Origin of the sequence: Paenibacillus sp. FSL H8-0457 (assembly GCF_038051935.1) — a bacterium.
GTDB classification, from domain to species: Bacteria; Bacillota; Bacilli; order Paenibacillales; family Paenibacillaceae; genus Paenibacillus_AQ; species Paenibacillus_AQ lautus_A.
The window spans coordinates 4,753,749-4,984,434 of the sequence record NZ_CP150293.1; the positions used below are offsets into that span (position 1 = coordinate 4,753,749).

General features: G+C 51.6%; 224 protein-coding genes, 2 pseudogenes and 1 riboswitch (1 of these 227 running past the window's edge). Of the genes and pseudogenes, 49 read left to right on the forward strand and 177 right to left on the reverse strand.

Annotated elements, in window-relative coordinates; genetic code table 11:
• The 56 genes from nusA to sucC all read right to left on the reverse strand — a co-directional run.
• A protein-coding gene (nusA, locus tag MHI43_RS21060) for a transcription termination factor NusA (RefSeq protein WP_009594773.1) crosses the window boundary here: on the reverse strand, nt 1–37 show its beginning. It extends 1,061 nt beyond the left edge of the window; the window shows 37 of its 1,098 coding nt (coding positions 1–37); the start codon lies at nt 35–37; its stop codon lies beyond the left edge, outside the window.
• A gap of 32 nt (nt 38–69) precedes the next feature.
• Nucleotides 70–531 carry a ribosome maturation factor RimP gene (gene rimP / locus MHI43_RS21065; RefSeq protein ID WP_036659231.1) on the reverse strand — a complete coding sequence of 154 codons (462 nt, stop codon included), beginning with the start codon at nt 529–531 and terminating at the stop codon, nt 70–72.
• Nucleotides 532–710: 179 nt separating this feature from the next.
• Nucleotides 711–5,027 carry a PolC-type DNA polymerase III gene (locus MHI43_RS21070; protein ID WP_015736305.1) on the reverse strand — a complete coding sequence of 1,439 codons (4,317 nt, stop codon included), beginning with the start codon at nt 5,025–5,027 and terminating at the stop codon, nt 711–713.
• Nucleotides 5,028–5,277: 250 nt separating this feature from the next.
• Nucleotides 5,278–6,735, reverse strand: coding sequence for a proline--tRNA ligase (proS, locus tag MHI43_RS21075; RefSeq protein WP_009594764.1), 1,458 nt, complete (start codon nt 6,733–6,735; stop codon nt 5,278–5,280).
• A 221-nt stretch (nt 6,736–6,956) separates the two neighbouring features.
• Nucleotides 6,957–8,231 (reverse strand): RIP metalloprotease RseP, encoded by a 1,275-nt coding sequence (gene rseP, locus MHI43_RS21080; RefSeq protein WP_009594768.1) that lies wholly within the window; start codon nt 8,229–8,231, stop codon nt 6,957–6,959.
• Between the two features lie 131 nt (nt 8,232–8,362).
• Nucleotides 8,363–9,502, reverse strand: coding sequence for a 1-deoxy-D-xylulose-5-phosphate reductoisomerase (locus MHI43_RS21085; protein WP_036659229.1), 1,140 nt, complete (start codon nt 9,500–9,502; stop codon nt 8,363–8,365).
• A 17-nt stretch (nt 9,503–9,519) separates the two neighbouring features.
• A complete protein-coding gene (locus MHI43_RS21090; protein WP_036659228.1) occupies nt 9,520–10,320 on the reverse strand; it encodes a phosphatidate cytidylyltransferase in 801 nt (266 codons plus the stop codon).
• A 20-nt stretch (nt 10,321–10,340) separates the two neighbouring features.
• A complete protein-coding gene (locus MHI43_RS21095; protein ID WP_009594721.1) occupies nt 10,341–11,108 on the reverse strand; it encodes an isoprenyl transferase in 768 nt (255 codons plus the stop codon).
• A gap of 73 nt (nt 11,109–11,181) precedes the next feature.
• Nucleotides 11,182–11,736: a ribosome recycling factor gene (gene frr, locus MHI43_RS21100; RefSeq protein ID WP_009594750.1), complete on the reverse strand. Its 555-nt coding sequence runs from the start codon at nt 11,734–11,736 to the stop codon at nt 11,182–11,184.
• Entirely contained in the window at nt 11,736–12,464 is a 729-nt protein-coding gene (gene pyrH, locus MHI43_RS21105) for a UMP kinase (RefSeq protein ID WP_006211297.1), read from the reverse strand. The genes frr and pyrH overlap by 1 nt, the downstream gene beginning before the upstream one ends.
• A gap of 297 nt (nt 12,465–12,761) precedes the next feature.
• Nucleotides 12,762–13,412 carry a translation elongation factor Ts gene (gene tsf, locus MHI43_RS21110; protein WP_009594741.1) on the reverse strand — a complete coding sequence of 217 codons (651 nt, stop codon included), beginning with the start codon at nt 13,410–13,412 and terminating at the stop codon, nt 12,762–12,764.
• Nucleotides 13,413–13,647: 235 nt separating this feature from the next.
• A complete protein-coding gene (gene rpsB / locus MHI43_RS21115; protein WP_009594753.1) occupies nt 13,648–14,346 on the reverse strand; it encodes a 30S ribosomal protein S2 in 699 nt (232 codons plus the stop codon).
• A gap of 238 nt (nt 14,347–14,584) precedes the next feature.
• A complete protein-coding gene (locus tag MHI43_RS21120; RefSeq protein WP_036659226.1) occupies nt 14,585–15,199 on the reverse strand; it encodes an endolytic transglycosylase MltG in 615 nt (204 codons plus the stop codon).
• Entirely contained in the window at nt 15,196–15,741 is a 546-nt protein-coding gene (locus MHI43_RS21125) for a hypothetical protein (protein WP_036659224.1), read from the reverse strand. Before MHI43_RS21125 ends, MHI43_RS21120 begins: the two co-directional genes overlap by 4 nt.
• 25 nt (nt 15,742–15,766) lie before the next feature.
• Nucleotides 15,767–16,078 carry a hypothetical protein gene (locus tag MHI43_RS21130; protein ID WP_036659223.1) on the reverse strand — a complete coding sequence of 104 codons (312 nt, stop codon included), beginning with the start codon at nt 16,076–16,078 and terminating at the stop codon, nt 15,767–15,769.
• A 58-nt stretch (nt 16,079–16,136) separates the two neighbouring features.
• Complete coding sequence (locus MHI43_RS21135) at nt 16,137–17,546, reverse strand: FapA family protein (RefSeq protein ID WP_015736312.1); 1,410 nt, start codon at nt 17,544–17,546, stop codon at nt 16,137–16,139.
• Nucleotides 17,547–17,576: 30 nt separating this feature from the next.
• Nucleotides 17,577–18,365 (reverse strand): FliA/WhiG family RNA polymerase sigma factor, encoded by a 789-nt coding sequence (locus tag MHI43_RS21140; protein ID WP_009594718.1) that lies wholly within the window; start codon nt 18,363–18,365, stop codon nt 17,577–17,579.
• A gap of 15 nt (nt 18,366–18,380) precedes the next feature.
• Nucleotides 18,381–18,785: a hypothetical protein gene (locus MHI43_RS21145; protein ID WP_009594747.1), complete on the reverse strand. Its 405-nt coding sequence runs from the start codon at nt 18,783–18,785 to the stop codon at nt 18,381–18,383.
• A 2-nt stretch (nt 18,786–18,787) separates the two neighbouring features.
• Complete coding sequence (locus MHI43_RS21150) at nt 18,788–19,285, reverse strand: chemotaxis protein CheD (protein WP_015736313.1); 498 nt, start codon at nt 19,283–19,285, stop codon at nt 18,788–18,790.
• Nucleotides 19,278–19,904, reverse strand: a complete 627-nt coding sequence (locus MHI43_RS21155; protein WP_009594774.1) for a chemotaxis protein CheC — start codon at nt 19,902–19,904, stop codon at nt 19,278–19,280. Before MHI43_RS21155 ends, MHI43_RS21150 begins: the two co-directional genes overlap by 8 nt.
• Before the next feature lie 3 nt (nt 19,905–19,907).
• Nucleotides 19,908–20,369 carry a chemotaxis protein CheW gene (locus tag MHI43_RS21160; protein WP_009594767.1) on the reverse strand — a complete coding sequence of 154 codons (462 nt, stop codon included), beginning with the start codon at nt 20,367–20,369 and terminating at the stop codon, nt 19,908–19,910.
• Between the two features lie 51 nt (nt 20,370–20,420).
• The gene (locus MHI43_RS21165) at nt 20,421–22,490 is read right to left on the reverse strand and encodes a chemotaxis protein CheA (RefSeq protein ID WP_015736314.1); all 2,070 of its coding nucleotides are present in this window, start codon (nt 22,488–22,490) and stop codon (nt 20,421–20,423) included.
• Nucleotides 22,491–22,513: 23 nt separating this feature from the next.
• Complete coding sequence (gene cheB, locus MHI43_RS21170; RefSeq protein WP_036659221.1) at nt 22,514–23,848, reverse strand: chemotaxis response regulator protein-glutamate methylesterase; 1,335 nt, start codon at nt 23,846–23,848, stop codon at nt 22,514–22,516.
• 38 nt (nt 23,849–23,886) lie between these two features.
• Nucleotides 23,887–24,777: a MinD/ParA family protein gene (locus tag MHI43_RS21175; protein ID WP_036659219.1), complete on the reverse strand. Its 891-nt coding sequence runs from the start codon at nt 24,775–24,777 to the stop codon at nt 23,887–23,889.
• Nucleotides 24,774–26,213, reverse strand: coding sequence for a flagellar biosynthesis protein FlhF (flhF, locus tag MHI43_RS21180; protein ID WP_036659217.1), 1,440 nt, complete (start codon nt 26,211–26,213; stop codon nt 24,774–24,776). The genes MHI43_RS21175 and flhF overlap by 4 nt, the downstream gene beginning before the upstream one ends.
• On the reverse strand, nt 26,210–28,243 hold the full coding sequence (gene flhA / locus MHI43_RS21185) for a flagellar biosynthesis protein FlhA (protein ID WP_015736318.1): 2,034 nt from the start codon (nt 28,241–28,243) through the stop codon (nt 26,210–26,212). The genes flhF and flhA overlap by 4 nt, the downstream gene beginning before the upstream one ends.
• 24 nt (nt 28,244–28,267) lie before the next feature.
• Nucleotides 28,268–29,356 carry a flagellar biosynthesis protein FlhB gene (gene flhB / locus MHI43_RS21190; RefSeq protein WP_015736319.1) on the reverse strand — a complete coding sequence of 363 codons (1,089 nt, stop codon included), beginning with the start codon at nt 29,354–29,356 and terminating at the stop codon, nt 28,268–28,270.
• Between the two features lie 20 nt (nt 29,357–29,376).
• On the reverse strand, nt 29,377–30,165 hold the full coding sequence (gene fliR, locus MHI43_RS21195; protein ID WP_015736320.1) for a flagellar biosynthetic protein FliR: 789 nt from the start codon (nt 30,163–30,165) through the stop codon (nt 29,377–29,379).
• 11 nt (nt 30,166–30,176) lie between these two features.
• Nucleotides 30,177–30,446: a flagellar biosynthesis protein FliQ gene (gene fliQ, locus MHI43_RS21200; RefSeq protein WP_009594725.1), complete on the reverse strand. Its 270-nt coding sequence runs from the start codon at nt 30,444–30,446 to the stop codon at nt 30,177–30,179.
• Between the two features lie 40 nt (nt 30,447–30,486).
• The gene (fliP, locus tag MHI43_RS21205; RefSeq protein ID WP_009594726.1) at nt 30,487–31,239 is read right to left on the reverse strand and encodes a flagellar type III secretion system pore protein FliP; all 753 of its coding nucleotides are present in this window, start codon (nt 31,237–31,239) and stop codon (nt 30,487–30,489) included.
• Nucleotides 31,236–31,760, reverse strand: a complete 525-nt coding sequence (locus MHI43_RS21210) for a flagellar biosynthetic protein FliO (protein ID WP_015736321.1) — start codon at nt 31,758–31,760, stop codon at nt 31,236–31,238. Before MHI43_RS21210 ends, fliP begins: the two co-directional genes overlap by 4 nt.
• A gap of 11 nt (nt 31,761–31,771) precedes the next feature.
• Complete coding sequence (locus MHI43_RS21215; RefSeq protein WP_006211317.1) at nt 31,772–32,137, reverse strand: response regulator; 366 nt, start codon at nt 32,135–32,137, stop codon at nt 31,772–31,774.
• A 29-nt stretch (nt 32,138–32,166) separates the two neighbouring features.
• A complete protein-coding gene (fliY, locus tag MHI43_RS21220; protein ID WP_015736322.1) occupies nt 32,167–33,429 on the reverse strand; it encodes a flagellar motor switch phosphatase FliY in 1,263 nt (420 codons plus the stop codon).
• Complete coding sequence (fliM, locus tag MHI43_RS21225; protein WP_009594751.1) at nt 33,419–34,417, reverse strand: flagellar motor switch protein FliM; 999 nt, start codon at nt 34,415–34,417, stop codon at nt 33,419–33,421. The genes fliY and fliM overlap by 11 nt, the downstream gene beginning before the upstream one ends.
• A gap of 35 nt (nt 34,418–34,452) precedes the next feature.
• Nucleotides 34,453–34,917 (reverse strand): flagellar basal body-associated FliL family protein, encoded by a 465-nt coding sequence (locus MHI43_RS21230; RefSeq protein ID WP_009594755.1) that lies wholly within the window; start codon nt 34,915–34,917, stop codon nt 34,453–34,455.
• Nucleotides 34,914–35,138, reverse strand: a complete 225-nt coding sequence (locus MHI43_RS21235; RefSeq protein ID WP_009594749.1) for a flagellar FlbD family protein — start codon at nt 35,136–35,138, stop codon at nt 34,914–34,916. The genes MHI43_RS21230 and MHI43_RS21235 overlap by 4 nt, the downstream gene beginning before the upstream one ends.
• Nucleotides 35,139–35,189: 51 nt before the next feature.
• Nucleotides 35,190–36,014, reverse strand: a complete 825-nt coding sequence (gene flgG, locus MHI43_RS21240; protein WP_015736323.1) for a flagellar basal body rod protein FlgG — start codon at nt 36,012–36,014, stop codon at nt 35,190–35,192.
• A 74-nt stretch (nt 36,015–36,088) separates the two neighbouring features.
• On the reverse strand, nt 36,089–36,478 hold the full coding sequence (locus tag MHI43_RS21245; RefSeq protein ID WP_015736324.1) for a TIGR02530 family flagellar biosynthesis protein: 390 nt from the start codon (nt 36,476–36,478) through the stop codon (nt 36,089–36,091).
• Nucleotides 36,475–37,035 carry a flagellar hook capping FlgD N-terminal domain-containing protein gene (locus MHI43_RS21250; RefSeq protein ID WP_015736325.1) on the reverse strand — a complete coding sequence of 187 codons (561 nt, stop codon included), beginning with the start codon at nt 37,033–37,035 and terminating at the stop codon, nt 36,475–36,477. The genes MHI43_RS21245 and MHI43_RS21250 overlap by 4 nt, the downstream gene beginning before the upstream one ends.
• Before the next feature lie 20 nt (nt 37,036–37,055).
• The gene (locus MHI43_RS21255) at nt 37,056–38,402 is read right to left on the reverse strand and encodes a flagellar hook-length control protein FliK (protein ID WP_015736326.1); all 1,347 of its coding nucleotides are present in this window, start codon (nt 38,400–38,402) and stop codon (nt 37,056–37,058) included.
• Between the two features lie 46 nt (nt 38,403–38,448).
• A complete protein-coding gene (locus MHI43_RS21260) occupies nt 38,449–39,375 on the reverse strand; it encodes a kinesin (RefSeq protein WP_036659215.1) in 927 nt (308 codons plus the stop codon).
• 44 nt (nt 39,376–39,419) lie between these two features.
• A complete protein-coding gene (gene fliJ / locus MHI43_RS21265) occupies nt 39,420–39,863 on the reverse strand; it encodes a flagellar export protein FliJ (RefSeq protein WP_015736328.1) in 444 nt (147 codons plus the stop codon).
• 9 nt (nt 39,864–39,872) lie between these two features.
• Nucleotides 39,873–41,192 (reverse strand): flagellar protein export ATPase FliI, encoded by a 1,320-nt coding sequence (fliI, locus tag MHI43_RS21270; RefSeq protein WP_009594717.1) that lies wholly within the window; start codon nt 41,190–41,192, stop codon nt 39,873–39,875.
• Complete coding sequence (locus tag MHI43_RS21275; protein ID WP_036659213.1) at nt 41,176–42,030, reverse strand: FliH/SctL family protein; 855 nt, start codon at nt 42,028–42,030, stop codon at nt 41,176–41,178. The genes fliI and MHI43_RS21275 overlap by 17 nt, the downstream gene beginning before the upstream one ends.
• Nucleotides 42,023–43,039: a flagellar motor switch protein FliG gene (gene fliG, locus MHI43_RS21280; protein WP_015736330.1), complete on the reverse strand. Its 1,017-nt coding sequence runs from the start codon at nt 43,037–43,039 to the stop codon at nt 42,023–42,025. Before fliG ends, MHI43_RS21275 begins: the two co-directional genes overlap by 8 nt.
• Before the next feature lie 11 nt (nt 43,040–43,050).
• Nucleotides 43,051–44,631 carry a flagellar basal-body MS-ring/collar protein FliF gene (fliF, locus tag MHI43_RS21285; protein WP_009594716.1) on the reverse strand — a complete coding sequence of 527 codons (1,581 nt, stop codon included), beginning with the start codon at nt 44,629–44,631 and terminating at the stop codon, nt 43,051–43,053.
• Nucleotides 44,632–44,665: 34 nt separating this feature from the next.
• On the reverse strand, nt 44,666–44,974 hold the full coding sequence (gene fliE, locus MHI43_RS21290) for a flagellar hook-basal body complex protein FliE (RefSeq protein ID WP_009594713.1): 309 nt from the start codon (nt 44,972–44,974) through the stop codon (nt 44,666–44,668).
• 44 nt (nt 44,975–45,018) lie between these two features.
• The gene (gene flgC / locus MHI43_RS21295) at nt 45,019–45,468 is read right to left on the reverse strand and encodes a flagellar basal body rod protein FlgC (RefSeq protein ID WP_009594707.1); all 450 of its coding nucleotides are present in this window, start codon (nt 45,466–45,468) and stop codon (nt 45,019–45,021) included.
• A gap of 6 nt (nt 45,469–45,474) precedes the next feature.
• Complete coding sequence (gene flgB / locus MHI43_RS21300; RefSeq protein WP_015736331.1) at nt 45,475–45,882, reverse strand: flagellar basal body rod protein FlgB; 408 nt, start codon at nt 45,880–45,882, stop codon at nt 45,475–45,477.
• A gap of 457 nt (nt 45,883–46,339) precedes the next feature.
• Entirely contained in the window at nt 46,340–47,746 is a 1,407-nt protein-coding gene (gene hslU / locus MHI43_RS21305) for an ATP-dependent protease ATPase subunit HslU (RefSeq protein WP_036659211.1), read from the reverse strand.
• A 48-nt stretch (nt 47,747–47,794) separates the two neighbouring features.
• Nucleotides 47,795–48,337: an ATP-dependent protease subunit HslV gene (gene hslV / locus MHI43_RS21310; RefSeq protein ID WP_006211334.1), complete on the reverse strand. Its 543-nt coding sequence runs from the start codon at nt 48,335–48,337 to the stop codon at nt 47,795–47,797.
• 29 nt (nt 48,338–48,366) lie between these two features.
• The gene (gene trmFO / locus MHI43_RS21315; protein WP_036659209.1) at nt 48,367–49,695 is read right to left on the reverse strand and encodes an FADH(2)-oxidizing methylenetetrahydrofolate--tRNA-(uracil(54)-C(5))-methyltransferase TrmFO; all 1,329 of its coding nucleotides are present in this window, start codon (nt 49,693–49,695) and stop codon (nt 48,367–48,369) included.
• A 21-nt stretch (nt 49,696–49,716) separates the two neighbouring features.
• Nucleotides 49,717–51,816 carry a type I DNA topoisomerase gene (gene topA / locus MHI43_RS21320; RefSeq protein WP_036659208.1) on the reverse strand — a complete coding sequence of 700 codons (2,100 nt, stop codon included), beginning with the start codon at nt 51,814–51,816 and terminating at the stop codon, nt 49,717–49,719.
• 36 nt (nt 51,817–51,852) lie between these two features.
• Nucleotides 51,853–53,028, reverse strand: a complete 1,176-nt coding sequence (gene dprA, locus MHI43_RS21325) for a DNA-processing protein DprA (RefSeq protein WP_036659206.1) — start codon at nt 53,026–53,028, stop codon at nt 51,853–51,855.
• 128 nt (nt 53,029–53,156) lie between these two features.
• A complete protein-coding gene (gene sucD, locus MHI43_RS21330) occupies nt 53,157–54,086 on the reverse strand; it encodes a succinate--CoA ligase subunit alpha (protein ID WP_009594770.1) in 930 nt (309 codons plus the stop codon).
• 96 nt (nt 54,087–54,182) lie between these two features.
• Nucleotides 54,183–55,343 (reverse strand): ADP-forming succinate--CoA ligase subunit beta, encoded by a 1,161-nt coding sequence (gene sucC, locus MHI43_RS21335; RefSeq protein ID WP_009594712.1) that lies wholly within the window; start codon nt 55,341–55,343, stop codon nt 54,183–54,185.
• Between the two features lie 499 nt (nt 55,344–55,842).
• On the opposite strand from sucC, the gene MHI43_RS21340 reads away from it, so the two are divergent.
• Nucleotides 55,843–58,083: a helix-turn-helix domain-containing protein gene (locus MHI43_RS21340; RefSeq protein ID WP_036659202.1), complete on the forward strand. Its 2,241-nt coding sequence runs from the start codon at nt 55,843–55,845 to the stop codon at nt 58,081–58,083.
• Between the two features lie 21 nt (nt 58,084–58,104).
• On the opposite strand, the gene MHI43_RS21345 is transcribed toward MHI43_RS21340, so the two are convergent.
• From MHI43_RS21345 to MHI43_RS21355, 3 genes are all read right to left on the reverse strand, one after another.
• Nucleotides 58,105–58,968: a carbohydrate ABC transporter permease gene (locus MHI43_RS21345; protein ID WP_015736337.1), complete on the reverse strand. Its 864-nt coding sequence runs from the start codon at nt 58,966–58,968 to the stop codon at nt 58,105–58,107.
• A gap of 12 nt (nt 58,969–58,980) precedes the next feature.
• Nucleotides 58,981–59,874, reverse strand: coding sequence for an ABC transporter permease subunit (locus MHI43_RS21350; protein WP_235201591.1), 894 nt, complete (start codon nt 59,872–59,874; stop codon nt 58,981–58,983).
• A gap of 174 nt (nt 59,875–60,048) precedes the next feature.
• Entirely contained in the window at nt 60,049–61,584 is a 1,536-nt protein-coding gene (locus tag MHI43_RS21355; RefSeq protein WP_235201589.1) for an extracellular solute-binding protein, read from the reverse strand.
• Between the two features lie 374 nt (nt 61,585–61,958).
• On the opposite strand from MHI43_RS21355, the gene MHI43_RS21360 reads away from it, so the two are divergent.
• Genes MHI43_RS21360 through MHI43_RS21370 form a run of 3 tightly spaced genes read left to right on the forward strand, consistent with a single transcriptional unit; the run spans nt 61,959 to nt 64,401 of the window.
• On the forward strand, nt 61,959–63,569 hold the full coding sequence (locus MHI43_RS21360) for a YifB family Mg chelatase-like AAA ATPase (protein ID WP_015736340.1): 1,611 nt from the start codon (nt 61,959–61,961) through the stop codon (nt 63,567–63,569).
• A 20-nt stretch (nt 63,570–63,589) separates the two neighbouring features.
• Entirely contained in the window at nt 63,590–64,048 is a 459-nt protein-coding gene (locus MHI43_RS21365; protein ID WP_051425261.1) for an N-acetyltransferase, read from the forward strand.
• Nucleotides 64,045–64,401, forward strand: a complete 357-nt coding sequence (locus MHI43_RS21370; RefSeq protein ID WP_036659196.1) for a VOC family protein — start codon at nt 64,045–64,047, stop codon at nt 64,399–64,401. The genes MHI43_RS21365 and MHI43_RS21370 overlap by 4 nt, the downstream gene beginning before the upstream one ends.
• A gap of 91 nt (nt 64,402–64,492) precedes the next feature.
• Here MHI43_RS21370 and MHI43_RS21375 read toward each other — a convergent pair whose 3' ends face one another.
• The 10 genes and pseudogenes from MHI43_RS21375 to MHI43_RS21420 form a co-directional block, all read right to left on the reverse strand.
• Nucleotides 64,493–64,876 carry a YraN family protein gene (locus MHI43_RS21375; protein ID WP_036659194.1) on the reverse strand — a complete coding sequence of 128 codons (384 nt, stop codon included), beginning with the start codon at nt 64,874–64,876 and terminating at the stop codon, nt 64,493–64,495.
• A complete protein-coding gene (locus MHI43_RS21380; RefSeq protein WP_036659192.1) occupies nt 64,873–65,187 on the reverse strand; it encodes an EscU/YscU/HrcU family type III secretion system export apparatus switch protein in 315 nt (104 codons plus the stop codon). The genes MHI43_RS21375 and MHI43_RS21380 overlap by 4 nt, the downstream gene beginning before the upstream one ends.
• Nucleotides 65,184–67,214 carry a hypothetical protein gene (locus MHI43_RS21385; protein ID WP_341283160.1) on the reverse strand — a complete coding sequence of 677 codons (2,031 nt, stop codon included), beginning with the start codon at nt 67,212–67,214 and terminating at the stop codon, nt 65,184–65,186. Before MHI43_RS21385 ends, MHI43_RS21380 begins: the two co-directional genes overlap by 4 nt.
• Before the next feature lie 80 nt (nt 67,215–67,294).
• Complete coding sequence (locus MHI43_RS21390; RefSeq protein ID WP_009590921.1) at nt 67,295–67,912, reverse strand: ribonuclease HII; 618 nt, start codon at nt 67,910–67,912, stop codon at nt 67,295–67,297.
• 249 nt (nt 67,913–68,161) lie between these two features.
• Nucleotides 68,162–71,972, reverse strand: a pseudogene (locus MHI43_RS21395) (GH32 C-terminal domain-containing protein).
• Nucleotides 71,973–72,059: 87 nt separating this feature from the next.
• Entirely contained in the window at nt 72,060–72,944 is an 885-nt protein-coding gene (locus MHI43_RS21400) for an ROK family protein (RefSeq protein ID WP_036663945.1), read from the reverse strand.
• 34 nt (nt 72,945–72,978) lie between these two features.
• The gene (locus MHI43_RS21405) at nt 72,979–74,454 is read right to left on the reverse strand and encodes a glycoside hydrolase family 32 protein (protein WP_036663948.1); all 1,476 of its coding nucleotides are present in this window, start codon (nt 74,452–74,454) and stop codon (nt 72,979–72,981) included.
• An 84-nt stretch (nt 74,455–74,538) separates the two neighbouring features.
• Nucleotides 74,539–76,140: an ABC transporter substrate-binding protein gene (locus MHI43_RS21410; protein WP_036663951.1), complete on the reverse strand. Its 1,602-nt coding sequence runs from the start codon at nt 76,138–76,140 to the stop codon at nt 74,539–74,541.
• Between the two features lie 51 nt (nt 76,141–76,191).
• Nucleotides 76,192–77,073 carry a carbohydrate ABC transporter permease gene (locus tag MHI43_RS21415; protein ID WP_036663954.1) on the reverse strand — a complete coding sequence of 294 codons (882 nt, stop codon included), beginning with the start codon at nt 77,071–77,073 and terminating at the stop codon, nt 76,192–76,194.
• A 16-nt stretch (nt 77,074–77,089) separates the two neighbouring features.
• Nucleotides 77,090–78,013 (reverse strand): ABC transporter permease subunit, encoded by a 924-nt coding sequence (locus MHI43_RS21420; protein ID WP_085982522.1) that lies wholly within the window; start codon nt 78,011–78,013, stop codon nt 77,090–77,092.
• A gap of 508 nt (nt 78,014–78,521) precedes the next feature.
• Between MHI43_RS21420 and MHI43_RS21425 the strand changes: the two genes are divergently transcribed.
• Nucleotides 78,522–79,562, forward strand: a complete 1,041-nt coding sequence (locus MHI43_RS21425) for a LacI family DNA-binding transcriptional regulator (RefSeq protein WP_015736352.1) — start codon at nt 78,522–78,524, stop codon at nt 79,560–79,562.
• 102 nt (nt 79,563–79,664) lie between these two features.
• On the opposite strand, the gene ylqF is transcribed toward MHI43_RS21425, so the two are convergent.
• From ylqF to MHI43_RS21485, 12 genes are all read right to left on the reverse strand, one after another.
• Nucleotides 79,665–80,531, reverse strand: a complete 867-nt coding sequence (gene ylqF / locus MHI43_RS21430) for a ribosome biogenesis GTPase YlqF (protein ID WP_015736353.1) — start codon at nt 80,529–80,531, stop codon at nt 79,665–79,667.
• A 61-nt stretch (nt 80,532–80,592) separates the two neighbouring features.
• A complete protein-coding gene (lepB, locus tag MHI43_RS21435) occupies nt 80,593–81,207 on the reverse strand; it encodes a signal peptidase I (RefSeq protein ID WP_036663956.1) in 615 nt (204 codons plus the stop codon).
• A 102-nt stretch (nt 81,208–81,309) separates the two neighbouring features.
• Nucleotides 81,310–81,654, reverse strand: a complete 345-nt coding sequence (gene rplS, locus MHI43_RS21440; protein WP_015736355.1) for a 50S ribosomal protein L19 — start codon at nt 81,652–81,654, stop codon at nt 81,310–81,312.
• A gap of 234 nt (nt 81,655–81,888) precedes the next feature.
• Entirely contained in the window at nt 81,889–82,032 is a 144-nt protein-coding gene (locus MHI43_RS21445; protein WP_162939111.1) for a hypothetical protein, read from the reverse strand.
• Between the two features lie 113 nt (nt 82,033–82,145).
• The gene (locus tag MHI43_RS21450; protein WP_341283161.1) at nt 82,146–85,835 is read right to left on the reverse strand and encodes a collagen-like repeat preface domain-containing protein; all 3,690 of its coding nucleotides are present in this window, start codon (nt 85,833–85,835) and stop codon (nt 82,146–82,148) included.
• A gap of 164 nt (nt 85,836–85,999) precedes the next feature.
• Entirely contained in the window at nt 86,000–86,818 is an 819-nt protein-coding gene (trmD, locus tag MHI43_RS21455; protein ID WP_036663959.1) for a tRNA (guanosine(37)-N1)-methyltransferase TrmD, read from the reverse strand.
• Nucleotides 86,819–86,821: 3 nt separating this feature from the next.
• Complete coding sequence (gene rimM, locus MHI43_RS21460) at nt 86,822–87,343, reverse strand: ribosome maturation factor RimM (protein WP_036663962.1); 522 nt, start codon at nt 87,341–87,343, stop codon at nt 86,822–86,824.
• 112 nt (nt 87,344–87,455) lie between these two features.
• The gene (locus tag MHI43_RS21465) at nt 87,456–87,686 is read right to left on the reverse strand and encodes a KH domain-containing protein (protein WP_006211360.1); all 231 of its coding nucleotides are present in this window, start codon (nt 87,684–87,686) and stop codon (nt 87,456–87,458) included.
• A 21-nt stretch (nt 87,687–87,707) separates the two neighbouring features.
• A complete protein-coding gene (rpsP, locus tag MHI43_RS21470) occupies nt 87,708–87,980 on the reverse strand; it encodes a 30S ribosomal protein S16 (protein ID WP_006211361.1) in 273 nt (90 codons plus the stop codon).
• A gap of 48 nt (nt 87,981–88,028) precedes the next feature.
• The gene (ffh, locus tag MHI43_RS21475; RefSeq protein ID WP_015736360.1) at nt 88,029–89,411 is read right to left on the reverse strand and encodes a signal recognition particle protein; all 1,383 of its coding nucleotides are present in this window, start codon (nt 89,409–89,411) and stop codon (nt 88,029–88,031) included.
• A 21-nt stretch (nt 89,412–89,432) separates the two neighbouring features.
• Nucleotides 89,433–89,789 (reverse strand): putative DNA-binding protein, encoded by a 357-nt coding sequence (locus tag MHI43_RS21480; protein WP_009594991.1) that lies wholly within the window; start codon nt 89,787–89,789, stop codon nt 89,433–89,435.
• Nucleotides 89,790–89,926: 137 nt separating this feature from the next.
• A complete protein-coding gene (locus MHI43_RS21485) occupies nt 89,927–90,574 on the reverse strand; it encodes a hemolysin III family protein (RefSeq protein WP_015736361.1) in 648 nt (215 codons plus the stop codon).
• Nucleotides 90,575–91,031: 457 nt separating this feature from the next.
• Between MHI43_RS21485 and MHI43_RS21490 the strand changes: the two genes are divergently transcribed.
• From MHI43_RS21490 to MHI43_RS21510, 5 genes are all read left to right on the forward strand, one after another.
• Complete coding sequence (locus MHI43_RS21490; RefSeq protein ID WP_015736362.1) at nt 91,032–92,060, forward strand: glycosyltransferase; 1,029 nt, start codon at nt 91,032–91,034, stop codon at nt 92,058–92,060.
• Nucleotides 92,057–93,229, forward strand: a complete 1,173-nt coding sequence (locus tag MHI43_RS21495) for a glycosyltransferase family 2 protein (protein WP_036663968.1) — start codon at nt 92,057–92,059, stop codon at nt 93,227–93,229. Before MHI43_RS21490 ends, MHI43_RS21495 begins: the two co-directional genes overlap by 4 nt.
• 24 nt (nt 93,230–93,253) lie before the next feature.
• The gene (locus MHI43_RS21500) at nt 93,254–94,264 is read left to right on the forward strand and encodes a polysaccharide pyruvyl transferase family protein (RefSeq protein ID WP_015736364.1); all 1,011 of its coding nucleotides are present in this window, start codon (nt 93,254–93,256) and stop codon (nt 94,262–94,264) included.
• 13 nt (nt 94,265–94,277) lie between these two features.
• Nucleotides 94,278–94,604, forward strand: coding sequence for a hypothetical protein (locus MHI43_RS21505; protein WP_260871388.1), 327 nt, complete (start codon nt 94,278–94,280; stop codon nt 94,602–94,604).
• Nucleotides 94,605–94,667: 63 nt separating this feature from the next.
• Entirely contained in the window at nt 94,668–94,871 is a 204-nt protein-coding gene (locus tag MHI43_RS21510) for a hypothetical protein (RefSeq protein WP_015736366.1), read from the forward strand.
• Between the two features lie 97 nt (nt 94,872–94,968).
• On the opposite strand, the gene ftsY is transcribed toward MHI43_RS21510, so the two are convergent.
• The 12 genes from ftsY to MHI43_RS21570 all read right to left on the reverse strand — a co-directional run bounded on the left by ftsY (nt 94,969) and on the right by MHI43_RS21570 (nt 107,509).
• Complete coding sequence (gene ftsY / locus MHI43_RS21515) at nt 94,969–95,970, reverse strand: signal recognition particle-docking protein FtsY (RefSeq protein WP_015736367.1); 1,002 nt, start codon at nt 95,968–95,970, stop codon at nt 94,969–94,971.
• Nucleotides 95,971–95,997: 27 nt separating this feature from the next.
• A complete protein-coding gene (gene smc / locus MHI43_RS21520) occupies nt 95,998–99,567 on the reverse strand; it encodes a chromosome segregation protein SMC (protein WP_015736368.1) in 3,570 nt (1,189 codons plus the stop codon).
• Nucleotides 99,568–99,774: 207 nt separating this feature from the next.
• Nucleotides 99,775–100,473: a ribonuclease III gene (gene rnc / locus MHI43_RS21525; RefSeq protein WP_036663972.1), complete on the reverse strand. Its 699-nt coding sequence runs from the start codon at nt 100,471–100,473 to the stop codon at nt 99,775–99,777.
• A 12-nt stretch (nt 100,474–100,485) separates the two neighbouring features.
• Nucleotides 100,486–101,724 carry a beta-ketoacyl-ACP synthase II gene (gene fabF, locus MHI43_RS21530; RefSeq protein ID WP_015736369.1) on the reverse strand — a complete coding sequence of 413 codons (1,239 nt, stop codon included), beginning with the start codon at nt 101,722–101,724 and terminating at the stop codon, nt 100,486–100,488.
• A gap of 158 nt (nt 101,725–101,882) precedes the next feature.
• A complete protein-coding gene (gene acpP / locus MHI43_RS21535) occupies nt 101,883–102,116 on the reverse strand; it encodes an acyl carrier protein (protein WP_006211375.1) in 234 nt (77 codons plus the stop codon).
• Nucleotides 102,117–102,226: 110 nt separating this feature from the next.
• A complete protein-coding gene (gene fabG, locus MHI43_RS21540; RefSeq protein WP_009594984.1) occupies nt 102,227–102,976 on the reverse strand; it encodes a 3-oxoacyl-[acyl-carrier-protein] reductase in 750 nt (249 codons plus the stop codon).
• A 46-nt stretch (nt 102,977–103,022) separates the two neighbouring features.
• Entirely contained in the window at nt 103,023–103,955 is a 933-nt protein-coding gene (fabD, locus tag MHI43_RS21545) for an ACP S-malonyltransferase (RefSeq protein ID WP_015736370.1), read from the reverse strand.
• Between the two features lie 51 nt (nt 103,956–104,006).
• Complete coding sequence (locus MHI43_RS21550) at nt 104,007–104,996, reverse strand: beta-ketoacyl-ACP synthase III (protein WP_015736371.1); 990 nt, start codon at nt 104,994–104,996, stop codon at nt 104,007–104,009.
• 8 nt (nt 104,997–105,004) lie between these two features.
• Complete coding sequence (plsX, locus tag MHI43_RS21555) at nt 105,005–105,991, reverse strand: phosphate acyltransferase PlsX (protein ID WP_015736372.1); 987 nt, start codon at nt 105,989–105,991, stop codon at nt 105,005–105,007.
• A 24-nt stretch (nt 105,992–106,015) separates the two neighbouring features.
• Nucleotides 106,016–106,627 (reverse strand): transcription factor FapR, encoded by a 612-nt coding sequence (gene fapR, locus MHI43_RS21560; RefSeq protein WP_015736373.1) that lies wholly within the window; start codon nt 106,625–106,627, stop codon nt 106,016–106,018.
• Between the two features lie 142 nt (nt 106,628–106,769).
• Complete coding sequence (gene rpmF / locus MHI43_RS21565) at nt 106,770–106,943, reverse strand: 50S ribosomal protein L32 (RefSeq protein WP_006211382.1); 174 nt, start codon at nt 106,941–106,943, stop codon at nt 106,770–106,772.
• A 53-nt stretch (nt 106,944–106,996) separates the two neighbouring features.
• Nucleotides 106,997–107,509 (reverse strand): DUF177 domain-containing protein, encoded by a 513-nt coding sequence (locus MHI43_RS21570; protein ID WP_015736374.1) that lies wholly within the window; start codon nt 107,507–107,509, stop codon nt 106,997–106,999.
• Between the two features lie 198 nt (nt 107,510–107,707).
• On the opposite strand from MHI43_RS21570, the gene MHI43_RS21575 reads away from it, so the two are divergent.
• Nucleotides 107,708–108,949, forward strand: coding sequence for a nucleotidyltransferase (locus MHI43_RS21575; RefSeq protein WP_015736375.1), 1,242 nt, complete (start codon nt 107,708–107,710; stop codon nt 108,947–108,949).
• Here the strand turns inward: MHI43_RS21575 and MHI43_RS21580 are convergent.
• Nucleotides 108,939–109,979 (reverse strand): SepM family pheromone-processing serine protease, encoded by a 1,041-nt coding sequence (locus MHI43_RS21580; protein ID WP_036664035.1) that lies wholly within the window; start codon nt 109,977–109,979, stop codon nt 108,939–108,941. The two genes, MHI43_RS21575 and MHI43_RS21580, sit on opposite strands and share 11 nt — an antisense overlap.
• 112 nt (nt 109,980–110,091) lie before the next feature.
• On the opposite strand from MHI43_RS21580, the gene MHI43_RS21585 reads away from it, so the two are divergent.
• On the forward strand, nt 110,092–111,321 hold the full coding sequence (locus MHI43_RS21585; protein WP_036663974.1) for a nucleoside recognition domain-containing protein: 1,230 nt from the start codon (nt 110,092–110,094) through the stop codon (nt 111,319–111,321).
• On the opposite strand, the gene coaD is transcribed toward MHI43_RS21585, so the two are convergent.
• Complete coding sequence (coaD, locus tag MHI43_RS21590; protein ID WP_009595333.1) at nt 111,299–111,814, reverse strand: pantetheine-phosphate adenylyltransferase; 516 nt, start codon at nt 111,812–111,814, stop codon at nt 111,299–111,301. The genes MHI43_RS21585 and coaD overlap by 23 nt on opposite strands.
• On the reverse strand, nt 111,804–112,409 hold the full coding sequence (rsmD, locus tag MHI43_RS21595) for a 16S rRNA (guanine(966)-N(2))-methyltransferase RsmD (RefSeq protein ID WP_015736378.1): 606 nt from the start codon (nt 112,407–112,409) through the stop codon (nt 111,804–111,806). The genes coaD and rsmD overlap by 11 nt, the downstream gene beginning before the upstream one ends.
• 476 nt (nt 112,410–112,885) lie before the next feature.
• Here rsmD and MHI43_RS21600 point away from each other — a divergent pair, with 476 nt between their 5' ends.
• Together MHI43_RS21600 and MHI43_RS21605 are read left to right on the forward strand one after the other, a co-directional pair.
• Nucleotides 112,886–113,095 carry a DUF5316 family protein gene (locus tag MHI43_RS21600; protein WP_015736379.1) on the forward strand — a complete coding sequence of 70 codons (210 nt, stop codon included), beginning with the start codon at nt 112,886–112,888 and terminating at the stop codon, nt 113,093–113,095.
• A gap of 399 nt (nt 113,096–113,494) precedes the next feature.
• The gene (locus MHI43_RS21605) at nt 113,495–115,468 is read left to right on the forward strand and encodes a stalk domain-containing protein (RefSeq protein WP_015736380.1); all 1,974 of its coding nucleotides are present in this window, start codon (nt 113,495–113,497) and stop codon (nt 115,466–115,468) included.
• 155 nt (nt 115,469–115,623) lie between these two features.
• Here the strand turns inward: MHI43_RS21605 and MHI43_RS21610 are convergent, their stop codons facing one another.
• Nucleotides 115,624–115,734: a hypothetical protein gene (locus MHI43_RS21610; protein ID WP_015736381.1), complete on the reverse strand. Its 111-nt coding sequence runs from the start codon at nt 115,732–115,734 to the stop codon at nt 115,624–115,626.
• Between the two features lie 195 nt (nt 115,735–115,929).
• Entirely contained in the window at nt 115,930–116,196 is a 267-nt protein-coding gene (locus MHI43_RS21615) for a helix-turn-helix domain-containing protein (protein ID WP_015736382.1), read from the reverse strand.
• A 177-nt stretch (nt 116,197–116,373) separates the two neighbouring features.
• Between MHI43_RS21615 and MHI43_RS21620 the strand changes: the two genes are divergently transcribed.
• Nucleotides 116,374–117,045 (forward strand): tetratricopeptide repeat protein, encoded by a 672-nt coding sequence (locus MHI43_RS21620; protein WP_036663981.1) that lies wholly within the window; start codon nt 116,374–116,376, stop codon nt 117,043–117,045.
• 87 nt (nt 117,046–117,132) lie between these two features.
• On the opposite strand, the gene MHI43_RS21625 is transcribed toward MHI43_RS21620, so the two are convergent.
• The 4 genes and pseudogenes from MHI43_RS21625 to rpiA all read right to left on the reverse strand — a co-directional run bounded on the left by MHI43_RS21625 (nt 117,133) and on the right by rpiA (nt 119,569).
• The gene (locus MHI43_RS21625; RefSeq protein ID WP_015736384.1) at nt 117,133–117,768 is read right to left on the reverse strand and encodes a GDSL-type esterase/lipase family protein; all 636 of its coding nucleotides are present in this window, start codon (nt 117,766–117,768) and stop codon (nt 117,133–117,135) included.
• Between the two features lie 124 nt (nt 117,769–117,892).
• The gene (locus MHI43_RS21630; protein WP_036663984.1) at nt 117,893–118,324 is read right to left on the reverse strand and encodes a GNAT family N-acetyltransferase; all 432 of its coding nucleotides are present in this window, start codon (nt 118,322–118,324) and stop codon (nt 117,893–117,895) included.
• Nucleotides 118,325–118,353: 29 nt separating this feature from the next.
• Nucleotides 118,354–118,803 (reverse strand): MarR family transcriptional regulator, encoded by a 450-nt coding sequence (locus tag MHI43_RS21635; protein ID WP_015736386.1) that lies wholly within the window; start codon nt 118,801–118,803, stop codon nt 118,354–118,356.
• Between the two features lie 49 nt (nt 118,804–118,852).
• Nucleotides 118,853–119,569 (reverse strand): annotated as a pseudogene (rpiA, locus tag MHI43_RS21640) (ribose-5-phosphate isomerase RpiA).
• An 87-nt stretch (nt 119,570–119,656) separates the two neighbouring features.
• On the opposite strand from rpiA, the gene MHI43_RS21645 reads away from it, so the two are divergent.
• Nucleotides 119,657–119,854, forward strand: a complete 198-nt coding sequence (locus MHI43_RS21645; protein WP_015736388.1) for a hypothetical protein — start codon at nt 119,657–119,659, stop codon at nt 119,852–119,854.
• A 337-nt stretch (nt 119,855–120,191) separates the two neighbouring features.
• Here MHI43_RS21645 and MHI43_RS21650 read toward each other — a convergent pair whose 3' ends face one another.
• The 3 genes from MHI43_RS21650 to MHI43_RS21660 form a co-directional block, all read right to left on the reverse strand.
• Entirely contained in the window at nt 120,192–120,767 is a 576-nt protein-coding gene (locus MHI43_RS21650; RefSeq protein ID WP_015736389.1) for a macro domain-containing protein, read from the reverse strand.
• A 70-nt stretch (nt 120,768–120,837) separates the two neighbouring features.
• Complete coding sequence (locus MHI43_RS21655) at nt 120,838–121,269, reverse strand: hypothetical protein (RefSeq protein ID WP_036663988.1); 432 nt, start codon at nt 121,267–121,269, stop codon at nt 120,838–120,840.
• A 56-nt stretch (nt 121,270–121,325) separates the two neighbouring features.
• Nucleotides 121,326–121,949, reverse strand: a complete 624-nt coding sequence (locus MHI43_RS21660; protein ID WP_009592213.1) for a TraX family protein — start codon at nt 121,947–121,949, stop codon at nt 121,326–121,328.
• A gap of 230 nt (nt 121,950–122,179) precedes the next feature.
• On the opposite strand from MHI43_RS21660, the gene MHI43_RS21665 reads away from it, so the two are divergent.
• Complete coding sequence (locus MHI43_RS21665) at nt 122,180–122,353, forward strand: hypothetical protein (RefSeq protein ID WP_200868621.1); 174 nt, start codon at nt 122,180–122,182, stop codon at nt 122,351–122,353.
• Between the two features lie 71 nt (nt 122,354–122,424).
• Here the strand turns inward: MHI43_RS21665 and MHI43_RS21670 are convergent, their stop codons facing one another.
• From MHI43_RS21670 to MHI43_RS21685, 4 genes are all read right to left on the reverse strand, one after another.
• Nucleotides 122,425–125,646: a hypothetical protein gene (locus MHI43_RS21670; protein ID WP_036663991.1), complete on the reverse strand. Its 3,222-nt coding sequence runs from the start codon at nt 125,644–125,646 to the stop codon at nt 122,425–122,427.
• A gap of 105 nt (nt 125,647–125,751) precedes the next feature.
• Entirely contained in the window at nt 125,752–126,762 is a 1,011-nt protein-coding gene (locus MHI43_RS21675; protein WP_015736394.1) for a LacI family DNA-binding transcriptional regulator, read from the reverse strand.
• Between the two features lie 146 nt (nt 126,763–126,908).
• A complete protein-coding gene (locus MHI43_RS21680; protein WP_036663994.1) occupies nt 126,909–128,117 on the reverse strand; it encodes an SLC45 family MFS transporter in 1,209 nt (402 codons plus the stop codon).
• A gap of 4 nt (nt 128,118–128,121) precedes the next feature.
• Nucleotides 128,122–128,859, reverse strand: coding sequence for a glycerophosphodiester phosphodiesterase (locus MHI43_RS21685; protein WP_015736396.1), 738 nt, complete (start codon nt 128,857–128,859; stop codon nt 128,122–128,124).
• A gap of 223 nt (nt 128,860–129,082) precedes the next feature.
• Here MHI43_RS21685 and MHI43_RS21690 point away from each other — a divergent pair, with 223 nt between their 5' ends.
• Nucleotides 129,083–129,547, forward strand: a complete 465-nt coding sequence (locus tag MHI43_RS21690; protein WP_036663997.1) for a MarR family transcriptional regulator — start codon at nt 129,083–129,085, stop codon at nt 129,545–129,547.
• The gene (locus MHI43_RS21695) at nt 129,540–130,778 is read left to right on the forward strand and encodes an MFS transporter (RefSeq protein ID WP_036664009.1); all 1,239 of its coding nucleotides are present in this window, start codon (nt 129,540–129,542) and stop codon (nt 130,776–130,778) included. Before MHI43_RS21690 ends, MHI43_RS21695 begins: the two co-directional genes overlap by 8 nt.
• A gap of 124 nt (nt 130,779–130,902) precedes the next feature.
• Here MHI43_RS21695 and MHI43_RS21700 read toward each other — a convergent pair whose 3' ends face one another.
• From MHI43_RS21700 to MHI43_RS21720, 5 genes are all read right to left on the reverse strand, one after another.
• Complete coding sequence (locus tag MHI43_RS21700) at nt 130,903–132,183, reverse strand: MFS transporter (RefSeq protein ID WP_015736399.1); 1,281 nt, start codon at nt 132,181–132,183, stop codon at nt 130,903–130,905.
• Between the two features lie 109 nt (nt 132,184–132,292).
• Complete coding sequence (locus tag MHI43_RS21705) at nt 132,293–133,996, reverse strand: methyl-accepting chemotaxis protein (protein WP_036664013.1); 1,704 nt, start codon at nt 133,994–133,996, stop codon at nt 132,293–132,295.
• A gap of 312 nt (nt 133,997–134,308) precedes the next feature.
• Complete coding sequence (helD, locus tag MHI43_RS21710; RefSeq protein WP_036664016.1) at nt 134,309–136,639, reverse strand: RNA polymerase recycling motor HelD; 2,331 nt, start codon at nt 136,637–136,639, stop codon at nt 134,309–134,311.
• 292 nt (nt 136,640–136,931) lie between these two features.
• The gene (locus tag MHI43_RS21715) at nt 136,932–137,990 is read right to left on the reverse strand and encodes an aromatic acid exporter family protein (RefSeq protein ID WP_015736402.1); all 1,059 of its coding nucleotides are present in this window, start codon (nt 137,988–137,990) and stop codon (nt 136,932–136,934) included.
• Nucleotides 137,991–138,097: 107 nt separating this feature from the next.
• Nucleotides 138,098–138,784 carry a phosphatase PAP2 family protein gene (locus MHI43_RS21720; protein WP_036664018.1) on the reverse strand — a complete coding sequence of 229 codons (687 nt, stop codon included), beginning with the start codon at nt 138,782–138,784 and terminating at the stop codon, nt 138,098–138,100.
• Nucleotides 138,785–138,969: 185 nt separating this feature from the next.
• Between MHI43_RS21720 and MHI43_RS21725 the strand changes: the two genes are divergently transcribed.
• Nucleotides 138,970–139,614: an SDR family oxidoreductase gene (locus tag MHI43_RS21725; RefSeq protein WP_036664020.1), complete on the forward strand. Its 645-nt coding sequence runs from the start codon at nt 138,970–138,972 to the stop codon at nt 139,612–139,614.
• A 168-nt stretch (nt 139,615–139,782) separates the two neighbouring features.
• On the opposite strand, the gene mnmH is transcribed toward MHI43_RS21725, so the two are convergent.
• Together mnmH and selD are read right to left on the reverse strand one after the other, a co-directional pair.
• The gene (gene mnmH, locus MHI43_RS21730) at nt 139,783–140,835 is read right to left on the reverse strand and encodes a tRNA 2-selenouridine(34) synthase MnmH (protein ID WP_015736405.1); all 1,053 of its coding nucleotides are present in this window, start codon (nt 140,833–140,835) and stop codon (nt 139,783–139,785) included.
• 45 nt (nt 140,836–140,880) lie between these two features.
• Nucleotides 140,881–141,933, reverse strand: coding sequence for a selenide, water dikinase SelD (gene selD, locus MHI43_RS21735; RefSeq protein ID WP_036664021.1), 1,053 nt, complete (start codon nt 141,931–141,933; stop codon nt 140,881–140,883).
• Between the two features lie 296 nt (nt 141,934–142,229).
• Here selD and MHI43_RS21740 point away from each other — a divergent pair, with 296 nt between their 5' ends.
• The 4 genes from MHI43_RS21740 to MHI43_RS21755 all read left to right on the forward strand — a co-directional run bounded on the left by MHI43_RS21740 (nt 142,230) and on the right by MHI43_RS21755 (nt 146,122).
• Entirely contained in the window at nt 142,230–143,300 is a 1,071-nt protein-coding gene (locus tag MHI43_RS21740) for a permease (RefSeq protein WP_036664022.1), read from the forward strand.
• A 131-nt stretch (nt 143,301–143,431) separates the two neighbouring features.
• Nucleotides 143,432–144,604, forward strand: coding sequence for a peptidyl-prolyl cis-trans isomerase (locus tag MHI43_RS21745; RefSeq protein ID WP_036664023.1), 1,173 nt, complete (start codon nt 143,432–143,434; stop codon nt 144,602–144,604).
• 151 nt (nt 144,605–144,755) lie between these two features.
• The gene (locus MHI43_RS21750) at nt 144,756–145,100 is read left to right on the forward strand and encodes a LytTR family transcriptional regulator DNA-binding domain-containing protein (protein ID WP_009590070.1); all 345 of its coding nucleotides are present in this window, start codon (nt 144,756–144,758) and stop codon (nt 145,098–145,100) included.
• A 200-nt stretch (nt 145,101–145,300) separates the two neighbouring features.
• A complete protein-coding gene (locus MHI43_RS21755) occupies nt 145,301–146,122 on the forward strand; it encodes a TIGR02206 family membrane protein (RefSeq protein WP_051425381.1) in 822 nt (273 codons plus the stop codon).
• 98 nt (nt 146,123–146,220) lie between these two features.
• On the opposite strand, the gene MHI43_RS21760 is transcribed toward MHI43_RS21755, so the two are convergent.
• The 4 genes from MHI43_RS21760 to MHI43_RS21775 all read right to left on the reverse strand — a co-directional run bounded on the left by MHI43_RS21760 (nt 146,221) and on the right by MHI43_RS21775 (nt 152,007).
• Nucleotides 146,221–147,213, reverse strand: coding sequence for an aldose 1-epimerase (locus tag MHI43_RS21760; RefSeq protein ID WP_036664024.1), 993 nt, complete (start codon nt 147,211–147,213; stop codon nt 146,221–146,223).
• A 113-nt stretch (nt 147,214–147,326) separates the two neighbouring features.
• The gene (locus tag MHI43_RS21765) at nt 147,327–149,057 is read right to left on the reverse strand and encodes a glycerol-3-phosphate dehydrogenase/oxidase (protein WP_036664025.1); all 1,731 of its coding nucleotides are present in this window, start codon (nt 149,055–149,057) and stop codon (nt 147,327–147,329) included.
• Between the two features lie 186 nt (nt 149,058–149,243).
• Nucleotides 149,244–150,734 (reverse strand): glycerol kinase GlpK, encoded by a 1,491-nt coding sequence (gene glpK / locus MHI43_RS21770; protein WP_036664026.1) that lies wholly within the window; start codon nt 150,732–150,734, stop codon nt 149,244–149,246.
• Nucleotides 150,735–150,804: 70 nt separating this feature from the next.
• Nucleotides 150,805–152,007, reverse strand: coding sequence for an ROK family transcriptional regulator (locus tag MHI43_RS21775; RefSeq protein WP_036664037.1), 1,203 nt, complete (start codon nt 152,005–152,007; stop codon nt 150,805–150,807).
• Nucleotides 152,008–152,438: 431 nt separating this feature from the next.
• Between MHI43_RS21775 and MHI43_RS21780 the strand changes: the two genes are divergently transcribed.
• The 6 genes from MHI43_RS21780 to MHI43_RS21805 all read left to right on the forward strand — a co-directional run bounded on the left by MHI43_RS21780 (nt 152,439) and on the right by MHI43_RS21805 (nt 158,867).
• Entirely contained in the window at nt 152,439–153,701 is a 1,263-nt protein-coding gene (locus MHI43_RS21780; protein ID WP_015736414.1) for a sugar ABC transporter substrate-binding protein, read from the forward strand.
• 47 nt (nt 153,702–153,748) lie between these two features.
• Nucleotides 153,749–154,690: a sugar ABC transporter permease gene (locus tag MHI43_RS21785; protein WP_036664027.1), complete on the forward strand. Its 942-nt coding sequence runs from the start codon at nt 153,749–153,751 to the stop codon at nt 154,688–154,690.
• A gap of 16 nt (nt 154,691–154,706) precedes the next feature.
• Nucleotides 154,707–155,543 (forward strand): carbohydrate ABC transporter permease, encoded by an 837-nt coding sequence (locus MHI43_RS21790; RefSeq protein WP_009589889.1) that lies wholly within the window; start codon nt 154,707–154,709, stop codon nt 155,541–155,543.
• A gap of 42 nt (nt 155,544–155,585) precedes the next feature.
• Nucleotides 155,586–156,608 (forward strand): Gfo/Idh/MocA family oxidoreductase, encoded by a 1,023-nt coding sequence (locus MHI43_RS21795; RefSeq protein ID WP_036664028.1) that lies wholly within the window; start codon nt 155,586–155,588, stop codon nt 156,606–156,608.
• A gap of 118 nt (nt 156,609–156,726) precedes the next feature.
• Nucleotides 156,727–157,710, forward strand: a complete 984-nt coding sequence (locus MHI43_RS21800; RefSeq protein WP_036664029.1) for a Gfo/Idh/MocA family oxidoreductase — start codon at nt 156,727–156,729, stop codon at nt 157,708–157,710.
• Nucleotides 157,711–157,904: 194 nt separating this feature from the next.
• Nucleotides 157,905–158,867 (forward strand): Gfo/Idh/MocA family oxidoreductase, encoded by a 963-nt coding sequence (locus MHI43_RS21805; protein ID WP_251497380.1) that lies wholly within the window; start codon nt 157,905–157,907, stop codon nt 158,865–158,867.
• 169 nt (nt 158,868–159,036) lie between these two features.
• Here MHI43_RS21805 and MHI43_RS21810 read toward each other — a convergent pair whose 3' ends face one another.
• From MHI43_RS21810 to MHI43_RS21830, 5 genes are all read right to left on the reverse strand, one after another.
• Nucleotides 159,037–160,461 carry an NAD-dependent succinate-semialdehyde dehydrogenase gene (locus MHI43_RS21810; protein ID WP_036664039.1) on the reverse strand — a complete coding sequence of 475 codons (1,425 nt, stop codon included), beginning with the start codon at nt 160,459–160,461 and terminating at the stop codon, nt 159,037–159,039.
• A 186-nt stretch (nt 160,462–160,647) separates the two neighbouring features.
• Nucleotides 160,648–161,619, reverse strand: a complete 972-nt coding sequence (locus MHI43_RS21815; protein WP_036664040.1) for a siderophore ABC transporter substrate-binding protein — start codon at nt 161,617–161,619, stop codon at nt 160,648–160,650.
• A 205-nt stretch (nt 161,620–161,824) separates the two neighbouring features.
• A complete protein-coding gene (locus MHI43_RS21820; RefSeq protein ID WP_036664042.1) occupies nt 161,825–162,583 on the reverse strand; it encodes an ABC transporter ATP-binding protein in 759 nt (252 codons plus the stop codon).
• On the reverse strand, nt 162,580–163,527 hold the full coding sequence (locus MHI43_RS21825; protein ID WP_036664044.1) for an iron chelate uptake ABC transporter family permease subunit: 948 nt from the start codon (nt 163,525–163,527) through the stop codon (nt 162,580–162,582). The genes MHI43_RS21820 and MHI43_RS21825 overlap by 4 nt, the downstream gene beginning before the upstream one ends.
• Entirely contained in the window at nt 163,517–164,470 is a 954-nt protein-coding gene (locus tag MHI43_RS21830) for an ABC transporter permease (protein ID WP_015736422.1), read from the reverse strand. The genes MHI43_RS21825 and MHI43_RS21830 overlap by 11 nt, the downstream gene beginning before the upstream one ends.
• Before the next feature lie 522 nt (nt 164,471–164,992).
• Here MHI43_RS21830 and MHI43_RS21835 point away from each other — a divergent pair.
• Nucleotides 164,993–165,595 carry a nitroreductase family protein gene (locus MHI43_RS21835; RefSeq protein ID WP_036664046.1) on the forward strand — a complete coding sequence of 201 codons (603 nt, stop codon included), beginning with the start codon at nt 164,993–164,995 and terminating at the stop codon, nt 165,593–165,595.
• A gap of 182 nt (nt 165,596–165,777) precedes the next feature.
• A riboswitch (TPP riboswitch) is annotated at nt 165,778–165,880 on the forward strand.
• Between the two features lie 85 nt (nt 165,881–165,965).
• Nucleotides 165,966–166,568 carry a YkoF family thiamine/hydroxymethylpyrimidine-binding protein gene (locus MHI43_RS21840; RefSeq protein ID WP_036664048.1) on the forward strand — a complete coding sequence of 201 codons (603 nt, stop codon included), beginning with the start codon at nt 165,966–165,968 and terminating at the stop codon, nt 166,566–166,568.
• Between the two features lie 40 nt (nt 166,569–166,608).
• Here MHI43_RS21840 and MHI43_RS21845 read toward each other — a convergent pair whose 3' ends face one another.
• Nucleotides 166,609–166,704 (reverse strand): hypothetical protein, encoded by a 96-nt coding sequence (locus tag MHI43_RS21845; RefSeq protein WP_015736424.1) that lies wholly within the window; start codon nt 166,702–166,704, stop codon nt 166,609–166,611.
• A gap of 116 nt (nt 166,705–166,820) precedes the next feature.
• Complete coding sequence (locus tag MHI43_RS21850) at nt 166,821–167,519, reverse strand: nucleotidyltransferase domain-containing protein (protein WP_036664051.1); 699 nt, start codon at nt 167,517–167,519, stop codon at nt 166,821–166,823.
• Between the two features lie 142 nt (nt 167,520–167,661).
• Between MHI43_RS21850 and MHI43_RS21855 the strand changes: the two genes are divergently transcribed.
• Together MHI43_RS21855 and MHI43_RS21860 are read left to right on the forward strand one after the other, a co-directional pair.
• Nucleotides 167,662–168,384 carry a class I SAM-dependent methyltransferase gene (locus tag MHI43_RS21855; protein ID WP_015736426.1) on the forward strand — a complete coding sequence of 241 codons (723 nt, stop codon included), beginning with the start codon at nt 167,662–167,664 and terminating at the stop codon, nt 168,382–168,384.
• Between the two features lie 183 nt (nt 168,385–168,567).
• Nucleotides 168,568–169,818, forward strand: coding sequence for a methyl-accepting chemotaxis protein (locus tag MHI43_RS21860; protein ID WP_015736427.1), 1,251 nt, complete (start codon nt 168,568–168,570; stop codon nt 169,816–169,818).
• An 83-nt stretch (nt 169,819–169,901) separates the two neighbouring features.
• On the opposite strand, the gene MHI43_RS21865 is transcribed toward MHI43_RS21860, so the two are convergent.
• The 19 genes from MHI43_RS21865 to MHI43_RS21955 all read right to left on the reverse strand — a co-directional run bounded on the left by MHI43_RS21865 (nt 169,902) and on the right by MHI43_RS21955 (nt 187,204).
• Entirely contained in the window at nt 169,902–170,456 is a 555-nt protein-coding gene (locus MHI43_RS21865; RefSeq protein ID WP_341283162.1) for a histidine phosphatase family protein, read from the reverse strand.
• 14 nt (nt 170,457–170,470) lie between these two features.
• Entirely contained in the window at nt 170,471–170,929 is a 459-nt protein-coding gene (locus MHI43_RS21870; RefSeq protein ID WP_036664056.1) for an NUDIX domain-containing protein, read from the reverse strand.
• Nucleotides 170,880–171,638, reverse strand: a complete 759-nt coding sequence (locus MHI43_RS21875) for a class I SAM-dependent methyltransferase (RefSeq protein ID WP_051425384.1) — start codon at nt 171,636–171,638, stop codon at nt 170,880–170,882. Before MHI43_RS21875 ends, MHI43_RS21870 begins: the two co-directional genes overlap by 50 nt.
• 105 nt (nt 171,639–171,743) lie before the next feature.
• Nucleotides 171,744–172,292: a nucleotidyltransferase family protein gene (locus MHI43_RS21880; RefSeq protein WP_036664293.1), complete on the reverse strand. Its 549-nt coding sequence runs from the start codon at nt 172,290–172,292 to the stop codon at nt 171,744–171,746.
• A gap of 238 nt (nt 172,293–172,530) precedes the next feature.
• Nucleotides 172,531–172,716 (reverse strand): hypothetical protein, encoded by a 186-nt coding sequence (locus MHI43_RS21885; RefSeq protein WP_081746334.1) that lies wholly within the window; start codon nt 172,714–172,716, stop codon nt 172,531–172,533.
• A 150-nt stretch (nt 172,717–172,866) separates the two neighbouring features.
• Nucleotides 172,867–173,778: a ribokinase gene (gene rbsK, locus MHI43_RS21890; protein ID WP_015736432.1), complete on the reverse strand. Its 912-nt coding sequence runs from the start codon at nt 173,776–173,778 to the stop codon at nt 172,867–172,869.
• Between the two features lie 20 nt (nt 173,779–173,798).
• Nucleotides 173,799–175,919, reverse strand: a complete 2,121-nt coding sequence (locus MHI43_RS21895; protein WP_036664059.1) for an ADP-ribosylglycohydrolase family protein — start codon at nt 175,917–175,919, stop codon at nt 173,799–173,801.
• A 63-nt stretch (nt 175,920–175,982) separates the two neighbouring features.
• Entirely contained in the window at nt 175,983–177,137 is a 1,155-nt protein-coding gene (locus tag MHI43_RS21900) for an ADP-ribosylglycohydrolase family protein (RefSeq protein ID WP_036664062.1), read from the reverse strand.
• Between the two features lie 13 nt (nt 177,138–177,150).
• Nucleotides 177,151–178,644, reverse strand: a complete 1,494-nt coding sequence (locus tag MHI43_RS21905; protein ID WP_036664295.1) for an extracellular solute-binding protein — start codon at nt 178,642–178,644, stop codon at nt 177,151–177,153.
• Nucleotides 178,645–178,709: 65 nt separating this feature from the next.
• The gene (locus MHI43_RS21910) at nt 178,710–179,582 is read right to left on the reverse strand and encodes a carbohydrate ABC transporter permease (protein WP_009589953.1); all 873 of its coding nucleotides are present in this window, start codon (nt 179,580–179,582) and stop codon (nt 178,710–178,712) included.
• Between the two features lie 14 nt (nt 179,583–179,596).
• Nucleotides 179,597–180,490 (reverse strand): ABC transporter permease subunit, encoded by an 894-nt coding sequence (locus MHI43_RS21915; RefSeq protein ID WP_009589957.1) that lies wholly within the window; start codon nt 180,488–180,490, stop codon nt 179,597–179,599.
• 3 nt (nt 180,491–180,493) lie between these two features.
• A complete protein-coding gene (locus tag MHI43_RS21920) occupies nt 180,494–180,820 on the reverse strand; it encodes a DUF4387 domain-containing protein (RefSeq protein WP_015736436.1) in 327 nt (108 codons plus the stop codon).
• A 13-nt stretch (nt 180,821–180,833) separates the two neighbouring features.
• Complete coding sequence (locus MHI43_RS21925) at nt 180,834–182,183, reverse strand: acyclic terpene utilization AtuA family protein (protein WP_036664065.1); 1,350 nt, start codon at nt 182,181–182,183, stop codon at nt 180,834–180,836.
• 91 nt (nt 182,184–182,274) lie between these two features.
• Entirely contained in the window at nt 182,275–182,973 is a 699-nt protein-coding gene (locus MHI43_RS21930) for a FadR/GntR family transcriptional regulator (protein WP_015736438.1), read from the reverse strand.
• A 347-nt stretch (nt 182,974–183,320) separates the two neighbouring features.
• Complete coding sequence (locus MHI43_RS21935) at nt 183,321–183,617, reverse strand: hypothetical protein (RefSeq protein ID WP_036664067.1); 297 nt, start codon at nt 183,615–183,617, stop codon at nt 183,321–183,323.
• Between the two features lie 47 nt (nt 183,618–183,664).
• On the reverse strand, nt 183,665–184,456 hold the full coding sequence (locus MHI43_RS21940; protein ID WP_015736440.1) for a lipid II flippase Amj family protein: 792 nt from the start codon (nt 184,454–184,456) through the stop codon (nt 183,665–183,667).
• A 96-nt stretch (nt 184,457–184,552) separates the two neighbouring features.
• Complete coding sequence (locus MHI43_RS21945; RefSeq protein WP_036664069.1) at nt 184,553–185,464, reverse strand: TIM barrel protein; 912 nt, start codon at nt 185,462–185,464, stop codon at nt 184,553–184,555.
• Between the two features lie 42 nt (nt 185,465–185,506).
• Complete coding sequence (locus MHI43_RS21950; RefSeq protein WP_081746335.1) at nt 185,507–186,580, reverse strand: Gfo/Idh/MocA family oxidoreductase; 1,074 nt, start codon at nt 186,578–186,580, stop codon at nt 185,507–185,509.
• Nucleotides 186,581–186,787: 207 nt separating this feature from the next.
• A complete protein-coding gene (locus MHI43_RS21955) occupies nt 186,788–187,204 on the reverse strand; it encodes a hypothetical protein (RefSeq protein ID WP_036664300.1) in 417 nt (138 codons plus the stop codon).
• A 259-nt stretch (nt 187,205–187,463) separates the two neighbouring features.
• Between MHI43_RS21955 and MHI43_RS21960 the strand changes: the two genes are divergently transcribed.
• On the forward strand, nt 187,464–187,865 hold the full coding sequence (locus MHI43_RS21960; RefSeq protein ID WP_036664071.1) for a hypothetical protein: 402 nt from the start codon (nt 187,464–187,466) through the stop codon (nt 187,863–187,865).
• A gap of 58 nt (nt 187,866–187,923) precedes the next feature.
• Here the strand turns inward: MHI43_RS21960 and MHI43_RS21965 are convergent, their stop codons facing one another.
• The 3 genes from MHI43_RS21965 to MHI43_RS21975 form a co-directional block, all read right to left on the reverse strand.
• Nucleotides 187,924–188,331 (reverse strand): GNAT family N-acetyltransferase, encoded by a 408-nt coding sequence (locus MHI43_RS21965; protein ID WP_015736445.1) that lies wholly within the window; start codon nt 188,329–188,331, stop codon nt 187,924–187,926.
• Nucleotides 188,332–188,339: 8 nt separating this feature from the next.
• Nucleotides 188,340–188,720 carry a sensory rhodopsin transducer gene (locus tag MHI43_RS21970; RefSeq protein ID WP_015736446.1) on the reverse strand — a complete coding sequence of 127 codons (381 nt, stop codon included), beginning with the start codon at nt 188,718–188,720 and terminating at the stop codon, nt 188,340–188,342.
• Nucleotides 188,721–188,814: 94 nt separating this feature from the next.
• Nucleotides 188,815–189,915 carry a GDSL-type esterase/lipase family protein gene (locus tag MHI43_RS21975; RefSeq protein ID WP_036664301.1) on the reverse strand — a complete coding sequence of 367 codons (1,101 nt, stop codon included), beginning with the start codon at nt 189,913–189,915 and terminating at the stop codon, nt 188,815–188,817.
• A gap of 236 nt (nt 189,916–190,151) precedes the next feature.
• Here MHI43_RS21975 and MHI43_RS21980 point away from each other — a divergent pair, with 236 nt between their 5' ends.
• From MHI43_RS21980 to MHI43_RS22005, 6 genes are all read left to right on the forward strand, one after another.
• Nucleotides 190,152–191,885 (forward strand): sensor histidine kinase, encoded by a 1,734-nt coding sequence (locus MHI43_RS21980; RefSeq protein ID WP_015736448.1) that lies wholly within the window; start codon nt 190,152–190,154, stop codon nt 191,883–191,885.
• Nucleotides 191,886–191,898: 13 nt separating this feature from the next.
• Nucleotides 191,899–193,446: a response regulator gene (locus MHI43_RS21985; RefSeq protein WP_015736449.1), complete on the forward strand. Its 1,548-nt coding sequence runs from the start codon at nt 191,899–191,901 to the stop codon at nt 193,444–193,446.
• 143 nt (nt 193,447–193,589) lie between these two features.
• Nucleotides 193,590–194,930 (forward strand): ABC transporter substrate-binding protein, encoded by a 1,341-nt coding sequence (locus tag MHI43_RS21990; protein ID WP_036664073.1) that lies wholly within the window; start codon nt 193,590–193,592, stop codon nt 194,928–194,930.
• A 118-nt stretch (nt 194,931–195,048) separates the two neighbouring features.
• Complete coding sequence (locus MHI43_RS21995; RefSeq protein WP_009589786.1) at nt 195,049–195,948, forward strand: sugar ABC transporter permease; 900 nt, start codon at nt 195,049–195,051, stop codon at nt 195,946–195,948.
• A 5-nt stretch (nt 195,949–195,953) separates the two neighbouring features.
• Nucleotides 195,954–196,787, forward strand: coding sequence for a carbohydrate ABC transporter permease (locus MHI43_RS22000; RefSeq protein ID WP_009589991.1), 834 nt, complete (start codon nt 195,954–195,956; stop codon nt 196,785–196,787).
• A gap of 44 nt (nt 196,788–196,831) precedes the next feature.
• The gene (locus MHI43_RS22005; RefSeq protein ID WP_015736451.1) at nt 196,832–197,863 is read left to right on the forward strand and encodes a glycoside hydrolase family 88 protein; all 1,032 of its coding nucleotides are present in this window, start codon (nt 196,832–196,834) and stop codon (nt 197,861–197,863) included.
• Nucleotides 197,864–198,070: 207 nt separating this feature from the next.
• On the opposite strand, the gene MHI43_RS22010 is transcribed toward MHI43_RS22005, so the two are convergent.
• Entirely contained in the window at nt 198,071–200,152 is a 2,082-nt protein-coding gene (locus tag MHI43_RS22010) for a penicillin-binding transpeptidase domain-containing protein (RefSeq protein ID WP_036664075.1), read from the reverse strand.
• 27 nt (nt 200,153–200,179) lie between these two features.
• Nucleotides 200,180–200,797: an NUDIX hydrolase gene (locus MHI43_RS22015; RefSeq protein ID WP_015736453.1), complete on the reverse strand. Its 618-nt coding sequence runs from the start codon at nt 200,795–200,797 to the stop codon at nt 200,180–200,182.
• 144 nt (nt 200,798–200,941) lie between these two features.
• On the opposite strand from MHI43_RS22015, the gene MHI43_RS22020 reads away from it, so the two are divergent.
• The gene (locus tag MHI43_RS22020; RefSeq protein ID WP_036664077.1) at nt 200,942–201,424 is read left to right on the forward strand and encodes a hypothetical protein; all 483 of its coding nucleotides are present in this window, start codon (nt 200,942–200,944) and stop codon (nt 201,422–201,424) included.
• A 91-nt stretch (nt 201,425–201,515) separates the two neighbouring features.
• On the opposite strand, the gene MHI43_RS22025 is transcribed toward MHI43_RS22020, so the two are convergent.
• The 10 genes from MHI43_RS22025 to MHI43_RS22070 form a co-directional block, all read right to left on the reverse strand.
• The gene (locus tag MHI43_RS22025; RefSeq protein WP_015736455.1) at nt 201,516–201,866 is read right to left on the reverse strand and encodes a potassium channel family protein; all 351 of its coding nucleotides are present in this window, start codon (nt 201,864–201,866) and stop codon (nt 201,516–201,518) included.
• A gap of 90 nt (nt 201,867–201,956) precedes the next feature.
• Nucleotides 201,957–202,529, reverse strand: a complete 573-nt coding sequence (locus MHI43_RS22030) for a hypothetical protein (RefSeq protein WP_036664079.1) — start codon at nt 202,527–202,529, stop codon at nt 201,957–201,959.
• A gap of 51 nt (nt 202,530–202,580) precedes the next feature.
• Nucleotides 202,581–205,916, reverse strand: a complete 3,336-nt coding sequence (locus MHI43_RS22035; RefSeq protein WP_036664081.1) for a DEAD/DEAH box helicase — start codon at nt 205,914–205,916, stop codon at nt 202,581–202,583.
• Between the two features lie 78 nt (nt 205,917–205,994).
• Complete coding sequence (locus tag MHI43_RS22040) at nt 205,995–206,297, reverse strand: hypothetical protein (protein WP_015736458.1); 303 nt, start codon at nt 206,295–206,297, stop codon at nt 205,995–205,997.
• 21 nt (nt 206,298–206,318) lie between these two features.
• A complete protein-coding gene (locus MHI43_RS22045) occupies nt 206,319–206,828 on the reverse strand; it encodes a GNAT family N-acetyltransferase (RefSeq protein WP_015736459.1) in 510 nt (169 codons plus the stop codon).
• 106 nt (nt 206,829–206,934) lie between these two features.
• Entirely contained in the window at nt 206,935–207,825 is an 891-nt protein-coding gene (locus MHI43_RS22050; RefSeq protein WP_015736460.1) for a TIGR01777 family oxidoreductase, read from the reverse strand.
• A 141-nt stretch (nt 207,826–207,966) separates the two neighbouring features.
• Nucleotides 207,967–208,536 (reverse strand): methyltransferase domain-containing protein, encoded by a 570-nt coding sequence (locus MHI43_RS22055; RefSeq protein WP_009589841.1) that lies wholly within the window; start codon nt 208,534–208,536, stop codon nt 207,967–207,969.
• Nucleotides 208,537–208,737: 201 nt separating this feature from the next.
• Complete coding sequence (locus MHI43_RS22060) at nt 208,738–209,667, reverse strand: aminoglycoside phosphotransferase family protein (protein ID WP_036664084.1); 930 nt, start codon at nt 209,665–209,667, stop codon at nt 208,738–208,740.
• Nucleotides 209,664–210,206, reverse strand: a complete 543-nt coding sequence (locus tag MHI43_RS22065; protein ID WP_036664086.1) for an STM3941 family protein — start codon at nt 210,204–210,206, stop codon at nt 209,664–209,666. Before MHI43_RS22065 ends, MHI43_RS22060 begins: the two co-directional genes overlap by 4 nt.
• A 52-nt stretch (nt 210,207–210,258) precedes the next feature.
• Entirely contained in the window at nt 210,259–211,152 is an 894-nt protein-coding gene (locus MHI43_RS22070; RefSeq protein ID WP_015736462.1) for a PhzF family phenazine biosynthesis isomerase, read from the reverse strand.
• 344 nt (nt 211,153–211,496) lie between these two features.
• Between MHI43_RS22070 and MHI43_RS22075 the strand changes: the two genes are divergently transcribed.
• The 4 genes from MHI43_RS22075 to MHI43_RS22090 are packed head-to-tail and all read left to right on the forward strand — an operon-like array spanning nt 211,497 to nt 216,561.
• Nucleotides 211,497–212,606: a glycosyltransferase family 2 protein gene (locus tag MHI43_RS22075; protein WP_155989910.1), complete on the forward strand. Its 1,110-nt coding sequence runs from the start codon at nt 211,497–211,499 to the stop codon at nt 212,604–212,606.
• On the forward strand, nt 212,603–214,210 hold the full coding sequence (locus tag MHI43_RS22080) for a glycosyltransferase (protein ID WP_015736464.1): 1,608 nt from the start codon (nt 212,603–212,605) through the stop codon (nt 214,208–214,210). The genes MHI43_RS22075 and MHI43_RS22080 overlap by 4 nt, the downstream gene beginning before the upstream one ends.
• A 22-nt stretch (nt 214,211–214,232) precedes the next feature.
• Complete coding sequence (locus MHI43_RS22085; RefSeq protein ID WP_015736465.1) at nt 214,233–215,099, forward strand: hypothetical protein; 867 nt, start codon at nt 214,233–214,235, stop codon at nt 215,097–215,099.
• A gap of 1 nt (nt 215,100) precedes the next feature.
• A complete protein-coding gene (locus tag MHI43_RS22090) occupies nt 215,101–216,561 on the forward strand; it encodes a methyltransferase domain-containing protein (protein ID WP_015736466.1) in 1,461 nt (486 codons plus the stop codon).
• A gap of 90 nt (nt 216,562–216,651) precedes the next feature.
• On the opposite strand, the gene MHI43_RS22095 is transcribed toward MHI43_RS22090, so the two are convergent.
• The 5 genes from MHI43_RS22095 to MHI43_RS22115 form a co-directional block, all read right to left on the reverse strand.
• Nucleotides 216,652–218,787, reverse strand: a complete 2,136-nt coding sequence (locus tag MHI43_RS22095) for an Ig-like domain-containing protein (protein WP_015736467.1) — start codon at nt 218,785–218,787, stop codon at nt 216,652–216,654.
• Nucleotides 218,788–218,955: 168 nt separating this feature from the next.
• Nucleotides 218,956–219,381: a metallothiol transferase FosB gene (gene fosB, locus MHI43_RS22100; RefSeq protein ID WP_015736469.1), complete on the reverse strand. Its 426-nt coding sequence runs from the start codon at nt 219,379–219,381 to the stop codon at nt 218,956–218,958.
• A gap of 18 nt (nt 219,382–219,399) precedes the next feature.
• Nucleotides 219,400–220,074, reverse strand: a complete 675-nt coding sequence (locus tag MHI43_RS22105) for an HAD family hydrolase (RefSeq protein ID WP_036664090.1) — start codon at nt 220,072–220,074, stop codon at nt 219,400–219,402.
• A gap of 18 nt (nt 220,075–220,092) precedes the next feature.
• The gene (locus MHI43_RS22110) at nt 220,093–220,605 is read right to left on the reverse strand and encodes an 8-oxo-dGTP diphosphatase (RefSeq protein WP_036664091.1); all 513 of its coding nucleotides are present in this window, start codon (nt 220,603–220,605) and stop codon (nt 220,093–220,095) included.
• Nucleotides 220,606–220,795: 190 nt separating this feature from the next.
• On the reverse strand, nt 220,796–221,530 hold the full coding sequence (locus MHI43_RS22115; RefSeq protein WP_015736472.1) for an RNA polymerase sigma factor: 735 nt from the start codon (nt 221,528–221,530) through the stop codon (nt 220,796–220,798).
• 176 nt (nt 221,531–221,706) lie between these two features.
• Between MHI43_RS22115 and clpP the strand changes: the two genes are divergently transcribed.
• The gene (gene clpP, locus MHI43_RS22120) at nt 221,707–222,288 is read left to right on the forward strand and encodes an ATP-dependent Clp endopeptidase proteolytic subunit ClpP (RefSeq protein WP_036664303.1); all 582 of its coding nucleotides are present in this window, start codon (nt 221,707–221,709) and stop codon (nt 222,286–222,288) included.
• A 71-nt stretch (nt 222,289–222,359) separates the two neighbouring features.
• Nucleotides 222,360–222,572, forward strand: coding sequence for a hypothetical protein (locus MHI43_RS22125; protein WP_015736474.1), 213 nt, complete (start codon nt 222,360–222,362; stop codon nt 222,570–222,572).
• Between the two features lie 32 nt (nt 222,573–222,604).
• On the opposite strand, the gene MHI43_RS22130 is transcribed toward MHI43_RS22125, so the two are convergent.
• The 11 genes from MHI43_RS22130 to MHI43_RS22180 all read right to left on the reverse strand — a co-directional run bounded on the left by MHI43_RS22130 (nt 222,605) and on the right by MHI43_RS22180 (nt 229,656).
• Complete coding sequence (locus MHI43_RS22130) at nt 222,605–223,519, reverse strand: aminoglycoside phosphotransferase family protein (protein ID WP_235201833.1); 915 nt, start codon at nt 223,517–223,519, stop codon at nt 222,605–222,607.
• Nucleotides 223,520–223,537: 18 nt separating this feature from the next.
• Nucleotides 223,538–223,804 (reverse strand): DinB family protein, encoded by a 267-nt coding sequence (locus MHI43_RS22135; protein ID WP_235201834.1) that lies wholly within the window; start codon nt 223,802–223,804, stop codon nt 223,538–223,540.
• Nucleotides 223,801–224,088 carry an antibiotic biosynthesis monooxygenase gene (locus MHI43_RS22140; RefSeq protein ID WP_036664092.1) on the reverse strand — a complete coding sequence of 96 codons (288 nt, stop codon included), beginning with the start codon at nt 224,086–224,088 and terminating at the stop codon, nt 223,801–223,803. The genes MHI43_RS22135 and MHI43_RS22140 overlap by 4 nt, the downstream gene beginning before the upstream one ends.
• A 43-nt stretch (nt 224,089–224,131) precedes the next feature.
• The gene (locus MHI43_RS22145; protein ID WP_036664093.1) at nt 224,132–224,485 is read right to left on the reverse strand and encodes a DUF952 domain-containing protein; all 354 of its coding nucleotides are present in this window, start codon (nt 224,483–224,485) and stop codon (nt 224,132–224,134) included.
• Nucleotides 224,486–224,610: 125 nt separating this feature from the next.
• Nucleotides 224,611–225,306 carry a cyanophycinase gene (locus MHI43_RS22150; RefSeq protein ID WP_036664094.1) on the reverse strand — a complete coding sequence of 232 codons (696 nt, stop codon included), beginning with the start codon at nt 225,304–225,306 and terminating at the stop codon, nt 224,611–224,613.
• 11 nt (nt 225,307–225,317) lie between these two features.
• Nucleotides 225,318–225,530: a hypothetical protein gene (locus MHI43_RS22155; RefSeq protein WP_036664096.1), complete on the reverse strand. Its 213-nt coding sequence runs from the start codon at nt 225,528–225,530 to the stop codon at nt 225,318–225,320.
• A gap of 14 nt (nt 225,531–225,544) precedes the next feature.
• Nucleotides 225,545–226,099, reverse strand: a complete 555-nt coding sequence (locus MHI43_RS22160; protein WP_051425386.1) for an NUDIX domain-containing protein — start codon at nt 226,097–226,099, stop codon at nt 225,545–225,547.
• A 38-nt stretch (nt 226,100–226,137) separates the two neighbouring features.
• Complete coding sequence (locus MHI43_RS22165; protein ID WP_036664099.1) at nt 226,138–227,019, reverse strand: GNAT family N-acetyltransferase; 882 nt, start codon at nt 227,017–227,019, stop codon at nt 226,138–226,140.
• Between the two features lie 139 nt (nt 227,020–227,158).
• Complete coding sequence (locus tag MHI43_RS22170) at nt 227,159–228,853, reverse strand: M3 family oligoendopeptidase (RefSeq protein WP_036664314.1); 1,695 nt, start codon at nt 228,851–228,853, stop codon at nt 227,159–227,161.
• A 141-nt stretch (nt 228,854–228,994) separates the two neighbouring features.
• A complete protein-coding gene (locus MHI43_RS22175) occupies nt 228,995–229,309 on the reverse strand; it encodes a multidrug efflux SMR transporter (protein ID WP_015736487.1) in 315 nt (104 codons plus the stop codon).
• Nucleotides 229,309–229,656: an SMR family transporter gene (locus tag MHI43_RS22180; RefSeq protein WP_036664101.1), complete on the reverse strand. Its 348-nt coding sequence runs from the start codon at nt 229,654–229,656 to the stop codon at nt 229,309–229,311. The genes MHI43_RS22175 and MHI43_RS22180 overlap by 1 nt, the downstream gene beginning before the upstream one ends.
• Before the next feature lie 144 nt (nt 229,657–229,800).
• Here MHI43_RS22180 and MHI43_RS22185 point away from each other — a divergent pair, with 144 nt between their 5' ends.
• Nucleotides 229,801–230,667 carry a LysR family transcriptional regulator gene (locus tag MHI43_RS22185; RefSeq protein ID WP_015736489.1) on the forward strand — a complete coding sequence of 289 codons (867 nt, stop codon included), beginning with the start codon at nt 229,801–229,803 and terminating at the stop codon, nt 230,665–230,667.
• The last annotated feature ends 19 nt before the right edge of the window (nt 230,668–230,686 follow it).

Below are 230,686 nucleotides of genomic sequence, written 5' to 3' on the forward strand. Positions count from 1 at the left end.
CCAACTCATTCATCGCTTCAATAAAATCCATACTCATTGAAAATCGGTTCCCCCTTTCAAAACTTCCGTTTAAAAAATGATGGCCAATCTGGCACTGGCTACTTTTGCATATGGAATCACGTGCTGCTTCTTCGCGGTCTGAATGACTAGCTCCTCGTTATCAAAGGATTCCAGCTTGCCTTCAAACTCCTTCAACCCGTTAATCGGCTCGTATACCGTAACAAACACGTTCTTGCCGACTGACTTCGCAACATCCTCTTTTTTCTTCAGGGGACGTTCCGCGCCAGGAGAAGAGACTTCAAGAAAATAAGCCGTCGGAATCGGATCGTTCTCGTCCAGCTTCTGGCTCAGGTATTCACTGATTAAACCGCAATCGTCAATGTCAATGCCGCCGTCTTTATCAACAAACACGCGCAAAAACCAGTTGCTTCCTTCCTTAACGTATTCCACATCTACCAGTTCAAAGCCGTGTTCGTCCAAATACGGCTGCACCATTTCTTCCACAGTCGTTTTAATCTTTGATGTGCTCAAAGAACATAACCTCCAAGTTGATTTCCTATATACCAAAGAGTAAAGAGTGGGTTGCCCCACTCTTTACACAACGGTTTTATCTCCATGATTACCAAAAAAATTATAACATAGTCTGGTAATAGTGACAAGTATGACTCCTTGACTGTCAAGGCGTCACGGCCATGAAAGAATGACAAGAATCAGAACAATGACAACTGGTTGCTCTCCGGCAGACCGCGGAAGCATCCCATTTGGGTCAACAGCTCCACGGCGGTTTTGCTTGCCTTCGATTTTTGCTGGAAATCCTCGATGGAGAGGAATTCTCCGAATTCACGCGCGGCGGCTATGTTGCGGGCGGCGTTATCGCCGATTCCCGCAAGCGCAGAGAACGGCGGAATGAGCGAGTCGCCATCCACCTTGAATCTCAAGGCGTCGGATTGATACAAATCGATGTTCTTGAATGAGAAGCCCCTTGCCGTCATTTCCAGCGCCATCTCCAGAATCGGCAGCATGCCTTTTTCCTTCGGACTCGCTCCGAATCCGAGCTGCTCGATCTCTTCAATCCGGCGATAGATCGCCTCATAACCCTGACAGCATAATTCGATATCAAAATCCTCGGCGCGGACCGAGAAGTAGGTTGCGTAGTATTCAATCGGATAATACAGCTTGAAGTAAGCCGTTCGCACCGCTGAAATAACATATGCGGCGGCGTGGGCTTTCGGGAACATGTACTGGATTTTGAGACAGGAATCAATGTACCACTGCGGCACTTTGCATTTCTTCATCTCGTCGATCCATTCCTGGGACAACCCCCGGCCTTTACGCACGCTTTCCGTAATCTTAAACGCGAGGCTGGCGTCCATGCCGGCCTTGTAAATCAGGAACAGCATGATGTCATCGCGGCAACCGATAACGGTTTTGATGTTGCAGGTTCCATTCTTGATGAGCTCTTGTGCGTTGCCGAGCCATACGCCGGTTCCATGTGAAAGTCCCGAGATTTGCAAAAGGTCAGCAAAACTCGACGGCTGCGACTCCACCAGCATCTGACGCACGAACTTGGTCCCCATCTCCGGCACGCCGAAGGTGGCCACCGGCGAGCGTATTTGCTCCGGCTTCACGCCCAGCGCTTCCGTTGAGTTGAACATGCTCATTACTTTCGGATCGTTCATCGGGATGGTCGTTGGGTCCACCCCGGTCAAATCCTGGAGCATTCTCATCATCGTCGGATCATCGTGTCCGAGAATATCCAGCTTGAGCAAATTCGCTTCAAAGGCATGATAATCGAAATGCGTCGTTTTCCACTCCGCGTTGACATCATCGGCAGGGTACTGCACAGGCGTTATCTCTTCAACCTCGATGTAGTCCGGCACAACGACAATACCGCCGGGATGCTGGCCCGTGCTGCGCTTGACGCCGGTACAGCCTGACGCCAGCCGGTTTAATTCCGCGCCACGCCAGCGCTTGTTGTTGTGCTCCTCGTATTTCTTGGCAAAGCCGAACGCCGTCTTCTCCGCCACGGTGCCGATGGTACCGGCACGGAATACGTTCTTCTCGCCGAACATCTCCTTGGTGAAATTATGGGCATGCGGTTGATATTCGCCGGAGAAGTTCAAATCGATATCGGGAACCTTATCCCCTTTGAAGCCCAGGAAGGTTTCGAACGGGATATCCTGTCCTTCGCCCTTCATCATGTTTCCGCATTCCGGACAAGCCTTGTCCGGCAAGTCGAATCCGCTCGGCACGCTGCCGTCCAGGAACCATTCGCTGTGCTTGCAGTCGCTGTTCAAGCAAATGTAATGCGCTGGCAGCGGGTTAACCTCGGATATGCCGAGGAACGTCGCAACGACGGAGGAGCCAACGGAACCCCGGGAACCAACCAAATAGCCGTCCCGATTCGATTTTTTCACCAGCTTCTCGGAAATCAGATAGTTCGCGGAGAAGCCGTATCTAATAATCGGCTCCAGCTCTTTCTCCAACCGGGCCACAACGACCTCGGGCAGGTTCTCCCCATAGATCGACTTGGCCGTGTCGTAGCAGGTGTTGCGGATTTCTTCGTCGGCCCCCTCCAGGATCGGCGTAAACAGCTTATCCGGGAACAGCTCCAAATCTTCAAAACGGTCGGCCAATTCGCTTGTGTTCGTTACCACGACTTCATAGCATTTGTCCTGACCCAAAAACTCGAACTCTTGCAGCATCTCTTCCGTAGTCCGAAAATGCGCGTCTGGCTTGCGCATATCCTTGAGCGGGCTGAAGCCGGTAATGCCATGGATGGTGATGTCCCGGAACAGCTTGTCCCGCGGTTCCAGATAGTGCACATTCCCTGTAGCGATGACCGGCTTGTTCAGCTTTTCGCCGATGCGCACGACTTTGGAAATGGCGGTTTTGATCTCTTCGGGGCTGCCTACCAGGCCTTTGTCCACCAAATGCATATACATCGTCAACGGCTGGATTTCCAGAACGTCGTAAAAGCCTGCAATCTCTTCGGCTTCTTCCTCCGTCTTGTTCAGCACCGTTTCGAAGAACTCCCCTTTTTCGCAGCCGGACAGCACCAGCAGCCCGTCCCGCATCTCTTGGAGCTTGGATTTCGGGATGCAGGGCACCCGCTTGAAATATTCGGTATGCGACATGGAGACCAGTTTGTACAGATTCTTCTTGCCCGTCATGTTCAAAGCGTAAATCCCGCAATGGAACGGACGGGTATTGGACAGGTCCATGCCCACGTAATCATTAAGACGGTCCAGCATCTTCACGCCTTTGGTTTTGTCTACGTCGCTGAGGAGCCCGTTCAGGATTCCCGCCAGCGCAATTGTATCGTCGATCGCGCGGTGATGGCTTTCTAGCAGCACCTTGTACTTATCCGCCAATGTGTTAAGGCGGTGATTCTTAAGTCCCGGATGCACCAGTCGGGCCAGCTCCAGCGTATCCAAATACGGATTCTCCAGCGTGTCCATGCCTGCATTCTTGAGTGCTGCCTGAATGAACCCCATGTCAAACCGCGCGTTGTGAGCCACGAGCACGCCATCGCCGACGAATTCAACAAATTCCTTCAGTACCGGCTCCAGTTCAGGAGCATCCTTGACCATATCGTCATTGATGTTCGTCAATTGCTGGATATGGTACGGAATTCGCTCGTGCGGATTAACAAACGTGGCGTACCGGCCAATCTCCTTGCCTTCGTGCATCTTCACGGCTGCAAGCTCGATGATCTTGTTCGCGGTGATGGACAAACCCGTGGTTTCAATATCGAATACCACGTAAGTCGCGCTGCTCAGCTCAATCGGCTGTGCCTGTTCCACGATGTTGACGGCATCATTCACGACATTGGCCTCGATGCCGTACATCATTTTGATTCCGTGTTTCTTGGCGTTCTTGGCTGCGTCAGGATAACACTGCACGCCGCCGTGATCACTTACGGCAATCGCTTTATGTCCCCAGGCGGCCGCGGTTTTGATGTACCGGTCGATCGGCGTGACCGCATCCATCGTGCTCATAGTGGTATGGAGATGGAATTCCACCCGCTTCTCGGCAGCGTTATCCTTGCGGGAAGGGGGCGCCTTGACTTCATTGAGGTCGGACGGGATCATGACAAGCTCCGGCACCTGCATAAACCGGTCATATTCCACGCGTCCGCGTGCCTTCACCCATTTGCCGTTCTCAAGAAGGCTCAGGACCTTCAAGTCATCCTTCGTTTTGCCAAACATCTTCATCTGCAAGGAATCGCTGAAATCGGTTAAGTTGAAGGTAAACAGCGTGCTGCCGTTTCGGAGCTCCTTGCGGTCCAACCCGAAAATGGTACCCTGGATCGTAATTTTCTTCTCTTCGTCCTGGATCTCCTGGATCGAAACCGGCTGATCCTTGATATCATATCCGACCTGCAGCCGAACGTCGCCTTCTTCCTCGTCCTCGGCATCCAGCTCCGCTTCCATGCTGCTCATGATCTGTTCGATAACCTCGCGCTCTTCCTCGCGCTTCCTCTGCTCGAACTCCTCGTAAGCGGCCTGGCCGTTATCGCCGACCTGCATCTTCACGCGCAGTGTCAGATCGAAGTACTGCCCGAAGAATCGGGTTATGGCGGCATCGATCTGTTTCTTGCGGGCAAGTTCAAGCGACATGCCATCCGACATGGAGAGAAGGACCTGCCCATCTTCCACCTCGTGTTTCGCCCTTGTCATCCAGCCATTGACCGATGGAATCTCCCGGTGTGCCCACTCCAGAAACAAGCCCCAATACTCCTGCACGATATCGGCCTCCGGAACGCCGCTTCCATACCGGAACACAAATTTGATCTTTGCGATATGTCCCATCTTCTCCTGAATCCTCAGGCAAAATGTACGATAAACTTCGGCCGGGACCAAGGTCTCCTTCTGAACGGTTATCCTCCAGTCCTTGCTGTTCCTGCTGGTCTCTACTTGTTCAATCACACCGTCTAAAAAATAGGGTTCCACCAGATTGGCCGGAACTTCTCCCTGCTTGATCAGCAGTTCAAATCGCTTCCTTTTATCTTCAGTCGTGCCCATGGTTCCCTCCCCCTGCATAACATAAAGCTGTAAGAAAAACTTCTATCGACCTACATCCACAGAAGACAGACCGCGTTTAGCGGATAAAAAACAGAATAAAGCTTCCGCCGGCAGCACTCCATCGTCCTGCCCCGAGAAAGAGAGCGTCCGTCATACTGCCATCCGGAAGCTTACTCCAGATGATGAATCCCCGACGCGGACGAAAAATTGCCCTTCGTCATGCAAGTCGGAAACTCATAATATCGAATTCCTAGTACGCTCTCGCGAACAGCACCGTATGCTTCGCATCCTCGCCGCATACGAGACACTTCGTTTTGTTCTCGGCCGGTTCAAACGGAATGTTTCTGCTCGTCGCGCCGGTTTCTTGCTTCACGGTGTCTTCGCAAGCTTCCGAACCGCACCATCCTGCCAAGGTAAACCCGCGCTTGTCCTCCATGCTGTCCTTCATTTCGTCCAGCGTCTCCACGGAATAGAAATGATCCTCGCGGAACTGCTTCGCACGATCGAACATTTCCTGATGCACCTGTTCCAGCATGCTCTGCACTTCCTGGATCAGGTTGGCCTGCTCCACAACCTTCTTCTCGCCCGTAATGCGGGAAACGAGCACGCAGACGCCATTCTCCATATCACGAGGCCCGATCTCCAGACGAACCGGAACGCCGCGCATTTCGTACTCATTGAATTTCCAGCCTGGACGCACATCCGGATTGTCGTCCACCCGTACGCGGATCCCAGCGGATTTCAGTTCACGGAACAGCTCGTCCGTACGGCCCACGACGGCGTCTCTCGTCTTCGGAGGCCCGATTGGAATCATGATTACTTGAGTCGGCGCAACTTTTGGAGGAAGCACCAAGCCCCGGTCGTCCCCATGGACCATGATCAAGGAGCCGATAAGACGCGTGCTGACTCCCCAGGAAGTCGTATGTGCGTATTCCAGCGTATTTTCACGGTTCAAATATTGAATATCGAAAGCTTGCGAGAAGTTGGTACCCATGTAGTGTGATGTGCCAGCTTGTACAGCCCGACCGTCTTTCATCATCGCTTCGATGGAGAACGTGTCCACGGCACCCGCGAATTTCTCCGAAGGCGTCTTCTGCCCCTTGATCACCGGAATCGCGAGATAGTCCTCTACGAATTGCTGATAGATATCGAGCATTTGCATGGTTTCCCCTCTTGCTTCCGCTTCCGTTTCATGAGCGGTATGACCCTCTTGCCATAAAAACTCGCTGGTGCGGAGGAACGGCAGCGTGCGTTTCTCCCAGCGCACCACGTTGGCCCACTGATTGATCAGCACAGGAAGATCACGATAGGATTGAATCCATTTGGAATACATATGCCCGAACATCGTTTCGGAAGTCGGACGAATAGCCAGACGCTCTTCAAGCTTCTCGCCCGCCGCTTCGGTCACCCATGGCAGCTCTGGATTGAAACCTTCCACATGCTCCTTCTCTTTCTGGAAAAAGCTCTCCGGAATGAACAACGGGAAATAAGCGTTCCGATGTCCCGTTGCCTTAAAGCGCCGATCCAGCTCCGCTTGGATATGCTCCCAAATTTCATAACCGTCCGGTTTAAAGACGATGCAGCCCCGGACTGGGGAATAATCCATCAAGTCTGCTTTTTTGATGACATCGATGTACCAGCGCGAGAAATCTTCTCCTTGCGGCGTGATCTCCGTCACGAATTGTTTATCCTTCGATTCCTTAGACATATAAATCGTGTTCCTCCCATTAATAAAACGCGTGGTCTAAGCCGTTCATTCAGGCGGCTTGACTGGACGTTATTGGCGATATGTGTGAACGGGCCGCGGCTATAAAACCCGCCCTGTATTATAGAACTCCATGCTGGATATCGTTATGCGTGAAACTCTGATAACAATAGAAAAAGGTACGGCTTTCGTCGCGGCTGGCGCACCGAGCCGTACCTTAAGGCCTATCCGTTGATCAAACGCAAAATATCGTTATAGGTGACGGCAATCATTAACAGGAACAGCATCGCAAACCCGATAAAGTGAACCATGCCTTCCCTGTTCGGGTCAACCGGCTTGCCCCGTAATGCCTCGATCCCCAAGAATACGAGCCGGCTTCCATCCAGCGCCGGAATCGGCAGCAGGTTGAATATGCCCAGGTACAAGCTTAGAATGGCCGCCCAATAGGTCAACTGTTCGATACCCTGTTTGGCGATTTGACCCGTGACCTCAAAGGTCCGCACAGGACCGCCTAAATCATCCATGGAAAACTTCTGAATCAACTGTCTGAAGCCCTGGAAAATAATATTGGTGGTGTCAACCATCGCCGTCCCGGAGCCGGTAATCGTCTCACCAAGCCCTGCGGATCGGGTAGGGAGCTCAGGAACGATCCCGACCTTGCCGCCTTCCTGGCCCTCCATGGTCCGAGGCGTCAACGTCAAATCGAAAGATTCCTCTCCCCGGCGTACGGTCCATTCCATCGGCTTGTCCTTGGAGGCCGCAATCAATTCGATCATCTTCTGATAATCGGCCCCAATCGCCGTTCCGTTGATGCTCTCGATGATGTCGCCCTCTTTCAGATCCGCTTCGTCTGCTGGCATGCCTTTCGTAATCTCGCCAATCTGTACGTAGGTTGGATTCTCGACCGGTATACCGGCCATCTGAATGTGAAGGGCAAACAGCACGAAGGCCAAAATAAAGTTCATGACAGGGCCGGCAAATATCGCAAGCGCTCTTTGGCCGACGGTCTTGCTGCCGAACTGGCGGTCTCTCGGTGCGATCTGCGTCTCGACACCTTTAGCTACCGTTAATGCTTGCGGATGGATCTCGTACTGCTGAAATTCACCATCCACATCAAGCCTCACCGACAAACGGTCCACCATGTCGATAAACTGGACTTCGCCGCGAATGACATTTTTACGGTTGTCGAGTTGATCCAGATAAATCTTTTTCACTTGATTCTCTGCGTTCACTCGAACCGCAATCGTCTGACCGGGCTGAATCTCGACAAGTTCCGGATCTTCTCCGGCCATGCGGGCATATCCGCCGAACGGGAGAAGACGAAGCGTGAACTGCGTTTCATGGCGTTTATATGAGAACAGCTTAGGACCAAATCCAATCGCGAACTCGCGTACCAAGATTCCGGCACGCCGGGCAAAATAATAGTGACCCCATTCGTGCACGGTAACGATCACAAAAAACATGAGCACCGTTAAAAAAACGACCCGAACCATTTCCAATTCTTTACATCCCCCTTTTCCTCTGAGAACGCAGTATGTCCCTATAGATTATCATTATTCTCCTGTCGTCCACAAGAGAATCACAAGCTGTCCGCTTTTTTTCAAGGGAGATTTCAAAAACACTTCAAAACTTATAGTCGGGAAGCTATTTCACGTGCAATCCGATCATTCTCTTCAATCGTCTCCAGCGCCGGTTCCGGCACTTTTTGGTGACTATGCAGCACTTCCTCGATTATCTCTTCGATTCGCAGAAAAGAGATTTCGCCGCGGAGAAAGCGGGCGACCGCGATTTCATTGGCCGCATTGAATACCGTTGGCGCTGTACCACCCATTTTACCACATTCATAAGCGAGCCTTAAACAAGGAAAACGCTCAAGGTCCATTTCCCGGAAGTGCAGCTTTCCTGCTTCTGCCAAGGAGAGCCTTGGTGCAGGCGAAGACCACCGCTCGGGATAAGTCAGCGCATATTGAATCGGGACCCGCATGTCCGGGTTGCCGAGCTGCGCGATAATGCTGGAATCGCGGAACTCCACAAAAGAATGGATGATGCTTTCCGGGTGGAGAAGCACGGAAATATTGTCGTACGGTATGCCGTACAACCAATGCGCTTCAATGACCTCAAGCCCTTTATTGACCATGGTCGCGGAATCGATCGTGATTTTGGCGCCCATGGACCAGTTTGGATGCTTAAGCGCATCCTCCACCGTAACGTTGACCAGCTGATCGCGGGTGTAATCCCGGAACGACCCGCCGGAAGCGGTCAGCGTAATCCGTTCGATATCTTCATGCCGTTCTCCGTTCAAGCATTGGAATATGGCGGAATGCTCACTGTCGATCGGCAAGAGCTTTACCCCTTTTGCAGCGGCTTGAGCGGTAACCAGGTGACCTGCGGTAACCAATGTTTCCTTGTTGGCAAGCCCGATCGTCTTCCCCTCGTTAATGGCCGCAAGCGTAGAAGAAAGGCCCAAACTTCCAACGACCGCAGTAACGACCAGCTCGGCGTCTGTCGCTGCCGCAATCTCGATCAGGCCTTCATGGCCATGAAACACTTCGGTTCCGGCAGGAAGATCATGCCTTAAACTGTCAGCAAGCTCTTTCGTCGCAACGGACACTTTTCGCGGAGAAAACTCCTGAACCTGCTGAAGCAGCAATTCCTTATTGCTCCCCGCAGCCAAGCCTTCAATCTGAAATTGTTCCCGGTGCTTCCTCACCACATCCAAGGTTTGGGTGCCAATGGAGCCCGTGGAGCCGAGTACGCTGATCTTCTTCATGCTCATCTTTCCTTTCATCAGTAAGGCAGGAGACTCAATATATGTACAAACGGAAATACGACGATCCAACTGTCGCATCGATCCAGTATTCCTCCATGTCCCGGCAGCAGCTTGCCCGAATCCTTGATGTCATACACCCGTTTATAGGCGGATTGCACCAAGTCGCCGAGCTGGCCGATAACGGCGCAGGAAAGCCCAATCAGAACCGCATGTCCAGCCGTCAGGATTCCATCTGAGTAGAATGAAAAGAGCAGCGACGTGAACACGGCGATGATCACACCGCCGAGCGCACCCTCCACCGTTTTGTTCGGGCTTATGGAAGGCCATAATTTATGGCGCCCCATGGCGCGGCCGACAAAATACGCTCCCGCATCACTTGCCCAGATCGAGCCCAGCAGCAAAAAAGTCCAAAATACGCCATGCCCGTCCGGAGCATGCCGAGATTCGGCTATGAAGGAAAATCCGATGCCGATATAGACCGATGCCAAAAACAATAAAGAGATCCGCTTGATATCTATCGTATTTTTCGTGGTCACCGTCGCCAGCAAAAATAAGAGCAGCAGGAGCCAAAGCACATGTTCCCATGGGATCGGAAGTTTCAGATCAAGGGGACCCCATGGAAATACAAGCAGCAGCACTCCCGCATACCCGATCCATGCCGTTCCCCCGAACGGTGCCGTATGGGTCATGCGCACAAACTCATAGTAACCGACTAGCGCCATCGCCAGAATTAGAAGATGGTACCACAGACCGCCTATGAAACATAATCCTAAAAAGACCGCTCCCGCTATAATTCCGGTAATCAATCGCTGTTTCAAAACGTTCCATCCTCCATCGGCTACGACAGTCCACCGTAGCGCCTAGTTCTTTGTTGATAATCGGCTACGGCCTCCACCAAATGGTCTTTGGTGAACTCCGGCCAATAGGCATCCGTAAACCATAACTCGCTGTACGCGAGCTGCCACAACATAAAATTGCTCAGCCGCAGCTCGCCGCTTGTGCGGATCAGTAAATCCGGATCCGGCAATTCGCCTGTGAGGAGCCGCTGGCCAATCAGTTCCTCTGTAATGTCCTCAGGACGGAGAATTCCGTCTCGCACTTCCCGTCCGAGCGCCTTGACACTTTCGGTGATCTCTTTCCGGCTGCCGTAATTGAGCGCAAAGTTAAGCACAAGCCCGTCATTGCCGGCAGTTTTCGCAACAGCTTCTTCCATCGCAGACACGGTATGGGACGGAAGGTCTTCCGGATGCCCCATCATGCGGACCTGGACATTTTTCTCGATCAGCTCTTCCAGCTCAATAGCCAGAAACTCCTGCGGAAGCTTCATAAGAAAATCGACCTCATCCTTCGGACGCGTCCAGTTTTCCGTAGAGAAAGCATACATCGTCAATATTTTGATTCCCAACTCATCGGCGGCTATGGCAGCTCTTTTGACAGCCTTCATGCCATTCTGATGGCCAACGATCCGCGGCATGCCGCGCCGTTTCGCCCAACGCCCATTGCCATCCATGATGATGGCAACATGATGCGGGATGTTGTCCGGAGAGAGCTGATGCGTCTGCTGACTGTCCTCCTGATTCAACCACGATCGAACCCGTTTGATCATTCCATTTCCTCCAGGCATCTTTCTGCAAAAAAAGAGACAAACCCCACCATTGACAGGAGGGGCCACAAGTCTCTTATACTTCCATAATCTCTTTTTCTTTAGCAACGAGGACTTTGTCGACTTCTGCGATAAATTTATCCGTCGCTTTTTGGATATCTTCCTGATGTCTCCGGGACTCGTCCTCGGAAATATCCGTTTTCTCCAATTTTTTGATGTCGTCGTTGGCATCACGGCGAATGTTGCGGATGGCCACTTTCGCTTCCTCGCCGAATTTCTTCGTCATTTTCACCAGTTCGGTTCTGCGTTCTTCCGTCAATGCAGGTACGACGAGACGAATTTGATTACCATCGTTCGCCGGTGTCAATCCGATATCCGATTTCATGATCGCTTTCTCGATATCCGCCAAGGACGACTTGTCCCAAGGTTGGATCATGAGCGTTCTGGAATCCGGCGTGCTGATGTTAGCCAGCTGATTCAGCGGAGTTTGCGCTCCGTAGTATTCCACCGTGATCCGGTCGAGGAGCGCCGGCGCTGCCCGCCCTGCGCGCAGAGTTGCCAAGTCACGTTTCAAAGACAGGATCGCTTTTTCCATGCGTTCTTCTGCATTCTTTTTCACCGATTGCGGCATTAGTCTACACTCCCTTTAACGATCGTTCCGATTTTCTCGCCCAGAACGACGCGCTTGATATTACCTTGCTCCGTAATAGCGAAGACGATGAGCGGGATGTTGTTGTCCATACATAACGATGAAGCTGTAGAGTCCATTACCCCAAGGTTTTTGTTCAATACGTCTAGATACGTCAGCTGCTCGTACTTCTCGGCAGTTTCATCCTTAAATGGATCAGCGGAGTACACTCCGTCCACCTTGTTCTTCGCCATAAGAATCACTTCTGCTTCGATTTCCGCGGCGCGAAGCGCTGCAGTCGTATCGGTGGAGAAGTATGGGTTCCCTGTTCCTGCCGCAAAAATAACGACACGGCCCTTTTCCAAATGCCGAATGGCTCTGCGGCGAATATACGGCTCGGCAATTTGCTGCATGGAGATCGAGGTTTGCACCCGGGTCGGCACATCGATCTGCTCCAAAGCATCCTGAAGGGCCAAAGAGTTCATCACCGTTGCGAGCATTCCCATATAGTCCGCTGTCGCACGGTCAATTCCGTTCGCGCTGCCGGCAATGCCGCGCCAAATGTTGCCGCCGCCGCATACGATCGCGACCTCCACACCAAGCTCGACAACCTCGCGAACCTGCTCAGCGATCGATGAGATCGTCTCAGCATCAATACCATATCCATTCTGCCCTGAAAGGGATTCCCCACTGACTTTCAATATCACTCGTTTATATACAGGCTGTTCCAAATGATAACCCTCCACTTTAAGACGGCGCCTTAAGTATACGACGCCCGTTTGAAAAACGACAGACAGACACACCGGCACTGCTTGACGGTTTATAAAAATCGGGTAAAAACATCCGTCTCAAGTAGAAACTTCTGGTCGTCTAATCAAGACCTAAGTCCATTCTTTCTTGTGAGATAAGGGTAGCCTTTACTCCGAATTTATAACAATCTTATCTCTCTTATGCCTTTATATCTCTTAAAAAAGAAGGAACACAGGTGTGTTCCACTCTTTTCTATAACTTATATTAGCCTATCCGGCTTATTTATTCACCTGGGCCATAACTTCTTCTACGAAGTTGTCTTGTTTTTTCTCCAAGCCTTCGCCCAATTCGAAACGGGCAAAACGACGAATGGAGATGTTCTCGCCGATTGTGCTGATTTTTTCGTTAAGCAGCGTGCTGATCGTTTTGTCCGGATCCTTGATGAAAGGCTGCTCAAGCAAGCAATACTCTTCATAGTATTTGTTGATGCGGCCTTCAACCATTTTCTCAACGATTTTTTCAGGCTTGCCTTCGTTCAGGGCTTGGTTTTTCAAAATTTCTTTTTCTTTCTCAAGCTCGTCGCTAGGTACTTCTTCACGACGAACGTATTTAGGGTTTGCAGCAGCAATATGCATTGCGATATCGCGAGCAAACTCTTTAAATTGATCCGTTTTGCCTACGAAGTCTGTTTCACAGTTGATTTCCACGAGAACGCCGATGCGTCCGCCACCGTGAATGTAAGACTCGACAACGCCTTCCGTTGCAACGCGTCCAGCTTTGTTAGCCGCTGCGGACAAGCCTTTCTCGCGAAGCACCGCGATCGCTTTTTCGATATCACCGTTTGTTTCGTCGAGCGCTTTTTTGCAATCAAGCATGCCCGCGCCTGTTCTTTCGCGAAGTTCTTTTACCGCACTAGCTGTTACTGCCATTAGAATTCCCTCCATATTGGTATGATCAAGTTTGGCGGTCGGATCTGAAGCAGCCGTCCTTCGACGTGCCCTCCAAGAAATCCGGACCGCTTAAGTATTTGTTTCCCTTGCCCTGCCAGAAGCCTGATGTTCGTAGCGCAATCCGGCCTGACATCTTAAAAAAAGGGCAGTGAGAGGTTATACACCTACCAACCACCCTTTTCATTTAATTCATGGTTTATACGTTTAATCCCGATTAAGCTGTTGTTTCTTCGCCTTGGTGAGCTTCAACAACGGCATCGGCCATTTTACCAGTCAACAATTTGACAGCGCGGATCGCGTCATCGTTACCTGGAATTACATAGTCGATTTCATCCGGATCGCAGTTCGTATCAACGATACCAACGATTGGGATACCCAATTTGCGAGCTTCCGCAACAGCGATGCGCTCTTTGCGAGGATCGATAACGAACAATGCGCTTGGAAGGCCCTTCATGTTCTTGATACCGCCCAGGAATTTCTCAAGACGATCTTTCTCTTTGCGGAGAAGGATGACTTCTTTCTTAGGCAATACTTGGAACGTGCCGTCTTCTTCCCAAGTTTCAAGCTGCTTCAAGCGGTTGATACGCTTTTGGATCGTTTCGAAGTTAGTCAGAGTTCCGCCGAGCCAACGTTGGTTGATGTAGAACATGCCGCAACGCTCCGCTTCTTCCTTCACGGAATCTTGAGCTTGTTTTTTCGTGCCGACGAACAGGATTGTACCGTTCTCACCAGCTACGCTTTTTACGAAGTTGAATGCTTCTTCAACTTTCTTGACCGTTTTTTGCAGGTCGATAATGTAGATACCGTTTCTTTCAGTGAAGATAAATTTATCCATTTTCGGGTTCCAGCGACGAGTCTGGTGACCGAAGTGAACGCCAGCTTCCAAAAGCTGTTTCATGGAAATTACTGCCATCTTCACGCACCTCCTAAGTTTGGTTTTTGTGTGTCCCTCCGCCAAGATCATTTTCCATTAAGACTCCCATTCCAGGAAGCACCCTCAACGGAATCACTCTGGCGTGTGTTTTAACACCGTCAATTACTATAACATAACCATGGGCAGGTTGCAATGTCTTTTGTGTGCATGACCAGCTCAGGCCAATCAGGGGCTTGAAGAGTTACAATAAAGAAAAAAACCACTCTCAACCGGAGTGCTAGTTGGAGGGTTTTGTCGTGATCTTCGTGATAATCGAATTGTAGCTCTCGCCGATCGTAAACGAGTAAGTACCGCTCAGGATTCTGGTGTTGATTTTATTCTCGGTAGCTTTTTTGATGAATGCCTGTTTGTTGTCAATGACGCCGGCATTCAAAAGGCTGTTTGCTACATCGCTGAGATTGTTTCCGGAGGGAATCTTTACTTGAATAGACGCCTTCGCTTTAGCCGGTGTTTTCGGATTGGCCGGATTCGTTACCTGGGAGGAAGCTTCCTGTTTCTTCTGCGCGTCCGTTTCTGGTTTCTCCGGGCTCTCCGGTTTCTCCGGCGCCTCAGGCTTCGTCGCTTCAGGCTTATCGACCGGTTCGGCACCTTCGGACTCGCCTTCTCCCTCGCCCAGCTTCTTCTCTTCCCACTGCTCCGCCGTCATCAGCTCGTCCGTACCTTCGACGACCTGCATATCCAAAGCCTCCGCTGCAGCCACCAGCTGCTCCTTCGTTAACTCCTTTGTCTCCGAAGCGGTTGCACCTTGGCCGATCCACATCAGCTGCAGCAGCACAGCGGCGATCACAAGGCCGCTCCCGAGGCCCATCATAAACATTCGGTTCTTGATCACACGGATTCCTCCTGTTTGGCCAACTGGATAATGAGTTGAACTTCGCCTCGCTGAAGTCCCGTGGACTTGGCTATCATATCGATAGATTTGCCTTGTTCATATAAATCAAACAGTTCCGCGTATCTGGATTTGATGGAATGGACCGGAGGGGCATGATCCGCCTCCGATGACGCTGCAGCCGCTCCTGCAGACAAAGAAGCCGCCGCAGCTGCCTGCGCCAGCTTCTCTTCAGCCGTTCGAAGGCGCGTTTGCGATTCGGTCATTTTCTGCTCCATGGCCAGCATGCGCTGCCGCAAATCGCTGACCTGCTCCTGATGCGCTTGCTGTTTGGCATCAAGTTCTTTCTTCATTTGACTAACCAGCTCGACCAGCTGTTCGTTCTCGTTCTGGATTTCCGCCATGTATCCTTCAAGCGTGTTCTCGACTTCCTTTACAACCCGCTCGCTGGACACGGTCTCTTCCCGGCGTTTCGGCAGCATGAAAGCATACAGCACGGCCGCAATGCCTAGCAGCACGATATATATCCACGGTTTCAAATCCATTAACTCCTTTGTGCCTATAAATTATCTAGAGCGAAACATCGAAATTTTTGCCTTTATAGGGGTGCTCCGCCGGCTGTTCCATAGTCTCGCCCGCTTCTGCAGACCCCCGCCCTTGCTGCTGGCCTGAGGACTGGCGGCTCCCGTCATCCCGCACGGCGGTTTCGGCCGTCTCGCTCACTTCCGTGCTTCGCTGGGCTTCGGCCCGGCTGTTCTTGGTTTGTTCACCTGCTAACAGCATCTGTTCGTTCTGCGGCCGCTGCTGGAATTCGTTATGAACCTTGCCCGCTTCATTGGTTCTCGGGACCGCAATTTGCATCTCAACCGATTTTAAACTCAATGGAATCACCTCATGGTATAGGGATCATGTCCACAAGCATTGTGAATGTCTTTCATTCCTACAACAACGGAACCATGGTGATATCTCCTTCATGATAGTAAAAAGAGACCCGCTGCGTGGGATCCTTAACAAATCGGGTGTACCGCCCGATGACGATTTTGGCGCCGCCGTAGATCGTCTTTACCACATTCACTCTGGCTTTGCCGGTATCCTCCAGCATCTTCTCGATTTCCAGCATGCGTTCCTTGATGTCGGCTTGCTCTGCCATGTTGGATTTTTTGGTCGCATTCAGCTTGATTCGCAGCGCCAGCTTGTCCGGCGACAATTGTCCGGAGGAAGCCAACTGGTTCAAGAGATAAAGCGCTTTATCGGTTTTGTCCATGCTCTCTAACGAAAGCTTCAATTGGGCTCTTAGATCCGCCAGTTCATTCCGCAGCTCGGGAAGAACGCCCACTTCAATGACGGTAGCCGTCGACATGCTGTTTCCGATCGTGCGCGCAACGACCTTTTCCCCGGCTTGCAGAATGCCGCCCACTACGAGCCCTTTCATCCCGTTGCATTCGATATTCTGTACAGCTCGTATATTGGAATGCATGATGCTCTGCGACACGAATACGCTGGCGCCCGCAACGACGTTGCCATCCTGAATGAACGAGCTTTTGACGTCCTGGCCCGCCTTTACGTAACCCTTGTTATAACCGATGATCCCGCCTGATATATCAATGGATCCTTCAGCCTCCAGCTCGGCACCTTCCACAAAGCCCGTGACTCGAATGTCCCCTGCCGCCTTGATTTTGAACCCGGTCAGCACATTCCCGCGAATGACCACCGTACCGACAAAATCGATATTGCCAATGCTGTAATCCACGTCCCCGTTAATCTCATATACCGGGAACACATTGATTTTGCCTTTTTCGGTTTTGGTGAGCAGTCCGTCAAGCGCGGCGTACATGGCGCTTTTCTCGGCGTTGACCACCACGTTCTTTCCCACCTTGAAATGTGCTTCCTTTCCCGGCTTGCTCGGTATCTCTTCGCCGGTGACCGCAGTTCCAGGCACACCCTTCGTAGGCGGGATTCGGGTAGCCAACAGTTGGCCCTTCTTTACATTATTTAAACGAATCACTTCTTTGAAGTCCACTTTGCCGTCCTCGTCCTCCAGCGGCTTCAGATTCGTCTCATTCCCGAAATCGACGGTAAATTGAATTTTACCGTTCTGTCCGTGCGTCGGTTCCGTTCCCATGGCAATCGGCGTTCTGCTATATTGATATTCCTCCCCATGGTCCGCGATTCGCCGCAAGGTATCATATTGAATGCCATACCGAATCTGATGGCTTCTGAGAAACTGTTCAAGAGCCTCGACGGAGCAAGAAAAATCCTTCTCCCACTTGGTGAACTGTATATAGGCGACGACCTTGTCATCCGATAGCGAAACGCTAAAGTATTGATCCAATGCATAATCTACAGACAATCCAGGAACCCCCTTCATAAATGGCAAGCGTCAATCGTTTTGCATCAGCAAATCCCGATCTTTATCGAGCGCGCCCCGAAGTCTCAAAATCGCCTTGGAATGAAGCTGAGATATTCGTGAAGGTGATAGCGACATCACTTCAGCTATTTCGCTGAGTGATAAATCCTCATAATATAATAAGGAAACTACGGTCCGCTCTTTCGGGGTTAATTTACCGATACCCTTCATCAGGGCTTCTCGCAGATAAAATTCATGGACCTTGTGATCCGGATTCTTCGCTTTCTCATCAACCAGGAGCGACATTCGGGTCTCAGACTCCTCCTCGCGGATCGGATCTTCCAAAGATGTCAATGTCATGACCGCCACTTCCTGCAGCATGTGCCGGAACTCCTTCTCGGTCACGTCTAGGTAATCGCTCATCTCGGAATCACTGACGCTGCGTAAATACTTCTGTTCCAACTGCTGATATGCAGTTTCAATCTTCTTCGCCTTCTCACGGACAGAACGCGGTACCCAATCCCCTTGGCGCAGCGAATCCAGAATAGCACCCCGCACCCGCCAAGAGGCATAGGTTTCGAATTGCAGCCCTCGTTTGTAATCGAACTTCTCGATGGCGTCAATCAGACCCATTACCCCATTGCTGGCCAAATCTCCCTTAGAAACGTTCTTTGGAAGACCGATGGCCAATCGGCTTGAAACATAGTCAACGATGTGCAAATGATATTCGATAAGTTTCTTCTTCGCTTCATGGTCTCCATCTTCCTTCCATGCGCTCCATAAATCCGCATGGTTAAGGACGGAAGTTTTACGTTCGTCCAATTGCCTTCACCCTCCTTATTTTTCCGTAAGGTGACGAACGGCCTTGGCCAGTTCTTCAGGATCTTTCGTTGAAACCAGCTTAGGAGGATTCAGCGGTACAAAGTCTCCATTCTCTTTGCTGCTGGATTCGGCATGGATCAAATCCATCAATTCCCGATCCTCATCAGGCGTGGATAAGTCAAGAACGGTTCCTCGGTCCTGCTCCCGCTGCGAGCCTGCGTCCCCTTTTTCGGCTGCTCGCGGCCCCGTAATGGCAGCAAACATCCAATTCAGCAGGAACGCCAGAAGAAACCAGATCGCGCATGCAATCAGCGCCCGATACATGCTAGTCATCCACAAATTGTTACGTATGGAGAAAATAAATGTGAACACAAACCCGGCAATTCCGGTAATCAGATAAAAACGGAGTTTTCCCATCATCGCTACAATTCCTTTATGCCCTTTTGTACGCTTCGTATTGTAAACTTACCCGTTGCGCAGTCCAACTCAACGGTTCTCCCGTAATTTCCTCCGGTGTCCTCGGCTATCAGCGTGATTCCCATCTGCTCGAGTCCCGCTTTGCATGACTCCACATTCCGGGGACCGATGCGCATCGTATCGCCCGAACCCGCAAAAGCAAACATCTGAGCCCCTCCGGCCATTTTGGCTACCATCCGCGCCGGAGACGCCCCCAAATTCCTCATCTTGTTCAGCAGGATCGGAAGAGCGGTATCGGCGTATTTGGCCAGATTCAGCTGCCCCTCCCTGGCAATCGCCGAGGATGGCAGCATGACATGCGCCATGCCGCCAATCTTCGTGACCGGATCATATAACGTCAGTCCAACGCATGAGCCGAGTCCCGTTGTACGCAATATACCGTTTGGACCTGCGACGTTCAGATCCGCCATGGCTACTTTCACTATTGCTTGTTCTTCAATCATGCTCTAAAGGCACTCCCAAAGCTTCGAATATTTGAGCAAATGATTGTGGATCAGGTATGAGGAAGAATTGGCCTTCCACCTCGTTTTGCCCTTCCAGGAACGTCGTGTTGATTAAGAGGGCATCGTCTCCCATTTCTCCGAATTGCAGCAATCCATAACTTAGGATGGCACCTGCCATATCCATTGCCAATGCCGGCACCGTGGGTGTCATGGACAGATTGGTGAAGTCAGCGAGCGACGATAAGTACGAGCCTGACAAAATATTTCCGATCTCGCATAAGGCGGACTGCTCCATCTCGGAGAATGGCTCCTCCTCCGATACTTCAATGCCCGCCAGATTCAGCAGAAGGTTCTTCCCCGCTTCCGGACTCATAATAAAGAAGAGATTCCCCGGAGCGCTTCCTTCAACCCGTAAAAATACGGCAAGTACGAGCTGTTCGCTCCCCCCGACGCTTTCGGCAATCTGTTCGAACGGCAGGAGTTGAACCTTAGGAACCGCCATATCAATAGGCTTGTTAAGCAAACGGGAGAGGGCGGTTGCCGCATTGCCCGCTCCGATGTTTCCCACTTCCTTCAAAACATCCATTTTGATTTCTTTGCCATGCTTAAACAGCTCCACTGTCTACTCCTCAAGGCCTTCCAGCTGAATGATCTCACTCTTGTTCAACACTTCGGACAAATTCAGCATGACGAGAAGGCGCTCCTCTCCTACCTTCGCGACACCGCGAAGGTATTTCGCTTTGATTCCGCCGACAACCTCAGGTGGAGAGTCAATGCTGTCCGTATTCAGATCGATGACATCACTTGCCGAATCCACGATAAAGCCAACCTGCATATCATTGACCGCTACGATAATAACCCGTGTTTGATCGGTTGCTTCAACCTCTTCCAGACCGAATCGGCCGCGCAGATTGATCACTGGGATGACAACGCCTCGTAGGTTGATAACCCCTTTTACGAAAGCAAAGGTTTTGGGAACGCGTGTAATGGGCATCATTCTTTCGATGGTTTGAACCTTGTCCACCTCGATGCCGTATTCTTCCTCGCCAAGTCTAAAGACGATAACCTTGATTTCTTCTCCCATGAATAAGTCCTCCTTCAGAATGTGTGGCCTGCCGTGCTTGATAGCAACCCATTATTTGATAAATGCATTTGCGTCGATAATAAGAGCCACTTGTCCATCTCCAAGAATGGTTGCGCCGGATACCCCTTGTATGGCAGGCAAATATTTGCCCAGGTTTTTAATGACGATTTCACTCTGTCCGATAAAATCATCGATGGTGAGCGCAGCCAAACGATCCCCTTTGCGGATTACAACAATCTCCGTTTCCTCTTCCCGCTCCTCATCAAAATCCGGAACTTCAAACAAACGGCTAAGCGAGATCACCGGTATCATCGACTCCCGGAACTGAATCATGCGGCTTCCGTGCACATGTTTGATTTGCCCGCGCTTGATGATGCCCGTTTCAACGATGGAGGACAACGGAATCGCATATTTCTCCGATCCCATCCGGATCAGCATGGCTGCAATGATGGACAGCGTTAATGGAAGCTGAACCGAAAAATTGGTGCCTTTTCCCGGAGTGGAGTAGATCGTGACGTTACCGCCCAAGGCAACAATCTTCGATTTAACGACGTCGAGCCCTACGCCGCGGCCGGATACATCCGAGATTTTCTCGGCCGTGCTGAATCCGGGAGCGAACAGCAGCTGATTCACCTCGTCATCGGTCATGGACGCTGCCTCGGTCTCCGTGACGACGCCTTTGGCCAGCGCATTCTTCAAAATTTTATCGCGGTAGATGCCGCGCCCGTCGTCTTCAATCTCGATGAACACATTGTTGCCGCTATGGAACGCGCGCAGGTGCACGGTACCGGTCTCCGGTTTACCGGCTGCTATGCGGTCGGCAACAGGTTCGACGCCATGGTCAGCCGAGTTCCGCAGCAAGTGGACCAGAGGGTCGCCGATCTCGTCGATCACCGTGCGATCCAGCTCCGTGTCGGCCCCGGTAATAATCAAGTCGATCTTCTTGTCCAATGTTTTGGCAAGGTCCCGCACCATCCTTGGAAAACGGTTGAACACCGTATCCACAGGCACCATGCGCAGCTTCAGGACGATATTCTGCAAGTCGCTGCTTACGCGGCTCATATGCTCAACCGTGTCCGTCAGCTCCTGGTTCCTGGACTCGCTGGCCAGCTGCTCCAGGCGTACCCGGTCAATCAGAAGCTCGCTAAACAGATTCATCAATACATCCAGCCGTTCAATATCAACCCGGATCGTTCTGGAAGGATTGCCTCCCCCCGCATTACGCGCAGGTGCCTTGGATTCTTTGGCAGGCGCAGGAGCGCTTTTGGCTTCCGGTGAAACCCCGGCCGCCGGAACTGCCGAAGGAGCTTCGGGCTTCACCGCTTCGGCTGTAGCCGCGCTCTCCTGAACCATTTGCTGCAAGGATTCATGATCGAGCGCCACCACTGTCGCAGCTTCAATCTCTGAAACGCCCAGAATCTGGCTTTCAATATCTTGCGTTTCTCTTTGCGTTATGTAATACAACGAAAATACGCGATCGAATTCACCTTGTTCAATCTCTTGAACGTCCGGATAGGTCTTGACGATTTCACCGGATCTCTCCAGCGTTTCGAATACCATGTAGGCCCGAACCGCCTTGAGTTGGCAATCCTCTCGCAATGTCACTTGGATATATAGAACCTTATGACCTTCTGAAATCGATTGATCCAGCACGGAAAATTGAAACTCATCCAATTCGATTCCCTGAACGGCCACAGCGGCGTTATTCCCTTCGACAGATCCCCCGTTAGCTGAGGCGCCTTCTCCGCGCACAATGGACTGCAAGGAGGCTACAATGGCAGACACGTCCGCCTTCCCGTCGCCGCCTTCGGTAATATCCTGCACCATCGATTCAAGAGCGTCCAAGCTTTTGAAGAGCGTGTCAAAGATAAAATCCTGCATCTTAAGCTTTTCGTTCCGGACAAGATCCAGCACGTTTTCCATCTGGTGGGTAAGAGAAGCCAGATCCTCAAATCCCATCGTTGCCGCCATGCCTTTCAACGTATGAGCCGATCGGAAAATAATCTGTACGATCCCGATATCGTCCGGGTTGCTTTCTAATTGAAGCATGTTTTCATTTAATGATTGCAGATGATCATTTGACTCATCAATAAACATTGTCAAATATTGATTCATGTCCATTGAGAGACACCTCCTCTTCAAGTTCACTTTCCGTTATTTACAGCTTGAACCATCCTCGGTGCAATTTCATGAAGCGGCAAAACGTGGCTTACGCATCCCAACTCGACGGCAGATCTCGGCATCCCGTATACGACGCAGGTTTGCTCGCTCTCGGCAAAGGTGGATGTTACGCCGGCATCGAAAAGCTCCTTCATCATTCTCGCTCCATCACTCCCCATGCCAGTCATCAGAATGGCGTGCCGCTTGACCGAGGTCAACGGCAGCAGAGATTCGAACAGCACATCCACCGACGGGCGATGGCCGTTGCGAGTCTCATCCTGGCTTATCCTGATTTGGTATGCACCGCCTTCCGGGCGATGAACCCTCATGTGGCTGCCGCCCGGGCCAATGTATGCCTTGCCCGGCTCCAATACCATGCCGTGTTCTGCTTCCATGACCTCCAGCTGACTGAATGAATTCAGGCGCTGGGCAAGCGATTTGGTGAAATTCGGCGGCATATGCTGAACGATGACGATCGGGGCATGGAAGTCGCCGGGAATTTGCTCGAGAAAAGCTTTTAATGCTCTTGGGCCACCCGTTGAGCAGCCGACCGCCACCAAATCTTTCAGGTCGGTTGACGGCTGGGCATTTGCCTCTCTCGGCGGGCGGCTCTCGTTCTTGGGAAGCACGGCTGGCGCCGACTCCGCTTCAGGTTTGCGTTCAACCCGTTTTCGCTTGAAACCGGAAAGCTCCGGTACATCCGGGAGAGCCGCCTTCTCCCCGGCCGAGCGGGATACCGGCATGCGAAGCGGCTCAGCCGGCTTGCCGCGCTGATCCGTTCCTTTGGCCGCCGGTCTCGTTTCTTTCACCTGCGGCTTCTTTTTCGGCGTCGTCTCAGAAGGCTTTGGCGAAAGAGGAAGCGTGATGTCCGCACTCCGCCGTTTCTGCTCTTCTTCTTCCCACAAGGCCCTCCGCTGTTTAGCCTGCATCGCCGCATTCAGTTGCTTCATCAATTCGGAACGCACCTGCTCAATATCAAGCGCATTCGATATGGAAGGCTTTCGTATAAAATCAAACGCTCCTGCCTCGAGGGCAAGAATGGTCTCCCTCATGCCTTGTTCATTAAGGCCGGATAACATGATAACCGGACGGGGGCCCGCATCCATAATGAGTTTCAAAGCATCCAGCCCGTTCATTTCCGGCATTTCTACATCCAGCGTAATGACGTCAGGATTCAGTTCCTTTACTTTCTCAACAGCGTCAAGCCCGTTCTCGGCTGTCCCGACAACCTGGAATGACTTGTCGCGCTCGATGAAATCGGAAAAGATTTTCCTCATAAATGCGGAATCGTCCACGACGAGCACACGAAAAGGCTTCATAGATGTCCACTCCTATTTCCATTAATCCAACCGAAGAATCATTTCGTACGTTTAAGCCAGCGATGCATAAATCCTTTGATTCCCTTTGGAGTTTCCGGCTCCGCGGCAGCAGGAACGGCCATGTAACGAAGCGCGATCCGTCTGATATCGCTGGAAGCGTTGCACCGTGGATAAGCTGCCGTAAACGGAACCTGCCGCTTGACGGACTGGACTACATGCGTATCATCGGCAATCGAGCCGAGCAGCTTGATGTCGATGTCCAGAAAACGCTGGGCCGTCAAAATAATTTTGCCCGCCGCCTCACGAGCCTCTTCCTCGTCCCCTGCACGGTTGACGATCAGGCTGAACGGAACCTTGCTTTCCGTGCCGTGGACCACCTTGATCAACGCATAGGCATCCGTGATGGAAGTCGGCTCCGGCGTCGTAACGACAAGGCATTGATCAGCGGACGTAATAAACTTCATGTTTTCCTTGGATAAGCCGGCCCCTGTATCGAAGATGATGTAATCCATCCCGGAAGCAATGCGCTCGATCTGGGAAATGAAATAATCCATCTCTTCCTCGGACAGGGACATCATGTCCGCCAAGCCCGAACCTCCGGCAATGTAAGGCAGCTTGTCCGGCCCATACTGAATCACTTCTTCTATGCTCTTCTCCCGGCGAATGAGATGATACAGACTGTACCGAGAGCTTACACCCATCAGAACGTCAATGTTTGCCATGCCGATATCGGCATCAAAGACCAGAACCCTTTTTCCCATCGATTGCAAAGTCAATGCAAAATTCAACGTAAAATTGGATTTCCCAACCCCGCCCTTGCCGCTGCTGACCGTTATGATCTTGGCGGTTCTTGCGGAGGTCGCCTTGGCGCTCTCCCCTGGCTGCTGGGCCGAAACCAACTGGCGAAGCGAGTGAGCTTGATCCGTCATGTACGACTCTCTCCCAGCAGCAGATGGCATAACCGTTCAGGGGTGGCCATCAACAGATCATCGGGTACATTTTGACCATTGGTCATATAAGACAAGCGAAGGTTGTGGGCATCGATCAGATTAAACAGGGCGCCGTAGCTTCCGGTTTCATCCATCTTCGTGAAAATAACCTTATCCAGCTCGTATTTGCTGAAATGATCCGCGATTTCGATCATATCGCTGCTCTTGGATGTGAGGCTGAGAACAAGATAAGTTTCGCTTTGATCGGAATGGGAGAACAGGCTTTGAAGCTCGGAAACGAGCAGCTCATTCCGATAGTTCCGGCCGGCCGTATCCATTAATACCAAATCGCAGTCCTGGAGCTTCTGAAGGGCTCGCTGCATGTCACCGGGCGACTGCACGACCTCCATCGGCACATTGAGAATGGAAGCATAAGTGCGAAGCTGTTCAACGGCGGATATCCGATACGTATCGGACGTAATGAAGCCTACCTTGCGTTGATTACGGAACAGCTGCTCTGCAGCGATCTTCGCAATCGTGGTTGTTTTGCCGACCCCCGTTGGGCCAGCGACATATACGATCCGGGTCCCGGGCTGAACGCCGTCGCCGATACGCCCCTCAAGGAACGCCTCGGCCTGCTTGTATATCACGTTCAGAAGCTCGGTCTCGCTCATCTGCATTTGGCTGGCTTTCCAGGCATCTTCCGCGGCCGCGAGCCACTCTTCCGCCAGCTTGGCCGATAGATCCTGCTTCAGCAATTGGTCCCGGATAACATGCAGCGGCTCGGGAAGATGCTGCGCCTCCAGATTCTGCCTGGATAATCGCGCGATCCATTCCTTCATTTCCTTAAGCTCTTCAAGGACTCTCTGTTCGGATTCGCTGATTCCCAGTCGTGAACTTAACGACTCCTCCTGTCCCCCGCGGGATGGTTTCTTTGCTTCAACAGAAACTGCGGCTTCCGTTGAATCGCTGCTTACCGCTGCCGGAGCAGCCACTGCAGGCTGCTGCGTCTGGCTGACCCCGTCCTTTTGCCTGTCCACAACCTCCTCGGAAGCTGCCACCTGGCTAAGTAACTCGGCAAAGCGGCTATAGTCGGCCTCTTGCCGCGCATCCGCTGCGGCATCCGCGTTATTCACTGGAAGCGGGGAGGTTTTAGGGCCTTGCTTCGAAATTTCAGCCGTTCGCTGGTAGGCTTTGGGTACCGCCCCTGATGGAACAGAAGGCGTAACTTTGGGCTTGACCGGCGAAGAGCCCTTGGGCTTTTCCGCCTGCTCTACCGCCGCGATCACCTCTATTTTCTTGCGGGTGAACATCCCGAGGAACCCGCCTACCTTGGTTTCCTTCGTGCTCAGTATGACGGCATCCGCACCCAAATCCGTACGAATATGCTGCATCGCCTCAGGCATCGTGTCGACGATATACCTTTTCACTCTCATAAGTTCACCACTCCGACACTTTGAATTTCGACGTTAGGCTCCAGCTCGCTATAGGACAACACCGGGATATCCTGCATGCTTCGTTCAATGACCTGCCGCAGATACATTCTTATGGCCGGCGAGGTCAGCAGCACGGGCTGCTGTCCCATCTGAATAATCCGATTGACCTGCTCACTGAGCTTTTGAAACACGCTCTGCGTGGATGCCGGATCCATCGCGAGATAGCTTCCTTGGTCGCTCTGCTGAACGCTCTCGGCGATCTTCTTCTCCAGCTGCGGTCCGACCGTGATGACCCGCATCGCCTCTCCTTCTTGAGCGTATTGCTGTGTAATCTGCCGTGAGAGGGCTTGCCTTACATATTCGGTAAGGACATCAGGGTCCTTCGAATAATGCCCGTAGTCGGCAAGGGTCTCGAGAATCGTAACCATGTCCCGGATGGAGATCTTCTCGCGGAGGAGCTTGGCCAATACCTTTTGCACTTCCCCGATGGTCAGCACGGAAGGAATGAGCTCGTCCACAAGGACCGGATAGCTTTCTCGAATATTGTCGACCAATGCCTTGGTTTCCTGGCGTCCGATCAACTCATGGGCATGTCTCTTAATGAGTTCCGTCAGATGGGTAGCAACGACGGACGGTGGATCCACAACGGTATAACCGGCCAGATCCGCCCGTTCCTTCATGGCTTCGTCAATCCACAACGCAGGAAGCCCGAACGCCGGTTCCATCGTTTCGATCCCTGTTACGGAATCGTCCTCGTATCCCGGGCTCATGGCGAGATAGTGATTTAATAATAATTCACCGCCGCCGACAGCATTCCCTTTTATTTTTATGACATATTCGTTCGGTTTTAGTTGAATATTGTCGCGAATCCGGATGACCGGCACGACGAGTCCCAGTTCAAGCGCGCATTGTCTCCGAATCATAATGATACGGTCCAATAAGTCCCCGCCCTGCTGAGCGTCTGCCAGCGGTATCAACCCATATCCGAATTCGAATTCGATAGGATCGACCTGCAAGAGGTTGATCACGCTTTCCGGGCTTCGCACCTCTTCGATCTGCTGTTCCTCTTCCAGCTGCTCCACTTCCACCTGCTTGCGATCCAAATTGTTCTGCATCGTCCGTGCCGCGATAAATAGTACGAGTGCAATCGGTGCGGTCGTGATCAGATGAATCGGTGTGAAGATCCCCAGCAGCAGAACGGTTCCTGCAACAATGTACAGCAGATGAGGATATGAGAAGAGCTGACCGGTCAGATCCTCCGCCAGATTTCCTTCGGATGAAGCACGCGTAACAATCAAGCCCGCTGCCGTGGAAATCAAGAGCGCCGGAATCTGGCTGACCAATCCGTCTCCGATCGTCAGGATCGAGTAGGTGCTCATCGCATCTCCGAACGACATGCCGTGAATCGAGATCCCGATAATAAATCCGCCGATCAGGTTGATCAGCATGATGACGATCGTGGCGATGGCATCACCCTTGACGAATTTACTCGCACCATCCATGGCGCCGTAAAAGTCGGCTTCCCGCTCGATCTTGCTACGGCGCTCCCTGGCTTGCTGCTCATTGATCAGACCCGCGTTCAGATCCGCATCGATGCTCATCTGCTTACCCGGCATCGCGTCGAGGGTAAATCTTGCCGCAACCTCGGCTACCCGTTCCGAGCCTTTGGTAATGACGATGAACTGTACGACGACGAGGATCAAGAAGACGATGAAGCCAACCGCAATTTCGCCGTTGGCAATCCATTTGCCGAACGTGGCAACAACTTCGCCCGCGTTAGCTTCCGAAAGGATCAGCTTCGTTGTCGATATGTTAAGCGCTACCCGAAAGAGTGTCGTGATGAGCAATAAGGAAGGAAAAATGGAGAAATCGAGCGCTTCCTTCGTATTCATGGCCACCAGCAAAATGATGAGCGCCAGCGAGATATTGATAATCAGAAGTACATCGAGCAGCCATATCGGGATCGGAAGAATCATCATGAGTACGATGCCAATGACACCCGCAAGGACAGATAGATCTTTTATTTTCACTGCACAGACGCCTCCGGTCCCTAGTTATTTCGCTTTACCTTTTAGTTTATATACATAGGCCAGCACTTCCGCTACGGCCTGGAACAGGTCTCCCGGAATCGAATCCCCGATTTCCGACCGTTGGTACAAAGCGCGTGCCAGCGGCTTGTTTTCCATCGTTATAATTCCGTGTTCCTTCGCGATTTCCTTAATCCGCAAGGCCATGAAATCTTGGCCTTTTGCAATGATTTGCGGAGCTTCCATCGTGGACCCGTCATATTTGATCGCCACTGCAAAGTGGGTCGGGTTCGTGATGATGACGTCGGCATTCGGAACTTCCTGCATCATCCGCTGAAGTGCCATCCGACGCTGGCGCTCCCTGATCTTTCCTTTGATCAGCGGATCGCCTTCCATTTTTTTGTACTCGTCTTTGATGTCCTGCTTGGACATCCGAATGTTTTTCTCGTAATCGTATTTCTGATACATGTAATCCAGAACGGCCAGAATAATCAGCCCGATGGCAATCTTAAAACCGAGCGACATGGTGATATCGGCCACGAAATGAAAGATGGTATCGGGTCCCATCGTCGATAAGGAGGATAAATCCTCCCTGGCAGCCCACAAGGTGCTGTACACGAGGTAACCGATAATGGTCAACTTGATGACCGATTTCAAAAACTCGACCAACGAACGCATCGAGAATATATTCTTGAACCCCTTGATGGGGTCGATTTTGCTGAACTTCATTTTCAGCGTCTCGCCGGTTAACATAAACCCGACCTGCAAATAATTAGCGACCAGCGCTATAACGAAAATCGAAATGAACAAAGGCGCGAGCAGAAGCAAGATTTGAACGCCATATTCCCCGAACAGCTCCATCACATTATCTTTCGTTACATTCATGGAGAGCCGATTAATGTATATATCGGTGAATAGTCGAACGGTGCGGTCCCTCATATAACCGCCAAAGATTAACAGGCAGAAGAAAGCCGCCAGCAAAACCGATGCACCCGATACCTCCATGCTCTTGGCAACTTGGCCCTTCTTACGCGTATCCTGGCGCTTCTTCGGTGTGGCTTTCTCCGTCTTTTCGCCAGCGAACAGCTGTAAGTCGACCGGATACCGGTATGACATCCGCTTCACCTCCATCCTCCTTAAGTCGGCTCGTCGCCAAGAACGCCGAGCAGCTCACGGAGCGCTTCAAACATTTTGGCAAACAGATGATCAAACAGGGACACCAGCATCGGCATGAGCAGCATCAGCAGCACGAGCCCAACGATGATTTTGATAATAATCCCGATGACAAACACGTTGAACTGCGGAGCCGTCCTTGCCAGAAAGCCAAGCCCGACATCGGTCAGGAACAGGGCTGCCACCAGCGGAGCCGCCATTTGAATCGCCAATACAAACGAGTGCGAGAATGTCCGAACGAGAAAGTCCGTTACGTTGCCCTCATGGATCTTCCCAAACACGTCACCCGTGATCGGGATCCAATCATAACTGTACATAATCGCATCAAACAAATAATGGTGACCATTCATGCTCAGGAACACCAGCAGAGCGAGATAATACTTGAAGTTCCCGATTAATGGGGTGGACGTCCCCGTAAACGGGTCGATGACATTCGCCATGCTGAAACCGATCTGAATATCAATTAATGCCCCGGCGGTTTGGACGACAGCCATGATGAGATAAGCAGTGAAACCTAGAAGCAGTCCCACCAGCACTTCCTGGACGATTAAGATGGCGTAAGACAGATCTTGCGGAACCACTTCCCCGAGCCCGAACGATAGATAGACGATCAGGGCGATAATGGCCGACAGGGCTATTTTGTAAGAAGAAGGTATACCGCGCGAAGCAAACACTGGCGATATTACAAAAAAAGATGTTATTCGACAAAAAATAAGCATGAAAACTGGTAAACTTTGCTGCAACCATTCCATGGACACTCAGCCTATCCGATATATTTGTAGAGATTGTCCAAAATACCGTGCGTAAAATCCACTAACGTCGTTAATATCCAAGGACCAAACAGCAGTAACGCTACAAGAACGATAATGATTTTGGGTACGAAAGCCAGCGTCTGTTCCTGGATTTGTGTTGTCGCTTGAAAAATACTGATGATTAGTCCCACAACCAGTGCGAGAACCAGCATCGGCGCGCTCACCTGGAGCACAATATAGACCGCTTGTCCTGCCAGACCGATAATAAATTCAGCGCTCACGGCTTAGTCCCCCTGTATTCGAATTGCTTGCCGCTTATTGCTACGGGTTAAAGCTCATCAGCATGGATTTCACTACCAGATACCAGCCGTCCACCAAAACAAAGAGCAGAATCTTGAATGGCAGCGAGATCATGACCGGCGGCAGCATCATCATCCCCATTGCCATCAGCACGCTGGCAACCACGATATCGATGACCAGAAACGGGATGAAGATCATAAAACCCATTTGGAAACCCGTCTTCAGCTCGCTAATGGCAAATGCCGGAACTAAAACCGTTAATGGAATGTCCTCGTAGGATTCGGGTTTCTCCGCGCCTGTGTAATTCATGAACAGCAGCAGGTCCTTTTCCCTTGTGTGCGCGAACATGAACTTCTTCATCGGGTCTTGAGCCTTATCCAGCGCTTCCGCTTGAGTGATCTCCCCTTTGAGGTAGGGCTGCAGCGCGACCTCGTTCATCGAGGACAACGTGGGAGCCATAACGAACAAGGTAAGGAACAGCGCCAGGCCGATCAACACTTGGTTTGGCGGTGTTTGCTGTGTTCCGAGCGAAGTACGGACAAAGCCGAGCACGATAACAATCCTTGTAAAACTTGTCATCAGCACCAGGATCGCCGGTGCAATACTAAGAATGGTAATCAGGAGTATCAAGGACAAAGAGCTTGTCCCCGGTGCATCTCCCTCATTACCGATTTGAATATCAATGTTCGGAATCGGATCCGCGAATGCCGTATGGGAAAACAATAATCCAAACATGATGAAAATCGTGATAGCGTACGAGATCTTTTTATTCATGAATCCTTATGATCCTCCCGCAGCAATTCTTCGACCTTTTCTTTCCGGTTCGGTACGCTGCGCAGCTTGGATTCGAACACTTCATGGAAAGAAGATGTATCGTCCAACTCCATTTCTTCCGGTGGTTTGTCTTTACGGAGTTTTGCCGCCAGTTTCGTTATAAAAGGCGGCAGTGCCCCATTATGTATTCCAGAATCCTGTTCAAATGCAGCTTGGATAAGCGCAACTTCAGCCGGATCAGAAATTTTGTCCACCAACCGGACGTCTTCGCCAACTCCGATCACATAGATGCTGCCCCCAATTTCGACGAGCTGAAGGGATTTGTTAGGGCCCATACCAACCGCACCCAAAGTACGAATGGAGCGGCCCTGCATCCAGCTCTGATTCTTTCTGCCTAGAAAGCGAATCAGGAACACGATCAACGCAATGATGATGGCAAGTACGATAAAGACATAAAACAACTGTAAATAATACCCGGTAGTACTACTTGAGCCCAATCTGTCAGAAGCTGCCATCATCATAAGAAGAATCCTTATACGCCAAGCGTCTTGTTGATGGCTTCAATAACTCTGTCCGATTGGAACGGTTTAACGATGAAGTCTTTCGCTCCGGCTTGGATTGCGTCAATAACCATCGCTTGCTGACCCATGGCAGAGCACATAATTACTTTGGCATTGGCATCTACTTTTTTAATCTCTTTAAGCGCTGCGATACCATCCATTTCCGGCATCGTAATATCCATCGTAATCAGATCTGGACGAAGTTCCTTAAATTTCTCGATTGCTTGTGCACCGTCCTGTGCTTCCCCCACAACCTCGAATCCGTTCTTGACCAATATGTCACGGATCATCATTCTCATAAATGCAGCATCGTCCACGATCAGAATTCGGTTAGCCATTGATAAAAATCCTCCCTAAAATGTTTGTGCTATTGTAATTTTTGAATCCGGTCCCATTGGCTTACGATATCCGTCACACGCACACCAAAGTTCTCATCGATGACAACGACCTCGCCTTTGGCAATCAGTTTATGATTGACGAGGATGTCAACAGGCTCACCGGCCAGCTTGTCCAGCTCGATAATCGAACCTTGCGACATTTCCAGGATATCCTTAATTTGCTTTTGGGTCCTCCCTAATTCTACGGTGACTTTAAGGGGAATGTCCATCAGTAAGTTCAGATTGTTTTCATCCACCTGGGTGTAAGGTGCAGATTGCAGATTAGCGAACTGCACGGGCTGTACATTCACATTGCGATTCGGCATGCCGCCATACTGTTGCGGCTGTGTTTGGTAAGGCATCTGCGGCTGACCGTATGGCATGGATTGCTGCGGGATGGGCCCGCCATGTCCTGGCATAGGCTGACCGTAGCCTTGTCCATAATCGTAGCCTTGACCCATGTCTTGGGTTTGCGCCGGATTAACCGGTGCTTGTACCGACTCCTGGGCACTGGCCGGTGCTTCCACCGCCGGAGCAGCTTCCTGCTTCGCAGGCTGCGGTTCTTCTGTCCCGTTGATGAGCATGTGAACCATATCCTTGGAGAAATGGACGGGCAGCAACTGCATAATGGTTGAATCAATAAGTTCACCGATAATTAATCGGAAAGAAATCTTAATCAGCGTTTCATCCGGCGGCAGGTTGTTGACCCCTTCGCCGTTCGCCATGTTGAGAATGTCAATGCCTGGCGGCGATATATTGACAAACCGGTTGAAAATCGTCGACATGCTCGTTGCGGAAGACCCCATCATCTGGTTCATCGCTTCCTGAACGGCACTGATATGAATCTCATTGAGTTCCTCTTCCATGGGGTTGCCTTCCCCGCCTAACATGAGATCGGCAATGACCTGCGCGTCGCGTGTTTTAATGACCAGCGAGTTAATTCCTTCAAATCCGTCCACGTACTTAACATGTACCGCAACATGCGGCTTCGGAAATTCTTCCTCGAACTCGCTTCGCTTAATGATCGAAACTCTGGGGGTCGTGATATCCACTTTTTTGCCCAGCAAGGTGGACAGGGCGGTTGCAGCGCTGCCGAAGGTTATGTTACCGATCTCACCTAGCGCGTCCTGCTCCAGGGGTGTTAATACGTCATCGACAGTCGCCGCCGAAGGAATTGATGCTGGTGATGCCATTTCCGACTGTTTTAACAAAGCGTCGATTTCTTCCTGGGATAAATAATCTTTACTCGTCAAATTCTTCAGCTCCTTCGATGACAATTTCATCGATTTGTACAGCAACCCGGTCTTTTATCGTTCCGGGACTGCCAATAAACTTTAATTTGTCGCCGACCTTGATGGATAGTCCGTCATGCATCGGCTTGTTTAACGAAATAACGTCGCCGACGCTCAGTCCTAAGAACTCGGACACGGTAAGCTGCGAAACGCCCAGCTCGGCAACGATCGGAAGTTTGGCTTTGCTTACGCGCTGTTTAAGAGCATCCACTTCCTCCGGAACGCTCGCTTTTTTCTCCGAGATGAACCATTGATGCGCGGACAGCTTGGACATGATCGGCTCTAGCACCACATGCGGTATGCACAGGTTAATCATGCCCGTGGTATCGCCGATTTTTGTGCTAAGGGATATTAGCGCAATGGTTTCGTTCGGAGACACGATCTGCATAAATTGCGGATTCGTTTCCAAGGCTTCGAGGCGCGGGGATATATCCAGCACCGTTTTCCATGCCTCTTGGAGGCTATCGAACGCCCGGCTGAATATGCGCTCCATGATAATCGTTTCGATTTCGGTCATCGAGCTGATGGAAGACGGAGCAATGCCCGTACCTCCAAGCAATCGGTCCAGCATCGCGTAGGCAATGTTGGGATGGACCTCGAGCACCATCCGACCTACGAGCGGTTCGGCTTCAAATATATTAAGAACTGTCATTTTTGGTATGGAGCGAATAAATTCATCATACGGAAGCTGTTCAACCTGCACTACGTTGATTTGCACAAAAGTACGTAACTGCGCCGAGAAGTAGGTCGTCAAATAGCGTGCAAAGTTCTCGTGGATCCGAGTCAAGCTTCGGATATGATCCTTCGAAAAACGGAGGGCCCTCTTAAAATCGTAAGAACGGATTTTCTTTTGCGTTTCCTCTTTTTTCAGTTCTTCAGCATCCATTTCCCCTGAAGAGAGAGCGGCCAATAAGGCATCGATCTCATTCTGCGATAAAACATCAACCATCTACTCACCCCCTTACAGGTCGTCCGACGAACAGTCTAGATACCTACGATCATTACTTCTGTCATTTCGATTTGAATCAAGTGACCGGACGTTAACGACTTATTGATCAGGTTTTGCAGCTTGGCAATAAACTGTTCGCGCCCTTTGGAGTCATTCAGTAATTCGGGTTTCGTGTCGGCCAGCGTTTTGATAATAATCGGTTTGATCTTGATTTCCTTGATTTTATCGAATTCTTCCTTTGCTTTTTTATCGTTAAGCTGAAAAGCAAAGGCCATCTGGGCAACAAATTCAGGATCTGCCAGATTCGTCTTGATACCGGTTATTTCCGATGTCATCTTTACGATCTCGTCGGCCGACAACTTGGATAAAGCCGCGGCATTGGCCGAAGCCTGACTTTTCCCGTTATCGCCAAGCAGCTTGTCCGACAACAGGAAGATGGCCAGGACAATCAGCGTAATCGATAACAGGATCGTAATTAACCAGGGGAGCATCTTTTTCATGAAGGTTCCTCCAATTGCTGCACTTTAATGGTGGCTTGATGAATGCCTACCTCGTGGTGATACGCCTTAACGGAAGCGATGATTTCATTTGCACTTTCAAGCACAATCATCCGTTTTCCATTAATCAAAGTAATGTAGGTGTCAGGAGTCTCCTCAACCATTTCTATCAACAGCGCGTTAAGCCACAACTGCGAACCATTTAACCTCGTTACCGATATCATGGATAGCCTCCTTGTTTAATTAGGGAGGGGAGGGCCCCTCCCTATCCATCCTTATCGTTTCAGATTGACAACTTCTTGAAGCACTTCATCCGAAGTCGTGATAATCCGGGAGTTAGCTTGGAAGCCGCGCTGAGCGACGATCATTTCAGAAAATTCGCCTGTCAAGTCAACGTTGGACATTTCAAGTTGACCGGCAATAATCGCACCGGTTCCTTCTTCCGCGTTGTTCCCTTCAAACATGACGGCAGCCAGATCACCATCCGGAACTGCATTCAGGGTCACGCGATACATATTGCCTCCGATTTTTTCCAGGCCTTCCGGATTCGGAATTTTCGCAACGCCGATAATGGCTCCTTCTTCCGTCGTTCCGTCACTCATCTTCTGAATGATGGCGCCATTCTGCGCGATTGTGAAAGACGTAACCTCTTCGTCTAGCTGGATCGGATCACCCGCCGAATCGAGAACGAGCATACCGTCCGATGTGACCAAGTTACGCGCTACGTCGATATGAAAGTCGCCGGCACGAGTCAAGAAAGGCACTTCTTGATCCTCGCTGAGCTTCACCATGAAGAATCCGTCTCCGTCAATTCTCAGGTCCCTCGGATTATTGGTCATCATGGCGCTGCCTGGCGTATGCAAAGTATCAATCGAGCCGATGGATACGCCGAGACCGATCTGCTTCGCATTTACGCCACCGGATGGATCGTCGGTTCCCGGCGTAACGCCGGACATCGTTTGGCTGAGGATATCTTTAAACATAACTCGTCCCGCTTTAAACCCAACCGTATTTACGTTGGCAATGTTATTACCAATGACGTCAAGTTTGGTTTGGAAACCTCTCATTCCGGAAATGCCGGAATACATGGATCTTAACATCGATTTTCCTCCTTCTGTTATGGACCGCTTCTGTCGATCAGCGGCCGCCTGGCTTCCTCACGGGCCAGCCAGATTTATGAGATAATAACTGCACTATCGATTTGCGTGAACACATTGTCTTTCATCGCCTTGCCATCCATCGCCGTGACTACGGTCCGATTCGGAATATTCACGATAAGGGCCATGTCTTTCATCAGAATGAGCGATTCCTTGCTCCCCTTTGCTGCGGCTCTGTCCACCGCACTCTGGATCTGTTCCAGCTGATCACCCTTCAACTCAATGCCGCGCTGCTGTAGTCTCTTCGCCGCATGATTGCTAATTTTAAGGAGATTCTCATTTAAGAGCTCCTGGAACGTTCCGGGTGGAGGATGATGTTGAGCTTGCGCTGTTTTTCGCTCATTGTGAAGCGCTGCGGGATGTATTTTCCCGGGAAATAAATTCCCGATCATCATACGGTCACTCATGGCGAGGTTCCCCCAGGCTCTTCACCTTGTCCCCGGTCTCCGGTTTCAGGCTCTCCCGGATCCGGATTGCTTGCTTCAGGTTCGGAAGAAACGGGATCCGTTGCTCCTGGATCCTTCTCGGCCATAGCGTTCTCGATTTTCACGATCTGGTCAAGCGATACTTCATTTTCACCGACTTTTGCGTAATGGACGCCGTCGCGGACGATGATGGAATCAACAAGACCGCTTTTCATGACGGAATCCGAGCCATCCTCCGGCTTGAACATCCAGCTGATCTGTTTACCGATCAAACTTGAAGCAGCACCCAAAGACTGGCTCATTGCCGTCAATTGCGTATTGATATTCATCAACTGCTCCAGGGAAGTAAACTGGGCCATTTGGGCAATAAATTCCCGGTCCTGCATCGGCTGAAGCGGATCCTGATGCCGCAATTGCGTAATCAGAATGCTTAAGAACTGGTCCTTCCCAAGCTCTTGGCCGTTTCCGTTTTTAGTGCTGATGTTCCCTTTGGCATAATTGGGCCACATATTTTTCGTAGATACCGGATCTGTTGCCATCCAAGCTCACCTCCTCACTGTTAGGCTTTCGCGGTAAATGTTCCTGCTTGCAAGTTCTCATCGTCGGCTTGATGCTCGGCAATCCAATCGTTCAATTCTTCCGTCAAATTCGCGGCAAGAACGGCATCGTCGGAAGGCCTATCCTTCTCCTTCGAACGGTGCTGCGGCTGCTGCTGTCCTGATCCAGGCTGACGTCCATCCTGATAAAGATTGGCATTGGATGGCTGGCTGCTCTGCGTAACCTCAATTTTCTCGACTTGAAGTCCTTGGGCCAGCAATGCGCTTCGAAGCTGTGCCATTTGCTGGTCAATCAGCTCTTTAGCATCCGTCGACCGCGTCATGAACTGTGCGATCAACTGGCCGTTCTGCATCGTTAGCTTGATGTCTACTTGGCCCAGATGCTCCGGATTCAAGGAGATTCTCGCTTCGGTAAAACCGGTTTGCTTCACGATTTCGAGCTTATTAATAATGAAGGAAGTCATTTCGTTAGAGAAATTCTCGACAGGCACCGGCGGAGCTGCAGGTTTTACCGCTACTTGGGTTCCGGAACGCAGGGCCAGCTGACCGGCCGTAACCGTTCCTTGCTCCAATAGGGAATCCCCTTCATTTAAAGCGAATTCAGCTGCTGTGCCGTCAACCGGGGTACTTGTGGCCAGAGTAGACCATTTAGCGTTCGCTTGCCCCGTTGTCTCAGATGAAGCCGACTGTCCTGCAGTATTCGCTGCAATGTTAGGTTGTACCGCATCCGGCTGCTTTTGGCTTAGGATGTTGGCAAAACTGCCGCTTGCTTTATTTTCTCCAGTCCCCGTTCCTTGACCAAGCAAACTTTGGAAGGATTGGACAAGCTGTTTGACGGCTGCCTCCGTCTGGAGGTCCACCTGACCCGATTTGGACAGCATCGAAGCCAGCTGGCTGATCGTGTCCTGTACCGCAAACCGGATCGTATCCGGATGGGAAGCCAATGGGGACATGTCATTGCCGTTCGCGTTTCCTTGGGCGTGAGGAGCTGTTCCGCTTAACAGAAGGTTCGCTTGCGTCAGCCAGTTTTGCAGCTCTTGCAATAACGATGGATCCTCCTCTAAGGCCTGGTCCATGGTATCTAGCTCCTGCAGCAATCCTTGAAGCAGCTCCATCAAGCCTTCAAGCGATTCGTCGGTTTCCGCCGAATACTGCGCAAGCAGGGATTCCAGCTTGGCCGCGACTTCTGTTGAGGTTGTTGCAGCGCCGCTGCCGCTGCCGTTCATCTGGTAAGCCAGCGTCGCATCAAAGGAAACACCCGCTGTCGCTTGACCGGCTGCGCTGGTCTTTCCGCTTCCCGCGGTACTGCTGACGGAAGAAGACATACTGCTTTGTACCGTTATTGTCATCGTCTATTTCACCTCCTTTCCTGAGGATGGAGATTCATTTCAGAGCTTATTTAGAGCCCATCAGGCGATTCAATATTTTAGCTGCCAGCTCCGCGTCTTTCGAGGACATCGCATTTAAAATTCGCGAGCGCGTAGCATCGTCCACCGTATTTAGAATGGTCATCGTTTTCGCGGGGCTGATCTTGTACGTTTGCATCAGCAGGTCCGCGGCGTTGGCAGGCGTCATTCCGGCAAAAGTCTGATTCAGCTGGCTTTTATCCAGGTTCTCGGAGGTTTTCTTCTGCGCAGCCTCCGCGTCGTTCTTCTTCAGCCTGGATTGCAAAGCGGCAATGGCCAGATCTTCAGAGGTCTCCGCGTCTTTCAGCATCATGGTTGCATCCGCCGCCGTTTTCGGATCCATCTTCTGAAGGATGGCAACCCGGTTGCTGCTCTTCATTTGGCTCAGCATTAGCACCATTTCTTCCAGCGTCAGGTTCTGCATGATCGGTGCGGCTTTGCTGGGACTCATGTCCGCATAAAGCTTGGACAGCTCACGAATCTGCTTGGTGTACGCGTCTTCCTCTTCCGCCTCGCCGTCCGTGGATGTGCTTTGCATCGATTCTATTTGGGTTTCCAGCTCTTTCACCTTGTTTTCCTGCGTTGCTTTTTGCTCCGTTACTTCGTTTAACGTTTCTTCTTTCTCGGCAAGCTGCTTCTTAAGTTCCACAATCGTCGCTTCTGCGCTTTCTTCCTGCTGCTTCGCCTCTTTGAGCTTCTGCTCTTCCGGGGTCAACACCGGGTCAGGGACCCAGTTCTTAACGACCGGAATTTTATTGGCTACTTCGAGCAGCCCATCCCGGACATCGGCTCTGAAAAATACGGCGAGCGCTCCGAGCAGAACGATCGTGAATATAGCAGGTACCAAAATCAACAATATCCGTTCAAATCCACCGCCTGATTCTTCCTTATCAAGCGGCATGTCTTTTCGTGCCACACTCATTCCTCCCTCGCGGTCATACCCACCGGTGTTTGCAAACCTTAACGGGCTCTGATCGCAAAACGTACCGTCGCCATTTCGTCCAGCTCGTTTTGTTCCCGAAGGAGACTTTCATGCCGGAACTTTTCTTGGGATTTGTCTCTTGCCTTCAGCCACACTTTTTCGTCAAGCATTTTGTCGGACAATACCTTTTGTTTCTTCGTTACATTGACATGGGCGATCCGTATGTCATCCCGTTTCCGTTCAATGCATTCTTCCAGGTGCTCTGCATAGACCTGAATGTTTCGGATTTCAGAGACAGGCACGCAGCGCGATGCCGCTTCCTGCTGAGCACGGTACATTTGATCCCGCATCTCATACAACTCATTCAGACTTTTCTCTTCCGCCTGCAGCTTCCCGATGGCGCTTGACAGCATCCATTCCGCTTGCGTTTTCTCGTTGCTTTTCAGGTCTACGATTTTCTGGAATGCATAATGAAATTTCATTCTTCAAAGTCATCTCCTTGAAAACTCGGAAATCAAACGTTCCTGAACCTCATCCAATGTGGTCTTCTCATTCACTTTTTGTTTCGTAAAATCCCAAATTCGGCCGATGTATTCGATCGATTCATCGATGTCGGCATTCGAGCCCTGTTGGTAAGCTCCGATATTGATCAAATCCTCCGAATCCTTGTAGATCGCCATCAAACGCTTTACGTTCTCGGAGGCATCAATTTGTTCCTCGGGCGAGATGTCTTTCATGACCCGGCTGATGCTGGCCAGCACGTCGATCGCCGGAAAATGGCCTTTGTTCGCGATATTCCGGTTCAGGACGATGTGACCATCCAGTATCCCCCTGACCGCATCCGCGATCGGTTCGTTCATGTCGTCGCCGTCTACCAGCACCGTGTAAAAAGCGGTGATCGAACCCGTTGGTCCCGTACCTGCGCGTTCCAGAAGCTTCGGCAGACTGGCAAATACCGACGGAGTGTAACCGCGCATCGCCGGCGGTTCCCCTACGGCAAGCCCGACTTCGCGCTGTGCCATCGCATAACGGGTAACCGAATCCATCATCAGCATCACGTTCAGGCCGCGATCCCTGAAATATTCGGCGATCGTGGTGGCGATCAAGGCTCCCTTAATGCGGATGAGCGCCGGTTGATCCGAGGTGGCCACGATCACAACGGACCGTTTCAACCCTTCGGGACCCAGGTCCCGCTCGATGAAATCAAGCACCTCTCGTCCACGTTCACCGATCAAGGCAATGACATTGACATCGGCTGAGGTGTTACGTGCGATCATCCCCATCAGGGTACTCTTCCCGACGCCAGAGCCGGCGAATATGCCGACACGTTGGCCTTTGCCGATGGAGAGCAATCCGTCAATCGCCCGGACGCCGATGCTGATCGGCTCCTGAACCCTGGGCCGATTAAGCGGGTTCTGCGGAACGTTATGGGTGGAATAATGCGGCATGCGTGCCGGAATAATGGATCCGTCGAGCGGTTGTCCCAATCCGTCCAGTACTTTGCCAAGCAGCTCCGAACCGACCTGAACGCTCAACGGTTTGCCTGTGCCCACTACATCGCAGCCCGGGCCAATGGAGTGCAGCTCGCCGAGAGGCATCAGCAGCACTTTATTATCTCTGAAACCCACGACCTCCGCCTTGAGCGGCTTGGATTGCTTCGTGGGATAGATGTAGCATACGTCGCCGATACTGGCATCCGGCCCTTCGGACTCCACCATCAATCCGATGACCTGCGTAACCTTGCCGTTGATGCGGACGGGATCCAGATGTTTCAGATGGTCCATGTACCGGGCGCTATTCAGCTTCTTCATCTTGATTTCTCCGTTCCTCGACATCAAGGGCGATCCGTACGAGTTCTTTTTTGATCTCGGCCAGCTGTGTATCGATGCGTGCGTCCACGCTTCCGAAGGAAGACCGGATGACGCAACCGCGATCCTTAACCGTGGAGTCCGGCAAAATTTGAAGCTCCGCCTGGGAGTCGATCGATAATCCGAGCTCTTCCCGCGCGGCGTATACGAATTCGAACTGATCGGGAGCTACGCAGAGGGAAATGATTCCTTTTTCCCGCTTGCGCGCCAGGTTCTTTCGAATCAGCTCCAGCGTGAATTCCGGTTCAATCGTAAGCTGACGATCCAGCACTTTCTCCGCAATGTTGCAGCTGAGTTCCACCAAAAACGGCTCCGCTTCCTGGATCAGATCTTCCTTGGCTTGGTGCGCGAGCTGAAGCAGCTCGCTCGCTTGCACCGTCGCCTGCTCCATCAGTTCCTTCATCTCAAGCTCCGCCTTGGCAGAGCCCTCCGCATATCCTTGATTAAAACCTTCCATTTTCAGCGTTTCGGACAAGTCCTCATCCTGAAGCCTTCTTTCGGTCCACCAAGCCTCAATCTGCTCCTGCGCTTCGGTCAACAGACGCTGCGCCTCTTCCGAGGCCTCCCGGATTTGCCTTTCGGCAAACTCCTGAGCGTCTTCCAGCATTTCATGCTTCAAACGTTCGGCTTCAGCAAGCGTTTGTACAGCGGCCGGCTCGGCCGTCGGCGGTGCAGGCTCCTCCACCGTTTCCTCGGTTGGCGAAGCGTAACGACGAGCAAGATCCAACTCTTTCAACACATCCATCGGTTTATAGTGGGACGATTTGATCAAGTTAGACAATGATGTCATCTCCTCCGCCGCGGGCAATAATAACCTCGCCCGCTTCTTCGAGTCTCCGGATCGTGCTTACGATCCGAGTCTGGGCTTCCTCCACGTCACGCAGCCGCACCGGTCCCATATATTCCATTTCTTCGCGGAAGGTTTCGGCCATCCGCTTGGACATATTGCGGAAAATAACGTCCCGCACCTCTTCGCTTGCCACCTTGAGCGCAAGCTGCAGGTCCGCATTCTCGACATCGCGGATGATGCGCTGTATCGAACGGTTGTCCACGTTGACGATGTCTTCGAATACAAACATCCGCTTCTTGATTTCTTCAGCAAGCTCGGGATCCTGGATCTCCAGGGAGTCGAGGATCGTCCGTTCCGTTCCGCGGTCCACGCCGTTCAGTATTTGAACGATCGACTCGATGCCGCCCGCACTGGTGTAATCCTGCGTCACCGTAGCCGACAGCTTCTGTTCCAGCACGCGCTCCACCTGAGCGATGACTTCCGGCGAAGTGCTGTCCATGACTGCAACCCTGCGCGCAACTTCCGCCTGCTTCTCCTGCGGGAGCGAAGAGAGGATCGCGGATGCCTGCTCGTATTGAAGATAAGACAAGACGAGGGCGATGGTTTGCGCATTCTCATTCTGGATAAAGTTCAGGATTTGGCTCGGGTCCGCTTTACGGGCGAAGTCAAACGGCCTTACTTGAAGCGTTGCCGTCAGCCTGTTGATCACTTCCATCGCTTTTTGCTGTCCAAGCGCCTTCTCCAAAATTTCCTTCGCGTAATTGATACCGCCCTGCGAGATGTATTCCTGGGCCAGGCAAATTTGATGGAACTCCTGAATAATGCTATCTTTCTCGACGCTGTCGACTTTGCGAACGTTCGCAATCTCGAGCGTTAATTGTTCAATTTCTTCATCTCGAAGATGCTTAAATATTTGAGCAGACACTTCCGGGCCAAGTGTAATGAGCAGTATAGCCGCTTTTTGACGTCCGCTTAACATTTGGTTATTTCCCTTAGCCAATGCTTCCACCTCTATTCCTCAGCTAGCCATGTGCGAAGTAAATTCACGAATTCATCTGGCTTCTTCTTCGCCAAGGTTTCGAGCTGCTTACGAACCTGGCTTTCATTGGTTATACTTTCGAGATTAATCGACGGGAATTCCGTAACAGGCGGAAGCTGGATATCCTCTTCAAGCTCCTCCTGCTGCTGTCTGCGTCTGCGGATGAAGAAATAGGTTCCTCCCGCAATCAATGCCAACGCAGCGATACCGATTCCCCATAATACAGGCTGTGAAAATACGGATTTCGGATTTTCATCCGCATTTACATTAAATACCTGCGAAATAACCGAAACTTTTTTGGACAAATCAGCGTCTGTATAAGTAGAGTCTGAATCCGAAAGCGATGCTCTTACAATATTGACCAGGATGTTCTGAATAGCCGTTCTTGTGGCATCATCCAAAGTTTGTTGCCCGGCAGGTGGTTCAACCGAGACATTAATGGTTAAATCTTTAACAGTATATGGACTTGCAATGATATCCTTCGTAATCCGGTTAACCTCATAGTTAACGGTTTTGGAGAGCTCTTCCGAATTCGTTTCTCCGCTTCCAGAATCGCTTGGATATCCCGGAACGGCCTCTTCGCCTACGCCGGCCACGCCGCCTGTAGGACTGCCGGTTCCCGAATAGTTCTTCTGGATCTCCTGAACGCTGAGCTCAATCCCCTTCATTTCTTCTTCATCCACAGGGGTTACGATGTTTTCCTTGCTTTGCACCTGATCAAAGTTCAGTTTGGAAGCTACAAGAACATTGACTTTATTCGAACCCATGTACTGCGAGAGGAATTGCTGGACATTTTGTCTTACGTCGTTTTCGAATTTTTTCTGGAGCGCGAAATTTTCTTCCACCTTGCCGATCAATCCGCCTTGACCGCCTTTAGCTGTTGCGAGCAGCTCGACTTCGTCATTGGTGATCGTAATGTTCTCGATCGGCAAATTGGGAATGGCCGTTTTCACGAGGTTGTAGTACCCGTCTATGACTTCCTGATTAGGACGATAGCCCGGTTTAAACTGTACAACCACGGAAGCGCTGGCCTGATCCTCGTTTCCGTTTTTCGCGAACACACTTTCTTTTGGCAGGTTCAACAATACCGTTGCGTCCTGAACGCCCTGCATCTTCTCCAGCAGCCGTTCGACTTCGCCATTCAGTGCATTTACATATTTCACTTCGAATTCGTTATCCGTCATCCCGATGGCTGACGCATTCTTCTCGAAGGTTTCGAATCCGATCGTGCCATTCTGCACCAGTCCCTGTGATCCTACATCGATCTGGACTTTAGCTGCGCTTGTGCTCGGAACCAGAATGCTTCTGCCGTCCTCGCTCAGCTTGTAGGAAATCCCCTGGGTCTCCAGGTGGCTGATGATGCCTGCGGCGTCGCTGGAATTCAGATCCCGGAACGCTACTTCATACTTCGTCTTAGAGAACTGCATCGTTAGTACGACTAGAGCAATTAGAACAAATGCTACGGTAGCGATTAACATTATTTTTTGTTTGTTACTGAATTGGTTCCAATACTGGGTCATTCTCTCCCGATATTGGGTAATTCTCTCGTTCACATTGTCACCCCATCCGAAACTTTGCTAGAAACATTTAGATTTGCGTGCGCATGATCTCTTGATAGGCTTCTACCACTTTGTTTCGGACCTGTGTCGTGAGCTGAATGCTCAACAGAGCCTGTTGGGCGGATATCATCGCCTGATCTACGTTTACTTGTCCAATCATTAATTTATCGCTCATCACGTGCGCGTTCTGTTCCTGCGCGGCCACGGAGTTCAGTGCTTCATTCAGGTAAGAGCCAAAATCTCGAATCGATTCGGAAGGAGTCGCACCATTTTTCACTTGCTCCTGCATTTGCAGCGGCTGTACACCCTGAACACTGAACATTGCATTCTGAATCATCTCTCTCTCCTCCTACTATGCTGGTCTATGTATATATCCTCGTATTATCTTCCGATCTCCAAAGCCTTCATGATCATCGCTTTCGAAGCGTTTATCGCCGTAACGTTAGCCTCGTATGAACGGGTAGCTGCAAGCATATCCACCATTTCCTTCGTAATATCGACGTTAGGCATAAAGACATAGCCTTCCGCATTCGCATCCGGATGTGTGGGGTTATATACCTGCTTCAACGGGGATTGATCTTCCCGCACCTGCGCAACCTTGACCCCTTGCCCTGCATTTTGACCGTTCATCTGGGCTCTGAGAAGCCCTTCGAAGGATTCCTGCTGCGGCTGAAACACAACCGTTTTTCGACGATACGGAACGGCTTGTCCATTCTCGATTCGCGCGCGCGTGGTTTCCGCATTGGCTATGTTGGAGGAGATAACATCCATTCGAAGCCGTTGTGCCGTTAGAGCTGATGCATTAATTCCGAAGCTATTGCTAATATTCATGAATCCCTATCTCCCTTCAATAGCTGTACGCATCATTCGAATCTGCTCATTTACAGCTTGTATGTACGAATTATAACGAAGCTGATTCTCTGCAAGCAGCGACATTTCTCTGTCTGCATCGACATTATTCTGGTTGTTATTCATGGAACTGCTGCCGTCCTTTATGACCGAAGCATCCGGGATTGACCCGGTTGGACCGATGACAAAATGCCTGGGATCCGTTCTTCTGCCCTGAAGCGACAACTGGGCTCCATCCATTTCTTTCTTCAGAAGACTTTCAAAGGATACTTCGGATCTCTTAAAATGAGGTGTATCCACGTTCGCGATGTTGTTTGCAATCACGTTGTTCCTGAGATTCGCTGCATCCAAACCGCTTTGAAGCCGTTGAAAAGAACTATTATTCAACAGATTCACTAGCTCATTCCTCCTGACTGGATTTGCCGAAAGGTATTCCACTCTTCCTAGCTAAACCCTCTTTTTTCGACAAATAATATAATCCGTACGAACTAACCTAGGTCTTAAGTAGAAAAAGACAACATGATGTCACATAAACTAAGTTTCTTAAAGATTGGGACTTTTTACAATAAGAAAAAAGCCCTATCTTTTACCAAAAAGAAGGGCTTTGTGTTCATTTTTATCCGATTTTTTTCTATATTATTGCAAATCGTACCACTAAATCTGTAAATTTTAAGTGAATTTACCCGCTAGGTAGGTCCTGTTCCCATCCTGAATATTCACAAAAAATTGCGAAATCCGTCCCGATCCCTTCCAACATGCGAAAGCGCTTCGACATCCTGCAAGAAAGGCCGGGATGAATATCGACAATTATCTCCTTTTTGCATACCCGGCAGATAGACCTATACGAATGCAACTACAGAATATACTGGCTCAGGTCCCGATCCTGGGCGATGCCGGCAAGTTTCTCCCGGACATACTGCGGGGTGATCACCATCCGGTCCAGCGTTAATTCAGGTGCTTCAAACGACAGATCCTCCAGCAGCTTCTCCAATATCGTATGGAGCCTCCGTGCGCCGATATTCTCCGTGTTCTGGTTCACCGAGGCCGCGATTTGGGCAATCTCTCGTATCGCTTCCGGCGAAAACTCGATTTCCAGGTCTTCGGTACGAAGCAGATTGACGTATTGTTTGGTCAATGCGTTTTTCGGCTCGGTCAAAATGGACACAAAATCGTCGAGCGACAAACTGTTCAGCTCTACCCGAATCGGAAAACGACCCTGAAGCTCGGGAATCAAATCCGACGGCTTCGCGATATGGAATGCGCCAGCAGCAATAAACAGGACAAAGTCCGTTTTTACCGGCCCGTATTTCGTCATGATCGTGGAGCCTTCCACGATAGGCAGAATGTCGCGCTGCACACCTTCCCTGGACACATCAGGACCCGATTGACGGCCCTGGCTGGCAACCTTGTCGATTTCGTCGATGAAAATAATTCCGGATTGCTCGGCCCGGCGTATGGACTCCTGGATGACATCATCCATATCAATGAGCTTGCCTGCTTCTTCCTGCGTAAGCACTTTTCTGGCTTCCTTGACGGACAGCTTGCGGCGCTTCGTACGCTTCGGCATCAGGTTGCCAAACATTTCCTGCATATTCATGCCCATCTGATCGTTGCCCTGTCCGGCAAACATGTCGAACATATTCGGTGCGGCATCCTCCACATCGATCTCAATCGTTTCGTCTTCAAGCTTGCCGGACAGCAGGTTAAAGCGCACCTGTCTCCGTTTCTCTTTAAGACTAACGTCCTTATCGTCCGCATCTTCCTCTTCAGCCTGGGTTTCGTTGTTTCCACCGCCAAATAGCATCTCAAAAGGGTTACGCTGGCTCTTCTGGCCTTTGGTTGAAGGCGCCAACAGCTGAACGATTCGCTCGTTCGCCATTTCCTCGGCTTTGTCCTTAACCTTCTCCGTACGTTCCAGCTTCACCATCCGGATCGCGGTTTCTACCAGATCCCGCACCATGGACTCCACATCACGACCGACATAACCAACCTCGGTAAACTTCGTTGCCTCGACCTTGACGAACGGTGCATGGACCAGCTTGGCAAGCCTTCTCGCAATTTCCGTTTTGCCGACGCCGGTAGGACCGATCATCAGAATGTTCTTCGGTACGATTTCGTCCCGCTCGTCATCGGTCAGCAGACTCCGGCGATAACGGTTCCGAAGTGCGACAGCGACCGATTTTTTAGCGTCCTTCTGGCCTACGATGTATTTATCCAGCTCGGATACAATCTGTCTAGGCGTCATCGATTCTTTACTCATCGCGAATACCTCCACCCCTGATATGGCTATATGTTGCTGCATGGCCTCTTACAGCTCTTCAACAATAATGTTGCTGTTGGTGTAGACACACACCTCAGAAGCGATCTGAAGGGCTTCTCTGGCGATGTCTTTTGCTTCCATATGCCCTGCATGGCGTTTAAGCGCACGTCCGGCAGACAAGGCAAAATTGCCGCCTGACCCGATGGCCAGCACATCATCATCAGGCTCGATGATTTCGCCGCCGCCGGAAATCAGCAGCATCCCCGTTTTGTCCATAACAATCATCAAGGCTTCAAGTTTGCGGAGCACCCGGTCTTGACGCCAGTCCTTCGCAAGCTCGACAGCGGCCCGCTGCAGGTTTCCATGGTGCTCCTCCAGCTTGCCTTCGAATTTCTCAAACAACGTGATCGCATCCGCCACAGAACCGGCAAAACCGGCGACAACTTGTCCCCGGTAAAGACGGCGCACTTTCTTGGCGGTCTGCTTCATGACTACACTTTCACCGAATGTGACTTGGCCATCGCCGGCTATAGCAGCCGTGCCATTGTGCCGCACTGCGCAAATCGTCGTGGCGTGAAAAGTCATTTCCATGATGGCAAGACCTCCCTAAGAAAATAAGATTAGATTGTATTTAGTTCATGCTCGCTGATAAATACGCGGACCCCGTCAAGAGCACGGTTCGCAAGCGCTTCGTTCTTTTCCTTTTTGTTGCGAATCCGCTTCTCTAGGCCCGGAAGAAGACCGAAGTTCGCGTTCATTGGCTGGAAATTATCGGGATCCGCATGGGTTATGTAATAAGCCATGCTCCCGATGGTCGATTCCTGAGGGAATACGATCCCCTCACGCCCCTGAGCCGCCCTTGCCGCATTAATGCCAGCAATCAATCCGGACGCCGCCGATTCAACATACCCTTCGACGCCGGTCATTTGTCCCGCCAGGTACAAATTCGGCCGTGTTTTCACCTGATAGGTTTGTTCCAGCAATTTCGGCGAATTGACAAACGTATTGCGGTGCATGACGCCGTAACGCACAATTTCGGCGTTCTCGAGTCCCGGAATCATGGAAATGATCCGCTTCTGTTCGCCCCATTTCAAGTGAGTCTGGAAACCGACAAGATTATAGAGGGTTCCTGCCGCATTATCCTGACGGAGCTGCACCACAGCATGCGGCAGCTTGCCTGTATGCGGGTTCACCAATCCAACAGGCTTCATCGGACCGAACAAGGCGGTTTGTTTACCGCGCTTCATCATAACCTCGATCGGCATGCAGCCCTCGAAATAAATCTCCTTCTCAAACTCTTTCAATTGAGCGACTTCAGCATTAATCAGAGCGTCATAGAAGGCGTCAAACTCTTCTTCCGTCATAGGACAATTCAGATAGGCCGCTTCGCCTTTATCGTAACGGGATGCCAGATAGACCTTGCTCATATCGATGGAATCCTTCTCCACGATCGGAGCAGCCGCATCGTAAAAATAGAAATAGTCTTCGCCCATCAACTCGCGGATTTGCGACGACAATGCCGGCGAAGTCAGCGGTCCCGTAGCAATAACAACGATGCCTTCTTCAGGTATATGCTGAATTTCTTCATTTACGACCTCGATTAACGGATGCTGATGCAAGGTTTCCGTAATCTCTCCGGAGAAGCCGTCGCGGTCGACGGCCAATGCGCCGCCAGCCGGGACGGAATTGCGGTCAGCCGATCCGATGACGAGGGAATTCAGCATCCGCATCTCTTCCTTCAATACGCCGACCGCATTGGTTAATCCGTTCGCCCGAAGCGAATTACTGCATACAAGCTCGGCGAACTTGTCCGTATGATGAGCCGGCGTCTTTACGACCGGCCGCATCTCGTATAGTGTAACGGGTACGCCTCGGCTGGCGATCTGCCAGGCAGCTTCACTGCCAGCAAGTCCTGCCCCGATAACCGTAACCCTCTGTGAATCTGTCAACGTCATTACCCCCTGTATGCCTTACAAATCTGCTGCTTCGTCCTGTTCCTCGACCATTTCGGAATAATCGCAAGAGGTACACTGAAGCTTGATGCCTTGCTTGCTTTTCTTCTCTACCATTAAACTGCTGCAATTCGGACACGGCTTCGTTGACGGTTTATCCCATGATACAAAGTCGCATTCGGGATACCGGTCACAGCCAAAGAAGACGCGCCCCTTCTTGCTCCGTCGTTCCACGACATGGCCTTCCTTGCATTTCGGGCAAGATACGCCGATGTCCTTCACGATCGGCTTGGTATTCCGGCATTCCGGGAACCCCGAGCAGGCAAGAAACTTGCCGAAACGGCCCAGCTTATAAACCATGGGCTTGCCGCATTTTTCGCAGATCTCATCGGAAACCTCATCTTCGATTTCGATTTCCTTCATTTCTTCCTCTGCTACTTCAAGCCGCTTCTCAAAGGATTCATAGAACTCTGCCAATACCTTGACCCAGTCCTCGGAGCCTTCCTCCACATGGTCGAGATCCTCTTCCATGTTCGCCGTAAACTCCACATTGAGGATTTCGGGGAAGAACTGCTCCATCTGCTCGATGACAAGCTCACCGAGCTCGGTCGGCATGAATTTTTTCTCTTCGATGGCAACGTAGCCTCTCTTCTGGATCGTCTCCAGCGTCGGCGCATACGTACTTGGACGCCCTATGCCGAGCTCCTCCAGCGTTCGGACAAGACGCGCTTCCGTATAACGCGGAGGCGGCTGCGTGAAGTGCTGCTTCGGCTCAATGTCCTGCTTCTCCAGAATGTCTCCGGAATGAAGTTCCGGCAGGTATTTGTCTTCCTCTGTCGTTCCGTCGTCATTGCCTTCAACGTAGACCTTCATGAATCCAGGGAAACGGACCTTCGAACCGGTCGCCCGGAAGACCGTATTCCCGGCAGTGATGTCCACGGAAAGCGTATCCAGTACTGCAGAAGACATCTGGCTTGCGACAAAGCGTTCCCAGACCAGTTTGTACAACCGAAGCTGGTCGCGGCTCATATACGGTTTCATGGATTCCGGATCGCGCAGCACGGACGTTGGACGAATCGCTTCGTGCGCATCCTGGGCGTTGGCTGCTTTTTTTGAATATTGTCTCGGGCTCTCCGGCACGAACGGATCACCGTACTTCTCGGTGATGTATTCTTTCGCTTCTTCTTGAGCCGTGCCTGAGATCCGCGTGGAATCCGTACGCATGTAAGTAATTAAACCGACGGTGCCTTCCTTGCCTAACTCAACACCCTCGTACAGCTGCTGGGCTACCGACATGGTCTTGGCGGCACGGAAACCGAGTTTACGCGCAGCCTCCTGCTGCAAGGAACTCGTCGTAAACGGCGGCGACGGGTGGCGCTGACGCTCACGCTCTTTCACTTCGCCGACCTTAAAGGAAGCATCCCGAATCGCCTCGAGGATTTCATTCACTTCCTGCTCATTGGTCAGTTCCTTCTTCGCGCCGTTTAGCTGCGTGAATTTGGCTTCGAATGCGGAGCCTTTAATCGCCAGCTTAGCCGTTATAGTCCAATATTCTTCCGGAACGAAAGCGCTTATCTCATTCTCGCGGTCGAGAATGATTTTGACGGCTACCGATTGAACCCGGCCGGCCGAAAGACCCTTCTTCACTTTCTTCCATAGAATAGGACTGATCTTGTAACCAACCAATCGGTCCAAAATACGTCTGGCCTGCTGCGCATTAACCAGATCCATGTTAATTTTGCGCGGCGTTTTGAAGGCATCCTTCACGGCCGTTTTCGTTATTTCATTAAATACAACCCGCAGGCTTTGAGTATCATCCAGCTCCAACGCATGCGCAAGATGCCATGCAATGGCTTCCCCTTCGCGATCGGGGTCAGCTGCGAGGTACACTTTTTTCACCTTTTTGCTAGCATCCTTAAGTTCCTTTAAGACAGAACCTTTTCCGCGGATCGTAATGTATTTCGGATTGAAGTCGTTTTCCACCTCAACCCCGATCTGGCTCTTCGGCAAATCGCGAACATGACCCATCGAAGCCTTCACGATATACTTGCTGCCGAGATATTTGCCAATCGTTTTCGCCTTGGCAGGCGACTCTACGATGACGAGTGAATCCGCCACAGGTTCATCCTCCTCTCCAACATTCAAACTTTCCCATTATATGATTTTATATATAGCACCGGGTAATTGGGTAATCTGCTTTTTTATGATTAAAGATAACAGAACTGAATGCAAATGTCCAAAATCCCACCGGGTACGCTCGATCATCTCATCCAGCGACCCGGGACCCTGTTCGAGCATATGGTATATTTGTCGTTCGTCATTTGTCAACCCGGCTAGTTCATCCGGACGCTCCTGACGAGGGGCCCGCCGCTCCTTATTGTATGTATCCGAGACCCCTTTTGGCAACCAGGAATCATATTCTTCTATTATATCCCCGGCTTCCGTGACCATCTTGGCCCCTTGCTTGATCAAATCCAAGGTCCCTCTGCTCTTGGGTGAAGTGAGCGGTCCCGGAACGGAAAACACGTCCCTTCCCGCCTCCAGGGCCAAATCCGCCGTAATCAGCGATCCGCTGCGGGCATCCGCCTCCACCACCACGGTTCCCAGCGTCAGCCCGGCGATGATCCGGTTTCGCTGCGGGAAGAATCCCGGCAGCGCCTTGGTACCCGGCGGGTATTCGGAAATAATAAGCCCTTTAGCTGCGATCTCTTCATAAAGTGAGCGGTTCTCCGGCGGATAAATGACATCGATGCCGGCTCCGAGAACGGCTACCGTCGGCCCGCCGCTTCGCAAAGCGGTTTCGTGCACGACGCTGTCAATGCCTCTGGCCATGCCGCTGACAACCATAAGCCCCGCTCGTGTCAGCGCCTCCGACAGCATCGATGCAACCTTGCGCCCGTAGCCGGTAGGCATTCTTGTGCCGACCATCGCGATCCCCGGCGTGGACAGCAAATGAGGATCCCCTATGCAATACAGAACCCAGGGCGCTTGCGGCGACGATTTCAACATGTCCGGGTAGACAGCATCAAGGGCTGTTATAATACGTATTTTTGTGCGGTTTGTCAAATTCCATACCTTGTCTTCCACTTGTCGAAGCTCGACCTCCTCGTCATTCGACAGTTCGACACGCTTTCTTTCGACGGCGATAGGGAATTCTTTAGCCAGCTTGTTTGCTTTTTCGACAGGCAGACCGCACGCTCTCCAATCCTGCGCATCATAGGACAGCAAGCCTTCATGCAGCTCGCCGTTCAATACCATTCGGTTTATGGTCTTCCATCCGATGCCTTCGCTTTCATGCAATGCAATCAGAATTAATCTGTCCAGCCTCATCACGCGACCTCCTTAAAATATAAAATCATAAACAAAAAAGCAACCCTTCATTTCCTAATCAGGAAATAAAAGGTTGCTTACCTTAAGTTATAACGTAAATCTGGCCTATTAATGGATAGGTTTAAGCCTTAGTGCGTTGTGCAGGACTCCAAAAGCCCCTTCTCTTCCAGCACGCTAACCAAGGTCGAGCCCATTTCGGCAGGCGTAGGAGCCACTTTGATACCGCATGCTTCAAGCACAGCGATTTTTTCCTTGGCTGTTCCTTTACCGCCGGAAATGATCGCGCCCGCGTGGCCCATGCGTTTTCCTGGAGGCGCTGTTGCGCCGCCAATGAAGCCTACCACCGGCTTGGTCATGTTCGCTTTGATCCACTCAGCCGCTTCTTCCTCAGCGGTTCCGCCGATCTCGCCGATCATGATCACCGCTTTGGTATTCGGATCTTCGTTGAACAGTCTCAGCACATCGATAAACTCCGTCCCTTTGACAGGGTCGCCGCCGATTCCTACGGCGGAGGATTGTCCGATGCCGCGAGCCGTTAGCTGATGAACGGCTTCATAGGTCAAGGTACCGCTCCGCGATACAACCCCGACATGTCCCGGCGTGTGGATATAACCCGGCATGATGCCGATTTTACATTCACCAGGCGTGATGACACCCGGACAGTTAGGTCCGATCAAGCGAGTCTTCTTGCCTTCCATATAACGGGATACCTTTACCATGTCGAGCACCGGAATGCCTTCCGTAATGCAGATCACCAGATCCATCTCGGCATCAACGGCTTCCAGAATGGAGTCGGCTGCAAAAGCAGGCGGTACATAAATGACGCTTGCGGTTGCGCCTGTTTTGGCTTTGGCTTCCTCAACGGTGTTGTAAACCGGCAGTTTGACGGTTTCGCCGTTCTCCAGCGTGATTTCAACTTCGGTACCGCCTTTGCCGGGCGAAGTTCCGCCGACCATCTGCGTACCGTAATCCAAGGCGCCTTTTGCATGGAACAGGGCTGTTTTACCTGTAATCCCTTGCGTGATAACTTTTGTATTTTTATCGATCAAAATACTCACGATTGATTCACATCCCCTATTGTTATTTGAAAATGAAAGCAACCGCACGGCAGGGCTAAGAAGCCCATCGTGCCATGCCCCTTCAGGAATGAAATATTACTGAACGAGGGAGACGATCTTCTGTGCTCCGTCGGCCATGGAATCAGCAGGCACGATATTCAGACCGGACTCAGCCAAAATCTGCTTGCCGAGGTCTACGTTCGTTCCTTCCAAGCGTACAACAAGCGGACGAGTCAGTCCCAGCTGTTTCGCTGCTTCGACAACACCGGTAGCAATAACGTCGCAACGCATAATGCCGCCGAAAATGTTGACAAAGATTCCTTTTACTTGAGGATCGGACAAAATAATCTTGAAGGCTTCCGTTACCTTCTCCGTTGTTGCGCCGCCCCCAACATCAAGGAAGTTGGCAGGGTCGCCGCCATAATACTTGATGATGTCCATCGTAGCCATGGCAAGACCTGCGCCGTTAACCATACAGCCGATGTTGCCGTCGAGAGCTATGTAACTCAAGTCGTATTTGGACGCTTCGATTTCCTTCTCGTCTTCCTCATCCAGATCGCGCAGTTCCAAGATGTCCTTATGACGGAACAACGCATTGGAATCGAAATTAAGTTTGGCATCGAGAGCCATGACGTTTCCGTCACCGGTTACGACAAGCGGATTGATTTCAGCGATAGAGCAATCCTTCTCTACGAATGCCTTATACAAGGCCAGCATGAACTGAACGGCTTTACCTACCAGTTCATTCGGAATATTAATGGAATACGCTAATTTCCGCGCTTGGAATGTTTGAAGTCCGATCGCCGGATCCACGACTTCTTTGAAAATTTTCTCAGGAGTTGCTGCTGCAACCTCTTCGATTTCGGTACCGCCTTCCTCGGACGCCATCATGACGACACGGCCGGTAGCGCGGTCAACGACCACCCCGATATAGTACTCTTTGCGAATATCGCAGCCCTCTTCAATAAGGAGACGCTTGACTTCCTTGCCTTCCGGACCCGTTTGGTGAGTCACCAACACCTTGCCCAGAATTTCTTCGGCATAAGCACGAACCTCGTCCAGGTTCTTCGCCACTTTAACGCCGCCGGCTTTACCGCGGCCGCCTGCGTGGATCTGCGCTTTGACAACGGTTACGGGACTGCCCAAAGATTGCGCAGCTTCAACTGCTTCTTCCACCGTAAACGCTACCTTGCCGTTCGGAACAGCTACTCCATATTGCTTCAGTACTTGTTTTCCTTGATATTCATGGATATTCATTCTCGAATCCTCCTATCAACATGACTGGAACAAGGCTGGCTGACACGGAACCAATCTATGAAAGTTGGCACTGTCAACCTTTATATATTAAACCCAAGCTATTGTAACATGTTTTTAAAACGCTTACCTTAAAAAGTTCACCGTTTATCCACTCGATTTGGCATGGGTATGATTCCTTCCAGATATAAATTGGAAATATATGTATGCCTAATTGTTTTTTCGAGCGTAATGTATCAAACCTATAATGCCTAACACCACAATGGCAATGCCAAGCAATCCTGCTGCAAGCATAATTAAGATATTTTCCCATAATATCGTCATTTCGATTCCCTCTCCATTCCTCATAGAATTAGTGCATTCGTTACTATTATACCATTAAATCCCTTTTTAGTAAGATCAAACTGTGACGCATTATAAAACTCTTTATCCTTTCTGTGCGATCCGGTAGAATGATTTGGAAAGAGAAAGACAAGTAGGCGTGTTCATAAGGAGATTCAGCATGAAATGGTTGAAATCGTTTTTTCCGATTCATTCCTTGTTCGTCAAAATGTTGGTCTATTTTCTCGTCGTGATTATCCTGCTCTCCTCCTACAACCTATGGTCGATGACCTTCTATTCCCGCAATGTGAACAATGAGATCGTCAAATATAATCTGACCCTGATTCGAAACACCGTCGACAATTTCGAGAAGCAATATTCCACCTGGAAAAGCCTCCTCCTCAACCTTCAGCATAACGAATTCGTCGGCAATATCAGCAGGCAGGCCGATGCCGGCGGAAAGAAAGGAATCGATTATCTGCAGGTTGAAATGGTGACGGATCAGATTCGGACCCTGGTCAGCCAGCCATACTATCACTTGAATAATGTCATGATCTACTACCGGAATCATGCCTTCCTGCTTGAAAGGGACGGCATCGTTAACGATGACCGCATGTTCAAGCATTATTACATCAGCAATTCCTATCCTTACGAGTTCTGGAAAAAGACAGTGCCCGCCAATGGGTTTATGCAAATGCTTCCCAGCAGCACCTTCTCCATCGGGACCGAGAAGAGCGAGGTGCAGCTGCTGCCGTTAGTCGCTGATGTGCAAGGAAGCCCCTGGCGAATCATAGCTTTCGTAAATATGAAAAGCTGGTATGAATCCTATAAAGGAATGGATAGTTCCCGTTTCGTACTGTTGGACCCGAAGGGAACAAAACTGTATGAATCCTCGCCGGACGCGGCTTCCCAGCCGCTTCCGGAATGGGACGGCCAGTCGGATTGGATCATGGAGAAGGGATCGTACTATTTTTTCGAAAAAGGGGCACGCTCCGGTCTTACCTATATCTCCATCATTCCGCACAACGAACTTAATCAAAGCATCAGCCGCATGAACTGGACTGCCGTGCTGTTATTTGCCGCCACCCTGCTAATAGGCACGTTGGCATCGTGGGTCTTCTCTCGCAATATCAACCAACCGCTGAAGAGATTGGTGACGGGGCTGGGCCAAACGGAGATGGAGCTGTATCAAGGAAGCATCGCCGAATTCAGCGCCATTTCCAACCATCTGAAGGGATTGCAGCACGAGCGCAAGATGATCAAGGAATGGATGGACCAAACCAAACCGCTCTTAACCAGCTATCATTATTTGGCACAGTTCAAAAACATTGCCATCGATACCGCCGCTTCCAAAGAACTTTGGGTCGGCGAAGGAGCATTCATGGTCATCGTCTATCAATTGAGGTACCGTCATAACCCGACTCTAAAGCTTGATGCCTTGATGTCACGGGCAACCGGCAAAATCAAGGACATCATCACGCTGCAGATCCAAGAGGCGTTTCCCTTGTCGCACACCCTTCAGATGGAGGGCAAACAAATCTTATCCATCGTGTACACGCAGGAAAAATCAGACACGCTGCAGCAGAGCCTCAGCCAGCTCAAACGGATATTTGATCACGATCAAAGCGCCTATCTCGTGAATATCGCGGTTTCATCCGTCTTCCAGCAAACCTCGGAGTTCGATCAAGCCTATGCGGAAGCCATGTCGCTCCTGCTTCAAGCCCGGCCGCTTGAGGAAACCCAGATTATCTGGGAGAAGGAACTCCGCGGCGATGTAACGGGCTTCACCGCCGAGCAGGAACACGAGTTTTACGTGAATTTGCAGGCGGGCAACGAGAGCAGCTGCCAAATGCTGATCGATCGGGCATTGGAACGGTTGCAGCGACAGGAGGCTACGGCGGATCAGCTGAGCCATTTTGCCAAATCGGTCTCGGTCCGCATGAGAAGAACCGTCGAACTGCTGAAGATCAATACCGACGCGCTTCCGGATTATGCCGATATGCTTGCATACAGCGTAACTCCCGCCCAATACCGGGAAGTCCTTCTGGGCGAGCTTTCCCATGCAACCCAAGCGATCCGCCGGAAACGGGAGGAGCATTACGATATTATCCAATATGTCATTCAGTACCTGGAGTCCCATTACAACGAAGAAATATCGCTCGAGCAGCTCGCTTATAAACTCAACATGTCACCCACCTATCTGTCCGGGTATATTAAAGAGAAGACGGGGAGCAACTTCAGCGACCAATTGAATGCCATCCGGATAACAAAAGCAAAAGAGCTTCTGGAGACGACGAACATGCCGATTCAGGAAGTAGGCAACCGGATCGGCTACCGCAACGTCACTTCCTTTATCCGCATGTTCAAAAAAATAACCGGCCAAACACCAGGCGATTACCGGAAAACCAACTGGATCCGGTAAGGCAGGTGAGCGGCCGGCCGCTTAACCTTTGACGGAGCCGATCAAAGCTCCTTTTACGAAATATTTCTGGATAAACGGGTAAACCAGCAGGATCGGCAGGGTGGACACCATGATGGTAGCGAACTTCAGACCATCCTCCACCACCACGATATCGCCTACAACAGGCCCATCCGTTCCTGTCAATTGGCCCGACAGCACGATGTTTCTTAATATCACCTGCAGCGGCTGCATATCGGCATCCCGCAAATACAGCAGCGGACCCATGAAGTTATTCCACATCCCCACCGCATAATACAATCCGATGGTGGCAAGCACCGGCTTGGAGAGCGGAAGCACAATCCGAAAGAAAATTCCGATTTCGGAAAGACCGTCGATTTTGCCGGATTCCTCAAGCTCTTGGGGCATCCCCATGAAGAAAGTCCGCATGATCAGCAGATTCCAGGTGGCTACTGCTCCTGGGAGTACCATGCCCCATATGGTGTTGACAAAGCCCAACTCCTTCACGACCAGAAACGTCGGAATCATGCCGCCGTTGAAAAACATCGTAAACACGATCAGCATCAATATCGGTTTACCCATGACCAGCTTGGCCTTGGACAGCGAATAGGCCCCCAGCGCCGTCACCAACAAGGAAATCGTCGTTCCGAGAACGACATAAATCAGCGTATTCTTGTATCCTTTCAGCACCCGCCCGTCCTCGAACACATACTGATACATGTCCAGGTTGAAGCCCTTCGGCCACAGCCAGACCTCCCCCGAGGCAATGGAGGCGGAATCGCTGAGGGACACGGCCAGCATGTAGACAAACGGGTATAAACACGCCCCTACGACCCCAGTCAATATCAAGGCATTCAGGGCGTCAAACCAATTCCATTTGGGTTTCATCACGTTCCTCCTCTACCAGATGCTGCTTCCGCTGACTCGCCGGCTGAACGCATTTGCCGCGATAATGAAAATAAAGCTGATGATGCCGGTAAACAGATCGATCGCCGTTGCATAGCTGTAGTTGCCTTGCGTTAAGCCTACTCTGTATACGTAAGTAGATATGATATCGGCCGTCTCGTAAGTAGCGGGAGTCGCAAGCAGGTATACCTTCTCAAAGCCGATCTCCAATATTTTTCCGATGTCGAGTATCAGGATGATCACAATCGCCGGGGCGATGCCGGGCAGCGTAATGTTCAGCGTCTGTCTCCACCGGTTCGCTCCGTCCATGCGCGCCGCTTCATAGAGCTGCGGATCGATGGCCGTCAAAGCGGCCAAATAGATAATGGTCCCCCATCCAATATGCTGCCATACGTCCGTCGTCACATAAATCGACCTGAACCAGGAGGCTTCCACCAGAAAGTTGATCCGCTCAAGCCCAATGGCATTCAGCAGCTGGTTGACCACCCCGCCTGTAGGCGACAGAAACATGACCGCGATCCCCGCGACAACCACGTTGGATATGAAATGCGGAAGATAACTGACCGTCTGGACAAATCGCTTCAAGAAAGATTTGCTCACTTCATTAATGAGTAACGCAAGTATGATGGGTGCGGGAAAGCCGAAAATCAGCTTATACAACCCCAGCAGAAATGTATTCCGGAGAACAGGCCAGAAGTCGGGCGTATTAAAAAACATGCTGAAATATTTGAACCCCACCCAATCGCTCTCCGCGATTCCCTTAAACAAGTTGTAGTCCATGAAGGCGATCGAAACGCCGAATATGGGAACATATTTAAAAATGATGTAATACAGAGCACAGGGAAGAAGCAGCAACAGCAGGTATTTATCCCGCTTCACTTTGGTCAAGAAACTCGAATGCCGTGCTTGCAAAAAACGTATCCTCCTTTAGCAGCGAAATCCATGCGGTATCCATAAGCGGCACCCCCTGCGGACCGGAACCAGGCATAACGAGCATCCGAAGAGCAGATCCGAAAAAGAGAGCCGCCGCGGTTCCTCTGGCTGCATGGCGTTCAGGTTAAATTACTTGGCTTCGTTCAGGAATTTCTGCGTCCGTTCATAAGCGCTTTGATGAACATCCAGCACCTGCTGCACGCCAAGTTTGTTCACTTCTTGCACGTAAGTGTCCCATTCATCCATCGGTTTCTGTCCCAAAATGAATTTCGCAATCTGCTCCTCATGGAATTTCTTCACGGTTTCTCCGACCATGCTCAGCACTTCATTCTCTTCATTCGTATACGCAAGCCTTGGCTGCGGCTTCGTTTCATGGTCTGGTGCGATTTTCATTGCTTCCCGCATTTTTGGTGAATACATGGACTCGTATGCGGTCATGTCCAATACTATGTGAGCACCGATCGTCGCGATTCCCGTTTTGGTTCTTAAGTCGCCAAACTCTTTGTAATCATCGTTGAACGTGCGAACCCCGTTCTCCGTCGTGAAGGTCTCGCCTTCCCTGCCCCAGGTTGCCAGCTCAATCCCTTCGGGGGAGAACAGGAAATCAAGGTACTGCAGCAGTCGATCCCGCTCTTTGGAATTTGCCGCTACGGCAAAGCCGTCACTCTGCAATCCGGCAAACACGTTATGGGACTTGCCATCCGGCGTGCCGATAGGCGGAACCATGTAATCAAGACTGAACTCAGACGATGCATCCCCCAGCATCAACGGCAGTTCATCCATGATGCCGATGTAGTCGCTGGCGATAAACGATTTGTTCTGAAGCAGCAGATCGTTAAATTGCTTGCGTTTATGTGCCATGAAGTCAGGCGCAACCAAGCCCTCCGCGTAAAATTTATTCATATATTCGACCATTTTCTTGTAGTTGTCTTCTGTCGGTCCGTAGCGCCATTCGTTCTTCTCGAAATCGTAATAATAGCTGCTGTTGGTATTAAACGCAGGTGCCATATTAACCAGCGGGCTCAATCCGTTGAACACGGCAATCGGGAAGCTGTCCGGGTACAGTTCCTTCAACTTTTTCGCAACGGTATACAGCTCGTCGTAAGTAGTGGGCGGCGTCAGATTGTGTTTCTTGAATATATCGTCCCGGTAAAGCCAGGAACGCCTGGATTGCTGCTCAAGTCCGTACAACGGCATAAAATAATTTTTTCCCTCGGGAGACAGAATAGCGGCCTTTACCTCCGGATGATCATCAAGAAACTTCTTGTAATTCGGCATCTGATCCAGATGCTCGAAATAGTCGACGAACGCTCCGCTGGCCCCGTGCGTGTTGGCGGCATTCAGGCTGTTGACCATCATGAGATCCGGGATCTCGCCCGAGGATATCGCCAGGTTCATCGTGGTGGTGTAATCGCTCATGACGGGTTGCACCTTGAAGGAGATGCCGGTTTCCTCTTTTAAGTACTTATAAATCGGCCAATTCTCCTTGTACGGCCAATTCGTATGGGAAAATGTCATCATCTCTAACGTGATTTCCTTCCCAGTATCAGCGCTTTCATGATTCCCCTCGTTCGCCGCGTTATCTTTCGAGCAGCCGCTCAACAATGCGCCGGTCAAGACGGCAGCCAACGCCGCCAGCCCTAGCTTTCGGTTCCAAATTTTCACGCAACCCTCTCCCTTATGTATGATAATGTAACGCTCGACGCTCAACCCGTCTTGACGTTTACGGATTTGATTGTACCTGCCGGAGCCGCTCATTGACCATTCACAATCCTTCCCGTTATTGGCCAGACCTCAGAATCTGAAAAAGTGGCAATGATCTGAAACACGGTACATTCATTGCCGAAACCCCGCATCCTGTCCGGGTTCCTGCCTGTACGACGGGGCTTTTAGTATATACTCGCGAATTGACAGACAGGAGGGAAACTTTTACAATACGGACTAGAATCACCCAGCGAAAATGAGGAAGCACCCTTTTCGAATCTTGGATGTTCGTTCTTGTTACAATCCACTGATATCTGAAAAGAGGTGCTTTACTTATGTACGGAAAACTTCATAGCGCCTGCTTGCACGGCATTGACGGCGTCATCATTCAAGTGGAGGTGGACCTCGCTAACGGGCTGCCGCAAACCGCCATCATCGGTCTGCCCGATTCCTCCATCCGCGAATCCGTCGAGCGAGTACGGGCAGCGATTAAAAACTGTGGTTTTACTTATCCACTGAAACGGGTGACCGTCAATCTTGCCCCTGCTGACCTGCGCAAGGAAGGTTCCTCCTTCGATCTGGCGATCGCCGTAGGCATTTTGCTGACTAGCGAGCAGTGGGCCTTCTCGAATGCCGATCGAATATTGATCATCGGCGAGCTTGCACTCGATGGTACGCTCAGGCCCGTGACGGGAGTTCTTCCGATGGTGGAGCAAGCCCAAAAAGAAGGGTATGCCGGCGTTCTTCTTCCGCGGGAAAATGCGGCGGAAGCTGCTTTAATCGGAGGAATCGAGGTCTATGGGCTCGGTCATTTGAATGAGCTCGTCCCGAATCCACCAGCAGAAACCACTCGCCGTAGTGATGCTGCAGGAGATGGCACTGTTACCGTTTCGCTCTCACAGCTCCGGTATGACCGATCGATGAATGCAAGCAGATCGCAAGAAGGTAGCCATCAGAGCAGGCAGCTCGAAGACTATAGGGACGTGATCGGGCAGCAGCATATCAAACGCGCCCTGACCATCGCCGCGGCCGGCATGCACAATATCCTTCTCATCGGGCCCCCCGGTACCGGTAAAACGATGCTGATGAAGCGCCTTCCCACCATACTTCCGCCGCTGGCCGACCAAGAAGCGTTGACGACAACGAAAATATTCAGCGCTGCTGGGAAGCTAAAGCCTTCCGATGGGCTGATGAAGAGACGTCCCTTCCGGTCTCCCCATCACACCATCTCAGCCGGCGGCCTCATCGGAGGAGGAACCATACCGAAGCCGGGAGAGGTCAGTCTGGCCCATAAAGGCATTCTGTTCCTGGATGAGCTTCCCGAGTTCTCAAGGCATGTGCTGGAGGTGCTGCGTCAGCCTCTGGAGGATCGAGAAGTGACCATTAGCAGAGCGCGGGCGGTTTTTACCTTCCCGGCGCATTTCATGCTGGCTTGTTCGATGAATCCCTGTCCGTGCGGTTACTACGGCAGCGACCATCCTCATCAGCGATGCACCTGCAGCGTTTCGCGGATCGCCCAATACCGGGCGAAAATCTCGGGCCCCTTGATGGACCGAATCGACCTTCAAGTGGACGTGCCTCGGCCCAAGGAATGGCCGGGAAGCACGCCGCCCTTATCCTCCGAGCACATGCGGGATCAGGTCTATGCGGCACAAGCGATTCAATTGAAACGCTATGACGGGCTGCCATTCGGCTGGAACAGCGAACTGTTCGGCAGTTTTCTGAGAAAACATGCGAGGCTGGACAAGGAGTCGGCAGATCTCCTGCAAGCAACCATCGATACGCTGGGCCTGAGCATGCGCGCATATGACCGAATCCTGAAGCTGGCTCGAACCATCGCCGATCTCGAGGCATCCGACGGCATCCAAAGCCGGCATGTCGCCGAAGCGATTCAATACCGACAACTGGATCGCCAATATATAGCAACCGAAGAAACACACCGTTAATGAAATGGAGTCGATATTTTATGATGATCAGACAGATGACCAATGAAGATCTAAATGACCTTATCGAAATATGGCTAGCCGCTTCCAAAGAGGCCCACCATTTTATACCCGCCGAGTATTGGGAATCCAAGCAGGGGGACATGCGGGAGGTATACCTCCCGATGGCCGAAACTTATCTATTGGAGGAAACAGGTCAAGTCCGGGGCTTTGTTTCCCTTGTAGGCGAGGATTTAGCGGCATTGTTCATCGATCCAAGCCGCCAAAATCAAGGATGCGGAAAAGCCCTCCTTCGCTATGCCATGGACCTTCGAGATACGTTGAAGCTTCGGGTATATGCGGATAACCAAAGGGCACTCCGCTTCTACGCGAAGAATGGTTTTGAACGCCTTGAAGAAACCGTGGATCCCGATACAGGACAACAAGAGCATATTATGATTTGGAGCAAGAATAAGGCCGAGAGGAAGGATAGCATGACATGACAGCTTCTATTTTTCAGCATATTGACACCGTCTTTGTCCCCACGAGAAATATAAAAGCCGCTAAAGAATGGTACACAGGCGTTCTTGGGGGCAGAATCGGCTGGGAGAGCGAGCAAGGGGAGTATCAATGCATTCTGTTCGGACAAACCTCCCTTACCCTTTTCTCAACAGAAGAAGAGAGATACTTTGAGCGCCGGCATGCCATGTTTAATTTTTTCGTTCCGAACGTGGAGGACGCATATCGGCATCTGAGGAAACAAAACGTACGGGTCGATTCCATCCTGGAATACGGCGCAACCTATTTTACATTCTATGACCTGGACGACAATTGTTTGGAAGTATGCTCGTATTAAAGAGAACGGCCATTATGCAGAAACAGGTGAGGGATCAAGGAGCCCTCACCTGTTTCTATGGTTATTCTTATCGATTCGGATCAGACCCAACTTAAAATGCATTCTCGATATGATCCATCGAATCTGCCGTCATGTCTTCCCGGAGCATAACCGAAATGACGTCGAAACGTATCGTCCGTTCGTAATAACGCTTCTGGTGAACATACTGCTGGGCCGTGTTACGAACCTGCATCACTTTGCGGGCGTTCACGGATTCCGAAGGCGTGCCGAAGCTTGTCGTACCGCTTCGGCTTCTAACCTCGATCACTACAAGAGTCTCCCCTGTTTCCGCCACGATGTCCAATTCTCCAAAACGGCAGCGCCAGTTCCGATCCAGAATCCGGTACCCTTTTTGAATCAGGGCGGCGGCCGCCAGTTCTTCGGCAGCCGCTCCTTTTTGCTTGCGGTTGTCCTTTTTTCCGGATGGCGAGGTCATGACGTCATCATCCCTCCGTCCTTCGCTTGACGATCCGCACGATAAACATACGTCAGCACTTCCGCGACCAGCTGGTACAGCTCTTCCGGAATCTGTTGATCCAGATCCAGCTTGGAGAGAATCTCCACCAAGGCAGCATCTTCCTGCACGGGAACGCCATGCTCTTTGGCTTTATCCAATATAGACTCCGCCAGTTTGCCTTGTCCCTTGGCAACCACAACCGGCGCTTCGCTTTCGCCGGGCGTATATTTAAGCGCAACCGCCTTTTTCATGGCGGTGATTGGCCCTTCCTCTTTCTCTAGCTTGCTCATATTCGCATGTCCACCCCTTTATAAACCTGAGGGGTGTATTCGGCTGCCGTTCCCTGCACGGAATCTTCTGCTGCGGGCGGCGAATCCAGGGGCAGCGGTTCTGTTTTGACGCTGAGCAATTGGTAGCCGATCGACGAAACGGCTTGTGCCAACTCCTGCTTGGTCCCTTCGAACAGCTCTGCGGCAAATGTCTGATCATTCCGAAAGTTAAGGCTGACGATCCGGTCAACAACCTGCACATCGATCAGGGTCTGCCCCAGAAACTTCATGTCCAGGTCGAACAACAGCCTGCAGTTGGTTGCATCCAGCTCGCCTTTACGGCCTCTGCGGGATTGAATATGTACGGACGCGGTCTGTTCCCCGTCGGCGCCATGCAAAGGTATGAACAGCGTGATCTGTGCGAACGGCGCCGTTCGATCGGTATTCAGCAAGAGCTGCTGGCCCGTTAAATGCTGAATGACCTGCTGGGCCGCTTCCTTCAGCGCCGGAGGCGCATCCTGGCTGGACAGCACCTGAAGCAGCACCCCTTTCAGGGTATCCTGCAGGGCAAGCGACGAATCCCCCGATGTCCCTGAAGCCATAGTGGCCGGATGCACGCCTTGAGTTATTTGCTGCTGTACGGTTGGCGTTACCGGGTGCGTCAAGCCCGGCTGATTCGCGGCGCCGGTCTGAGGATTCGGAACACCCGGCGCCTGCTGGTTCGCGTTTGCCGCATTCCCTGGCGTGGAGGAGGCTCCTGGCATATTCGCTGCTGCGCCCCCGCTGCCAGAGGCAGGAGTGGCGGGCAGGGAAGCTTGGGCTGCCGCAGCAGCGGTTGGCTGCGCTGCGGCCGGAGCCGGTGCAGCCGCGCCTGCTGCCGTTGGAGCAGCTGCCGATGCGGTCACGCCCGCATTCGCTCCGGGCGCGGCGGCGCCGTGAGCCGTGCCCGCGGCCGTGCCGCTTCCGGGCGGCGCCGCAGGCTGCCCGGCTGGCGCTGCCGGCGCGGTGCTGCCCGCGCGCGCCGCTTCGCCCGCGGGGCCCGTCCCGGCCCCGCGCAGGGCCTGCTGCTCGTGCTCCGCACCGAGCAGCTTCAAGAGCCGCCCCACCCACGGCTCCGCGCCGGGGGTGGGCGGCTTTGGCGAAGGGCCTGCAGCCCCTTCGCCAAGAGCTGCCGCCGGCCCTGTGGGCACGGCGGCGGGTTGTCCGGCGGCAGGCGCTGCCGTGCCGCCGCTGGCCCATGGCTGCGCGAGCTCGCCGCGCAGCTGCTGCAGCAGGCCCTGCAGCTTGGTCAGCAGCGCCTGCTGACCTGGGCCGGCCTGCGCGGTACCTCCAGCGACATTGTTCGCCGCTGCTGCTTGCTGCTGCGCAGCAGCGATACCCTCTGCGCCAGCTGCCGTCGAAGGCGCAGCGGACGCTGCATTTTTCCCGGCAGCCGCTGCGCCTCCGTTACCGTTGCTTAGAGCAGACATCAGCTGCTGCTCGAGCGACTGCAGCAGCTGATGCAGCTGGGGGCCGAATACGGCCTGATGCAGTCCCTTCACGCTTTCAGGGGTAATCGGCAGTCCGCGGTGAAATGCGATCGCGGCCGACTCTGCCCATTCGGCGGCCGGGATCTGAGGAGGCTTTACGGCCAAAGCCTCTCGGAACATGGCAATATTGTCCTTCGTCAGGGGAACTCCCGCGTTCTGCATGCCCCGGATCATTTCGCGGTTTTCCTTCGTATCCGGAAGACCCGCAAAATCCAGCACCTCAGCCATGGATGAAGGGGACAACGGCTGTCCCGGCGTTTGGCTGAGAGGCTTAAGCACCGCTGTCCCTCCCTCTCCCGGCGGCTGAACCTGCAGCAGAGCCGTTTCCCCGGCTCGGAGCGGCGTTTCCAGCTTCGCTTTCACTTGAACGCCCTGAATCTGCACCACCGCTTCCTGCCCGTCCTCCGATACGTTCATAACGACACCGCGAACGACTTGACCCGGCTTAAGTTCCAACGTCTTGGCGTCTCCCGGCTTCTGCTCGCCCAGGAGTCCGCGAATCAACGATCCGATGTTCACGACAGTTCCTCCCACACCTTCTGTTTACCTTATATATCGGCAGCAGCCCGCCTTTTGACGAGGGCGGGCTGCATCGAAATCTAGAACAAGGACAATTGCTCAATCTCCATATTTTTCAAAAAGCTTCTTCTATGCATGGCGGTAGGTCCGTGCAGCTGCAGCTGTTCCCGGTGAAACTTGGTAGCATAGCCTTTATGTACGGCGATTCCGTATTCCGGATAACGCGCCTCCCATTCCCCCTCGCACAGCCTATCGCGGGTGACCTTGGCTATAATGGAAGCTGCCCCTATGGACTGGCTGTTGGCGTCCCCTTTAATGATAGCACGCTGGGGAATATCGCAATCCACCTTCTCGGCATCAACAAGCAGAAACTGCGGGGGAACCGCCAACTGCTCGATCGCCTTCTTCATCGCAAGTCTTGCCGCTTGTTTGATGTTAATGCGGTCAATCGTTTCCGCATCCACCAAACCGACGCCGACCGCCAGCGCCTGCTCCATGATCAAGTCGTATAGGGTTTCCCGCTTCTTGGCACTGAGTTTCTTCGAATCGTTAATTCCTTCAATGACCAGCCCCTCCGGCATAATGACCGCCGCAGCGACCACATCGCCGAACAAACAACCGCGGCCGACCTCGTCGATGCCTGCAATATGTATATAACGGCTCCAATACTCTCGCTCGTACATCAATAAATCTGTCATAGGTTTAACCCCTTTGGTTCCGAATTATCGTTTGTTGCCTATTCGTTCACACGGTGTATCGCATCTATTCTATCAATCTAGTAACTCTTCTAGAGTATCATACTCGCCAGGGAGCGTCACCCTTTTATCCCGTTAAGAATCCCGGCAGGAATGGGTTCGTCCATCGGCGAACCATCGGTTATACTCCCCGAAAAAAAAAGCCGCCGACAGCGGCAGCTCTTCCCTTTATTCGATTATCGATCCTTGGCTTCAGAGCCCAAGCCGCCATCGCTGACGATCCGAAGCGGCATCCGGCTCATTCAATTCCAGCCCCGAACCGTCAGCCTTTACGGCAAGCGCCCGTCCATCGTGGACGGATCGGATGGTTACCGTATCATCTTCCTGACGTTCCACTCTCCACCGCTGATTGTTATAACCGAGATACGTGTATAACTGAATCCGGTTCTGCCCGGTATCCACATCCAAAGCCTTCCCTTCCGGCGTGCGAATGGAATACGTGCCTTCTTCTCCTGTCGGTACCCATACCCATAGCAGGTTGCCCGTACCCGTTGATTCCTTCACGGTAACGGGTTCGCCGTTTACGGATTTCTCGGTATGGATCGCCTTGTTCACGGCTTCGTTCGTGAAGCTGGTTTTCGTCAGTCGAGCTTCAGACGAATGACGGACGTAGACATTTTGATAGGAAGCCTGTCCGCCAAACACATTGACTCCAAAATGCCCTTCGGCAAATGTCCCGTCCATCACATCGATTACCTTCTTCCCGTCCACGTCGACTTGAATATGCGGACCTTTCGCTTCAATCCTCAGGTGGTAGGTTCTTCCCCCTTGGATAAAGCCGGGGACGCTGGCCAGGACTTGACGTTCCTCGAATCGACCTTCGACCATGTAGAAGAGCCGAACCGACTTCAAACCAGGATCCAAATTCAGATAATATCCGCTGCGGCCGTCCCCGCTTGCCCGAAACAGCATGGATCCGGCACCGCCTGCTTCCCCAAGCCGCATGTCTCCCTCGAACGTGAAGTCTCCTGCCCTCTCTTGCGCCATATAATTAGCATCACTCGAATGGCTGCCCCGGATTCCATGCTCGGTAAGAACCCACTTCGAGGCCTTAAGATCCGGTTTCCATCCCGTCAGATTCGTTTTGAATGTTCCGCTCGAGACCAACACGCGGGTGCTCGCCGATATTTTTCCGTTTGGGGTTGAGGCCGTAATGACGGCTTCTCCCGCATTCGCCGCTTTCAATACGGCATGGGTCTCATCGGATGAAACAATCCGGACCGTATCGGGATGACTGGATGTCCATACCAAAGGTTTCTTCCCGTTGCCCGGGACACGATCCACGGCTGCGTACAACGATTCGGTCTGTCCCCGGGACAGGTCCAGCTCGTATGAATCCAACAGGATGCGGGAACCAGGTTCCGATGGATCAAGAGGCCTCCACACAGAATCCAGCTCATGCACCTTCAGGGATTTCAGCTTTACTTGGCCGCCTAGAGTGTAAAAGCTCATCCCCCGTCTGGCCCGATCCGGAAAAATAACGTCCGAGAACACAATGTTTCCGTCATTGCCGAACACCTCGACGGAAGATTCATCGACATAAATACGCAGCTTGACCACTCCATCTACGGGGTGCAGCAAAGCTTTATGTTCGGTCGAGAACAGGCTGGAGAAATCCGTGGTTCCCGATGCCGAACGGTCAATGAACATGTGATGCGCGGAGTTGTTATAACCGACCACCGTTTGTTGTCCGCCGCCTTCCCGCAGCCGGAACCCGAATTCCAGCTCGCTGCTGTCTGTCGGAATCTCGACTTCCGCCTCGATTTCAAATGCGCCTGCCTGAATCCCCTTTAACACATTCTGCGAGGTCTCCGTCACTTGCCTGTTATTCACATGGATTACCGTATTCCGGAGGGTCTCTAGCTCAGCGATTGGAGACTGGTGCAGACGTATCCCCTCACTCGTCGTTCTGAGCGACAGCTCTCTAGGGATGGTCAGCTGACCCTTCCAGCCCGAAGTCGGAAAACTGAAGGGATAATCCCAGTTCGTCATCCATGCCAGCATGATTCTTCGATTGTCCGGCAGGTCGGAGAAAGACATGGAAGCGTAGAATTCCTTGCCCCAATCCGTTCTCAGCACGTTCCCGGCCGTATGATCATTCATAAATTTGCCGTCTGGCGTCACATCGCCAATAAAATATTCCGCATCGGAGCCTTGGGTGTTCGGATTAGCGCCGCTGCTGATCATCAACACCCATTTGCGCTGACCGGAGCCGTCCACGGCAAGTTGAAACAGATCCGGGCATTCCCACACGCCTCCACGGATATATTCCCCATACCCGAAACGGTCCGTTAAGGTCCAATCGACCAGATTGTCGGAGGTAAAGAAACGGATATGATCTCCCCCTGATACCACCATGATCCAGCGGTTGTTGGCTTCATCCCGTACCACTTTGGGATCGCGAAAATCCCATCCTCCCGGATCCTCGCCCTGTTTGCCCGGGTTCTCGATGAGGATCGGCCGTTCTTTCGAATACGTCCAGGTCCGTCCGTGATCGGTGCTGTAAGCAAGTCCGATCTTCTGATTCCCGCCCGGCCGATCAGGATTGAAGGATGTGTAGTAGGCAATGAGCCCTTTGCCTCCAGAATCCCCGAACAGACCTGAAGCGTTCGTTGTATCGGCTACGGCAGAACCCGACCAGACATGTCCGAGATCGTTCCAAGGCAGTGCGATCGGCAGCCGGTTCCAATGCACCAGATCCCGGCTGACCGCATGCGCCCACTGGCCTCCGTCCTGATGGAATAGATGATATTCCCCCTCAAAATAGACCAATCCGTTCGGATCGCTTGCCGAGCCTCGGATTGGGCTATAGTGATACTGCGGACGATATTCCTCTGTATAATAATCCGCCATCGGGGTTACATAAACGTCCTGAAAGTAAGCCGTTCCGACTTTACCTTCATCCCGATCGATCCGCCCGCGTAACTTCCTTCGGATACGCGGATCGCAGCGGGTTCGTAACCATCTACAGCCATTTGAATACTGTCTCCGGAGACGTGGATCTCCACATGATGCGCACTTGTCGGCAGGCTTGGGTAGGTACGGCTCGATGCGCCAATCACCTTTCCATCCGAGGTTTCCAGCGTTACCCGGACCTGATCATCCTCTCTCCTGAATACGGCTTCGTATCCCTCCGTTCCTTGATCGTTCCCTCTCCAATAGAACCCGGCTTCAGCCTGTCCCCCTAAGGTGATATTGCCTTCCAGCACATAATCCGCAGCCGCATTCTTATAGATCCTGTAGGCTTCGAGCCCCTTCGATGCCGATCCCTTAAGCCCTTTGATGTCAGGCTGCCAGTCCCCGCTCGTATTTGCCGGTCCGAACAGGTTGCCTTTCCACTCGCTCACCTTGATATTTTGAAACAGGGCGGAACCGTCCCACACATGAAGACCCAGGTATCCTGTGGAATAAGCCGTATCATCGACTTCAATCATCGGTTCATATTGGCTTCCCCAATATACCTTAATATTGCTGCCTACCACCTTGATCTTAAGGTGAACGATGTCCCCTCGACTCAACGCGACCGCTTTTTCCACCTTCAATCTTCCATCCCCTTCGCGGGCATCCTTGAGGCGTACCAAGCCTGCGCTGGGCACGATTTGCAGCATATACGATGACCAGCCGTCAACGCTTGAACGAAAGACCAGCGAAGCATCTGCTTGCATATCCGCGTAATCATCACATCGGCTTCATAGACAAAATCATCCGCTCTGGTTGCGGAGATCGCCGTTGCGTTCTCACTTGAATCGGAACTAAGCCGTAAACCTTCTGCCGTTTGTTCCATCTTGCCTTTGCCCTTCAACTGCCACCCTTCAAGGTTGGTATTGACATTGGATACGCTTTCAAAAATGTCGTTTTCTCCTTCCCCTTTCAAAGCTGCATTCGCTTCTTGGATCACTGACGCAGCCGAAGCCGGAATGACGCTTGTCGCCAGCAATAAGGACATCGTGATCGCAGACAACGTGCGCAGCAGCATTGTATGTACATCCTGCGGTAATTTCATATATCCACCTCTTTTCGGATTCTTTACCACACGTGATATAGGAAGGATCAGCCCGAACAATCGGGCTGTTCTCCTAATCGAACCTGTTTAGGATGACGAATCTTGCCATGCCCGGATTCCCAGAGCCAATGCCCCGCATAAGCCGGACTGGGTGCCTAATACCGGAGGAACTATATATTTCTCAATATCATGTACAATTTCGTCGGCAAGCACATATCCGTTTAAATTACGCCTCACCTCTGCACGAATGAGGGGATACAGCTGAGCCTGCTGCATAACGCCGCCGCCCAGTATGATCTTCTCCGGGGAATTCGTCAGAATCAGTCCGGTGATGGACTGCGCTATATAATAGGCTTCGATTTCCCAAGCGGGATGGTCGGCCGGCAGCAGATGTCCTTTCAATCCCCATCGGGCTTCAAGCGCCGGCCCAGCCGCCAATCCTTCCAAGCAATCGCCATGGTAAGGACAGGTTCCTGCAAAGGCATCTTCGGGATGGCGTTTAACGGGAACATGGCCGCCTTCCGGATGAACCAATCCATGGACCAGCCGTCCTTCAGCATAAAGGCCGAGACCAATACCTGTACCCACCGTATAATAAGCGCAGCTGTTCAGCCCCTTGGCTGCTCCCCAAGTTGCTTCTCCCAAAGCAGCTGCATTGACATCCGTATCCCAGCCATAGGGAATATCCATATGCGACTTCATGTTGCCGAGGACATCGATCTGCGACCAGCCATGTTTCGGTGTTGACGTTACATACCCGTAAGTCGGGCTGTCCGGCTTCAGATCGATGGGTCCAAACGACCCGATGCCAATGGCTTCTACCTCATGTTCATGGAAATAGGAAATGGCTCTGGACAATGTACCTTCCGGCTGTCCTGTCGGAAAGCTGATGCGATCCTCGACGATTCCGTTTTCATTTCCGATACCGCAAACAAATTTGGTGCCGCCCGCTTCCATTGCTCCAATACGCATACTGCCGGATCTCCTTATGTCTTATCGATTCATATTACTTTAACTGGCCACCAGATGAAGAAACCTCATAGATATGGAAGGATTCTATAACCTTCCGGTCATCATCGGCAAATACGGTGATTCCCGTTGAAGCAGGATCAGGATAAATCAAATCCGTGATCACCGCCTGCCCGCGATCCGCGAACAGCTCCACGGACGAACGGTCCACGAAGATCCGCAGTTCCAGCATAGAGCCCGATGTCTTTAGCTGCGCCGAATGCTTGCCGGGGAAATCCTTATGGAAATCCGCCTGCCCTGAACGGCTGCGATCCACGTAGACTTCGGCAGATTCTGCATCCCAACCGACCAACGTCTCTTGCCCTAATCCTGTCCTTACTTTCAAACCAAGCGAAAATGCAGCATCAAAGCGGACAAGGATCTCGCAGCTCTCCAGCCGCACAGCGGCTAACCGGACAGCAGCTTCATTCACAGCGATACCATGCAAGGAAAGCAACTCGGTGCGGTGCGCTTCCAATTCACGAGCCGGCTGCTGCGTTACCGTAACTTCGCCTTCCAGCGTCTCCAGCTTGAGTTCCCGTACTAAGGTCATGGCCCCCCTCCAACCATCCGTTGGCGTCAGGTTTGCATATTTCCAATTGCTCATCCAGCCGATGAACAGCCTTCTGCCATCCGCTGCCGGAATGTCCGACCAGCTGACCCCGGCATAATTATCTCTGCCGTAATCCAGCCACCGCACTACACCTTTGGAGCGTTCATCCGGCATAAACGTTGTCCCGTCAAATTCTCCAATGAAATATTGCGTTCTGGAGCCCTCGACGTAGGCCGGATCATCGCCAATGCTGACAAGCATGACCCATCGCACTCCACTGTCTTCCGTTGCAAGAGGGAACAGGTCCGGACATTCCCAGACCCCATCGTGAAATCCGATGCCCTCTCCAAACTCGCTGGCAAATACCCATTCCTTTAAGTTTGAAGATCGATAAAGACATACCGTCTGCCCGCATGCCACAATCATCACCCACTGCGATGACGGCTCATGCCAGAACACTTTGGGATCCCGAAAATCAACATAGCTGTCATGGCCAAGGACCGGATTGCCGTCATACTTCGTCCACGTTCTTCCTTCGTCCTTGCTGTACGCCAGACTTTGGTACTGCATCATTTGCTGAGCGCCCTGCACATCATGATGGTGCGTGAAGATCGCTACAAGCCCGGGCCCTTCATCGAAAAACCCGCTGGAATTGTTCCAATCTACAACGGCACTGCCAGAAAAAATCGTGCCATGTTCATCCGGCGCTAATGCAATGGGAAGCTCTTCCCAAGAAACCAGATCCTTGCTGACCGCATGTCCCCAGTGCATGGGTCCCCATGTGGTGCCAAAGGGATGATGCTGATAAAACAAATGATACTCCCCTTTAAAATAGACCATTCCATTGGGATCATTCATCCAGTTCTTCTGTGGTGAAAAATGATAGGCATTTCGATAGTTTTGTTGTTCTGTGATAGACATATGGCGATCTCCTTCATTATCGTTTTCATGGGTTTACGACCGTACTTCAACGATATGCATCAACGGCGGCCGCATTCCACACGGTTACTTCATGTTTCTGTCGTATCCCGTTTGTTTGATCGTCAGCCACTCCTGAAGTCCAAGTCGATCCAATTCCTTCAGGTAAGCGTCCCATTCCTGATCTACTTTTCCATTCTGGTACCATTCGGTGCGCATTCTTTCCAGGTAAGGGAACAAATCCGCTTCAATCGTGGATAAGCGATCCAACTCGTCGATGGAGAAGAACACTTTCGGGTACGTATTCTCCGCTTTCATGTGCGGTACCATGACGTCCTTCATCAGTTTGAGCCTCCACGCCGCATCATCCGGCATCGTGGTGTATTTTCCATAATACTCGTCCAGGATCGCAAGCGGCCCCGCGATGCTTGTTTTTTGTCTAAGCTCTACCGGAGCTGTGCCTTCAAGCGGAAGGTGCTTCAGCATCCCTTTGGCTTCATCCAGCTCAAAAATATTCTGCTGGGTATCGTCGCCGTAAGTTCCCCAGTTGTTCTGAACCGATTGGAGCGGTTCATACATGGCATCAATCCATTTGGCCGTTTCCTCCAGTTTCTTGTTGCTGCTGGTAATGACCAACCTTCCCCGATCCAGTCCGATTCCGTTCGTCCTCGTTACATTGATCTCTCCGGTTGGCCCTGCAAGCGGCGGCATCAGGTCATACGTATCATTCATGCCCGTGATATTGGCTTTATCCCACGTAAAATACATGCCGTACCGGTGGTCTTTTCCCTTGGCCAGGTAGGTATTCCAATCCTGCTGGAATGCTTCGATGTCGATTAAGCCCTCTTCATATAATTCGTGAATGAATGCTATGGCTTCCTTATACCCTTCCTCTGCGGCGGTGAACACCACCTTGCCGTCATCCGTAACGACGGTGTGATCCCAGTTCTCGCCCAAGCCGAATGAAGCAAACAGGAATGTCAGATCCTCGCCGCCCGGCTTATTAATGAAGGAAAGCGGTATTTCGTCAGCCTGCCCGTTGCCGTTCGGATCTTGGGTTTTGAACGCCTTTAATACGGTTTTCAGCTCTTCCGTCGTAGTTGGCATGTCCAGTCCCAAGGCGTCTAGCCACTCCACGTTAATCCAGGGGAAGTTATCCACCGATTGAATCCGCTCTTTCCCTGAGCCCAACTCCTCGATCCATGGAAAGGAATAAATATGTCCATCCGGCGCCGTAATCATGTTGACGTATTCCGGTGCTTGCTCCAGCACCTTTTTCAGATTGGGCATATGCTGTTCGATTAAATCCTCCACGGGAATGATGACCCCGTCCTTTGCCAGTTTTAGCAGATCGTAATCTCCGTACCCCGCATCGAAGATGGCGTCAGGCAAATCTCCGCTCGCTACGGCCAGATTGCGTTTTTCCGCAAATACATCGCTGGTATAATTCTTCCACTTGATGTGAATGCCCGTTTTCTCTTCCAGGCGCTTGTTGATCAGCTTCTCGTTAGGGTCGGCAGGAGCCAGCGGCGAGCTTTGCGTCAGGACATTCAAAGTAACCTTTCCGTCCGGCGACTCATTTGAGGCTTCCCCGCCCTTGCCGCACCCGGACAAGAGCAGCACGGTTGCCAGAGCTGTCAGGGCTACCGCTTTTTTGCGGTTATGTTTCTTAGATCTCTTCGCAATCATATCAATGACCTCCGAATCATGTATTTGGATAACTATGTTGAAGGCGGCCCCCTATTTGAGAGAGCCTACCATAACACCTTTCTCGAAGTACTTTTGAAAGAATGGATACATAATCAATAGCGGAAGGCTGGATATCACGATCGCCGAATATTTAATCATTTCCGAGAGCCGTTTCAGCTCCGCCATCGCAAGCTGGTCGCTGATCATGCCCGGCGCAGCCTGGTTTTGTATGAGAATCGATCTTAGAACGAGCTGCAGCGGGTGCAGCTTGGGATCGTCCAGATAGATCATGGCATCGAAGAATGCGTTCCACTGGCCTACGAAGGCATACAGCGCGAGCACGAAGATAATGGGCTTGGATAGCGGCAGAACGATCCGAACAAAGATTTTCATATCGGTAGCCCCATCCACATTGGCCGCCTCCTTCAATTCATTCGGCACCCCTTTGAAGAAAGTTCGGGACAATATGATGTTCCACACATTCACCGCGCCGGGGATGATTACGGCCCATACCGTATTGAGCATACCAAGCTCCCTTACAAGCAAATACGTAGGAATCAATCCGCCTCCGAAAAAAATGGTGATAATGAACAACGTCATGAAAAAATGGCGTCCGGCCAGCCGGTTCTCCGAAAGTGCGTATCCCGCACAGACCGATACCGTTACCGTGAGAAGGGCAAAGGCTGTCGAATAGAAAACGGCATTGCCAAATCCGCGGAGCATCGCGGGATTGGACAGAATCATCTGATATCCTTCCAGGCTCCAATCGGAGATTTTAAAAGATAGTCCTTGATTCAGCAGCACGGTGGGATCCATGAACGAGGCCACCACAATGTAAACCAATGGAACGACAACGACTAATACGGCAAGCGTTAAAAAGATCGCATTTAATGACAACAGAAAGCGGTCGAAGCGTGAATGTTTGACGGCCATGAGTATGACTCCTTTCCTAGTAGAGGCCTTCGCCTTCATTGAGTTTTCTGACAATAAAGTTCACCGTTACGAGCAAAATGACATTGATGACGGAGTTGAATAAACCAACGGCTGCGGAGTACGCATAATCGCCTGACTGTAGGCCGACCTTGTACACATAGGTAGCGATAATCTCCGAAGTAGGAAGATTCATCGAGGTTTGCATCAGATAAGCCTTTTCAAAGCCTATGGACATAATGCCCCCTGCCGCCAGTATGAAGACGATCGCCATAATCGGTCTAATCGTAGGCAGATCGATATGTCGGATGCGCTGGAGAAGGTTAGCTCCGTCCAGGCTGGCCGCGTTATGCAGCTCGGGATCCACATTCGCAAGAGCAGCCACATAGATAATGGAGGCCCATCCGGCACCCTGCCATATATCTGATAGAATATAAATCCACCTGAAGTATTCCGGCTGCGACATAAACATCAGCGGACTTCCCGTCATCCAAATGACCAATTGATTGATCGGCCCCGTCGGGGACAAGAAGATAAACAGCATCCCGACAATGACGACCACCGAGATGAAATTGGGCGCGTACAGGAACAGCTGAATATTTTTCTTGACTGCCGCTTTGCGAACCTGGTTTAACATGAGCGCAAGCAGGATCGGCACCGGGAAGCTAAAGATAAGACCAAAAAAACTCAATTTAAGCGTATTCATAAAAATGACGTCAAAGTTTGGCGAGGCGATAAATTTTTCAAAATGCTTGAGCCCGACCCACTCGCTCCCGAGGATTCCTTTAATCGGGCTGAAATCCTTAAATGCGATAACGGCACCGTACATCGGAACGTACTTGAAAATAAGGGTCAATATAAGTGCCGGAGCCAGCAGTATGTACAGAAAATAGTTTTTCTTGACGAAAGCGAGCGTTCGCCCTGCGGAGCTCCGTCCCTTGATTACCCCTGCCCCCTGATTGGCTGGTTCCACTGAATGTCTCAAACCTGTTCCCCCGTTCTTTCTAGAGAAGTTTACATATTGCTTACAGAAAAGGCTTTCATTTTTCACTTATGTTGAATGTCGCTTTTACAATTTATCAAATGATGTAACACCGGTCAATATAATTTGTAAAAATAAATTTGTGCAATTGACAATAAAATTTGTTCATTTATTTCGTCAATTTGTCATAAACACGGGTAACCCATGTCGGTCTTTTCGTAAAATTACGGACATCCACCCTTTCCACTGTTATTAGATGATGTTTTAACAAATGTAAAGGAATAGCGAAGTGGATTCCAACTTAATCTCCGCTATTTAAATGTAAAATCAATTGTGCATTTGTAAAGTTAAGGTTGCTATTTGGGCTAATCTATTATACATTTGATTTAAGATATTCAGAGGTCATTAGCAACTGGAAGAAACAGCGGACCTTCGTATGAACTTGATCATTTGAGGTGAAATCAGATACATGACGAAAGAAAAAGTCACAATTCAAGATATTGCCGATGCCCTGGGGATCTCCAGAAATACGGCATCCAAGGCTTTGAACGGGAGCGAAAGTATTCCGGACGAGACGCGCAGCAAGGTTATCCGAAAAGCGATTGAACTGAAATACAAACAGTTTGCTTTCATGGAGACGGACAATCTGCTGACCAAAAACCCGGGAAATATCGCTCTTCTGACGGCGAATCTTCCAAGCACCTCCCATTTTGGCTCGCGATTAATCAGTGGGCTTGAGAAACGAATCAGCGCGGAAGGCTATAACCTGTCCATTCATATTGTCCGGGACATTGATCGAAGCTCTCGGACACTGCCTAACAATTTTGAATCCTCCAAAGTGGATGGCATCATATGTATTGAGTTATTTGATATGGAATACAGCAGGGAGCTCACAAGTCTGGGCTTGCCTACGGTATTTATCGATTGTGCAGCTGACATGTTCTACCCGGACTTACAGGCGGATTTGCTTCTGATGGAGAATGAACACAGCACCTGCCATATGACCAAGCGGCTCATCGAGCAGGGCTACGCGTCTTTGGGATTCATCGGGGACATCCAGCACTGCAAGAGCTTTAACGAACGCTGGGTGGGATTTAATCGGGCTTTGACCGAGATGGGGATCCGGCTGGATCCGGAACAGTGTGTCCTAAACCCGGACCGTGAGTTTTTCTCCGAGTCCGACTGGATGGAGAAGCGGCTGAAACAGATGAAACCGTTGCCGTCTGCTTTTGTATGCGCCAATGATTTTATTGCGGTCAATGTGATGAAAGCCTTGAAGAATAGCCATATCGCCATCCCCGGCGACATTGCCGTATGCGGCTTCGATAATGCGCCTGAATCGCGCATCGTTGAACCCCATTTATCAACGGTACATATCTATAGCGATGAAATGGGAATTGCTGCGGCTAACATGCTGTTGTCCCGGGTGAAAGAACCGGCGCTGCCCTATCAAGTCACCCATATCCAAACCAAGCCGATTTTCAGGGCATCTACCGAAAAAACAGACTAGTTTTATCCTTGTTAAGAAAAAAGAACCGTCCTGCCGGTATTCGGCTGAACGGTTCTTTTTATTTAATGGGTTGGAGAGGCAGTGCATTCTCCCTTTAACGAATCAATAAGGCGATTCCATAGAATATCGTCCAAGCTTCCCTGCGCGAAGTTCCCGTAGGAATAGGCTCGAGGCTTTTTCCAGATCGACTCTTCCGCCGCTTACGATACAGCCGCGTTTTCTTCCAATCGCCTCCATGACCGCGACGATTTCATCCGGGTTGTCCAGATCCGTCGGGCGCTCCTTCAGGTCAAAGCGCTCGCTCATCGTTTCCCAGTAATAATTGGCGAAATATTTGATCGCAAAAAAGGCAATATCCTCTACGTTCAATATTTCCTCTTTAATCGCGCCGGTTACCGCTAAGCGGTATCCTACATTCTGATCCTCGAACTTCGGCCACAAAATACCGGGGGTATCCAGCAATTCCATCTCACCGCCGGCAACCTTGATCCACTGCTGTCCTTTCGTGACGCCCGGACGGTCTCCCGTCTCCGCGATGTTACGGCCAGCAAGCCGGTTAATCAGCGTGGATTTGCCTACATTCGGTATGCCAACAATCAACACGCGCATCGCTCGCGGGTTCATGCCCTTGGCGATTTGTTTGTCGATCTTCTCTTTCAGCAGCAGCTTAATCTGGTTCGGAATATCCTTAACGCCTGTCCCCGTGGATGCATCGACGGGAAAAGCCGTCAGCCCAGCTTCTTTAAAATAGGCCTGCCATTGCCTTGTAACCTCAGGATCGGCCAAATCGGCTTTATTCATAATAACGAGCCGCGGCTTGCCCTGCAAAATCTCGTCAATCATCGGATTTCGGCTTGAGAGCGGAAGCCTCGCATCGATCAGTTCTATAACGGCATCGATCAGCTTCAGCTTCTCCTGAATTTGACGGCGCGCTTTGGTCATATGTCCAGGAAACCATTGTATTGTCAAACGTCGTCACCTCTACTTTGCTCTGCAAACTTTCATCGTTTCTATAGCGCCATGCGGCTGGCTAATGGTTGATGAGCCCTATGTCTTTAATCGGCCAGAAAATCAAGTCTGCTCGACCGATAATATCCCCCAAAGGAACATATCCTATCATTCGGGAGTCGGTACTGTTGGAGCGGTTATCCCCCATCACGAACACATGGCCCTCCGGGACAACGCCGTCCTGAACAAACGAGTTCGGAAAATCCGTGTTATTGTATAATCGATTTTCAGCATGGGCTTGATCAATTGCTTCCTGTATGTAGGTTTCATTCACAGGTTCCCCGTTGACAAGCACTTTATCGCCTTCCACTTTAACCGTATCACCGGCAACCGCGATCACGCGTTTAATGAAATCCCTGCCCTCGTCAGGAACATGGAACACGATAACTTCGCCACGCTCGGGTTTGCGGATATCATATAAAATCTCGTTGACGATCAGCTTCTGATTCGAAACAAAGTTAGGTTCCATCGATGGTCCCTGTACAATAAACGGTTTAAAGAGAAGCCAGCGAATGAGAACGACGAGAACCAGCGCAATGAGAAGAGCCTTCAGCCATTCTACAAGCTCGTTCTTAGCCTTTTTGGCCGGTTTCCCCACGTTGGTTTCAATGGCCTCCTGGTGTTGATCTTTCTCCATAATCCACCGTCCTTCCCTGTAGATCGCTTTCGCATGATAACGATTTTTGGATATACAAAAGGGGCTTGTATATACGCACAAGCCCCTTTTACCGCCTTGTAATTAACGACGAATTTCTTTAATTCTCGCTGCTTTACCGCGCAGTTCACGAAGATAATAAAGCTTCGCACGACGCACTTTACCACGGCGAGCCACTTCGATTTTATCGATTTTAGGCGAGTTGATTGGGAAAGTTCTTTCCACACCAACACCGTAAGAAATTTTACGAACGGTAAAAGTCTCACTGATTCCGCCACCGCGACGTTTAATTACTACACCTTCAAACAACTGGATACGCTCACGAGTTCCCTCGATAACCTTAACGTGTACTTTTAAAGTATCACCAGGACGAAAGCTCGGAATATCTTTACGAAGTTGTTCTTGAGTAATCGCTTGAACGATATTCATCTATGACTCCCTCCTCTCACACAGGTGTTCTTGCATCTTCCGGAAACTCTATGTATTTCCTTCATTATCCGCAGCGGACCACCGTATTCACAACAAAAGAAATAGTAACATATTTTGCTGACTGAATCAAGTATTTTATCTTTACACCCTCATCTATAAACCCGCACAACGCTCACTGGTCTTTAAAAAACCACTTCCAGCATGAAGATCATGCCGGAAGCGGTTAGGCTGAACTTAATTTACGCTTTCTTTCGAGTCATGCAAGCCTTTGTGGCGCTTGCCATAGTATTCAAGGATGTCGTCTACCGTTTGGAATTGAACTTCAGTATGGTTTGTTTCTTCTATTTTTGCTTCCTGTTGTTGTCGATGTTCTGTCATGACAAGATGCCTCCCAGTAATCTCAAGTGTTTCTCCAGATACATATTACCCACCGAAGGAGACGATGCATCAACCATATTAAAAAAATTGACACTGAAGTATACAATATTGGGCTATGAGCCAATTCTAAAGATAGAAATTCTTGCAGCGGTTTGCGGTGCCGTTATCGATTTACTGACCGGCGATAAATTATAGAGCCCAACGGTATTACCTGCACTTAAATTGATGACGGCAGATCCTGATACCTCGGCGTTGGCTGAATTCGAGTTCATGTTCGCTGTGTTTGTCGTATTACCGTTGACAACGACTCCGAAAGTATTAGGCGCTGACGAACCCGTTTCGAGCGAAATCTGCCAGTCAAAGTAGTAGAAGCCAGCTGTCACGATGGTCAGCGTCGTGGTACCGTTAAAGGTTACACCTTGAAGTGTGCTTGTTGAAAAAGTAACCGGTGAATTGGTAGCCACATTTTGAACGACTCCATTGCTGGCATAGATCACACTACCGCCCACGAGGGTAGTAGACCCGGTTGGACCCGTCGGGCCTGCCGGACCTGTTGCACCGGTTGCTCCTGTTACCCCCGTGGCTCCCGTTGCTCCCGTTGCTCCGGTTGCTCCTGTGACTCCCATTGCCCCAGTTACTCCAGTTGCTCCCGTGGCCCCCGTCGCTCCTCTTTCTCCTGTTGCACCCGTTACACCAGTTACTCCTGTTGCTCCGGTGGCTCCTGTTACCCCGGTTGCCCCTGTTACTCCAGTTGCTCCCGTTGCTCCGGTGGCTCCTCTTTCTCCTGTTGCTCCGGTTGCTCCTGTTGCTCCTGTTGCTCCCGTGGCTCCTCTTTCCCCAGTCACACCTGTGGCTCCGGTTGCCCCTGTTACCCCGGTTGCTCCTGTTACTCCTGTTGCTCCCGTGGCCCCCGTTGCTCCTCTTTCTCCTGTTGCTCCTGTTGCTCCGGTTGCACCAGTTACTCCTGTTGCTCCCGTTGCTCCTGTTGCCCCTGTTACTCCGGTTGCTCCTGTTACCCCCGTTGCTCCTGTTGCTCCTGTTACCCCCGTTGCTCCTGTTGCACCAGTTATTCCTGTTGCTCCCGTTGCTCCGGTTGCACCAGTTACTCCTGTTGCTCCCGTGGCCCCCGTTGCTCCTCTTTCTCCGGTTGCTCCTGTTACTCCTGTCGCTCCTGTTACCCCAGTTGCTCCCGTTGCTCCTGTTGCTCCGGTTGCACCAGTTACCCCGGTTGCTCCTGTTACCCCAGTTGCTCCTGTCTCTCCGGTTGCTCCGGTTGCTCCGGTTGCTCCAGTTATTCCTGTTGCTCCCGTTGCTCCTCTTTCCCCAGTTACACCTGTTGCTCCTGTCGCTCCGGTTACTCCTGTTGCTCCTGTTGCACCTGTTTCACCTGTAGCTCCTGTTGCCCCAGTTACTCCAGTTGCTCCCGTTGCTCCTGTTGTTCCGGTTGCTCCTGTTACCCCGGCTGCTCCTGTTGCCCCAGTTGCTCCTGTTGCCCCAGTTTCTCCTGTTGCCCCTGGTACTCCAGTCGCTCCAGTTACCCCAGTTGCTCCTGTTACCCCTGTTGCTCCTGTTGCACCCGTCGCTCCCGTTGCACCAATTTCTCCTGTGGCTCCCGTGGCTCCTGTTTCACCGGTCGCTCCTGTTGCTCCCGTAGCTCCTGTTACTCCTGCCGCTCCTGTGGCTCCTGTCTCTCCGGTGGCTCCGGTTGCCCCCGTAGCTCCTGTTATTCCTGCCGCTCCTGTGGCTCCTGTCTCTCCGGTGGCTCCGGTGGCTCCTGTTACCCCGGTTGCCCCTGTTTCTCCGGTTACTCCTGTTGCTCCTGTGGCCCCCGTTGCTCCTGTTGTTCCGGTTGCTCCCCTTGCACCCGTGGCTCCTGTTTCACCCGTTGCTCCTGTTACCCCTGTTACCCCTGTTACCCCTGTTACTCCTGTTACTCCTGTCGCTCCTGTTACCCCAGTTGCTCCCGTAGCTCCTGTTACTCCTGCCGCTCCTGTGGCTCCTGTCTCTCCGGTTGCTCCGATTGTCCCCGTAGCTCCTGTTACTCCTGTTGCTCCTGTTGCTCCTGTTGCCCCAGTTTCTCCTGTTGCCCCTGTTGCCCCTGTTGCTCCTGTTGCCCCTGTTACTCCTGTTGCCCCAGTTTCTCCTGTTGCCCCTGTTACTCCTGTCGCTCCAGTTACCCCAGTTGCTCCTGTCTCTCCGGTTGCTCCCCTTGCACCCGTGGCTCCTGTTTCACCCGTTGCTCCTGTTACTCCTGTTGCTCCTGTTGCTCCTGTTACCCCCGTTGCTCCTGTTGCTCCTGTTACCCCCGTTGCTCCTGTAGCTCCCGTTACTCCTGCCGCTCCAGTAGCTCCTGTTACCCCTGTTGCTCCAGTATCTCCAGTTGCCCCTGTTGCCCCTGTTGCTCCTGTTGCACCCGTTTCACCTGTAGCTCCTGTTGATCCGGTTGCTCCTGTTACCCCGGTTGCTCCCGTTGCACCCGTTGTGCCTGTAGCTCCCGTTGCACCTGTTACTCCCGTTTCTCCTGTTGTTCCCGTTGCACCTGTTACCCCAATTGCTCCTGTTGCCCCCGTTGCTCCAGTCTCTCCAGTGGTTCCTGTTGCCCCTGTTGCACCAGTTGCACCTGTTGCTCCGGTTACCCCGGTTGCTCCCGTACCTGTCGCTCCTGCCGCTCCTGTTACTCCCGTTGCTCCGGTTGCACCCATGGCTCCTCTTTCTCCTGTTGCTCCTGTTGCTCCCGTGGCTCCTGTTGCACCCGTGGCTCCGCTTGCTCCCGTCGCTCCTGCACCCGCCGCTCCTCTTGCACCTACCGCTCCCGTCGCTCCTCTTGCACCTGCTTCACCCGTCGCCCCTCTTGCTCCCGTCGCTCCCGTTGACCCCGCAGCCCCAGGAACACCCGGTACTCCTTGGGCACCTGTTGCACCTGCGGCTCCTGTTTCACCCGTCGGTCCCGTTAGATCTTGTACATTTTCAGCGAAATCCTGCATCATCATACTTTGAACGCTCTCGGCACTTATTCTTGAAACAGATAACAAAGAAAACAACAAGCCATTCCGATCAGTTGTCGGTATATCCAAAGTCGTAACCGTTTCTCCAAGCATATTGGTATAATTCATCAATCGATCATTCACTTGCATCGGAGACGCGCCTTCCACCAGTGATGCCATTACGTCCTGGGACGCTGTCTGCAGAGCTTCCCGCTGCGCTGCAGAAGCGCCCAAACGGGATACTTGTTGATTGATATCTTCAAAAACAACTCCTAATCTATTGGCGGATTCCATCCCTGGATTCGTCACTGCGTCCGCAATATATAACGGGAGATTATCGACCAAGTTGTGTAATGGGATCAAATCCATTCTTTCTTGTGCATAACCCCATCTGTTGAGCGAACTGCTAATTTCAAGAACGGATGATCTAATCAATCTTCCTATTCCGATGCGCTCGGCATAAGAAAGGATAAGTACTGCAAAAAAGTTTATTCGATCTATAATTTCTCTGCTATTGTTCATATTAGAAATAACCAATACTTGTTCAGCGGCCATTCGGATAAATCGCTTTTCGCTTTTAGATAGTGACATATTGGAAGACAACAACATTTTTTGGATCCGTCGAACTTGTCTTTTTAGACGAATGAAGTTTTCATGTACCGGTTGCTCAATGAATATGCGGACAAGTGCTCTCAATTGGCGAAACGACCAAACCAGGCGACTCAACCAAAGCTCTCTTAACCTCGCTCGCCTGGGCGCTATTTTTCGTGAAGGCGTGCACTTCAATTTGCCGCGATTTCCTCTCCGTGGGGAATCCAATATGCTTCACTCCTCGTTCTGCTTCTCTACGACTCAGCAAACACCCATATCTGCAGACTATTCACTGGGCGAACAATAGGTTCGAATTCTTACAGTTAGCCGCAACAAAAAAAGAGAAGGCCCATTTACGAGAAGCCCTCTCTTTTCGTCATCCGTTATTCGTTTCATTTTGCCTTGCCGCTTTGGGCACGTAATTTCTCAAGATACACCATATCCTGTTTCGAAAGCTCCAGTTCCTCCAACAATTCAGGGCGTCTTTCCCATGTCCGTTTAAGCGCTTGTTCACGGCGCCATACATCGATATTCGCATGATGACCGCTTAGCAAAATATCCGGCACTTTCCAGCCGCGGAACTCCGCCGGACGTGTATAGTGCGGGTATTCCAGCAGGCCTGTACTGAATGAATCCGTCACCGCGGAGGTTTCATTCCCAAGTACACCCGGCAGCAATCGGACGACGGAATCGATGACCACCATGGCCGGCAGCTCTCCGCCGGTAAGCACGTAATCTCCGATGGATAACTCATCCGTCACGAGAAACTCGCGGATTCGTTCATCGTAACCTTCGTAATGCCCGCATATAAACACCAGATGCTCTTCTTGAGACAGCTCTTCCGCCTTCTTCTGCGTAAAAGTCTCTCCTTGAGGGCACATCAGAATGACTCGCGGAGGCTTGGCTGCGCCGGTGATTTCCGCCGAAATCTCTCCAGCAGGGTGAGCTCCCTCCCCATGATTCGAAATCTCATTCGGATCCGAAGCGAGGATGTCCTCTACCGCAGCAAAAATCGGGTCCGGTTTTAACACCATTCCGCCACCGCCGCCATATGGCGTATCGTCGACCTGCCCATGCTTGTTCCCGGCATACTGGCGGAAGTTGATGGCATTCAGGTTCACGATTTCTTTCTCGGCCGCTTTACCCAGAATGCTCGAATGGAACACGCCATCAAACATTTCGGGAAACAGCGTCAACACATCAATCCGCATGGACTATAACAACCCTTCCAAAAGATGCACGCGGACAAGCTTCGATTCCTTGTCGACATCCAGCACGACATCCGGTATGGCCGGGAGAAGAATTTCTTTTCCCTTAGGCGTTTTGACAACCCATACGTCATTGGCGCCTGGCGTCAAAATCTCGGAAATCGTGCCCAGCTCCTCAGCCGGTTCCTCATCCGTCATCACCTTGCAACCAATAATCTCGTGGAAATAGTACTCGTTCTCCGGAAGCTCCTCCTGAAGATCCTCGGTGATTTTCAGCAGCGAGCCCTTATATTTTTCAGCCTCGTTAATCCCATGAAGCTCCTTGAATTTCAGGACATACATGTTTTTATGAAAGCGGGATGTTTCGACCGTTACTTCAATCTTATTCCCTTTGTCGGGAACGATATACAGCTTGCTCTTCGCGGCAAAACGCTGGTCGGCAAAATCCGTATGCGGCATGACCTTAACTTCGCCGCGAATGCCGTGCGTGTTCACGATTTTGCCTACGGTATACAACTTTTCAGACATGGTCTTCCTCCTGCATCACTTAATGAACGTTCTAAGCTGGTATGACCGGCTGATTTCTTCAGCATGTACGAAAAAGGGCTAGGACATGCATCCTAACCCCCTTTCGTATATTTTAAGAAATGATATCAACGGTCACCCGTTTATCCATTTTAACTGCCGCCGATGTAACGACTGTACGCAATGATTTGGCGATACGCCCTTGTTTGCCTATGACCTTCCCGACATCGTCAGGATGCACGTACAGTTCATATACAATCAAGTGCTCCTTCTCAACGGTTTTCACAGTCACATCTTCTGGATGATCCACTAAAGCCTTAGCAATAACGCGAACTAATTCTTCCATAGATAACCCTCGCGATCAGTCTTATTTCTGATGCTTCAGCTCATGAAACTTCTTCATTACGCCCGCTTTGCTAAGCAAGTTGCGAACCGTGTCAGATGCTTGCGCACCATTTTGAAGCCAGTTCAGTGCTTTCTCTTCATCGATCTTAACTTCAGCCGGTTGAGCAACCGGATTGTAATAACCGATTTCCTCGATAAAACGGCCGTCACGTGGGGAACGGGAATCAGAAACCACCACGCGGTAGAAAGGAGCCTTGTGAGCACCCATGCGTTTCAGACGAATACGTACTGCCATTTGAAAATTCACCTCCTTCAAAAAATGTCCATCCGATATAACCGGGGCTTAACGGAACGGAAACTTCATGCCTTTTCCGCCGGTCAGGCCCTTCAGCTGCTTCAAAGCCTTATTCTTGCCGCCTTTAGGACCCATCATATCCGAGAACTGTTTCATCACGCGGCGCATTTCGTCAAACTGCTTGATGAGCCGGTTCACTTCAGCCAGCGAGGTTCCGCTCCCGGCCGCAATCCGTTTACGACGGTTGTGATTGATAATGTCAGGCTGCTGCTTCTCCGCCGTTGTCATGGAGTGGACGATAGCCTCGATGCGTCCCATCTGCTTCTCGTCAACCTTGAGATCCTTGGCTTGCTTCATCTTGCCCATGCCTGGAATCATATCCATCAGCTGATCCAGAGGACCGAGCTTCTTCACCTGATCCATCTGCTCCAGGAAATCCTCAAACGTAAATTCGGCATTGCGCATTTTACGTTCCATTTCCTTGGCCTTGTCCGCATCAATGTTCGATTGTGCTTTCTCGATAAGAGACAGCATATCGCCCATGCCGAGGATCCGCGATGCCATCCGTTCCGGATGGAACGGCTCGAGCGCATCAATCTTCTCCCCGAGCGCCGCAAATTTAATCGGACATCCGGTAACGGCCTTAACCGAGAGGGCAGCACCGCCTCGGGTGTCACCGTCCAGCTTTGTCAGCACGACGCCCGTGAGCGTCAGCTGCTGGTTGAAGCTTTCCGCGACATTCACCGCATCCTGACCCGTCATCGCATCAACGACAAGCAGGACTTCATCAGGATTCACCACGCTGTGGATCTGCTTCAATTCTTCCATCAGCTCTTCATCGACATGCAGCCGGCCGGCGGTATCGATAATGACGTAATCGTGGCCGTTATCTTTGGCATGCTGCAGGCCCTGCTTCGCGATTTCAACCGGGCTTGTCTTGTCTCCTAAGGAGAATACCGGCACATTGATCTGATTGCCGAGCACTTCGAGCTGCTTGATCGCAGCGGGGCGATAGATGTCGCCTGCCACGAGCAGCGGTTTGCTGTTCTGCTTCTGAAGCAGCTTAGCCAGCTTGCCCGAGGTCGTTGTCTTACCGGCACCTTGCAAACCGGCCATCATAATGACCGTCGGCGGCTTATTGCTCTTTGCCAGCTTGGCTTGGCTTCCCCCCATCAACTCCGTCAGCTCTTTGTTAACGATGTCGATGATCACCATGCCGGGCGTAAAGCTGTCCATCACTTCCTTGCCGATGGCCTTCTCTTTTACTTTGGATACGAAATCCTTAACCACTTTGAAGTTAACGTCGGCTTCCAGAAGCGCGAGTCTAACTTCACGCATGGCGGCTGTTACATCTTCTTCGGACACCTTGCCTTTACCACGAAGCTTGCTGAACACATTCTGTAGTCTGCTGGTCAATCCTTCAAACGCCATATCCGCCACCTCCGTTCATACTTAATCCCATACTTTTAATCGTTCGACCATATCGGTCATTACATGCTTATCATGTTCGTCCAGGTCGCTAGTCTCCACCATTTCCCGAAACTTATCCAGCTCTCGGACACGCGCCTCATGCTTGCTCAGGAGTCCCAGCTTCTCTTCATAAGACTCGAGCACCTGCTCTGCGCGCTTAATATGCTCATAGACGGCCTGACGACTAATCTCAAATTCGCCGGCGATTTCACCCAGGGAAAAATCGTCATGGAAATAATATTTCAAAAAGGTCTGCTGTTTCTCTGTCAGCAGCTGCTCATAGAAATCAAACAGCAAATTGATCCGGTTCGTCTTCTCGAGCCGATTCTCCTGACTCATTTAAGGGCACCCCCTCGTCAAGGAAAAACACTTTACAGTTCGCTTAACGAACCTTATCATACAAAAAACGAAGAAGGATGTCAAGCCATTTCCCTTGTCATCCTTCATCATGCGCAGATAGCCGTCTTCCCAGCGGTTCAACCGATAGGCAGAAGGTAAATCAGTATCGCAAAAAAGTGGAGAATCGAGCCCGCCAGCACAAACAAATGCCAGATGGCATGATGGTACGGGAAGCCTCTCCATACATAGAAAATGGTACCCAGCGTGTACAGCACGCCGCCAAGAACAAGCAAATTCATGCCTTGAGGCGCGACTACCGCCGTTAATGGATTCCAGGCAATGACGATCAGCCAGCCCATCGCAATGTAGAAAATCGTGGAGAGGAACAGAAACTTTTTGACAAAAAACGCTTTAAATACGACGCCGAACAGCGCAATGCCCCATACGATTCCGAAGAGACTCCAGCCCAGCGGCCCCCGGATGGCGACCAACAGGAACGGCGTATAGGTCCCCGCGATAAACAAATAAATGGAAGAGTGGTCCATAAACTCAAAGAAATCCTTGGCTTTCCCGTCCCTCAAGCCGTGAACGAGCGTTGAGCTCAAATACAGCAGAAGCATCGTGGATCCGTAGATCGTAAAGCTCACAACATGCCAGGCCGTGCCCTTCAAGCTTGAAAAAACGATCAGGAGCACCAGCGCGGCAACGCTTAACGCGGCTCCTATGCCATGCGTTATTGCGTTCGCTATCTCTTCTCTGCGCGGATAAGTGTAAGTATTGGCCATAACAGTATCCTTTCGCTTGAAATCTTATAGAGGTTCTTCAAAAAGTCATCATCTACCTTCATCCAACTGAAGCGTTTTGAATAAACGCACATCGGAAGCATAAGCTTCGGTGCTGAACACCTGACTTTTTGAACCCGACTTATACTTCATTATAAGCTCTGCCTGCATGCAAAATCCAGCGGGCCCCCATATCGGCTTCTTAGCGGTAGGAACGCGCTCCGAACACAACAAGAACCTTCTTGGAATTCGCGAACCTCCACTCTCCCTCGTTTTATATGAAAAGACAGGATTGAAAACGTCATATTTTAAGCAATATATGGGAAGCTGATAGATTCGTTCCGGCCAGGGGAAAGCTTGTAGAAATCAACCATTTTTCAGCGATTCGGCGCATTCGTCCAATTCTATGAAGCTAGCAACGCATATATTATCCCGAGTACAAAAGAAAGGAGGGAACCTCTTGGCTGTCATCATTTATCCGAGAACGATGAACTGGTCGTACATGAAACAGAGACCGCAGCAGCTTATGGCGCAATTGGGCTCGCTTGGTCATCAGGTTTTCTTCGAAAACCTGGCCCCGCTCGATAAGGAGTTCAAAGAAATTGAACCGAATGTGTATCTGTTCACCGATACCAAAACGTTTCTGCACAAAAAGCTGCCTGCCCTCCGCAAAGAACATCCCATTGTCGTCTGGACCACCTGGTCTAAGCTCCGGACTCGCATTTCCACGCTTTTCAAGCCCGATATTACGATCTACGACTGCTGTGACGAATTTCCGCATTGGGCTAAATATGAACCGAAAATGATTGATGAGGCGGACCATGTCGTGTGTACCGCAGAGGTGATCCACACCCGGTTGTCCTTGGCTTATCCGGATAAACCGCTCACCCTGATCCCGAATGGAGCTGACTCTTCATTTTTTCATATTCCATACAGCGAAAGACCCGCCGATCTCCCTCCGGGTCCTGTTGTTGCTTATATCGGAGCCTGGGCATATTGGGTGGACCATGAGCTGTTCGCTAAGGCCGCTCTTCGGTTTCCGAACGTCCAATTCGTTTCCATTGGTGCTCCTTACGGCAGCTCCGGCGATTATTCGAAGCTACCGAACGTGCATATTCTCGGGGAAAAGCCGCACCAGGAGCTGAAGCGTTACCTTACTCATATCGACGTTGCGTTGATTCCCTTCCAATACCATCCGATTACGCTCGCTACCAATCCCGTCAAAGCATACGAGTATATGGCTTCCGGCGTCCGTGTGCTGTCGACGGCACTTCCGGAATGCATTGCCATGGAGCCGCACGTCACCACAGCGACGACCCATGATGATTTCTTGGGCAAGCTGGCAGCCATGCTGGATCGCCCCGATTCAGCAGAGCATAAGCTCGCCCGCATAGCCTACGCCAGAGAGAACCGCTGGGTTGAACGCGGATTGAAAGCCGATCAAGTCATCCGGCAAGCCATCATGGACAAAAGCATGAATGCCCAGTGATCCCTTACGCCACGATCCGTACGCAGCCGTTCGGCTATAGGTCCACCGATGCCGCATCTTATCGCGAGCGGGTCATTCAGGAAGTATCAGGGACAGACCGCGAGTGGATTTTATGGAGCTGCAGCTTGTCGTTTACCCATCGGGGATCGTCGGCTCTGGTCCCAATGCCGCTTCATATACCGGACCATGTCGTCTGTATATGTATGAGCGGTGCCCCGATCTATTGGAGAAGAGCCTGGCTGCTTGCCGCCCTCGCCCGCTGGAATGACAAGCTTCCCGCTGTCAGATTTCTGCCTTATGATCTCCTGCCAGTCGATTCCAGCCTAACGTTACATCTGAAAGCTGCGCATCACCCACCGTATCAAAAGGAGCTGGAGTATATTCTCCCCATACTGTCTGCAACACGGAGGCAAGATAGCGCCGCTGGCCCCGAAGGGGCTTTATCTTCCAAACCGCCTCAGCAGCCAGAAGTCTCCATTCTCATGAGCATTTATAACATGAAGGACACTTTAGGCTGGAGCATTCGTTCCGTATTGGCGCAAACGAACGAAAACTGGGAGCTCTTAATCGGCGATGACGGCTCGGAGGACGAAAGTCTGAAGGAAGCCTGCGCTTTTCATGACGGTCGAATACGGGTGATAACACAATCGCGTAACCGAGGAAAGGCGATCATGATGAATCGCCTGCTTACGGAAGCAAAAGGTCACTATATTCTGGAATTGGATGGGGATGATTGGCTGGCACCCGAAACGGTTGCTCTCCTATCCAAGGCGCTTGACAAAAATCCGGACGGGCTGATCGCCACGGGCAGATACGGATGCTGGGAACGAACCCGGCAGCTCGGTCCGTTATGGAGAAGGAATGTTGACTCCGGCAAGCTATATTCGATATACTCTCCGTCCTTCAATCGATCGCATGAACACGGCCACCCGCTCGTTCCCCGAATGTACCGCAAATCTTCCCTGGTCGCCGTTGATGGCTGGTCGAATCGCGAGGATCGTTTCGGACGCATCTTCGAAGATATCGATGTGACCGCACGCGTTCTTAAACAAAGTTCGCCGATCTGTGTGGATACGCTGTTGTATCATCGCGTCGTTTATGGCAGCAGCACCAGCCAACGAAGCCGCAGCCTCTACGAAGCCTGGTATCAGCAAACCATGCAGGGTTAGCGATTGAAAAGGAGGTGATACGTCATGCATATTGCCGCTTCCGGCTACTATGGAATGGGAAACTTCGGCGATGATTTGTTTCTTCACACCCTTCGACAAGTATTCCACGAACACCACGTCTATCCTTGGAATTCCCGACTGGATCCCCGTCAGACGGATGCCTTTATCATCGGCGGTGGCGATTTGATTACACCTTACTCGTTCAATTCGTATTACTTCCCTCCGCAGCTCAAAGGACAGCCTACCTGGGTCTACGGCGTCGGCATCGTCGATGCCTATCCGGAACACACCTGGCCTGAGGAGCAGGTATCCGCCTACCGGGAGATGATCTCCCAGGCAAAACGCGCGGTGTTCCGGGATGAGCGATCGTCGGCCATCGCCAAGCGGGCTGGCTTTCACCGAAACGTCGAAACGGCCCCAGATATGGTATTCGGCTACCGTCAGCCCGACATCCCGGTAAAACGATTCTCGAAGCGTCCAACGATTGGCGTTGTTGTGTTTTCCTATGAATCATTTCCGATGGACAACATGACCAAACTGCTGGCACATCTTATCGCCAAAGGCTATCATGCCGTTCTTATCCCGGTCATTCATCATCCGGGCAACCCGTACTCCGATTACAACACATGCCTGCAGTTACAGCAAAAGGTAAGGGAGCTAACACCCGGCGCTTCCATTGAAACGCTGCCGTTTCTCATGGATATTGAGCTCACCTACAGTTTCATACAATCCGTGGACTATCTGATCTCGTTCAAGCTTCATCCTTCGCTGGCCGCTTTACGCGGAGGCAAACCCGTACTGGCGCTCAGCACCATGGGCAAAGTGCACAGCCTGCTGAGCTCTTTTCATCTCGGCCAATACTTTACGGATTACCGTCAGCCGCTTGATGCGCTGGTGGATAGAACCGAGAGCTTCCTTAAATACGGCCCTGGTCACGTGCAGCAGATGATGCCGCTGATCCGGGCAGCCGAGAAAAAAAGCACAGCCTCGCTCCTCGATTTAAAGAATCACATCGAAGAGCACAACCGTTGGTAATACAGAAAGGAGAATGAGTATGTGTTGCTTCCTGTTCTGCAGAAAGCTTGCCGGACGAGTAAAAAAACTAACGCGGCAGGTCGAGCTTCTAAGCCAGGAAACCAGTCAATTAACCGTTAAGGTGGAATCGCTGGAGAGCCAGGTGCTCACGGGGCTAACCATTAATCCGGAACTGACTCAGTATTTCGAAGTCCGCACCGGTCAACAGGTTAGAGTAAGCACAACGTTTGTCACCTTGGAGGGGATCGTTTTGGCCACCGCCGAAGACGGCGTTCAGCTTCGTGAAGCATCCGGTGACCTTGTGCTGATTCCATTCGCCAATATTACTTCCGTTCAGTAATCCCGCTTAGGGATGCTGAAGATCAGCTCCAAACTTTCATTTACGGCAAGGAGGTTAACCGATATGCGCTACGTGGATTGGCTTCAAGGATTTATCGGCTCGGAAACCGAAGTAACCGTGTCGGGAGATGTCATCATCGGCACGCTGAACAAAGTGGGCGAGGGAACCATCACCTTAAAAGTACCGCCGATCATATATGGCCCGCCAACCGATACCGCCATCATCCCGCTTCGCTCGATTGAATTCGTTCGAATCGTCTCTTCATAAGAATATGTATGCATGGCTCTTGGACCTAACAGAACATGAAAAAGGACCGAAAGTATATCTTTCGGTCCTATCTTATACATATTCGACTATGCATGTTCTAGTCTTGTTGTTCTACAGCATTCTCTTCTTCTTTAATCAAACCCGCAAAGAGAGCATGCACAAACTGCTCCGAATCGAAGGTCTGGAGATCACCCATCTTCTCTCCCAAGCCCACCAGCTTCACCGGCAAATTCAGCTCTTGACGGATCGCGATGACGATTCCGCCCTTAGCCGTACCATCGAGCTTGGTTAACACGAGGCCGGTCACGCCACTCTTCTCGCCGAACAGCTTCGCCTGGCTCAGCGCATTCTGTCCCGTCGTCGCGTCAAGGACCATCAGCACCTCGTGCGGGGCACTTGGAATTTCGCGTTGAATGACGCGGAAGATTTTGTTCAGCTCTTCCATCAGATTCGTTTTGTTCTGAAGGCGTCCCGCCGTATCGCAGAGCAGGACATCCGCCTGCCGCTGCTTGGCAGCTTGAACCGCATCAAACATGACGGCTGCCGGGTCTGAGCCGGGCTGCTGTTTAATGACTTCAACGCCAACCCGCTCTCCCCATACCTCCAGCTGCTCGATCGCACCGGCCCGGAAGGTGTCTCCCGCTGCGAGCAAAACCTTCTTGCCCTCCTGCTTGTAACGATGCGCCAGCTTGCCAATCGTTGTTGTTTTGCCGACTCCGTTAACGCCCACGAACAAGATGACCGTAATACCGTCCGGATTCTCCCGCAGCTCGTTGCTGCTGTCATCCCGGAGAAGTCCCATCAGCTTCTCGGACAATACCGGCTGCAAATCGGCAGCGTCCTCGATCCGCCGTTTTTTCACCTCGGCACGAAGATCGTCCATCAGATCCATCACCGTATTGACGCCGACGTCTGCGCCAATCAGAATCTCCTCCAATTCCTCGTAGAACTCCTCATCGATCTTTTTCCGGCGAATCACCAGGTCCGATACTTTCTCGATAAACCCCTTCCGGGTTTTCTCCAATCCGTCGCGGAACTGTTTTGTTACGTTTTCCGTTTTGCTGGAAATGCTCTCTTTTAACCTCTTAAAAAAGCTCATACGTACCCTCCATGTCGTTATGTTAAATTAAGCAATCTCCGCTTCCTCATTCTCAAGCTTGACGGATACCAGCTTCGACACGCCGCCTTCCTCCATCGTGACGCCGTACAGCACGTCCGCCTCTTCCATCGTTCCTTTGCGGTGGGTGACCACAATAAACTGCGTTTGTTCAGAGAATTCGCGCAGATACTGGGCAAACCGTACCACGTTCGCTTCATCTAGCGCCGCTTCGACTTCATCAAGCACGCAGAACGGAACCGGCTTCACCTGCAAAATGGCAAACAACAGCGCCATAGCCGTTAATGCGCGTTCTCCGCCTGAGAGAAGCTGCAGATTCTGCAGCTTCTTGCCTGGAGGCTGGGCGACGATATCGATCCCCGTCTCAAGCAAACGTTCCGGATCGATCAGGATCAAGTCGGCTCGTCCTCCTCCGAACAGCTTCGTAAACACCGTGCCGAACTCGCGCCGGATGGCATCGAAGGTCTGCTTGAAGCGCTTGGACATTTCATCGTCCATTTCCTTAATGACTTGGTAGAGCGTCGTTTTCGCTTCTACCAGATCCGCCTTCTGCTCGCTCAGGAAGAGGTATCTCTCATTGACGCGCTGGTATTCTTCTATGGCCCCAAGATTGACGTCCCCCAGGGAAGTGATCGACCGCTTCAAATCACGCACTTCGTTCTGAGCGGTCGTGATGTCTTCCGGAATCGGATACCGCTGCTTGGCAAGCTCGTAGCTCAGCTCATAGTCCTCGCTTAACTTCTTCAATATATTTTCAAGCTCGACATCGAGCCGGTTTACCCCAATCTCGGTCTGGCGCAGCTGATCATCCACGGACCGCAGCTGGGTGCGCTGTTCCTTGGTTTCGCTCTCTTCCAGCTCCAGCTTCCGGCTTAGCGCGCTGCGTGCCGCCCGTTTGAATTCAAGCTGCTGCGTGGCTTCTTCCTTCTTCAGCTTGTACTGGTTCAGATCCTCGATCTGCTTCACGCTCTCGCTTTCGTTCTGACTTAGGTCTGCTTGAACGGAGGCCAGCATCGTGCGGTTCTGCTTCTGTTCCTTTTCATGGTTGTCCACATCCGACTGAAGGCGCTTGAGCTGCTCCTCCAGCGAGAAGGTTTCCTGATCCAGCTTTCCTTCGCGAACCTTGAGGTTCGTCAGCTGACTCTGAAGCTCTTCCTTCGCCGATTCATTGGCTTTCCGGGCAAACTCTGCAGCTTGGATGGCCAGATGGGTCGATTTCTCTTCCTCCTCCAGCTCAGACAGCAGCTTCTGCGCGCGTTCACGGCTTTGCTGAATTTCCTTGGCTTCCTTCTCTTGACTGCTCTTCTCTTCGCCTGCCAGCTCGGCTTGCTCGAGGACGTGCCGCAGCTCATGCTCAAGCTGCTTGCGGTCGCCCGCAGCCTGCTGTTCCTCGATCCGTTTGTCGTCTCCGGCTTTGCGAAGCTCGTCCAGCTTATCCTGAGATTCAATCATTTGATTCCGAACGCCTTCAATGCCCTGCTGGAGTTTCTCCAGCTGCTTCTCGGTTTCCGAAATTTCCTGATCGAGCTGCTCCAGTTGCCGTTTGCGCCCCAGCAGGCTGTTTGTTTTCTTATGCTGACTGCCACCTGTCATGGAGCCGCCTGCATTGACGACGTCTCCCTCTAGGGTGACTACTCGGAATCGATAGGAGAATCTAGCCGCAATCTTATTCGCTTGCTCCAGGGTCTCGGCGATAACGACATTGCCAAGCAGACTGCCGACGATGTTGCTGTATCTGGAATCATACTTCACCAGCTCGGAGCCAAACCCTACGAACCCGGCCTCCCCTTCCGCCAAGTGCCGGTCGGATGCCGATACGTTCCTTGGACGAATAACGTCCAAAGGCAGAAATGTCGCACGGCCTAACTGGCGCTGCTTCAGGAAGGAAATCGCCTGCCTCGACACGGATTCGTTCTCCATGACGATATGCTGAACCGACGCGCCAAGGGCGGTCTCCATCGCAAGCTCGAGCTTTTCCGGCACGCGAATAAGCTCGGCCACCGCACCATGGACGCCATGGAGCACGGATTTGCGCGAAGCCTTCAGCACTTCCTTAACGCCCAGCATAAATCCGTCAAAATCGTCCTGAAGCTCTTTCATGGTATCGCGCCGTGAAATTTGCGCTTCCCGCTTCTGCTCCCATTTCCGAAGGGCTCCCTGCGTCTCCTCCTGCAGTTTCTGCAGGGATTGATACCGCTCGCTTTCGCTGATGTAACCGCTGCGAAGGTCCGCAATTTCTTTGCCGAAACGTTCAATGCTTCGATCGATGCTATCTTTGCGACGAAGCAGATCTTCTTTCAGGGCTTCCCATTTGCCGGATTCCTCCTGCGCGCGGTTCATCCGCCGGTCGAGCGCTTCCTGCTGCTGGTCCGCATACCGGATTTCATTCCGCGCCTGCGCCATTTGGTTCATAAGCTCCAGCAAATTCCCCTTCAAGCTCTCTTCCTGCTGCTGGCTGATACCGCCGGTTACGCCAACCAGCTTCGCTTCTTCCGCCGACAGCTGATCCCGAACCTGGGTAAGCTCCTGCTGCAGATCCTGCAGCTTGCTCTTCATTCTCGCGAGCTCGCCTACTCGCTCTTCCAGACGATGATCGCCCGAGTGCAAGCTTTCTTCCAGCTGCTCGCGCGTACGTTCCAGGTTGCGGCGGCGTTCCTTGAGCACCTCGCCATAACCCTCGCTCTTCTCGAACAGCTCACTGAATTGAAGCAGCTGACTTTGCAGATCCTCAACTTCCTGCTCCAGCTGGCGAAGGGCCGATCGGTCACTCTCCAGCTTGGCATCATGCGCGGATACTACGGTGGATAAGGCAAGCTGCTCTTCCTTCAGCTGTTCAAGCTTGGCATTAGCCTCGCTCCATGAGGTATGTATCTGTTCGATCTGATACACATACAGCGAAATTTCCTTGTGCTTCAGCTCCTCCCGGAGCTCCTTGTAGCGAATCGCCTTCTCGGACTGCTCTTTGAGTGGTCCGATCTGATCCTCCAGCTCGGTGACCAAATCATGGATGCGAAGCAGATTTTGCTCCGTTTCATCCAGCTTGCGCACAGACTCTTTTTTACGAGACTTATATTTAACGATCCCGGAAGCTTCCTCAAAAATCCCCCGGCGATCTTCTGATCGTGTACTCAGAATTTCTTCAATGCGGCCTTGTCCAATGATGGAATAGGCTTCTTTGCCGATCCCGGTGTCCATGAACAGCTCTGTTATATCTTTCAACCGGCAGGACTGCCTGTTAATGAAATACTCGCTGTCCCCGCTGCGGTGCACCCGTCTGGTTACGGTCACCTCGTTAAAATCCAGCGGCAGCACATGGTCCTCATTGTCCAGCGTAAGGGAAACCTCCCCATAATTGACCGCTTTACGCGCATCGCTTCCCGCAAAGATAATGTCCTCCATCTTGCCTCCGCGGAGGGATTTAGCGCTTTGCTCGCCAAGCACCCAGCGGATCCCGTCGGAAATATTGCTCTTGCCGCTGCCATTCGGACCTACAACGGCCGTGATTCCCCGGACAAACTCCATCTCCGTCTTGTCGGCAAACGATTTAAATCCTGCTAACTCGATCCGTTTCAAAAACATATTCGAACTATCACCTCTCCTGCTATTGTACCACAAGTAGAATCGGCTTCACCGCCGTCTTTGGACGAGGCCCATCAACGTTATAAGCAGCTGTCCCCTTTAACAAAAGACAGACAACGAAAAGAGCAAAAAACAGTCATCCTATCCGGGTCCGGTCATCCGCTTGACTGCTCTTTGCTCTTTGTTTGTCATCACATCAGCGAAGCTTTAGGCATCCGCACGTTTCAGCTGCTTTAAGGCTACCGCCGCTGCCTGCTGCTCGGCTTCTTTCTTGGATCTGCCGCTTCCGCGTCCAAGACATTCGCTTCCCATGTATACCTCCGAGACAAACTCCCGCTCATGCGCCGGTCCTCGCTCTTCTACGATACGATATTCCAGTGCGCCCATGCCGTGATGCTGGGTCAGTTCCTGAAGCTCGGTCTTATAATCGCTCATCTGCGGTCGACCGTTGACGGTCACCGTAGGGAAGACGTGGTCGCTCAAAAACCGGCGAACCGCTTCCAATCCCTGATCCAGATAAAGCGCCCCCACAAATGATTCGAATACGTCCGCAAGAAGAGCCGGGCGGGTTCGACCGCCCGTCATTTCCTCTCCTTTGCCTAGCAGAACGTAACGTCCAAAGTCCAGACTTACAGCAAATTGCACCAGGGAGGGCTCGCATACGATAGCGGCCCGCAGCTTGGTTAACTCGCCTTCCGGACGGTCCGGAAAAAGGTTGTACAAGAATTCGCTGACCGTCAGTTCCAGAACGGCGTCTCCGAGAAATTCAAGTCGCTCGTTGTCCTGGCTCTGACTGAAGCGATGCTCGTTTACATAAGATGCGTGGGTAAAGGCCTGCTTCAGCAGCATTGCATTGCGAAACTGGATTTGAAGTTTATGCTGTAACTGCTTCAGATCTCCACTCAACACACTGTCCCCTTACTCGGCGTATTTTTTCAGGATAATCGTGGCATTATGCCCGCCAAACCCGAACGAATTGGACATCACGACATCCAAATCGGCTTTACGCGGGTGATTCGGCACGTAATCCAGATCGCACTCCGGATCCTGATCCTCCAGGTTAATCGTCGGTGCAATGGTCTGGTTCTTCAAGCTCAATCCGCAGATAACCGCCTCGACACCGCCGGCGGCCCCAAGCAAGTGACCTGTCATCGACTTGGTCGAGCTCACGGCCACTTTGTATGCATGGTCGCCAAGAGCCATCTTTACGGCCTTCGTTTCCGAGCGGTCACCCACCGGCGTAGAAGTCCCGTGAGCATTAATGTAATCCACGTCTTCCGGCGCAATGCCTGCGTCGCGGATCGCCATCTTCATGCAGCGGGCTGCCCCGTCCGGATCCGGCTCGGTAATGTGATGGGCATCGGCGCTAAGGCCGTAACCAACCACCTCGGCGTAGATCTTGGCTCCGCGTTTCAACGCGTGCTCAAGGGATTCGATGACGAGCACGCCGGCACCTTCACCCATGACAAAACCGTCGCGGCCGGTATCGAATGGCCGGCTGGCCTTCTCCGGCTCGTCATTGCGGGTCGACATTGCGCGCATAGCGCAGAAACCAGCCATCCCCGTCGGACGAATGGTCGCCTCCGCCCCGCCGCAGATCATGACGTCGGCATCGCCGCGCTGAATCAGGCGATAGGAATCGCCGATCGAATGCGTTCCGGTAGCACAAGCCGTCACTTGGGTGGTGTTCGGCCCTTTGGCTCCCAGATTGATGGACATTTGGCCTGAGGCCATGTTGGCGATCATCATCGGAATAAAGAAGGGGCTTACACGTTTCGGGCCTTTTTCCAGCAGGATGTTATGCTGATCCTCCCAGGTTCCCAAACCGCCGATACCCGATCCGATGGAAACGCCGACCCGCTCTGCATCGGCATTCACGCCGATATCAAGACCGCTGTCCTCCAGCGCCTTCGAACCAGCTGCCACAGCTAGCTGCACAAATCGGTCCATTTTGCGGGCTTCCTTGCGGTCCATGTAATCCTCCGGGTTGAAATCCTTCATGGACGCAGCGATCTGCGTGGTGTAATCACTCACGTCAAACGCTTCGATGCGGGATACCCCGGACTTGCCTTCCATCAAACTGTTCCAGAATGTATCAAGATCTTGACCAAGCGAGGTCATGACTCCCATTCCTGTTACAACGACTCTTTGTTTCAAACAGACTCACCTCTATGTGGACTGCCCGTCCATCTATGAAACCGTAAGGACTCAAGATGAACCAGAGCAGCAATAATCTATCACTTGTTAGAACTAAAGCTTTGATTGAATGTGGAGAAGTCCCGCCTTGCTAAAGAACGGGACTTAACTGTAATGACTTAGGTATGAGATTGTATGTAGTTTACAACTTCACCTACGGTCGTAATTTTCTCCGCATCTTCATCAGAGATCTCCATATCAAACTCATCTTCCAACTCCATCACCAATTCAACTACATCGAGAGAATCAGCTCCAAGGTCGTCTTTGAAAGATGCTTCTAATGTTACGTCGGCTTCGTCAACACCCAGGCGGTCGATAACGATGCGTTTTACGCGTTCCAATACATCGGACATCCGGCTCACCTCCTCTTGGTCATTATACGAGATATGACTTCAAATTGCCATAGAAGGCATTTGAAAACGATTTAGCGCCCGGCGCGTCAAGCGCCGGAACAGCAGCGGCTCTACATGTACATGCCGCCATCCACATGCAGCACCTGTCCAGTCATATAAGACGCGCTGGAAGATGCTAGAAAAGTCACAACGCCGGCAATCTCTTCCGGCTGGCCAAGACGGGCCAGCGGAATTCCGCCAAGCAGGCCTTCGCGCATGTCCTCGGGAAGTTCACGGGTCATGTCGGTATCGATAAATCCTGGCGCTACCGCATTAACCGTAATGCCACGGGAAGCCAGCTCCCTCGCGGCTGATTTGGTCAGACCGATGACGCCGGCTTTGGCCGCGACATAATTGGCCTGTCCCGGATTGCCAAGCGCTCCGACAACGGAGGATATGTTGATAATGCGTCCATAGCGCTGCTTCATCATGGGACGCGTCACCGCTTTGAGGCAATTGAATACCCCTTTCAGATTCGTTTCGATCACCTGATCGAACTCCTCTTCCTTCATGCGCATGATTAGATTATCTCTAGTAATCCCCGCATTATTCACCAAGATATCAATTCGACCAAAAGTCTCTAACACCTGCTTAACCATCGCATCGGCTTCCTCGGTCCGTCCGACGTTGGATTTAACCGCGATCGCCGAAACGCCCTTTGCGCGAATCGCCTCCACAACCTCGGTTGCGGCCGCTTCGCTTCCTGCATAATTGACAGCAACGTTCGCGCCAAGATCGGCAAGTGCGAGGGCAATGCTCCGGCCGATTCCTCGGGAAGCACCCGTAACAAGCGCAGTCTGTCCTTTTAGAGCTTCACTCATACCTGTTCCTCCTTTCCAGAGTGATCCGGTTGGCATCAAAAGCTGTTTAAACAACCGTCTCCAAACTATTGACGCTCTCCAGACTATTCACATTAATGACTTTGACGGATTTGTCAATTTTCTTGATCAAACCGCTGAGAACGCTGCCGGGACCAATCTCAACGAAGGTGTCCACGCCTTGAGCGATCATCCACTCCACGCTGTCATGCCACAGCACAGGGGAATAGACCTGCTCCACCAGCAAACCGCGGATGGCAGCCGCATCTTCCACCGGACGCGCCGTCACGTTGGCAACCACCGGTACGGAAGGTGCGTTGAATGAAGCCTGCTCCAGTTTGCCGGCCAGACGCTCAGCCGCCTCCTTCATTAAGGAAGAATGGAAGGGGCCGCTGACTTCCAGCGGGATGGCCCGCTTGCCGCCGGCTTCCTTGACTCTTTCTGCAGCAGCTGCAACGCCTTGAGCCGAACCGGAGATGACGATTTGCCCCGGGCAGTTCATGTTCGCAAGCTCTACGACATGCCCTTCTGCCGAAATGCCCTTGCACAGTTCGGCCAGGGCCTCCCTGTCTGCGCCGAGAACGGCTGCCATGGCGCCTTGTCCTCCGGGAACGGCGGCTTCCATGTATTCGCCGCGTGCTCTAACGATCGACACGGCTTCTTCGAACGAGAGCACGCCTGCGCACACAAGCGCACTGTACTCGCCCAGGGAATGGCCCGCAACGTAATCCGGCACGATTCCTTTGCCGCGAATAGCTTCCAGATAAGCCATGCTGGTTGCGAGCAGAGCCGGCTGCGTGTTGACGGTTTGCTTCAAATCTTCATCAGGGCCATTAAAAATAATGGAGCTGAGCGGAAATCCAAGCTGAGCATCCGCGGTTAGAAATAAATCGCGTGCGGAAGGAACCGCATCATAGGCGTCTTTTCCCATTCCGACGGACTGAGCGCCCTGACCCGGAAATATAAATGCTGTTTTACCCAAAATCGTTGGCTCCCTTCTCTTCTTTCACTAGTCCTGTTAAATCCATTCGGTTTACCAGATGAGTACGGAGGAACCCCATGTCAATCCGCCGCCAAAACCAACCATCAGCACCTTGTCCCCTTCTTTCAGGCGGCCGGACTCCTGGGCTTCCACGAGCGCCAGCGGCACGGAAGCGGCCGAGGTGTTGGCATACTTGTCAACATTGATGACAACTTTCTCCTCCGGAAGCTCCAATCGCTCCATGGCCGACTTGATAATCCGGATGTTCGCTTGATGAGGAACGAATAAATCAATATCTTTTTTGTCGATGCCTGCTTTGGATAAGACGGCTTCCGTGGCAGTGCCCATGACCCGCACCGCAAACTTGAACACTTCGCGGCCGTTCATGTAAATGTAGTGTTTGTTGGTGTTAATCGTTTCAGCGGACGCCGGCAATCTCGAGCCGCCTGCCTCGATATGCAGATGGGCCCCGCCCGCGCCTTCCGCGCCCAGATCAAACGCCTGGAATCCGCGGCCTTCCGGCACTTCGCCGACGATCGCCGCTCCGGCGCCGTCACCGAACAGGACGCAGGTGTTGCGGTCGGTATAGTCGGTAATCCGGGACAAGCAGTCCACCCCGATAACCAGGGCGTTGTTGTACATGCCCGTTTTCACGAAGTTGGTGGCAGTGGCCAGGCCGTATACAAATCCCGAGCAGGCCGCGGACAGGTCAAATGCCGCTGCTTTCTTGGCTCCAAGCCGATCCTGGAGCAAACAAGCGGTCGATGGAAAGAACATATCCGGCGTAATGGTCGCCACAATAATCAATTCCAGATCCTCAGCCTGCATGCCGGCGGATTTCAACGCATTCACAGCAGCGTGATAAGCCAAATCCGAAGTCGCTTCGTTCGGCGCGGCAATATGCCGCTCGCGGATTCCCGTCATCGAGACGATCCATTCGTCGCTAGTATCTACCATTTTTTCTAAATCGCTATTGGATAAAATCTTTTCAGGCACGTATTTGCCTGTGCCAATAATACCGACCGGACGCAAATTGTTCATTTCCTCACTCACTTCCCGCTGATTTCATTCGAAATACTCTCTACCAACCGGTTCTGCAGCGCCGTACGCGCTTGACGAACCCCATTCTTGATGGCGTTCGCATCCGACGAACCGTGGCTCTTGACAACCAGGCCGCCCAGACCAAGCAGCGGCGCACCGCCGTGCTCCTTATAATCGAGCGTCGATTTCAAGCTGCGAAGCTCCGGCATCATCAACGCGGCCGCCATCTTGGTCTTAAGGGACTTGCCGAACTGCTCCTTCAACAGCGAAAAGAGTGCACCGGCTGTTCCTTCAATCGATTTTAACAGAATATTGCCCGAGAACCCGTCGCAGACGAGCACGTCGCAAACGCCGTTCATGACATCGCGCGACTCCACATTGCCAACAAAATGAATAGGCAATTCCTCAAGCAACGGATATGCGTGCTTCGTCAATTCATTGCCCTTGCCCGGCTCGGTGCCGACATTTAACAGCCCGACGCGAGGTTTGGCGATACCGTGCACCTTCTCGCGATACAGGCTGCCCATCAGCGCATACTGCTGTAAATGCTCCGGCTTCGAGTCCATATTCGCTCCGAGGTCCAAGGCGAGCATCCCCTTGCCGTCGAGCGTCGGAATCATAGGGGCCAGCGCAGGGCGCTCAATCCCTTTCATCCTGCCCACGACGAGCAATCCGGTCGTCATGAGCGCTCCCGTGTTGCCCGCCGAGATCATGGCATCCGCTTCGCCTTCCCGAATCATCCGCCCCGCCACGACCATCGACGCATCCTTCTTCCGGCGAACGGCCTTAACCGGCTCATCCTCCGCTTCGATGACTTCGCTCGCATGAACCACCTTCAGATTGGACGGCTTGTCCTTCAGAAGGGCTCCAATCCGGGCCTCATCCCCGACGAGGATGATCTCGGTGTCGCTCCATTCCCGTGCGGCAATCAGCGCGCCGTCGACGTTGCTCTGGGGGGCATTGTCCCCGCCCATCGCATCAACCACAATTCTCATGCCAAATTTCCTCCCTCACTTATGTCATTCTCCTGCAGATCGGTAGATTACGAAATTCCCCTGAAACACCATTTCATCAGCGACATAAGTAAACACTTCCACCTTGGCCTTCCCCTTCTGGCCGGCAATGGACCTGACGTAGGCTTTGGCAATGCATTTCTCGCCGAGGCGCACCTGTCTCAAAAACCGTATATCCGCTGAAGACGTCAATGCGATTTCTTCATTGATCACGGCAATGGCAAGCGAATTGGCCTGAGCGAACACATAATGTCCGCGGGCAATCCGCGTTTTGCTGAAAACATGTTCCTCACGGATTTCAAATATCGATATTCCGCTCTTGTCCAACTGCAGGTCAACGACATCCCCGATCACCTCTTCAAGCGACAAGGAACGAACCTGGTCATAGGAATGCTCCGCCATCTGCTTCATTCGCTCGCGGAGCTCCGGGATGCCCAGTTCCATACGGTCAAGGCGTATCGTTTGAATGCTTACTTTAAGCTGGCGAGTCAACTCGCGGTCCGTAACAAAGGGATTCTCGTCGATCAGCTGAATCAGCCGCTGGTGACGGTCTTTCTTGGATAAACGATCGATGACGAAACAACTCCTTCTGCCGCTATGGTAGCCGCCAATCTTCAAACATACTTATATGTAAATTAGTCGCAAATATTAGAACCTGGTACTAATGTTAAGTATAAATCATGTCACGTTAAAAAGAAAGAGGGACTTGAGACAAAAAAAATAGCACCTCACCAAAGATGAAGTACTACTTATTTAGAAACTATTGTTTGATGATCTCTCTTGCTTTATACGTTCCGCACACTTTACATACGCGATGAGCAAGCTTCAATTCACCACATTGCTCGCATTTCACCATGCCTGGCACAGCCAGCTTAAAATGAGTACGACGCTTGTCACGACGTGTTTTGGACGTTCTACGTTGAGGTACTGCCATGTTCCCACCTCCTTATCAATTCAACCCGCTGAACACGGGTGCCATATCCATCATCATTTAAAGAAGTCCTTCAGTCCGGCTAGCCTAGGATCGATCACTTCCGTATCGCAGTCGCAGGTGCCTTCATTCAGGTCCTTGCCGCAATTCGGGCAGAGTCCCTTGCAGTCGGCTTTGCAAACCGGAGCTAGCGGCAGGTGGAGCAGAAATGCTTCTTCTACATAGGGAGTGAGATCCACACTCTCACCCTGCACGTATGTAGTATCGTCATCCTCATCCTGAACAACAGATTCAGGATCTTCCACCGGCTGGAATACTTCATGAAAAGGGATGTGCACATGCTCGCTGATCGGCTTCAGGCAGCGGGAGCAATTCATCTCCAGCTCGCCTTGCAATCGTCCGCGAACATCCACCGAACCGGTAACCGACGGAGTTGCTTTCAAATCCACGTCTAATGGCTTAACCGCAACAATATCCTTCCGGTCCTTAATGGCATTGCTTACATCCACGGTTTGATGGAACTGTAACGGTTGATCGCTGGTTGTCAATTTACGAAATTGAATTAGCATATCCATCACTCCAAACAAACAAAGATTATTATACCGATTCCCAGAGAGTTTTGTCAACAGGATAACCCTAACAACCTCTATATTGTTACCCGATATTTCTCTTCATACTACCAGAATTATAACACTCCCGGGAGGGGCGCTTATTGTTGCAGGAACGTCATGCAATTATGTTATATTCTAATCAAGGAGTTGAAACGAATGAAAACGGTTGGCATAGTTGTTGAATATAATCCCTTACATAACGGTCATGTACTGCATTATCGCAGTTCCAAAGAAGTATCAGGGGCAGATGCCGTCGTCGCGGTGATGAGCGGTCCGTTTCTCCAGCGCGGCGAACCTGCCATCGCTAGCAAGCGCGCTCGGGCGGAAATGGCCCTTGCCATGGGAGTTGACCTGTGCCTCGAGCTGCCGGTAACCTATGCCGTGCAGCCTGCGGAATGGTTCGCGTTCGGTGCGGTAGCCATTCTGGAAGCTACGGGCGTCGTGGATTGCCTTTCCTTCGGATCCGAAAGCGGGACGCTGGAGCAAATCCTGCCGTTGTCCCGTTCGCTCGCAAACGAATCCGGCGAGCTTCGATCCGAAATCGAAAAGCGCCTCCGGGAAGGCATGAACTTCCCATCTGCCTACGGCGCTGCCGCCGCTGTCCTTTTCGGTGAATCCGGTCCTGCAACGGCAACGGCAGAGCTGCAAGAGCTGCTCACGCAGCCGAACAACTCCCTGGGGCTGCACTATCTGATCGCACTCCAGCGCCTGGGCAGCCGCATTACGCCCTATACCATTCCAAGAGTAAGCGCACATTACCACGATCCGCTGCCGGGAACGTCATCCATTGCCAGCGCAACCGCCATCCGGAACATGATTCTGTCACAAGGCTTGGAAGCCGCCAGACCCTATATGCCGGAATTCACGTACGACATCATGGAGCGGGAAATCAAGAGCGGACTAGCTCCGGTCCATTGGGAGCAGTTTCGCCAGCCGCTGTTCCAAGCCCTGCTCACGCATACACCCGCTCAGCTTGAAAGCTTCCTCGAAGTAACCGAGGGCTTGGAGCATCGTGTTCAGCGCTCGCTATCGCAGCTGGAACAGCCGACGGTTGACGCCCTTCTGGAAGCCTTGAAGACCAAGCGCTATACGCGTACCAAGCTTCAACGCATGCTGATGCACATCATGCTGAATCATGACAAGGCATCGATGAATCGTGAAGAGCTCGCCAAAGGTCCGGGATATATCCGGGTCCTCGGCTTCAGCGAGACGGGGCGTTCGCTGCTGAAACGAATGAAGCGAAGCGCTTCACTCCCCGTCATTCATCAGCCGGCTAAGCTGGAGCATCCTCAGCTGGAGCGTGACTTGGCGGCAGCCGCCGTCTATGCTAACGGGCAACCTAGGCCCCAAATCCGAAACTACTACAGCGATTACCTGCTGCCGCCGCTCACCCCTTAGGCGGCAGCTCCTCCAAATAATCCACGGCATCCTGCAGGTCCTCGACCGGGATCAGCTTCATATCCGTTTTGATCCGGTCCGCGCGCTTCTTGGCTTCATCATAATTTTTTTGAGGCACAAAAAAGATATCGGCTTCCTTCCGGTCGGCAGCCACGATCTTGTGCTTCACGCCGCCAATGGGGCCAACGGCGCCTGATTTATCGATGGTACCCGTTCCGGCTACCCGGTAACCCTTGCTTAAATCCCCGTCGGTAAGCTGATTATAGATCTCAAGGGTGAAGATCAGTCCGGCTGACGGTCCTCCGATGTTGGTATCCGCAAAGTGAATGGTGTGATCGGGATCGGCCGGCTCCACATTCTGCATCGTGGCAATCATGACGCCTAATCCCGGACGCTCCGCGCCGGTCTTCTCATCCTTAATGCTTACAAGCTTTACCTGTTCCTTCACGGTTTTTCCTTTGCGTTCAAGCTCCACGGAAACCTCTTCTCCGATGCTCTTCCCGCTTAACAGGCTGGCAATCTTCTCATTATCCTCTGCAGGCTGCCCATCGATCTTGATCAATTTATCGCCAGGCCGAAAATGCTCGGCATTGGCCGAATTCTCGGAGATCGACATCACGAATACGTAAGCGGGCTCGATGCTGTAATCGATTCCTGCCTCCTGATAAGCGGCTTCCATCGCTGAAGACTGCGAAGAGTTCATATAATACACTTGCGTGGCCGCATACTCGTCCTTGCTCTGATCGCCCATCTTTTCGGCCTTCTTCACGACCTCTGCATTAGGATTAAACGCTGACAGCATTAACAAAGCCATATTGGCATAGCTTGCCGACACGGTAGTCATCATGAACGTACCCTCTTCCGCCGGATCGCCCTTCTCGACATTGATCATGGGGCGAACCTCTTCGGCACTCCCGGGCTGGTATACAAGATAAGGGGTCGGCATATAAACGACAACGTACAGCATGACCCCGACCAGCAACAAATACAGCGCAATTTTTAAGCCATTCGGTTTTACAGACTTCTTCATGGTTTTCCTTCCCTCCGCCTCATATATCCAGCCTTCCACCAAGTTTGGTCTGACGGTTGTCTCCTCTGCATAAAGTTGTACTAGCCATGTTTACGCCGAAAGGAGATTCCTTATGAATAAAGACAACGCCGTCAAGTCATCCAACGGACTGTGGAACACCATTCTTCTCGGTGCCGCCGCGTTCCTGCTTGTACTGGCCGTCGTCAGCGCGCCCGAACCCGCCTTCCAAGCCACCCTGCAAGCACTCAAGCTGTGGTGGAATATCGTATTTCCATCTTTGCTGCCTTTTCTCGTGCTGGTGGAAATCCTCATCGCTTACGGCTGGGCCCACGGGGTTGGCGTACTGCTGGACCCTATGATGAAAAAAATATTCAAACTCCCCGGTACTGGCGGCTGGGTTCTTATAACAGGAATGACAGCCGGGTTCCCGGCAGGCGCTCAGGCCGCGGCCGGCATGCACAAACAAGGCGAGCTCCGTGCCGTTGACGCCGGCAGGCTTGCCGCTTTGGCCCATTTTTGCAATCCGATGACCATCCTCGTTGTCATCGGAACCGGCCTGCTGCATAAACCGGAAGCCGGTTATCTGCTACTGATCGTCCACTGGATATCCGGCCTGCTGGCCGCATGGACATTCAGTCTATTCAGCAAATCGCCCTCTGCAGAAGCCGGGAAGAAGGGCGCACCCTTCGTTAATGACCGGATGAACGAATGGGCGAAGCGTCCGATTCTTCGACGGGCAGCCTCCGCCGCGCTGGACGCCCATCGACGGGATGGGCGAAGCTTCGGCAAACTACTTGGCGAATCCGTTACCCGTTCGGTACAGACCTTAATGATGACGGGCGGCTTTATCTTGTTCTTCGCCGTTCTTACTAGAGTATTGGGCGGCCAGCTGCTGCCCCAGCTTCCATCCTATCTTGTGCCCGGGATATTGGAAGCCCATCTGGCCGCCCAATCGATCAGCTCCTCGGCATTTCAAGCAGGGGCTCTGCAGCTGGCAGTCCTGTCCGCCGCACTGGCATGGAGCGGAATCAGCGCCCATCTGCAAAGCCTGTCGCTGATGCGGGAAGCCGGTCTCTCCTGGCGTTACTTTATGGCAAAGCGATTCCTGCATTCGATCCTCGCCTTTGTCATTACATTGGCCATATGGAAACCGGTCAGCACCCTTTCCGCGGGCATCGTGCCGGCATTCCGAACGGAACCGATCAATCATGCCGATACGGAACAATTCTTCAATTTTTGGAGCGGACTGCCTTCTTTCCTGCAGGTTCAAGGCATGATCTGCTTGTTATTAATAGCGGCTTTCTGGCTATGCTCCCGTCTTATCGGGCGTGATCCCCGCTGAATTTGCGGCGCAACGCCGCATCGACCTCGGGGCTGACCAAATCTGTAGTGTCGCCGTTAAAATGCGCAATTTCCTTCACAAGACTGGAACTCAAGAACGAATATTTCGGATGCGTCATCATAAAGATGGTCTCCGCATCCGGATTCAGCTTATGGTTGGTGGATGCCAGCTGAAGCTCATATTCAAAGTCGGTCACGGTCCGGATCCCGCGTACGATGACCTGCGCATTCTTCTGACGGATATAGTTCGCCAAAAGGTCGCGGAAGCTGTCGATTTCCACATTCGGCAGATGCGCGGTCGCCTGTCTCAGAAGGTCCTTACGCTCGTCCACCGTGAAGAGCGGGTTCTTGCTTAAATTATTGAGTACGGCCACGATCAGCAGATCAAACTGCTTCGAAGCACGTGTGATGATGTCCATGTGTCCCATGGTGACCGGATCAAAACTTCCCGGGTATACGGCAACGCGGTATGTACTAGTATTCTCATTTGTCATCGTGTAATTCCTCCTCATCAAGCTCCGTCGCTTGATCTTGCGCTGTGTCATAACGATATATCGATACGGCGGTTTCTCCGTATTTCGCGGTTCGGATACAATGAAAATCGCCAAATTCCTCAGCATAATTGTAACTTGATTCGTATTCCAATACCACCAGGGCTGAATCCTGCAGCAACCCTCGCTCGGCCATATCCAGCATCAGTTCATCGCCGTTCTTGAACCTGTACGGCGGGTCCAAGAAGACCAGATCGAAGCCATAGCCTCGCTTTTCAAGCGCTTTAAGCGCCCGTGCCGCATCGTTGCGATATACCTCTGCGCTTTCCTCAAGCCGGGCCGCTTTCAAATTATCCTTGATCGTGCTAATGCTTTTCGGTTCCACATCAACAAAAACAGCACGATCCATCCCCCGGCTTAACGCCTCAATGCCAAGGCCTCCCGTGCCTGCGAACAGGTCAAGCGCGATTCCTCCCTCAAAGTAAGGGCCGATCATACTGAATATGGATTCTTTCACTTTATCCGTCGTCGGACGGGTGCTTGTACCCGGCACGCTTTTGAGCGGCCGGCCTTTTGCACTTCCGGATACTACTCTCACTGCTTCATTCACCCGTTTCATTATCTATAAATTAGATGCCCAGACAACGCCATGGACAGTGATTATCGTAACACAATCATCCCATATATGAAAAATGAAACGTAACAGCTCCCAACTTTTTTTCAGAGCAAGGTATATTTCTGCACCAGCCGGGCATCCTTGAAATATCGACATCAATGAATGTCGTAGACAACCGCGGAGAAGACTTACGTTTCCCCATAAGCTCTTCGTCCGGTTTCTCCTCTCCCATGAGGGAGTCACTTCGGTGGCTCCCGAACAAAAGCCCTGTAATGTCAACATGTTGTTACGGGGCTTTTGTTCTTTTTTTTATGTTCAGCCGCTCTAGATTGAGCGGCTTTATATGTTTTTCAGACCCTCGGTCTGTTGGTCCAGCAATCCATAGGTGTAATGAAGCATAACCAATCCCTCTCTGCGAACGTTCATATTATATAAGAGCATGATGGGAGGAGTTCAAGATGGACCTGCTGGTGTACGCAGGAATGGCTTGTCTCTTGGTGACAGGAATCCTATCGGGAGCGTTTACAACGGGGTACCAGCAGAGAGGCAACTTCTATGCCGATTCCAAGGACGACCGCGCATCCAGAAAAAAGGCGGCCAATTGGTTTTTTCTCGCGGGAATTGTATTTCTTGCAGCAGCCGGTATTGTATATCTTCTGTTCCGTTAACAAGAAACTTCCAATGATGAAGAGGAGGGATTCGATTATGAATGGTTTCATTAGCAATGAAACTAAGGAAATAGAACTCGCGAGAATGAAGTATGCTCTGTTCATAATAATTTCAATCGTTACGTTCAGAAAGTTCCCAAAAATCGAAACTGTGAAAAATGATGCATGCGCGGTTTTATTGCTCTTGAAAGGAACCGGCTTATCTTATATGTCGGGCCGGGACAAATTCATCGAATAATGGCAAGCTTCATCTGCAAAACGCCCCCATCCGGGAGCGTTTTTTTGTTCCTTTTTAATCAACGCTCCCCTAAATCTTGCAGGAATAACGCCTATTTTGTCGAAAACAATGAGGTTGTTTGAAAAATATTCCTATTTGTTCAGTGAAGAGAGGTCATGTAAGTGAAAAGAACGTTGTATGTTCTCGTGTTATTCAGCATGCTGGCAGGGCTTGGTTTTGCGGGGACGACGCAAGACATCGCTTCTGCCGACGGGGCCGAGCTCCGGATCCAAGACATTGCGGGAAGGAACACCTATCTGATGAGCGACGGCTCCATGTGGTCCCTGATTGACGGGCGCCACGCCATTCGAACACCAGGTAACGTCGCAGCCATCAGCGGATATGAATACGGCGGCATCGGCATGACGCAGGAGGGCCGCTTAGTGGAGTGGGACATCGGCAAGGGGCCCCAGGTCGTTCCGGGAACAAGCGGCGTGAAGCAGATAGCCGGTTCCTACTGGCTGAAGTCGGACGGTACCGTATGGGCCGGCGATGAAAAAGCGAAGAACCTCAGCGGCATATCGCTGATCGCCAATGCGGATCAGGAATTCGCTGCATTATCCTCCAATGGAGAGCTGCTGCTCCAGGATAACTACAAAAAGGGGCAGTTCAAAAAGCTCGGGATCGTGGAAAACCCGGCAGCCGTCAAATCCATGACGGTACACAGCGGACGCGTTGCCCTGCTGCATGACAACGGCGACGTGGTCGTGTACGAGACGTCCAACTTCGACGATAACGGGCAGATCATACCGGTTACCGTGGCCCAGAACGCAGCTCATATCGTCTATGCATCGAGTGAGCCGACGGATCTTCTCATGGTGACGCTCCAGGACGGAACCGTATGGACTACCGGCGAGTATAAAGACCGCTGGAAACTCAAAGAGCAGATTACCGGACTTAGCGGGATCGTAAAAACATCCATCTATGGGGATGCAAAGGATTTGTCGGAAGGCTTTTATGCGCAGCGGAGTGATGGGAGCTGGGTACATCATAAGGAGGGACAGAACAAGAACATCGATGTACCGGTAGTCAAGAGCTTGTCCGTTGCCATATCCGATGCGACGCCTTATGTAGGAGAATCGCTGGAAGTGAGCATCCAGGAAACCTATACGAACGGGGCGAAAATCAAGGTACCGGTTAAAGACGCCGGCATCGATATCGAGAAGCCGTATTTGTTGAGTATGCAGAAGAATGGGATGCTGAAATCTGCCGGCGTGGGCAAAACGCAGATTACGGTAACCTCCGGCGGCCAGTCCAAATCGGTGACGGTATCGGCCAGCCTGCGCAACAATTTGAAATACGCAAAACAGGTCAACGGCAATGTCATGGTACCGGCTAAATCCGTCATCCAGGCACTGGGCGGCACCTACTCGGCTAAAAACGGAAGCGTGGAGGCGAAGTTCGGCCAGACCCTGCTTTCGTTCAAAGCAGGCAGCAACCAGGCCAAGCTGAATGAAAGCACCATCCGACTCAAAGCCGCACCCGTGAACGACAAGGGCGAGCTGCTCATTCCGGCCTCCGTGTTATCCGATGCTCTGGGAGCTAAAACCAGCTGGGATGCCAAGTGGAAGCAAGCTCAAATCTCCCTCGGCGCGGATGCGGCCATGACCGTCGTCTCCAGCGAAACGGCTGGATTGATCAAAAAAGCGATGCAGGGCAATTTGGTTAAGTATATCGGCCGAACGTATTGGGTGAACGAATTCGAAGATTTGGAACGCTTCTCGAAATTGACCGTTACCGACATTTTGCCTGACGACAAGGGCGAATTCAACGTAATCTTCAAATCGGCATCGGGGAAAACGGTAAAAAGTTATCCTATGCGGTCTTCGGAAGTGACGCAGCTGTTTGCGGACCGTTCCTCGTTATTAACTTACGATCCCTATAAAAAACACAAATGGTCCGCCTCCGTCTGGAAGCAGATCAAAGCCGGGCAGGTTTCCCTCGGCATGACGAAAGAGCAGGTACAGCTTTCATGGGGGAACCCGGCTGCCAAAGACATTACCTCCGGCGGCGGAAAAACCATTGAAACTTGGGGGTACTCCAATTTCAATATCGTATCTTTCGTAAACGGGAAAGCCATATTGATCATGATGTAGCATGAAGGGGACACAAGTTAATAAAGCTCGTTATTCATAAAAAAGACCGTCCTAAGAAGCAGCAATGCCTCTTTGGGACGGTCTTTCCTTGTGACTGCTCATGGTGCCTGGTATTCTCTTATTGATTCATTGGTTTTGTTCGCTCAAAAGATGGATTAGATAAATGCGCGAGTAATGATCACCAACAAGATGAACAATACCAAAATAGCACCTACAGAAGAGCCATATCCATAGCCGCCGCCGTAGCCTTCTCCTACTCCGCTCACAACAATCCCTCCTTTTTTGAACATACCACATGTTATGTCGTTTCCGCTAAAATGAACTGGGCTGCCGCCTGTTCGCGATAAGAATAGTGAACCCGCCCAAATGCGCGCATCTGCGGGTCTCTATACGCCGATTTTCCATGATTCCCATATGAAAGAGGCGTGGTGGAACCGTCGTTCAACCACGCCTCACTATAATTACTGTATTTTCTGCAGTTGCGGAACCTGTACTTTCTCATTCCGTTCGTTGTCATGGTCTGGATGCACGATTCGTCTGCGGCGATCGACCAAGCCTTCTTCTCCCAGCTCCCGATATTTGCGCATCCACACTTTCAGCCGTCCGATGTCTGATATTTGTAAGGCGGATGCCACTTCTTTCTTCGTCATGCCTTCCAGCCGCATGGCGACTGCCTTTTTCTTAGTTTCGAAACTGTAATGATGGAATGTCTGTCCCTTTTTCGCCATGATTATCACCTCTTTACTACCTATATCGGTTATCACCTGGCTACTTTCAATACCTGCGACCTATTCCGACATGCGCATCCTATTAAGGTCTATAGAACCGACCGCATTTCCCCCTAAATAAATCCATGATATGGTATAATTTGGGCTACGACATTACAAGGAAATAGAGGGATTTGTTTGTTTAAACTTATTATTTTCGGATTTTTGTTTTACATTTTCGGGAATCCGATAACGGCGATTCTCGTGCTGCTTCTTATCGTGTACGTGCTGGATCGCCGTTTTGTCGGGGTATTTCCCAGTGTGACGAAGCCGTTCAAGCGTGCAAGGGCTATATCCAAGCTGCGCAGACAGATTGCGGTCAGCCCCAGCGACGTATCATCCCGGCACGAGCTTGCCCGATTGCTGCTGGAGCGTCGCAAGTATGGAGAGGCCCTAAAGCTCCTGGAAACCATGGAATCCAGTTTAGAGGATTCCGCCGAATTCTGGGACGATATCGGAAGCGCGCGTCTGCATACCGGCAGCATCGCTCAGGGAGAGGCGGATATCGTCCGGGCCCTTCAAATCAATCCGAGGGTCAAATATGGCCGGCCTTACCTTAGGCTTGCCGAGGCGTTTCGGGATTCGGATCGTGAGAAGGCACTCCACTATTTGGAGCAGTTCCATGCCATCCACTCTTCCTCCAGCGAAGCCTTTTATTTGCTGGGGTATATGTATCAATCGCTGGGAAGGGCCGAAGATGCCAAGAAATCCTATCAGGAATCGATGGACGTGTATCGCTCGCTGCCCAAATACAAAAAACGGCAGGAACGCAAATGGGCGGTTCGAAGTTGGTTCAGGAACTTATTCTAAGCGTTAATATTGGCTTAAACCAAAAGGACGTCCGTTAGAGGTCATGGGACCCGGGGACGTCCTTTTTTTGATGAGAATTTCCGTTTCCTATGCAAGTGGCTTGTACCCAAGCCGGTTTAACTGTTCCGCGATCACCCGGTACCCTCGGCCATTCGGGTGTAAACCGTCCACCGACATCAGTTCCTTCTCTCGGCCAGAAAATTGTGCGTAAATATCCGCAACGCGAAAATAGCCGTCGCTCAACCCCATCAAATGCCGATTGAACCGAATCACGTATTCCGTTGCCTCCGTCCAGGCCGGATATGGATTATACAGACCGATAGCGCGAATAAAATAAGGCTTGCTGGCCGGTGACTTTATTTTGCGGATATGTTTGACGATATTAGCCACATGGTGCTGGCATCGATACAAGGCGGTGTCCAGCACCTCCCGATTCGGTCGACCTCCCGTGGACTTCACCGCACGAATCAGGTCATTGCCACCGATCGACATCGTGATAATCTGGGCCTGCTGCAAATGATAGCGATACGTTGGAAACTGAACGACCCGATCGTATAATTCATCCGAGGTTAATCCATTCACCCCGAGATTCTCATGGGCCACGAATTGGCGAAGTTTCTCCTCCGCCATCCGACGGTATAACGGAACAAAACCGCTGCCAGGCATCGCCCCAAACCCAAAGGTCAAGGAATCGCCGACAGCGGTATAATGGTACACCAACATGTTCACCCCCTGCCCCGCTCGTTACGACATTATATGAGGAATGCCTCCTGTGCGAAACGGGTATATGAACTTGAATGGCAATTTTAATTCCTATCGGAGACGCAACATCCATCCATAGGAATGACTATTCTTCGGATTCCTCCACCTCATAAATGCAGCGGAATCTTTCGACGCCCGGGTACTTCTCTCCCAGGCTGTAAACCTCGAAACCGATACTGCGGTAGAAGTTCACGGCTTCTTCGTCCGTTTCCGCAATGACTCGTTCCGGTTTAGGCTGCACCTCGAGGAGCAGCTCCAAAATCAACCCGCGTCCGTATCCCTTCCCCCGATTCTCCGGCAGGACCGCTAAATGCCGGATGATAAGCTCGTCCTCCTTCACATCAAAACCGATGACTCCCAGAAGAAGTCCGTCCTCTTCGTAGCCGAACAACCGGCTGTCGCCACCCTGATAAAATGCGGCTGCCTCGTCCACCGCCTCCGGATCCGGGAAAACCGAGTAATTGAGCAGCTCCTTGATTTCGGGCTGCGACGCTTGCATCGTTATATCTTTAAGCATACCTATCTCCAATCTAAACTCATGTAGGACTACAGCATCTTCTCTGCGCTGATCCCCAGCTTGCGCAGCAGCATGGCCGCCTGCGCTCTTTCCTCTTCCGACAATCCGCTAAGCACCTTCACCATCAATTCCTGATGCTGAGGGAAGATGGCCTCGAAGAATTCCTTCCCCTCTGCGGTCAGCTCGGCATAGATCACGCGGCGGTCCTCAGCGGAAGCCCGGCGAACAAGCAGGTTTTTCTTCTGAAGCTTATCGACCACGTATGTAATGTTACCGCTGGAGATCAGCACCTTCTCCCCTATTTTTTGCAGCGGCTGCGGACCTTTGTGGTACAGCACATCCAATACCCCAAATTCGGTGGAATTCAAACCGTGGCTGTTGATGCTTCGATGCGAATGCGTCATCACTGCGTTATAAGCTCTGGCCAGGACTACCAGCAAATGCAGCGGGTAATCCTCGTGTTCTTGAAAATCCGACATACTTCACCCTCCGAAAGATATCATGTATTTAAGGTTAATGAACGCCGGATCAACTGTCAAATGTATTCTTGGCCTGCATGCTCGCGGAATGCAATATCCGTACCGAACCGTCCCGGCAGCCGATAATCGCTTGGTCGGCCATGCCGATGAACAGACCATGTTCAACCACGCCGGGTACAGTGCCTAAACGGGAGCTCAATTCCTCCGGCCCCGAGATTTCCTGGAACCGGCAATCAGCAATATAATTCCCGTTATCCGTTACATACAACCCTTCATCCGGTTGACGGCGCAATTGGACCGAACAACCAAGCTGTGCCAGGGACCGAATCGTCCACTCATAGGCAAAAGGGACAATCTCAACCGGCAGCGGAAAAGCGCCCAGTTGAGCTACCGCTTTTGCCTCATCCGCCACAATCACGAGCCGTTCGCTGTGATAAGCCGTGATCTTCTCGCGAAGAAGGGCTCCGCCTCCTCACTTGATTAACCGCAGCTGATCATCCAGCTCGTCAGCCCCGTCGATCGTCAAATCCAGGCGATCGATCTGGTGTACGGGCGTCAGGGGTATTCCTTGTTCCATCGCCAGCTTCTCCGAAGCGTCAGAGGTAGCCACGGCTTGGATCGAGAGTCCGGACCTGACCATCTCCCCGATTTTGAGAATGGCGTAATAGGCGGTGGAGCCTGTGCCTAGACCGATCTTCATCCCGTCCTGAACATACTTGGCGGCATGCTCAGCCGCTATTTTCTTCATATTCATTTCACTCGTCATAGGACCCGCTCCTTCGTCTTAAGCTGAATCAAATGTTATAATATGGGGTACAGTGATCATTTTCATGCCAAAGGAAAGGATTATGCCATGCGAACAGAGAACCAGATCAAATCCAAAATCAATGAACTTTCGATGCAAAAGAAAAAACTGCAAACCCGACTGGCAGCTCTCGAAGAGAACAGCCCTGAGCGCGCTTCCCTTCTCAATCAGGATGCCCGTCTTGACGACATGATTACCATGCTGGAATGGGTGCTGTTTGAACCAAGCGGTTCCTATCATATGTAATAAACGGCGAATAAACGGCAGGGGCGCACATTTGCGCCCCTGCTTTTTATTAAGATTATAGAATACACCATATTACAGCAGAGCTGAACACTTCTATTATCACAAGGTTTTTTCTTAAGATCTCAGAAGTATGAACTTCGAAGCATGGGCCTTCCTGATATCGCAAGAAAAACGTCCTATACATGCGGTCTGTCTTCTGAGGATGTACCTCGATAGAGGTTTTTCTTAAGATCTCAGAAAGTATAAACATCGAAGCATGGACCTTCCTGATATCGCAAGAAAAACGTCCTAAAAATGCGGTCTGTCTTCTAAGAATGTACGTCGATAGAGGTTTTTCTTATACTTGCGCCTCCTTCTCCTGCGTGAACCGCTCCAGCCAACGGACATAGAGCTCTTCATTCTCGGGAGAAAAGCAAACGAAATCAACCCGCTCCAGCCGGTTATCCGGCAGATCTTCCTCAAGCAGCTTCGTCACCGCCTTTAACGCCACGTCACATGCCGGAGCTTTAGGATACTCATAGATACCCGTGCTTATATTAGGAAAGGCGATGCTTTTGGCACCGACCTCGATTGCAAGCAGGAGACTGTTGCGGTAGCATTCCGCCAGCGTATGCTCCTCGCGCCTTCCGCCGCCCTCCCAGATCGGGCCGACGGTATGAATGATATGCTGGGCAGGAAGCCGGCCTGCTCCTGTAATCACGGCGTTGCCTGGCGGGCAGCCGCCTTGCTGCTTGCGAATTTCCATGCACTGCTCCATGATCTCCGGCCCTCCAGCGCTATGAATCGCGCCATCCACGCCTTTTCCGCCCAGCAGTCCCGAATTTGCAGCATTGACGATAATGTCGCCCGTCCATGTCGTAATATCGCCTATAAAGACGGAGACCGATGTCCTTCCGATTTTAAATGTTTTCATTTCGGAAAATCTCCTTTCGGTCTTTTATTTCTCTATTACCCCGCAACAGGGTGGATTGACCCTGTTCGGCCTATTCTGTCCTCGCCTTTTTTTTCGCGGCGTGAGACAGACGGTCGGTTAAGCTCTTCTCCTCCGGCCCCTGCAGCGCTTCCTCCACGGTCCGATAAAACATCAGCGTGCCGGTGTCCCTGGCCTTGGTCAGATGATGAAGAAACACGTTGCCGGCTTGCTCCAGCTTCAAGTCTTCGGATTCATTTTTAACCCGGCAAAGATATACCTTCATCAAGCCTTGCGGATCGCGAAATTCCATGACGCCGATCGGACTCAGCGTCCTTTTGTCCTCCTCGGTGAATTGAGGCGTCATATAAACGGTATATTCCGAAGCAGGCGGAGGAATGTATGCTTCCCGTTTTTTATCCGCAATTAATTTGGAATTCATAAACGCGATGTAACCCGCTGCCGCGAACAATAGGATGCAGGCAGCGATTGCGATATTCTGCATGAATGTCTCTCCTTGTACATAATCAGTCCATGAGGCATTAACCTAAAAATCTTCTGTTATATAAACACCCGCAATACGGCAATAGCCAGTAAATGCAGCGGATAAAATGAACGCCATACCCAGCGGCTCACACGGACGGACTCCAGTTTTCTCCATACATGAGGGCCATAAGCTATCACGGCCGTCGGGATCACGCTCCACATCTGCAGCTCCCAATCATTAAGGAACCAGAACAGCAGGTTCAATAACATATGAAGCGGAACGAGCCAGCCGGCCTGAGCATATCGGAAAATCAAGATCAACAGCAAGCCGTAGGCTCCGTAATCAAACGGAAACTCACTCATCAACGCACAGGCTGCAACAACCACCATCCATGATAGCAGCCGGGAATCCGATCGTTCCAGCACATAAAGAACCAAGGCACCGGCCAACAACGTTACGACCACGTTCAGCCCTTCGGGATCCAGCGCAAGCTGGTACGGAATTTGGGAGACCGCTGCAATAACGGCCAGCCGTGCGATATACTTGGGTCTCGATGAAGTATAGCGGTGTCCCTGCACGAGAGCGTAAACATAGATTGGAAATGCGATGCGGCCGATGATTCTCCACATCTCCTGATGCGGAAAAAACACAAGCCCGATATGATCAATCAGCATCGTCAGCATGGCGATCCACTGCATGATAACCCCCTCCTCGCACGGTAAGATGAACATTCGTTATGTATGTGGAATCGATATATCTATTATGGGTTGCAAACAGGGGACTTGCAAGCGGAGAAAAGATGAAGAATTGGGTATCCGGCATCCATGTCCGATATCCTATATAATAAGAACAAAGGCGGCTTGGGGACGAAGGAAACGCTGGTTTGAATCCTAGTATCAACATCTTCTCAGATGGAGGTGACTGCCCGATGGAAAAGAAAAAAAACAACATGGGCTTAGGCATATGCATGGGGATCGGCGTGGGTGTGGCGATTGGAGTGGCAATGAATAATATTGCTATTGGCATAGCAATCGGTGTTGCCATCGGCATATCGTTCGGCTCCGCCATGACAAACAAGAACAAAAAGCCACCCCAAGAATAAACGAAAACGCCAAAGAACAAGGAATAGACCACCCGGCTAGAATCGGGTGGTCTATTCGGGTTCCGTAAAACTTACCCCATGACTGCAAGAATGGACCGGATGTTTCCGTTACGGACTTCATGGGCCCACTTGCCCGTAAGTAGGGGGCCGTCAACCTCGAACGTGTCTCCTCCCGCCGTCGTCAAGGTGAACCGCTGAATCGCAACGCCGTCCTGTCCGAACGTATTTGCCGCGCGCTCGCTGCGATACGTTACCTTGACGGAACCGAGGAAGGTGAACGACACCTCCTGCCGCTCGTCAAACAGCCAAGCCGGAAGCACCGGGTTCAGATGAAGCTGAAGCTCGTTGTCCTCATAACGGAATACTTTTTTTCCGGCCATCATCATAATCCACATGCTTAAGAATTCGGCCGTCGATCCGCTCAGCCTTGCCACAAAACCGCGTCCATGCACATGGGGATCCGGATTGACGCTGCTGGCGATGAACGATGAATTTTCCAGGGTGCTGCGTCCATAAACGGCCGGGTCCAGAAATGGGATAAGCGATGTTTTGATTTCCGAGAAAAACTCGTCGTACAGTCCCGCTTTTAATAAGGAAAGCAAGTATTTATAGGTCATATGCAAAAATACGGATTCCCGCTCCAGCCAGCCGGCCGTGAATGCGCGGATGCGTCCGATTTCATCGCCTTCCCCTTCCAGGCTGACGGACGTCTTATACATCCCCAGCGCGGCATCATATAAATCGGAAGCCTTGATCCGATCATACATCGCTCTCGCCTGACCTTCATTGGCGAGCTTCATTCCCCGAGCCGGGGCTTCGAGAAAATGCGGAAGCGCATATGCTTTGAATTCCAACACTTTGGCGGCAGGCAAGCCATAGCGGGTGATGACCGGGCTGCCCTCCGCATCCCGGATTTCTTCGAACCGCTCCGCTTCAAAGCGGAAGTACGTTGGAACGATTCCGCCTCCCAGCTGCTCGGCACGCTGAATCCCTTCTTCAATCTTGTCCAGGAAAGCCGCGTATATCCTCTTTACGCGCTTCACCGGAATCTCGACCTCCAGGCCGCTGATGCCGTATCGGACGGATGCCCGATAAGACTCGCGCTGCCCAGCTACCCGATCCCAATATCGGAAGGAGTCCAAAACGCCGGTTTGATATTGCTGCACGGCATCATATACGCCCTCTAAATAAGAGGCGATTTCCTCCGGCACCATCACCGTATGATGACCGAACCGCTCGGCAGCCTCCACAATGAATGCCACCATACGCTTCAATTCCATCGTTTCGCTCATCCCGGAGCCGAACAGACCCGGCAATCCGTTCATCGCGTCATTCCAGCCCGGCTTGTTTGCCTCCATCTCAACCCCCATCCCGTAAGGATCGAGCGTTGCCATTTTATTGAGGGATAACGAGATCATTTTGACAAACAGATTCGTACGGTAAATGTCGCCTTGTCCGCCATTCACCCGCAGCCATTCCGCCGCGTTCCGCTTTCTGCCGAGCTTATTCAGCTTCTCCTCGTCCTCCAGCAGCGCGCCGTACTGGCGAACCTTGCCCCGGCTGATCACAACCTTCTCGCTCCGCGGGAGCACATATACCGGGCTGTCAAAGAATGTATAGGCATTCTCGCCAAACAGCAGCTCTTCATATTTGTCGGGATAAATATCCAGGAAACCATCAACCAAATCCATGTTATAGGTCCAGTGGTCCGACCAGAAGCCTTCGCCGAACGAAGCCGCAAAATGCTGTTCGGATATCGTCAGCAATCCCGATAAGAACCGTTCCTCGTTGATCGCCAGCCGAATGCCTTGATCCGATATCGCGTTAATGATTTTGCCCGGGGTGAAATCCCCGGCGCATGCCTTCGCGAGCTTATCATAATCCTCCCGAGCCGCGGAGGCGTGCAGCAGCTCCTCCAATTTCCCCTCCATGCCTGGTGCTACTCGAAACCTCGTGCCTTCTACGCTAAGAGGATTATAACCGTCCGCTTGAATGAGGCTGAAGAACATCCGGATGTTGAACGTGCCCACCTTCGGATTGAAAAACACATCATTTCGGCGGTTCTGATTCATATCCCGGAAATTGCCGTTCCCTTGTGAATAATATTCCGGGGCCAGCGAGAAAAAGTTATAGTCCCGCTCCGGATCCCCGTGCTTGCGGGAATAGAGGTGGACAACCGCTCCTTCCTTCCCGTTATCGAATATGAAAGGATAACCGCCCCGCAGGAAATTGTCCAGATAGGACTGCCGGCTGTATTCATCAAATACAGGCAACCCCGTTTTGGTGGCCACATCATCGGTTAATTCCCGGGTCAATGCCGATGCCTCCTCCCGCTTATCGAGGATATAGGCAGGCGAACACAAATCTTTCGAGCGTTTGTTGATTTTGCCGATATCGTTCACATGACCAACCAGCGTATACACGGTTGCCGTCTCCCCAGGCTCAAGCCGCGCCGATAATCCGCTGAAGCCGCATGGCACTTTGTTCACAGGATACGGCGTGGCTTGCGCCAAGGATTCGATCGAACCCGCGGCAAATCGATCGGGGTGGATCAATGAAGTGTTTCCGCCGAATATCAGCTCAAAATCTACGATAGGTTTGATCAAGTTCCCGTGCTGATCAAACGACAGATAGAAATGGCCGTTCGTAACTTCGGTAACCTCCGCCTCATCATGCGTACTGGAGCGAACCTTATAGAACGGTATGCCCCGGTCCAGATTCTTCACTTCCATCCAGCTTCGCAGCAGATTGCCGACCTCCTTGTACCCGCTGTTCTCGACGCCGTAAGGCAGAATCTCCGGCATACCGTCCAGCAGTTCAAGCGATTCCGTCCGGGCTCCGATATTCGTCACGCTGACCTGGCGGACGAGCGCGGCAAAATCTTCACCGGGCAGCTGAAAATACGAGACCGATGTTCGAAGCCCTTTATCTGCATGCTCCTCCTCGATGACCAGCTCATTCTGACGAATCAGCATCGTTCTCCGTGCCTTCGTGTCCGGCTGAAAGGATTGGAACGGCTCATATACGGCCGGCGTCCCGGCCATCTTGATAAACGTGCGGAAGCCGGTGGCGGATACGTTCTTATACGAGATATTGGCCGGCGAGAATTCCATGATCGGCGAATTCTTGTCGCGTATGCCGAAACTGCTTATCCCTTGGCCCCGATTGACGTAAAAGGTCCACATCGGTATCCCCTTCAATCCGGCAATCCCCGGCAGGAAGCTGGAAAACGGCTTGGCGAGATCATACTGCTCGATAACAAAGGCATCCTTCTCAAAACGATAATTGGACATGTTCAAATCCTCCTTAAATGAGTGCATCATTGAAATCAAGAAGCCGCCTATTTCGAAACCGGTTTCGAAATAGGTTAAAAATGAACCCTGCTCTTTAGGTTCACCTTAGGTGACCGGGCGGCAGGACTCCCGGATCATTAATTCGACTGGCAGCATAACCGACTTCACGGCGGTATCCCGCTCTTCGATTGAAGAAAGAAGGATCTCCGCGGCCACCTTGCCAAGCTGCTCCGTATCCTGGCGGACCGTCGTTAATGCAGGGGTAATGTAGCGGGACATTTCAATATCGTCAAAGCCGATGACCGACACGTCTCCCGGCACGCTCAGGCCATGGTCCAGCACGGCTCGAATCGCTCCAAGCGCGAGCAAATCCCCAGCGGCGTAAACGGCTGTCGGCCGATCCGCGAGCGCAAGCAGCCTCTTCATGGCTTCGTATCCGCTCTCGGTGGAGTAAAAATCGCTGCCGGTTATGTACTCTTCCCTTAGGTTCAGATCCAGCTCACGCAGCGCTGTTTCATAGCCATGTTGGCGCTGCTCGCCTGCAAACGTATTCAATCCGCCCGAAATATGGGCAATGCTGCGATGTCCAAGCGAGTGCAAATACCGGATTGCCAGCATGCTGCCTCCGATATTGTCGGAGTAAACCGAATGCACATGCTCCGGTGACGAATCCAGAATGACGCACGGAATGCCGCTATCCAGCAGCTCCTGGAAATCGGGATCATCGTTGCTCGACAGGATGACCACAACACCGTCGACGCCCCTGATTTTGCAATGCTCCACATAACTGCTTCTTCGGCCGCCGACATCCTTGGAAATGAACATCAGATCATACCCTTTGGATACGGAGATTTTCTTAAAGCTTTCGATGACGGCTCCAAAATAGGGATGCCGAATTCCGGCTCCCGTGGCTTCAACAAAAAGAATGCCGATCGTCCAGGATCGCTTGGTCGTAAGTGACCTGGCATTGGCGTTTGGAAGATACCCCATTTCCTTCGCGGTTTCCAGGATCTTGACCCTCGTCTTTTCCCGGACGTCCGGATAATTGTTGAAGACTTTGGATACTGTCGTAGGCGAATAGCCTGTTTTCTTCGCAATATCGTAAATCGTTGTCAACCTTGGAATCAGCTCCTGCCCTTCGCCGACATAATCTAAGACCATCTCTCTGGTATTAAATTCTACCTGTGCCGGCAGGCACTCGTCAATGTTATTCCGCACATCCGGGCAGGAGCTAAAACTCCCGGTTATCCAAATGACAACGGCTAGGACAAGCTGGCGGAGGCGTTCTGCGCTTTAGCGGAATGATCCGTTTCCTGATGACGAATCATCAGCATGCAGATCAGCGCAAGCAGCATACTGCCGGCGGCGCAATAAAACAGGATCGAATATCCCATACCGTCAATAAGCTTGCCCAGCAGAGGCGGCGACGATATCGCCGCCAGCGAAGATACCAAATAGTACATTCCTGTCCGCGTCCCGATGCTGTCCTCCGTTCCGGTCGATACGATGAAAGGGTAAGAATTGATATTGATACAAGCCCAAAACAATCCGCCAACGGTCAGCAGTACGCGAAGCAGCAGCAGCGATTCTACCCATGGGACGAGCGCAAAGACAATCAGCAGCCCGCTGACGCCGATCAGGATCAGCCGTTTCTTCCCGAATTTACCGCCAAGCCATCCGCTGGGAATCGCAAACAGAACGAAGGCGAGCGAAAAAAACGTCAAGGAAAAGGACGCCTGCGATTCCGTCAGCCCCATCTCATTCTTCCCGTACAGCGTAAACAGCGTCTCAACCCCTTGGTACGCCACGAACCAGAAAAATATGGCCGCCAGCAGCAGTACCGTCGTTCGATTGATTTGGCTTTTAAAGGAAATTTTGGCTCTGGCGGCCGTCTGGGCTTGATAGCCCGGAGCGTCGCGTTTCTCTTGGATGAACGTCTTCAGAATGAACAAAGAGACAAGCGTTACGCCGGCAGCTGCAATGAAAGGCAGCGACGCATGGGCGCTGTACAGCACCGAGCCCACGCCAAATGCCAATATGGACCCCAAGCCGCCCATAAAGTTAATGATGCCGTTGGCTCTGGTGCGTCGCTTCTCTTCCGTTATATCCGGCATCAATGAAACGGTTGGCGAACGATACAGGCTCATGGCCAGGTTCATGAGGACCATGAACAACAACAACGTCGCCATTCCGTTATGAAACGGAATCATGGCCGTAAACAAAGCGCCTAGCGGCATTCCGATAAGCAGGTAAGGCATTCTTCTGCCGTACCGGGTAAGGGTACGGTCGCTTCGGCTTCCAATCCATGGCTGCAAGAACAAGGCAAAGTAATTGTCGATCGTCATAAAAAAACCGATCCATGCGACACTGGATATGTAATCCTCCAGAAAGTAGGGCACAAACGCATTGTACAGCGCCCAAGTAATGCTAATGCTGAAAAAGCCGAAGCCCAGCAGCCATGTTTTCCTCACAAAGTCACGCTCCCTTGGTTTGCAGCAGTCCGTTCAGCACATCCGGATAATCCGTAATAATGCCCGCAACGCCTGCATCCATCAACTCTTTCATCCGTCCTTCGTCATTTACGGTCCACGGATGATAGACGACGCCATGCTGCTTCGCTTCCGTTACCCACTCCGGCAGAACCGCCCGATGGTAAGCGTGCAGGGCATCCGCTTTAGCCAATTTGGCGTATTCCCACGGCTGGTACAGCCCTTCGCCATACAGCAGCCCGGTGCGAATTTCCGGATCAATATGTTTGCATTCCACCAGGGAATAATGATTGAAGCTCGAAATGACGATTTGCTCCGCCATATTGTAATGCCTTACAGCCTCAATCACGCGCTTTTCCAGCTCAGGATATTGGATCGTTCCGTTCTTCAGCTCGATATTAACAATCGTGCCGCGGTTTTGCGTTAATTCCAGCAGTTCTTCCAGCAGCGGAATCCGTTCGCCTTGGAAATCGGCACCAAACCATGAGCCTGCGTCCAGCTTGGCCAGCTCGTCGTATGTATAATCCTTGACAAGCCCCTCGGCCCCCGTCGTGCGGGCAACACTCTCGTCATGGATCAATACCAGCTTTCCGTCCTTCGTCATTTGGACGTCGGTTTCGATCCCGGTAGCTCCCTGCTCCAAGCCTTTGGCAAAGGCAGCCATCGTATTCTCGGGGCATATGGCCGATGACCCGCGGTGTGCGAAATTGATCAATTGTGACATTTGTACTTCCTCCTGAGTGATTAAGTTTTGGTTTTGTACTATAAATATAGCTCGCAAATGTTAGAGCTATGTTATCATTCCATTTTTCATATTCCACATCGGTTGATGAAACCCTGTCATGTCCTCATTAATTTTTCAAATGGTTTGACTGATTTGCATGTTAGGCATATAATTGTTTAGACAAGTATTTTTGAAAACCTGAAATGAAAGGTGTGACTTTTTCTTGAAAATACCTAAACGCAACCCTTCCATCGGTTTTCATCTGGGTTACACCTATCGGCGCGCATCCCAATTGTTTGCCAATGCCCTGAAACCCTATGACATCACCCCCGAGCAATGGCTGGTTCTATACCACATCGGCGAGCACGAGGGGCTGAATCAGAAGGAAGTTGCCGCCAAAGCGGACAAAGACCAGCCCACGACAACCCGTATTCTGGACCTGCTCGAGAAAAAAGGATACACTCGCAAAGCCGTATCGGTTAACGACCGGAGAGCTTTTCAGCTCTTTTTGACAGATACAGGCAAGGAACTGATTGAAGCGACTACAGCCATCGAAAGTCAATGCGGAAGCCAATTAATCGAGGGCATTGACGAGAAGCAATTGGAGATGTTCTGGGACACACTCTCACGCATCAATGCCAACATACACAACTTACACAACAACAGGAGAGATGTTCCACATGAATGATATCAACACGAAACAACCGCTATGGACCAAAGAATTCATCACGTTGATGGTCAGCAACCTTTTTTTGTTCCTGACCCTGCAGATGATGCTGACCACGCTGCCCGCATACGCCAAGGAGGCGTTCACGGCAAGCCCCTTGCAGGTGAGCCTCATAACCAGCCTGTTCGCCTTTAGTGCGATCGCTTCCCGCTTCGTATCAAGCAAAGCGCTGGAAAAAGGAAAGCTGAGGCTGCTGCTGTACGTCGGGCTGCTGATTTCCCTGGCAGCCACGCTCGGTTATTACTGGGCGAGCGGCATAGCCTTCCTGCTGCTGATGCGCATATTGTTCGGCATCGGCTTTGGCATGACAAGCACCTCGTTTCCAACCATGGCATCGGATGTCATTCCAATCAAACGCTTGGGCGAGGGCATGGGGTATTTCGGGCTATCCACTACGCTTGCCATGTCGATCGGTCCCATGATCGGCTTGACGCTGCTGCAAAGCGGCGGTTTCACTCCGCTCGTGTTCATCACGGTCATCATCAACCTTCTGATCTTCCCTCTCGCCTACCTCCTGACATCAAGAGCGGCTAAAAGGAACGCAGAGCGCCCTGCAGCGGTTCAACCCCGAGTTGAGGATAAACCGAAGGGCTCCTTCAACAAAAAGCTGATCCTTCCCAGCGTCCTCAACTTTTTGATGTCGATTACGTACGGCGGACTGCTGAGCTTCATGGCATTGTTCGGAGCGGAGGCTCACCTCCGGAATCCCCAGTATTTTTTCTTGTTCAACGCCATTGCCATCATTCTCGTACGGCCGTTCTCCGGCAGAATTTATGACCGGTATGGACATAAGGCGCTTGTTATACCCGCCGCGATTCTGATGGTATCCGGCTTGCTCCTGCTTACCTTCGCCACATCGACGGGATCCATGCTGTTATCGGCGCTGTGCTACGGCATAGGCTTTGGGGCGATGCAGCCGTCCATCCAGACCTGGATGATTCAGGAGGTTCATCCGCTACAGCGCGGCATGGCCAATGGCATGTTCTTCAACTCCCTGGATTTCGGCGTGGCCATCGGCTCGATCGCGCTCGGCGCCATCGCCAAATCCACATCCTATGCCATCATGTACCGATACTCGGCGATTGCGCTCGTGCTGTTGATCCTGATTTATATCATCATGCAGGCAGCCGGCAAGTCGCGTTCCAAATCCACCACGGCAGTCGAGGACACCGAGGCTACCGTGGCAGGTTAACGAACAAAGCCATAACGAAAAGGCTTCGTCAGCCGGAATGCACGAAAGCAGGGATGATGCTTAGCCACAAGGAAAGGGATCGCCCAGCCAAACTGACCCGGCATATGAGAAAAGGTCTTGTCCATTATTTATGGACAAGACCTTTCTTTTTCAATCCTTGCGGTTTCTTGAAATCGACCCGGTATGAATTCCCTCCGGAATCGTCTTCTTTTGCCTCCGGCTTCACCGCGAATAACGTAAGCAGGCCGCCTACAGCCGCAACAGCTGCCAGCGTGCCAAACATCACCCAGTGGTTCGCGCCCAGCAGGAGAGAAACGACCGGCGGCCCCAGCGATACCCCGATAAAACGCATGCTGCTGTAAAGCGAGGTGATGGTGCCGCGCTGCTCCTTCTCCACGCCTTCCGTCAGCAGCGTATCCATGCACGGCAGCACCATGCCGATCCCGATACCGCCAAGCGTCATCATTCCGACGACAAAATAGATCTGTTCGCTAAAGCCGGTGACGATCAGGGAAGCCGTCAAAATAACCATGCCGGCGAAACCGGTCCACTTCTTTGCCGCTTTGTTTTTGCCCGTAAATTTACCGGCTAAATAAGAAGATAGGCATAATAAAGCCAGTGGAATTGCAAGCACCAATCCTTTTACTACGCCATGTAATTTGTAAGTGCTTTCCAGCGTCTCCGACAAATAAAAAAGAACGCCGAATACGCCAAACATTGCGATGCCGCCGATGGCGAATATCGCATACAACCATCTTCCCTTCTCATGCAAAACCCCCTTGGTCGTTTTCAAAAACTCACGCAGGGATTGTTTATCATTGTTATTCGACTTTGGCGTCTTCACCAGAAAAATGACGAGCACGAGTGAAATCAGGCATAGAATCGGAATCGATATAAAGGGCAAGAACCAGATGAAGCTTCCCAGCAGCGCACCCAATATCGGACTGACAACCTTACCGAACGTGTTGGAGGTTTCAATGATTCCCAGGCTTTTGCTAACCTCTTCTTCCTCTTTGAACATGTCGCCGACAAGCGGGATGACGATCGGGAAGGCCCCCGCTGCGCCGATTCCCTGTAGAAAACGGCCGGCTAATATGACATAATACGCCCCTGTCCCGCTTAGCAGCCAGGCAGCTACCGCGGACACGGCTCCGCCTAACGCCGCAATAATCAAACTCGGGATGATGATCTTCTTTCTTCCATACCGATCCGACAAGTACCCGGCGATCGGAATCAGCAAGATGGCTACAACAGCATACACCGTTATCAGCATACTCACTTTGAAGGAGCTGATCCCCAAAACTTTGGAAATTTGCGGCAAAATGGGAATCAGCATGGAATTGCCTAACGTCATGATGAGTGGTATGGATGCTAGGGCAACCAGATCCCATTTCTTGTTTTCCATGAGAGAAGACCACCTTTGCGTTATCTGTCATCCATATTGTAGGTTCTTTCGCCCAGAATATGCATGACGGCAAGGTGGCCGTTTTTTCCCATATGCAATTTTTCCTTAATTATACTTTAAATCCGGACATCAACTGACGAAGCTTGCCAGACATCACGTTAAGATCTTCAACGGAATTTGTGATTTCTTCCATGGACGCCAGCTGCTCTTCCGTTGCGGCACTGACGCTTTGCGTACCGCCTGCCGTCGTCTCCGTAACCTCCTGGATTCGACGGATCGCGTGAACGAGCTCCCCGGCTCCCGAATTCATCTGTTCGGTTGCAGCGGTGACGCTTTGAATCTGCCCGTTCAATTCGCCGACCGACTGCTCGATTTCCTTAAAGGCTCGCTCGGCTCCTTGCGCCACGTTCATGCCTTCGGTTACTTCCCGGGTTCCCTGTTCCATCACGCCGGCCAGATTCACGATGTCTTGCTGCAGCTCGTGAACGAACTGTCTGATTTCGACGGAGGAGTTCGATGCCTGATCAGCCAAATTCCGGACCTCTGCGGCGACGACCGCAAAACCTCTGCCATGCTCGCCAGCCCGAGCGGCCTCAATGGAGGCATTCAAGGCAAGCAGTGAGGTCTGCTCTGCAATTTCGATGATGATCTGTCCCATCGCCCCGATGTTGGAGGCCTTCTCTCCGAGCGCACGCACGGATTGCGCAGATTGGTCCACGCTGGTACGGATGCCTTCCATCTGGGTTAGCGTATGTACAAGTGCCTGTTCCCCTTCAGCCGCAAGCTTGTTCGCCGCTGCCGCCAGCCCGGAAACGTCTTGGGCTGCAAGCGCGATATGCTTCATGCCTTCCGCCATATCCGTAACGGTCGCCGTCGTTTCCTCCGTATCCTGCAGCTGGTTCTCTACCCCGGCAGCCAGCTCTTCCATAATCCCGGACGTTTGGTGGGAGGCTTGACGGATTTCCTCTGTCGTCGAATGCAGCGTCGAAGCAGCGATACCCACTTTACCTGCAGTATCCTGCACTTGGACGACCAGCTCCCTGAAGCCATCGACCAATTTATTATAAGCATCGGCTACATCCCTGATTTCATCTTTCGTTGTAATGTGTAATCGGGTAACCAGATCACCCCCGCCTTCGGCAATCTTCAGAAGCTGACTGCTCATCTGGTTCAACGGACGGATCGAGCGGGTCAGGAGATAGCCCTGTATGGCAAAATAAACGACGGCGGCCGCTCCGATCAGCATGATGATCAAATTCTGAAACCGGCTGCTGGCCGCAATCTGATCAGCCTGTTTCGCCAGGGTTTCATTTTTATGTACCGTAAACTTTGCGATCAGCTCGCTAAATGACTTGCGCACTTCCCGCTCCTTGTTAAAGGCAGCTTCGTACACCCGGAAAGGGACCGCCTTGTAAAAACCGGTGTCATACCCCAATTTGTTCAATACCTCGGCTATGGCCTCGGAGTATACGACATAACCGGCTTCAATCTCGTTAAATACCTTCTGGTCTTCTTCTGCCGTCATTAAGCCTTTGGTTTCCGCCATGAGTTTAACGACGGACTCCTGTTTCGATTTCAATGAATCTGCAAAGGTCGAATCCCCGGTCAATAAGTAGCCCCGCTCATCATTGGAAACGCCAGTCAATAGGGTCTCCAATTGCGTCAGGTTATAAATAACCTTCTGGTCCTCTTCAATAATCTTGCTGAACCTCTTCTCCGTCATATTCGAAGTGATAAACGCAATGATTACGATAACCGCTGTAACCGTCGCAAGTATCGTAGACGAAAGAATTAATTTTGTTTTTATCTTCATCCGCAAGCACCCGACCTTTGATATAAGTAATATACCCCCATTCCTTTTTTCGTCAAATTTGTGTCAAGAGTGAATAGGCAGGACTACCGTGAAATCGCTTAAATCGAAAATAATTGAAAAAATTTTATTAATCACCGGTCAAATGTTGATAATTTTTGGATAACTCCCTCCTTATGGTATAACAAATGCCATAAATTTCTTATAATGATACGTTCCATTTTTTACCTCCGTTATGAAAACGGGTTTGATTTTCATATAGACATCATGCAAAAAGAGGCCGGCCTGAGACGGGCTCAGGCAGACCTCTTTCCTTTAAGCTTGACCGGAGATAAAGTGACTCTTCTCCCCGATATGATAGACATCCAGTTTATGCATGGCACGCGTACATGCCGTGTAGAACAGCTTACGATCGCTTTCCCGGTGGTACACGTCCTCGGCGCCGTTATAGATAATCACCGCGTCAAACTCCACGCCTTTGGCCAAGTAGGCGGGAACCACCAGCGTTCCCTTTTCGAAGGCCGGCGTGGTTTTTGTGATTAAGCGGGCGGAGATCTCCGCCGACAGCTGCTGATGTACGCGCCTGCTCTCCTCTTCTGTCCGGCAGATCACCGCAACGTATTGGAATCCCTGCTCATGAAGCTCGCGGATATCGGATACGATCGCGCCATGCAGTTCTTCTTCATCGTTCACCCGAACGACTCGAGGAGCTTCCCCTTGCCGGTTGAAAGGAACGATCCGCTCCCCGCCCGGTATCATTTGTCGCGTGAAGTTAACGATTTCATACGTCGACCGGTAGCTTTGGGTCAGATTAATGACCTCCGTATCCTCTTTGCCATACAGACTCACCAGATTCTCCAAGCTTCCGAGCGCCTCTCCATGAGCATAAATGGCTTGGTTGAGGTCCCCCAGCACCGTCATTTTGGCCCGCGGGAACAAACGCTTCAGGAACTCTAGCTGAAATGCGGAATAATCCTGAACTTCATCGACGATGACATGGCGTATCGACGTATTCGTACGGAACCCTTGCAGCAGTTCCTTCAGATAGAGAAACGGCGTGGCGTCTTCGTAAAGCAATGCTTTGTCGTCCAGGGACGCAACGGTAAGATTGCATATTTCATCCCAATGTTCCGGGAGCGTCTCCAAATTTCCCGCCGCCCGGCGGAATAAGGATTCGTCCGTGTACAATTTACGGTACATGCCCTTGACGTCCACATACCGGAACCGCTTGATCCAACGCCGAAGCGGCTTGAGCCGGCTGCTGACCACCATTTTCGCAAGGACATCTTTTTCCTTATCGAAATCGTCAAACGTGTCTGCCTTCCGGTTTTGCTTGCGTCTCATCGTTTGAAAGGCCCGTTGGTAATCTTCCGTATCCAGCAGCTGGATTTGCTCTTCTACCCACGGGGCATCTTTCTCGGTTTGGGCAAACTCCGACAGGCGCTTAAGCATCCATTCCTTCATCAGATCAATGCGGCCAGCGAGCTTAACCGCCGAATCATAGCCATAGAACTGCGACGCCATCTCCTCCGAGCTGACAATCACCTTCCCCTGGAATACGACCGGCTTAAAGAGCATGCCTCCCTTTTCCAGCAGCTCCTTGTATCGTCTGATGGTGTCCAGATAAGCCCCCGAGGATTTATACGATATGCTCTCCAAGCGTGCCCGGTAACGCGGCGAATCATCCGCATTCAACAGGGTTTCCGTTTGCGTGAACACGTCTTCGAGATCGAACTCCTTACCGAGCCGGTGCTCCAGATAGGACTGGAAGGTCGTCTGCTGCATATTGTCCTCGCCGAGCTCGGGAAGCACCGTGGACACATAGCTGTTGAACAGCGGATTCGGGGAGAACAGGATCATCTGGTCGGCCCGGAGCGTCTCCCGGTACTTGTACAGCAGATAAGCGACCCTTTGCAGTGCCGCCGAGGTCTTTCCGCTTCCGGCAGCCCCCTGCACGATCAGCATGCGGGTTTTGTCATTTCGGATGACCGCGTTTTGTTCCTTCTGAATCGTAGCCACGATACTCTTCATGCGGTCATCCGCACTATGGCTAAGCACCTGCTGCAGCAGTTCATCTCCGATGGTCACGCCGGTATCGAACAGCACCTTGATCTCGCCGTTATGGATGACGAATTGGCGCTTAAGCAGCATTTCGCCCTTGACCGTACCCGAAGGCGTCTCATATTGGGCAGGGCCCGGCGCACCGTCGTAATACAGGCTCGAGATCGGTGCCCGCCAGTCGTAAACCAGAAACGTCTCCATCTTTTCGTCCAAAAAAGAACCTGTTCCCAAATAAATGGTTTCCGTCTCTGCAGTTCCATCCTCCTGAAAGTCAATGCGTCCGAAGTATGGGGATTCCACCAGCTTCCTGTACTTTTTAAGCAGCTTGCTGGACTGCAGATGAGCATGCTCGCGTTCGGCGAGCACCTGCGACTGCTGTCTCAGGTTGGTGGACGTTTCGCCCAAATCGTCCGGGTTGCTGAAGTTTACCGTAACTTCGTCCCAGAAGTCCTTCCGCATGTCAATGACGACTTCACGGATATCGCCGACGCTTGCTTCCAGCTGGGATATTTTATTTCCGATTTTTGCTGTTACTTCCGTTACCCGCGCCTGTTCCTCTTTCCAATCTTGATCGCTGATAGCCATTTGTTCATCCCCCTAATATACCGGTTGACAGCGTTAGTTAATCGTGATAAAATACAATTGTGATATTCTAACCACATATCAATAATTTAATGACAAAGCATTGTTAATTATAGCAAGCTGCCGTACATAATTCAACATGGAATCTCAGTAACCGACCCGCCGGGGCGGTTTTTTTATGTTCATATACCATACCATTCCCGAGCCTCAAATGCCAAACTTGCTGCTTGCTGAGATGTATAAAAACAGCCGATCAAATGTGAAATCTTGATCGGCATCCTCATGGCGAGCTCCCTTATTTTCGCAGCCACGAGAACATGGCATCCTCTTGCTCCTTATCATCCACGACTCGGCTGATTTGATCCGCCACCCGATTCAACCGGTCAAGCTGATAGCCGTAGTCGTACATGGAGGCGGCCACCACCGCCAGCCGGAGTCCGCCGGGATTTGAGCCGGGCCCGCACATCACCTGCTCCATGAAAGCTTCATTGTTCTCCGCCATGGTCTCGGCCTCATCCTCGTTCGGCTTAAGTTTATCTTCGAATTTCCACAAAATATGCTCATGGTACTTCATTAACCGCTCCAGATTGTGATCAAACTGTTCGTCGATTTCATCGGATCGATCCGCCTGGAAATAGTGGTTCTCCACCGCATCCAGCACTTCATACCCCTTGCGAAGGGATTGAAGCAGCTGCTTATACACCACGAGCTGTCTTGCTTGACTGTATTTCGCCCGCTTCAGCTTCTTCTGCTCTTCCTCAAACAAATTGTATTTGTCGGACAACGATTTGATGGCCGATTCCAGTTCTTTCTTCTCCGCACGGTAGACCGAATCCTTCATTTCATGGGAGATTGCCGTGCGCAGCAGCAGCGACATTTTGCCAAATACAATATGAATCCGCGTGATGTACTGTTCCTTCGGTTTCGGTGGAAACACAAGAATATTGATGAGGAATGCAGATATGATGCCGATAATCGTCAGAATAAAGCGATTGAGGGCAAAGTCCCATTGTCCGGAAGCTTCCATCACGGATATAACCGTAACAAGCGTAAGTCCGATGGTCTCGCCCATTTTCAGCTTCATGCAAATCATGATCACTAGAATACAGACCAAACCGACGGAAATCGGTTGATTCGATAAAAAATACCCTCCGAGCATGGCCAGAATCGCACCGAGCGTACTGGTCTGCAGCTGGTCCAGAAAATATCTCCACGACCTGTATATCGATGGCTGCATCGCGAAAATCGCGGCGATGGCGGCTACGACAGGTGATTTAAAGTCAAACAGCATGGCTAAATAAAGAGCCAGCGTCACGGCTAGGCCGGTTTTGAACATTCTTGCTCCAAACGCCACGGACAGCCCTCCTTACGCAACCCAATTTCACGTCTAAGCCTACACACCATGATACATACTCCTCCGTTTGAACCGCTATTACATGAATTACCCTTACGCTTCCAATGTTATGCAGTTTCTTCATTGACATCATCCGGGTTGGCCCGCTTCCCCATCCTTTTCTCGTAAGATCGGATCACGAACCCAAGCCAAGCGCAAGAAGCCAGATATCCGCCAACGATATCGCTCGGGTAATGGACGCCGAGATAGATTCGACTAAGTCCGATGCTTAGAATCATCACGATGGAAACGGCAATCAACGTCCCTCTCCCCGCTCTGCTGTCAATATGTCTCCACAACAAGTAAGCGAGCACGCTGTAGAACGAGAAGGCCCCCATCGAATGGCCGCTGGGATAGCTGTATCCCGTAATTTCAATCAGGCGGTTGATGTCCGGCCTTGCACGTTGAAACACCCATTTTAATAATAAATTCAGAATAGATGAACCGAAGACGACCACAATAAGGAGAAGAATCTCCTTGCGGTGGCCCAGAATCCAATATAGCACGGCGATCACGATCAGGCTTAACACGATCACCGGTCCGATGGAGCCTATGAACGACAGCCCGATGGCAATATCCGTAAGCAGCGGATGTTCAAGGGCTTGTACCGTCGTAATGATCGCCAAATCAAGCGCTGCCAGGCTTTCCCGCTTTACCAGCGCCGCCAGAATGACAAATCCGATGAAGCTGATCATCGATATGAGGAATATCCAGCGTTGTCTTCCTGAAGCAGGGTATATCTTCTCTCCGCTCAACTCTCTGTTCTCCTTTGACCTTGTTTCGAAACCGTGCGATTTGGTGAAAACAAGATAATATCATTTTCCTGTCATAAAGGAAAGTCCCAAAGGGATTACATGACAAATATCCCGTAGTCTATGTCAAAATCGCAGGGATTACTCTTTACGAGAATATATACCCAAAAGAAAAGGAGCATGTCATGATGAAGGTTCTAGTAGCCGGCGCGAACGGCCAGATTGGCAAACAGCTTACGTTTCTCCTGCATGAGCATGATGCCTATAGCGTAAAAGCCATGGTTCGGAGGGAGGAGCAGGCAGCCTATTATCGAGAAGCGGGAATAGAGTGCGTTATCGCGAATTTGGAAGGATCGGTCAAGGAACTGGCGGAAGCAGCACGAGATTGCCAGGCAGTGGTTTTCACGGCTGGTTCTGGCGGAGCTACCGGATACGACAAAACGCTGCTGATCGATCTGGACGGAGCCGTCAAGATGGTCGAAGCTGCCGAAGAGGCGAAGGTCCCGCGCTTTGTGATGATTAGCGCGATTGGGGCCCATCATCGAGAATCTTGGAACGGGGACATCAAACCGTATTATGCAGCCAAGCATTACGCGGATCGAATGCTTCGTCACAGCAGCCTCTCCTATACGATCATTCGTCCGGGAGGACTTTTGAATGAGCCTGGTACCGGCCGCATTACGGCTGCGGAGAATATCAAGGGCGGCTCGATTCCGCGCGAGGATGTGGCGAAAACGATCCTGTTGGCGCTGGACGAAGAACATACCTTCCGGCGTTCCTTCGACCTGATTTCAGGCGAAACGCCTATCTCGGAAGCTCTATCGTCACTCTAAGAGCATTTCATATTCAAAAGCAAAATCGCCCCTCAAGCAAAAGCGATACCTTCGTATCTGCTAATGCTTAAGGGGCGATCTATCGTTCTATTCGAATCAGGACCGGATCGCAAAATAAAGAGACACATTGGAACTCCTTCTCGTTACGCACTCAACCGATCCTGGCATTTACGCGCCTGTCTTGTGCAGCATTCGGCTTCGCAGTATGTCTTTTACGGCATCCACCGCTTCTTCTACCCGATCTACCGCCACAACGATAGGAGCGTTGTCCTCATATTGACTGAAGGAGTAATTATATTTGGGATCATAATAATGCTCAAGCAGCAGCTGTATTCCCTGAGCATACCTTCCCTCCTCCAAAGACTTGCCAATTTCCGCGGCGATCGGAGTGTGGATTCGGTTCTTGATTAATTGAAAGGCCGCCAAATATTGCTCTTTATAAGCCGCAGGGTTGTAATCCTCCAGTATCTGGCGAACACGCTCCGCCATCGGCAATTCCAACACGATGGCAACGCCCGACTCCTTCTTCTTCATTAGGAAATCGGGAACGACGATTTTGCCGATCCGTTTGCTCTCGGCCTCAAATAACAAATAAGGCGAATTTTCCAATTGCTTCAGCCGTTCAACCAATTCCGCATCGAAAGTCTTCTGATTGTTGGACTGCAGGCCGATATGCCCGAAGATCGAGCCGCGGTGGCCTGCGAGCCCTTCCAGGTCCACGACGGGGTAGCCTTCCTGCTGAAGCTGCCTTAGCACTGCCGTCTTGCCCGTACCCGTCAATCCGTGAAGGACAAACGCTTCCGCATCCAGACTCTTCTGCTCAAGCGTATCCAGCACATACTTCCGGTAAGCCTTAATCCCACCCGTAATCCGATTGACATGGATATCCATCAGGGACAGCACCGTCGCAGCCGTCCGGCTGCGCATGCCGCCGCGCCAGCAATAGACCGCCTTATCTCCTTCGATCTCTTTGAACTGCTTCACGAAGCTGGGTAGCTTGGCCGACATGATGGCGAGCCCCCGCTCTTTGGCCGCATCCACGCTCACCTGCTTGTAAATCGTCCCGATCTCCGCCCGTTCTTCATCATTGAAGACCGGAATGTTCAGACTCCCCGGAATGGTGGAGTCCTTGTATTCCGAAGGGGAACGGACATCAATCAAAGTAATCTTCTTGCTGTTTTGCAGTTCCAATAATTCTTTCACGGTGATGTCTTGAAACATGTCTGTTCGCTCCTTTATGGTTACACAAACAAAACCCGGCTCATGTTACGCCTCAACGACAATGCGATTCGGATGGTCATGTACGACTTCTCCGATTCTGCCGGCTTCCAGCCCGGCTTGGCGAAGCTCCGCCAGTAATGCTTCGGCCTGCGAGCCGTCAACGGCAATGAGCAGTCCCCCTGACGTCACGGCATCGCACAATATCCATTTATCGATCTGGTCCATGCTATCCGGGAAATCCACGTCGTCCTTCACGTGTTCATAATTGTTTTTGGTGCCGCCCGGAATGACGCCTCCGTCGGCCATTTCCCGAACCCTTTCCAGAATGGGAACGGAAGCCTTGGAAATCCGGATGCCCGTGCCGCTGCCTTTGGCCATTTCGAGCGCATGGCCAAGGAGACCGAACCCCGTCACGTCGGTGCAGGCATGCACATCATAAGGCTCCATCGTCTCGGCAGCCGTTTTGTTCAGTGCCGCCATGACGGCCGTAACGCGGCGAATCTCTTCTTCACTTAACAGATCCTTCTTGATGGAACTCGTCAGGATGCCCACGCCAATCGGCTTCGTCAGAATCAAGGCATCGCCCGGCTTGGCTCCGGCATTGGTTCTTACCCGGTCCGGGTGCACGGTCCCCGTTACGGCAAGGCCGAATTTCGGCTCTTTGTCATCAATGGAGTGTCCGCCAACCAGGGTAACCCCCGCTTCCTTCAATTTATCTCCTGCACCTCTCAAAATATCCGTCAAGACCTGCTTGTCCAGCGTCGATATCGGGAATGCTACGATATTCAAGGCGGTCAGCGGTTTGCCGCCCATGGCATAGATATCGCTGATGGCATTCGCCGCGGCCACCTGACCGAAATCATAAGGGTCATCCACGATCGGCGTAAAGAAATCGACGGTCTGCACCATGGCCAGATCATCCGTGAGACGGTATACGCCCGCATCATCGCTGGTATCCAGACCAACCAATAAATTAGGATTCGGCTCGGCTTGCGGAAGCTTGCGGATGACCTGCGCCAGATCGGCAGGTCCGATCTTACAGCCGCAGCCTCCTTTGGAGGAATACGAGGTTAGTTTTATTTTGTCCGATTGACTCATCATGGGTCTTCCCTTCGTCTTAAGAGTGATTTTAGGCAAAGCACATGCAACAACCCCGGCGTGGATGCTTGGATAACGTCTCATCTACACCGGGTATCATCTGATATTCATCCGTTTAGCTAACACTTGTTCAAGCACACAATATCTATATTATATGAAATCGGCTGCTTCAAGTCTAACGGTCTTCCTATTTCTTGCAATTACCGGGAATATCTTTCTGCAACCTGCCGACAATGTGATATACTATTTGATTGGATATGTAAATCATTTCACGATACATCGGGGGAATACAGATTATGAATCACTCAAGCGACGGTGGAAGGGCCTTGAATCATACGGATCGCAGAAGAACCGTCTGGCTCATCACCATCTTCGTCATCATAGCAGCAACAGGCCTTACCTACGTGAAGTGGTGGCCTTACTACGATAAAGCGCTCAAAGCTATTATGGAGCACAGCATCGGCTCTTCCATATTAGGCATGGACCCTGGCGGTGCCGCCCCTTCTTGGCAGGCAGCCTGGAATTATGCGCTCACCTATTTTAAAGCGGTTTGGAAAGCGGCGGTGCTCGGCATTCTGCTCGGGACTCTGGTCCAGTCGCTGCTGCCATCCCAATGGCTGCTTCGGGTCCTTGGCAAAACGACCTTCGGCAGCACGGCGATTGGAGGAATCGCCTCCATTCCGGGCATGATGTGCTCCTGCTGCGCCGCACCGATCGCGATCGGTCTGCGCAAGAAAAAGGTGTCGGTCGGCTCTGCTCTCGCGTTCTGGATCGGCAATCCAACCATCAATCCGGCGACGCTCGTCTTCATGACCTTTGTTTTATCATGGAAATTCACCGTGCTGCGATTGATCTTCGGCATCCTGCTAACCTTCGGCGTCAGCTACCTGGCAAACCGCTTCGCCAAGGAAGCGGATCCCGTGGAGATCGATGCGCCTCAGAGCACGGATCAAACCGATGAGCGTCCGCTGTGGAAACGCTGGTTAACCAGCATCGGGCAGATGCTGGTTCGGGTGGTCCCGGCTTACTTTATAGCCGTGCTGCTCCTTGGCGCCATGCAGGCATGGATGTTCCCGCATTTGGGAGCGGCAGCGGGGAACACGCTCTTGGCCGTCATCTTCTTCTCCGTGATGGGAATGCTGTTCGTCATTCCGACCGCGGCGGAAATCCCGATCATCCAGGCTTTTATGGCAGCAGGCCTGGGGGCGGGTCCGGCCGCGGCGCTGCTTCTGACACTGCCGGCTGTCAGTCTTCCGTCTCTGCTTATGGTGAGGCGTTCATTCCCTAAAAGAGTTTTGTGGTTTGTTACTGCCTCCGTCGTCCTGCTTGGGATTCTTTGCGGCGTGGCGGGAATGCTGATTCTGTAGGCAGGAACCACTTTTCCGTTTATATTTTCAATTTTTATTTTTTCTTAAGGTAAACCATAGGCTTATCTGGTAAAGTGATAAAAGAATGAACAACTCATTATTATATGCAGTCGAAGGGAGTCAATCATTACATGAAAGATAACGATTTGCAGCCAAACCATCCGGGACAGCCCGAGGATGATCAGGGACAAGCCCAAGAGAAAGAGAATAACCAACAAGATCAAAGCGGCTTGCCTCATGAAGAAGAAAGAATAGATTCCACCTATCCGGAGTCCGACGAGCTGTACAAGGATGAGAACGAACACCCAGCCGTTATGCATATGGGAGATCAACCGCATTACGATGAACAGCCACCTGCAGATGGCGGCGGCAACGGAAGCAAAGGCTGGATGATCGCGTCGCTGGTTTTGGCGGCTGCCTTAATCGTCGTCCTGATCGTACCTCCGTTTGCCAAGGGATCCGGCAATGAAGCTATAGCTAAAGTCAACGACGTTAACATTACCAAGGATAATCTGTACGATGAGCTTGTCAGCGTAGGCGGCAAACAAACGCTGAATTCCATGATCACGGAGGAATTGATCCAGCAGGAACTGAAGAACAAGTCCATTACGGTGACCGATGCCGATGTGAATAAAGAAGTGGATGCGCTGAAGGCCTCCTTCCCTTCCGAGGAACAATTCAATATGGCTCTGCAGCAAAACGGCATGACGCTCGACAACCTGAAGGAGCAGACCAAAACCCAGGTTGAGCTTAAAAAGCTGATGGCCGACAAAATCAAGGTAACCGACGAAGAAGTCAAAGAAGTGTATGACCAAAACAAAGAAAGCTTCGCAACGCCTGAGCAGGTTCGCGCTTCCCACATCCTGGTTGAGACCAAGGAAGAAGCCGAAGCCATCGTGAAGCAGCTGAAGGAAGGCGCTGACTTCGCAACGATTGCTAAAGAGAAAAACCAGGATGCAACCAAGGATACCGGCGGCGACCTGAATTTCTTCGGACGCGGCGAAATGGACCCCGCATTTGAAGAAGCGGCGTTCAAACTGAAGAAAGATGAAATCAGCGAACCGGTGAAGAGCTCCTTCGGATACCACATCATCAAGGTTACCGATCGTAAGGAAGCAACGAATCCTACCTTGGAAGACAAGAAGGAAGAAATCCGCAGCCAGCTTGAGAACCAGAAGGTCTATGCCGAATCCACAGCCTACATTCAAGAGCTGAAGGATAAAGCTACCATCACGAATACCCTGGAAGAAGCTCCTGCTGAAGCTCCAGCAGAAGCACCGGCAGATGCTACAGAGACACCTTAACACCTGCTGCACCTTGAACACCAGGCAAAGCCCCTACCCTCGCGGGACGGGGCTTTTTTTCACGCAAAATAAAAAGTTCTTTAAACCCCAAGCAAAACATGTTAGAATGTAAGCGTTATCAAATGTTGATCTTGGAAAAGGGGGAAGCAGAATGATGAAGCACGTATCGGAATCCCGCAACATGTATGAGGACTTCGTGGTGGAGACAGACATTCTGTTCTTTAAAACCGGATCGCACGGTTTGGTCAGCTTTCACGGCAGGAACTATAATATTAAAAAGAGAATGACTGCCGAAAAAATCGCATCCCTGCTGTCCGGTAAACAGTTCTATCATGTCGGCGGCAACTGCTACGTCAACGTAGACAAAATAACTACGGTAGAGCAAGGCATCGTTTATTTCGGGGAAAAGGCGCCTTCCGCTAAACATCTTCGCATTCCCAGATGGAAGCAGGAATCGCTGAAGCGCCTGGTTGCTGAAGTCAAACAGCCGGTTTGAGCGAGCAGCGGCGTATACCTTGAATCTGGCGCAGGACAAGAGAAGATCCCGTATCCGTTACATTCGGAGGCGGGATCTTCTTGCGTTGGCATGATTTTAGCAGCCCCTTTGTTCTTGGCGTCTGTTCTACATAGATACGTTAGCGACGCGGACGATTTCCTTCCCCAACGCGCTTCGGGTATATATGAATAACCCACATTATGGTAGTATCGAATAAAATCTTATGTACATTCAAAAAGGAGTGGTCATGCATCGAATCCTATTTTGATCCGCAATACCCGGAAGCGTTTGCTGCCTTTTCCGTTGAACATTGGATAGCCATTGGCATATGCATCATCCTTGGCCTGCTGCTGTACCTGTTCAGGACTGCCATCGCCTCCAAGCCTTCTCTGCAAAAGACCGTAAGATGGGGCCTGCTCGCTGCCCTTTCGTTGCCAGAAGCTTCCCTTCATGTCTGGTATGTGTCAACGGGAATATGGGATCCAGCCACTTCGCTTCCCTTGGAGTTGTGCAGTCTGACCCTGTTCCTCTCCATCGCCATCCTGCTTACGGATAAACGCCGCTTATACCCGCTGGTTTACTTTGCGGGAATCGGGGGAGCCCTGCAAGCTGTATTAACCCCTAATTTGGGATACCCTTTTCCGCACTTCCGGTTCTTTCATTTCTTTGTTGTCCATATCGCGATCATCATGACGGCATTGTATATGACATGGGTTCGGGGGTACCGTCCCACCTGGAAATCCATCGCCTGGACGATGGTCTTTCTTAACGTGTCCGCACTTTTAGTCGGTCTGGTCAACCTCGCTGTCGGTTCGAACTATATGTTCCTGATGCGCAAGCCGGATACGGCTTCGCTGCTCGATCTGCTGGGGCCGCATCCCGTTTATATTGTTGTAGAAGAGCTTATCGCGTTATCGCTGTTCATCCTCATGCATGTCGCCTTCTTCGTCATCCCGGATCGGATGAGGCGCAGCCGCCGACGCAAACACGAGCCGGCTTCCTTGTCTTCGACAGGCGGTTGAACAAGGCATCATACAAACATAAAGCGTATGGATCGTTAACACCCCTGTCGTTTCGGGCGCTTCCATCCATACGCTTTTTTAAGGAAGGGGCCCTTCCCCTAATTCTTAAGATACAAACGGGAGCTTGCCTCCCAAATCTCGCCCGGCGCCAAACCGAACAACCCGATCTCGTCCGCAGGCAAGTCCGTGTTCGGTGCATTAACCAGGTTGATCTGCGGTTCAGGACAGAAAAATTTGCGGGACGCCTTGCTGTTCCATACCATCCACTGCTTATACGAGTTGCCGACATCGTAAACGAATGTTTTGCCTAGCTTGGTATCCGTCAGCTCCATGCGGTTTCTGCCGTTTTGCGGAACGGCCGTATAATGGTTGTCCATCGAATCGAAATAGGGATTCACGCCGCTCGTGCGAAGCAGCTTTTCTTCTGCCGTCAGCGCTTGGAACTTGCCGGTCGGCAGCATCCGGTCGCTCATCTCCCACCGCTCGCCAATGGTGATTCTCACGACGCAATCATCCGCCGTGCTTTCCGGGGCAAAGGGAGCATTGATCGCCGTATGGAAGGCTAGCAGGCACGGCATGCTGCTGGTACCCTGATTCCGTATAAACACATGCTGAGCCAAGCCGTCCTGATTCAGCGTGTAGCGAAGCCGGAAGGTGAAGCGATGCGGAAGCATGGCGTACACCGGATGATGCTCGTCAACCGTGACGGAGACCACCACATAACTCTCAGCCTCGCTGCTGCCATAGTCCTCGACACTCCAAGGGGTCGTATGTAAAAAACCATGGAGGTGATTGCCCGTCTCTTCTTCATTTACCGGGAATTGATAGGTTTGTCCGTTCCAAGGAAACCGTCCGTCCTCATATCGGTTAGGCGGAAAGAGAACAGGAATGCCGTGAACGCCCGGACTGGCTTTGAACGCTTCCATTTCGTTCTCTTCTGGCTCGCGCAGGAACCGGTAACCGCTTACGTTATCCCTGAAAGCGATGAGATTGCCTCCGATTTCAGGCAATATCGCCGCTTCATAAGGGCCATGCTGGAGCCAAACCGCACGCTCTCCCTGATACGATCCTTCATACGCTTTGTGGTTCATCGGGTGATCTCTCCTCTCAAGTGTGAACGTATATAGATTATCATACCAGTGCCCTTACTTCTATATGTTCGGGGTAGACGGGCTGACCCATCCCCCCTCTCACGGCCGACCGGTTAAGACGAAAGTTTGGCCTTTGAAGCATTTGGCGGAATCGGAGCCTGGGCCGGCGATTCGTTAGCGGCCGGCTGCGCGGCCGAAGCCAGCTCCTCATCCAGTTCCCTGGCGTACTCGGTTCTCTGCTGTTCGCTCCAGCCCAGTACGGTAGCCATATAATTGATCACGGGCACCTTCCATTTTCTCGTCCAGTCGATATGAAACAAGAGAGACCCCGTGCGGCGGATAAAAAAGTCGGCCGGCTTCGATGCCATCTCATGCTCAATGGCATACATCAGCGGAACCAATACCGACACCGGAAGCGCCGATGCCTCCGCCTGATCGGAGCCTTCCTTGGCCAAGCGGAACAATTCCGCTGCGTTTGAGCCGTACATTCGCGCCCAGTGCTCGGCAAGCTTACGGTCAATTCCTTGCGCCGCGCCGATCTCCGTCTGCTTGCGGACAAAATCCGGGAATTGGCTGGAACCGCCAACCTGACCGCCGGAAATCGGCAGATTTTTCGTTACGCTGGCGCCATATGCCTTACCGCCGCTTTCTTGAATCCGTTTCGCTACCAGGTCAACGACGGTGTCCGCCATTTTCCGATACCCGGTCAGTTTCCCTCCCGCAATGGTGATCAGGCCGGAGGGGGATTCCCAAATTTCATCCTTGCGGGAAATTTCGGACGGGCTCTTGCCTTCCTCCAGAATCAGGGGCCGGACCCCGGCCCATCCCGATTCAACGTCTGCCGGACTTAGCTTTACGCCCGGAAACATATAATGGATGGCCTTCAAAATATAATCCCGGTCTTCCACCGTGATCAAGGGACGTACGGGATCCGCCTTATAAACCGTGTCGGTTGTGCCGACATAGGTTTTCCCGTCCCGGGGAATGGCAAACACCATCCTGCCGTCGGGCGTATCGAAGTAGACCGCCTGGCGAAGCGGGAACCTGGATTGGTCGATGACCAGATGAACCCCTTTGGTCAGCTGAAGCATCTTTCCCTTCCTGGACTTATCCATTTCGCGCACTTGGTCCACCCAAGGTCCGGCCGCATTTACGATTTTGGTGCCGGAGACGGACTTCACAGCGCCGCCGAGCATATCCCTTACCGTAACCCCGGTAATCCGCCCATTCGCATCATAATTCAGCGACTCCGCCTTGGCGTAGTTAAACAGAACCGCCCCTCTAGCGGCCGCCTCCTTCATGACCTCCAGCGTCAGCCTGGCGTCGTCCGTCCGGTATTCCACGTAATAGCCGCCGCCCTTCAGGCCCTCCTGCTTCAGAAGCGGCTCCCGCTTTAACGTCTCGGAGGCGGACAGCATGGATCGCCGTTCTCCCCGCTTCACGCCGGCCAGGAAATCATACACCATTAAACCGATGGAGGTACTAAACTTCCCGAAGGTGCCGCCCTGGTGTATCGGCAGCAGCATCCATTCCGGGGTCGTTACGTGCGGCCCGTTCTCGTACACCACGGCCCGTTCTTTGCCTACCTCCGCCACCATGCCGACTTCAAACTGCTTCAAATACCGCAGCCCGCCATGCACCAGCTTGGTGGAACGGCTGCTCGTTCCCGCCGCAAAATCCTGCATTTCCACCAGCAGCACCGACATGCCGCGCGTGACCGCATCCAGTGCAATCCCCGCACCGGTGATTCCGCCGCCGATCACGATCAGATCGTAGGTGCCCTCTGCTATACGTTGAAATCGATGCCCGCGGTCCAAACTTGAAAACGACTGTGACTGCTCCACATTGAATCCCTCCCAGTATGCTTTACCCTGTTTTTATCTATCGTTACCTTCCCCATGAAAAAAGACAGCAAAAAAGAGACCACGAACACGCGGTAACAACCCCATTACATGAGGTATCCGCGCCTAGTGGTCTCTCCAAGTCTCCAGACATCTATTCACTTATTGATCATTATACCATATAAAATGCTAATGAAAAGCCATTGCCGCATAAACGGCTTTTTTCCAGCCGCCGTATAATTGCTCTCTTGCGTTTTCCTCCATGGTTGGTGTGAAGCTCTGCCCCGTTCTCCACTTGCTGCATATCTCCTCCTGATCCTTCCAGAAGCCGACCGCGAGCCCTGCCAGGTAAGCTGCACCGAGCGCCGTAGTCTCCGTAATGTCCGGCACTTCCACCGGGACGTTCAGGATGTCGCTTTGGAATTCCATAAGAAAGGTGTTGGACACCGCTCCTCCATCCACCCGCAGGGATTCGATATGAAAGCCCGAATCCTCTTCCATCACGGAGAGCACATCGCGCGTTTGATACGCAAGCGACTCGAGGGTTGCACGGATAAAGTGCTCCTTCGACGTGCCTCGCGTCAGGCCGAAGACCGCCCCCCGCACATCGCTGTTCCAATACGGACTGCCAAGACCGACAAAAGCCGGCACCACATAGACGCCTTCGGTGGATTGGACCCGTCTTGCATAGGGCTCGCTGTCCTTGGCTTCGCGGAACATTCGAAGCCCGTCGCGCAGCCACTGTATCGCGGAGCCCGCCACGAAGACGCTGCCCTCAAGCGCGTATTGTACGCGGCCACCCAGTCCCCAGGCGATCGTGGTGATCAGCCCATGCTCGGATTGAACCGGCTTCTCGCCGGTATTCATCAGCATAAAGCTGCCTGTTCCGTAGGTCGTCTTCACCATGCCTTCGGAGAAGCAGGTCTGGCCGAACAGCGCCGCTTGCTGATCGCCGGCCGCTCCGGCAATCGGAACCTCTCGCCCGAAGAAGTGATAGGATGCCGTATTGGAATATATTTCGGATGACGGCCTGACCTCAGGCAGCATGGCCTTGGGGATGTCCAGCAGCTGCAGCAGCTCCTCATCCCATTTCAATTCGTGGATGTTATAGAACATCGTACGCGATGCGTTGGAATAATCGGTTACATGCACCTGGCCGCCCGACAGCTTCCAGATCAGCCAGGTGTCGATGGTCCCGAATATAATCTCTCCTCGCTTGGCCCGTTCGCGCGCGCCGTCCACATGATCGAGGATCCATTTGATCTTCGTTCCCGAGAAATAGGGATCGATCAGAAGTCCCGTCTTCTCCCTAACCGTCGCGTCATGGCCTGCTGCAATGAGCTCCTCGCATATGCCGGCCGTCTGGCGAGATTGCCATACGATGGCGGGATAGATCGGTTCACCGCTCTTGCGGTCCCATACCACGGCGGTCTCCCGCTGATTCGTAATTCCGATGCCGGCAATCTGCTCCGTCTTCACGCCTGCTTCGGATAAGCAAGTTGCAATGACCGCCAGAATCGAGCCCCATATTTCGTTGGCATTCTGCTCCACCCAACCGGGCTTCGGAAAATACTGCGGAAATTCCCTTTGAGCGGAGTGAACGATTTGCCCTTCGCGGTTAAACAGGATCGCGCGCGAGCTTGTCGTTCCTTGGTCAAGCGCCAGAATGTACTTCTCCAAGCATCTTCTCCCCTTTCTGCTTATGCATTTAACCAAAGATAACGTGCAGATGGAAACGTTGTCAAATCCATTATTCCATCAAAGAGAAGCCCAGCAGGTCCTGCAGCAGGACCGAAGCCGCACCCATCAGCTTGTCCTCCTCGCCCAGGGATGCCAAGCCGAAAACCATGTCATCCTTCAGAATCGGCATCGCATGCCGGTCGATATATACGCTGACCATGTCCAGCAATTCGGGATTTCCATGCGCCAAATCCCCGCCTAATATCAACGCCTCGGGATTAAACATGTTCACCAGGTTGACGATGGCCGCTCCCAAGTGCTCGGCCACTTCTTCATTCAGATCCCTCGCCAGCTTGTCCCCCTTGCGAAGGGCTTCCTTGAATACGGACGGAACAATTTTACTGTAATCCCCATCGCTGAGCTCCTGGATCAGCGTCGGCCTTCCCGTTGCGATCGCCGTAATAATGCGGGAATACACGGCAATCCAGCTAATATAACTGTCGAGGCAGCCTGCATTGCCGCATTCGCAGCGGATTCCGCTGCGATTCACGCTCGTATGCCCGAATTCCCCGGCACCGCCATGCTTGCCTCTTAGGAGATGATCGTTAATCAAAATACCGGAACCAAGCCCGTCCCCGATGGATATATAGATCAGATTCGCGAACGCGTAATCGCCGAACCGGCGTTCGGCAAGCACAACGGAATTCATGTCATTCTCAACCCAGGTCCGCATTCCGTAGCGGTCTTCAAATATCCGTTTCAATGGAACATTCGTCATCCGCAGTTTCGTGTTATAGTGCACGACGCCATGGCTGTCGCTCACAATGCCGGGGACGTTAATGGAAATACCGACGCACCGTTCCAGATCCTCTTGACCTGACATGAAATCATCCATCAGCTGCAGCAGCCGTTCGATAACCGCTTCTCCCTGGAGTCCGGCTATAGGGTGCGTTTCCTTCGCGAGCACCTTCGCCTCCAGATTCATCCGGGCCAGGATCATGACCGAATTCGTTATGCTTACGGCTAACAGGAAGTGATTATCCGGATTGAATTTAAGCAGTATGGGTTTTCTACCGCCGCTGGAGGAGCCTGTTCCAATTTCGGAAACGTAGCCTTCCCTGATCAGTTCTTGAACGGCCGATGCCACCGTGGAGGGACTCAGCTTGTTTTTTTTGGCCAGTTCGATTCTGGATATAGGGCCTTCCGTACGGATCTTGTTCAGCACCTTGGACCGGTTTAGCGCCTGGATCAGCTTGTGATTGCCTTTTTTCATATTGTTCAAGCAAGTTCAACCTTTCTATGGGTTCTTCATTGTAGTGCGACTTTCTGTATCGGAAAAATGAGGTTAGAACCACTATAACATTTTCAACAAGCGGATATAAACTTATTCCATCCATCGAAATAACATACGGCGTAAGATTTGATAATGACTCTCTCATATTGTGAAAAAAAGAATTTAAAAGGATTTGAAATCGCTATCTTGAAAAATAAACAAGGTAATTATATAATCTTTCGCAATAGAAGCTGGTTATTCTGTCAAGATAGATAGCATATGGATGTTAACTTTTTTCGACAATTGGAATAACTATCGCTTTTTATACTCAAACACAAAGGGGGCGCTTTGGGGGATCGATTCACTTCGAACAAGCCACACGACCAACCACGCTTGATCAAAAACCATGTGAATTCAAGGAGGGTTATTTGATGAAAAAAAGAATGTCTGTCCTGATTTCGGTACTGTTCGTGTTCTCCGCCCTGCTGTCCGCCTGCGGGGGCGGCAATGCCTCCGGAGGAGATAATGGCAAGAAGGTCATCAACGTTGCCCTGTGGGACGAAAATGTGCGGGACACGCTGGACAAATCCATCAAAATTTTCAATGAGAAGCACCCCAATGTACAAGTGAAGGTGACCTACACCCCATGGGCTGATTATTGGACCAAGCTTAAAACCAGCCTCGCCGGCAACAGCGGTCCCGACGTCTACTGGATGAACGGACCCAACTTTCACTCGTATGCCTCCTCCGGTCTGATCAAAGACCTGTCCCCCCTGATTGAGCAAAGCGGGCTCGACACCTCGGTTTATACCGAAGCGCTCGTCGATATGTACACCTATCAAGGCAAGCTTCACGGACTTCCTTACTTCCAGGATTCCGTAGGACTTTTCTACAACAAAGAACTATTTGACAAGGCCGGGCTGCCCTATCCGGACGATACCTGGACCTGGGAAACGGTAGAAGAGAACGCAGCCAAGCTGACGGATAAATCGAACGGAATCTACGGCTACATTACGCCGATCGACAGCCAAATCGGTTATTACAACTATATTGCCCAGGCCGGCGGATTCGTGATATCCGACGATAAAAAAACGTCCGGTTACGATACGCCGGAAGCTCTTTCGGCATTCAAATGGCAGCAGAGCCTGATTGAAAAAGGCTACTCTCCGAATGCGCAGCAGCAGCTTGAAACCAAGTCGCGCCAGCTGTTCGGATCGGGCAAAGCCGCCATGTTCCCGGGAATCTCCGTCAACTCTCCGGAACTGCACAAGCTGCTTGGCGACAAGCTGGGCGTCGCGGTTCTGCCCGCCGGAAAGGAAAAGGCGTCCATCGTCCATGGGCTCAGCTGGGCCATCAACGGCAAAACCAAGGTCGAGCAGGAGTCCTGGGAATTGATTCAGATTCTATCCGGCAAGGAAGGACAGGAATTGCTGGCCGACTCGGGCTTCTCGATGCCTGCTTACAAAGGCACGGAGGGAGGATGGCTGAAATCCATTCCTTCGCTTGATCTGCAAGTGTTCGTCGACAGCCTGGAGTTTGCCGTCCCGTATCCCGTATCCCAAAAAACCGCAGAGTGGCAGGACGCGGAAGTGAAGGAAATCCAGGCCGCTTTCCTCGGCAAGAAAACGTTTGAAGAGGCTTTGAAAAATGCCGGTGAGCAGATGAATGCCATCCTTGCGACGGAAACCAATTAACGAACAGCCCCTTCCAATACGAAACCTAAGAAAGGACGGTGCAGCCTGTGAGCTCTCCCATCACTGTGATCACGAAACCTCCTGAAACGACGGCCAAGCGAAAGGTCGGGAAACTTGCCTTTCACGAAGCCATGTGGGGATACATCTTCATTCTGCCTGTCGTGCTGGGCCTCGGTCTGTTCTACATGGCACCTTCCGCCGCCTCCCTGTTTCTGTCGTTTACTTCCTGGGACGGACTGACTGCCCCCCAATTCATCGGGCTCGATAACTTCGCGAATTTGATGAAGGACGACAAATTCACCGGCTCCATGCTGAACACGATGCTGTATACCATCGGTACGGTACCGTTATCCGTTGCACTGGCAACGGTGCTGGCGGTGCTGCTGAACCAGAAGATCAAGGGTATGGTCTTCTACCGCACGCTCTATTTCATTCCCGTCATCACCATGCCGATCGCGGTCGGCATGGTGTGGAAATGGTTGTACAATTCCGAATTCGGATTAATCAACCATGTGCTGGGCGTCATGAACCTGCCGCAGCCCAACTGGCTGTTTGACGAGAAATTCGCCTTGTTCTCCATCGTGCTTGTCAGCGTGTGGAGCAGCATCGGTTATAACGCCGTCATTCTGCTCTCGGGTCTGCAGGGCATCTCCGGCAGCTACTATGAAGCGGCTTCGCTTGACGGAGCGGGGACGCTGTATAAGTTCTTCCGGATTACGCTGCCTCTGCTCACGCCCAGTTTGTTCTTTGTCTTGGTCATGTCCTTCATCAATTCGTTCCAGGTGTTTGACCTGATCTTCATCATGATGGATCAGCAGACCACGATGCTCGAGTCCACCCGGACGGTGGTATACAGCATCTGGGAAGACGGATTCAAATACTTCAACATGGGGTACGCTTCGGCGCAAGCCTTCATTCTCTTTGTGGTCATTCTGATCATCACCATGGTTCAGATGTACATTCAGAAGCGCTGGGTCCATTACCAATAACAGGAGGTGCGTAGACGTGACTACTTCAACCCAAGCTGAAAAAGCAAGCCGCCTGGCGGTACACATCCTGTTAGCCGTCGGGGCGCTGCTCATGATCATGCCGTTTCTGTGGATGATCTCGACATCCTTCAAGTCCTTTGCCGACTCCATGTCCGTTCCGCCGAAATGGCTGCCTGTGGAATGGCATCCGGACAACTACCTTCGTGTCATCCAAACCATTGATTTCGGCACTTATTATTTGAACACCGTCATCGTGACGGTGGGTCGCACCGCGGGCCAGCTCATTCTGTGCTCGCTGGCAGCCTATGCTTTCGCCAGCTTGAGGTTCCCGTTCAAGAATGCCATTTTTCTCGCCCTCCTGGCCGTATTGATGGTACCTTCCCAAGTCGTTATGATTCCGAGCTTTGTCATCATGCGAGAGTTCAACTGGCTCGACACGTTTTACGTGCTCATCGTACCCGGCATATTCAGCGCCTTCGGCACGTTCTTGCTAAGACAGTTCTTCATGACGCTGCCGAAGGATCTGGAGGAAGCCGCCAAAATCGACGGCTGCAGTTATTTCCGAATTTACTGGAATATCTACTTGCCGTTATCCAAGGCCGCACTCGTCTCGCTGGCGATTTTCACCATCTTAGCCTCATGGAACGATCTGCTGTGGCCGCTCATTATGACGAGCTCCGAGGAGATGCGCGTCCTTTCGATCGGGATATCCAGCTTCCAGGGGCAGCATTCCACCGATTATCCGCTGCTGATGGCCGGGGCCTTGATGGCCACCCTTCCCATCATCATCCTGTTCATCTTCCTTCAGCGGTATTTCATTGAAGGCATAGCCATGAATGGGATCAAAGGATAATGCCTGCAGCAGCCCACCAAGTAAAAAAGGAGTGTACGATAAATGTTACACGTGTTAGTCATTGGGGCAGGCGCCATGGGAAAAACCCATACCGCCGCCTATGCCTCGATGCCGGGAGTGAAGCTTGCCGGCATCGCCGATATCCGGCTGGAGAAAGCGAGGCAGCTTGCGGACGAATATGAAGCAAGCGCCTATCGTTCGTTCGAAGCGGCGGTAGAGGATTTGGGTGCAGGGCAGATTGATGTCATCGACGTCTGCCTGCCAACCCCGCTTCACAAGGACTACGTTGTCAAAGCGGCGGACATCGGCAAGCATGTCATATGCGAGAAACCGCTGGCAAGAACCGAAGAAGACGCGCGATTCATGATCAACTACTGCCGTGATAAGGGCGTACGCTTGTTTGTCGGTCATGTGCTGCGCTTCTTCCCGGAATACGTGAAGGCCAAGTCGCTGCTCGATCAAGGCAGCATCGGCAAACCTGCCGTCATCCGGGCAGGCCGCGGCGGCGGTTATCCGATCGGCTGGAACCATTGGTACAGCGATTTTGGAGCGAGCGGCGGCATTACGCTGGATGCGATGATCCATGATTTTGATTACCTGCGCTGGTGCTTCGGAGAAGTTGAGCGCGTCTATGCCAAGGGGCTGAACGGCCGCCTCCAGGCTCAGCTGGATTATTCGCTGGTGACCCTTCGCTTCCGCAGCGGCGTCATCGCTCATGTGGAGGGCACCTGGGCCCATGACGGCTTCTCCATGAATTTGGAGATGGCGGGCACCAGCGGCATCATTGACTATGATAGTGCCAAGGACAGCCCGCTTCTCTTCAAATCGCGGAGCAGTGCCGCAACGATTCCCGGCGTCTCCGTTCCGGAAAGCCCGCTTGAACGAAGCCCCTATTACCGGGAACTGGAACACTTTATGTCGTGCATCCGCGATGGCAGCGAACCGCTGGTTTCCGCCGAAGACGCATATGAAGCGCTTCGCATCGCACTTGCCGCTTTAGCCTCCATGGCTGCAGGCGAGCCGGTGGTTATCGGGGACGCTGCGCTTACCCTCGCCTCGACATGAAAAAAACGCTATCGATGTATTTTCTGGAGAGCCCGCATCCTGCAGATTTTGCTGCTGGATAAGGAGGGCAAGCCTCTGCGGGATATACTTTCTTATCACTAAACAAGGAGAGAAAGCCATGAAATTGGGAGTGATCAGCTTTGCGCATATGCATGCGTTCAGTTATGCCAAAGCCCTTCTCGGAATTGAGGGCGTGGAGCTTGCCGGCATTGCCGACCCTGTAGAGGAGCGCGGCCGGAAATACGCCGAGTATTTCGAAACCGCCTATTATCGGGATTATCGCGAGCTGCTGGATCAAGGCTTGGACGGCGTCATCGTGACGTCCGAGAACGCGCATCATAAGGAGCACGTGCTGGCCGCCGCTGCGGCCGGGGTTCATGTGCTCTGCGAAAAACCGCTCTCGACCAACATACAGGATGCACAGGACATGATTGATGCCTGCAAAGCAAACGGCGTGCTGCTGCAAACGGCGTTCCCAGTGCGTTACAATACCACGGTCGTGCGGGCCAAGCAGATGATCGATGAGGGAAAACTAGGCCGCATTCTGGCCATGAAGGGAACCAACCGCGGACGCAATCCCGGCGGTTGGTTCATCGATCCGGAGCTCTCCGGCGGAGGAGCCGTCATTGACCATACCGTGCACGTCGCCGATATTATGCGCTGGATCACCGGTGCCGAGGTCAAGGAAGTGTACGCCGAGGTCGACCATCTCATCTCGGAAGCTCCGATTGATGACAGCGGCATCCTGACCATGGAATTCGACAATGGCGTATTTGCTACGCTGGATTGCAGCTGGTCCCGCAACAAGGAGTTCCCGACCTGGGGCGACGTCACCCTGGAAATCGTCGGTTCCGCCGGGACCCTCAGCGTCAATGCCACCAGCCAGAAACTGCACGTATACACCGATGAATCCGGATACCGCCATCAGGCTTGGGGTGACAGCATGGATGCCAGCCTGATCAGGGATTTCGTGGATGCCATCTCCTCCGGCGCCGCGGAGGCATCCGTTACCGGCGAGGACGGGCTTCAAGCGCTGGCCGTGGCCGTAGCCGCCTACCGATCGTCCGCAGACAAGGGAACGATCGCGATGTCGGAGCTGTGATTTGATAACCGGCACAGAAGTCGTTTTCTCGTCGTATACGAGAAGCCTTCTGTGCTTTTTCTCATAGCGGATCCGTGAATCCGGGCCCAAATGAATGCTTGAATAATATGGATGGCGGGGCTATAATCACGTGTGAGTAATCGAGTTACCGGAACTTGGAGCCAACATTTATACGATCGGGAGTGAAGCAACCTATGATTAAAGCAGGCGTGATGGGAGCGGGCGGCATGGGCGCCGTCCACATTAAAAATCTTCACGGGAACGAACATGTCCAGCTGGCCGCGATATGCGATACGAATGAAGCGTTAGCCAAACAGCAGGCCGAGCTTTACGGTGCGGCCTATTATACGGACGGCAGCACGATGCTGGAGCAGGAGCCGCTCGATGTGCTGTATGTCTGCATCCCGCCGTTCTGCCATGGCGACATTGAAGAGCAGGCAGCTGCCAAGGGCATTCACCTGATGGTGGAGAAGCCGCTGGGGCTGGACGTCGAGTCCGTTCGCCACAAAGCCAAAGTCATTGCTGAAAGCGGAATCATCGCCGCTTCCGGTTACTGCCTGCGGTACCTGGATACGGTGGCGATCGCCAAGGATTTTCTCAAGGACAAAAAAATCGGCATGGTCCGAGCCCACTATATCACAACGCCTGTGCCGACTCCATGGTGGCGCAAAAAGGCATTGTCCGGCGGGCAGCTGGTTGAGCAATCCACGCATACAATGGACTTGGTCCGTTACCTGTGCGGCGACATCACCCGCCTGTATGCCGATATGAAGCTGCTGCTGGTCAACGACATTCCGGATCTGGACATTCCGGATGTGGGCGCCATCCAATTCGTCCTCGATTCCGGAGCCGTCGGCCATATGCAAACCGGGTTTATCCAGTTCGATCACCGCAGCGGTATCGAGATCATGGGCCGGGATTTCCGGGTCGTCCTGGACGGAACCACGCTCACCATCGTAGACAAGGAGAAGGAAGTGGTGTACCGCAGCAAGACGGACTTTTACAAAAATCTTACCAATGCCTTTATTGACGCCATTCGGAGCAATGACCCGAGCCTGGTGCTGGCATCCTACGAAGACGGCTTCAAGACGCTGGAAGTAACGCTTGCCGCCAATGAATCCGCCGAGACCGGCCAACCTGTAACGATTCAGCCATAATGCAATAAGGGCGTTCTCGCGGTCTGCAGACTTTGAGGACGCCCTTTTACTTTTCGTTAAACAACAAGTTTCGTTCTGTTCATGCAGCGCAGTAAGCTGCCGCTTCCCTGTCAGAGGCCTCTTTCCGCTTGCGCTATCACTGGGAGCGTGAAGATGCCGGGTTCCACTCTTATAATCCAAGCGAAATGTATTTTACCTCCAGGAACTCCTCCATTCCGTAATGTCCGCCTTCCCGGCCGAGCCCGCTCTCCTTAAAGCCGCCGAACGGCGCTTGCGCTGTCGATGGCACCGGATCATTCACGCCTACAATCCCGTAATCCAACGATTCGGCAATGCGTACCGCTTCACCCAGATTTTGCGTAAATACATAGGCGGCCAAGCCATACGGACTGTTATTGGCACGCTGCACGGCTTCGTCTATCGTTTCGAAAGTGGTAATCGGCGCAAGGGGGCCGAAGGTCTCCTCGTTCATGCACTCCATGTCGTCCGTAGCGTTCATGATGACCGTGGGCTCCACATAATTGCGGCCGAGCTCGGGCAGGGCTTGACCGCCTGCCAAGACGATGCCGCCTTTCTCTTTCGCATCCTTGATCTGTCGTACGACTTTATCCACGGCTTCCCGATTAATCAAGGGACCGATATCGACCCCCTTCTCCATTCCGCTGCCCACCTTCAATTGCTTGACAAGCTCCGAAAACTTCGCAGCGAATTTCTCCGCGATCCCTGCCTGAACATAAACCCGGTTGGCACATACGCAGGTCTGTCCCCCGTTGCGGAACTTGGAAGAAATCAATCCCGCAGCCGCTTGATCCAGGTCCGCCTGATCGGTCACGATAAACGGGGCATGGCCGCCAAGCTCCAGCGATATTTTCTTGACGTTGGCCGACGCGCCGGCCATCAGCTGTTTCCCTACTTCGGTGGATCCCGTAAAAGACAGCTTTCTAACCCGGCTGTCCTCTTGCCACACGCCGGAAATGTCGCTTGAAGACCCGGTTACGATGTTAATGACCCCGGCTGGAATGCCGGCTTGATCCGCTAGCTCCACCAGCTTGATCGCCGTGAACGGCGTCTCGCCGGATGGTTTGATCACCACGGTGCACCCCGCCGCCAAGGCCGGCGCTACCTTACGTGTAATCATGGAGGCCGGGAAATTCCATGGCGTGATGGCGGCAACGACGCCAACAGGCTGCTTCGTGACAATGATGCGCTGGCGGCTGGATGATCCGGGGATGGTCTCGCCGTAGATTCGTTTGCCTTCTTCCGCGTACCATGCCACGAAACTGTTGGCATATTGAATCTCGCCCGCCGCTTCCTTCAGCGGTTTCCCCTGCTCCGTAGTCATAATCCTTGCCAATTCGTCCGTATGTTCCGCGATCAGCTCATGCCAGCGGCGCAGCAGCTCTCCCCGCTCGTTCGCCGTTCTGCGGGACCATGCCGGAAAAGCATCTGCGGCCGCATCGACGGCAAGCCGGGCTTCCTTCTTCCCGCCTTTGGATACGGTACCGATAACCGTGCCGTCCGCCGGGTTATATACATCCATCTGCTCCTCGGTCTGAATCCATTTTCCGGCGATATAGATTTGATTTTGAAACATAAGAATGACCTCCTAATCGATTCTTCTAAGCTGCGATTATTTGATATCATGATTGACTGACATCTATTTAACGTTAGGGTCTGTCAGCCTATTATCCGATATCCACTTACCCTAATGCAAAAAAATAAAACACCGGAGCTTCGTCAAGAAACTCCAGTGCTTCCATATTCATGGCTTAGCGCCCGCCTATTTAACGGCTGCGTCTACTTCCGTGATCATTTCGGATACGGATGTCAATCCGCCGCCGGACAGATACCAGAAGTCAGGGTTCAAATACACGATGTTGCCCTCTTTCGCGGCATTGGTTGTGTTTACAAGTTCGTTCTCGACAACCGCTTTAGCGCCTGATTCTCCTTCACCCGTGGCTACCGCTGCACCGCGGTCCACAACAAAGAGATAATCCGGGTTCATCTCAACGATGTATTCATTCGAAATATCTTTACCATGCGTACTCACTTCAATGTTAGGATCGACGGCACCGAAACCGAACACGTCATGGAGAATGCCGAAACGGGAGCCTGGGCCGTATGCGCTGATTTTGCCTTCGTTCGCCAGAATGATCAGGGCTTTCTTGCCGGTTGCAGTAGCTTTCTCATTCAAAGCTTTGATGTTTTCGTCGATCGTGGCAAGCTCTTTTTCAACTTCGGCTTCTTTACCGAAAATTTGACCCAGCGTATTCATGTTCTCTTTGAAGGATTCCATGTATTTGCTTGTGTCCACGCCCAGGAAGATCGTCGGGGCAATTTTGCTGAGTTCCTCGTATGCATCCTGCTGTCTGCCGGAAATAATGATCAGATCCGGATCAATGCTGTTGATTTTCTCAAAGTCAGGCTCTTTCAGGCTGCCCACATTCTCATATTTCTTGTCTTCGAATTTGGACAGGTATGCCGGGATATTCGCTTGCGGAACGCCCAAAACCTCAACGCCCAATTTATCCACGGAATCCAGAATGCCAAAATCGAATACGACGACGCGGGAAGGATTTTTCTTGACAGGCGTTTCACCCAGCTTATGGGTAATCGTGATTTCTTCGGACGCAGGCGGCGTTTCTCCCGCAGCGTCGCCTCCACCCGCACCGCTAGTTTTATCGTCCTGCCCACAAGCCGCGAGCACAAGCGTGAACATTGCTACCATAAATAAAGCCAACCATTTTTTCATTCCTAACACCCCATTTTTTATATTTAAAGTCCTTACGATTCAACATATATTTGAATTTATGGTTGAATATGTAATCCATTTTGGACAGAGGAAACCATGCCGTCCTTTGACCAAGGCGGCCTAGTCCTTGTGCAGGGAGTGAAGCTCGCACGCTTCATCAGCTTCTCCCGGAGTCCATATCATATTTTCAATTCCCGCTTGTCGATTAACCGTAGTATACGCACACCCGATTGTCGTTAATCTCTTCGATCTCAATGTCCATGTCGTAGATGCCACGAAGAACATTGCTCTGAATGATGTTCTCGGTTTTCCCTTCGCTTTCAATCGCTCCGTCCTTCAATGCCACGATGTAATCCGAATAGAAGGAAGCGAAGTTTATGTCATGAATCACGATCACGATCGTTTTGTTCAGGTCGGCGACAAGCTTTCGGAGAATCTTCATAATCTGTACGGAGTGTTTCATGTCCAGATTGTTCAGAGGTTCGTCCAGCAGGATATACTCCGTGTTCTGGGCGATGACCATCGCGATAAAAGCACGCTGGGTCTGACCGCCGCTGAGCTGATGAAGATATTTATGCTGCATATCCTCAAGCTCCATATAGGAGATGGCTTCATCCACGAACTTCTCGTCTTCCGCGTTCAATCGGCCTTGGGAGTATGGAAAACGCCCGAAGGATACAAGCTCGCGCACCGTCAGGCGGAGGCTGATATGGTTCGATTGCTTCAGGATCGAAACCTTCTTCGCCAGGTCCCCGCTTTTCCATTGGCTCACCTCTTTGCCGTCCACCGTAATTTGACCGCTGTCCTTGCCCGTTAGTCTGCTAATCATGGACAGCAAAGTACTCTTACCGGCGCCGTTCGGGCCGATAAAGGACGTAATTTGACCTTTCGGGATCGTAACCGACACGTTATCAACGACTTTTTTGCCGCCATAGACTTTCGATACGTTCGTAACCTGGATCATGCTTTACTCTCCTTTAGTAGCAGGTATATGAAGTAAACGCCGCCGATGAAGTTGATGATGACGCTTAGCGTAGTAGAGAACGTAAACACCCGCTCTACCACCAGTTGACCGCCCACCAAGGCGATAATGCTAATCAGAATGGACGCCGTGATTAAGTGTGAATGCCGGTATGTTTTCATGAATTCATAAGCGACGTTGACCACAAGCAGTCCAAGGAACGTGATCGGTCCTACCAATGCGGTGGCCACCGAAATGAGAACCGCGACAACGATCAGAAGCCTCTTCACAACGTAATCATAGTTTACGCCAAGGTTGATCGCCTGATCACGACCCAGCGACAGCACGTTCAAGTACTTGGCAAACCGGCCAAAATACAGCAGGGTCAGCGCAACGACAATGGCGGACAGGATGAGCAGCTCGGTCTTCACATTGTTAAAGCTGGCAAACATCTTGTCGGACACGTACTGGAACTCGTTCGGATCGATCAGCACTTCCATAAAGGAAGACATGCTGGAGAACAGGGTTCCAAAGATCATGCCGATCAGCAGCAGGAAGTAAATATTGTTTCCTTCCCTCTGAAACAAAATCTTATATAGGATCCCGGCAAACAGGATCATCGCGCCGACATTGATCAAAAAGTTAACATTGCTGCCCAGTTTATACAGCGTGAAGGAGCCGAAGACAAAGATCACGGTCGTCTGGATCAGGATATACAAGGAATCCAATCCCATCACGCTTGGCGTCAGTATCCGGTTATTCGTGACCGTTTGAAACACCGTGGTAGACAGAGCGATCGCCCCGCCGGTCAGAATAATGGCAAGCACCTTCTTGATTCGTCTTGGAAGGGCGTAATCCCAATTGCCGCCAAGATCAATGAACAGAAAGACTGCCACCAGGATGATTGCCGCCGCGGCCAACAGGCCGAGTTTGGCTTTATAAGTCATAAGCCTTTCTCCTCATCAGTAAGAAAATGAATATACCGCTTCCGAGTACGCCCACGGTCAGACTAATCGGAATTTCGTAGGGATAAATGATGATCCGGCCAAGGATGTCACAGAACAGTACGAACCCGGCCCCCAGCAACGCGGTATGCGAAAGGCTTTTTTTCAAGTGGTCCCCTAAGTACAGACTGACAATATTAGGTATGATCAGACCAAGGAACGGAATCACGCCGACGGTCAGCACAACGGAAGCCGTAACCAGCGCAACGATGACCAATCCCAGGTTCACGACTCGCCGATAATGAAGTCCCAGGTTGGTTGCGAATTCCTCTCCCATTCCGGCTACCGTAAACTTGTTGGCAAACAGGTAAGCCAGAATCACAAGCGGGATACTGAGATACAGCATTTCATATTGGCCCTTCATGATCATGGAGAAATCGCCCTGCAGCCAAGCCGACATATTCTGTATAAGATCATATTTGTAGGCAAAGAAGGTCGCGACCGAGCTGACGATATTACCGAACATAAGCCCTACCAGCGGGATGAAGATCGCGTCCTTGAACTTGATCCGATCCAGTATCTTCATGAAGATAAAGGTTCCTGCCAGCGCGAATACGAATGCCACGAGCATTTTGATAAGCGGGCCGCTTGTCGTAAAGACGAGCATGGCGACCAAGATCCCCAATCTGGCGGAGTCCATGGTGCCCGCCGTCGTCGGCGATACGAACTTGTTGCGGCTGAGCTGCTGCATGATCAATCCACAGATACTCATGCTGACACCCGCCAAGATGAGGCTGACAAGCCGTGGAATCCGGCTTACAAGCATAATATGCTGTTGTTGTTCTGTCATCGAGAACAGTTCCAGTGGCGAGATATCTTTAACTCCAATAAATAACGAGATTATGGAGAGTACCACAACGGCTGCGAATAAGTATCTAATCTTCATGGCTCTTCCTTCTATGCGTATGTCTGTCGAAACTCCGGCAGTCAGCAATTCCCCAACCATTCTCATTGAGATTGATTATCAATTGCGTTCTGATATGGATTATATCATTCTCATTCTCAGTCGACAAGTATAATTGAGAATGAAAATCATTTAATTGGTTCATCCAAGTATCATTTGTTCATGATTTGTTCATAATATGGAGTTTCGCAGAGATAAACTTTATATCCCCGAGGCTGAGCCGCTTGGATTCGCGGTTCCCGAAATACATACGTATGTAGAAGCTGATTTAATTCTCAGTAACCGGGTATAAAAAATATAAATTAACTTTCCTTCGAAGCGTTGACAATCCCTCTAAGTTATATTAATATGCTAACATAATTATTATTTCTAACTAAACGTAAGTTAATGTGGAATGATAATTCAACGACAGCAATTCAACTCAACATGCATATTTGCTTGAATTAAAGGACATCTTTGTTATCAGGCTTATGCAAACATGATTACATCAGGAGGTTTTTTTCAATGTCTAAAGATTTTTCAGCAGCACTTAAGCATCGCCGTTCCCATTATGCCATCAGCAAAGACCCGGTCATTTCCGACGAACGCATCCAGGAGATTGTTAACGAAGCCGTTAAATATACTCCGTCTTCTTTCAACTCCCAAAGCGCACGCGTCGTTGTACTGCTTGGCGAACAGCATGACAAACTGTGGAACCTGACCGAAGGCATCCTGAAAGAGGTTGTCGGAGACGAAGAGGCTTTCAAATCCACAGCTGAAAAAATGGGCGCATTCCGCGCTGGATACGGCACTGTTCTCTTCTTCGAGGACAATAACGTAGTTGCCGACCTGCAGCAAAAGTTCGCGCTGTATGCCGACAATTTCCCGGTTTGGTCGAACCAATCCAGCGGCATGCTGCAATTCGTGGTATGGACGTCCCTCGAGGCAGAAGGCCTGGGCGCATCCCTCCAGCATTACAACCCGTTGATCGACGAGAAAGTGAAGTCCGAATGGAACATTCCGGAAAACTGGAAGCTGATCGCTCAAATGCCTTTCGGCAAACCGGTTGCAGATCCGGGCGAAAAAGAATTTGCGCCGCTTGAAGATCGCGTGAAGGTATACAAGTAAGCCATAGCTGGCCTAAGCCGCCTACCCAAGCCCTGAGGATTGGAATAGGCGGCTTTTTTATGGTGCCCTGCCATTGAAAACCTGCCGGCAAAGCGATACAATAACACAGGAAGCAGGCCTTTCGCCTTCTGATCTTCAGAAGTTCTTGGAGCCGGCTTGATACCAACTGCATATTTGATGTTTGGCTGTACTAGGGGTGCCATGTGCTGAGAGACGGCGGACCGCCGTTAACCCTTATCACCCGATCTAGATCATACTAGCGTGGGGAAGTGTAGCATTTATGTTTATTTCTTTGCGTAGGCATAACTGCACTTCTTCATGGGGTGCGGTTTTTTTGCGTGGACTTATACGATGGGGAGGAAAAAAATTTATGAATGAGCTTGTATGCGGAACCAGCCGGATCGTGGGTTGCCGGTTCTCGGTATTTCCCATGACGGATCGGTTCGTGGAAGTGATCACGGAAGCGCTTCGTTCCGTGGATTCGGAAAAGGTCTGGATCCAAACGGATGATGTAAGCACTTGTATTCGCGGACGTGCGGAGCATGTGTTTGATGTGACGAGAGCAGTATTCGCTCATGCCGCGGCTAGCGGCGTGCACACTGTGTTTAACGGTACTTATTCTATCGGCTGCCCAGGCGATACGGATGCCGATGCGTATATGAATGAGGATTCGACCCGCTTAAACCACGATATCGGGGAACACGCCGATATCGAAACGGCCTGCCAATTCGCGCTTTACCCGATGGGTAGCGCCAATTACATGGATGTCATTTACGCAGAAGTGGATCGTGCGAAGGCAGCGGGCACATTCGGTGGAAGCGTTCATTACGCCAGCCGATTGGACGGGGCGTTGTCCCGGGTGTTCGGATCACTCGAAGACGCGTTCCAACATGCGATTCAATCCGACAGCAGCCATCTGGTCATGACCGCGGTGGTTTCGGCCCACAGCCCATCCCCCAAAGCCAAAGCTTAAGGTCCTTTCCAACAGATAAAGGCAATAATATTGACGGTGTTTAAACCCAAGCACTCAAGATGATTACGAGCAGGATAAAGAGAACCAATATAGTTCCTACTGAATTGCCCCATGCGCCGCCGTATGCTCCGCTCATGAAGATCCCTCCTGGATTTAAAAGAATGACGTGAGTTAATCACGTTATTATCTTATTGCTTATGGCGGGCGAGCGTCACGGCTAATGTCCCCCCTCTTTTTTTATGCAGGGCTTATTTATTCCTCATAACCGACCAGCAGCCTGCCTCCGTACGGGCTGAGCGCTTCCTCCGTCAATGTAATAAGGTCCGCAGGATCGTCCTCCCGATAAATCGCCAGAAGCGCTGCCTCCAGTCGATCCCCCAAGGCTGGGCTATAGCGGTTGAACAAACGGAACAGCATCTTTCCTTCACCTGTCCACTCCCGGTTTGCCCTCAGCACGAATTCGCATAGAGTCGACGCTATTTTGTGTACAGTAAACCATTTTTCGCCTTCCCTGCGGGGACTTGTCAAGTCCAGCAAAAACTCGGTCAGGATGTAGCGGTATTCGGCAATATCGCTCGACGACAAGGGCATGGGGCCGTAATTCAAATCATTCCGGGCATCCGCCCGCACCTCTTCTCCCTCAGGCAACGAACGCAGCACCGTACCTTCGGCGACCATCCGCTGCAAAGACGGATTCGCCGCCAGCACTCCCTCGTCGAAATATTCGCGATAGGAGGATAAGGACAATATGAATATTTCCGCGATCCAGCCATGCGCCTCGATCGTCTTCCTGCTGAAGTCATATCCGTCCCGTTCAATGATGATGATGTCCAGATCGGATTGTTCATTATATTCACCACTGCTCGCGCTGCCGCCAAGTACGGCAAGCAAGCAGTGGGGATAATTTCGTTGCATGACGCGTATCGCTGCCTCCATCGGTTCCAGTCTCATGGCCGTTTCCTCCAGTAATTCTCTCATCCGCCACAAAAAAGGGCTCAAAATATTAAATTCAACAAAAACCCCAAACGTACCTGAATCATATGGTAAATAAACGATTACCCGCATTGACGATAAGGAAGAAGGGATAGATGAGATGAATTACATTCACATGCTCTCCAGATTAGGCATGGGCAGTGCCCACCCGGGAGGATTCGAGGCGACCCTCAGAATGCTGAAGAATTATCCCATTCAACCGGGCAGCCGCATTTTGGAGGTAGGGTGCGGAACCGGCAGAACCGCCTGCCATCTTTCGGAGATGGGTTATCAAGTGACCGCCATTGACCTGAACGAAAATATGATCAAAAAAGCCCGCGCAAGAGCCGAAGCCATGGGTATGGACGTGGAGTTCCTGCAGGCGGATGTATGCGCATTGCCTTTCGAGGACAACCGGTTTGATCTGATCATGGCCGAGTCCGTCACCGTATTTACGGATACCTCGAAATCGCTGCCCGAATATTACCGCGTTCTGGATCGCGGAGGCGTCCTGCTGGACAGGGAACTGCTGCTGGATAAGCCGATGCCGGAGCCGAAGCTTAAGGAGCTGCTCGAATTCTTCGGCATTCCTAATCTGATGATGAGGGAAGAATGGGCGGGGGCCCTTTTGTCTTGTGGTTTTAAGCAGGCTGAATTTTTGGAGTACAACCACTTCAACGAGCAATTAAAGGAAGAGCAAACCCGTCATCTGGATGCGTTTGAGCAGCGCGATAAAGGACTCCTGTTCGATGCTGCGCTCTGGGAAACGCTGTTCAAGCATGACCGCATGATTCTGGATAATACGGATTATCTCGCTTCCGCCTTATTCCGTGCGGTGAAATAATCCGGCTTCATCTCTATGCATCAAGAGGGGATCTGCATATGGCTGTGCTTCCCCTCACTCCCATCACACTCAGTTCTTTCGACCTAATTCAACACTTTTTGTCAATTCGTTATATCTAGTTTAGCCCGTCGATGCTATAATCATGGTAAATATATCCTATGTTGTTGAGGAGGACTCATTCTTATGGCATGGTTCAACAGACTCCCTATGTCTCAAAAAATCACCGCAGCCTGTTATCTCATTGCCGCTTTGTTTGCGGTACCCATGCTGCTTGCGTTTATTCTGATGGGTAAAGCAATCATTGGCGTGGTCATCGTCGTGGTACTAACCGGGCTTACTTTTCCTCTGTCTCGCCTCATTGAGAAAACGCTTACGAACTCCTTCGCGGAAATCTCCAGCGTTTCCGCCAAAATCGCCAAAGGCGACTTCACCTTCCAGGTGGAGGAGGTGGGAGGCATGAACGATCTGAGCAGAACCTTCAACAGCATGGTGGACAAGCTTCGCAAAATATTGCAGGAAACCTCGGATATCACCCGTCAGGTGATGACGTCAAGCTCAAGCATCTCGATCAAAAACCAGGAGCTTATTCAAGTGATGAATCAAGTCTCCCTTTCCTCCAACGAGCTGGCCGTCGGCGCCAACGAAATTTCGGAAGACGTATCCGAAATGACGCATTCCATCCGTGAGATCGAAGAGAAGGTCAGCAATTATACGCATTCGACCCAGGAAATGAATACCCGCTCGATCGAAACGCTGGGACTGGTTGAACAAGGAAGGGATTCGGTAGCCAAGCAGTCAGCAGGGATGCAGCGAAACATTGAGGCGACGGCCAAGGTTTCGGAATCCATCGATGCGTTGGCCCAAAGCGCCAGGGGAATCACGAAGATTACGGAGACGATCTCCGAGCTTGCCGATCAGACCAACCTGTTGTCCCTGAACGCATCCATCGAAGCGGCCAGAGCTGGCGAGCATGGCGCAGGCTTTGCCGTTGTCGCCCAGGAGGTGCGTAAACTGGCCGAAGAGTCCACGTCTTCAACCCGGGAAGTATTCAATCTCGTTCGGAGCATCGAATCGGACATCAAACACGCGTCCCAAAACATCAAAATCAATGAGGAGGTCGTCAGGCAGCAGACCGAGATGATCCGCGAAGCAGAGCTTGTGTTTATGGAGATCGTAAACAGCGTGCAGTATATTTCGGAACAGATCGCCGCTTTCTCCAAGGAAAGCCAGTCCATGCTGGATAGCGCGCAGAGCATTTCTTCCGCGATTCAGAATATATCGGCGATCACGCAGCAATCCGCTGCCGGAACGGAGCAAGTGTCGGCTTCCATGAACGAAGGCATCTCGTCGATCCAGAAGATGGCGGAAGAAGCGGAAGCGATGAATAACGCCGTTTTCCGGCTGCAGAAAACCATCAATATTTTCAAATTTTAAGCAGCGAGGCAGTCTACATAAACTCGCATTTATAGTAACTAAACTTAAAGGCCAAGAATCGATCGAGATTCTTGGCCTTTTTATCATTCTTCCTCTTGATGCTCGCTCCATAACCGCGCGAGGTTCACAAGCCGCCCTTCCTCAAATTCGGCGCAGTAAATATCAGGCAATGTGGTTCCCAGCCAAAAATGATAATCGAAGCGCTCATCATAATGCTGGAGCATGAGTGTCATGATATCGCCGTGCGTCCCGATCGCTACCCGCTTGCCTCCATATGCATTCAAAATGATCTCGAAGGCCCGGATCGCACGGCTTTGCGCGGCTTTACCGGATTCCCCTCTCGGGAAGGAGAAGGCCGAATCCTGGAACAGTTTCTTTTTGGCATCAAGGAAGGAATGCCCCTGCAAATCGCCGGCCATCCGTTCTCTTAAGTCCTCCTGCTCCGCAATCGGTAATCCTAAAGCGTCCGCCAATGGTTGGACCGTGTCCTTGGCTCGCTGATAAGGGCTCGACAGGATCGCGTCAATCCCTTCATCCCGCAGCATCTCCTTCACTCGCTCCGCAGCAAGCGATCCCTGGGCCGACAATCCACGAGACCGTTCCTTCCCCTCGATAAATGGGGATTCCGCATGTCTCACAAAATATATCATCGTCATCCTTCGATCCCCGCTTCTGGATTCGTCTCTAATTCGGGCTCCATCATCATCTCGACAAACGGCGTTAACGGCAGCAACCCCAGTGCGTCAATCGGAATCCATTTGGCTCCCAAGGAGTCTTGACCGTCACCGTCCGCTTGGATTCTAGCTTGATCATCCAGCAGCTCGACATCATAAATAATGCCGATATGATGCAGCTCTTCCATCTGATTCGCTTCATACTGATACACGATCGTATAAGAGACGGCCGTCCGAATGCTTCCCTTAATTGAACCAAGTCCGGTCTCCTCCATAAATTCGCGCTGAAGGGTATGCTCCGGCTCTTCGCCGAACTCGATCGAGCCGCCCGGTAAATCCCACTTCCCCTTATGCGGCCCTCTCGCTTTCTGGATCAACAGGATATGATCATGCTGAACCAGTATTCCATAAACGCCGAGATGCGTATGTTTCACCATGGTCAATCCCTCCTTTTCTCGCAGTGAAGGTCATCCATTGACTTCGGAAAAGAACGTCTCTCCCCTCCTTCACTTCTTGAATATCCTGCTGCACCTGCCGCCTCGTTAAGATTTCCCATTCCGAATACAGCTCATCAAGGATGGAAAAGGCCCTTTCGGTCGACAGATTCAACTCGATTAACCCCTCTTCCTCCAAACCAGTCTTCCGATCGATTTCCTTCACTTCCGTACTCATCATGATGCAGTGGATGCCCTGGTCCACGGTTCCAGCCTGCATTTGTTTGACCTTACATACGAAAGCTTCTTCCGAGCTCAAATGCTCCAGGCATGAACAGGCAATAATGTAGTGATAAGTCGCCTCGGCAATTTCGTAATGCTCTACGTCTGCTGCAAGTGCCTCGATGCTTGAGCTTACGCCGTACAACGCGGCATACTGCACCAGCTTGTCGATAGCCGATGGCAGCAAATCCACGCAGATGACCTGCCCGTTCGCCGATTGGATCCGCTGCGCAACCGGGAGACTGTTACGCCCGACGCCACATCCCAGATCCAGTACCCGCAGATCCTGAAACGGCAATAAGTCCAAAAAATCCAGAACGGTCTGAACGGGCTTGGCTAACCAGCTCCCAGGTTCAAACAATACGGCTTCTTCATACAATTTCTCGTGATACGACTTTTCCTTTTCACGCGCACGGTCGAATATGTTCAATGTTATAACCCCTTGTTTCTGCCGTTATCAGCCGCTTTCTAACCAATTCCACATAAGAATGCCTAAATCCTTGCCGATCGTATCTCTTACTCGGCAAACTCTAATCTAATCCTCGATGATCGCTAAACGCGGCCACTGATCCTTCCATTGTTTCTTGCGTACCCGTTCCAAGTAATAGCCCCGTTTATTAAAGTAAGGACTTCTTCGAACCCGAAGCGCGAATAAATCATCCAATCCGTAAGGACAGCAAAGCTCAAGCTCCCCTGCGACGTTCAGTCTGGCCCCGACCGCGGTGACCGTCTCCGGCCAATGGGTTAGCGCTGCATGGGTCGAATGATAGGGCTCATCTCCGTTCTTGGCATGCATTCTGGCCTGATTCTTGACCGACCATTTCGGGTTCGCCGTCGAGGTCCTTAAGTGCTGTTCCAGGGCAGCATCCCGTTCTTCGGACACATCATCCGGATCGAAGTAAACGACATCGATATCGGTATGCCGGTCCGTCCCGTCTAATCCATGCAGGATGTCCCATACATAATTTCGAATGTAACCTGCGGCAATATAACATTGCGGCAGGGCTAAATCCCGAACGATGCCCAAATCCGCCATCAATGGCTTGTGCTGCCTTATGTATTCCTTTAACCGTTCCTCTAACATGCCTTCACCGCCCATGAATGGTTGATATGAATCCCAGCTTGCTTGTAATCGCGTCGTCTCCAGGTCCCTCACGTTTACGAACCCCGCCGAATATGCGCGAGTATGCCCCAGAGAACCTTGATCCGTGTAAAAAAGCATAGACCGCTTCACGAGGAAACCGGCCTATGCACGCTTAGATAAAACTATTATATTCCAAATAATCCCTGACTTCTAGTCCTTCCTTGTATCGGGAAGCTGCTTACACAGCCGCATCCACCCGCTCCTGCGATGCACCGTCGCAGCGCTTGCACACTTTCAGTGCAGTACCGTCCGATTTGGTCCGAGGATACAACAGTTTGGTCCGGGTACTCTTGCACACCGGGCATGTGCCGCGTGCGCGAGTCGGTAAGTGCCATAAGGATTTGCCTCTTTTTTGTTTTGCCATTTGCCAGATCCCCCATTTCATAGATTCATTATCGTCACTCTTACATATATGAAAGGGTTCGGCATAACATGTCGGCAGCTCCCATGGAATCTTGCATTATCTAACAAAAAGAGAAGGCATCCGTAAACGCCCTCTCTCTAGCAGCATGATTCATGTATTCATAAACGCCACAATCTCTTCCTTAGCCGGTATGGAGGATTGAGCACCCGGACGGGTCACCGTCAATGCAGCAGCTGCGGTCGCAAACCGCAGGGCTGCTTCCGTATCCAGCCCCTCCGTGCAAGCTGCCGCATAAGCACCGATGAAGGTATCCCCTGCCGCCGTGGTATCCACGGGTTTGACGCGGAAAGCCGGAACGTTAAAACGCTCTCCGCGTGCATTCCCATAGAAGCACCCTAACTCGCCAAGGGTGATGATCACGTTGGAGGTGCCTCTTCCGATGATCGATGCTGCAGCAGCCTCGGCCGAAGCTGCGTCCTCCACCCTCAGCCCGCTAACCACGCCTGCTTCTGTTTCGTTTACAATCAATGTATCCAGCAGCGGAAACACCTCGTGCGGAATCGTTCGCGCGGGGGCCGGATTCAGCCAGACGCGAACGCCTGCCTTGCTGGCCGATCGGATGACATGCTGTGTCGTCTGCCACGGAATTTCATTCTGCAGCAGCACCGCATGTACGCCGTCCCAGTTCACTTCGGCGGCAACATCCTCTTCGGTCAGCCGCCCATTGGCTCCTTCCGAGAGCACGATATAGTTCTCGCCTTCTTCGTTGACCGTGATGATCGCGATTCCCGATGTGCCTGCCTTGGTGAGAACGGACGAGACGCCAACGCCGCGCTCCTCCAAGGAAGCAACCAAAGTGCTTCCAAAAGGATCCAGGCCCACGGCGCCGACCATGCTGCAATCGGCACCTGCCAAGGCTGCGGCCACAGCCTGATTTGCCCCTTTGCCTCCGGGAAAAAACTGTGCGTCCCTGCTATGAATCGTCTCCCCCGGCTGGGGAAACTGCGCTACATTACTCACAACATCCATATTGATGCTTCCAATGACAACCAGCTTGCGCAAAGTTAACCCGCTCCCTTCTGTTAAACCGGCTTCGGCTCGAATGTACGAACGCGAACTTCCTTGATCTCGTTCTCGCCATCCTCCAGACAACCAAAACCGAACATGCCGTGAGCATAGGCAGATTCCTTGCATTCCAGCACATTCTCTCCATTAATATACAAGATGAACCTGTCCCTCTCGGACACCAGCTTCAGGCGGTATTCTTTACCCAATGCCCAATCGTATTTTGCCGTAATCAAACGCTTGATCCCGAAATCCTGTTTGATAAACGATACGGAGTTCGGGCCGTCGAAGCCGGCCAGATAATGACGCATGACGCCTTGCGCCCTTGCAATAACACCATGGCTGGTGCCGAATATCGGTTTGATGGTCGCCTCAATCTCCATATCTCCGGCATAATAATTGCCTGAATAGGAGGAGGTATCCCCTTCTGAGGAACAATGCAGGGCACCGTCACGCAGTTCCCATTTCCCTCGATGATGCGAGAATGGGGTGACGGAAGCGAACTCTTTGGCCTGCTTGGCAAAATCGATCGTATAGTCTGAAGCCCCCGTGATGCTGAATTGCCCGACGAACAAACTTCCGATGGCACGGTTCAAGAGCGGCGACGGGCTCTCCAAGATCCAGCCGATCTCATCGATCATGGCACCATCCGTATCCGGAATGACGAATTGCACCGCGTTCCACTCTCCGCATACAGGAGTAAACGCATCCAAACGCACGTCCTCCTGGGTATAGGTATTGCGCACATACGGAGTCAAGGTAACCGGTTCGCCTTCCCACTGATCCGCATAAATGTGGGCGGATACGGTTTGTCCGCTATAGGCCAGCGGCGCAAAGGTCGGCTTATACTTCTCATCGTTGAACTCGGCGCGCCGGTAGAACGGTTTGAAATAGATTTTGCTGCTGTCGCCTTCAACCAGTCGATCAAAGACGACTTCCAAAGATCCTCTGCCATCATAGGCATTCTTGGTGGAGTGGCGCAAGACAGGCGTCTTGAACGAATTACTCGTCCGAAAGCCATGCGTAGATCCCGGCAGGTCGAAATCGAAGTATACTTCGCCCTGCTTCACCCGGCGAACCAGCTCTTCAGGTGCTTTCTCTCCGTTAAGACGATAGCCAAGAAGTGCAAGCTCTTTGGCGAATGTCGGAAAATCCACCAGATTCAAATAGCCGGACACGCTGGAAGCCACGATGAAGTCATTGATCGGCTTACGGTAATGTTCCGGGATTCCCGCCAGACCTCCGTAAACACCGAGGATCGTTCCCACATTGCCTGCGTTGCAATCGGTGTCCCAGCCGCACATCGAAGCGATCTCGACCGTGCGCGCATAATCTCCCTCGCCATACAGAAGGGCAAGCACGCACACGCCCGCATTCGGGATAATGTGGCATACGCCCGTATATTTATCGTATCCCCAGTGGTCCTCCAAATACTGGCGGCAAGCGCGGAAATCGGCGGGCTGCTCCCGATGGAAGTCCATCACCGCATGGACCACGCGCGCATAGGTGGAGTCATCCGGAATCATGCGCAGGCCTTCCGCGATAATCTCATCCATGGATGAAGCATTAAAGGCTTTGGCTATGCAAGCGGCCATGAAGCGGGCGCCATACAGCCCGTTGCCGTCGTGAGAGACGCTGGCCGCTTTTTCCGCGTAATCCGCCGCTTTCTCCGCTTGCCCCGGGAACAGCAGGCCCCAGGAATCGATGAAGATCTGGCCGCCGATCTGCTCCGCCATCTCCGTGCCGTTGACCTCGATCGAACCGGAACGAGGGGCCGGGATGCCTTTGCGCAGATTCACATAGGCGCGGTGCTCGGTACTGATATCCTCGCCGCCCCACCAGAACATGCCGATCCCTTCCCTAGCGTAATTGAGCCATGCCTTGCCCACATCCTCCGGCGAAAGCTCACGGTCCGTCGCATCGTCGTACAGCGCGCGAATAAAGAAAACCGGACCGTTTGCGTCATCGTCCGCGGCAAAGGTTTTGTACGGCTTCACGTAATCCCGGATATCGCCGTATACGTCCCGAATGCGTTCATACGTCCAAGCAACCGGTTCGATGGGAGCACCGAGCCTTATGCCAATGTTCATGCCGATGAATCCCGCATATACCGTCTCTACATAATGTTTAGGTATCATTTGCTCTCCCTCCTGTATCAACCATTCCTCTACATCCGCTGAGTTCCAATGGCTTGCAAAAAACTATGGGCTTACAATATTCTTGCGAGATTCATTGATGCGGAGATCCTCCTCGATGATCTTCGCGGCAATGCCGCTGAACCGGTCGGCGATGGCACACAGGTCCAAACGATTCACCTTATTCAGCTGTTCGATATCTTCCTTGCGGATGACCTCGCTGCCATACATGGCGCCCAGGATCACCCCGGCCATGACGCCGATCGAGTCGGTGTCCCGTCCGGAGTTTACCCCGTCCAGGATCGAACGGTAGTACTCTCCGTCATTGAGAACGATGAACGCCAGTGCCATCGGCAGCTCTTCAATCGACCATAGGCGGCTCGGCGTATAATGGTTGCTCGGAATACCAACCTTGTCGATATGGCGGCTCACGTCATCGCCCATCGGCGAATATTTGAGCATGATCGCCTGAAACACCTCGATCACTTTGTCCATGTCATCCCGCTGATGCCGCAGTTCCCGCGCAGCTTGCGTCATTTCCACAATGGCCGCTTTCGTGCCGTCTTTCGCCAGGCTGATGGCGGTGCGGACAATATCGTCCACACTCACCCCTGGCTCAAAGGCCTTCGCCACGCAAGCGGCCAGCACGCCCGCGGCTTCCAGGCCGTAGCTGCTCTGATGACCCATCGCAAACAGGATGGCTTCATCATAGGCCGCCTTGGGATTGCCCGCATTGACGATCCCGATCGGGGCAATGTACATCGCCGCCCCGCAGTTCACCATATTCCCGATGCCGCCTTCTCTCGGATCGCAATTGGCCAGCACATGACGCATGAGGATATATTTTTCCGGATAGAACAATCGGTCGATAATTAACGTTTCCTCATTCAGCTCAGGGACAAACGTCTTGCGGAACGCAATCTCCTTCACGAACTCGTTGCCCATATCATAGGCATCCAGATGCCTGCCCTCGGTTAGATACACGTTCATGAGCGCAATGGTCATCAGCGTATCGTCCGTGACAATCCCATCTCCCCTTATCCGGCCAAGCCGGACGTCGGGGGGCAGGTCCATCTTATGCCATCTTGTCATGAGGGATTCCACGCGTCCGTACTTGGACTTGATCTCCTCGTACGTCAATTTCTCGATTGGAGCTCCCATTGCGTCTCCGAGCGCGGTGGATATCACCACGCCCCTCACCCGGTTACGAAACGAAGTCATAGTTATAGGCTCCTTACTTGATGTTTTCGTTGGCGTATTTCGTTATCTCTGCTCCGCCTGCAGCATTCCAGGCTTCAACGAATTGGTCGAATTGGGACAAGTCCTTCTTGCCTGTAATAAAGTCCGTCGAATATTCCTTGTACAGATTGTTCATCGCATCCCAGTTCGCAATAAATTGCTCAGGAATGATGAAATTATTGTCTTCCGTGTAAAACTCGGTAGCCATTTTCAACGATTCGGTTCCAGGCTCACCCAATAGCGGCGTTTTCAAAGGCGTTTCGGATTTGATCTCGGTCGGCTCCCAGAAACGCGCATACCATTCGCTGTAATATTTCTCGTTCAGCTCGATCTCGCCGTCAACGACTTTATAATGCTCGTCTTCGAAACCGAGACGGTCCAGCATTTGCCCCTTCGGACTTGCAAGGTAATCAAAGACCTTGAACGCCACGTCTTTATGCGGCGACTGGGAAGAGATCGCAAGTCCTCTGGATTCCTTCGTTACGTCGGTTGCCCCGAAGCCTTGAGCTTCACCCTTGGCAGGCGGCAGCACGATCAGGTTAGCGTCTTCTCCGCCGAGCTCCTGCATTCTTCCGTCATACAAATCGATGATTTTGCCGGCCGTGCCCGTAATAACGGCAGCTTCCCCTTTATAGAAGGCATCTTCCTTCGTATCCCACTGCTTCGTAATGAATTGCGGGTCCAGCAGTCCTTCCTTGTAGAGCTTGTTGTAGAACGTCAGCTTTTCTTTTTCATTCTGGGAAACCTTGGAGTACTCATAAGTGCCGTCTTCCTTCTTAAGCCAAGTCGTATCCAAACCGAAAGCCGTATTGAAAATGAAGTTGATCTCGGCAATATCGCCTGCTGCCGTCAGCGCGTAACTCGGCTTGCCTTCACCGGGCTTCTTCTCCACCAACTCCTTAAAGAAGGCGTAATAATTGTCGACGGTCGGATTCTCCATCAAGGCCTTGGAGCTCTCCATGGCATTAAACCAGTCGGCCCGGATGACCGGGGTCTTCGGTGCGAGCGGTTTGATCCACAGCAGATACGGATAGCTTGCCATCCGCGTTTGGTTATGCGGCTCGATGATATCTTTAATGTAAGTGGATTTTTCAATGTAAGGTGTCAGATCCTCCAGCAGGCCTTGTTCGGCAATTTGCTGGTCGCCGCCTTGGAAGTAGATGATATCCGGAATGGTTCCGCCTAATAGCAGCAGATTCAGGTTCTCGGCATAACTGCCCTGTGCCAGATCCACAAGCTCGAATTTCACGTTCAAGCCTTCGTCTTCGGCCAGGGATTTCTCCAAGGTCTCGAAGAATTTAACGGAAACGGGATTCGCCGTTCCTTCATCCTTGTACACGATCTTCAGCGTAACCGGATCACCGCTTCCTTCAGGCTGCGCGGTCCCGGGCTCGGTCTGGCCCGCTCCCGGCGTCTTCGAATTCGATGTACATGCCGACATGACCATAACCAGCATGGCAACGATTAATAACAGGCTTAATTTTTTCATGTTCATCTTTCTCCCCTTTTTTGAATTTGAACATTCATGCCTTAAGTTAAGCTGCCTTCCTTAGCTTAATCCTTGACTCCGCCCTCCAGTTCGCCTTTGGCGTAATATTTCAAAATGAACGGATATAGGAATAACAGCGGCACAATCGCAATCATGATCGTACCTGCCTGCAGGGAAGCGAAATCAAAATTGATCGAGCTGTCGAACATGTTCTGGTTCCCGATCAGTGACGTATTGTCCTTACGGACAACAAACTGTCTGAGCACGACCTGCAGCGGCCATTTGGTCGGGTCCGAAATATAGAGCGTCGCCCGGAAATATTCATTCCAGTGGTACACTCCGTAGAACAAGCCCAAGGTCGCCAACCCCGGTTTTGAGAGCGGCAGGATGATTCGGCTGTACAAGCGGAAATGGCCTGCGCCGTCGATTCGGGATGCCTCCAGAATCTCCTCCGGAATGTCCTGAATGAACCGCATCAGAATAAAGAGATAGTACACGTTGATCGCTTTGTACAGGATCAGCGAGGTTAACGTATTCATCAGTCCGAGATCCTTCACGAGCAGGTATTCGGGAATCATGCCCGGCTCGAATACCATAATGACGATCAGGAAAAACAACACGACCTTTTTGCCGATAAACTCGGTTCTCGCCAGCACGTACGCTGCCATGGAGGTCAGCAGCAGATTCAGGAATGTGCCTGCCACGGTAATCCATACCGAATTCAGAATACTGCCCGTGATCAAGGGATTGGACAACAACAGCTGGTAATTGATCGTTGAGAATCCCTTCGGAATGATGTCCAGACCGCCCATCAGATGGGCTTTGCCGGGGTCGGTTAGAGACAGCGCCAGCAGATTCAGGAGAGGAACCAAGACCATGAGCGTAAATACAAACAACATCAGATAAATGACGATTTTGGAAATTTCAAGCCGTCTCATCGTAAATCCCTCCTTTACCAGACGCCCTTGCCCGAGAAGCGCTTCGATATGAAATGCGTGCCCAGGATGAGAATGATGCCGATCACGCCCTTGAACAGGCTCGCCGCGGTTGCATAAGCAAACTGTCCGTTTCCGATACCGATCCGGTACACATACGTATCCAGAATATCGACCACGCTGATGATGGAATCGTTCATAAAGTTAAACACCTGATCGAAACCAGCATTCATGAAGAAGCCCAGATTCAGAATGAAGACGGTTACAACTGTGCTGTATAAATGAGGAAGCGTGATGTACCTCATCTGCTGCAGCCGGGTCGCCCCGTCGATCTTGGCTGCTTCATACAATCCTGGGCTGATCTTCATGATGGCTGCCAAATAAATGATGGAATCCCAACCCGCGCTTCGCCAGATTTCGGAGAATACGAGCACCCAACGGATATGCTCCTTGCTGGTCATGTAATCCACCGATGGCAGTTGAAAGAAATTCGCAATCAAATTGACTCCGCCTTCGGCTGGGTTCAAGAGACTGATCCAGATCCCGGCAATCACGACCCAAGACAGGAAATGCGGCAGATAAACCACGGATTGCACATATTTGCGGTATTTCGAGCTCCGAACTTCATTAATCAGAAGCGACAGCATGATCGGAATCGGGAACACGAATACGATTTTCATCAAACTGATGATAATGGTATTCTGCAGCACGCTCGTGAAGGCGGGGGAGCTGAACAACGTCTTGAAGTGCTTCCACCCGACCCACACATGATCCCCGAGAATCCGGTAATCCTGAAAGGCGAGTTTCATGCCGTACAGCGGAATGATGTGAAAAACAAAAAAGTAGAGCAGAGGCAGCGACAGCATCGCGTATAATACCCAATCCTGCCTTAAGCGTCTTAACACCTTCATGTCTTACCCCTCCTCCCCATGTTCGACGGATAACTTCATGAGGGGAGCATGCTGCTGGGCACCGTACACGTCGCGGTCGCCGACGCTGCCCGACGATATATCCCGCGACATCGTGATCTTGAAACCCAGCGCCTGGTCGAAAAACACCAGATGATGAATCTGCTCCTCCCGTATCTGATACAGCTCGCATATGGTCCGTTTCGATATGATGCCGGACTGTTTCACTCTGTCATATTGCTCCTTGGAATCAAACAACACGTCTAATGTAATTTCGAAGGGGCCCGAGTTTTTGCTTCGCAGCACCTTCGCCAAATCGCCGAGTTGAGTCATGGTTTGATCCTCCTTATCGATGCTCTATACGAAAAGCATTATTTTTCATTTCCATCAGATGGTAGACGGAGAATTCATACACAGGACCGAACTCGATGTCGCTTGGCGCGAATGGAAACGCGAGATTGCCTGCCGTTGATTTCCGGCCTTCGTAGCCGTAGTGCAGGAAGGTGGAACGCACCGTCGCGCATATGCTGTTTGCCAACTCCTGCGTCTTGGCCACCACTTCGAACATGACGCCGATCTCGTGCCCGTCGAACGACTCGGGCTCCTTGCTTCCGAGAACGCCGTTCTTGCCGTAGTTGTAGAATTGAATCCGATAATCCGATTCCGGAATTTCCCGGTAATATTCCCGCGCCTGGTTGCGCACATATTCTTCAACCTCTTCCAGCTTCCCGATCAGGATCGGGTCCCGGATCCCTGCGACCACAAAGGTCCGATACGCGACGCGTCTTGCGCCTTCCAGCTTGATGAAATATTTCTCCGCCGGAAGGTACCTGCTGCCCGTCACGCGAACGACGCCTTTTTCCACTTCCTCGAATCGGCAATTCTCCAAATCAAGCGTGAATCCGGGACCATGCAGGATATACGGATGTTCCTTCTCATAGAAGGTATGGGCGGCAACGCTGGTCGGGCTGCACGTCCGGTTCGGGTTAAGCGATTGAACGGTAAACGAATCATCGCTGATCGTGCCAAGAATGCTGTCCTTGGTTGTGCCAGGTTCGGCGCACAGTGCGCCGCATTCCAATATTTTTCCCAGATGATAGGATAGCCCCGGGTCCTTGCCATGATAGATCCCGATCGCCGCGAATGGGGACGGATCATAAGCCCGGCCGCATACGATGATGTCTCCCCCTTGTTTAAGCGCTTCCACAATAGGCTCGTGTCCCATCTGGGCAACGATGCTGTTCGTGGAATCAATCCGCTCGCGGGTCAGTGGCGGAATGTTCGGGCTCAGTCCCTTGATTCTCCCTTCTTCGCTTGCCAGATGGATTTCCTCCTGCGTAAAATCCGCCCAGATAACGGACACCTTGGCCTGAAGACCCCGCTCATCCAAAATCTCATCAATGATATCCAGCGTCCAGTTCACATGGGTCCTTGCTCCCGAGCCGCCGGCCGATCCGATGATAATCGGAATGTTCCGAGGCAAACCCTGGGTGATCATGATGTCCAGGTCTTTCTTAACCGCGCGCTTGCTGACGATCGATACGCCGGCGCCCAGCTTATGCGGTCCGCCATCCGTAGATCCTGCATCCACGACGATGCCGTGCAGACCAAACTCCAGTCCGTTCATAAAGGATTGTTCAGGAAAGCCATATCCCAGCATGCCGCAGGGTGATAGAATTCGAATGTCTGTATTCATCTGCAGTCCCTCTCTACCCACATATTCACCCATGACCATTGGATAATTGGATTATCCAATTTGTGCTAAAAGGGGGTGCATTTTCCCCCTCTTAAACATGAATGTGGTTTTTCTGTATGTTTTCTTTAACCCGGCTAAGATGGTTCAGCAAAGCCAGCTTCGCTTTTACCGGATCCCGTTCCTTAATGGCTTGCATAATAAGTAAATGCTCTTCGTAGACCTCGCTCTTGCGCCCCGGAATCTGGGCTGTTTTGCTCAGCGTCCGCTGAAGTAAATCCATATGCAGTTCAATCATATTGACAAGGACCACGTTATGCGTGGCTTTGGCGATCGACAGGTGAAACGCCTGATCCGGCTTCGAGCGATCCTCCGCGTTCTGATCGATCTCCCCCCATGTCGCGAAGGCGGCTTCAATCTCGGCAATATCCTCATCGGTTGCGCGCTTTGCCGCCAGCTCCACGATTCCCGTCTCGAACAATTCCCGCGCCTCCAACAACTCGATGATGGTAGCGCGTTCAATGTTGTCCAGAATTCGGCTGCGATCCTCGGCAACGTCCAGTGCCTTGCTCAGGAAACGTCCGCCGCCCGGTCTGGCTTCAATCAATCCTTCGCGCTCCAGAATACGAAAGGCTTCCCGCAATGTTCCGCGGCTAATGCCGAAGGACTGGGCCAACTCCCGTTCTGTCGGCAGGACATCACCCGGAGCCAGATTCCCTTCCAGAATCAGATTCTTGATCTGTTCGATAACATCCTCGTATACCCGATGATATTTAATCTTCTTAATGGTCATATGACTACCCTCTCTATCCCTACTTGCGCAAACGATAATTGGGTGATCCAATTAACCGCACGTTTAGCATAAACGCATCTGAATAGGCTGTCAAGCATAAAAATAGCGCTTTCATCGATAAAATCACGGTAGTTTTGACCTATAAGGCATTGGAAACCGGATAATTGGGTCACCCAATCATCCGGCTTAATAAGGGATTAAGCCCCTCGAGTTAGCAATCCACGGAAGGATTCGGGGCGATTATTCTTGATTCTAAACTCCACGCGAACGACGGAAATTCCACCTACATAAATAACCCCGCCGTGGACGAAAATCCATGACAGGGTTTGTGCTCTACGACTTCAAATTTATGACTGCGATCTCCGTTTGTTCCATTGCCATCTTATGTAACCATATAAGCCGCCCAATAGAACGAAGCCTCCGATCGCTGCTGCTGTTTGCCACCCGCTGCTCCGTTCCACCATTCCAAACGTAACCTGGGTCTGCAGGGTTTCCACCCGTTCATATTGCCTGGTCAGATCCAGATCCTGCGCATGTCTCTGTGTTAGCACCATCCCTTGCAGCATCATAAATGCAAAATAGCCTATATATATTGCTGCGGCAAACAACACGGATTCCATCGCCAAACGTTTACGTGTCATCATGATCCAACTCCTCTCTCATTCTTGTTTTCTAACCAATACCACCGTCTTTATATCCATTTTACAATCTCACTGATGACGTAAGCCGCCGGAATAATCACGAGCTGGGCCAGCATCGTTCCGAAAAACCGCGAAACCATCAGCATCGTATACACCTTGCCCAGCTGTTCCCTCGCTTCCTCATTACGGGTGGCTTTGTCCGTAATCAAACCAAGCTGAGGATCGATAAATATCGTTAAGATAATCGTTGCAATCCCGTTGATCAGTCCGGACGCTTGGGAGGCCATGGTGCTGTACTGGGGAACGAGATGTGCGGCATACAGGGATGCCAGGACACCTACCGTGTAAAAAGCCGTAACCACGATATTCAGCAAAATGAACCGTTTAGGTACGCCTAAGTAGCGAAACTGGCTCCACTTCAGATTCGGCTTCCTGATGTAATGCCGTGTATTCTTGAGCTGCCCGATGGTCACGCTTGATACAAGCTTCGGAATGGATCCGGCGACCTCCAGTTTACTGATAATGCGGCTGAACAGATTGACGAAGGTAGGAAACAATGCGATTGCGACAATCGTTCCGATCGATGCAGCCAGCAATATCGCCCTGAAATAGGAGAGCACGTCAAACGAAGGATCCACTTTTGCATAATCCACGAATTTGCCCGTCAGCGGAGCTTGAACCAGGTTGGACGTTCTGGAAACCAGCACAATGATTCCGGTCAAGGATAACGCCACCGCAATTTTGTTCAATTTCACTCCGGCATATCTCGCAGAGTATGACAACGTCTCCGCCGTATGAATAATCATCGTCAGGACAAACACAACGATCAAGCTCTGTATCATAGAGGGTTCCTCCCCACCTGAGGTGCATGCTAAGTCGTGCCATATCATGTCACCGATTGAATCTGCAGTCTGTTTCTCCCTATATGTCTATCGCGTTTACGGCCGAATTAGTACGTGCCCTCCCTGCTCTTTAAGCATGAATGCCGTCCGGTCATAGATCTGCTGCAATTGCTGCCGAGTGATCAGGCTTGCGTTATGTTCAAACGTCACATGGAACCGTGAATTACGGGCGGCAACGTATTGCAAATAGGCGTAGGCTTCTCCATAGTTCGCATCATGATCATGCTCCGGCAGCACCGGCAGATGATGCGTGAACTTGTCCTTCTCGTACCATACGTTACTGTAATGGACCAAATAAATCCGGGACGCCATCCGATCGAGAAATGGGTATGGATCAAAACCTTGAAAGGCCCTGCGAGCTATATCAAGCCTGGCCGTATCCAGCACAAACCCGATGTCGGGATAAGCGTGAAAGCTATCGACCAGCACATCCCCGTAATCTCCAAAGAAATCATGCTCTAGCACAATGCGCTGCCCATAGCGAAGCTGGAGTTCACTGAGAAACTCAAATAACCGCTTCGACATTTCCCGGAATCTTTCTTTGCCCAATTGGCTGTAACTGTAACGCTCCTCGGGGCTAGGAAGTCTCGGGTACGGCGTGAAAGGCTCCTGAAAGATCGGATAAAACGGATAATGAAACAGCATATAATCTGCCCCTATACTGGAGGCTAACCGAACCTCGGCCGAGATTTGTTCAAGCGCTTCCCGAAAGATCTCGGGTTCGGGTGCATTGACTTGAGGCAACCGATATCCCCCTTTACGAAGAATCGGGGCATGAACACCGAACGCGATCCGCTGGTTACGGCAAAAATCGCTGACCTCAACCAACGCCTCCCGATTCGGAAAGCTGCATATTTCCATCCCGCTGATATGTTTGTCCGCAAGCCGTTCCCATCGCTCTTCCGTAAACTGATCCCACATGCCTATCTGTAAACGACGCTGAGTCATGTGCTTCCGCCTCCTTCGAGTTTTACTGCAGACTTTACCGAATCATGGCATTGATCCATAGTCAACGTTGATTCGACTGCACGTCTCGGACGAAAGCCGCACCGCGTCAAGAACGGCCTGGGCCTTATGCCCATCAGCAAAAGTCGGTAAATCTATTGGGGTGTTTCCAGTTAAACTGTGGTATATGCCATCTATCATCTGATAAAAGCCGTTATAATAGTGCAATGCCGGAGCCTCCAGATTTGCCGGGGGATGAAACGGGTCGATATCGATCGATTCAAATGCACCGCCAAAGCTACATTCAAGGGTGCGGTCATCACGCATGATCAGCGTTCCCTTGGTCCCGTAAATCTCCAACGTCCAACCCATGCCGTGGATTCCAGGAAAAAACACATCCACCACAAGCGAAGTTCCACCTTTAAATCGTCCCGTGAAGGTAAAAGCATCATCGGCATCCCTAATCTCAATCCCGGCATCCCCATGATAAGAGGGTATCTGAGTTTTCAAATCGCCGTACACTTCCGTTATCTCTTCGCCCATCCACCACATCAGTGAATCAACCATATGGGAACCCACCGCGAACAGGAATCCTCCGCCATTCTCACTTCGGGCTTCCCACCCCCTATATGACTCCGTCAGAACGGAGTATCCAGAGAAACTCCCGTTATATTTGATATGCTGAATATCCCCCAGCTCTTTGCCCATCAATATATGTTTGATTCGTTGCCTAATCGGGTTCCATCTCCATTGAAAATTAACGAAAGCTTGTCGATCCAGCCGTTCTGACTCTCTTAGCATTTGTAACGTTTGCTCCGTATTCATGCCCAGAGGTTTCTCCGTCAGGACGTGGTAGCCGGACTGCAGGACAAGCATCGTCATTTCATAATGATGGCCTGGTGCAGATACGATCGATACCAGATCCAACTGCTCTCTATCCAGCATGTCACGCCAATTTCTGTAATACGGAATTCCATTCCACGTGCGGTCCACCGTGCGTTGTCGATGAACGCTGGCAATTGCTTTCACATGAAACCCGGGATGCATCTGAAAAATAGGAGCATGAACCGTTCTGCCAAATCCCGTCCCGATAATTCCTACAGACAGTGGCTTCATCATCCAATCACCTCATATAGAAAAATCATGGTATCCCCGACTACTTTATCATCCAAGAGAATCGCCAGTTTTGATCAGATTTTCACCGAAAAGGAGCCGTTTCACCCAAAACTGGCACCTAACATTCTCCTCCAAGTATCGGCGAGATGCCGCTATCGTGCCGTCGTGTGATTGCGCATGACGGACAATTAGCAGTTGCATGAAGTACTCCTAACTCACTGCATGAGGCAGCTTCTTTCGAATAAGACGGATTTGCCCACGATGGTTGATCTCGTCCTCAAAGACGTGGAACCACATAAAATAATAATTTGCGTGCTTGTTATACCAGAATGGCTGCTCGATGTAGAGCCATTCATCCGTAACCGACCGGAACAGCTCGAACGTCCGGTTTCGGACTTCGTTTAACCGCTCGATATAATAATTGAGTTCACGGCCTCGAATCGCGGCTCTGCCTTCATCTCCCAGATTCAGGCCAGGACCCCATTTCCGCAGCTGCTCCATGGTTAAATCCTTGACCTCCTGCAGCGTCGTGAACCTGGCATAATTCATCATCGACAGCAAGCGGCTAATATCCGGTGAATAACCGGGAAGGTCCGCGATGAGCAAATGCGGGACATTCTGAAACATATCCATCACCTTCGTTTCTTGGTTCTATGTACCTTCCTTACCGGGACCGGCACGGAAATCGCAACTAGGCCTATATTCGACTAAAACTATTTTAACATTATTTCCCTCCTGCGTATCCAGCAGCAACGGGTCTAGTAAGATTTTTTCAATGATCCGCGCAATTGGCATAGTGATTCGAGGATTCGATCGTCAGTTTTGTAAAAAGATCCACAACTTTTTCCAGCTTTGCGGCGTTCCTTACATATAAGGAGCGATGCATATGAAAAAATACTTAACCGCCATTATTGTGCTGCCACTGTTCCTGCTTGCGGTCGGATGTACGCCCAGATACGAGGAGCCCGTCGACGGATACAAGCCTTCGTCCGTTGATGACGACTTTCCAATCCCGGAAAGTGCAGCGCTAATGCAGACCATTCCGGAACCTGAGAATCCTAATATAGATAACGGCGCTGAATACGAGGTGAAGGGCATCGGCGGCGAACAGGGCTTGGCCACGCCTAAGCGCTACTTCCAAGAGATCCAAGCCGCAGGTTGGACCCAATTGGAAGAAAAACAAATGGGACATGTTCACTTTTTCCAAAAGGACGATACCGTGATTGCATTGGAAGTTCGTGAGGATTCCCTGACAGTCTACGAAATGATCAAAGACGCCAAATTTTAAATCTCATATAACCAATAACCAACATGCAAAAAAGGACCGCCCTGCGGTCCTTTTTCGTCTATCGCCGTATATTCTTCTTCATCCCAATGGTGAATCGCTGAAAGCCCAGCTTCTCATAATACGGTTCCAGCCCTTCCTCGCACATCAACTGCGGGATGACCCGGGACTTCTCGCAATGTTCAACCAATCGATGAAGGATCTGTCGGCCAATCCCTCTGGACTGATACTCCGGATGTACGCCTAATCCGCATATAACGCCGGTTATGACCCCATCGGAAATGATGCGCCCCATGCCTGCCAATCGCTGTCCGTCGTACGCATAGACGGCATACCAGCTCTGCCTGCATATGGTATTCAATTCGGCAGCGGATAAATTTATGGAGTTCCACTCCAGCGCATCATATAGAGCTTCCAGTTCATGAACGTCCTCAGGAGGCTCTTTAGAATACGTCACCGTATGTACCATGCATCCACCTACTTTGAAATTTGGGTTACCGGATATGCCATCACGCTCATTAAAGCATTCTCGGCCTGAGTGGAATCGAGTCGGCTGTATTGAACAAACACAGGTGCACTGCTTGTAACTTCCATGGCATAGGGAATACCCGGAGGAATACCCTGCCCGTCACCCGTTCGAAGGGAGCTGGTCCGTATGTGCTTGGTTCTTCTTGCTGGCACGATGGTTTCCATTCCCAGCAATGGGTCACGATCCTCGAAGTAAGCATGAATCGTAACCACTACGTCCTGCTCGGTTAAGTTCAACACACAGACGGATTCATGACTGGTTAGTTCTCCGCTGCTTTCAGGAGGGATATACCCATCGGGAATAATCCATTGCTTTTCACCTTTTGACATGCGTTTCGCTCCTCGCTCGTATGATTTAGGGTGTTTTGAATAGATTCGCTGCGGGTGCCAAAGTTCCTCTTTTTCAGGTTCGGGACCCGGCATGTTACCGCAGAAACAGGGACAACGGCTGGAGTCCAAGCGCCTTCAAACCGCCAACCACCATATCGGCCAATTGGGCCGCTCCGCGCTGTTGAAAATGGGTATTGTCCATTACCCCCTGCGGGAACCGAAGAAATTCCCCCGGCCTCCCCCACATAAACACGGATTTGGTCCCTTCCGGACCCAGCCGGTTAAAATACTCCAGACTCAGCGCCGCCAAATCGACCAAGGGCACCTGCTCCTCCGCGGCCAGCTCCCGAACGGCCGTTACATAATCACCATGCGTGTCCTTCAGCCTTCCCTTGCCATCAAAGTAACGGCGGTGAACAGGGGTAACCAGGATCGGTGTCGCCTGTTTCTCCCGGCAAACATCCACGTATTCTTTTAAGAACTCCTTGTATGTTGAAAAAGGCTCCGTGTACCTCTCCTCATCACGCTTCTGATCGTTATGGCCAAACTGAATCAGCATGTAATCATGGGGTTTCATCTTCTCCCGGATTCGTTCCAGGATTCCCTCCGCAATAAAGCTCTTGGAGCTTCGTCCGGAACGTGCATAATTGCTCACAACTGCATCCGCTTTCATGAATGCGGGCAGCATTTGCCCCCACCCGGCATAAGGATAGCCGTCCGCAGGCTGGTTTGTTACCGTCGAATCCCCAGCCAGAAACACCTGGCATGCTGCATGCGGTGCAGGCAGCACTTCCAGTACGTTAATTCGGGGAGCCCGTCCAGAAAAGTACAGTACGCTTTTCCCTTGAACCGCTGGCACCGTCATACTGTAACGTTCAAAGTGGCCTGCCGGGATGAGTTTCCCAGCGAGCAGCATTTGCCCTTCCGTCCCCCGCATGGAGGTTTCCGTATCAAACCAGGCATCGCCAATCAATAGATGCAAGGTGTACAGGCCATCCGAGACATCGACCTGAAACGCTGCGTTCAGCGGGATGATAAAATCTCCCGTTAATGCCTCTCCCCCCGCCCGATTCACGGCAGATATGCTGGATACGGAATGGAATCCGTAGCCAAGCTCGGGACTATATAAGGTCTCGGCGGTTATTTTGATATGTTCATGGCCTGGCGCTTCCGTACCGAAATCGAATTTATACATGTTTTGCAACGAACTTCACCTCTCCCGGTTGAATTTCATCTAAGTCCATTATGGAACGGTAACCGCCGAACATACATTCAAGTAACCGTCCTCCATGTTCAAATAACCGACTAATTAGAGAAGAGCCGCCCCGATTATCCCGGGTGTTGGAATAACCTCGCACGTATTGACAGCGTTTACAACCCGGTACATAATGTGTACACAACATTTTAGGACCAGCGCAAGGAGACGTTGCCGTGCAAAAATGGATGACGATCTATAAAAATATGAAAATCAAAAATAAGCTTTCCCTTCTTATCAGCCTTATCGTTGCCATGGCATTTGCGTTCGCCGTCATCGTCCAGCAGTATGCCTTCTCCATCTACGACGAGCAGCTGTACCTCAAATCATCCCAGGTCCTTCACCTGTCTTCCTCCGCGATTGAGTCAGAGCTCGAGCGGGTCGAACAGTTATCCTTTAATATCATTACGGATACCCAGATCCAGAATATATTGCGTTCCATCGCCGGGAGCGAATCCGATTATGACAGGCTCATCCTCCGCCAGCATTTGGTAGACCGCCTCCTGAATTATGTCGGTTCCGAGCCCATGCTCTACTCTATTCACCTGATCGATTCATATGACCATCAACAGGACGTCGGCAGCGTCGTCCCGATTGAACCTGCCAAGAAGGAACGGATTCTTCAGCTTGCCGGGGACGCGGATGGAGAAGAACGCTGGATATACCCGGACGAAAGTGATCCGGCTCTTCTACTTTCCCGGGAAATAAGATCCTATTCCGGCACATTATTCGATCTTAACTACTTGGGCACCATCATCATTCGCATCAATATGGACAAAATCGTCCGGAAATCCGCCGGCGGGGAAGGCGACCTGATCGTGACCTCGGGTGCGGATGTGATCTATCCCGCAACGCCGCACTTCGATCCGGCGGTCATTCAATCCTCCCTGTCATCCGGAAACGGGTACCTTACCCGGGAAATCGATGGCCACACCTACTTCATTGCGCATAACCGATCGGGCAACACGGGCTGGACATATATGAATGTCACACCCTTTAACCAAACCTTCAAGCAAATCATATTCATTAAAGAGCTTGTCATCATCGTTTTCACCGTTATTTTCGCGGTTGCGATTCTGCTCGGCATCAGGTTCAGCCGGGGGCTGACACGTCCTATCGAAAGTCTCATTACCCGGATGAAACTCGCGGAAAAAGGAAACTTTGCGGAAGCCAACGTGCTGCCTCAGGACGCAGCCCCCGTCGCCATGAACGAGCTGGGACTGCTGCATCGCACATTCCGTCTCATGATTGAGCGAATCAACGCCCTCATTACCGAGAACTATTCAAACCGGCTGTTGATCAAAGAGACCGAGTTTAAAGCGCTGCAAGCACAAATCAATCCTCACTTTCTGTATAACACGCTGGAATCCGTGAACTGGCTGGCGAAAATGAACAAGCAGTCCCAAATCTCCGACATGGTGCAGGCTTTAGCCTTCCTTCTGCGAAACTCCGTCAGTTTGAAGGAGCCCATTCTGACATTGGGGGAAGAATTGGAGATCGTCCGAAACTACGTCATCATACAGAAATTCCGGTTCGAAGACCGCTTACATTTTACGCTGGATGTACAAGAGCAGGATCTGCACCGCAAAATACCCAAGCTGTCCCTTCAGCCCCTGCTCGAAAATGCGATTCATTACGCGCTGGAGCCATCCGTAGACCCTTGTCGAATTACGTTGTCCTGCACGGAGACGCCTTCCGCATTCTGCGTCATCGTGGAGGATGACGGTCCCGGCATGGCGCCGGATACCCTGACGCGGCTGCGAAGCGGCGATTTGGCCACCAGCGGCAACGGAATCGGACTGTTAAACATCGAAGAACGGATCAAGCTGGCTTTTGGCGACCATTACGGTTTATCCATCGACAGCGGACCGGGTCTTGGAACCCGCGTGATTCTGTCTTTACCCAAATAACGGAGGGATTCGAATGTACAAAGTACTGCTCGTGGACGATGAACGGATTATTCTGGACGGCATATCTCAGATGGTGGACTGGTCGGCATACCGAACCGAGCTGGCGGGTACCGCCCAGAACGGAATTCAAGCGTATGAAAAAATCGTCAGGGAGAGCCCGGATATCGTCGTGTGCGACATTCGCATGCCCGGACTCGACGGTCTGGAGCTCGTTGCCAAGACCCACGCCTCCCATCCTCATATCAAATTCGTGCTGCTGTCCGGCTTCGGCGAATTCGAGTATGCTAACCGCGCCATGCAATACGGCGTGAAGCATTACCTGCTGAAGCCGACCGACGAGGACAAGATCGGTGGAGCGCTGAAAGAGGTCATCGACGAGCTGACCCAGTACCGGAACAAGGAAACGTTTGTCCAGGAGATGAAGGACCGGCTCCGGAAGGTGCTGCCCCATGTCAAAGAACAGGTGCTCAAGGAGTTTGTCACCAACAAGACCTATGGGCGCCATGATCTGGAGGAGTACCGGAGCCTGTTCGAATACGATTTCGATCAGCCTGTGCGTCTTCTGCTGTTCCAGCTGGAAGGCTCCGTCGAATTCGAGCATCAATTCGCCGTGAAGAACATCGCCGAGGATCTGCTGGACACGACGCTGCTGAGTACGACGATCGGACAGCAGGTCCTGGTGCTGATCGAGGACCGTAACGATCAGCAGCGGCTTCATCAGCAGCTCCAGGATATCCGCTGCACGTTTAAACAGTATTACAAAATGGACGTCACGATCGCGATCAGCGATCCCGGACCTGTTACCCAGGCGCGGAGGCTGTACCGGGATACGCTGCAGTGCCTGAACTACCGGTTCTACCTGGACGAAAGCGGAATGATCACAACCGAGGATACGCTGCACGTCGGCGGTATGGAAGGAAGCTTCGTCCTTGATGAGGAGCGGCTGTGCATGCCCGTCCGATCCGGCCATCGAAACGAAGCGGAGCTTGCCCTGACCGAGTTCGTTCAGGAACTGAAGCGTGCGCAGCTGAGCATCGAGATGACCAAATCCTATATCATTCAGCAATACGTATCCCTCATCCGGCTGACCGATCCGGACCAGATGCAGGAACGTTACGCGCGAATCCCGGAAATCGCCGAGATGAGCACGCTCCAAGCGATTCAAGGCGTACTGGAAGAAACGGTTCGGGAAATCACGCTGCGAAACTTTGAACGGAACAAGGTCCAATACAACGCCATCGTGCGCAAGGTGGTGGAGATCATCGAGAACCAGCTGGGCAACTCGGAGCTTACCCTCAACCTGGTGGCAAACGACATGCTGTATATGAACGCCGACTATCTTGGCAAGCTGTTCAAAAAGGAGACCGGCGAGAAGTTCTCCAATTACGTGATGAAGCTTCGGATGAAACGCGCAACCGAAATGATGCTCAGCGATCCCGATATCAAAATTTTTGAAATGGCGGAGCGGCTCGGTTTTGGCGACAATCCTCAATATTTCAGCCAAGTGTTCAAGAAACAGATCGGCTGCACGCCCTCCGAATATATGAAAAAGAGCGAATAACTTGTACGTACATCTCTGCTTTTTAAACAAACTGCACGGTTTTTTTCCTTACCCTTTCCCCTCGAAAACTAGATAATTGGGAATGTAAGCACTAACATTTGAAGCGATAATTTGTGGTCCATCAACAAAGGGGAGGAAATGGAATGAAAAAAGTGTTAAGCGCGGTCCTGATGTTTTCCCTGATCGGAAGCTTGATCGGCTGTTCGGGCGGAGGCGCTGCCGAACCGCCGGCAAACGGCGGAACCGGAACGGAAACGCCGCCGGCGACTGCAAGCGATAGCAAGGATCCGGTCAAGCTCCGCATTGCGTGGTGGGGCGGTCAGTCCCGGCATGATTATACCTTGAAGGTCATCGAAATGTATGAGTCCCAGAATCCGCATGTCACCATTGAACCGGAATATGCCCCATTCGATGACTATTGGAAGAAGCTTGCTCCCCAAGCGGTGGCCGGCGGACTTCCGGACATTATCCAAATGGACATCTCCTACCTGAATCAATATGCAGGCCGGAATCAGCTGGCGGATTTGAAGCCGTTCACCGAGAGCGGCGAGCTGGATGTCGCCGACGTCAGCGAGAATGCGCTGAGCGGCGGTGAGGTCAACGGCAAGCTGGTTGCCATGAACCTCGGCGTGAACGCACTCCAAACCACGTTTGACGTCGAGACGATGAAGAAGAACGGCATCGATATTCCGTCCAAGGAATGGACCTGGGACGACATGGACAAAATGGGGGCCCAAGCCAAAGAAAAAGGCCTGCAGATCGGAGGTTTTGCTTACCGGCATGACGTCTTCTTCCCGTACTATTTAAGAACCATCGGCCAGAAAATGTACAGCGCTGACGGCAAAACGATCGGGTACAGCGACGACCAGCCCTTTATCGATTACTTCACCCGCTACCAGAAATGGTACGACAACGGATATATCCTGTCTCTCGACAAGGAAGCCCAGAAGAAAGGCGTAGCGGAGGAGGATGAAATCGTCCTTGGCAATTCCATCTCGGGCACCGGCTGGTCCAACCAGTTCCTTGCCGTGGCCAATCTGGTAACCGACCGTTCGTTGGAGTTGAATCCGATGCCGGGTCCCGGAACGAAGGACGGTCTCTTCCTGAAACCTTCGATGTATTTCTCGGTCACCGAAACCTCGAAGCACAAGGAAGAAGCCGCCAAATTCATCAGCTTCTTCATCAACGACATCGAGGCCAACAAGCTGATCAAGGGCGAACGCGGCGTTCCCGTATCCGCCAAGGTAAAGGAAGCGCTGAAGCCGCTCCTCTCCGAGAACGAAGCCAAAATTTTCGACTATGTCACTTGGGCTGAGGCCAACAGCACGCCAGGAGATCCTCCTAACCCGATCGGTGCGGTAGAGATCGAGAAGCTGCTGCGAGATCTCAGCGAACGCATCCTGTTCAAGAAAATCTCGATCGAAGATGCCGCGGCCGAGTTCCGCAAGGAAGCGAATGCCATCTTGGCCAGATCTCAGCAATAACCAGGATACGGCTAGACAAGGCATCTCCCGCACGTCTTTCCCGTGCAAGAGATGCCTTTTTACATCAGTGACCCCTGCACGGGGCGCAACCAAATCTGAATCGTAGGGGTTGAAGTCTATGAAGAGGCTCCGCGAGAACGAGCACATCACCGGTTACGTGTTTTCAGCGCCGTTCGTTCTTGGTTTTCTCATCTTTACCTTATATCCAATCCTGTCGTCCCTGTATTATTCGTTCACCAATTACAATCTGATGGAAGCGCCGAGATGGCTGGGCCTCGGGAATTATGAGCGGTTGTTTCTGGAGGACGACAAGATCGGCAAGTCCTTTCAGGTCACATTCACCTATGTATTCGCCAGCGTTCCCCTGCGCCTCATATTCGCCCTCTTCGTTGCCATGATTCTGAATACCGCAACCAAGGCCGTGGGGTTGTACCGCTCCGCCTTCTACCTGCCTTCCCTCATCGGGGGAAGCGTGGCCGTGGCCATCATGTGGCAGCAGATCTTCGGCGACAAGGGGCTCGTGAACTCTGCCCTGTCCCTCTTCGGAATCCATTCCACGACCTCTTGGATCGGGAATCCCAGCACGGCGCTTTGGACGCTCATCGCATTGTCCATCTGGCAGTTCGGCTCCTCGATGATCATTTTTCTGGCCGGCTTGAAAAATATACCGAAGGATTACTACGAAGCCGCCAGCGTGGACGGTGCCAATGCGGTCCATCGCTTTTTCAAGATTACGCTGCCTATGCTCAGTCCGATTATTCTGTTCAATCTGACGCTCCAGACGATCTCGGCGTTCCTGACCTTCACCCCCGCCTACATTATTTCGCGCGGCGAAGGCGGCCCGCTGGATCAAACGCTGCTCTATTCGCTCTATTTATACCGCAAGGCGTTCTCGCATTTTGAAATGGGTTACGCGTCGGCTCTTGCCTGGATCATGCTCATTATCGTCGGTGTCCTGACCTTGCTCATCTTCAGATCATCCACCCGCTGGGTTCATTACGAGTCGAAAGGAGATTGACGGTTATGACCAAATCCAGACGTGTTCTCTACCATACCCTGGTCGGATTGTTCGCCCTCGGCATGACCTATCCGATTCTGTGGCTGGTCGCCAGCTCGCTTAAACCCAATCATGAAATATTCACGACGGCTTACAGCCTGATTCCGAGCCGGCTGGAGTTCTCGAATTATGCTACGGGCTGGAAGGGATTCGCCGGGACCACCTTCGGCACCTTCTTCAAGAACTCGTTCATCATTGTCATCATCTCCACCATTGGGGCCGTCGCCTCCTCGGCGCTTGTCGCCTTCGGATTGGCTCGGACCAAGTTCTTCGGACAGCAGTTCTGGTTCGCCTGCATGATGATTACGATGATGCTGCCTCATGACGTCGTGATTGTCCCGCAATATGTCATGTTCGCCAAATTCGGCTGGCTGTCTTCCTTCAAACCGTTAATCGTTCCCCAATTCTTCGGCATTCCGTTCTTCATCTTTCTGATCATGCAGTTTATCCGCACGATTCCGAAGGAACTGGACGAAGCCGCCAAGATTGATGGATGCAGCAAGTACGGGATTTTCTTCCGGGTCGTTGTGCCGCTGATCGTGCCCGCTCTCATTACATGTTCGATTTTCTCCTTCTACTGGAGATGGGACGATTTCATCAATCCGCTCATTTACTTGAACAACCCGGAGAAATATCCGGTGTCACTTGCCTTAAAGCTGTTCCTAGACGGGGAATCGCTTAATAACTGGGGCGGCATGTTTGCCATGGCTACCTTATCGCTGCTGCCGGTCGTCATCGTCTTCTTTATCTTCCAGAAATACATCGTGGAAGGGATCAGCACGACGGGATTGAAAGGGTAATCCATACACATAGATTCAATTGAATATGAAGGGAGTTTCTCATCATGCCAGCACTTGTATTTGATGATCAACAAATTGAGAATGTCATTGACCGCGTGGTTGACCGGACCTTTCGCATGGACTTCAGCTGGGATTGGCCGGGCGGGGTCGCCTTTTACGGGGTATGCGAAGCCTACAAGGCCACCGGCAAAAAGGAATATCTGGAACAGCTGAAAGCCTGGGTCGACGAAAATATGGAAGAGGGGCTGCCGAAGCTGTCCGTCAACGGCGTCTCCATCGGCCACTCCCTCCTGACGCTGTATGAGGTTTATGAGGATGAACGGTATATCGAAACGGCGAAGGAAATGGCCGAGTATCTCACGCATGATGCACTGCGTTTCGGGAACGGCATCTTTCAGCATACGGTGAACTCCGAAACGTATAACTTTCCGGAGCAGGCATGGGTCGATACGATGTTCATGGCAGGCTACTTCCTGCTTCGGATCGGCGTGATGCTGGACCGGGAGGATTACTTCGAGGATGGCTTGAAGCAGTATCACGGCCATGAGGATTGCCTGCAGGATCCCGTCACGAATCTGTATTACCACGGCTGGGACAACATCGCCGGCAACCATATGTCAGGCGTCTTCTGGTGTCGGGGCAATGCCTGGGCCGCCATCACGATGGCTCGTGCCCTGGAGCTTGTACCGGTCACGCACCCGTCCTTCATGATCATCGAAGGCTCGCTGCGCGACCAGCTCAGCGCCCTGGTCCGGCTGCAGCATGAATCCGGCCTGTGGCATACGATTACGACCGATCCGCAATCCCCGCTGGAAACGTCCGGCTCGGCCGGCATCGCCGCCGCCCTGTTGACCAAAGGACGGATCTATAATAAATACACGCAGAAATCGATTGACGGCATCTTGGCCAAAATCACCGAGGATGGTACCGTAACCGGCGTATCTGCGGGTACGGCCGTCATGAAGGACGCCGCAGGTTACAGAGGCGTGCCCGATAAGCGAATCCAGGGCTGGGGCCAAGGTCTGGCCTTGACCTTTCTCGCGGAAGTGCTGAAGATCAGGAGCAATCCTTATTGATTAAATAAGATACAGAAAAGGCAGGATGGAGAGGATCAAGTTCGCCTCTACAGCCTGCCTATAATGATTTTGCACCTCACAAGCGAATGGTATTGATTAATAATGATGAACATGAACCGACTGCACCCGATATACTTTCATCCCATATCATTGGTTTAGTCTCCCCGTCTCCCATCGCTAATCTTCACGATTCCGCGTCTACGCTGTTTATTCATAGTCCCCTGTCTCGTCTTCTCCGTTATCCTTAGCTTGATCTTCGGTTTTCTTCGGATGCGGCGTTCCGTCAAGTCCGTAGATTTCGTCATAAGCATCGAATATCTTCCTCGCAATCGGCGCGGCGCTTTGCGAGCCGAAGCCGCCCTCCGGCACAACGACGGCAACTGCCAGCTTCGGATTATCTCGCGGAGCAAAGGCGATGAAGACGCCGTTATCAATCTTTTGCCATCTTCCATTTACCTTAGCCTCCTGCTCGGAGGTTCCCGTTTTGCGGGCAAAGTCATATTTAAAATCATCGAATGCGGCCAGCCCCTGCGTATTCATCCCCCGCTTAATGGTCTGCCAGTATGTTTTAGGAAATTCGACCTCGTTCAGGACCTCGCGCCCGAATTCCTTGACCACGTTGCCATCCTGATCCGTGACTTTGCTGACTAGCTGCGGCTTGACCCGCTTGCCTTCATTCGCCAGCATGACGGTGTATTGAGCAAGCTGTAGAGGGGTGTATTTACCCTGCTGACCGAAGGAAGCGTAGGCTAACGCCGCCAGATTACTTCCCGCTGCTTTTGTATCGGTATAATTTTTCAGTCCTTTATGCTCGTTGGGCAAGCCGCTCCCCGTTACGACGCCAAGACCAAACTTCTCCATATATTCATCCCAGACCGTAACGCCCTTCTCCCCGCCATACTTGCTGACTAGCCTTTTGCCAATCATATCAATCATAAAAGCATTCGAGGATTGCTGAATCGCTAACTGCGGTTTGATGGGTCCGTTTCGATGACCGCTCGAGTTGGAAATTCTCGTTTCGCTTCCTTCCCGACCTATGGTGGCGTACCCTTGATCAGGATAAGTGTCATTAATGCCAAATAACCCCTCATTAAGCCCGATCAGCACCGTCAGCGGTTTAATGACGGAACCGAGAAAAATCATGGATTCAAAGCCGTTTCCCGAGCGACCTGATCCATAGATCGTAATCGTGCCGTTTCCCGACGCGTCCACGACATCCTGCGTAATTTTGCCACCATTTACCCGCACATTCGAGTCGTAATCCGGCATGCTCGCCATCGCAACCACATGACCGGTATCCACCTCCATGGCGACCGCATATCCAGTTAAGGCATCCTTATGTAACTTACCCGATACCGGATGAGTATGAAGATATTGAAGCTGATCCATGATGGCCTGCTCCGTGGCAAGCTGAATGTCTTTATGAATCGTGGTGTGAATATCATGGCCTTTTTCAGGAGCGACCATCGTCGGTACGCCGTCCACCATATTCTGCGGATTGATCGGAATGCTGAGATACCCGCTCTTGCCGCGCAGTTCTTCCTGAAACATCCGCTCCAATCCGTCATAGCCAATCCACTCTTCTTCCGTGTAGATCAAGCCGGGATTCTTCTGATCCTTGTTGCTCTGATCAATAGCCTCATAAACCTTGAGGTCTTTGGAGCCTCTGAACTTCTTTAAGTACCCGATCGTCTGAACCGCAACCGTATCCGGATCATAATGCCTTACATTCTCCTCCACGATCTGGATGCCGGGAAACTTGGCGCGGTTCTCCATGAAATAAGCGATCTCTTCCTTCGTCAAATCCGTCTTGATGCGTCTGGGTTCATAACCATGCTGCTTGTTATATTCCAAATCCAGGTCGTCTATCACTTTTTTGACGGTCGTCGGTTCCAGGTTCGGATCCCCATACTTGTTAAACGCCTGGACAAGCCGCTTCGCCATCTCCTCCGCTTCCGGCCGGTTTTCTTTCCCTTTGTCCGTCTTCTTGCTGTAATCCTTCATGAGCGTAATATATAGAGAATTTGAAGCCGTAGAGTATGCAAGCTTGGTGCCGGACGCATCGATGATGGACCCCCGGATCGGCTGCAGCGGGAAATGCTTCTGCTCCCCCCCGGTTTCCTGGCTTGCCAGCTCCGGTCCCTCTACGAACTGTAATATGGCAAGGCGAACGATTATGACGCAAAAGATTAAAAATGCGCTGAAAAAGAAAATATTGATCCGTCCATGGAATTTACGCCTGGTTTCTGATTCATCCGGTAAGTCTTTATAAGGTTTAAAGCCTATCACATTGTCTACGCTCCTTTGTTATCTGTATTAATCAAGCCAAGTCGGCAAATGCGGGTCGTTCTCGAATTCGAATATTCTCTTCAACTGCTCCTTGGTATTCCGTTCTTCGGACAACGGCGGCAGTTCGTCCTGAGGGAAAAAACCGACCGCGGACGTTTCGGTCCCCACGCCTGCGGCTCCGCCCGTAATGTCGCACTGAATGAACATTTTGTACACGTGGAAGGCCGAAGGCGGATGGTTATGAAATTTCTTGTCCAATACGGCCAGCAGCCTCCCTGCACGCACGTCGTAGCCGGCCTCTTCCTTCACTTCCTTCACCACGACCTCCGCAGGGGATAAGCCGATGTCCGCCCATCCTCCCGGCAGCGCCCAGGCCCCGTCGGCCTTTTCCTTCACCAGCAGCAGCTTTCCGTCTTGAAAAATAACGCCGCGGACATCCACCTTCGGCGTCTGGTATCCGGTTTCACTCGCAAACAGCGTACGGATCTTCTCTTCGCCTGCTTCGGTATACTCCTGCATGATCTGGATGCTGAGCTCCCTCAGCTGCTCAAACCGTTCCTTGTCATAAACGTCCCTCGTATACTCCAGTCCGGCCTGGCTGATGGCCTGCATCTCCTTGGCCCACGCTAACCATTTTATTGTCATAGGTTTCATCCTCTTCAAAGAATCTCATAATATATAACGCCTGTTATCCTTGATTGGTTTATAATGGAAGTGCTTGATTTCAAAATTATAACATATTTTCTAGCAAGTTATGAGACAAAGGATATAAAGGGGGGGCAGCAGGACATGAAAAAAATGCGGCCGGTGTTATACATCTTTCTTCTAATCATGGTGTTCGGTACCGGGTACTACATCGGATCCAGATCCGAGAACGTAACGCCGATCTCGAAGGAAAATGCCCGCAAAGCCGTTCAGACCCTGTGGGTGAAAGCCGCCGAACCTCCGCTGCCCAAGGTAAGCATTGACGGCACCGAGATCAATCTGCAACGCGGCGGTTATTCCTGGTGCAACGGGGTTAACTGCGCAACGACGGATGCGGCCCGTCCCAGGCTCGAGGATATGACGCCGGTTGTGGTCCAAGGCGGTGCCGACATTCAATCGACGCCACCCCAAGGAATACATGGCTTCACCATCCTCAACCTGACGGATTCAGGTAACGATGGATATACCGTGCCAACGAAAGCCGGCTCGTACCTGTACGAAATTCACTGCACATGGCCTTTGGATCAAGGAGAAGCCAGCTTTTATTTTGCGGTGACGGTTGAATAGACGTGCTCTGGATCGATTAACCAAGCATTTCCGCATCCGTTTGTCCATAAAAAGAAACAGCCCCGGCGCCAGGGCTGTTTCTTCGTTTCCATTATGAATTCGTTGTCTTCTTCTCTTCCCTTTGATTCGTACGGATTAAAGCATACGCCAACTGTCCGACCATTCCGAGGAACAAGCCCGTCCCGACCACGATGTAAACCATGGTGAAGGTTTTTCCTAGCGGCGTCTGCGGCACGAATTCCGGATGCCCTACCGTGCTCAAGGTCACCACGCAGAAATAAAGGGCATCCAGCACCGACAAGCCTTCTTGCCTGGTATAAAACATCGTGCCCGATAACAGCATGATGACGATTAGCACAAACAGCGCCATGAAATACCGCTGCTTGAACGCTCGAAACAAACCGCTGAGGAGACGTTTTAACGTTAACAAAAAAGAGATCATCCGAGAACCGTCCTATTCTATATCTGGAGTAAATGTTGCATACATCACATACACCCTATTATATCAGCGTTTATGCTTCACGCCCATCCGCTACGGTTGAACGGAAAGAATATTCCCTTCGGCATCGATGCTCCGAAATATGAAGCCGCCGGTCTGGTCGGCTGGCAGCTGTTCATAATGGATGGCGTAGCCTTGCTCCACGTCGATTTCCATGTAAATCCCGGATAAAGCCTTCACCTGTTCCAGATCTTCGATCGGTTTATCGTCCCAAGGCTCATTGGTGACGATGATTTTCTTGCTTTCGGGTTCCGACGTCTCCACTGCCACCAGGGTGTCATAGATGCCGTCACCACGATGACTGGCAGACCAAGTTCGTACAAAAGGTTCATCTGCGGACTTGGGTTCCAGCGCGACCCCGTTCGTAATTTTATGCAGCAGTCCCCATCTGCTCTCCAGGACGTTGACGGTCTTAACATGGCCATCATGCCAGACAATCAGCTTATGATGATCCTCTGACTTCTCGTACAGCTTATCACCGGTATACGCAGGGTGAACGCGCCGTATCGCCTGCTCTTCATTGTATGCATAGCCGTCCAGGAACAGCGGCAGGTAGCTGATGACGACCACAACGGCGGCCAGTATGAGAAACATGGTTTTTTTCAAAACAACAGCTCCTTGTATCCTTTTGGAACGCGTATCATCTTATCCGGCCGATTAGCCCTGAAGGGCAAGCAGCTCCCGAATTTCCGCTTCGGACCAGCTTGGAAGCGACTCTTCCCCCGGCTGAACCAGCTCCTCGATCAGATCCTTTTTCTTCTGCTGCAGAGCCACCATCTTATCCTCGATCGTATCTTGAGCGACGAAGCGTATGACCTGCACAACCTTCTTCTGACCGATACGGTGCGCCCGGTCCATCGCCTGCTGCTCGACTGCCGGATTCCACCACAGGTCATACAGGATCACCGTATCGGCCCCGGTCAGGTTGAGCCCCGTTCCGCCTGCCTTCAACGATATCAGGAATACCTCGCGTTCCCCCTCGTTGAAGCGTTCGCACAGCTCCACCCGCTCCGATCCCGGCGTCTGTCCGTCCAGGTAAAAAAACGAAATCCCCCGATATCCCAGCTCCCCGGCGATCAGGTTCAGCATGCCTGTAAACTGGGAGAATACCAGCATCCGCCTCCCTGCAAGACGACATTCCTCGATCGTTTCCAGCAGCTGCTCAAGCTTGGCCGAACCGCCCTCGTAGCCTTCCACGAACAGAGCCGGGTGACAGCAGATCTGTCGCAAGCGGGTAATGCCCGCCAGGATACGGATCCGGTTCTTCTGGAAACCGTCCTGTGCCAAATGCTTAAGCGTCTCCTGCCGCAGTTTCGCAAGATAGGCGGTATACAGCTTCTTCTGTTCGATCAGCAGGCCTGAGGCCTGAATCGTCTCGATTTTCTCCGGCAGCTCCTTAAGCACGTCCGATTTCAGCCTGCGGAGCAGGAAAGGACGCACCCGTTTCACAACCGCTTCTTTAGGCAGTTCATGAAATGCTTTGCGATCTCCGAAAAGAGCCGGGAAAACGGCATCGTAGATGGACCATAATTCCTCCAGACGATTCTCGACCGGCGTGCCTGTCAACGCAAACCGATAACGGGCATGGAGCGTTTTTACGACTTGAGCCGTTTGCGTCGCGTAATTTTTGAAGGCTTGGGCTTCATCCAGAATCAAGGTTAAGAAAGGCAGCTTTGCATATCGCTGGATATCCCTGCGGAGCAGCGGGTAAGAAGTGATGACAACATCCGCTTTGCCTATATTCTGGATCACCTTCGCGCGCTCGGACAGCGTGCCATCGGCAATGACGGCCTTGATCTCCGGCGCAAACTTCTTAAGCTCGTTAAACCAGTTATAGAGCAGGGAGGCAGGAGCCACAATGAGCGCGGGTTCTTTACGCTCCCGGATCTCAGGCAGCAGGGACAGAATGAAAGCGATGCTCTGAATGGTTTTGCCGAGTCCCATATCATCGGCCAAGATGCCGCCGAAGCGGTAATGGGCCATCGTCTTCATCCACTGGAAGCCGAACTTCTGATAATCCCGGAGAACCGTTTCCAGGCTGGCCGGCACGGCAAAGTCCAAATAATCCGGATTCTTCACATTCTGCAGCATTCGGCGCAGGGAACGGCCAAGCTGGACCGATGATCCCGAATCCTCCCAATCCAGCAGCTGAAGTCCTTGGACCGCCGGCAGTTTAAACCGCGTCCCCTCATCTTCGTACAGCCAAGGTCCCACCCGGTTCATTAAAGCAACCATGGCCTGGAACTCCGCGCTTTCCAGCGGAAGCAGCGCTCCGTTTCGCAGCCGGTGATATTTGCGTTTTTCTTCGAGCGATTTGACGATTTCCCGGATCTCGGCTTCGCGAATGCCCTCCATGTCAAACTTCAGTTCAAGCCAATCCGTCCGTTCATCGACCTCCACCCGAACCTTGGCTCCCATCGGTTCAGTGAGCACCCGCTCCTTCACCGCCGTCGTTGCATAAACAACCAGCAGCTTCTCCAGCCGCGGAATCGTATGATACAAAAATTCATATTCGGCATCCTCGTCATTCATGAAGAAACCGCCGTCAGTCCTGGCAAAAGAGGCGTTCTCCATGAGCTCCAGAATCCGCTGCTCCGTCTCTCCATCGCGAACGAGAATCGAGCTGCTGCTGCGTTTGGCGCGGTGTCCCTCCAGCGGATTGATGATGATGTCGCCGTATTGAAATTCGAGTCCGGCCAATAGCCGGCCGCGGACACGGTCCAGAAACAGCTTCGCTTTTAAAGGCGTTTTGACGATGCGGTCGGACACGGTCTGCGCCACATGCACGCTGCCCAGTTTCATCAGCCCCGGTACCACCCGCTCCATGATGGACTCCATCATCTCCGGCTGTATCCGAATATGCGGTGTGTTGGAAGGTTCAATCAGCAGCTTCATCTCGGCGAGCCTTTTGCAAGCATCCATCTCAAGCTGTATCAGCCTGCCATCCGCAATGACGACCCCGTACCCCTCCAGCACGGTCATCCGCTCCAATCCATCGATCTTCATCAGATAGTGATCATCCGCAGCCTCATCGAACTCGAATTGCAGCGGGATCGGTTCCTGAGCGAACTCCAGCTTATCCGTCATGATTCCATCCATCGACAAGAGGGGACGAACCGAAGAACCGAGCGCCTCCCGTACTTGAGGCCAAAAGGCAGGAGGAATGATCAGCATTCGGTCGCCGTTCCCCTTTTTGCCAAGCGGAGCGTAGATGTTCACCGACTGTTGATACATGCTCTCATGATCGGAAATACGGATCAGCTCCTGCAGAAGCGCGTCATCCTCTTTTTTAAAGCTGTGCACCTCTGGATCGTAGGTGAAATTCTTCGTGAACACGCAGGCTGCGCCGCGTTTTACGCACGCTAAGAACTCCCGAATCCGCTGTACGATGTACAAGCGTTTGTTCCCGACTCGCAGTTCGACGCCGAACAGGTATTTCCGGTCCCCGTACGGATATAGCTTGAAAATGCACTCCATCTCCAGAACCTCTCTGGTATCAAAGCGGGATGTCGCCGCGGCCCTCCGACCGCCGGAATACGAGAACAATCCGAGCAGCTGGCTGCTGAGCAGCGCATCCCGTTCTCTCTCGTTCGAGCTTCTGCCATATTCCGGTGAGTGCCGGGGCGTTAACTGTCCTTCTTCCATGTTCACGTTGGCGGAAGGATGTAATAACGATGGAAAGGGGCGCATCGGAGCCTCGACCGTTTGTTCAATATCCCGTATGTTCAGGAGGAGGGCCGCAATATGCCTGCACCGCTTTCGGGAAAATCCGTAATCGATGCAGCTGCATTCCGTGTATACGTCCCCGTTCGAGTCAATCTCCGCATAGGCGATTCCCGACTCCTGATCCTTCACTTCAGCCTCGTATTTTCGAGCGTCCGGATCCTGCTTCAGCATCGATACATAACCATCTCTATATAAAACCCCGCCGCGATCGTAGGAGGTTTTTCCACACAACAGTTTGATCACCCGTTCGGTCAGCTGGTAACCCATAACCACATTCCTTTCTCTATTGCCTGTTAAAAAACAGTATACCATTTTCTCATATCTTCAAAAAAAAAGAACTCGCCGCTACGGCAAGTTCCTGCGCTCTTTGTCATCGACTTTGGTCAATCGATCATAACGCTTGTTATTCCCATTCCATGCCCCGTTGGATATGATGAAACCGACAATCATATATATGGGAAAATAATAATAGTATCTTGTTACAAAATGTTCCGGGGTAAATCTGTCCTGATCCAGGAGCCAGGTCGCGGCAGCCCATACAGCATATAAAAACAAGCCGTGAGCCAGTCCTTGGGAAAATACGAATTTGCCTTTTCCCTTCCCCCGGATCTGCGTCCACCTGCGATAGAATCGCGCATCTCGCTCCATCCGATCCCTCCGCTTCAAGGTTTAGATACGTTTGTAATACAATACCGTTCCGGCAAGTTGGCCGTTAGAGGATATGGCATAATCGGGTATAACTCCAGCTTGAATATAACCCAAAGACTGATACAGCTTGTTGGAAGGGTCCCCCTCCCGGGTATCTAAGACCAATAAGGTTCTGCCCTCTGCCTTGGCTTTCGGCTCCAGATGCAGCATCAGCGTTCTGCCGATACCTCCGCGGCGGGAAGCCGGATCTACCATCAATTTCGCCACCTCGGCCCGGTGTCTGCCATTCGCTTTCGTTGCGCACTGCAATTGAACCGTGCCGATCATCTTCCCATCCTGCATGGCTGCCCACAGGGTAACCCCTGGGCCAAGCGCATCCTTCCAGTAAGCGGAAGCTTCATCATAAGACAGCGGAGCTAAGAATCCCACCGATGCCCCATCTTCTACAACCCGAATCAATAATTCCGTCAATTGATGATGCGTGTTGGTTTCTAATCGGTCGACCTCCACAATCGTAAATTCCTGATTCATGATCGGACACTCCCTCTCTCTCATCTATTAAACCCATTCTATCCGTTCTGTTGCCATATGTAATCATTTTCTGCAAAGTCAATCCATGCCGCGCGCTCAGATTCCCTTATCGTTTCAAGATGTCTGCCAGCGCTTCATTCAGCGTATCGTATGCAAAATGAAAACCTGCCTTGCAGAGTCGGTCCGGAATCACCCAGCGGCTCTTCAGCACGAGTTCCGTTTCCGTACGTATAAGCCTGGCCCCCAGCTCAAGCAGCCATTTAGGCGACGGCAATCCCATTCTGCGATTCAACGCAAGCCGAAGCTGCTCCATCAGTTCCTTGTTCGTCACCGGATAAGGAGATGCACCATTAAAAACCCCGCTCAGCTCTTCCTTCTCCTGCAAAAACAGAATCATGCGATACAGATCCTCCACATGGATCCAGCTGAACCTTTGCTTACCCGTACCTTGGACGCCGCCGAGCCCGAATTTTACCAAGTTAACATAAGGCGTCATGACGCCACCGCCAGGTCCCAGCACAATGGCAATGCGCAGGGCGATTTGTCTCGTCTGAGGCAATCGGAAAGAGAAAAAAGCGCGCTCCCATTCCTTGGCGACCTCGACGGAGAAGCCTTCGCCGATCTCGCCCTGCTCCTCCGTCATCGGTTTATCTTCGGCATGGCGATAAATCGTGGCCGTGCTGGAATTAAACCAGGTGCGCGGAGGAATACGGCAGGCCTCGACGGCGCTGCCGAGTATGTTCGTTGTCTCTGTTCTCGATTTCAGAATAAGCTCCTTGTTGTTTTCATTGTAACGGCAATTAACGGATTTGCCCGCTAAATTTATGAGCATATCCGCCCCCTCCAGGGCAGCGACGATGGCTTCGCGATCGTTCCATGCGATATGACCCTGCCGTCGGGAGATCATAAGTACCTGTGCTTGCTGCTCATTCGTGAATTTTTTCGCAAGATAAGTTCCGATAAAACCAGTTCCACCAGCTAAAACGATCTTTTTCATAGAATAGAATCAGCTCATTTCTCTATGTTTTATCCACATCATATACTCCATTTGACCATCGTTTCTTCCAATATACCATTTTTTCAATAGAGATAAAAAGAAAACACCCTCCTCATAGAGGGTGTTCCATTCATACGAAACCTACTTCCTTGGCATCGAAAACAAATACGTGGAGAAATCACGGTTAATGTAATCCTTAAAATGCCTCTTGTCAGCTACGGGAAAACGATCCAGTTCCTCTGTTGTCCACTCGCTCAAATGGGTCTCGAACTCATTGCCGTATTCAGCGCCCTGCGGCCAGTCTGTTCCAATCGGAATATTAAGCAGGACAAAGCGGGATTTTTCAATGCAGGTCTGCAGCAGGACGAGCGCCCGCTCTTTTGTAAAATGCTCCAGAACGTCACCGAGAATGATTAAATCGAATTGTCCCGGCTGGACCTGCGTTTGCAGATGATCGTAAGCATCCGCTACGTGGATTTTATTATAGAAGCATTCGTGGTAGGTATCGATATTGACAGGGTAAATCTCGATTCCTTCGATCCGCGTGTTCCAATACGCGCGAAATACGCGTCCTTCCCATACGTCCAAATACTCCCGGCAGATCATGCCCCAGCGGCCAAAACCTACCCCGATATCCAGAACGGACTTGGGAGCTACATAGCGGATCAGATCCACGCAATACGATAAATTCTGCCAGTTTGACGTCCCCATTCCCATACCTCCATTCGGAATCTTAACGCCCCAAATTCATCATCATATTCATCATTCGATAACGCTTGATTCATGACGCTCCCCGGCTTTTCCATTCCAACCTAATCCAGTGTATTCCTGGCCTTCCATTCCGGACTCGTCAGTTAACCATTTTCGTTGCACACATTTCGCTCATAAACAAAAAAAGATCCCCGAAGGGATCTATCCTTTTAATAATGAGGTGATATGATTCTTCATGAACTGATAGCTGCCCTGATCATCCTTCTTCGCATAGAAACGAAGCCCGTCCAGCGCCCGAAATAGCTGATAGCACAGCAGCCTTTCTTCAAAATAGGGAATCTTCTCGCCTTGCTGCTCCATCGCTTCCTGCAGCCGCTTGGGAAATCCCAGCATCGGATACCACATATGAATAACGGAGACGTCCATCATGAAATCGCCGAACATGGCCATCTCCCAATCCACGATACCGGTTACGTTTTCGTTCTCTCCAAGCATGTTGCCCAAATGGAAATCACCATGGACAAGATAGCGCTCCGATGGCGAATAGCGAACAAGTTCGATCATCGTTTGGTAGATCTCTTCGAAAAATCCTTTTTCCAGAAAACTGTGCTCATACAGGCTCTGCCATCCATGGTAGAAACCTTCTTGCTCCGCATCGAATACAGACGTCAGGTGGTCCAGCCATGAACGATGAGCAGCCTTGCCTTCCGGAGTAATCCACCCGAAGCCCTCATGGGACTCTCCGATAGGGGTATGAAGGATCCGCATGAATTGCTGGACGATGTCGGGAACCAGCCCTCGAATTTGTGCCGGCTCAAGAGCGCTTATCGGCGTACCGGGTACTTTATCCGAGATCGAGTAATGGATATTCCCCACGCTACCGATCTTATGGATTCGAGGAATGGGCAAGGATTGATCACCGTACATACTGTAGATTTTGTTTACTTTATGAAGGCTGTCCCCATTATCTTTAAAATGAATGACATAATCGGCATCGCCCTTACGATAACTGAATACCTTGCTTAATTCTCCCATCTCGATGGGGGTGACATTCAGCACCGTCTCTCCTTCAATCTGCTGGAGATGGCTTACCGCCTTATCCAAAGTCATCTCCGGCTTGAATGTCTTCATAACCCTTGCCCCTCCTTCGTCTCCGTATTCAGGTTCCTGGACGCATTCCATCTTCGATATAACAGAGGAAACAACTCATACAGATTACATGAGATACTTGATGCGGATATATGGATAGCAGAACCCGTCATGCCTTTATTCATGCTCATGAGCTTCCTTTTACAGGCGGGATGCCTGGACATCAAAAGTTCAGGATCATATACATCGATCCCTATAAACTTCTCATTCTTAATCTGATAGATGTGAATGTTCTTGATTTCGCTCCACGCGACGGCTCCGGCGCTCGCATAGGAGGATCTATCGACGATTCCCTCCCGATGGATCAGGAGTGCAGGCTCCGATTGAACAAGCTTGACGATGGAAAACACCAGTCCCATGCCAAAAAACAACGCGCAAATGATTCCAACTAATACGATAAAGATGTTGCTCGAGGTTAACCCTCCGTACACTAACCCGCTGCCTACCAACACAAATGCCAGGGAACCCACCAGCATTTTGGTCACCTTGGGATAAATCTTGATTTCTTCTTGTTCCTGCATAGCTCGCACTCCCTGTTTCTATTTACAATATCTAGAGGATATCATCCGATCGTTATGAATCATAGCTAACCTCGAATTCTTTAACGAATACAGCCGTACCGGAAATATAGACGTCCATGGTCTCTTCAAAGCGATTCACTTGAACATCGACTCTACCGTCTTTCCCCATTTCCTTGCCTTGTTCAACGATAAATCGTGCGGAGGGGGCCTCGGGATTCAAATAGGTTAAATAGTAAGCTCCCATTACGCCTGACGCGGTTCCGGTTACCGGATCCTCGACGGTGCCTGAATACGGTGAAGAGAAATGTCTCGCATGCATGAACGAAGACTCGTCGATCGTCTCCAGGCAAAAAGGGTGCAGAGAGGCTTTCGGATTGTCCGTTAATATATCCGGGAACATGGCATTATGAGGCACCATCCGCCCAAACGGCTCCAGCCCCTTAATCGGTACCAGCAATGTCCAAATCCCCGTGCTTCCATATACGATCGGCATTGCGAAATCCAAATCCTCGCGCTGCAGGCCCATGGATGATGCCAGGCGGTCAACATCTCCCTCAAAGGGCAGGAATTGAGGATGATCCTGCTTCATCTTCATGGTTAGCTTTCCTTGAGCATCCTGAAATTCGATCGGCAAATTGCCCACTCTTGTCTCAATCCACACGGTTTCTTTGTCAGGGAGCAGCCCCTTGGTCTTCAAGGCATACATCGAAGCCATGGTGGCATGGCCGCACAAATTCATCTCATGTCCGGGCGTAAAATATCTTAATCGGACATCTGCTTGCTCCGATTTTACTATGAAGGTCGTTTCATTGAACCCTACGCTATGGGCGATGGCTTGCATCTCCTTCTCTGTCAGCTCGTCTGCGTTCAAGACCACGCCGGCAGGATTACCCATATTAGGCTGTATGGAGAATGCATCATAATGAAGTACATTTATCGATTTCATGTCCTTTAGTTCCTTCTTTCAATAATGAATTAAACGGAGAACAAAATTTGAGAAGATTTTACCATTGGACATGGGTTAAATCCAGACCAAATTTACAATCAGCAGCCTTCACCCGCCAAACTTCGTTTAGCCAGTCCCTGCTGTTCGACGAGGCGCAAGCCAAAAAACGGTCTATGTGACCGTTTTTTTGTCAGCCGCATTAAAAAACGAGCTTAAAGAAGCGATATTCGTCATTTTTTGATACGCACGGGTTCAATTTGGCGCTCGACGGTTCATTTCGTACGCCGACCTGAATATATATCTGGCATATTCTTTGGAATGGACTATACGCGGGGGGTGATGTATTGATCGCTATTAGCCTATGCATGATCGTAAAAAATGAGGAACATCATTTGAACCGCTGCCTGTCCCGGATTGCAGACATCGTGGATGAGATCGTCGTTGTGGATACAGGCTCCACCGATCGCACGAAAGAAATTGCCAGGGCCTTTCAGGCGGTCGTTTATGATTTTGAATGGATCGACGATTTTGCGGCTGCGCGAAACTTTGCTTTTAGCAAGGCCACCCAGGACTATATCCTGTGGCTCGATGCCGACGACGTGCTGCTTGAAGAAGACCGGCTGAAACTAATAGCGCTTAAAGAAAACCTTGCGCCCGACATCGATTCCGTGACCATGCTCTATCATTTGAGCTCGGACGAATTCGGCAATGTCACCTTCCGTCTACGGCGCAATCGTCTTGTCAAACGGAGCAGGGCCTTTCGATGGATCGGGCCCGTCCACGAATATTTGGAGGTGTACGGTCATGTTATGAATAGCGATGTTGCCATTACCCATCTCAGCTCGAATCATGATCCGGACACCGGCCGGAATCTCAGAATCTATGTGCAGCGCGAGGCAGCCGGCGAATCGTTCACCCCGCGGGATCTGTTCTATTATGCGAATGAACTAAAGGATCACCGTCTTTTCGAGAAAGCGATCGATTATTACGAACGATTCTTACATACGGAAAAAGGCTGGATCGAGGATGTTCTCTCGGCCTGCAGCAGGCTGTCCGATTGCCATCACGAGCTCGGAAACGGGCAAGCCGCATTTGAATCCTCTCTCCGATCCCTGCAATATGCGCCGCCGCGGTCCGAATTCTGCTGCCGCATCGGTTACCATTTTCTCGAGAAAAACCAATATGATACGGCCATCTACTGGTATAAGCTGGCTACCGAGCTTAAGCTGCCTCCGGATTACATGGGATTTCATAACCCCTCCTTCTCCACATGGCTTCCCCATCTGCAATTGGCCGTTTGTTACGACAGAATCGGAGCTTATGCGATTGCCAATCAGCATAATGAGAAGGCGCTTGCCTACCGACCGGGCGATGAGACCATGCTGGCGAACCAAGAATATTTTCGAAACAAGCTGCAGGAGCTTCAGCGTGACGATGAGAGGCAGAGCTCATGACGACCCAGGGGCGCAGACGCGTTTTGATCGGCAGTCCTGTACGGCAGAAACCGGAGATTCTGGACCATTTCCTTACCTCATTGCTGCGGCTGGAACAAAATTCCCTGGAGCTGTGCTACTTCTTTATCGATGACAACAACGATGAATTATCCAGCGCCAGATTGAGCCGATTTATGAAAGAAGTTAACCGGGTGGTTATCCACAGCGCCCATACGCCTGATGATCACGAATATATCCGCGACGAGACAACCCATTATTGGAACGATCGATTGATTTGGAAGGTAGCCGATTATAAGAACAAGATCATTCAATATGCGCTTGACCTACGGTTTGACTATCTGTTTCTGGTCGATTCGGATTTGCTGCTGGCACCGCAGACCCTGATTCACCTCATCGCCACCGACAAAGAGATCATTTCGGAAATCTTCTGGACCCGTTGGCAGCCGGACTCACGCCCCCATCCCCAGGTGTGGCTCAAGGATGAATATACCCAATACGAACAACAGGCGGGCGAAACGTTGGACGAAGCCCAAAAGGAACATCGCTATCAACAATTCGTGAGCCGGTTAGCGGAGGCCGGCGTGTATGAAGTCGGCGGACTCGGAGCTTGCACTTTAATCAGCCGCCGGGCTCTTGTGCGCGGGGTTAACTTTAAACCCATCTACAATTTGTCCTTCTGGGGAGAGGATCGGCATTTCAGCATCCGGGCGGCTGCGCTGGGGTTCACCTTGTATGTAGATACGCACTACCCGGCTTACCATATCTACCGTGAAAGCGATCTTCACCATGCCGGACTGTTCCTGAAGGCAACGGATAAGACTACATCCATCCCCGAGGTTACTCGAAGCTGCCTCGAGGAACGAGAAGAGGGCTGTCTCACCCCCATTGATGCGAATCGCCGCACGGCCCGCCCATCGCTCACCCTGACGATGGTTCTGAAGAATGAAGGCCAACGCTATCTGCGGCAAGCGCTTGAACGGCATCGGGACTACATTGACCAAGCCGTTATTATCGATGATGCAAGTACGGATAACACGCTGGATGTATGTATGGAAGTTTTGAAGGGAATTCCGCTGCGTCTGATCAGCAACGAGGCATCCCTGTTTCACAACGAGGTTGAGCTGCGAAAGCAACAATGGCGCGAAACCTTGAACCTTCATCCCGAATGGATTCTGAATTTGGATGCGGACGAATGGTTTGAGTCTTCCTTTACGGCTGAGCTTCCTTCCATGCTGAAGCAAAACGAGTTCGATTTGTATTGCTTCCGGCTCTATGATTTTTGGAACGAAACCCATTACCGGGACGATGAATGCTGGAGCTCGCATAGAACCTATCGCCCTTTTCTTCTGCGTTACCGTCCCGAAATGAAGTATTGCTGGAAAGAGACGGCCCAGCACTGTGGAAGGTTCCCGGCGAATGTATTCGATCTTCCCCACCATCTTTCAGCCATTCGCCTTAAGCATTACGGGTGGGCCAAACCGGAATATAGGCTGGAGAAGCTCAAGCGTTATCGTCAGCTCGATCCTGAAGCAGAATTCGGCTCGAAAGAACAATACGACTCCATTCTGGAGGAATCGCCTACGCTTGTTGAATGGATGGAATAACGAATAACCATAAGAGGAAGCGATGGAATTGAAAATCATTCATACCTTGCCCTTATTCATTCGGGAGAGCTCGCGCGCGAATGATTTACACATGGCCAGCCTGGCGTTAAGCAGTCTGCAGCGCTCCCGGGAGCATAGGACGGTTCTGTTTAATCAAGGATGCCTTACGAATGAAGAGCTGCACGAATGGCTGCAAACGTTAGGCCTATCCGGTGTTATTCTCGGGAACGGAGCGAATATCGGCATCGCTGCCGCCAGGCAAGCCTGTTTTGAATTCATATGGGAGCACTTCCCTGAAGCAGGGTACATCTCCGAAATTCATGTCGACATGCTCTTTCCTCCGGATTGGCACGAGCCTCTTCTTCGTTATCTGGAATGTAACGACGAACCTATGGTATCGCCCGGCATCGTTACCTCAACCGGAGAAATGCAGCCCTTGGGTGAGTTCATTGTTCTTCCGAATACACCGGGTGAGCTCAGCGAAACGCTCCAGCGGCTGTCAAGAAAAGGGATTGCGGATGGATTCGTGCATCCGGTCGTTCACCGTGCGGAAGCCCTTCGCCATATTGGAGGTTATGATACTCGATTCTTATCCGGCAAGCAGGGGTATGAGGATGACAGTCTGCTTCTGGGCATGCGGTATTATATGGGAACGCGCACGGCATGGAGGCCGAAATGCTGCCTGGCCTCCTGGGTATACCATGCAACCATGGCCCAACGCATGTCGATGCCGGACAAATACACCGAATTTTCCATGAACGAGGCTGGCCTGTTTCATCAATACGGGGCGTACGGATTGAGAGAACTGGCTGAGATTCACAACGGCTCCGGTGAGTTCCACCGGCTGTTTCGCAAGTACACGCCAGAACACAAAGGGGTGACCGAATGATATGCTGCCGGATGAACGCCAGAAGAAGATTTGGGATCAGCTATGGTCCCGGGAGGTATCCTATCACTGGGATTCACTAAGCCAAACCATCTACGATAAGATCATGGAGGTTACAGGAGGCATCGAAGGGAAGCGCATACTCGAGGCCGGTTCCGGAACGGGCAAGATTTCGCTGCGCCTGGCTGCTGAGCATGCGGAAGTGACGCTGGTCGATTATTCCGAGAATGCGCTGTACAACAGCCGGAGCGCCTTTTATAGCGCCAAGGTTCCGGGCACCTTTGTTCTCTCCGATATTAGGGAGATGCGGCTTCCTGACCAGCACTTTGATCTAACCTGGAATGCGGGGGTGCTGGAGCATTTTGAGGGAGAAGAGCGGATCGCGATATTAAGGGAAATGAAACGGGTTACCAAGCCGGGAGGAACGATGCTGATCCTCACCCCTTTTGCGGAATGTTTGCCGTATCGTGCGGGAAAAGAAGCCGCCGAACAGTTGGGCACCTGGATGTATGGCATGGAGCATCCCGCCTCCACGCTCAGAAATCAATTTGAGCGGTGCGGTATAACATTGATCGAGGAGAGCAGCATCGGCTTTTTGGACAGTTTGGATTTTCTTGATTTCATCCGGGATTCCCAGACCGTCAAGCATTGGCTGACGATGTGGTACCATAGACTCCCTGAATACGAGAAGCGCAATGTGCCCGGATACCTGCTCGTCAGCGTTGGAACGGTTGGACCGTTACCCGAGGCTGACGAGCGGCAATGCAGGCAGCCTCTTGATGATGATCTATCGCCTGACGAGAAACTGTCCCGTGCCCAAACGATCATCTCTTCCTATCATGCCAAGCGGAATGGGAGCCACTATCTGTCTGTTTACAAGGATGAAGAAGCCAGCTACTGGTACCCGCTGCTTCCGATCCTGGACTCGTTGCTTGTGAACCGGGGCGCCAAGGTGCTAGATATCGGCGCTGCTTACGGTACGCTGCTAATGTACAGCGTATTGTCCGGAGCTCAAGCACACGGCTTGGATCACATGACGGATTACTGGTCCGTGGAACTGGAACAGGACTACGGGATCGGGTGGAGCCAGTGCAATGTGGAAGCCGAGGATATTCCGGGAAACGAACGGTACGATATCGTTCTCTTTACGGAAGTGCTCGAGCATATGAATTACAATCCGATACCGGTTCTCCGCAAAATCCATGACAAACTGATGCCTGGCGGAAGCCTGCTCATCTCAACGCCGTGGAAACGGCATTTTGCACCTTCTCGTCATGATCCTGATCTCCTCGATATGCCTTACTACCGGATAGGAGACGGTTTTGTTGATGCCGAGATGAAATATTATTCGATCGATGAAATGTATGTACTCGCCGAAGCGACGAATTTTCAGGTGAAATCGCTGGAGATCTATAACGGCCATCTGCTTGCCTGGTTTCTGAGAACGCAGCCGCCTGGAATTTGACCTCATCCCGCTTTACCCAGAAAGATTCTTATGAACAGACAACAGCCCGGCTCATCTTTAGAGCCGGGCTGTTGCAGCATGCTGTTCTAACTATTTAACAGAGACGGTAATGGTTACGGTCTTCGAATTGTACTGCCCCTTAATGCGGGCGGTTCCCTTCGCGATCGCTTCAATGCGTCCGTTCGTTACTTTGGCCACGCTGGAGTTGCTGGTTGTCCACACGGCGGTGTCCCCAACACTCGTTTTTGCGCCGGTATCATATTCGGCCGTAACCGTTACGGTTTTGACGTCACCGGGCTTCAAGTTCAATTTCTTCTCGCTGGCGATCAATTTCGTCATCTTCGGAACCACGTTTACCTTAACGGTGACTTCTTTGCCTTGGTATGAACCCGTAATCGTTGCTTTACCCTCGGCAACCGCTTTAACGGAGGTTCTGGATACCGTTACAATCGCGGTGTCCGAAGAACTCCAATTCATCTTGGATGAGAGCGAAACCGTTTTGCCGTTGCTGTAGTAGCCTGTAACTTTAATCGATTTGGATTTCTTGATGTTGAGGTCAATATTCTCCGGGTCTACGACAAACTTAACGACTTCCTGTTCAACCACGACCGGAATCTTGACTTCTTTGTTCAAATAAGTGCCTTTCAGCGTTGTCGAGCCTTTCGTTAAGCCTTTGATCGTACCGTCTTTAATGACAGCCGCAGATCCAGTCAGCGACCATTCGATGGAAGAGGTCACATCGCTCTCTTCGCCATCCTCGAATACGGCATTTACTTTCGGCAGCGCGTTGCTTCTGCCTATAACCAGCTGATACTCCTCTACATCCGGCAGCAGCACCAGCACTTTTTCGTTAACCGTAACCGGCAGCGTCGCTACTTCTCTGGAACCGATCTTACCGGTGATTGTTGCTGTGCCGGCATCGATACCTTTGATTTTGCCGTTTTCGGTCGTTACCACGTTCTCATCGCTCGATGTCCAGGTCACCGCGCTGCTGAAATCCTCTTCCTCGTCGTCCAGAAGCGTTCCCGTCACTTTAGGGAAGGATTTGGATTCGTCTTTCAGCACATCCAGCTTCGTGTCCTCTGTTTCAAACTTGGTCACCGTCGGATACACCTTAACGGTAAATTCTTTGCTGATTCCGAGGTAACTCACCTTGATGGTGGAGGTTCCCTTTGCTCTTGCTGTAATCACGCCACCGTTGACGGATACCGCCAGCGGATTGGATGAGGTCCATTCCCCGGCCACGTCGATGGATTGGGAAGCCGCATTACGAACCTTGGCTTTTACCGTAATCGAATCATTCATAAACAGAACCGGATTCTTGACGAAATCCGTCTGATCCAGTATCAAAGCTTCATATGGATTGCGCACATACACATCCAGCTTGGCAGTCGAACCCAAATAGCTCACGCTGATCGTGGATTTGCCCAAAGCCACCGGCTTCAGCTTGCCATCCTCAATCGTTGCTACGGAAGTGTTGGACGATTTCAGCTCTACCTTGTCCGTTACGTCCGTACCCGCATCGGTCTCCGACTGCTTGGCGAATACTTTAAGATCCACAGGCGCATCACCGACTAGCAGCTCCTGATCCTCGCCCGGAACGATCGCAAGCTTTTGGTAAGGAGCGACGACTTTGACCGTAAAGGACGCCTTGAGCCCTTTGTAATCCGCAGTCACGGTTGCGCTGCCCAGACCTACGAGGGTCAGTTCCCCTTTGCTTACTTTCACTACGCTGTCATCGGAAGTGGTCCACTTCGCTTCCGTTGTCACGTCGTTCGTTCCGTCAGCCAATGCTTTAACGGTTAAACCTTCCGTTCCAAGCTTATGCTCCACTTTATCCGGCTGATCCAGCTTGAACTCGTCGATGGCAAATTTGACGTCGACATCAATCGTTTTGATTGCGCCTTTGTATTTTGCCGTAATACGGGCCGTACCCTTCTCCAGCGGAACAATGAGACCGCCGTCAACCTTTACGATTCTCGTGTTGGACGAAGTCCACGTCGTCTCATTGGTTACGTCCTTCTTCGTGGAAGATCCTTCAATGTTAGCCAATACGCGAAGTTGTTCCGTTGTTTCATTAACGGTTAAGTAAATTTTGCTCTCGTTCGTATCAAATTCAATCGATGTTACGTCCCCGGAGGCGGCGAATACGCTGGTTGGAAAAACCATCGCCAACATCATCACAACGACAAGAAAAATCTTCGTTGTCTTTCTGTTTAAGCTCATTTATTTCTCTCCTTTGTACCTTCTGTCTCGCAGGCTTTTTTTCCAGTCTCTCTGTATATCGACAGTCCCGGTTAAAATCGTTACCTTCCAAGGCCAAAATGGGCACAAAGTAGGATATTTTCCCATCTTCGGTTGTTCAAAAAAATCTAAGAATCGTTCCTTCCCCCACTATTCGGTATCGTAAAAGATCATATGCTCTTTGTCCGTTCGGTAATAGTCCAGTCTGTCCTGCAATCCGCCAGTATGAAACTCGAACATGTGGCCGTCCGGATCCAGGAAGTAAATCGACTTCTTATCCTTCTCGTCCCTTGCCCTACCCGGCAAAATCTCCACTTGGAGCGATTGAAGGCGAAGCAGCGTCGGCTCCACATCCTGCTCATCGATGGTAAATGCAATATGCGTATAGGTTCTGTTTGCCGTGCTTCGGTCCACGTCTTCTTCGTTTAGAGCAATCCACAGCCCGTTCAGATCGAAATAAGCCAGCTTTCGCCCTCTGACCAGAAGCTTGGCTCCAAACACGTCCCTGTAAAAATCAATGGACCGTTCTAAGTGCGAAACTGAAAAGCAGAGATGGTTAATGGCCTGCAGATTCATTGTTCGGCGGCTCCCTTTCTATATAGATTCAATGATGTCCAGCACATGCAGCGGTTGACGGATCTTCTCATACCCGCTCTCCATAAACGTATTGTACCAATAGGCGTGATATGGCCTTAATCCGGCACTGCCCGCGCCTCTCAGCTCATCTGAACCGCCGTCCCCGATAAACAGGGAATCCTCCGGTCTTACGGATAAGCGCTCACAAGCCAAGCGATAGATTTCTGCATTCGGCTTGGCTACCCCAACCTGATAAGAGAAGATAACGTCATCGAAGTAGGGGGCCAGTCCGCTCTGGCCAAAAGAAACCACCTCTTCTTCCGAGCAATTGCTGATCAAGCCCAGCCTCAGTCCCCGTTCACGCAGAAGTTCCAGCAGCCTGCAGATCTCCTTCGAGATTGTTTGGAAAGGAATTTTCTTCTCGCTGACTCTCGACTGATATAGGAATTCCACGTGTTCCTGAGGATAGGGCAAACTGCGAGAATCCAGAATGTCACGGATCACCGAATGATAGTCGGGAAAATGCCCATTCATTCTTCGCTCCGAACGAGTGCTCCACTCCTGTTTAAACTCCGCTTCCGATAGCCCGAGTCTATCCATATAGTCATAGGATCTCTTGGATACCCGCTTGCCGTCTGCGAACTCCGTGATTAACGTCTCATATAAATCGAAGAACACCGCCTTGACCGCCATCCCGCATCGCTCCCTTCGTTAATCGGCGAGACCTGCCGCCTGTGGTATTCTTGCAGGATACCGCCTGACCGTTTCCTCCAGAACCTGCCCTGTCTTCTCATCCCATATCTCGCTTAATTCAAACGTCCCCTCTTCGAAAAACAAAGGAAACCTTCGTTTAAACCAAGCCTGCATGGGCAGTTTCAATGCCTCTTCGCGATCCACCCATAACAGCTCCCCTTCGGGAGGATGCTCCAGCAGCTCCCCTTCAAAGGAAGTGGCCAAATAATTAAATACCATGTACCGAAGCCCCGTATTCGGTTCACAGAATTCTTCAAGGCCTTTATAGATGATGTCCTTCACAATCAAGCCGGTTTCCTCCCGAACCTCCCGAATGGCTCCGTTTACAATGCTTTCCGGAAAATCCACCTTGCCGCCGGGGGCAATATATCCGGGGAATCCTTTGTCATCCGGTCTGTTCATCAGCAAAATTCTGCTTCCGTCTTGTATCATGCACATGGTGTACAGCTTCACTTCGGTCTGCAACCTCATCCCTCATTCCTGTCCGATCTGCTTGGTTATAGTATACATCCCCAAGGGCTGGAAGACGATACGATGGACGGAGATTCATGTATATCGGTTGTCCCTATTCACCGGTTGTTAATCCTCGTCAAAAAAGGCCGGAGCAGCTTCTGCTCCGGCCTTAACGGCAATGTATGATCCACCTGGTTGAATCTTCGCTTTACGCGGCCATTCGCAGGTCGGCCGAATACCCGCCATACATCATATAACTCGCGGTCGGCGATTGAACCTCCATCGGAGCCATGCTTCCAATGGCCGATCCCCCGCTGCTGTTCCATTGAATCAGCCTAACGACAGCTTCGACATCCCCGGATTGGTATGCCTCTGCCAATGCCTGAAGATTCAGGGTCATCTCTGCCTCTTCCGGCATAGCCAATCCAAGTTCCTCTTCCTCCGGGTTCAACGATTGCAGCACCTTTTGAGCTCGATGAAGGGCCGCTTTTACCGCTCCGTCCGTCGTTTGCAGCATATTCGCGGTTTCCGAAATGGAATATTCGTACACTTCACGGAGCAGCAGCACCGTTCGCTGCAGGGGTGACAAATGTTCCATCAGCCATTGAAAGGCGAACTCGATGTTCAGCTTGCTGTCCTCGTTCGAGGCTTCTTCTTTAGTCAATACGTGTTCCAGCTTCTCATTCAGAATTCGTCGGTAGGTCTGATCCCGGCGGACCCGGTCAATCCATGTATTCTTGGCGATCCGAAGCAGGAGAGCTTCGGGATTGGCATGGCTCCGCTGCTGCAAATGCTCCAGCGCCTTGATCCATGTGTCCTGCACCAGATCATCGGAATCCCATGAGGAGTTTGTAAGGGACAAACAATACCTGTGCAGGACGGCATTCAGCTCCGCCAGGCCCTGTTCGGCTTCCGTGGTGGCGCTCGGTCGATAGATGGTCATCGGAATCCACTCCTTTCCACATCTCGGTAGGATATCTTATAGGTAAACGAATGAAGCGTGCTTTTCGTTACGCTGTCATCAAAAATATATTTCATGGTTTCTTTCGTATCTTTTGCAGCGGTCTCTTCGTTTACTTGCTGAATCACGAAAACCTTACGAAGATGGAGGATGAAACCATGAATATTGTTCCTTATGTTGTTGAACAAACCAACCGTGGCGAACGATCATACGATATTTATTCCCGACTGCTGAAGGATCGGATCGTCTTTGTGGGCGCAGCCATCGATGACGCCATCGCAAACAGCATTATCGCGCAGCTGTTGTTTCTTGCGGCCGAGGATCCCGAGAAGGATATCCATATGTACATCAACAGTCCGGGCGGCTCGGTATCCGCGGGCTTTGGCATTTACGATACCATGCAGATTATCAAACCACAAGTCAACACCATCTGCACGGGATTTGCTGCATCATACGGGGCGATCCTGCTGCTGGCCGGCGCCAAAGGCAAGCGCCTCGCTCTGCCGAACAGCGAAATTATGATCCATCAGCCGCTGGGCGGTGTACAGGGGCAGGCAACCGATATCGCCATTACGGCTAAACGCATCCTGAAAACCCGTGAGAAGCTGGCGCATATTATATCCGAGCGCACAGGTCAGTCCGTCGAACGCGTCGAAAAGGATATGGAGCGGGATTATTTTATGTCGGCGGAAGAAGCGAAGGAATACGGGATCATTGACGACATCGTCACCAAACTGTGACGCTATCCGATGAATGCCCATGATCCGTTTAGCCCCGATATTCTACTTTATTCACAAGGAGTGAACCGTATATGCTGAAAAATTTGCTGAATCAGGAAGTGAGCATCTATTTTACGGATGGAAGTTATGTGCGGAACGGCACGCTGGAGGAAGTAGGCGAACAATTCATCCGATACAGAGATGAATACGAGATGCTGTATGTACCGTTAACCGCGATCCGCTACGTTTCGGTGAATACCAAGGAACGGGACAAACCGAGAGTGGGATTTGCGCCAACTTCTTGATAAGACAACAAGAACCGCATGGGCTCTTAAGCTCATGCGGTTCTGTTTGCATCCTGCTTTATTTTGTCTACTATGAATGAAACCATACGCTGTTTGCAGGCCTCGTTCCGCTCCCTCTGATGATGGCCGATAAATGCCAGGGCATGAACGACGGAGTAAAAATCAATCAGTGCCCGCTGTTCCCGGTCCGCTCCCCACTGCCTGCATAACGCCTCCACGTAGGCCATTCCCCGGTCTCCGATATCAGAGACCACCGCCGTTTGGGTGAGGGCGATCATGTACAACGGGTCTCCATAACAGACCCAATCGAAATCCACGATACCTTGTAGCGTGCCATCGGACACAATCACGTTCTTGATCGTGAGATCATCCAGGAAACAGACAGGCTCTATCCGGTCGAAATCAGGCTCGTATCGCCGCTTGATGTGCTGCAATTGAACGATGATGTCCGGAGCAACCTCACCGGTTATGTTGCCGATATGATCGCAGATATCACGATCGATGATCTCCGACCAGGATGTAAAAGGCCCCTGCTCTCCGATCGGAACCCATCCGAATCCGGTGCCCAGGGGAAGCTCTGACACCTTGCGCTGGAAAACGATGATTTGTCCGGCGAGATCGTCCATTTGTTCATTCGTCATGCCCTCAAGCTCATATCGCAGATCACGGCCCGGAACATGCTCCAGCATCATGTATGCATAGGGGACCTTCTGAAGGGACACATCCGTTCGAATCACGCTCGGTACCGGCAAGCCCAGCGATGATAGGATCGCTATGTTGTTTGCAGTATGCTTCAGGACGTCGGGCTTGCGATTGGTTCGGAGAATGATTTGCTCGTCCGGAAATGACACGCTATACACCTGATTGGTATGGCCGAATGACATCGGCTCGACCTTAAGCGGCAGAATGCCGTATACCTCTGTCATCAACTCTTCAACGTTCAACATGAACACCTGCCTTAACGGTTATTGATTCGCCTCCCGGATACGTCCCAGCTTTCTGATATGCAGGGTCTCGTGTATCGCTATAAAATGGGCCCATTGTGCAGCATTCAGCTCGAATCCATACGGGTGAGGATCGTGCAGATCATTCGTATTTCGCTCAGCCAGCTTCGTTATGATCTGCTTCGTTGTTTCCCGTACTCGATTCAGCTTATCCATCGCTTCATCATAAGATAATATACCGGTGGGCATGGCTTGTTCAGAGGCTTTAAAAATGATGCTTCGATTCACACCTCTTCATAATGTTCTACAACAGGGAACGGATCGTAAAAGTGATGCAGCCGTTGTTTCCAGTCCTGATATTCCGCGGATTCCCGAAAACCTATCGTGTGATCCTCCAGGGTCTCCCATTTCACCAGCAGAATGTACTTATGATCATCTTCCAAGCATCGCTTCAGCTCATGATGGATGTAGCCCTTCATCTTGGAGATGATTCCTGACGCGACTTGGAAATTCCGCTCAAAATCCGCCGTTTGTCCCGGCTTCACCTGCAGCATGGCCACTTCGAGTATCATACATGCTTCCTCCTTTGTATTAAGTTGTGGTATTAGGGCTTTTCTATCCTTTATACTCAAGCTCAGGAGAAGCCTGGAACGCAAAAACGCCGTCCTTATCCGCCTCCAAACGATACACCTTCCGGACCGCATTCAGGTTTAACCCGCCGTAAATATGCGGATACAGCTGATTCAGCTCATATAAATCCTCAAATATGATCTCCGCGTCCACCTGATCTTCTTGAATCCCCAGAACGAACAGATCGGTTCTGCCTGTGTATAAGGTGTTAGCTACGCCACTGACTTGCGCCTCGGTCGAGCAGTGAATAAATCGGTCCGTATGCAAGCTTGGCGGCTCGTACATGTCCTTGCCCTGCGCTTCCATCCATGCTTGCTTCGAAATAATATGATAGATCATTCCGTTCAGTCCCCTCCGTCTATTTTCCGTTTATCTTGACACACTTGCGATAGAAAAGCCAGATCCCTGATGCGTTGTTTCAAGGTGACCTTTTTCCCGGATTACCTATAAAAAGAAGACATCCTTCAAGATGTCCTCTTCACAATCGTATATCGGTCCTCGTCAAAATCCTCGTAGGTTACGGTGTAGACGGATTCCCCCAACGAGGACGCCAGCTGTCCATTGATAAAAACGGCGCATGCCTGCTCATCAATGCCGATGCCGTACCGCACTTTCCCTGTCTTCATTCCCTGCAGCAGGTTGGACTGGTCGTCCCACTCCGTATAATGAACGCTGATTAAGACATTCGAGAACAACCCTACGCCTTGCTTAAACATCATGATGCCTTGTTCATTATCAAGCGGGGATATCAGGCATGTCTCCGGAAGAATTAGGGCACCTGCCGAATTGCCAGCAATCGGAACGCCGTTCTCGTAGCGGTCGATTAACAGCTCTTTAAAAGGCCCCGTCGCGTAATAGTGATGGTATTTCTCCGTGTTGCCCCCGCCAATAAATATTCCCGTGGCCCATGACAGCACCTGTTCAGCTTGTTCCATGTCCAGATTCCCGTCTTCATCGGGAACGATCACGCTCACGTTCTGGGTCATTCCCGCTTCAGTCCACATCTGCTGAAACAACGGAACATACTCCTCCCAGCCCGGCCGGTTCATGATGCATAACGCAATCCTGGCATGGGAACCACCCGCTTGCTCTAGAAACTGTCGATTCGCTTCGGCTTGAAAGGAATGTCCACCGAGCAAAAACAGATATTGATCCTTCAAGATATCCCCCCTTACTTTTTCTTTCCCGAATCCCGTTTGTAAACAGAGTACAGCAGTACGGATATAAAATAGATCGGCAGCAGGATGATGCCAATCACGGCGCTTAACAGAACGATGGACAGTTGGCCGCGCTCAGCGATATCGTCATAATTCATATAACCGTATACAATCCAGACCAGCCAAACCAACGTAACGGCATAACCTATTTTATAAGGTAATCTCACAGCATCTTCACATCCTAGAAGTTGTTTGGATTTCGCTCACCTTGTCTTATGGTATATGCCAGCTTGTAAAGATCCGCGATATCCTGCCTGCCCGTCTCCTCCAATCGTCTTACGGCTACCTCCAGATCAACCGCCTCCACTGCGATGACCTGCTCCCCATCCTCGGGATTCAGCGGCTCCCCAACGATGCGTACATCCCCGTACCCAACCAATCGGACAAATTGAGGATGGGGAATATGCGGCCGATAAGGCGCCTTGCTGCTGGACTCGCAGCGAAACTGGCCAAAGACCCGGTATGACTCGAGTTCTGCGCCAAGCTCCTCCCTCACTTCCCGCCGGAGTCCCTCGATATAAGACTCGCCAGGCTCCAGGGTTCCGCCAGGAAGCTCCCAGCTGCCGTCCGCTATCTGAAAAATAACGCAGCGTTCCCCGGCGAATGGAATAATCGTGACATTGCTGACCATCGATTCTTCGAAATCTTCGCCCAGGGCAAACCGGGCTCGCACCACGCCCCAATGGATATCATTCGATAGGGCCGGATACAGGGTTAGATCCGTGCTTTTTCTCATAAGCGTAATTCCTCCAGCCTTGCAGATATTCATACAACCTATGTAGCGTTGTAGTCGCGGACCATAAGCACCTGCTCCATCGAGCTGGCGAACCCAAGCGCCTCCAGCACGTCCACCAATTCCTTATGCGAAGCCCGGATATTGAATGCGGATCGCTTGCAAGTGGAACCAGGCTGCATCATCACGAGCGCGGCTGCCTTTAACACGGCTTGGGCATCCCGGTAACCCGGAGCGGCTTCACAACGGAACAGCGTGGTCGCCTGCAAACGGCCCGCAGCATCGAACGCACGCTTAAACAAACCGTAGCCCACAAGTTCTTCCCCTTCATAAACAAGCACGCACTCGCCGTCCTTGATACTGGCAGCGTCTGTCTGCCAGACTTCGCCGGATCGATAGAAATCTGCGGAGGCAGCCTCCGCGGCTAGGCCTCTGACCAACGTAAACGGAGTCGATGCATTCTGATGATCCTGCGTCTCTAACGATTGATCATTTGTCATAATGAGCAGCCGATCGATAATTTCATATCCGACGCTTTCATAAAGGCGAATCGCGGCCGCATTCGAGCTGATCGCCTCTAAATATGCACGAAGCACGCCTTGCCCCTTATAGAGGTCGTCGTTTTTCTCCATCATGGATTTGCCGATCCCTTTGCCCCGGAAATCCGGAGCTATTGCCGTCCCTCCGTTACGCGCAATGGATTCGCCGCCATCCAATCGAAAGCTGTTCATGACGATGCCGGCGGGTACGCCATCCACGTAACAAGCGAGTGAGCGCTCCAGACATAAAGCGTCATTCCCGATCCGGGCAATGAAGCGGTCCAGCGGCATGGAAGCGTTCACCATGTAGCCTTCAAACGAGAGATTCCAAAGCTCGGATACTTCCCGGATCGGAAGCTCGCTTAACGGTTTGTACGTAATCATGGTCTTTATTCCTCCTGGTTTATGGGCATTAAAAAGTGAGTCACGTTTTGAGATGCTCACTATGAAAAACATGCAGGAAACACCTGAGTATGTACCCACTCGTGTTCTCCTGCATGTCTTTGCCTTACTTATTTACGATTTAAAGAGCTGTATCGTCCACGCTGTCCAGCCAAGCTTCGATGCTGCCGATGACGGAAGTGACGCAGCCATCCTCGAATGGAGAGATCAGTCCTGCGACCTTCACCAATTCAGTGAAGGATTTGCTTCCGCCTTGACGACACAGGTGCAGATAATCCGCCCATGCCGCGGATTGGTCCTCGTGCATCTTCTTCCAGAATTGGAATGCACAGATTTGAGCCAGCGTATAGTCGATATAATAGAACGGCGAATTGAAGATATGTCCTTGTTTATGCCAGAAGCCGCCTTGCTCCAGATACGCATTATCATCATAGTTCCGGTGCGGCAGATATTTCCGCTCGATCTCGCGCCATGCCTGTTTCCGTTCCGCCGGCGTAGCATCCGGATTCTCGTAAACGAAGTGCTGGAATTCATCAACCGTCACCCCGTAAGGAATGAAGATGAGTCCGCTCGCCAGATGGTCGAAGCGGTATTTATCCGCCTCGTCCTCGAAGAAGCGGTCCATCCACGGCCAAGTGAAGAATTCCATGCTCATGGAATGGATTTCGCATGCCTCATAAGTCGGAAATCCATACTCCGGTACCTCGAAACCTCTGCTCTCGTACACTTGGAACGCATGACCGGCTTCGTGCGTCAGCACGTCAATATCGCCGGAAGTCCCGTTGAAGTTGGAGAAGATAAACGGTGCGCCGTACTCGCTGATATAGGTACAGTATCCGCCGCTCTGCTTGCCTTTTTTGGCAACCAGGTCCATAAGGCCGTTCTCCTGCATGAAGGTGAAGAACTCGTGAGTTTCCGGAGACAATTCCTCGTACATCTTCGCGCCGTTGTTCACGATCCAATCCGGGTCGCCCTTCGGCGTGGCATTCCCCGATTTGAAGGAAAAGTTCTCGTCGTAGTACAGCAGTTGGTCCACATCGATCCGCTTCTGCTGACGTTCTTTCAGCTTGGACGCAACCGGAACGATATGCTCGAGCACCTGGTTACGGAAATTAGCCACCATCTCCGCATTGTAATCCGTGCGGGCCATGCGGGCATAACCCAGCTCCACGTAATTGTTGAAGCCAAGCTTCTTGGCAATCTTGGTTCTCACTTTAACCAGATCGTCATAGATGCGGTCGAAGGTGGCTTCGTTCTCGGCCATGAAACCGCTGGAAGCCTCCATTGCGCGTTTGCGCATATCGCGATCCGTCGATTGCTGGAACGGAATCAGCTGCGACAGGGTGCGTTCTTCGCCTTCGAACTGAATTTTTGCAGAAGCGATCAGCTTCGCATATTCCGTCGTCAGCTTGTTCTCCTGCTGCAAATCCTCGATGATCTCAGGGCTGAAGGTTTTGAGCGATAGCTCTGCCAGCTGGAACAGCTGCCGTCCCCATTTGTCCTCCAGCTGGGCTCTGAATTTCGAATCCACGAGGGCCCGGTAATAATCCGTTATGTATTCCTGGATGACCGGTCCGTTCTCGTCGAAGAAATCCTGCTCTGCCTTATAGAACTCGTCGTTCGTATCAATCGAGTGGCGGATGTACACCAGTTGGCTCAGGGTATCCATCTCGCTGCGAAGTTTGTTAATACGGGTCATCGCCTCATCCTGTTCCTCGTACGTGCCGGCGGAGGTGAAGGCGTTCAGTTGTTCCTTGAACTTTTGCTCAAAAGCTTTTACGTCGGGGCGTTCATAGCGATACTCGCTGAATTTCATAAGATACACCTGTCCTTTCCAAAATAAAAAATGCATCCTGGCGTTTGATCGCATAGCTTCAAATCACCAAACTATATGTAAATTCTATATACAAATCCGAATATCCTTCACAGTCTAAGAAATTCTGTACGCCTCGATTGGTTACGTCATAATCTTAAGTCCGATGGCTGAAGCGAGAATTAAAGCGATGAAGAACATACGACGCCATTCCTTCGGTTCTCCGAACGCAAACATCCCCAGCAGCGTGCTGCCTGCCGTCCCCATTCCCGTCCAAATCGCGTAGGCGGTTCCCATGGAAATGAAATTCATCGCATACGTCAGCAGCAGGAAACTGGAGCCAAGCGAACAGGCTAAAAAAACGTAGGATCCCAAGCTGCGTTGCAGGGTTACCCGTCTTAAGGCAATGACACCCAGAACTTCGCACAACCCGGCTGCAATCAGAGCGATCCATTCCATTAGATGCCACTCTCCTTCGCTTGACGATCCGTATCCTTCGTGACCAGCTTTAGCCCCAGCACGCCTGCGGCCAGCATTGCAATCAGTAGGAGCTTGACGGGATTCGCTTCCTCGCCAAACACGAGAATCTCCGCCAGCACCGTGCCGGCTGTACCGAGTCCTGTGAAGATCACATAGACCGTGCCGATGGGAAGCTTCGCCGCGGAGTCCAAAAAAACTTTAAAACTGAATACTATCGATGCGATGGTAATGACCCACTGCCACCATACATCGGAATGTTTTAAACCGGATACCCAGACAACCTCCAGCGCTCCCGCCAATAATAAGAGCCACCAAGCCTTCTTCATCCCCCAACATCCCCTCCACTCTGTATTTGTTTAAATCGCTTTATGATGTCGTTGTGATTGTAATCCAAATTTGGCATGCTGTATAATGATCATTAATAATGATGTCATCATTTTTAGTGATGTCTGAAGGAGAGGAGTGTTGGCATGGAGCTTACTGATCTAAGGGTTTTTCTCAGGATTGCGGAGGAAGGTAACATCACCCGCGCCGCGGAGCAGCTTGGGTATGTGCAGTCGAATGTAACGGCCCGGGTCAAAAAACTGGAGAATGAATTGGGGGTTCCCTTGTTTAACAGGCACTCCAATGGAGTAACCTTGACGGAGAAAGGGCGTATGTTCCTGGACTATGCGTGTACCATCATCAACCTGTCCGAAGAAGCAGTGAGAACCGTGCAGGAACAGCCGTATCCAAGCGGTTCATTAGCCATTGGCGTCGTGGACACGGTTCATTGCGGGCACTTCATTCAATCCTTGTCCGACTATCAAACCAAGTACCCTGACGTCACGCTGTCCCTGTTGACTGGCAGCTCCTCGGAGCTGATTACTCAAGTTCTGAACTATCAGCTGGACGGGGCTTTTGTGACAGGAACCATTCCGCCGAAGCTGGTAGCCGATTATATAGAAGAGGATGAAGTCATGCTGCTGACCAAATCCAAAGAGCAGCCCTTTCCCGAACTTGCGGTGACCAAATGGGCCGTAGCCCCCGCGGGATGCCCGTTTCGAAGCGCCCTTGAAGCATGGCTGCTGAGCGAAGGCATTCCGCTAACCAATATGATCGAGGTCTCCTCGTTGGAAACCCAGCTCAGCATCGTGCGGTCAGGACTTGCGGCAGCGCTGCTCCCCAGCTCCGTCTTAAGCGGAGAATACGCCAATATGGGCAGCTACTCGATCCCGGAAGCCTTCCGTCACACCTCGACAAGCCTGGTCCGGCGCAACGACCGGTTCAGGAACAAGGCGTTTTCCGCTTTTGCCGAGCTGGTTAAGGTCAATTTTGAGATGAAGGGAAGATCATGAGTTATAAATAACGACGGAG

What these genes read in the sequence shown, in the direction of transcription:
- MHI43_RS21070 (WP_015736305.1), bottom strand. Translation starts at nt 5,027, where the DNA reads ATGGGCACGACTGAAGATAAAAGGAAGCGATTTGAACTGCTGATCAAG.
- proS (WP_009594764.1), bottom strand. Translation starts at nt 6,735, where the DNA reads ATGTCTAAGGAATCGAAGGATAAACAATTCGTGACGGAGATCACGCCG.
- MHI43_RS21085 (WP_036659229.1), bottom strand. Translation starts at nt 9,502, where the DNA reads ATGAAGAAGATCAGCGTACTCGGCTCCACGGGCTCCATTGGCACCCAA.
- MHI43_RS21095 (WP_009594721.1), bottom strand. Translation starts at nt 11,108, where the DNA reads ATGATCAAACGGGTTCGATCGTGGTTGAATCAGGAGGACAGTCAGCAG.
- frr (WP_009594750.1), bottom strand. Translation starts at nt 11,736, where the DNA reads ATGCCGCAATCGGTGAAAAAGAATGCAGAAGAACGCATGGAAAAAGCG.
- tsf (WP_009594741.1), bottom strand. Translation starts at nt 13,412, where the DNA reads ATGGCAGTAACAGCTAGTGCGGTAAAAGAACTTCGCGAAAGAACAGGC.
- rpsB (WP_009594753.1), bottom strand. Translation starts at nt 14,346, where the DNA reads ATGGCAGTAATTTCCATGAAACAGCTTTTGGAAGCTGGCGTTCACTTC.
- MHI43_RS21125 (WP_036659224.1), bottom strand. Translation starts at nt 15,741, where the DNA reads ATGGATTTGAAACCGTGGATATATATCGTGCTGCTAGGCATTGCGGCC.
- MHI43_RS21145 (WP_009594747.1), bottom strand. Translation starts at nt 18,785, where the DNA reads ATGATGGGAAAACTCCGTTTTTATCTGATTACCGGAATTGCCGGGTTT.
- MHI43_RS21150 (WP_015736313.1), bottom strand. Translation starts at nt 19,285, where the DNA reads ATGATTGAAGAACAAGCAATAGTGAAAGTAGCCATGGCGGATCTGAAC.
- MHI43_RS21160 (WP_009594767.1), bottom strand. Translation starts at nt 20,369, where the DNA reads ATGGGAGAAGAAATCAAGGTTATCGTCTTTAGACTTGGCGAGGAAGAA.
- MHI43_RS21165 (WP_015736314.1), bottom strand. Translation starts at nt 22,490, where the DNA reads ATGGACATGAATCAATATTTGACAATGTTTATTGATGAGTCAAATGAT.
- cheB (WP_036659221.1), bottom strand. Translation starts at nt 23,848, where the DNA reads ATGAAGCCTTTTCGTGTGCTCGTCGTGGACGATTCCGCATTTATGAGG.
- MHI43_RS21175 (WP_036659219.1), bottom strand. Translation starts at nt 24,777, where the DNA reads ATGACGGATCAAGCTCACTCGCTTCGCCAGTTGGTTTCGGCCCAGCAG.
- flhF (WP_036659217.1), bottom strand. Translation starts at nt 26,213, where the DNA reads ATGAGAGTGAAAAGGTATATCGTCGACACGATGCCTGAGGCGATGCAG.
- flhB (WP_015736319.1), bottom strand. Translation starts at nt 29,356, where the DNA reads ATGTCATACCGGTATCCGGTCGACTTACAGCTGTTCGCTGGCGAAAAG.
- fliR (WP_015736320.1), bottom strand. Translation starts at nt 30,165, where the DNA reads ATGGAATGGTTGCAGCAAAGTTTACCAGTTTTCATGCTTATTTTTTGT.
- fliP (WP_009594726.1), bottom strand. Translation starts at nt 31,239, where the DNA reads ATGAATAAAAAGATCTCGTACGCTATCACGATTTTCATCATGTTTGGA.
- MHI43_RS21210 (WP_015736321.1), bottom strand. Translation starts at nt 31,760, where the DNA reads ATGATGATGGCAGCTTCTGACAGATTGGGCTCAAGTAGTACTACCGGG.
- MHI43_RS21215 (WP_006211317.1), bottom strand. Translation starts at nt 32,137, where the DNA reads ATGGCTAACCGAATTCTGATCGTGGACGATGCTGCATTTATGAGAATG.
- fliM (WP_009594751.1), bottom strand. Translation starts at nt 34,417, where the DNA reads ATGGTTGATGTTTTATCGCAGAATGAGATCGATGCCTTATTGGCCGCT.
- MHI43_RS21230 (WP_009594755.1), bottom strand. Translation starts at nt 34,917, where the DNA reads ATGAAAAAGATGCTCCCCTGGTTAATTACGATCCTGTTATCGATTACG.
- MHI43_RS21235 (WP_009594749.1), bottom strand. Translation starts at nt 35,138, where the DNA reads ATGATATCGGTAACGAGGTTAAATGGTTCGCAGTTGTGGCTTAACGCG.
- flgG (WP_015736323.1), bottom strand. Translation starts at nt 36,014, where the DNA reads ATGTTAAGATCCATGTATTCCGGCATTTCCGGAATGAGAGGTTTCCAA.
- MHI43_RS21245 (WP_015736324.1), bottom strand. Translation starts at nt 36,478, where the DNA reads ATGAGTGACCGTATGATGATCGGGAATTTATTTCCCGGGAAAATACAT.
- MHI43_RS21250 (WP_015736325.1), bottom strand. Translation starts at nt 37,035, where the DNA reads ATGGCAACAGATCCGGTATCTACGAAAAATATGTGGCCCAATTATGCC.
- MHI43_RS21255 (WP_015736326.1), bottom strand. Translation starts at nt 38,402, where the DNA reads ATGACAATAACGGTACAAAGCAGTATGTCTTCTTCCGTCAGCAGTACC.
- fliJ (WP_015736328.1), bottom strand. Translation starts at nt 39,863, where the DNA reads ATGAAATTTCATTATGCATTCCAGAAAATCGTAGACCTGAAAAGCAAC.
- fliI (WP_009594717.1), bottom strand. Translation starts at nt 41,192, where the DNA reads ATGAAGAAGCTGAATAGCGCCCGGTACATGGACCATCTGAAACATCTG.
- fliE (WP_009594713.1), bottom strand. Translation starts at nt 44,974, where the DNA reads ATGATTCAGAATGCAATGTTCAGTGTTCAGGGTGTACAGCCGCTGCAA.
- flgC (WP_009594707.1), bottom strand. Translation starts at nt 45,468, where the DNA reads ATGAATATTAGCAATAGCTTCGGAATTAATGCATCAGCTCTAACGGCA.
- hslU (WP_036659211.1), bottom strand. Translation starts at nt 47,746, where the DNA reads ATGAGTAAAGAATCGATGACGCCTAGACAGATTGTATCCGAGCTGGAT.
- hslV (WP_006211334.1), bottom strand. Translation starts at nt 48,337, where the DNA reads ATGGAAATGACTTTTCACGCCACGACGATTTGCGCAGTGCGGCACAAT.
- dprA (WP_036659206.1), bottom strand. Translation starts at nt 53,028, where the DNA reads ATGAGGCTGGACAGATTAATTCTGATTGCATTGCATGAAAGCGAAGGC.
- sucC (WP_009594712.1), bottom strand. Translation starts at nt 55,343, where the DNA reads ATGAATATCCATGAATATCAAGGAAAACAAGTACTGAAGCAATATGGA.
- MHI43_RS21340 (WP_036659202.1), top strand. Translation starts at nt 55,843, where the DNA reads ATGAAATGGTTGAAATCGTTTTTTCCGATTCATTCCTTGTTCGTCAAA.
- MHI43_RS21345 (WP_015736337.1), bottom strand. Translation starts at nt 58,968, where the DNA reads ATGAAACCCAAATGGAATTGGTTTGACGCCCTGAATGCCTTGATATTG.
- MHI43_RS21360 (WP_015736340.1), top strand. Translation starts at nt 61,959, where the DNA reads ATGTACGGAAAACTTCATAGCGCCTGCTTGCACGGCATTGACGGCGTC.
- MHI43_RS21365 (WP_051425261.1), top strand. Translation starts at nt 63,590, where the DNA reads ATGATGATCAGACAGATGACCAATGAAGATCTAAATGACCTTATCGAA.
- MHI43_RS21370 (WP_036659196.1), top strand. Translation starts at nt 64,045, where the DNA reads ATGACAGCTTCTATTTTTCAGCATATTGACACCGTCTTTGTCCCCACG.
- MHI43_RS21375 (WP_036659194.1), bottom strand. Translation starts at nt 64,876, where the DNA reads ATGACCTCGCCATCCGGAAAAAAGGACAACCGCAAGCAAAAAGGAGCG.
- MHI43_RS21380 (WP_036659192.1), bottom strand. Translation starts at nt 65,187, where the DNA reads ATGAGCAAGCTAGAGAAAGAGGAAGGGCCAATCACCGCCATGAAAAAG.
- MHI43_RS21390 (WP_009590921.1), bottom strand. Translation starts at nt 67,912, where the DNA reads ATGACAGATTTATTGATGTACGAGCGAGAGTATTGGAGCCGTTATATA.
- MHI43_RS21400 (WP_036663945.1), bottom strand. Translation starts at nt 72,944, where the DNA reads ATGCGTATTGGAGCAATGGAAGCGGGCGGCACCAAATTTGTTTGCGGT.
- MHI43_RS21405 (WP_036663948.1), bottom strand. Translation starts at nt 74,454, where the DNA reads ATGTCTATCACAGAACAACAAAACTATCGAAATGCCTATCATTTTTCA.
- MHI43_RS21410 (WP_036663951.1), bottom strand. Translation starts at nt 76,140, where the DNA reads ATGATTGCGAAGAGATCTAAGAAACATAACCGCAAAAAAGCGGTAGCC.
- MHI43_RS21415 (WP_036663954.1), bottom strand. Translation starts at nt 77,073, where the DNA reads ATGGCCGTCAAACATTCACGCTTCGACCGCTTTCTGTTGTCATTAAAT.
- MHI43_RS21425 (WP_015736352.1), top strand. Translation starts at nt 78,522, where the DNA reads ATGACGAAAGAAAAAGTCACAATTCAAGATATTGCCGATGCCCTGGGG.
- lepB (WP_036663956.1), bottom strand. Translation starts at nt 81,207, where the DNA reads ATGGAGAAAGATCAACACCAGGAGGCCATTGAAACCAACGTGGGGAAA.
- rplS (WP_015736355.1), bottom strand. Translation starts at nt 81,654, where the DNA reads ATGAATATCGTTCAAGCGATTACTCAAGAACAACTTCGTAAAGATATT.
- MHI43_RS21445 (WP_162939111.1), bottom strand. Translation starts at nt 82,032, where the DNA reads ATGACAGAACATCGACAACAACAGGAAGCAAAAATAGAAGAAACAAAC.
- trmD (WP_036663959.1), bottom strand. Translation starts at nt 86,818, where the DNA reads ATGCGGATTGATGTGTTGACGCTGTTTCCCGAAATGTTTGATGGCGTG.
- rimM (WP_036663962.1), bottom strand. Translation starts at nt 87,343, where the DNA reads ATGTCTGAAAAGTTGTATACCGTAGGCAAAATCGTGAACACGCACGGC.
- MHI43_RS21465 (WP_006211360.1), bottom strand. Translation starts at nt 87,686, where the DNA reads ATGGAAGAATTAGTTCGCGTTATTGCTAAGGCTTTAGTGGATCATCCA.
- rpsP (WP_006211361.1), bottom strand. Translation starts at nt 87,980, where the DNA reads ATGGCAGTACGTATTCGTCTGAAACGCATGGGTGCTCACAAGGCTCCT.
- ffh (WP_015736360.1), bottom strand. Translation starts at nt 89,411, where the DNA reads ATGGCGTTTGAAGGATTGACCAGCAGACTACAGAATGTGTTCAGCAAG.
- MHI43_RS21480 (WP_009594991.1), bottom strand. Translation starts at nt 89,789, where the DNA reads ATGAGTCAGGAGAATCGGCTCGAGAAGACGAACCGGATCAATTTGCTG.
- MHI43_RS21485 (WP_015736361.1), bottom strand. Translation starts at nt 90,574, where the DNA reads ATGGCCAATACTTACACTTATCCGCGCAGAGAAGAGATAGCGAACGCA.
- MHI43_RS21500 (WP_015736364.1), top strand. Translation starts at nt 93,254, where the DNA reads ATGCATATTGCCGCTTCCGGCTACTATGGAATGGGAAACTTCGGCGAT.
- MHI43_RS21505 (WP_260871388.1), top strand. Translation starts at nt 94,278, where the DNA reads ATGAGTATGTGTTGCTTCCTGTTCTGCAGAAAGCTTGCCGGACGAGTA.
- MHI43_RS21510 (WP_015736366.1), top strand. Translation starts at nt 94,668, where the DNA reads ATGCGCTACGTGGATTGGCTTCAAGGATTTATCGGCTCGGAAACCGAA.
- ftsY (WP_015736367.1), bottom strand. Translation starts at nt 95,970, where the DNA reads ATGAGCTTTTTTAAGAGGTTAAAAGAGAGCATTTCCAGCAAAACGGAA.
- smc (WP_015736368.1), bottom strand. Translation starts at nt 99,567, where the DNA reads ATGTTTTTGAAACGGATCGAGTTAGCAGGATTTAAATCGTTTGCCGAC.
- acpP (WP_006211375.1), bottom strand. Translation starts at nt 102,116, where the DNA reads ATGTCCGATGTATTGGAACGCGTAAAACGCATCGTTATCGACCGCCTG.
- fabG (WP_009594984.1), bottom strand. Translation starts at nt 102,976, where the DNA reads ATGAGTGAAGCTCTAAAAGGACAGACTGCGCTTGTTACGGGTGCTTCC.
- MHI43_RS21550 (WP_015736371.1), bottom strand. Translation starts at nt 104,996, where the DNA reads ATGAACAATTTGCGTCCGGTCGGTATTATTGGCACAGGCAAATACGTG.
- plsX (WP_015736372.1), bottom strand. Translation starts at nt 105,991, where the DNA reads ATGAGAATTGTGGTTGATGCGATGGGCGGGGACAATGCCCCCCAGAGC.
- rpmF (WP_006211382.1), bottom strand. Translation starts at nt 106,943, where the DNA reads ATGGCAGTACCTCAACGTAGAACGTCCAAAACACGTCGTGACAAGCGT.
- MHI43_RS21570 (WP_015736374.1), bottom strand. Translation starts at nt 107,509, where the DNA reads ATGCTAATTCAATTTCGTAAATTGACAACCAGCGATCAACCGTTACAG.
- MHI43_RS21575 (WP_015736375.1), top strand. Translation starts at nt 107,708, where the DNA reads ATGAAAACGGTTGGCATAGTTGTTGAATATAATCCCTTACATAACGGT.
- MHI43_RS21580 (WP_036664035.1), bottom strand. Translation starts at nt 109,979, where the DNA reads ATGAAGAAGTCTGTAAAACCGAATGGCTTAAAAATTGCGCTGTATTTG.
- MHI43_RS21585 (WP_036663974.1), top strand. Translation starts at nt 110,092, where the DNA reads ATGAATAAAGACAACGCCGTCAAGTCATCCAACGGACTGTGGAACACC.
- coaD (WP_009595333.1), bottom strand. Translation starts at nt 111,814, where the DNA reads ATGACAAATGAGAATACTAGTACATACCGCGTTGCCGTATACCCGGGA.
- MHI43_RS21600 (WP_015736379.1), top strand. Translation starts at nt 112,886, where the DNA reads ATGGACCTGCTGGTGTACGCAGGAATGGCTTGTCTCTTGGTGACAGGA.
- MHI43_RS21615 (WP_015736382.1), bottom strand. Translation starts at nt 116,196, where the DNA reads ATGGCGAAAAAGGGACAGACATTCCATCATTACAGTTTCGAAACTAAG.
- MHI43_RS21625 (WP_015736384.1), bottom strand. Translation starts at nt 117,768, where the DNA reads ATGTTGGTGTACCATTATACCGCTGTCGGCGATTCCTTGACCTTTGGG.
- MHI43_RS21630 (WP_036663984.1), bottom strand. Translation starts at nt 118,324, where the DNA reads ATGCTTAAAGATATAACGATGCAAGCGTCGCAGCCCGAAATCAAGGAG.
- MHI43_RS21635 (WP_015736386.1), bottom strand. Translation starts at nt 118,803, where the DNA reads ATGTCGGATTTTCAAGAACACGAGGATTACCCGCTGCATTTGCTGGTA.
- MHI43_RS21645 (WP_015736388.1), top strand. Translation starts at nt 119,657, where the DNA reads ATGCGAACAGAGAACCAGATCAAATCCAAAATCAATGAACTTTCGATG.
- MHI43_RS21650 (WP_015736389.1), bottom strand. Translation starts at nt 120,767, where the DNA reads ATGAAAACATTTAAAATCGGAAGGACATCGGTCTCCGTCTTTATAGGC.
- MHI43_RS21655 (WP_036663988.1), bottom strand. Translation starts at nt 121,269, where the DNA reads ATGCAGAATATCGCAATCGCTGCCTGCATCCTATTGTTCGCGGCAGCG.
- MHI43_RS21660 (WP_009592213.1), bottom strand. Translation starts at nt 121,949, where the DNA reads ATGCAGTGGATCGCCATGCTGACGATGCTGATTGATCATATCGGGCTT.
- MHI43_RS21665 (WP_200868621.1), top strand. Translation starts at nt 122,180, where the DNA reads ATGGAAAAGAAAAAAAACAACATGGGCTTAGGCATATGCATGGGGATC.
- MHI43_RS21670 (WP_036663991.1), bottom strand. Translation starts at nt 125,646, where the DNA reads ATGTCCAATTATCGTTTTGAGAAGGATGCCTTTGTTATCGAGCAGTAT.
- MHI43_RS21685 (WP_015736396.1), bottom strand. Translation starts at nt 128,859, where the DNA reads ATGTCACAATTGATCAATTTCGCACACCGCGGGTCATCGGCCATATGC.
- MHI43_RS21695 (WP_036664009.1), top strand. Translation starts at nt 129,540, where the DNA reads ATGAATGATATCAACACGAAACAACCGCTATGGACCAAAGAATTCATC.
- MHI43_RS21700 (WP_015736399.1), bottom strand. Translation starts at nt 132,183, where the DNA reads ATGGAAAACAAGAAATGGGATCTGGTTGCCCTAGCATCCATACCACTC.
- MHI43_RS21705 (WP_036664013.1), bottom strand. Translation starts at nt 133,996, where the DNA reads ATGAAGATAAAAACAAAATTAATTCTTTCGTCTACGATACTTGCGACG.
- helD (WP_036664016.1), bottom strand. Translation starts at nt 136,639, where the DNA reads ATGGCTATCAGCGATCAAGATTGGAAAGAGGAACAGGCGCGGGTAACG.
- MHI43_RS21725 (WP_036664020.1), top strand. Translation starts at nt 138,970, where the DNA reads ATGAAGGTTCTAGTAGCCGGCGCGAACGGCCAGATTGGCAAACAGCTT.
- mnmH (WP_015736405.1), bottom strand. Translation starts at nt 140,835, where the DNA reads ATGTTTCAAGACATCACCGTGAAAGAATTATTGGAACTGCAAAACAGC.
- selD (WP_036664021.1), bottom strand. Translation starts at nt 141,933, where the DNA reads ATGAGTCAATCGGACAAAATAAAACTAACCTCGTATTCCTCCAAAGGA.
- MHI43_RS21740 (WP_036664022.1), top strand. Translation starts at nt 142,230, where the DNA reads ATGAATCACTCAAGCGACGGTGGAAGGGCCTTGAATCATACGGATCGC.
- MHI43_RS21745 (WP_036664023.1), top strand. Translation starts at nt 143,432, where the DNA reads ATGAAAGATAACGATTTGCAGCCAAACCATCCGGGACAGCCCGAGGAT.
- MHI43_RS21750 (WP_009590070.1), top strand. Translation starts at nt 144,756, where the DNA reads ATGATGAAGCACGTATCGGAATCCCGCAACATGTATGAGGACTTCGTG.
- MHI43_RS21755 (WP_051425381.1), top strand. Translation starts at nt 145,301, where the DNA reads ATGGTAGTATCGAATAAAATCTTATGTACATTCAAAAAGGAGTGGTCA.
- MHI43_RS21760 (WP_036664024.1), bottom strand. Translation starts at nt 147,213, where the DNA reads ATGAACCACAAAGCGTATGAAGGATCGTATCAGGGAGAGCGTGCGGTT.
- MHI43_RS21775 (WP_036664037.1), bottom strand. Translation starts at nt 152,007, where the DNA reads ATGAAAAAAGGCAATCACAAGCTGATCCAGGCGCTAAACCGGTCCAAG.
- MHI43_RS21780 (WP_015736414.1), top strand. Translation starts at nt 152,439, where the DNA reads ATGAAAAAAAGAATGTCTGTCCTGATTTCGGTACTGTTCGTGTTCTCC.
- MHI43_RS21795 (WP_036664028.1), top strand. Translation starts at nt 155,586, where the DNA reads ATGTTACACGTGTTAGTCATTGGGGCAGGCGCCATGGGAAAAACCCAT.
- MHI43_RS21800 (WP_036664029.1), top strand. Translation starts at nt 156,727, where the DNA reads ATGAAATTGGGAGTGATCAGCTTTGCGCATATGCATGCGTTCAGTTAT.
- MHI43_RS21805 (WP_251497380.1), top strand. Translation starts at nt 157,905, where the DNA reads ATGATTAAAGCAGGCGTGATGGGAGCGGGCGGCATGGGCGCCGTCCAC.
- MHI43_RS21810 (WP_036664039.1), bottom strand. Translation starts at nt 160,461, where the DNA reads ATGTTTCAAAATCAAATCTATATCGCCGGAAAATGGATTCAGACCGAG.
- MHI43_RS21815 (WP_036664040.1), bottom strand. Translation starts at nt 161,619, where the DNA reads ATGAAAAAATGGTTGGCTTTATTTATGGTAGCAATGTTCACGCTTGTG.
- MHI43_RS21820 (WP_036664042.1), bottom strand. Translation starts at nt 162,583, where the DNA reads ATGATCCAGGTTACGAACGTATCGAAAGTCTATGGCGGCAAAAAAGTC.
- MHI43_RS21825 (WP_036664044.1), bottom strand. Translation starts at nt 163,527, where the DNA reads ATGACTTATAAAGCCAAACTCGGCCTGTTGGCCGCGGCGGCAATCATC.
- MHI43_RS21830 (WP_015736422.1), bottom strand. Translation starts at nt 164,470, where the DNA reads ATGAAGATTAGATACTTATTCGCAGCCGTTGTGGTACTCTCCATAATC.
- MHI43_RS21835 (WP_036664046.1), top strand. Translation starts at nt 164,993, where the DNA reads ATGTCTAAAGATTTTTCAGCAGCACTTAAGCATCGCCGTTCCCATTAT.
- MHI43_RS21840 (WP_036664048.1), top strand. Translation starts at nt 165,966, where the DNA reads ATGAATGAGCTTGTATGCGGAACCAGCCGGATCGTGGGTTGCCGGTTC.
- MHI43_RS21845 (WP_015736424.1), bottom strand. Translation starts at nt 166,704, where the DNA reads ATGAGCGGAGCATACGGCGGCGCATGGGGCAATTCAGTAGGAACTATA.
- MHI43_RS21850 (WP_036664051.1), bottom strand. Translation starts at nt 167,519, where the DNA reads ATGAGACTGGAACCGATGGAGGCAGCGATACGCGTCATGCAACGAAAT.
- MHI43_RS21855 (WP_015736426.1), top strand. Translation starts at nt 167,662, where the DNA reads ATGAATTACATTCACATGCTCTCCAGATTAGGCATGGGCAGTGCCCAC.
- MHI43_RS21860 (WP_015736427.1), top strand. Translation starts at nt 168,568, where the DNA reads ATGGCATGGTTCAACAGACTCCCTATGTCTCAAAAAATCACCGCAGCC.
- MHI43_RS21870 (WP_036664056.1), bottom strand. Translation starts at nt 170,929, where the DNA reads ATGGTGAAACATACGCATCTCGGCGTTTATGGAATACTGGTTCAGCAT.
- MHI43_RS21880 (WP_036664293.1), bottom strand. Translation starts at nt 172,292, where the DNA reads ATGTTAGAGGAACGGTTAAAGGAATACATAAGGCAGCACAAGCCATTG.
- MHI43_RS21885 (WP_081746334.1), bottom strand. Translation starts at nt 172,716, where the DNA reads ATGGCAAAACAAAAAAGAGGCAAATCCTTATGGCACTTACCGACTCGC.
- MHI43_RS21895 (WP_036664059.1), bottom strand. Translation starts at nt 175,919, where the DNA reads ATGATACCTAAACATTATGTAGAGACGGTATATGCGGGATTCATCGGC.
- MHI43_RS21900 (WP_036664062.1), bottom strand. Translation starts at nt 177,137, where the DNA reads ATGACTTCGTTTCGTAACCGGGTGAGGGGCGTGGTGATATCCACCGCG.
- MHI43_RS21905 (WP_036664295.1), bottom strand. Translation starts at nt 178,644, where the DNA reads ATGAAAAAATTAAGCCTGTTATTAATCGTTGCCATGCTGGTTATGGTC.
- MHI43_RS21910 (WP_009589953.1), bottom strand. Translation starts at nt 179,582, where the DNA reads ATGAGACGGCTTGAAATTTCCAAAATCGTCATTTATCTGATGTTGTTT.
- MHI43_RS21915 (WP_009589957.1), bottom strand. Translation starts at nt 180,490, where the DNA reads ATGAAGGTGTTAAGACGCTTAAGGCAGGATTGGGTATTATACGCGATG.
- MHI43_RS21920 (WP_015736436.1), bottom strand. Translation starts at nt 180,820, where the DNA reads ATGACTCAACTCGGCGATTTGGCGAAGGTGCTGCGAAGCAAAAACTCG.
- MHI43_RS21925 (WP_036664065.1), bottom strand. Translation starts at nt 182,183, where the DNA reads ATGAATACAGACATTCGAATTCTATCACCCTGCGGCATGCTGGGATAT.
- MHI43_RS21930 (WP_015736438.1), bottom strand. Translation starts at nt 182,973, where the DNA reads ATGACCATTAAGAAGATTAAATATCATCGGGTATACGAGGATGTTATC.
- MHI43_RS21935 (WP_036664067.1), bottom strand. Translation starts at nt 183,617, where the DNA reads ATGATGACACGTAAACGTTTGGCGATGGAATCCGTGTTGTTTGCCGCA.
- MHI43_RS21940 (WP_015736440.1), bottom strand. Translation starts at nt 184,456, where the DNA reads ATGATACAGAGCTTGATCGTTGTGTTTGTCCTGACGATGATTATTCAT.
- MHI43_RS21945 (WP_036664069.1), bottom strand. Translation starts at nt 185,464, where the DNA reads ATGACTCAGCGTCGTTTACAGATAGGCATGTGGGATCAGTTTACGGAA.
- MHI43_RS21950 (WP_081746335.1), bottom strand. Translation starts at nt 186,580, where the DNA reads ATGATGAAGCCACTGTCTGTAGGAATTATCGGGACGGGATTTGGCAGA.
- MHI43_RS21955 (WP_036664300.1), bottom strand. Translation starts at nt 187,204, where the DNA reads ATGTTTCAGAATGTCCCGCATTTGCTCATCGCGGACCTTCCCGGTTAT.
- MHI43_RS21960 (WP_036664071.1), top strand. Translation starts at nt 187,464, where the DNA reads ATGAAAAAATACTTAACCGCCATTATTGTGCTGCCACTGTTCCTGCTT.
- MHI43_RS21965 (WP_015736445.1), bottom strand. Translation starts at nt 188,331, where the DNA reads ATGGTACATACGGTGACGTATTCTAAAGAGCCTCCTGAGGACGTTCAT.
- MHI43_RS21970 (WP_015736446.1), bottom strand. Translation starts at nt 188,720, where the DNA reads ATGTCAAAAGGTGAAAAGCAATGGATTATTCCCGATGGGTATATCCCT.
- MHI43_RS21975 (WP_036664301.1), bottom strand. Translation starts at nt 189,915, where the DNA reads ATGTATAAATTCGATTTCGGTACGGAAGCGCCAGGCCATGAACATATC.
- MHI43_RS21985 (WP_015736449.1), top strand. Translation starts at nt 191,899, where the DNA reads ATGTACAAAGTACTGCTCGTGGACGATGAACGGATTATTCTGGACGGC.
- MHI43_RS21990 (WP_036664073.1), top strand. Translation starts at nt 193,590, where the DNA reads ATGAAAAAAGTGTTAAGCGCGGTCCTGATGTTTTCCCTGATCGGAAGC.
- MHI43_RS21995 (WP_009589786.1), top strand. Translation starts at nt 195,049, where the DNA reads ATGAAGAGGCTCCGCGAGAACGAGCACATCACCGGTTACGTGTTTTCA.
- MHI43_RS22000 (WP_009589991.1), top strand. Translation starts at nt 195,954, where the DNA reads ATGACCAAATCCAGACGTGTTCTCTACCATACCCTGGTCGGATTGTTC.
- MHI43_RS22005 (WP_015736451.1), top strand. Translation starts at nt 196,832, where the DNA reads ATGCCAGCACTTGTATTTGATGATCAACAAATTGAGAATGTCATTGAC.
- MHI43_RS22015 (WP_015736453.1), bottom strand. Translation starts at nt 200,797, where the DNA reads ATGACAATAAAATGGTTAGCGTGGGCCAAGGAGATGCAGGCCATCAGC.
- MHI43_RS22020 (WP_036664077.1), top strand. Translation starts at nt 200,942, where the DNA reads ATGAAAAAAATGCGGCCGGTGTTATACATCTTTCTTCTAATCATGGTG.
- MHI43_RS22025 (WP_015736455.1), bottom strand. Translation starts at nt 201,866, where the DNA reads ATGATCTCTTTTTTGTTAACGTTAAAACGTCTCCTCAGCGGTTTGTTT.
- MHI43_RS22035 (WP_036664081.1), bottom strand. Translation starts at nt 205,916, where the DNA reads ATGGGTTACCAGCTGACCGAACGGGTGATCAAACTGTTGTGTGGAAAA.
- MHI43_RS22040 (WP_015736458.1), bottom strand. Translation starts at nt 206,297, where the DNA reads ATGGAGCGAGATGCGCGATTCTATCGCAGGTGGACGCAGATCCGGGGG.
- MHI43_RS22045 (WP_015736459.1), bottom strand. Translation starts at nt 206,828, where the DNA reads ATGAATCAGGAATTTACGATTGTGGAGGTCGACCGATTAGAAACCAAC.
- MHI43_RS22050 (WP_015736460.1), bottom strand. Translation starts at nt 207,825, where the DNA reads ATGAAAAAGATCGTTTTAGCTGGTGGAACTGGTTTTATCGGAACTTAT.
- MHI43_RS22055 (WP_009589841.1), bottom strand. Translation starts at nt 208,536, where the DNA reads ATGGGGACGTCAAACTGGCAGAATTTATCGTATTGCGTGGATCTGATC.
- MHI43_RS22060 (WP_036664084.1), bottom strand. Translation starts at nt 209,667, where the DNA reads ATGAAGACATTCAAGCCGGAGATGACTTTGGATAAGGCGGTAAGCCAT.
- MHI43_RS22065 (WP_036664086.1), bottom strand. Translation starts at nt 210,206, where the DNA reads ATGCAGGAACAAGAAGAAATCAAGATTTATCCCAAGGTGACCAAAATG.
- MHI43_RS22070 (WP_015736462.1), bottom strand. Translation starts at nt 211,152, where the DNA reads ATGAAATCGATAAATGTACTTCATTATGATGCATTCTCCATACAGCCT.
- MHI43_RS22080 (WP_015736464.1), top strand. Translation starts at nt 212,603, where the DNA reads ATGACGACCCAGGGGCGCAGACGCGTTTTGATCGGCAGTCCTGTACGG.
- MHI43_RS22085 (WP_015736465.1), top strand. Translation starts at nt 214,233, where the DNA reads ATGGAATTGAAAATCATTCATACCTTGCCCTTATTCATTCGGGAGAGC.
- MHI43_RS22090 (WP_015736466.1), top strand. Translation starts at nt 215,101, where the DNA reads ATGCTGCCGGATGAACGCCAGAAGAAGATTTGGGATCAGCTATGGTCC.
- MHI43_RS22095 (WP_015736467.1), bottom strand. Translation starts at nt 218,787, where the DNA reads ATGAGCTTAAACAGAAAGACAACGAAGATTTTTCTTGTCGTTGTGATG.
- fosB (WP_015736469.1), bottom strand. Translation starts at nt 219,381, where the DNA reads ATGAATCTGCAGGCCATTAACCATCTCTGCTTTTCAGTTTCGCACTTA.
- MHI43_RS22105 (WP_036664090.1), bottom strand. Translation starts at nt 220,074, where the DNA reads ATGGCGGTCAAGGCGGTGTTCTTCGATTTATATGAGACGTTAATCACG.
- MHI43_RS22110 (WP_036664091.1), bottom strand. Translation starts at nt 220,605, where the DNA reads ATGAGGTTGCAGACCGAAGTGAAGCTGTACACCATGTGCATGATACAA.
- MHI43_RS22115 (WP_015736472.1), bottom strand. Translation starts at nt 221,530, where the DNA reads ATGACCATCTATCGACCGAGCGCCACCACGGAAGCCGAACAGGGCCTG.
- clpP (WP_036664303.1), top strand. Translation starts at nt 221,707, where the DNA reads ATGAATATTGTTCCTTATGTTGTTGAACAAACCAACCGTGGCGAACGA.
- MHI43_RS22125 (WP_015736474.1), top strand. Translation starts at nt 222,360, where the DNA reads ATGCTGAAAAATTTGCTGAATCAGGAAGTGAGCATCTATTTTACGGAT.
- MHI43_RS22130 (WP_235201833.1), bottom strand. Translation starts at nt 223,519, where the DNA reads ATGTTGAACGTTGAAGAGTTGATGACAGAGGTATACGGCATTCTGCCG.
- MHI43_RS22140 (WP_036664092.1), bottom strand. Translation starts at nt 224,088, where the DNA reads ATGATACTCGAAGTGGCCATGCTGCAGGTGAAGCCGGGACAAACGGCG.
- MHI43_RS22145 (WP_036664093.1), bottom strand. Translation starts at nt 224,485, where the DNA reads ATGATCTATCATATTATTTCGAAGCAAGCATGGATGGAAGCGCAGGGC.
- MHI43_RS22160 (WP_051425386.1), bottom strand. Translation starts at nt 226,099, where the DNA reads ATGAGAAAAAGCACGGATCTAACCCTGTATCCGGCCCTATCGAATGAT.
- MHI43_RS22165 (WP_036664099.1), bottom strand. Translation starts at nt 227,019, where the DNA reads ATGATTACGTACAAACCGTTAAGCGAGCTTCCGATCCGGGAAGTATCC.
- MHI43_RS22170 (WP_036664314.1), bottom strand. Translation starts at nt 228,853, where the DNA reads ATGAAATTCAGCGAGTATCGCTATGAACGCCCCGACGTAAAAGCTTTT.
- MHI43_RS22175 (WP_015736487.1), bottom strand. Translation starts at nt 229,309, where the DNA reads ATGGAATGGATCGCTCTGATTGCAGCCGGGTTGTGCGAAGTTCTGGGT.
- MHI43_RS22180 (WP_036664101.1), bottom strand. Translation starts at nt 229,656, where the DNA reads ATGAAGAAGGCTTGGTGGCTCTTATTATTGGCGGGAGCGCTGGAGGTT.
- MHI43_RS22185 (WP_015736489.1), top strand. Translation starts at nt 229,801, where the DNA reads ATGGAGCTTACTGATCTAAGGGTTTTTCTCAGGATTGCGGAGGAAGGT.